The organism is Phyllobacterium sp. NPDC097923 (genome assembly GCF_044760925.1).
Lineage (GTDB): Bacteria > Pseudomonadota > Alphaproteobacteria > Rhizobiales > Rhizobiaceae > Phyllobacterium > Phyllobacterium calauticae.
In genome coordinates, this window is record NZ_JBIWBL010000004.1 from 230,687 (window position 1) to 417,599 (window position 186,913).

A 186,913-nucleotide genomic window follows, 5' to 3' on the forward strand; every position below is an offset into this window, starting at 1 on the left:
AACCTCTGTTGCAAATTGAAAATCTGAGCGTGTGCTTCCCGGTATCAGCGGGATTGTTCCGTCGTTCGCATCAAGCTGTGCGGGCAATCAATAATCTCAGCCTCAGTCTTCACAAGAACCAATGCCTGTCCATTGTCGGTGAATCGGGCTGTGGCAAATCTACCCTGGCACTGACAATACTGGGTTTGCAGCACCCCACGCAGGGCAGCATTTCCTTTGATGGAAGGCCGATCACCGGCGCAGCCCAGCCGGGACGCATGCAACGCGCACGCATGGCTCAAATGGTGTTTCAGGACCCTTATGCGTCACTCAATCCACGCCAGACAATTCACGCGGCCCTTGCTGGGCCGCTGAAGCTACATGGGTTACGCAACAAAGGTGAAGTCGAAGACCGTATTGCGGCGACCCTGAAAATGGTGGGATTGAAACCGGAGCAGGCGAAGCGCTATCCGCATGAATTTTCGGGCGGTCAACGTCAGCGCATCGGGATTGCCCGCGCATTGATCCTCGACCCGAAAGTCATTGTTCTGGATGAGCCGGTTTCCGCGCTCGACGTATCCATCAGGGCGCAGATTATCAATCTGCTTTTGGACCTTAAAGAACGGCTGGACCTGTCTTACATCATGATCAGTCATGACCTGAGTGTTGTTGAACATATGAGTGACCGGGTCGCCGTGATGTATTTTGGCCAGATCGTTGAGGAAGGTCCGTGGCAAAGCATTTTCGCCAATCCGGTCCATCCCTATACGCGCCGCCTGCTCGCCGCCATTCCGGATCCGTTCATGATCATCCGCCAGGAAGACACGACCCGCAAGGACATGCAGCCGCCGCCCCTGTCAGGCTTTTCCTATTACCCCGAGGAAATCGGCACACATGACGTCTATCAGTCACCGCCCCCCACGGAATTCCTCACTGTCGGGGACGATCACAAGGTTCGCTTCATAGCCAGATAACCGGACCAAAATCGCGTTGCATGTCCGATCGCTCGAGCCGATGATCGGCACACCTTTCTGTTCGAGCGGCAACATATAGCCACAAAGCGGCTGGCCGACACGCTGATAGTCAATTTCGATATCTTCCCGCGGCAGCGTGGTCTGAATTCTTCGCCAGTTACGCAACGGTACGGCCGCGCGGATGTCCAAGCATTGCAGCCCTTTCATCATCTGTCAGGGAATAGATGAAGTTATCGCAGGCGTGACGAAGCGCGGCCCAAAGCGGGTCGAGCAGCGATATCATTTCGCCGGTTTTGGGAAAATCGCTCTCGCACACGTAGTGCGACTGGACGACATGGCGCGCGCCCATTGACTGAAACACCGGCCGCAGACCGTAATCAAGCGCCAGGACATGGGCGAGGCTGCCGCCGGTGCCAAGCGGCAGGACAACCTTTCCAGCCAGTGCAAACTGCGGGAGCACATCCAGGCCTGCTTTCAACAGACCCGAAAACGATGCTTTGTAGATCGGCGTGGCGATGATCAGACCATGCGCAGCGGCAACCTTTTCAAGGAACGACGCCACTGACGGAGCCTGGACGTTGGCTGACAGCAAAGCGCCGGGATCGAGATGCCGCAGAACAAGGTGTTCCGTCTCGATTTTCTGTCCGCGCAATTCTTCCAGGACCGCCTCGACGACCCTTACGGTCTTGGACGTGGCGGAAAGGCTTGCGGATATGGCGAGAACTTTCCGGTTGCTCATGGACGAACCCCGGCTTTTCCCGCCCGGACGCGATCTGGTGCGCCGGCACTTGGTTCGCGATGAACAGCAAATGCGTTTTGTGGACGCGCCAGCCCCAGACGGTCGCGCAAGGTGCCGGGCTCGTACTCGGTTCTGAATAAGCCGCGCCTTTGCAACTCCGGCACCACGGTCTGCATGAAATTCAGCCAATCCTCCGGCAGCAGCGGAAACATCAGGTTGTATCCGTCAGCCGCTCCCGAGACGAACCAGGCCTCCAGCTGATCGGCGACTTGCGAAGGGGTCCCCGCAACGAGTGGAACCGAGCCGGTATTGGCGATCTTTCGGGCCAGCTGACGTATGGTAAGGCCCTTGTTCGCGTCGTCCTTGACGAGCGTGAGCCAGGTGCGCCAGCCATTGAACGTGCCCTCGTCGGGCAGATCCGGTATGGGCCCATCGAGCGGATAGAGGGACAAATCCACCCCTGCCCAACTGGAAAGAAGATCGACGGCGACTTCATCGAGCATCAATGTCTCGAGATAGTCCTGTTTTTCCTGCGCCTCGGATGCCGAGGCGCCGACGATCGGCAGGATACCCGGCAGGAGCTTCAAGCTTTCCGGCGAGCGGCCGTGTTTTGCCAGGCGGTTGTTGATGTCCGCGCGATAGCTCAGTCCTTCCGCCTCGCTGCGAATAACGGCAAAATGCACGTCCGCATGCCCTGCGGCCAGATTCCTGCCCGCGTCGGACGACCCGGCCTGGACGATCACCGGATGGCCCTGCGGCGGTCGCGGCACATTGAGCGGCCCCTTTACCTTGAAATGCTTTCCCCGATGGTCGAGATAATGGATGTATTCGCGATGGGCGAAGAGCCCCGTTGCCTTGTCGATGACGAGCGCGTCGTCTTCCCAGCTGTCCCACAAGGCTTTGGCCACATCGAGGAACTCGGCGGCGCGCTCATAGCGGACCGCATGTTCGATATTGGCATCGCGGCCAAAGTTGGCGGCCTCTTCTTCCAGCGCCGATGTCACCACGTTCCATGCGACCCGACCCCTGCTGATATGATCCATCGAAGCAAACATGCGGGCGGTGTTGAATGGCTCGTTATAGGAACTCGACGCTGTCACCATGAAGCCGATGTCCTTGGTGACAGCAGATAGAGCCGATACCAGCGATAATGGTTCCAGTCTGGGATTGGCATAATGTGCCAGCCCGCTTCCATAGGTATCCCAGACGCCGAGATGGTCGGCGATGAAGATTGTATCGAGCTTGGCCCGCTCCGCTGCTTCGACCAGTCGGCGGTAATAATCCAGATCCAGAAACTCGCGGCCGGGTGCACGCGGATGCCGCCATGACAGGCGATGATCCCCCTGTGGATTGAAGAAAAAGCCAGCTAAGATCATCTGACGGCGCGGCATGGCGGGCCTTCCTTTGGCAGGTGTTTCGTTGATCGCGCTTTCCCCGGAATGGCTGTCTCCTGCGCTGCTGGTTAAAATAAGCGAGGCTTTCCCTTTGCAAAAGAGATGATTTCTGCAAGAAAGATAAGCTGAACTTATCTTTTCCGGAATGGCAGGATGACAGGTATCCCCTCTTTACGTGGCTTGCAGGCGGTCGAGGCCGCCGCCCGCTGTGGAAGCTTTGTCGCTGCATCCGAAGAACTGGCGATTTCGGCCGCGGCAGTCAGTCAGCTCATCCGCACGCTCGAGGATCAAGTCGGACGCAAGCTGTTTCATCGCATCAACCGGCGTGTCGTGCTGACCGAGGCCGGATTGGAGATTTTTCCGCGGCTTGCCAATGCCTTCAATGAACTCCGGAGCGTGTCGCGTGAGCTCGGCAGCGGCAATCAGCGATCCTCGCTGGTGGTGTCGGTGGCACCATCCGTTGCCATGGGCTGGCTCTCCTCGCGTCTGCCGGGATTCGTCGATATCCATGGTCCGGTCGATATCTCCCTCAGAGGTGAAGATGATCCGGTGCCATTCGACCGCGATCTCATCGACATGCGCTTATCCTATGGCGCCTTTCATTACCCGGAACATGTCACCGAAGCGATCGGCACCGATGCGGTCTATCCGGTGTGCTCGCCGCGCTTCCTGACTGGACATGGCCCAATGACCTCTCCAGAAAGTTTGCTATCCGCACCCTTGATCCACACTGATTGGGGTCCTGCCGGGGCTTCTTTTCCGTCATGGCGGAACTGGTTCGCATCCGCCGGTGTGACGCCGGGCCGCCATATCCAGCATGGGATGACCGCCAACTCGTCGATGGCGGCGCTCGACCTGGCGCGCGGCGGACTGGGCATAACGCTGGCGCAGGGGTTGTTCTGTGCCCGCCATGTGGAAGCGGGCGAACTGGTCGTTGCCTGCAATCACGTGCTCGAACTAGCCAACCCCTATTGCATCACCACCCCGCGCAGAAGCGCACAACGTTCCGTTGTTGCGGCTTTCAAATCATGGTTCATCGATGAATGTCTGCGTTGCGTGAACGCGCCAGCACTTTTGGCTTCCAAGGTTCAGCGGTAACTCGGTGGCCAACAGCTTCAGCTCCCTCACGCGCCGATGTCCTGCAGACGCGCCGCAAGGCGGGACACGTCAGGTCCGAGCGGTCGGTCTTCGATGAGAGGCCCGGCAACGGATCGGACGAGATCATAAGTCTGCTGCGTACCCCGGCCGCAGCGATGGCCCGCACGCAGATCGACTGCCTGTGCCCCGGCCATCATCTCGCAGGCAACAAGATGCCGCCAGAGATCGAGCATATCGGCGCACTTGGCCACCGCCAGAAGTGTCTGGGTGGCGTGATCTTCCACCCCTTCGGATACGGGCAGGAAATCCAGCAACACAGGATTTGCCTTGTGGCGGATCGCGGCGACAAGCGCCGCAACCGTCTTCTGCAGCGGAACAAAACCGGCGGATGCTCCGCCCACCGACGAAAGGTAACGCGGCAGGCCATTGCGGCCCGATCCGGTCAACTGAATGAACCGGGCAGCGCTGGCCAGCGCCGTCTGGGCGATAGCAAGTCCGAGGGTTTCAAACGCCAGTGCCAGGGACGGCGTGTGAAAATTGCCCGTCGAAAGCACCCTGTTCTCATCAACAAGCACCAGCGGATTGTCCGCTGCCGCATTCAGCTCGATCTCCACGGCTTCTCGGGCTGCATCCAGCGCATGCGCCAGCGCCCCATGGATCGATGCGGCACAGCGCAGGCTGAGCGGGTCCTGAATGGCCGCACGCGCTTCATGCAGCGACGAGCCTTCAAGACGGGCAAGGAGCCTTTCCGCTTCCTGTATTTGTCCGGCCGCAGGGCGTGCCTGCTGGATGGCCGGGTGGAGGATCAGCGGGTTGCCGCCGAGCCCTTCAAAGCTGAGTGCAGCGGCCTGCCGCTGCCATTCGAGCAGGGTCGTGGCATCGCTCAAGGCCAGTGCGCCCTTCCCCACCGAGACTGCCGAAGCGTTGAGAAGCGACAGCCCGTCCTTCGGACCAAGTGTGGAGGGTCGCAGACCGGCCTTCGACAGGGCTTCGGCGGAGGCAAACACCGCGCCTTCATATTCGGCCTGCCCCTCGCCGATCAGGGTCTGGGCAATGGCCGACAGCAGAACAAGATCACCCGCGCCGATCGAACCGATGGATGGAACAAGCGGGTGCACCTTGTGATTGATCAGTGCCAGCAGATCGGCAAAGACGTCAGGCGACAGGCCGGAGCCGCCAACCGCCAGCATGGACAGGCGCGCCGCCATGACAGCACGGGTTTCGTCGCGCGGCAGCACTGGACCGACACCGGCACCCCGTCCGCGCACCAGCTGCTGCTGGAACTGACCGGTTTCATCGGCAACCGTCGTCCTGAGATTGGCGCCAAGCCCCGTGTTTAGGCCGTAGATATGTTGCCCGGAAGCAGCAGCAGCATCGAGCACGGCCCTCGCCCGGGTCAGTCTGGCCAATACATCGGGCGTCACCGTGACGATAACATCCTTGCGTGCGACGGCTGTAATATCGGCGATGGTGATGCCTGAACCCGTGAGAACAAGCGTGTTCATGCGAACCGCAGCCTCTGGCCGATATTGTTCGCCTTGGCTTTTTCGAGCATGGCATAGCCGAGCGCGATATCGCTGAGCGACAGGCCCCTGTGCCAGAACAGGATGGTTTCACCGTCGTTCTCGCGTCCCGTCCTGTGACCGGCGACGATCTGGCCAAGTTCCGCATGCAATGTCTGTTCGGACAGCTTGCCCGCCTCGACATGGGCGCGCAGCGAGCCGAATTTACCGCCCTTGCACTGGCCCCAGTCATCCACCACCAGCTTGTCCATGATGTCGGTGAGCGACAGTTCCACCGCGCTCATCGTGCCGTAGGGCACGACGAAGGCACCGGGCTTGATCCATTCGGTCTTGAGCATCGGTCGTGGCTCAGGCAGGCGCGATGCCTCGACCACGATATCAGCACCCTCGACGCAGGCCTGCCAGTTGTCGGTAACGGTTATCGGCTTGCCGAGATCATCCGAGAGTTTTTTCGCGAAGGCGTCGCGGCTTTCCGGGCGGCGCGAATGCACGCGGATTTCATCGAAGTCATAGAGATGATCGAGCAGCCGCACATTCCAGTAGGCTGTGCCGCGCGCGCCGATATGGCCAAGCACCTTGGAATTCCTGCGCGCCAGATGTTTTGCACCGAGAGCGGTGATCGCACCGGTCCGCACATCGGTGATGACAGTGGCATCGAGAATGGCCTTTGGTGCGCCTGTGCGCGGATCAAACAGGTTGAGCACACCGAATTCGGAGGGATAGTTCAGCTTATAATTATCAACGAAGTCCCCGACGATCTTGACGCCTGCCAGATTGAGCGGCGCCACATAGCCACGCAGCACGTTGAAATGGCCATGAAACGTTTCATCAGGCTCCAGATGCACTCGCGGCTCGATCACGGTCTGGCCGTTGCCCTGCGCGGCGAGCGAGGTCTCGATTGCCGCCAAAATCTCCGCATCGGTCAGCGCAAGCGCCTCGATGTCGAGGGCATTCAGATAGTCGATATAGATCGGTTTCATGCTTTTCTTTCTCTGCTCATGACGAACGGGCCGGTGTTCTGACGCCCAGATTTTCCCGCAGCGTGCGCCCTTCATATTCCGTGCGAAAGAGGCCCCGGCGCTGCAATTCCGGCACGACCAGTCTTACAAAATCGTCGAGCCCCGTGGGAAAGAGCGGCGGCATGACATTGAACCCGTCGGCCGCCCTGCCGCGAAACCGCTCTTCCAGCGCGTCGGCAATCTGGACGGGCGTGCCGATCAGTTGCCAATGGCCGCGCGCACCGGCGAAATGCCGTGCCAGCTGCCGGATGGACAGATTCTCCCGCCGGCCGAGATCGATGATGAGCTGCTGCCGGCTCTGAATGCCATCGGTTTGCGGCATATCCGGCAAAGGCCCATCAAGCGGATGGGCCGACAGGTCCTTGAGGCTGAGATAGCTGGCAAGCAGTGCCACGCCGACCTGATCGGGGATCAGTTCCTGCAGCACATCGTATTTTGCCCGTGCTTCGCTTTCGGTTTCGCCGACGATAGGCGAAACACCGGGCATGATCTTGAGATCGTCTGCCTGCCGCCCGAATTTCGCCAACCGGGCTTTGACGTCGGCATAGAAGGCCTGTGCCTCGCCCATGGTCTGGGCGGCGGAAAAGACCACGTCGGCGGTACGGGCGGCAAGGTCCTTGCCGACATCCGACGCCCCGGCCTGTACCATCAGCGGCCTGCCCTGCGGCGATCTCCGGCTGTCCAGCACGCCGGTGACGATGAAATGCGTGCCATGGTGATCGACCGGATGAAGTCTTGCCGGATCGGCATAGATGCCCCGCTTCGCGTCGATGACATAGGCGCCGTCATCCACGCTGTCCCAGACCGCAGTAGCAGCTTCGGCAAATTCCTCTGCCCGCTCATAACGCTGGCCATGCGGCCGCAAGCCGCTCGAGACAAAGTTCTCCGCTTCAAGATCGCTGGCGGATGTTACCAGATTCCACCCGGCACGGCCCCCGCTGAGCTGATCGAGCGCGGCGAATGTCCGCGCCAGGCCGTAAGGCTCGTTATAGGTGGTGGAGGCCGTGGCAACGAGACCGATATGGGAAGTATTGACCGCCAGCGCCGCCAGCAGACTGAGCGGTTCGAAACTGGTCGAGCGCGCTGCCTGGCTGGCAATCTCCGGGTTGCGCTCGCGAATGGCCGCAGCGTCTTCGATGAAGACCATGTCGAATTTTGCCCGTTCGGCCGTCTGCGCCAGCTGAATGAAATGGCCGATATCAGCCCCGGCATTGGCATGGGCATCGGGATGGCGCCAGGCGGCGATATGATGCCCGCCCGCCATGAGAAAGGCACCGAGTTTCATCTGGTCCGCGCTCATGATGCACGCTCCAGACGAGCCGGATGCGCAAGGCCGAGATGGCCGCGCAGGGTCGTGGCGTCATAAGCATGACGGAACACACCGCGCTGCCGAAGTTCCGGAACAACCTCATCAACGAAGCTGGCAACACCTTCGGGCGCAATTGCCGGCAGGGCGACAAATCCGTCGAGACCGGCCACAGCTGCCTGCTCCTGCATCTGGTCGGCAATGTCCGAAGCGGTGCCGATGGAGGGAACGATGTTCGCGAGCAGCCTGATATCCTCACGCTGGCGTCCATGCGCCACGAGGCGTTCAAGCAGACTGGTGGCAAGCGCTTTCCATGCATCCGGCGTTGTCTCTGGCAGGAAAACCACATCCGCCAGCGCTGCAGTGTCGAGCGTATCCGGAGTCAGGACATGGCTGATCACCGGTCTGCCCTGTGGTGACGGATTGACATTGAGCGGGCCGCGAACCGTGAAATACGCACCCTTGTGGTTGAGAACATGCATTTTGTCAGGTTCGAAAAACCGCCCCCGAGCCTTGTCATAGACAAAGGCGTCGTGCTCCCAGCTGTCCCAGAGCCCGGATACCACGGCAAGATAGTCCCGATCACGATCAGGATCATGGGAGCCGATGACATTCCAGCCGGTACGCCCCCCGCCAATCAGATCGAGGGACGCAAAACGCCGGGCGAGATTGTACGGTTCATGCTGATGCGTCGCTGCGGCGGCAATCAGGCCGATGCTGCGCGTCGCCGTCGCCAGTGCCGAGACCAGCATGGTTGGCTCGAACGGCAGGGCAAGCGGCGACAGATCATCATGAGGCCGCTCGCCAAAGCTATCCGCCAACAGGACGAAATCCAGTCCGCCTGCTTCCGCCTTCTTCACCTGCGCCGCTATGTGACTGAAATCGAGCGCGTCCAGCTGGCCGCTTTTTACGCGCCAGGCGGTCGGATGATGGCCGAACGGCGTCAGTGACAGGCCGATATGCATCATTCCGCATCCCCGGCGCTGACGCGGATTTCATCAACCTTTTCATTGTAGAACGAGATCAATCCCTTGATCCGTCCGCTTTCGTGGAGCGGCTCCGGATAATACCAGACGATGTTCTCGTGGCGCTTTCCATCGAGATCGAAGTGATAGTAGGACGCCCTGCCCTTATAGGGGCAATAGGTGTGCAGCGCACTATTCGCCAGCGTGCCGGCAACCAGGTCTTCCACGGGAAAGTAATAGCGCGGGATCAGACTGGTCTCGAACAGGAAAACCGCGCGGTTCGTGCGGGCAACCAGCGTGCCATCGACAAAGACCTCCACACGGCGCTTGCTGTCGATCGTATCGACTCGCCAGTGAACATTGCGCGGATGACCGAAGATTTCCTCATCTTCCTCAAACCAGCGCACGGCGCTCCACGCCACAGTTGCATAACCGGCGAGTTCAGGCACGCCTTGTGGCACGTTTTCATAGCTCCAGGCGCTACCCTCAGCGTCCTTGAGCGACCAGTAGCGTCTTGCCCCGAGCACCGGCGATTCCCCCGTCTTTTCCGACGGCTGGAGAAGATCAGCACGGAAGTCCGATTTCGGCAGGTAGTAAACGGGGTGACCGCCATTTTCGTAGATGACGATGGCCTGCGTACTGTCGGCGATCACCTCTTCACCCAGCTTCAGGCGGATACGGCGATAGGTCGGTTCAATCAGGACGGCGGGCACTTCCCGGGAACGATAGCTGATGGACATAAGCACTCTCCAAAGGTGAGTTTCTATCGGCAGGCCTGATCAGACGGGATGCGATCAGACCGAAAAAATCGCATCGCGGGTCAACCGGCCGGTGACGGCTCCAGCCGTATCCACGACAGCAAGGACATCGCTGTTTGCAGCGACCATCAGCGCCAGCGCATCGCGCAGGTTGCTGGTGGCAGCGACGGGGTGCGCTCCGTCCCGCGGCTTGTCCGCCGTCATGGCGTCACTGACAGTAAACAGGCTCAGGCGCTTGATCGCCCGGTCTATGCCGACGAAGTTTTCGACAAATGCGTCAGCGGGGTGGGAAAGGATCGCATCGGGCGTGTCATACTGGACAATCCTGCCGCTCTTCATGATGGCGATGCGGTCACCCAGACGGATGGCTTCGTCGAGATCATGGGTCACAAGCACCACCGTCTTGCGCACCCGCTGCAAGATCTGGCGGAACTCATCCTGCAGGCGGGTCCGGGCAATCGGATCGATGGCGCCGAACGGCTCATCCATCAGCAGCACGGGCGGATCGGCCGCAAGCGCCCGCGCCACACCTATGCGCTGCCGCTGGCCGCCTGAGAGCTGCCGGGGGTAGCGCTTGAGCATTTCGGCCGGATCAAGACCGACGAGATGCAGAAGCTCGTCGGTCCGGTTCCGAATCCGCGCCTCATCCCAGCCAAGCAGCTTGGGTACGGCGGCAATGTTCTGGGCGATGGTCATATGCGGAAACAGACCTACCTGCTGGATCACATAACCGATATGGCGACGCAGGATCACCGGATCAACCTTGGTAACGTCTTCGCCGTTGACAATAATCCTGCCTTCGGTCGGATCGATCAGCCGGTTGATCATGCGCATGGTCGTGGTCTTGCCGCAGCCCGATGGTCCGATCAGTGCAACGGTCGAACCCTCGGGCACGATCAGGCTGAGATCGTCCACCGAAGCAACGCTGCCTTCGCCATAGCGTTTGGTAACGTGTTCCATATTGATCATGCGGATGTTCTTTCTGCGAAGAAGATTTTTTCGGCCCGGCCGAGAATGAATTCCGTTGCCAGCGCCAGAATAGCGATGGGCACCGCGCCAACCAGAAGCCGCGACATGTCCATCATGCTGATGCCGACAGCGATGAAATCGCCAAGGCCGCCGCCGCCGATGAAGGGAGCGAGCGTCGCACCGGCAAGCACCTGCACGGCGGCAGTGCGTGCACCGGCGAACATGGCCGGTGCAGCCAGCGGAATGCGAATCTTGCGCAGCACCTGTCCGCGGCTCATGCCCATGCCGATTGCAGCTTCCACCGCATCGGGATCAACGTCGCGCAGACCGATAAAGGCGTTGAGCAGGATGGGCGGCAAGGCGAGCACGGTCAGCGCGACGATGGATGGCCATAGGCCGATACCGAGCAGCGGCATCATGATGGCGAGAATGGCAAGGCTGGGGATCGTACGCAGCGCATTGATGGAATTGATGACCGCAAAAGCCAGCCCGCCGCGATTGATGATGAGGACGGCAAGCGGCAAGCCAATGGCTAACGCAAACACCAGCGAGACGCCGGACATCACAAGATGCTGACCGAGTGCCCGCAGGAACTCGGGCTGATTGTTGACGATCCAGTTGAAGGCGGTGATCAGCATGCCCGCCCCTCAACGCCAGCGAACCAGGGCTTTTTCAGCCTGGCTCAGAACAAGATCAAAGAACGTCGCCATCAGCGCCGTCAGGATACCGCCGACAAGGATTTTCTCCGTATAGCTCTGGTCGATGCCCATGAGGATGATGGTTCCGAGGCCGCCGCCGTCGATGAAGGCGGCAACGGTGGCGATGCCGATGACCGTCACCAGGGCGATGCGAATACCGGAAACGATGAGCGGCAGGGCCAAGGGCAGTTCGATACGCGCCAGCCGCTGCCAGGCGCTGTAGCCCATGCCGTCGGCCGCATCGAGCACGTCGGCAGGAACGCCGCGCAGGCCGGTCACCACATTGCGCAGAAGAATAAGCAGGCAATAGGAGGACAGGCCGACCAGCGCCGGCTTGGTGCCAAGGCCAAGCCACGGGATCAGCAGCGCGAACAGCGCAAGGCTGGGAATGACGAAGATGATGCCGGTGACTGTCAGGACGACCGCATAGAACCGGGGGCGCCGTGCGCAGATGATCCCGAGGATCAGCGCGATGACCAGTCCGATCAGAACGGATGAGACCGACAGCACAAGGTGCTGCCAGGTTGCCGCCAGAATTTCCGGAATGTTTTTGGGAGCCCAGTTCAAATGCGTCGTTCCATATCGCTCGGAATTGAAACAGCGGAGACAATCCTATCTCCGCTGTTTCCGGGATGTCCACGTGGCCGTTTGGCCGCAGGCGTCAGGACGGTCTCAGATGCCTTTTTCCTTCAGAAAGGCTTCCGCCACTTCCTTGGGTTCCTTCTTGTCACGCTCGACGGAGGCATTCAGTTCGCGCATGTTCTCATTGTTCAAGAGCGGGCTGACCTTGTTCAGGACTTCAGCGATCTTGGGGTTTTTGGCCAGGGTGTCCTGGCGCACGACGGGCACGAGGTAATAGGGCGGAAACAGGTTCTTGTCGTCAGCGAGAACAACAAGCTTGCTGTCCGCGATCTGCCAGTCGGTGGCAAAGCCATAGGAAACATCGATATTCTTGCTGGTGAGCGCGCTGTAGCGGATACCGAGCTTGGCAAAAATACGAAAATCCTTGAAGACGATGCCGTAGGTCTGCTTGAGACCGGGCAAGCCGTCCTTGCGTTCACCAAATCCACCTTCCGCGCCGAAGCTCAGATCTTTCGACGCGGGACCAAGATCCGTCAGCGTCTTGAGCTTGTATTTGTCTGCAGTTTCCGGAAGCGTGATGATGGCATAGCCATTGTTGATGTTGGTCGGCTGGAGCAAGGTCAGCTGCAGGTTCTTCTCGTAGTAGTCCTTGACTTCCGCATAGATTTTTTCGGCTGAACCCGAAAGATCGCCCTTCACCACGGCGGCAAGGGCCGTACCCGTATACTCGGGGTAGAGATCGATTTCGCCGTTCAGCAGCGCCGAATGGGCAATCAATGTCGCGCCAAGATTGGTGCGCCGCTCGACCTTCACGCCAGCCTTCTCCAGGGCTTGCGCATAGATTTCGGCCACCACAAACTGTTCGGTAAAGTTCTTGCTGCCGATCTTCACAACCTGGGCAAAGCCCGGAGTTGCGGCAGCCAATGCCAATATTACCCCCAGCCCTATGGAGGCCACGTTTCTGAAAGTCATGATTTACCCTGCGAGCTGACGTAGGACTTTGAGTATCCTACTGGTTTCGTTGTTCATTTCGCATTCTAGCAATCCGCGGCAGTAAGTTCGTAGAACAAACTCCCAATATTTCCCCGATAAGTAGAAATTATTTACTCGGCAATTGCAATCGCTTTGGCACTGCAATGTATGGCCTTTACGAGCATAGCAAAGCCACTCGGGTGAACTGTCGAGGGGTATGGTGTGGATTCGCACGGCCCGTGATGAAAATGCGAAGCGCTGGAGCGACCAGTCCCTGTCGCAACAGCATGCTTTTGCTCACACTCTATCTACACATTTGTTTCGATTTGCCGGCGCATTTCATGGGCAATCGGATTGAGTGCCTGGGTGGAAAGAGGCCCGACCAGGCTGTAGCCGATACCCTCCCTGGACCAGCTGACTCTTTGCACGGAACCGGTCGATTGCGACGACATGGGCGCGTTTTTATCGGCTGTCATCGCCCGTGTCAGCATCACCAGCCGGGTGCCACGGTCATCGTCGTACATGAGCATGCCTGCAGGGCCGTGCGCTGTGGCGACAACCCGGCCCCCCATGAACCGGTAGCCGGAGCCCGTCAGGTCAGGCACGGATATAGTGTGGCCCAAACTGTCCGAAACCCATTTGACCAGGCTAACCTGATCGGATGCCTTGATTTCGACCGGCCGCCCTTTATCGCCAGCATACACCTGATAGCTGTATGTTGCCTCGTCAGCGAGCGCCATGATCCCACCGGCGGCCGGTTGACCCATATCGTGAAGCGACCAGCCGCCGGCTATGCCAACAGCAAGCAACACAACAGCGGCCGCCGCCGAGCGCCAAACCGGGAAACTGGGACGGCGCGCACCATCAAGCATGCGCGCCAGATTGAGCTCCGGAGGTACCGGTTCTTCGCTGATTGGTGCGAGCGCGGACCGCAGTTCATCCCGCTGCCTTCGGTAACTTGCGATCCTTTTTGCTTCGTCAGGGTGCTGCTCGAGATATCCGGCTACCTCATCCCGCCTGGTCGTGCTGAGAGCTTGGTCGACATAGGCATGTAGATCGTCTTCCGTAATCGGGCGCTTGTTCATTTTACTCTCCTCAAATGAGGACCGTTTTCAATTTTGTTGCTCACATCACCCTCAAGAATCTGCCGTAACCGTTCACGGCCGCGCGCCAGTCGCGACATAACCGTGCCAATGGGAACCCCGAGAATCTTCGCGGTCTCCGCATAGGACAGATCTTCAACCGAAACGAGAAGAATGACGCTTCTCTGTTCCTCGGGCAAAGTCTTCAAGGCACGCAAAACGTCCTGCTGGTGTAAGCCATCCTCCTGCGCGGGCCGTCCGGAGAGAGCCGGGTCAGATACATCATCAATGTCCAGATGCACCCCACGCCGTGCGGTTTTCCTCAAGCTGTTAATCGCCAGATTGTGCAGGATCGTAAACATCCATGTTCTGGCGTTGCCATCCTCACGCCGCTGGTGCCAATGACTGACGGCCCGCTCCAGACAATCCTGCAGCAGGTCATCGGCGGCCGATCGATCCCCCATCAAGCTGCGCGCATATCGCCGCAAGGCCGGAATGAGGGGCTCAATCAAAACGACCATATCTGTCATGACCGAACCCCTTCTGGTTCAAGACATTGTCCTGCGTCTTTGGCGGTGGCCGGTGTGCCAATGAAATTTTGACGCACTGTCCCGATCTGTAACTGCTGCCCGCATTCCGCAGTCCGACGGCAAACCGAATGCGGGCAGCGCGTTATCATTTGGTCTGCACCTGCACGGGCGTACCGATTCTGGCGGCCGTGCCGGACGCAACCACCAGATAACGGCTCGGGGCATCCTGTCCACTCTGCGCCAATTGACGAATGGGGCCAACCGCGTTGACGATTGCCGAACCTGCGGGGTTGGTCATGAACGCGGCCAGCGGCTCGAGCATACCACCGCCATCCGCCTGGGAAGCCAAGGCCAGCACATAAGGCTGCTTTGGCTCCAGGCCCGTCACCGCAGCTTGCAGGACCTGTGTAAGCCCCTGATCGAACAGCGTCACACTGGTCGGCTTCACGTCCGCAGACGCAGCAGCTGTCACCGAACCGAGGGTCAAGTGGGCCGCTTGGCCAGCAACACCGAGAGGTTGCAAGTTCTGCATCCCGTCACCTTCCGGGACGGCATTGGAAACATACGCCAAGGCCTGCGGTGCCTGTCCGATGGGAATGGTTGCAATCACCGTATTGGTCAGCGTGTCGATGGCCGCCAATGCATCGGCATTTTCCAGGCCAACGTAAATGCGTGTGCCATCGCCAGAGGGCCACAGGCCATGCGGGAGCTTACCGACCGGGATCGTAGCCACTTGCTCAAACGTGTCGGTGCGGAAAACCTTGATCTGGTTCAATCCGCCAACAGTTACATAGGCAAACATGCCATTGGCATTGCCGACGATATTCACGTGATTGGTGATCGGCCCCGTGTCCAGCGTTTTGAGAAGTTTGAAAGGAGGCTTGGCATCAAACACCTGTGTCCTGCCCACATCTTTCAGCGTGAACCAGACCTGCTTGCCATCGGGCGTTGCGGCAAGATCAGGGCAGAATGGACTTTCCTGCTTCACATGGCCGACGATCTTGTGATCGGCAATGGAGATGACAACGGTTTCCGGATTGAACGACGAACAGACATAGCCGTATTTGTTGTCAGGTGAGAAGATTTGCATGCCCGGTCCCGCGGGAACCTTGATCCGCGTCTTTTCTGCAAATGTATGTCCATCCAGAACAGCGATGTAATCTTCACCCCGAACCGTGACCCAGACTTCCTTGCCGTCAAGTGTGAAAAATGCCTCATGTGGGGCCCGCCCGAGGTAGGTGACGTGTTTGATCGCGTTGGTGGCCGTGTCGATAAACGTAACAGAATTGGTGCCGATCGAGACAACCGCGAGCGTTTTGTGATCGGGGGAAAAACCCATGCCGTGCACAAGCACCTGGCCGCGATAAAGCGGACTGAGATTGCCGGGTTGTGGATCTCCGAGCCGGATCACGCCCAACAGCTTGTTATCGACGGGATCGGTAACCGATACTGTATTGGAGAACTGTTCGGCAGCGTAGACGCGATCGCGATGACTGACCGGAACGTCGGGTGCCGAGGCCAATCCGGGCACCTGCCCGGCCAAAGCAGGAACCAACCCTGCGACTGCGGTGCCAATCAGCAATGTTATTGTAAAAAGCTTCAATCTCATTTCAAACTCCCTATTTCATGTTCATGGCTGGTGACATGGACATTGCTTGCGTTGTCGGCGAGTGGGTATCCAAATCAGGTATGAACGAGGTTTGGGTCGGAGATGGTTTGGATGGAGGCAGGGGTTCGCCGATCGCCAGGCGCATCGCTGCAATTTCCTGTTGTTGCGTGACAATGATTTCCTGGGCGAGACGCTTTATATTCTCGTTGTTGCCATAGCGAAGAACCGCCAGTGCCATATCAATCGCGCCCTGATGATGCGGCACCATCATCGCAACAAAGTCGCGATCAACGTCACCGGTTGGCTTGACCTCCATGTCCGCCATCATTTTTGCCATGGCCGCATCATTTTGCGTCAGAAATGGCGTTTCGTTCTGCATTGCAGATTTCGTCGCGTCGCTCATGCATATCACGTCGCTGGAAGGATCGCGCGCCGCAGCAATGGCGGACCAAGCGACAGCAAGTGTTCCCGCGAGAAGAAGTGCTCGTTGACCATTGAGATATCGATGGGACATGTCTTTCATACTCCGATCGGATTGTGTGTGTTCTGATGGTGAGACACGCCAAACGCCGGTTTATTCCACGCCGTGAGATTTTTTTGCATTGAGCATGTTCGAGCGAGCTGCTGCGCCGAAGCCGGATGCTGAAGTCTCTTTACCGCTGCCGTTTGCAACTTGAGGCTTGGTGGAAGGGTTGACCGTCCAATAAGGGCGACGCCTCGCAGTGTTGTATTTGTCGCCAGAATGCCTGAGACGCCTGTCTGCGGCGGGGTCCAACATACGCAACAGCAAGGTGGCTGTCCGTTGAAGGTGCCATTGAAAACCGCCGTGGAGGTTACAGACGAGACCGCTTTTCCCGCGGCCTCCATTTTGGGAACATAGTCTCGCTTTCCAGATTCTTTCGCTCTTTACAGATCCGTCGCTATCAGCGGCTGCAGAAACCCGCCCAAATGCGAGCAGGTGACGGCAGCACAATCACGCCCCGCAACCAGACAGTCGTCGAAATCTTTTTGATGCAGGAAAGCCACGAGAAAGCCGGCAATGAAGCTGTCGCCCGCGCCGGTCGTATCCACCACCTCTGTCTTCCTGCTGCCTATTCGAATTTCACCGTCACCACCGTGAGCGATTGCACCGGCACTGCCGCATGTGACGACGGCGTTGAGAGCACCTGCGGCGAGATAGGCTGTCAGCAATTGTGTTGCACGTGCGGCGTTCTCCCCCGCCGACCCGAAGGCAATTGTCAGCCCATCGGGTTCAAGGTGTGCTGGATCATTGTTGACGCCGAGATCCTGCGATACGCTGACACCCCGCTCCGTGAGGTGACGACGCAGCGTTCCCCCGTCATCGAGCCAACCGATATGCACATGATCCATTGTTTCGAGAACTGCCAGATCGCGAGCCGGTGGGGCATATCCAGAGCAGGTGCCAAAATCTTCGTCGACTATTATCCGATCGCCTGATGAGGCTATCGAAATTTGTGTCGACGCCGTTTTGCCGGCTTTGCTCTGGACGTATTGAACGTTCACGCCATTTTCTGCCAGGAGCGCGACCGTGCGCTTCCCGGCAGAATCCTCACCAACGGCACCGAAGTAGAACGACTGGCATCCCAGCCGCGCGAGTTGAACCGCAACATTGACTGCATTTCCACCAACGACCGAATATGCCGGAGGCGCCTGAAAGTAGTCGATGCAATTATCGCCAACGGCTGCAATGCGCAGTGGTGTCTTCAACGTGCTTGAACCTTTCTTCAAATCGAAGGATGGCTTGGACCATGGTCGTTTCTAGTATGCGACCCGCTTATAATAACGGCGGGTGGTCAGCGGATGGTTCCGTATCACTTCCAAATGGGCGCTGATCCGCTCCAAAACAGCTGCCAGCATAACGGGCGAGACAAGCCCGCGCAGTTCGGCAGAAATACCTGGCAGATCAAATGCCGCCGCATCGATGACCGACACCTGATCAGTATAGTTTTGTGCGAAGCTCTCCACACGGTCGGCCAAAGGGCGGCAAGCATCTTCCCCCTTGAGCAGGAACAGGCTGACATTCTTTTCGACAAGCTCCAGCGTTCCGTGAAAGAAATCCGACGCATGTACGGGACGCGCGCGTATCCATTGCATTTCCTCCAGGATGCACATGCCGTAGTAAAAGGCCGCCGGCCACACATTCCCGGCGCCGGTTATGATGTGATAATTGGAATTCGCCAACCGCGTGGCCAGCCCATTTGCCTGATCTTCGAAGGAACGCTTCACGTCGAGAAGAAGCCCCGGCAACTGTGTGAGTTCACCAATCAGCTGGTCATAATTGGCAATCTCACCGCGGTGTTTCATAACGGACAGAGCAATAATCAGGGATTGCAGATAGAAAGATTCGCAGGACGTATCGTCTTCTGCGAAATTAACGAACACGTGATCGCCACCCATTCCAAGAGGTGTCTGCTCATGTCCGACAAGGGTGATAACCGTTGCCCCCAGCGTTTTTATTTTCTCAAGCAGTGCCACGCTCTCTTTGGTCGTGCCGGATAGCGAGGGCATCACGACGATCGATTTCGCGGTGAGATTGCGCGAACCGGTCACCAGCAGCTCTGCCGTCGATTCGATAAAGGCGGGAAAACGCGACTGCCGCTGCAGCAATTGCGCGGCGGGCTGCATAAGGATTGCCGCGCCTCCGGTGCCGAGGAAAAATATGTTTTCAGCTCCGCGAGCCAAACAGCTTCCTATGACCTGATCAAGGCGGTTTTCCAGCGCGAGCGCGCCGGTTTGGATACGGAGATATCGCTGTTCATCAAAATTCAGCATGTTGGTCTTTCTGGGAGAGAAGTGTGGATTGTTCCAAATCGGAGATACATTCATAGTTGTAAGACAACTGACATCATTGTCAATAATGCCTATATGAAAGAGAGCGATTTAAATGATAAGTTCAGCAAAAGCCTTCTTGACCGGATCATATTTGTCAGACAAGGAGGATCAAAACCACTTGCTGACGAGGTGATCCGTGGACGAGCCCCTTCGCGATATGCGAACATTGGTCATTCAACTTCGCGAAAGAATTGCTGACCTCATTCGCGAGCAGGCCCTCCGGCCTGGCGATAAACTCCCGACGGAAGCGCAACTGACGGCGCGTTTCAAAATCTCCCGGCCGGCATTGAGGGAAGCGTTGAAACTGCTGGAACAGGACGGATTGATCTACGTCGAACACGGGCGCGGTCGATTTGTCTCGGCAATGTCCGCCATCCAGATCGACCGTCCTATAACGGTCTTCGAAAGTGTGACGGAAATGACCGGACACTACGGCTACAACACCGTCAACAAGGTCTTGTCCATCTCCGAAGAAGCGCCGGATCCGGCCCTGGCAAAGCAGCTACATCTGGACGAGGGCGCGCGCGTGATCCGGCTCGAACGATTGCGGTTGGAGCACGACGATCCGATAATGTATTGCGTGGATTATGTGCCGCGCAGCATCATAACCGCCCGCCTTTACGACATCGACTGGAGCGGCTCGCTATTGGCCCTGCTGGACCAGTACAAGCAAAGGCCTCGTATGTCGGCCGCGTCCGTTTCAGCCGTGATGCTACCGCAGGATGTCGTCGATCGAAATGATCTGCGCAATTTTGGGCCTGCGCTGCTGATCACTGAAACCTGTTTCAATGCAGCGGGAACGCCGGTGGTCTATGCCCTGGACTACCACAAGGGCAGTCATTTTTCATTCAGTCTGGCGCGCAGGTAACGGTGTGATAGCGGCGTCTGCCGCTGGCGCATTTGCCCATGCCGGTCAATGCAGTATTTGGCTCAAGAAATGCCGGCTGCGCTCGTTCTGCGGATTGTCGAAAAAGTCATTCGGCTTGCCTTCCTCGACGATCTTGCCGCGATCCATGAAAATGACGCGATCGGCAACCTGTTTTGCAAAGCCCATCTCGTGGGTGACGCAAATCATGGTCATCCCCTCTTTGGCCAGAGACACCATTGTGTCGAGCACTTCCTTGACCATCTCCGGATCAAGCGCCGATGTCGGCTCGTCAAACAGCATGATCTTCGGATTCATGCAAAGAGCGCGGGCAATGGCGACGCGTTGCTGCTGGCCGCCGGAAAGCTGGATCGGATATTTGTTGGCCTGCTCGGGGATGCGCACACGCTCAAGATAATGCATGGCGATCTCGACGGCTTTTTTCTTTGGCGTTTTCCGCACCCACATGGGCGCCAAAATGCAGTTCTGCAATATGGTCAGGTGAGGAAACAGATTGAAATGCTGGAACACCATGCCGACTTCCCGCCGCACTTCATCGATCCGGTCTTCATCAGCGGTCAACTCAATCCCGCCCACGACGATCTTGCCTTCCTGGTGGGCCTCGAGCCGATTGATACACCGTATCAGGGTGGATTTACCTGAACCGGACGGTCCGCAGATCACCACCTTTTCCCTGGGAGCGATCACAAGGTTGATGTCGTCCAGTGCATGGAAGCTCCCAAACCACTTATGGACGCTGTTCAGTTCAATTTCGACTGATGAAGCGGCGGATTTTGTCATGGCATTTCCCTTGGAGCGAACATTAGCGTTTCAGCGACCGGCCGAACCGCTCTTCAATGCGGGCCTGCACAATCTCGAGGCCGATGGACAGGAGCCAGTAGATCATTGATGCCGTAATGAGCATTTCGATGTGCCTGAATTCTTTCTGGCCCATCGTGCGCGCCAGATACATGATCTCCCAGACCCCCACGACCGATACCAGCGAGGAATCCTTGAGCATGGCGATGAATTGATTGCCGGTCGGCGGAATGATGACGCGCATGGCCTGCGGTAGGACAACCAGAAACATCGTATGATTGGGCCGCAGACCGAGCGCTGTTGCGCCCTCACTCTGGCCGCGCGGTATGCTTTCAATGCCGGCCCGGAAAATCTCGGTCATATAGGCGCCATAACAAAGCGACAGCGCCAGAATGCCAGCCGGGATCGCACCGATCACATAGCCCACCTGCGGCAAGCCCAGATAAATGATGTAAATCTGCATGAGCAGCGGCAGACCGCGGAACAGCGATGTGTAGAAACTCGCAAGTCCGTAGATGACACCGTTCTTGGAGAGCTTGGCGATTGCGCCAATCAAGGCGATGACCGTGGCAATGAAAATTGAGATCACCGATATATAAAGGGTCGTGACGACGCCTTGCGTTATGAGGAAGCCAATCTTCTTTGCAATGAATGTAAAACTGAGATCGAATGAATAGAAGAACAACAACAGCAGGCCGAACAGTTCTGCCCATACGGCGCCGATCTGGTACGTCCTGGGTAAAAGCCCCAGAAGTTTCCAGTTAACTGCAATCAGCAGGGCAAAGCAGATCGCGGCTAAAGCGCGTGTTATCTCGGGCGAGGCTGCAATTCCCGGCGCCAATGAAGGAAACAGGGTCGTAATCCAGTTTCCGCCCACACCCATCCAGTAGAGCATGGCCGCAACAAACACGATAGCGATGACGGCTCCGATACGCCTTGTTGCCTTTGGGTAGGACAGAACGAGAGTTGCAATCATTTTGATCCCCATAGTCAGACGGACGATCGTTCTCGCCACCAATCCTGAGCCTGCAGTTTCCAGTAAGTGAGTTGCGCCACCGTCAACCCGGCCAAGCCTCCAGCCCAGACGAGGCCGAACGGCTTGAACAAATTGTATCGGTTGGATTGTCCCAGGATGGCCTCTGCCACGAGCTTGCCGCCAATGGCGGTCGTGTTCAAACCATGCCCACCAAATGCGGTGCAATACCAGACGTTCGGCTGCAGTTGCCCGATCTGCGGCATGAGGTGCCTGGCATAGGACATCAATCCGGACCAGGATGTTTCAATCTTAAGATCGGCAAGTTGAGGATATGTGCTTACCATTTCCCGCCGCAACTCGGCGGCAAGCGCAGCGGGTGACGCTGCCCTTGTGGTAATCCGGCCACCCCATAGCAAGCGTTTGCCCCCCTCGACGACCCGGTAATAGTCCCCTGCCCTGCGGTTGTCGCCCACGGCGTGCGATGTATCGACGGCCTGCCGGATCAGTTCGGGAGCTTCTTCGGAAAGCATGACGTAGGTCGCGATCGGCAGAAAGCTTCGCTTCAGCTTTGGCAGAAAACCGGTGGTGTAACCGCCCGTCGTCACAACGATGCAACGCGCTTTGACCTTTCCCGCGTCGGTGTGAACAATCTTTTCAGGCCGGGAAAAGTCGTTGGCAATCGCGGGGCTCGCTTCGAAGATCTTTCCACCCAACCGTTCAATCTCCGCGGCGACGCCACGCAAATAATTCAACGGATGCATGTGAAAGGCCTGCGGATCGCGCAATGCCTGGAAATAGCGCCTGGACCGGAGTTTCGCCTGCACTTCATCACGGCTCAGATAGTCCACGCCATAGTCGAAATCCCGTTGAAGGACTGCAGCGCGGGCCTTCAGAGCATCCCCATCGTCATATCGCAAGACAGACATGATCCCGTGGATAGGGTCTGCCGACGCAATGTTCAGATCATTGATCGTGTCGCGGACAAAGCGCATGCCTTCAATGGACAAGGCATGAAGCTTATGCGCGCTTTCAGGCCCAACCATGCGGGCTATGGCATCGCCGTCATTGGCAAAACCCGAACCGACGAAGCCGCCGTTTCGCCCGGACGCTCCCCAGCCGATACGCTCGGCTTCCAGCACAACGACCGTCTGGCCGGCCCGTGCCAACTGAAGAGCAGTGGTAATTCCGGCGAGACCACCGCCAATAACGCAGGTGTCGCACTCGACAGTGCCCGACAGAAGGGGAAATCGTCTGTCTTCGGCAATTGTCCGTCGATAGAACGTATCAATGTAACTCATTGCTTGCTCGCGGGGGAATGCGTTTGAAGGATCGAATACCAGGAGGATGGAGCGCGGGTATTGCCACAATCGCCGGCGCCCGCGCTCTTCCTTGTCAGTTGGTGCTATAGTCCTTGCCGTACCATTTGGTGGTCAACGCCGTGAGCGTGCCATCCGATCGCATGGCCCCGATGATTTCACCGATCTTGGCAGTCCACTCGGGATCACCCTTTTCGGCGATCACTACAAGCGGCTCACGGAAGGCATAGCCGCCATCAAGAATTCGAACGGGATATCCGTTCTTGATTGCGTTCTGCGCTGTCTGCTCCGGGGCGATAACCGCATCCAGACGCACTCCGTCGCCAAGGCGGAGATCGTCAAATGGCAGCATTGAATCGGCAAAGGTACGAACTTCACCTGGCTCGACTTTATACTCGACCGGCGGCAGGCCCGGAGCATCGATCTCAAGCTGACGACGGATAAAATCTTCTGACGTCGTTGCCGTCTCGACGCCGATGGTCTTGCCGTTCAAATCCGCGCTCGATTTGGCTTTGCTGTCCTTATGGACGACGTAGACATAGGGGCTGTAGTAATACACCGATGCGAAATCGATAACTTGTGCACGGGCTTTTGTCGGCGTTACGGAACCGACACCCACGTCATACCGCCCTTGCCAGCGACCGCCCGTCAGAGTAGCCCAGTCCGGGGTTTGGAAGGAGACTTCGACGCCAAGTCGCTTGCCGATCTCCTTGGACATGTCGATATCGAAGCCGACCATTTCGTTGTTGTCATCGAGATAACTTTGCGGCGGCCAACTGCTGTTGGTTGCAACCACCATGGCCTTTTTCTGCATTACCCGCTCAAGCGTTGTTCCCGCTTGCGCTGCCGGTACGAACGAAAGCGCCAATATCCCGGCCGCCAAACTCTTGATTATATAACCCATGCCATCCTCCTGAATGCGACGTCGGCCCCCTGCATTTCAATGCTTATGTAAGACGTCAGACAATGCAGTTCATAGCCAATGACCTATGGAGTCAAGACGGCGCCCGCCATTTTATGCGCAACGCCAGCAAAAGTTGTTGCAATTTGAATATGAGATCATGAGAAATGAAAATGTCAGGTTGCAGCTTGAAATCCGCACTGTTCGGATCATGCGCACAGCTTGCGGGAAAAGGGCACAGGCCAGCAATCGGATCATCGCCCCAAACGGAGCGATGAGGCGCGGCTGAGGAACACAGGGAACCGGAGCCGGCCCCTGCCCGGTTTTGATCCCTCAACCTATCTGCAGAGAACCTTCGAAGCTGCTATCAAGATGCAGCGTGCGCTTTGCCAGGCTTAGGATCGACCCCAACAGCCTGTTCGCAAAGAGCCACGTGTTTGGCCAGCGCATCGATTGGCAGGAACGCACTGACCGTGCAAATATCGCGCTTTTGGAACTTTGGCATTCCCTGGAGTTCCTTCAGTCGTTCAAGAAGTGCAAACCGGTTCATACTCGTCTCCTTCATCCACTGGTTGGCGTTTGCCCCGCCCCCCTTCTCATGTATCCATCAAGCAGCCCGAACTCCGGCTTTCAATGGAATCTCGATGTCAACCTCCAGCATCGAGACCTGGTCATCACTGTTCATTGTCACGCGAACTTTTTCCCGATCGATTTGTATGTGCCGCGTGACGACAGCCAGAATTTCTTCCCTTAACAGAATGACCAGGTCGGAATGCCCCTGCGATGCACGTTCATGGGCAAGCAGAATCTGCAGACGTTCGCGCGCCTTGGGTGCCGAAGCCTGCTTATTGAAGAAACGGAAAATGCTCATGCTGCCCTCCGCCGGAATATTTTGCCCAACAGACCACGCTTTTCACTGGGAATGGTGACAGGGATCGTTTCGCCGGCGAGGCGCCGTGCGGCATCCATATAAGCCAAAGCCGGTGCGCTATCCTTGTCAGCCAGAGTTACCGGCGAACCGATGTTGGATGCGCGCAGGACGTCCTGGCTTTCGGGAATGATGCCAAGCAGCGGAATGGATAGAATTTCGAGAACGTCTTCCACCTTCAACATATCGCCGCGTTCAGCCCGGTTTGCATCATAGCGGGTTAAAAGGAGATGTTTTTCCATTCTCTCACCGCGTTCGGCCTTGAGCGTCTTTGAGTCGAGAAGGCCAATAATCCGGTCTGAATCCCGAACCGAGGAGACCTCCGGGTTCGTGACGACGACTGCAATGTCGGCGTGGCGCATCGCCAGCGTCGCACCGCGTTCAATGCCTGCCGGGCTGTCGCAAATGATCCAGTCAAAGGATTTCTTCAGATCTTCGATGACCTTTTCCACACCCTCAGCCGTAAGATTGTCCTTGTCGCGGGTTTGAGATGCAGGCAGCAGGAAGAGCGTATCAAGCCGCTTATCGCGAATGAGCGCCTGGGACAATTTCGCGTCGCCCTGGATGACGTTGACCAGATCGAAGACGACACGGCGTTCCGCACCCATAACAAGATCGAGGTTCCGTAATCCCACGTCGAAATCGATGACAACCGTCCTCTCATTGCGCTGAGCAAGTGCCGCGCCAAGCGCGGCGGTTGACGTTGTTTTACCAACGCCTCCTTTGCCCGAGGTCACTACCACCACTTTTCCCATATTTTTTCCTACCTTCCTCGAGCCCTGATTCAACCAAATGCCTCTGCCAGTATGGTGTCTCCCTCGAGCCACAGCTGGACGGCTTTCCCGCGAAGCCGAGGTTCCAAATCCTCGGCTGTCTTGTAAAGGCCATCTATGGCCAACAGTTCTGCTTCAAGTTTGCGGCAAAAAATACGCGCCGATGCGTTGCCGGCCGAGCCAGCCATGGCTCTGCCGCGCAGCGTGCCATAGACATGGATAGAGCCACCCGCGACGACTTCAGCACCCGAGGCGACCGACCCGATGATGGTCACATCGCCCTCCGGAAAAATCACCGATTGCCCTGATCGCACAGGCTCCTTGATGATAATCGACGGCATCACGCGGACCTGAGCTCCGCCGGAAGCGTTCGCCGACGTGAAAGGAGGCTTGGCATTTCCGCCGCGTGGTTCGATTGCCGCCGTTGCTGCGGGAGCCTGGAAATCCGTCGCGGATTTCCCGCCCCGCATTGCCGGTGGCATGCCGGGAGCAAGCAGTGATGGGCGAGCACCTTCTATGCCCATGATCGACACCCCGCGCTTGGCAAGCTCTTCGATCAGCAGCGCCAGCCCAGCACGGTCGGTTTGCAGGTTCTCAACGTCGAGAACGATCGGTTTACCCAGAAAGAACCCCGCAGAACGTGATGCAAGGTCGTCCAGTTGGAGCAGCCAACGATCGATCGGCGCTTCGGGCGAAAGCACAACGGCAAGAAACGACCGGCCTTTGAGGCGTATGGGTTGAGAATCTGTTAGCACTTTGTTCATCTAAGTTAATTTTTCGTTCCGGCCGTATAGGCGGCGAATGGTTAACAGATGGTTAATTTTCGCCGATTTCACACAGGTGAAAATCTGCAATCCGGTCCATGAACGGAGGAAGCAGGCAGGTCTCGCTCGACCGATTTTACCGGATAAGTACCGCCCCGAAAGCCATCCCAATATGATCTGAAGTTTGCCCACGGCACCACAATCCTATTCGGCACCGATATACGGGAAAGCTGCAAGTCCATCGCAACACATGCGGCCTCCTTTCAGAAGCAACTGCATGTATTATTTGACTCCGAAATTGCGTCCGCTGTATCTATACGTCAGGCTGCGCGCTACACTGCCTGCAATTGTTTGGAGGAGGGGGAGACATGAAGCCCAATGTTTCGCGTAGAACCTTTATCAAAGGCAGCGTCGCGGCAGGCATCGCCATCAAGGTGTCTTTTCTCTCAGCGCCGGCGCAGGCTGCACTTATTCAAACGCCCCCCTCACCCGGGCCTGACTGGCTTAAGGCCGACGGTCGGCCGAAATTCCGGCTCGACGCCATCGCCAAGGTCACAGGCGAAAAGACCTTCGCCCGCGATTACCGTGCCCGCGATCTTGAAAACTGGCCGAAGGAGCAGGCGCACGCCTTCATGCTGCACGCGACCAAAGCGGATCGCATATTCGAAGGCATCGATTTAAGTCTTCTCGGCGACGACTTGAAACCCGACCGCCTCGTTCTTCACGAAGATCTCGTTGCCGACAACATTACCATCCCGGGCGAAGGCTTTTACGGTGACGTATTCTTCGTGCCAAAAGGGCAAACGGCCCGGCTGCTGGGACAGCCGGTAGCCTTGCTTATCTATCATGATTTCGCCCGCTACGACGCGGCCAAGCGGCTGATACGCTTTGACGATACGGTGGTTCACTATGGCGGCAAGGCGCCTTACAGCCATCCGGCCCACTATGGCGCGGCGCGTTATGTGCGCATCGACGGCGGCACGCCTGGTGCGGATGACCGATACTCATCGCTGAAGGACGCTGTGATCTATGGCGGTTTTGCCGGTGATGAACCGGCGTGGCCAGCTGCGGGCGATGGCAATGCCATGGCACGCGGCATGGCTGCCGCTGCGCAGATCGAGAAGGAAATCAGCAACGCCGGCAACGACCTGCTGGTCTTCAAACACAAATATTTTTCGCAGTCGGTCGACGCGTCCGCCATGGAGGCGGACAATGGCAATGTCTGGTACGATGCATCAACCGGTATCCTTCACGTCATGATGGCGACGCAGTCGCCTTATGAAGTGGCCGAGGTCTCGGCAAGCCTCGTCTCCAAATCGAAATTCCATCTCAAGGAGGTCGACCTCAAGGTCGGTTATACCGTCGGCTACGGCACCAAGGATCATTCCATCTTTCCGTTTTTCTGCGTTCTGGCGGGCCTCTACGGCGATGGCCGGCCGGTACGGCTTGCCAATGATCGCTACGAACAGTTCCAGATGGGACTGAAACGGCACGCGTTCTGGATGGACAACACGCTGGTCGTTGACCGTCAAACCGGCCAGTTCCGCGCCATGACCGGCCATTTCAAGAACGACGGCGGCGGGCGCCCCAACTTCTCGTTTTCAGTGGGTTTCGTCGGGGCAACGGCGGCGCAGTCGATCTACTATCTGCCGAAAAGCGACTTTTCCGCCGCGGCCATTGCCTCGCGTGCTGTCGACGCGGGCTCGACGCGAGGCTATGGCACCCTCCAGTCGATGTCGGCAACCGAGATGATGGTCGATGAGGTCGCCGAAATCCTCAAAATGGATGCGATCGACCTCCGGTTGAAGAATGTTTTCAAGTCCGGCATGAAGAATACGCAAGGGGCTATCCCCGCAGGCGCGCTGCGCAACGAGGAAATCCTGCTCAAGGCGCGCGACCATCCGCTGTGGACAAAGCGCGCCGAGAAGAAAGCCGCGTTCGATGCGGCCAATCCCGGCAAGCGCTACGGCGTCGGTTACGGTCATGTACAGAAGGACTACGGTACGGGCGCGGAATCGGCACTCGCTGCGCTTGAGTTCGATGCATCGGGCCGGATCAGGTTCGCGCATGTGGCACATGAGATCGGGACAGGCACGACCACGTCGCAGGCGATCATGGTTGGCGACATTCTCGGCCGCGTTCCCGACGAGACGGAGTTCGGCAAGGTGCGCTGGCCGCAGATGCCGCTCGAAACCTCCGAAGAGCCATATACCATGTCTCAGGAAGACGAAGACAAGCACAGCCAGAACCCGCGCTGGACGCCAAGTTTCACCTCGCCCATGAGCGCGACCAACAGCGTCTATTATCTCGGCCATGCCACGCGGCAGGCGGCGCATGCGCTTGTCGACCTTGCTATTTGGCCGGCAGCGAAGTCACTGTGGTCGCGCGGCATTGGCGGCGGATCGATGACCCCCTACACCGTGCGGCGGGAGGACATCCGGCTTGAAAACGGCCAGGTGAACGCGGGCGGACTGGCGCCGCTCAGTTTCGAGGCGGTTGCGGCCGAAGCGCACCGGCTCGGTCTCGTCACCGGCGTGACGGTCCACACCTTCAACCGCTGGCAATGGACGGAAGCCGAATTCGACATCCCGAATGCAGGACGGGTGCGGCTTCCAATCGATGCGCTTGCGGTGAAATATGGCGATGGCGCCTCCGCCGAAACCAGAACGCTCATGACGCTGGACGGCTGGCAGTTCCTCAACCGGGCAGCGGTTCACTATCCGCCCACCCAGCGCAACAATGCCGGCGTCACCTATTATGCGCCGATGGCGACACTGGCCGAAATCAGCGTCGATACCGCGACAGGCGAAGTGACGCTGATTTCGCACCACTCGATCATGGAGTGCGGAACCCAGGTCGTCCCGGAACTGGTCTCCGGGCAAATCCAGGGAGGCATCGCCATGGGTATCGGCCATGCGCTGAAGGAGTACCTGCCGCTTTACGAGGACGGTCCCGGCGACGGCACCTGGAACTGGAACCGCTACGAGCTGCCTCGTTCCAAAGACGTGGCAGTCTGGACCCAGACTGTGGAAATCCTCGCGCCGCTTTCGGAGACTGACCCGCCCAAGGGTATCGCCGAGGTCGTGATGATTGCGGTGGTGCCGGCGCTTGCCAATGCCGTGTCGCACGCCATCGGCAAGCGCTTTTACGATTTGCCGATTACACCGGAAAAGATACGGGGAGCGCTGGCATGACCCTGGCCACAAAGAAGCTGTCGCTGACCGTCAACGACAAGGCGATCGATCCCGTCGACGTGCCCGAGGGCATGATGATGCAGGATTTTCTCTACGAGTATCTCAATCTCACGGGTTCGCGCATGGGCTGCGGGCAAGGCATCTGCCATGCCTGCACGGTGATCGTGGAAAGGGATGATGGTACACTCGACGAGGTGCGCACCTGTATTACGGGCGCGCATTGGTTCAAGGACAAAAAGGTGCGCACGGTGGAGGGGCATGCCAGGCGCGATGCCTCTGGCGCCATTGTCGAACTCTCGCCAATTCAGCAGGCATTCATCGAGAATTTTTCGTTCCAATGCGGTTACTGCACGCCGGGTTTTGTCACCGGTGCAACCGTTTTCATTGACCAGTTGAAACGAAAGCCGATTGCCAGGGCCGATCTGGAGCAGGCTATCACTGAAGCGCTTGATAATCATATCTGCCGCTGTACCGGTTACGTCCGCTATCACCAGGCCGTACGCGACGTGGTGCTGAAGACACCCGGCCTCTTGAAAACCTAAGGGAGTAGTCCATGACGTTGCGTAGGCTACTCTGGATCATGGCGATACTGATCGTGTGCGGCGGTCTGGTTGCGGGCAGCGTTTTTGCCGGTCTGTTCGAGAAAAGCGCCGTGGCCAAGGACATCGAGCAGCCCCTGACTGCGGACGAGATGAAAGCATTGGCGCAACGCGGCGCCTATATCGCGGTTGCCGCAGATTGCTATGCCTGCCACACGGCAAAGGGCGGGGCTGCGTGGGCCGGCGGGCTGCCGATGCAAACGCCGTTCGGCACGATCTATTCCAGCAATATTTCGTCCGACAAGGAGAATGGTATCGGCAATTGGACCCGGTATGAGTTCCAACGTGCTGTTCGCGATGGTATCGGCAAGGACGGGAAACATCTCTATCCGGCAATGCCCTATGCCTCCTATAGGCAGATGACTCCGGAAGATGTCGATGCGGTCTACAGCTATCTGATGACGCGCGAACCCATGCCGGTGAAAAACCAGGACAACGACCTGGCGTTTCCCTTCAATATTCGCCGCACGCTGACCTTCTGGAATCTTGTCAACCTGCCCGGCGCGGTGCCGGCAAATGATCCGGCACGATCCGCATTATGGAACAGGGGCCGTTACCTGGCCGATGCGCTCGCCCATTGCGGCGAGTGCCACACACCGCGCAACCTGATGCAAGGCATGGAGCAGACGCGGTATCTGCAGGGAACGATCATTGAAGGCGTCTTAGCGCCCGACGTCACGAAGGATGGGCTGACACGCATGGGATTTGACGTCCCCTTGCTGGCGAGCTTTATGAAGACCGGCATTTTCGCCGGGGGTGCGATGACCAACCAGATGTTCGAGGTTGTCCATTTCTCGACACAGTACATGACCGACGACGATATGAAGGCACTCTCGGCCTACCTGTTCAACCTCGATGCCGTGCCGGACCAATCCACGCCGCCACCAGCGCCCAAGCCGATCAATGTGGCTCCCGAGCTTACAGCGTCGGCACGGGGAACTTATCTCAACCTTTGCTCGGGCTGCCATGGCGCCCAGGGCGAAGGCATTCCGCATGTCGCGGTTCCGCTGGCCACCAACACGTCACTACGCATCAATGACGCGCGCAATTTCGTCCGCACAGTCCTGCATGGCATTCCCGCACAACGTTTCCCGGGTCTCGAACGCATGCAGCCGATGCCAGCGTTCAAGGACCAGCTGACGGATCAGCAGGTAGCGGATCTTGCCAACTGGGCACGGGCAACATGGGGTGGCCAGGAAATGAACGTCAAGCCGGCGGACATTGCCTCGATCCGTCACGGCAATTAAAGGCAACACTGTTGCCAACGGTAGCAAACGACGTGTGGCCCCTGACGGCTTTCCTTTGAGCAAGCCAGTTCGCGCAGCATTCTTGCCAGGCTGGTGATCAGTCGGGGTTACGCGCTCCGCCAGATGGCGAGAGCACCCGATGAATGTCGGCGGCCGTCATGGCCACCGACCGGATGAGCGTTTTTTTGTCTCAAGCGCCGGCGAACGCACGAACCTCGCACGTGCCTTCCCATCCCGGCATGAAGTCCTTATGCAGCTGCATGAACTCGACCGCCGACGCTACGGCCTCGTCCTTGTTGCCAAATTCCATGATTGCATAGCCGCCGATAACCTCCTTTGCTTCGACGAAAGGGCCGTCAATAACGCTGAGCTGTCCGTTTGCTATGCGCACCTGCGCACCCATGGTGACTGGTGTGAGTCCGCCCATGTCGAGCATGCGGCCAGCCTTGATCTCCCGGTCGGCGAGCTTGTTCATCGCCTCCATGAGTTCCGGCGTGGGAGGTTGGGAGTGGGCGGATGTGACGATTGACATGAATCGCATTTGACAATTCCTCCTTCGGCGAGCTGCGGGCACCATTGCCGCTGAACTGGCTCACTTATCAAGACAACGATCCAGCTCTTGCCAAATCGACATCCGCATTGAAAAAAATCCCACTTGTCTCAAGGTTGAGGGAACACACAATGCAAGATCGGGCTTTTGACATGGCCTTATGGCTGCCAATACTCCTGTTTCGCGATGCTCGACTATACACGATTTAGAACCCAGCCCGGCTTTGAAATACCTTCTCCCGCAAAGGAATGCGCGCTAAACACGTACAGATGAGTTGCAGGCGAGTTGGCGATTTCACGCCGAATCCAAGGGAAATATTTATGGAAAATTGGGATCCGGCCGTTATCAAAATGCTCAGCATCTTCATGCCGAGCACTTTCAAAAGCCGTGCAGCAATCAAACCGGAATCCCGGTTCGTCCACTACACCACGTCGAAAAATCTGCTCCAAATTCTTGACAGTGAAGAGATCGAGTTCAGAAACACCCGGGATATGAACGATCACCAAGACATCGAGACCGGCTTGGAAAGACTGCAGCATTGGATCAACAATTCAGGCGGTGCTGCACTCGCTGACGCGCTCGATCGATGTGCACCGGGCGTTTGGAACGAAGGCATAAAGAAATTTCAGGACTGGCTGCCGGGTTTGAGAAACGAGACATATGTCTTGTCTGTAGCCGAACACGATCCCAACGAGAACAACACCGGACGCCTGTCGCTGTGGCGAGCCTTTGAAGGGGATGCAACCGGTGTTGCGGTCGTTGTCGACACTTCCCCGTTCATGCAAGTGGCACAGGCGTTGAAAGCTTATTCGAGCCCGGTTGCGTACTGGACAAGACAGCAGTTCGCTGGAGAGTTCGAAACTGTCACTGCGTCCATATTGGACAATCAGCAATTCATATCCCAGACCAACAGGCCCGTGCTACGCGAAGTTATATTTTTGATGCTGCTTTTCGCGGCCGTATGTTCCAAACACCCTGGCCTTCGCGATGAGCGGGAATGGCGAGTCTTGACCAACCCGCTTCTGTGGCCTTCGCCCATGCTTATTAAACACAACCCTGCTGTCGAGGGCAGCAACAGGACGATTTATAAACTGCTACTCAAAAATCGGCCAACGGAGAACATCACGGGATTGGAGTTTCCTCAGCTGATCTCGCGGGTCATTATTGGCCCCACAATGAATGCCGACGCCATCCGGGAAGAGATCGTGTCAAAATTGGCGGAGAAAAACGTCCCGCAACCCGCGGCGAAAGTGATCATGTCCAAATTGCCTGTTCGCACGAAAGCGATGGGGTAACACAGCGGAACACCAAGCTTGCTTGCCGCGTGGTCTGCCATCCATTGCCGCGCGAAAACTGTACCTATGCACGCGCCTCTTGTGCCACTCTTCGAACACTGTGTTCAACGCACTTACAACCATTGGTATCCGGCCCCATATTGAGCGCTCCGCGAGCGACGGGTTTGCTCCTTTTCAGGGATGATATCATGAAGAAGATCGGTTTTCTTTCGTTCGGCCATTGGGCGCCTTCCCTCCAATCGCAAACCCGTTCAGCCGGAGACGCTCTTCTTCAGTCGCTCGACTTATCTGTCGCTGCTGAGGAGCTTGGCATGAATGGCGCCTATCTCCGCGTGCATCACTTTGCCCGGCAATTGGCCTCCCCCTTCCCGCTGTTGGCGGCAATTGGAGCGAAAACCAAAAATATCGAAATCGGTACTGCCGTCATCGATATGCGCTACGAGAACCCGTTCTATATGGCCGAAGATGCCGGCGCGGCGGACCTGATCTCAAACGGCCGGCTGCAGCTTGGGCTGAGCCGGGGCTCCCCGGAACAGGTCATCGACGGCTGGCGTTATTTCGGTTATCAGCCAAACGATGGCGCCACCGATGCTGACATGGGACGTCAACACGCCGAGGTTTTTCTGGGCCTGCTCGGGGGCGAAGGTTTTGCTGAACCAAACCCACGACCAATGTTTCCGAATCCGCCCGGTCTGCTGCGCCTCGAGCCGCATTCCGAAGGCCTGCGAAAGCGTATCTGGTGGGGCGCTGGTTCGAATTCGACGGCGGTCTGGGCGGCCAAGCTAGGAATGAATCTCCAAAGCTCCACCCTTAAGAATGACGAGTCAGGTGAGGCGTTCCATATTCAGCAAGCGGCGCAAATACGTGCTTATCGCAACGCCTGGAAGGAAGCCGGCCACAATTGGACACCGCGCGTTTCCGTCAGCCGAAGCATCTTTGCATTGATGAATGACCGCGATCGCGCCTATTTCGGAAATGGCAGCAAGGAAGGAGACTCGCTTGGTTACATTGATGAAAACACCAGAGCCATTTTCGGCCGCAGTTATGCAGCCGAGCCCGAAGCGCTTGTGAAACAGCTCGCGCAGGATGAGGCCATCATGGAGGCGGATACTTTGCTGTTAACGGTGCCAAACCAGCTGGGCGTCGATTACAATGTACATGTGCTCGAGGCAATCCTGACGCACGTTGCGCCCGCGCTCGGATGGAGGTGACGGCGTCCAGCGAAATTCTCCGAATGCTGAGAGTTGGATCGAAAGCGTATATAGCCCAATTGATGTATATCGATGTAGAACGAGATCTAATCCCACTATAATCATGACATGCATGAAGAACGGGAATAGTATGCTGGGCTAAAATGGATTGGAATACATCCAAATAGGGAGCAACACGTGTCCATCGGTCAAGATACAAAACGCCGCAAGGCACACAATACGCCGACGGTAATCGTTATAGAACAACATACACTCGTGCGCACAACGATCATCCGGCTCCTCCAGGATGAACTTGCGGGCTGGGACTTCATCGACATGGTCTCCGTCAAGACACTCGATAGTGCTCTCGGGATGGATGTGCATCTCATCGCGCTGGACATGGCTGGAAGAACTCTCGACAGCGCAAGTCTCTGCTACGATCTTGACGTAATTAGAGACATGTTTCCTGAGGCTTCGATCGCCCTTCTCTCCAACATGGATGATACGTTGGTCGCCTCTCAGGCGCTTGAGATGGGCATTCGCGGCTACTTCACAACCTCAGTTCCGATCGACGTCGCCCTTGCGGGCATGCGGCTCATCCTTGCCGGTGGTGTTTTCTATCCGCACCCGTTTGTCGCACACGCGAACGCGTCAGCGATGCGCAACAAGTCCCAGGACAAGCCGCGCAGAATAATCGAGAGCAACGCACATTATATGTCGATTGCGGATTTTACCCCGCGCGAAGCGGATGTTCTTGCAGAACTGCAATGCGGACATCCCAACAAAGTCATTGCGTGCAAACTAAATCTTTCGGATCATACGGTGAAAATGCATTTGCAGCACATCATGCGAAAATTGCAGGTGCAGAACAGAACCGAAGTGGTCGCACGGCTTGGTCAAAGGGTAACGTCAGACATTCCCGCGCAATAGATTCTGGACTATTTTGAGTGACGTCTTCTCCAGAATCCTCAAGCGCACTTAATAGTCCAGAACACCGATCTCTCTGTGCAACGCGATCCGGATCGCACCGCTTGCTGTCGGTCAATCTTCGCGAAACGCGCGGGTGAAACTGTCAAGGAGCGGCCTGACCGCGTAAAACGCCACACTGCTCTCCCCGGTTTCGATCAGCGCCTGCGCAGGCATGCCCGGAATCAGCGCAACATCGCGCATCTTCGCCAACCGTTCGTCGGTCACGCGAATTGTTGCGGCGTAGTAAGCTTGGCCGCTTTGCTTATCGACAAGACGATCGGCGGAGACGTATTCGACCACACCTTTCAGCAACGGTACGCGACGTTGATTGTAGGGAAGCAGATGAATCTGCGCTTCGAGTCCAGAATGCACGCGGTTGATATCTTCTGGCCGCACATGCGCGGACACAACAAGACTGCCGTTGCGCGGCACGAGATCGACGAGCGGCTCGCCAGCGCCAATAATACCGCCTGCGGTATGGATGCGCAGGTCAATGACCACCCCATCCTCTGGCGCTCTGATTGCGGTCCGCGTGAGTTGATCGTCGATTGCCCGCAATCTTTCGCTCAGTTGCAATATCTGGCTTTCCGTGTCGCGAATGCCTTGGGCGACTTCGTTTAGCCGGTCACTTTCGATTTTCACAAGATAGGCTTGGCTTTCGCTGATGACCTGGTATGCGCGTGATATCTGGGCGATAACTTCGCCGAGCTGGCCATCGAGATCCGCTATTTCCCGTCCCAGAACAAGGAGCCTGGTCTTTCGTTCAAGCCCCTTGGCCGCCAACGGGGAGACTGCATCAAGCTCTTGCCGCGCGATTTCCACCCTCTGCGTCAGCGCCGACTTTTGTGCCACAAGACCAGAAATTTCCTCCTGCACCTGATCCATTTTCTTCTGCGTGATGGCGATCTCGGATTTCATCACCAGACGGCGCGTCTCGAAGATGTGATCTTGTCCGTCGAGAATGCCGTTGATTGCCGGATTGGTCACTCTGAGGATTTCGAGATCCGCGCCGTACATAACGCGGTCGCTGCCCTTCTGTTCTGCACTCAGGCGCGCGTGACTTGCCTTGGCATCCCAGAGCTGTCCCTGGAGACTGTCGCGCTCCGAGCGTGATTTCGTGTCGTCAAGCTGGAAGAGAACCTGGCCAGCTTTCACAGCGTCGCCGTTCTTGACAAGGATTTGCCGCACGATACCGCCTTCCAGATGTTGGATAACCTTGCGGCTCGTTTCAGGCTCGACAACACCTGCGGCGATGGCCGCGCTTTTGAGTGGCGCAAAGATCGACCAGGTGCCAAGGCCAATAATGAAGACCCCGATCAGCAGGTTGCCTAACAAGGCGACATTTCGAAGCCTCGGCATCGGGGAAGCAGGTGCCAGCGCCCCGCTGGTTGGTCCAGCGATTGGCACATAGACGAAGTGCTTCTTGTTTTGATCCGACTTTACGATGGCATGACGCAATGTGTTAAGCACACCTGAAAACTTGAGCGGTATATCGAATTGAACGAGGGCCATTTCGCTGCCTCCTATGTCCCCGTTCGCGCTGGCGGTTGAAGGTACGTGTCGTAAATTTCGTCACTATCGCCGAAGGCATCGATGGTGCCGTTTCGCATGATCGCAATTTTGTTGGTGACTGGAAGAACACCCAACCGGTGCGTGATAACGACAACTGTCATCCGCTTGGCTCGCATGCGTTGGATCGCATTGAACAGGACACGCTCGCCGTCATAGTCCAGACTCGAGTTTGGATCGTCAAGCACAACGAGGGCTGGATTGCCGTAAGCCGCCCTTGCCAGTCCGAGCTGCTGTCGTTGTGCGCGCAGGAGCAAGCTGCCGCCCTCGCCGATGTCGGTCTCGTAACCCTGCGGCAAGCGCATGATGGCTTCATGCAGGCCGACAAGCTTGGCCGCTTCGATTGCCTTGGCGGAATCCGCGCCATCGAGTCGGCCGATTACTTCCTTGATCGCGCCGCCGAACAATTCGATGTCCTGCGGCAGGTATCCGATATGGCGCGTACCGCCGCAAAGACGCAGCGCTGATATATCCACGCCACCAAGCAGCGCGCTTCCGCTCGTTGGCTGCAGCACGCCAGCCATGATCCGCCCAAGCGTCGATTTGCCAGATCCCGATGAGCCGATGAGCGCCACGCAATCGCCGGGTGCGAGGCGCAATGAAACATCATTCAATATGTGCCGGTCGGCATATGGCACGGCGAAGCTCACGTTCTGAAGCACGAGGCTGCTGGATTCAGGCACCGGCACCATGCGCGAGCCGGCGTCCGATGCGACAGCAACCAACATCCTGTTGAGACGGTTGAAAGCGTTACGCGCATACGCAAAGGAACGCCAAGCGCCGATCGCACCTTCGATCGGTGTAAGCCCACGGCCCAGCAACAGGCTGGCAACGAAAATAATGCCAGGGCTGCTGCTTTCCGCCAGTACCAGCCACGTGGCGGCACCCATCACCAGAATTTGCGTCAGCGTGCGGATGGATTTCGAGAAACCAAGAATGATCTCGGTCCGGTGCATTGCGTTATCCTGCGCTATTCTCGCAAACTCCGCATCGCGGTAGACAACCTGCGCGGCGCCGTCCTGCATACCCATTGCCCGGACCACCTGGATGTATTTTAGCGCCATTCCGAACCGGGAGTAGCTCCGCGCCAGCGCCGCACTTGCGTGGGTCAGCGGTTCATGTGTGGCAAGCTCGGTTAGAAGGGCCAGAAACAGCAGCGCAAGTGCGCTCAAGAGGCCAATTGCTCCAAGCAGGGGATGAACGAGAAAAAGCAGAAGCAGGAAGACGGGCGCCCAGGGGATGTCGAAAAGCAGCGCGCTCGCCGGGGAATCGAGGAATTGGCGCAGCGAAGCAATATCCCGATAGCAATCGGCGGCAACATTCGTATTGACCCTGGCTGCATATTCGAATGCGGCGGTAAGGACAACTGGCCGCATTCGATGATCGAGCCAACTGCCGATACGGGTAAGCGCGGCACGGCGCACGATATCGAGCACCGATCCAACAACAACCGCGACAGCGATGACAAGGGTCAACATCAGCAGCGTGTCGGTGCTCCGGCTCGACAGGACGCGATCATAAATCTGGAGGAGATAGATCGATGGTGCGAGCAGAAAGATGTTGTAACCGCAACTGTAGATGAAAACCAAACCAAAGGCTCCTGCGCAGGCGCGAAGGGCCACGACCAGATGCGTCGGTTGGCGCTCGGATTGTATGATATTCGTTGTCATTATCAGATCTCGGTTTTCGCGGTACTGACAAGGCAAACACCTGGCCGTCGATGAGGATCGCCGGTTTGGACCCGACGATCCTCACGGGCCGAAAGCGTCAGATCAAATGGCTCAGATCAAGATCGACATGGCTATGGTCGAAATGATCGAGAGTATTTGATACGGACTGAGTCGTTGTTGTGGGATCGGTGTGAACCACTGCAGCCGAGATATCGCCACCGCGTGCAATATTGCCGTTACCGCCATTACCGCCGACGCCGGCGAGAATAGTGGCATGTTGATCTGCGAAGAATTGGGTATTCTGGGTAGCCGTTGTTGCTGCAGAAACTGCTGCTACATCACCACCACTGCCGTTCGTCTCACTCCCGTTGGAGGTGGAAGCGCCGCCAGCACCGCCAGCACCATTGTTGGTGATGGAGGAAAGGGTTCCGTTCTCAGCTTCAGCTGAGCCACCGTGGCCACCAGGCCCCGCACCCCAATCTGCAGTTTGCCATACATGATCGCCATTATGCAGATCCGTATCTGCGCCATACACCGTCTGTGAATTGGCGACATACGCACTGGGATTGTAGTTGATATCTCCGTAGCTGTAGCCGTCGCCGCCGTTACCGGCATTTGCGTCGCCTGCGTTGGAATGATTGAGTTGGATCGTGTCAGATAATTGTGGAATAGGCATAACTTTACTCCCTTTACATGGTTTGTCAGTGTTTCTCCCACGTCCTGGTGCCCGGCGATGTCATCGCCAAGCAAGATAATCGCCCTAGAACAGTGCTCGCCATTTACATTGCGAGCTAGCTAGATATTCGGAGACGTTCTTTTGGGGAGGGTGCGGCTGCATAAGAGGCAAATCGCCAAAACATCCAACTGGCTATAGCCGCGCGCTGGTGCGCGACCTTTTATGATAATGCCGGCACTGCTGGCATTTCATTGCATTTGAGAGGGAAATGGGTGGAGGTTAGCGCACGGGGGCTGGAGATCCGCAGCCATATCCGGGGATCATGTGCTTACACATGAATGAACGAAAGAATGTCGTCTACCAGCGCTGAATGGGCATGCGAGATATCGCCGCCATGCCCACCGATGCCTGCCATTTGCAACGCATGTTGATCGTAAAGGACGTGATCAAGTTGTTGCGCATCGGCCGTGCCGCCCGCAGGTACCGCGATGTTGATCGGATGGAAATATCCTATGTTCACATCCACCATACTGCCGTTCGAAAAGCCCGACCCGCCACTTCCCGATGAATGGTTGCCGGTGAAAATCGTATCGGAACTCAGATTGAAACCGCCGCCATTGCCTCCTATGCCCGCGATCTGAATGGCGCCCTGATCGAAGATTGCGTTGTTGGTCTGATGGGCCTCGGCCGAGCCGCCTGCAGCACCGACCGCAATATTGATCGGCGAGAAGATGGCTACGTTCAGGTCGACCATGCTACCGATGAAATAGCCGTTGCCACCATGCCCCGCATACAGATCACCGCTATAGGTGAGTGCAGATCCGGACCCACTCGGGGAATCATGGATCGTTGTATTGTGATCACCGCCCGAGCCGCCGATCCCGCCAATCTGCGTGGTACCCTGCAGCATGGCCGAATTGTTCGATTGATCGGCAATCGCGTGTGAACCCGGCCCTCCGGCTACGGCAACGTTGACCGGCACGAAACTCCCGACATCCGCGCTTACCATTCCGCCGTAGAAAATCCCGTTGCCGCCGCTGCCGGCATGATGGAGAGTGTCCCCACCGCCGCCGCTGAGCACAGCGTTGCCGCTGCCGCCGTTCCCGCCCATGCCAGCCATTTCGGTGGAGTGCTGATTCATCAAGGCATTGTTGCCCTGCTGTGCCTCAACCACAGTGTGAGGACCAGCAATTGCGGCATTGGAAGGCGCGAAGATTGCCATGGGAGTGCTGCTTATGACGCCAATGGCGATGCCATCGCCGCCGCTGCCGGCTGAACTGCTTGGCACGACCTCCAGGGGAAGCCACGTTGGGACGAGCGCCAAATGCCCCGAAGCGGAACCCGGAATCGCATTCTGGCTGGTGCTCGTGTTGAGCACCCCTTCCGCTATGGGACGATTATCCGCCATCATCGTTACTCCACCCCAGTTGCAACCACCCGCCTCGCGAAGCTCTGCGGAACGCATGGTTCGACCAACCTCTATTGTGCAGTCAGATGAGCAAAAAGAAGAGCCTGCAATTCATCTACAGCCATCTGGGCGTAGGGATAGCTATTTGGCCGTAGTCTTTTTCGGGCAAATTCACGTTGCATCTGACTGTGAGAATTGTACCGACGATCGGGATTTCGGCGGTTCTTAACGCAAGGGGACAGCCAAGTTGGCACGTTTCGGTCCACGGTTCTTCACCGAGCGCGTTACCGTGATGGGCTTGTAATCTCCGGTCGCTCGCGCTTCATTGAGCCATCTACCTCCAATCGCAGAAGCTCGATATAAGCTGCTGCCGTCCAGGAGAAACCCAATCCGCCACAACCTTCACCGGTCAAGGGGTCGAAATACTCGGCAAAGCCGTTTGCTTCGATGGCTCTTACCGTGGAAAGGCGCAACTTCTCGGCCATTGTATCTTTGCCGTTGCGTTGCAGACCATCAATCAGCAGCCAGTTGATGACCGCCCAGACCGGACCGCGCCAATAGCGCTTTGCCTCGAAACCGGAATAAGATGGTTGTGTCGATGGGAACATTACTTTCAGTCCATCAGACCAAGCGTTCATTTCAGCGATTGCTGCTTCCAGCATGGTCTGTTCCAGGTCAAGCGCCAGGAGCGGACAGAAACAGGCCTGCGTCGGCGCTTCAATATCTGTGCCTGAAATCAGGTCACGCGAAACGAAGCGCCGCAGTTCCGGCCGCCATTGCGCCAGCAGCGCCTTGCGGGATCGAGCATTGACTGTCTCGAGTTCCTCCGCGTCGGCCTCCTGGCCAAATTCGCGGGCGAGTTCAAGCAGCGCTTCGCCGGATGCCAAAAGAATGGCCGTCGTCTGGATTTCTGCGACTTTGAAGGGAGCGGCTGCCCATTGCTCCGCGGGATTCCACCGGCACGCGGCGTAGGTATCGACCAGATGAATAAAGCGGCGATAATCCTCGTCATGCGGGCGCATGGCAACGTCCACATGGCCGGTATCCTTGCGAATAACTTCGGTTTTCGTCGTTGTGGGAACGCGGGCCAGCGCAATATCCCAGGCTGGTGAATTGTCGCTGCCACTTTCCCATGGATGCAGCAGCGCGACCAGTCCCGTGCTCTCAGGATCGCGAGCTTCATACCACCAGCGGTGCCAACGCAACGCTGCATCATAGAGGAACCGGCTGCGTTCCCCGGTGCCCGTTCGTCCGTGACGTTTTGCAGCATCATGGACTTTTTTCAGCGCCATTCCGAAGACAGGAGGTTGGGTAATACCTGAAGTGGCAATGGTGTGGTGTGTGCGCCAGACATTCGGACCAGGAAAATATGTGTCACTTGGCGCGTGGAAAACTATATGAGGGATCATTCCATCGGCCCATTGGCCCTCGATCAACCGTTCAAGTTCACGGTAGGCGCGTGGAACATCATAGGTCGCAAAACCCATTGCGACGAATGCGGAATCCCAGTTCCACTGGAATGGATAGAGCCGATCGGTCGGCACTGTGTAACCGCCGCGATCATTGGCGGCCAGAATTTGGCGCGCGTCTTCAAGATAATCAGTCATGGCTTCCCGTTCGAAGGTGGAGTTATGCAATGGGGTGATTGAGAGAAAGACCGGTTTCAGGCGAAAGCCATGTCAAACGGTCTGCATCGAGCTTGAGGCCAATCGCGTCACCGGCCCTGACTGTTTCGCTCGGCGGCAGGATCACGCGCACGGGCTGTTCCGCGACGGTACCCGTCAAGAGCAGATGTGAGCCCATTGGTTCAGCCACGCGCACGTCAAGGCGCAAACCTTCAGCAAGTGGAGCGATCGAAACATTCTCGCCGCGAAGACCAAGCACAATGTCACTGCCTGAATGAGCGGGCACTGCATGGCTGGTATTGCCGAGTTTTACAGTGCCATTCGTGACCGGCAGCCGGATAAAATTCATCGGCGGGCTGCCCATGAAACCACCAACGAAGCGGCTCGCCGGGTGGCTGTAAATATCGACAGGCGCGCCTACCTGCTCGATGCGGCCATTGTACATGACGGCGATACGATCGGAGAGGCCCATGGCCTCGGTCTGATCGTGGGTCACATAGATGGTCGTCGTTCCCGACGCCTGCAGAACGGCTTTCAATTCCGTGCGCATTTCAAGGCGAAGCAGAGCATCGAGGTTTGAAAGCGGCTCGTCCATCAGCAGCACTTTCGGCTCGACTGCCAGCGCGCGGGCGACAGCTACGCGCTGGCGCTGGCCGCCGGAAAGCTTGTTCGGATAGCGATCAAGGTAGGGTTCGATATGCAGGAGCGCTGCAGCCTTGCCGACCTGTCTTTTCACCCGCTGTTCATCGGCCCTTTGCATGCGCAGACCGAAGGCTACATTCTCGAACACTGTCATGTGGGGGAAGACCGCATAGTTCTGGAAAACCATGGCCAGACCACGATCCTTCGGTGCCAGCCCATTGATGGGAGTACCGCCAATCAAAAGTTTGCCTGACGTTTCGGTTTCGAGCCCGGCAATGATCCTCAGCAATGTGGTTTTGCCGCAACCCGACGGCCCCAACAGAGAAACAAACTCGCCGTCGTGTATTTCGAGCGATATTTCCTTCAATGCCTCGAATGTACCAAAGGTCTTTTTAATGCGATCAATGACGATATTGGCCACGATGGTCGCTCCCTTATTTGCTGGAAATACCCCATATTGCGAACAGGTAGCGCCGGACCGCGAATATGAAGATGACGGAGGGAAGGATAAGCAGCAAGCCACCGGCAAAGCGGTAGTGCAGCGGGCTTTCAGCGAGAACTGTCAGAAGATAGGCCGTCAGCGTACGGTGCCGGACTGTCAAAACGGAGGCGGCAAAGACCTCGTTCCAGGAAATGACGAAGGCAAAGACCGCCGTTGCGGCAAGTCCCGGCAGTGCCAGCGGTGCAACAATACGGAAAAAGGCCTGGGGACGCGAACAACCGAACACCCATGCAGCCTCTTCGAGTTCTCGTGGTACACCCATGAAAATGCCCTGCGTGACGAGAGCGGCAAAGGGCAGAGCCAGAACCGTGTGCACCAGCCCGACACCGATGATGGTGTCGTAAAGGCCGATCCGAATGAAGGAGACAGTCAACGGCAGAGCTAGGATGGCGAGTGGAAAAGCCCGGGTCAGAAGCACGAGCAGACGAAAGCTGTCCTTGCCCTTGAAGTTGTAGCGGGCGAGCGCATAACCGGCTGGCGCTCCGATCAGAACGGACAGGACAACGGTGACCGCCGCTGCGCCAAGCGAGTTCATGAAAGCGCCGGCCACGCCTTCGGTTTTCAAAAAGAGTAGAAACGGCTCGAAAGAAACACCGGCCGGGAAAACGGTTTTCGGCCATTGATAGACCCCGCCTCGTCCGCCAAAGGCGCCGAGTGCTACCAGATAGATCGGGACGAGAACCCAGGCACAAAGCACCGCGACGCCGCTCCAAAGAAGAACAGACCGGGCCGAACCAAAGCTTGACGGTTGGGAGTTGGTGGTCATGGCAGGCGCTCCGGATCAACCTTGACGGCTTTGAGATACACAAATGTGGCAGCCAGCGAGATGATCATGATCAGCACCGCATAGGCTGCGGCTACGCCATAATTCTGGTTCTGGTTTTGCCAGGTGTAGGCTTCGCCAACAAGCACAGGCATGTTGCTTCCACCCAATGCATAGACCACGGCGAAAACCTCGAATGCGAGAACTGTCCTGAGGATCAATGCGGATTGAAGAGCAGGTTTGATCAAGGGCAATGTGATGCGGAAAAACCGCGTCCAGCGGCCTGCGCCGAAGACTTCAGCCGCTTCGCCAAATTCCTTTGGCACCTGATTGAGACCTGCCACAATGATGACCATGACAATGGCGGTGCCACGCCAGATTTCAGCGACAGCAATAGCAAAAAACAAGGCTATCGGCGTCTGATAGGACAGCCAGTTGGCTGGCCGCTCTATGAGACCAAGAGTGAACAGCATGCTGTTCAGATAGCCACTGTTTTGCAGGATCGACAGCCAGACGAGGCCCGCCGCGAGATCGGAAATGCCAAGTGGAATTGTCCATATCCAGAGAATGGTTTCGCGGCCGGCACCAACTTTGGCGACCATGGAACCCATTGCCAGGGCAATCATGATCTGGATCGGTACAACCGCAAGTGTCAGCAGGAACGTGTTGCGAATGGCCGAGCGAAAGTTCAAATCCCCCGCCATGGTTTGCAGATTGGCAAGAGAGGGCATGCCGCCTTCGGAAATCGCGAGCCAGATTGTCTGGACCAGCGGCAAAAGAAAGAGCAGCGCGAGAAAGATCACGCAGGGCGCGATCAGCACATAGGGAATCCAGGACTTATCGTTCTGCATGATCAACTTCTCGGGGAGTGTGCACGTCCAATGATATTATTCGACAGGACAGGAACCTTGGCTTGGTGCATCCGGTGCCCAGCAAGGGGCGCCCGTATCACCGATCAGTTTGCTCAGGCTCGCGGCTTGCTGGCTCAAGACATCGGTTACCGGTTCCCCGCGAATGACGATCCGCTGGAATGCATCCATATAGACTTTGTTGAACTCGCCGCCGCGATCCCCAAGACCCACCGGCAACAGTGAAATGACAGCATCCGGTGCCTGCTGCGTTGCCTGCACGCCGGCGGCCAGCATGGCAATGCCTGGTTCAATATCCGCCGGAAGTTTTGCGGCGACCGTTGGAAAGAAGCCAACATTCCTTGCCGTGAGAATTTGCGTTTCCGGTTTGACCAAATGTTCGATGACGCCTTTGGCTCCCGTTTCATCAGGTGCCCCTTGCGGGATTGCCAAGCCAGCCACGACAGGCATGTAGCCGCGTCCCTTCGGGCCAGCCGGAGCAGGGAAGATCACGTACTGGTCCGGCTGTGACGTGACGGCTTCTTTCAGCCGGGCGATATGATCCCAGGCAACCCATACTTCATCGGCAAGCAAGGGCTCCTGCATAAAATTGTAGTTGGTGGAATTGGGATTGACGACAGCCCAGAGCTTTTTAAAGCTTTCCCATCCCTTGGCCGCATCCGCGGATTTGAATGGGCGAACAACACCGCCCGTAAAGGACGGATAGAAATATCCTTGGAAATAGCGCGCCATCAGACCTTTGGGTCCAGCGGGAAAGCCGATACGCGGTTGTCCGGTCTCGGATTGCATCTTCTGACCCCATTCAATGAGCTGATCATAGGTCAATTTGTTGATGTCCGCCCCCGCAGGCAAATACTGGAGTGCCTGTTTGTTGGCCGCCATCACATAAGTGGCCTGCATCCACGGGATATATTGCTGTTTATCCTTACCGAGTTTTCCAAGATCAAGAAGTGCCTTTGGCATGCCCTTGTCGGCAAGTTGCTTAGCCAGATCGTCAAGCGGCACAAAGCCGTCCTTCGACGCAATGGGGGACAACTCGCCATGAAGTGCGCCGACAAGACTGATTGTATGTTTTCCCGCCTGGCGCTCGGCTTCCATGCGCACGGCAAATTGCGGCGGTTCTTCAACGACATATTCCACGGGAGCGGCCAGACCCTTCAGGATCACATTGCGCACGGCCGTTGCCTCTTCAATGGGACGCAGCTGCGTTGATAGAAAAACTGTTTCGGCCTTGGCGACGGTACCAGTCAAAAAGCCAGAGGCCGCGAGCAGCCCGATAAGCAGGGATCGTTTCATTGCTTCTCCTCCATTATTATTCGTGAATGCCTGCGTCATTGTCGGCTAGCCGTTGCGACCGGCAATGACTGGCGCGCGGTACGAATTCGACGGGGTGTATTTCCTGGAGGGATTCCGGCGCCTCGCCATCGATGGCCCGCAACAGCAGAGAAGCGATGCGAACGCCAATGTCCTCGCCGGTCACGCGCATGGTCGAAAGTGGCGGATCCGTAAAAGCACTCATAGGCAAGTCGTCATGTCCGGTAATACAAACGGTGTTGCCGCCCGCAACTTCACGCAATGCCCGCAACGCGCCGACCGCCATTTCATCGGTTGCGCAAAGAATGGCTGTGGGTTTGACAGGGCCGCTCATCAGCGCCTTTGCAGCGGCATATCCGCCATGCTCGGTGGGTTCGCCTTCAGCCATGAGTTCCGACGCAAGCCCGGCCCGGCGAAGGGCATCCTCCCACCCCAAACGCCGGTGATGGGCGAAGGAAAACTCCTGCGGCCCCGCCACATGCCCGATATGCGTATGGCCATCGGCAATGAAACGCAGTGTGGCATCCCGAAAGCCGGAGAAGCCGTCACCGTCAAGAAATGCATGCGGTTTCGTCGATTCCGTCCGGCCGTGCGTGACAAACGGGACGCCCCGTGACTGAAGCAATTCCACGCGCTCATCATGGCGCCTGGTACGTACAAGCAGCATGGCATCGACCCGCTGTCCGTCGATGAAGCGCCGACACATTTCGAGTTCACTCTGCCCGCGCGGGACAGGTGCAATGACAAGGTTGAGCCCTGAAATGGCCAGATGCTCCGCACAGGCGGAAAGCATATCGAGGAAATGTGGTGGTCCGATATGGCCTGGGGCAGTTGGAAGTGTGACTGCGACAAGTTCAGCGCGTTGCCGCCGCAGACGCCGCGCTGAAGCATTCGGCTGATATCCCGTTTTGGCCACGGCTTCGAGCACGCGCGCCTTTGTCTTGGCCGAGACGTCAGAATAACCGTCAAGCGCCCGCGATACCGTGGTGATGGATAGGCCGAGCGATTGCGCAAGTTGTTTCAGATTGGACATGCCCCCTCCCAGAAGTGTGGGGTATAGTTTTCCAAAACGTTTTGGATGTCAATTATCAATACAGAAAATAAAGAATGGGCCTGATTTTGAATCGTAGGGATGTGAGGAACAATGTACTGAAACCCGCACTAGCGGCTTCGATGTGCCAAAAAGAAAGTCGATAGCATCATCGCGACAGAAAAGGCGCCCGTTCTCGGAGTTAAATCAGCGGCTTTTATGATAGACTCGGAAGTGATTTCATTTCCGAAACAAATATCTCATGCGGGAAAACCAGTCCGACGTGGATTTTCTGCTACAAGCCGTTGAGTGGTGAAATTAAGCACAACCATGGGGGGATTTCATGCCGACGCTTTATTCCATCAAACCAGCTTTTCAGAACCTGCTCCGCCCCCTGGCTGCTGGACTCGTTTCCGCTGGCGCCACGGCAAATCAGGTGACCGTCGCCGCAACAATCATCTCGATTGCAGCGGGTGCATTGATTGCGTTTTTCCCGCAGAATGCGTTGCTTTTCTGGCTATTGCCGTTGGTGCTTTTTGTTCGCATGGCACTCAATGCCATTGATGGAATGATGGCTCGTGAATTCGAACAGGCATCGAAACTCGGCGCGTATCTGAATGAGCTTGGCGATATCGTTTCGGATGTGGCCTTGATCCTTCCATTCGCATTTGTTGCCCCGTTTGCCACTGCAGGGGTGGTTGCTTTTGCCGTCACAGCGATGATTGCCGAATATGCCGGCGTGCTCGGGGTCATGACCGGCGGCGGGCGTGGTTATGACGGGCCGTTCGGGAAAAGCGACCGCGCATTGGCTCTCGGCATCATTGCCGCGCTTATCGGTAGTGGCATCATCCTGCCCTCATGGTTCGGCTGGGTTTTCCCCCTCATGGCCGTGCTATCCGTTGTCACCGCCGTGAACCGTGTTCGCGCGGGCCTACGCCGCGCCAATTCCTGAAAATTAATTCTGCTTCCGGAGCAAGCCTATGTCGACTGATCCATCCTCCAATCCTGCGGCATCAGATGCAGTAGAGGAAAGTAGCTTCCCCACCGACGACGGGACTGAACTTTTCTATCGGAAATGGCCGGCCAGATCGGGAAAGCCGAGAGGTGCAATTATTCTTCTGCATCGTGGTCACGAACATGGTGGGCGCGTAGCACATCTGGTTGAGGAGCTTGGCCTTGGTGATTTCACATTCTATGCCTGGGATGCCCGCGGCCATGGCCGTTCACCGGGCGAACGCGGCTACTCCCCATCCTTTGCAGCATCGGTGCGCGATCTCGACAGTTTCGTAAAGCACATATGCAAAACCGGCGGTTTTGCCATCGAGGACATCGCGGTTATCGCCCAGTCGGTGGGTGCCGTGCTCGCGGCAACGTGGGTCCATGACTATGCGCCGCGTATCCGGGCGCTTGTGCTGGCTTCTCCGGCTTTCAGTGTGAAACTCTATGTTCCATTCGCGCGTGAAGGCATCTGGCTCTGGCAGAAATTGAAAGGACAATTCTTCGTCAATTCCTACGTCAAGGCCAAGTTTCTGACCCATGATCCCGCGCGCATCGTGTCGTTCGACAATGACCCGTTGGTCACGCGGGCCATCGCATCGAATATACTGCTCGATCTTTATACGAACGCTGAGCGGGTGGTTGCGGATGCCCGCGCGATCATCGTACCGACGCAGTTGCTTATCTCCGGCAGTGACTGGGTGGTCCGGCACGGGCCACAGCATCGCTTCTATGAAAATCTGGCCCACCCCCTCAAAGAGCGCCACGTGCTCAAGGGATTTTACCATGATACTCTTGGCGAGAAAGAGCGTGCAATTGCCGTGGCACATGCGCGCCGGTTCATTCTTGCATGCTTCGACACAGAACTGGAGCCACTGGATGTAACGAATGCCCATCAAACGGGCTTTACCCGCGATGAACAGGACAGGCTGTCATCCCCGCACGATCTGCTTTCCTTGAAAGGTCTCTATTGGGCGATCTACCGCTCGTCCATCCGCTTCAGTGCATTGTTCTCGAAGGGACTGAAAACAGGCGTCGAGACCGGTTTCGACTCCGGCTCAACCCTCGACTACGTCTATGAGAACGAACCAAGAGGAATGGGACCGGGCGGCAGGCTTATCGACAAACAATTCCTGAATGCGATCGGCTGGCGGGGCATTCGTCAGCGCAAGTTGCATCTGCAAGAGCTTATCGGCTTCGCCCTGACAAGACTGCAGGATGCCGGCCGCACGACACATATTCTCGATATCGCCGCCGGTCATGGCCGTTATGTCCTCGATGCGATTGCCAAATCCGCAGTCAAGCCGACAAGCGTCCGGCTGCAGGACTATGCGCCGATCAATGTTGATGCCGGACGCAAATCCATCGCAGAGAGAAGCATCCAGGATATAGCGAGCTTTCATCAGGCGGATGCTTTCGATGCCGAACAACTGGCTGCAATCCAACCCGCGCCCGATCTTGCGATTGTATCTGGCCTTTATGAACTCTTTCCCGACAACGCGCTTATCAAGCGCTCGCTTGGCGGGCTAGCAACGTCGATGCAATCCGGCAGCTTGCTGATCTACACCAACCAGCCGTGGCATCCGCAACTGGAAATGATTGCACGTGCGCTCACCTCGCACCGTGGCGGCGAAGCATGGGTCATGCGGCGCCGGACGCAGGCTGAAATGGATCAGCTGGTTGCGGCAGCGGGTTTCCGGAAAATCGACCAGCTTGTCGATGAATGGGGCATATTCACTGTTTCCATCGCTGAACGCACATGACCGAAAACACCGTCGCACCGATTGGACAATGGCGCTTGAACCGGGCCGTCGCAAAACGTGCGCTGATCTGGCTCATCTGCCTCGCACCATTGTTCTACGCGACCTATGGGACAGCCAATTGGCTTGCCTCGCAGCGGGAGAACGTTCCAAATATTACCTTTGCCTGGGAACAAGCCATTCCCTTCGTTGCCTGGACCATTTTCCCCTATTGGTCGATTAACCTGTTCTACGGACTTTCCTTGTTCTTTAACGATACAACCGCTGAGGTCGATCGCCTGGCGAAGCGTTACCTGACAGCACAGATCGTCGCGGTTACCTGCTTCATCGCGTTTCCCCTGACCGTCATCTTCCACAAGCCGCCGACCAGCGGCGCGTCAGGCTTCCTGTTCGATATGCTGGGTGGCTTCGACAAGCCGTTCAACCAGGCGCCCTCCCTGCATATCGCTCTCCTGGTGATTATCTGGACACATTGGCGCGTTCGTCTGTCAGGCATTGTTCTTTGGATCTGGCATCTCTGGTGTGCGTTGATCGGTATTTCCGTTCTCACGACCTATCAGCATCATTTTATCGATATCCCCACCGGCCTGCTTTTGGGTCTTTTTGCTCTCTGGCTCTTCCCGGCACACATGCCCTCACCCGTGGCCGCATTCCGCTTGACCGATGATCCCAAGGCACGGCGCATTGGCACCTATTATGCAATGGCCAGTCTGATCTTCTTGCTTGCAACGATTATCGGAGCGCCGACATCCGCGGCCTTCCTGTTTTTCCTGTGGCCGGCGCTGGCCCTCCTGCTCGTATCAATCGGCTATTTCGGTTCGGGCCCCGCCGTCTTTCAGAAGTGCACTGACGGCACGCTTTCCCTCGCCAGCACATGGCTGTTGGCCCCTTGCCGCCTTGGTGCCATTGTCAACAGCCGCATCTGGACACGCCAGCTCCCGCCCTCTGTTGCCATTGGCAAGACCGTGCATTTGGGGCGGCTGCCGCGGGTATCTGAACTGTCGAAATTCATAACCGTGATTGACCTGACCGCCGAACTGGCAAAGCCTTCCGGCGTGGAGATTGCATGGCGGTCATTCCCGACGCTTGATCTCGTTTCGCCTCAACATGACGAATTGCGCAAAGCGGCCGACGCCATCGAACTTGCCCGGCGCAAGGGCCCCGTTCTCGTTTGCTGTGCGCTTGGATTCCAGCGCAGTGCAGCGGCAATTGCCGTTTGGCTTTTGCAATATGGCAATGTCAAAACTGCAGCCGAAGCAATCAGGGTAATCGAAGCCGGGGGCAGGCGTATTCATCTGGCAGAAGACATGGTGTCTTTTGCACAAGAGGTGAAACAACCGTGAATGAACGGGCCGCTGCACTCGCCGACCGATTGCACGCCAAGGTAACGGCCATCGCGTCATGGCTGTAACAAACTGCCTCTTGTTGAAACTGCATCTTGCTTTTGCATTTTTTCTTGTTCTATTCGCTGTAATTACAACCTATGGGTTGTGGGGGCGCATATGAATGCAAGAGAAACGTTAAGGCGAATTTCCGCCATGGTGCTTGCCGGATTGGCTCGCGGCATTACGGGCGTGCGCCCGATCTGGCAGGGATGCGCGCCTTCGGACCGGCAGCGCATTTTCTTTGCGAACCATTGCAGTCATGGCGATTTTATTCTGCTTTCCTCCAGTCTGCCGCCACGCGAGCGGCAGCGCACACGTGCCGTTGCAGGTGCTGATTATTGGAAGCGCAATAAATTGCGGAACATTCTCGCCAAGGACTTGCTGAACACCGTGCTGGTTGACCGCAATTGGGTCGAGCGTTCGGAGGATCCGATGGTCGTCATGCTCGATGCATTGCAGGAAGGAAGCTCACTCATTGTCTTTCCCGAAGGCACGCGCAACATGACCGAGGAACCATTACTGCGCTTTCGCTCCGGTCTCTACAATCTCGCCCTGGCCCGGCCGGATGTGGAGCTTATTCCCTGCTGGATCGAGAATATGTCACGCGTCTTGCCGAAAGGCACCTTCCTACCAGTCCCTCTCCTGTGCCGCGTTGTCTTTGGCTCGCCAATCGCACTTGAACCAAATGAAGACCGGAAAGAGTTTCTTCAAAGGGCGCGCCAATCTCTGCTCGATCTTTCGCCGGAACATCAGAAAGCACTCAATCATGGCTGAAACGGTCTGGCTCTTTCTCGGCCTGCTCGGTGTGCTCACGCTCGCCAGTTCCATTGCAACAATGCTTACGTGGAAAAGCCGGCGCACGGCGGAGGTCTTGCCATCAACGCTCGTGAACCTCAATTCACGCATAAAGGCGTGGTGGATCATGATCGGCGGCATTTCCGTCGCTTTTCTCTTCGGTAAAAATGGCGTCATTTTCCTGTTCGCTTTTGTCTCCTTTGCTTCGCTGCGCGAATATGTGACCCTCACCCATACGCGGCGCGGCGATCATCGTATTCTCATCGGCATGTTCCTCGTCATCATTCCTATCCAATATTACCTTCTCTGGATTGAATGGTATGGGCTCTATTCCATCTTTGTGCCGGTCTACTGCTTCCTTGCCATGCCCGCCTTGACGGCAATTTCGGGCGATACGGAGCGCTTTCTCGAGCGCGTCAGCGAACAGCAATGGGGCATCATGCTGTCGGTCTATTGCATTAGCCATGTCCCTGCCCTGCTCACGCTTTCCATCCCCGGCTTTCAGGGCAAGGGATTGCTTTTGATCGCATTCCTGATCGCGACCGTTCAGGGAAGTGATGTGCTGCAATATGTGTTCGGCAAGCTTTTCGGCAAACACAAGGTTGCACCGAAAATCTCCCCCTCCAAAACCTGGGAAGGTCTGATCGGCGGCATTGTCAGCGCATCTTTGCTCGGTGCAGCGCTGACGTGGTTGACGCCGTTCAGCGTCTTGCAAGCCGGGCTCATGGCGGGGCTTGCCTGCATTATGGGATTTTTCGGCGGGCTCGTTGCTTCGGCGATCAAGCGCGACCGCGGCGTCAAGGATTGGGGCCACATGATCGAGGGGCATGGCGGCATGCTCGACCGGGCGGACAGCTTGATTTTCGCCGCACCGGTCTTCTTTCACATCGTTCGCTATTTCTGGACAGCCTGAAGTAAACCCGCCGGCACGAGATCAAGCGGCAAATGGCTGGATCGCTGATAGCCTCGCCGGGTCGGGTTGCACTTCGACCATAACCTTTTAGCCCAACTGCACCCAATTTATGCCTTCGAGCACATAGGGAGCGAACAGGAAGTCGCGGATCTCGACAATCCGGCTATCCGACCAGCCGATCAGGACAAAATGCGCAGGTCTGTCCATCGGCCCGGTGCTGTCGAAGACGAGCATGGCCGGCTGCCCTTCAACCGCACCGAAGGCGAACCGCCATTTCGTCTCTTCCGCATAGCGCGTGAAATAAAGGCCAATCTTGTCACGCCCTTTCCACTCGAGCCGGTTCACCAGATCGAGTTTGACGTCATCGGCAAGCATGGCCCGGATTGCATCGAAATCGCCGCTTCGAAACAGATGGACATACGCTGTGATCTTCCGCCGGTCCGGATCGGACATCAGCGGCAGTCGGGTGTCTTCAGGCGCCTGCGCGAGTTGCCGCAACGCTACACGCCCGCGTTGAAGCGCCGATTTGGCCGCGGCCGGTGTGCTGCCGGCGATCGCCGCGATCTCTTCGACCGAGTGGCCAAGGACGTCCTTGAGAATCACGGCGCAGCGCTGAAGTTCGGGCAGTCGCAGAAACGTTTGAAAGCCGACCGCGACGATATCCGACTCGGGCATCGTCGCATCTGCCAGATCTTCTGTGAGCGAAACAACGTTGCTGCGGGAGCGTTGGCGCAGGAAATCCAAACTCGTATTGTGGGCGATACGGAACAGCCAGGCTTCGAGATTTTCGACAATCGTGCCTTCCGTGCGCGCCCGCAGGGCCTTGATCAGGGTATCTTGCAGCACATCCTCACCGTCCACGCTCGAACCGGTCATACGCGCGCAGTAGCGGTGAAGCCGTGGCCGCAGCGCTTTCAGCCGATCCTCGAATTCGTCCGTATTCATGTGTCGAGACCTATAGTGCTTCCACTCTGTTCCGCCAGGGCTTGGATACCAGTATCACGGCTGGGTTCAAACCTCTCTGTTGTCAAAGAGGAACATTTGAACGCCCGAGTCATCCGGCGCAAAAATCCGGCGATCCTCCCCGGCTGCCCGCCCCTCCGCGCTTGCAAACGCCCTTTCGATCGCCGCTAGGTCGTCGAAATACAACGTTCCAATCCGATGGATATCAGGGGTTCCCAACGGTGTCGCGATGGGACCGTCGCTGACCTCGTATTTCCGGAGACCCGGAATCTTCTTGGCGAGAGGCACGTGGATATCGAAGTAATGTCGATCAAATGCCTCTACGTCCTTTGGTGTCCGGTAAATCACGACCATCCGGGCCATTGCGGTTCTCCTTTGTAAATTGTGTGGCGCAAACTTACTTGTGTGTTCACCCTCACCGGACTTCGCTCAACACCGCCGAGCCTATGATCGAGTCCAAGCTCGCCAACTCGATGATCTTCGGGAAATAGGCTTGCATGTGCGGATCGCTGCGCATCGCCTCGACGGCTGCCGGGTTCTCCCACTCGGAGTAAATGACGACGCCGGCGCCGTCCTTTGCCGCGATCAGCCGGGTTGTTTTCCATCCGGGGAGCATGCGGACCACCGTATCGATGTTCTGCTTCAAGAGCGCTATCAGCGCCTCCTGCTTCCCGGGTTTGACCTTCAGCAGATTGATCAAAATGACGGATTCGTCGGACATGGCATATCTCCTTCTGTTTCGGATACAGCAAGGACGATCCGAGGGATTAAAACGGATCGCGGCGCAGAAGATTTTTCGGTTATCTGTCGAAAGAGCGAGCCTTGCCGAGTTTTACGACGCCAGTTGCAATGATCCGACACAGCCAGTCATCGTTGACACAGAGCATCCAGATACCACGCGCAGTCATCATTTCTTTCAGGTCACGCAAAACTCAGAGAACGCTTCACTCGCTATCCAGGATGTAACGCCTCGGTACCCACGATCATGAGCAGCGGATCGCCGTTACGCGCGCGCCCATCCCGTCGGGAGTTCCGCGTCGCGGTTGACGCCGACAGGCGTCAGTCAATTGCTGCGAGCCCAACAGTTCAAAGCCAATATGCTTATCGCAAATTTCAGCCTATCGATTTTTGGCGTCCGGAACCTGCTTGAGATATTGGTGAATGGCTTGAACCACGACTGATCCTTCCCCTACCCCTGACGCCACCCGTTTTACGGATCCCGCCCGAACATCGCCAACGGCGAATACGCCAGGAGCCGAGGTTTCAAAGGGAGAGCCGCTGGTCAAAACCCCGGCCATGAGTCCAGTCTCAATAAACCCGGACTTGTCCAGCTTAACACAGCCATTGAGCCATTCCGTGTTTGGTGCAGCTCCAATCATCATAAAGATATTCGAGATATTTTTGGTTTCGCTCTGTCCAGTCATACGATTGGTCCAGGTCACCGTGTTCAGGTATCTGTCACCGTCGATAGCGGTGATTTCAGTGTGAGCGTGCAGTGAAATGCGCTGTGATTTTTCGATGCGTTGAACCAGATAGTCCGACATTGTCTCCTTCAAACCCTGCCCCCGAACCAGAATGTGCAGATGTTTGACCCATTGCGACAGGAACATCGCCGCCTGACCGGCCGAATTGCCGCCGCCGACAACAATGACCTCCTGTTCCCGGCACAACTGCGCTTCCATTGCCGTGGCCGCGTAATGAATGCCCTGCCCTTCAAACCGCTCGTAGTTCAACAGGTCCGGCTTGCGGTAACGGGCTCCGGTGGCAACGACCATTGCCCGCGCGGAGACGGTTTGTCCGTCGTCGAGCAGGACGCGGTAAGGTGACCTATCGCAATCGACGGAGACAGCCATGCGGGAAATGGCCAGGCGCGCGCCGAACTTCTGGGCCTGAACCTGCGCGCGGCCTGCCAGAGCCTGCCCGGATATACCAGTCGGGAAACCGAGATAATTCTCTATCTTCGAGCTTGTTCCTGCTTGCCCGCCTGGAGCCACCCCTTCGATCACGATCGTTTTCAATCCTTCCGATGCGGCGTAGACTGCCGAGGCGAGGCCGGCCGGTCCGGCACCGACAACCATGACGTCGTAGACCTCGGCCGGATCAATGATTTCTGTCAGCCCCAGCACATCCGCCAGTTGGCCGGTTGTCGGATTCTGCAAGACCGCTTTCCCTGGCGGAACGATAACAGGTAGCGACAACGCACAGATTTTCAACGCAGTGACCATTTCCTTCGCCTCGGGATCGACGTCGGAATCGACCAACCGGTGGGGATAACCGTTACGCGTCAGAAAGCGCTGCAATCTCAGTGTGTCAGCAGCGTGGCTCGGCCCAATCAGCACAACGCCTGCCTGACCGTGTTTGATAAAGCCGACGCGGCGCAAAATAAGTGCGCGGGTGATGATTTCACCGATATCCGGCTCCGCCGACATCATCCGCAGGAACGAATCCCGCTCAACGCGGATAAGATGCGAATCCTCAGCCGCCCTCGCCGTCACCAAATTCTCCCGACTATTGAACAGGTCGAGTTCTCCGGTGAATTCCCGCTTTCCCTGCAGAGCCAGGACCCGGCTAGAGCCATCGCCGCTGAGATCAAGTATCTCAATGGAGCCAGACTTTATCAGAAAGAAATCCGTCTGGCGTTCGCCGCGGCTGAACAGAACCGTACCCTTGGTGACTAAGGTCTCGGATCCGAACGCAGAAACGCGCTCCATCATGCCCTTGTCGAGCTGCGGAAAAGTTTGTGTCCGGCGGGCGTAGGGATCGCTCGCATCAGTTGAGACGTTATCGCTCAATTCCACCTGGTTCATTCCGGCGCACTCTCACTCGTGATCCGATTCTGACATTTGCATCCCCTTGATACAAGCCATACAGGCAAATGTCAGATCAGGTGAACCTCAACGCCGCATATATGCGACGAGATCGGCTGAGACGCGATTTGCTATTTGCCGGGAACGCGCTGCCAACATGCGGAACCGACGCGTTCCCTTTTCTTCGTGGCGGAACTTTGCAACGGTTCCACGATCTTGCGGTCACCCTCGACAGTGTCGCCAAGCAGACATCCTTACCTCTCTTCGAAGAAACGCTCTACATCGTTGGCCCGTCGGGGCAGTTCACGCCCGATGCGGAAGTGACAGTGGAACGTGCCCTCGGCCTGCCGCTGATCCCGCCCGCGCGTCGCCACGGAATCCGCATACTGCTTGAACGGCAGGCTCTGATGTCCGGACGAGAACTTAACATCGTGCGCGAAATCGAAGGTGTGGCGAGCACGAAGGCGGCAATTCGCGCGGGTCTCGGACTGACGATCCTCGGGCACGGTGCGGTCCATCCCGAGCAAGAAAACGGAACTCTGTCCGCCATGGCTCTCACACGCCCCGGTCTCACCCGCTGCCTCGTTCTTGACATGCCGGCCGACCATCCGCCGACGCGGGCCGTCATCGAGGTGCAAAAAATTCTGCTTGCTGTTGCCACAAAACTCGGCGCCGACGGCCACTGGAGTTGCCTCTTACCAGCGCTGTCCGCGACCCGGTAGGTGTTCTGCCGCAGACATCTGAAACAATATTGGATCTGCGCGTTCAGTTCCTTCAGATCTATTTTTGTGCTTCCGTGGCCATTCGAATAGCTAGGCCGGCCAAAACAGTTCCCATAAGATGGCGCTGAACCGTCATCCAAAATGGACGATTGGCAAGAAATGCTGCGATCGAACCAGCCGTAACCGCGATCATGGCATTGACAGTCAAGCTTATGGCAATTTGCGTAAAACCGAAGCTGATTGACTGCAAGAACACGCTTCCAAGCTCCGGCTTTACGAACTGTGGTAAGAGAGACAGATACAGAACCGCCGCCTTGGGATTGAGGAGATTGGTTACAAAACCCATGACAAACAGTTTCTGTGGTGTGTCCTTTGGCAGTTCTCGGACAACGAATGCCGAGCGTCCACCCGGCTTGAGGGCGTTCCAGGCAAGCCAACCGAGATAAATTGCTCCGCCAAATTTCAAAACCTCGTAGGCAAACGGCACCGCAAATACGAGTGCCGTAATGCCAAGAGCAGCGGAAAGCATGTAAAAAACAAATCCCAGCGCCACACCCCCAAGGGAAATCAGTCCCGCTTTCGGGCCCTGGCAGATTGATCGGGATATGAGGTAAATCATATTGGGGCCAGGGGTACAAACCATACCAAAGGCAATTAATCCGAATGCAAGCAGGCTCGTTACTTCAGGCATTTGTCACCTTTTGAGAGTGTACGCTGCTACCCGTGTTTTGAGAGTGCTCACTACCGCTGCGGCCGCATACGCTGCAAGCATCCAATTGTCTGCATGACAAGTTTACGCGCTGGAGATAGGGCAAGGGCTATGGGTAAACCTTGCCTTGTGAATAGTGACTGGAAAGGCGGTTGTTTAGAGCAACCACCCCACTTGCCTGCCGGACGTTCAGCATATATATTAGACAAATGCCTGATAATTCGTCCCGACCATCTTCACCGCCACATATCCCGATGGATGCGCTAAGCGAAGTCCTGCAGGACTTTCGTTTGAGCGGCGTCAATTATGGCCGCTGCGAGCTCCGGCATCCATGGAGCATCGCCTTTCCGCAACAACCGCTGCTTCGTTTTCACTTTGTCAGCCAGGGCCCGTGTTGGATCCACACCGAAGTGCAGGGCTGGCAGGAGTTGCGCGATGGCGACCTGGTGCTGCTGCCGCAAGGCATCGCCCATCGGCTGGCCAGCGCGCCGGATGTTGTGGGCGATTCGCTCAAGGGTTGCCACGTGACCAAGCTGGGAAGCAACGTCAGCGAAGTGGTGCGGGAGGGAACGGGGGCAACCAGTACCCTTTTCTGCGGCTCGATGGCGCTGGGTGCCTGTGCGCTCAACCCCTTGATCACTTTGATGCCGCCGATCATCAAGGGCTGCGACGTGGCCGGCAACGACCCGATCGTCGGTCCCTTGCTCGCGGCAATGACGGTCGAGGCCGCGCAACCGCAGATGGGCAGCGCCACCATCCTGTCGCGGATGGCGGACCTGCTGACCGCCCGGCTCATCCGCTGCTGGGTCAATTGCACCGGAGCCCCGACCACCGGCTGGCTCGCCGCCATCCGCGACCCCCATATCGGCCGCGTCCTGGCGGCCATGCACCGAGACCCCGGCCATAACTGGACCCTCGAAAGCCTCGCCGCCCTTGCAGGGCAATCGCGTTCGATTTTCGCCGAGCGTTTCAGCGCTGTTTTGGGAGAAGGCGCGGCGCGCTATCTCGCCCGTCTTCGTATGCAACTTGCCCGCGAATTGTTGGGGCAAAACGGCATGTCGGTTGCCGAGGTCGCCACTCGTTTGGGCTATGAGTCCGAAGCATCGTTCGCGCGCGCGTTCAAGCGTATCACCAGCGTCTCGCCCGGCGTTGTGCGCCGCACCATTTCCGGACGAACGGACATGCATTTCGGATTTTAGGATACATATCATCCGAGCGGACTCGTTTATGAAGATCTCCAAACCTTGGAGATACTTCAATGACAGACACAACATTACAACTTGAAGGCACCGCGATAGATCTTGATGCCGCTCCGCCAGTCGCGTGGAGCCCGGCCACCTGGTTCGCGGTTCTTTCAATGGCGGCTGCCAGCTTTGCGCTGGTGTCAGCCGAATTTCTGCCGGCAGGCCTGTTGACACCGATGGCGCGCGATCTCGGGATCAGCGAGGGAACGGCCGGGCAGGTCGTCACTGCCACCGCTTCCGTCGGCGCCGTCACGGCCATGTTGAGCAATGTTCTGATCGGCCGACTGAACCGCAAGACAGTGCTGGTTGGTCTCAGCGCCTTGGCGATCGGTTCCAATATTCTTGCGGCGGTAGCGACCGATTTCTGGCTATTGTTGCTGGGTCGGGCCGGGCTGGGCATCGCCCTCAGCGCTTTCTGGGCACTTTCCGTTGCCGTCGTAGCGCGGCTGGTTGGCGCCAACGCCACTGGCCGGGGCATGGCGATCGTTACCCTTGGCGTCTCGCTCGCCACCATTGCCGCACCGTCGATGGGTGCATTGATCAGCGATTGGCTGGGCTGGCGCAGCGCCATGGCTGTGACAGCGGGACTGGCCGCGGTTGCCATGGTGTTGCAATTTCTCAGCCTACCGACCCTGCCTGCCACCACGAGCAACAGTCTTGCCGACGTCTTTCGGCTGACACGGCGGCGTGGCATTCAACTCGGCATGCTGGCTATTCTTTTGCTCATGACCGGGCATTTTGCCGGCTCGGTCTATGTGCGCCCCTTCCTCGAACAGGTCACGCACCTTGGAACCGGACCGATTGCCCTGGCGCTGCTCGGGTTTGGTATCGCCGCCGTGATCGGCAACGTTGTTGGTGGCCGCATGGCCGACGCCAATATCCACACGGCTCTCATGGCTACCGCCGCCTTGATGGGGCTTGCAGCCCTGGCTTTGGTACTATGGGGTGTGCACATTGGCGTTGCCTTCGGTTTCGTCACCTTGTGGGGGCTCGCCTTCGGCATGGCGCCCGTGGTGCTGCCGACCAACCTGTCCCGTGCCGCGCCTGACGCTCTGGAAGCAGCAGGCAGCCTGATGGTCACCTCTTTCCAGGTCGCCATCACGATTGGCGCGGTTGTCGGCGGCTATGTGGTGGACACCTATGGCGCTACAGGCCCCTTGACCCTTACCGCCATCCTTGCTGCGTCGACGGTCGTTCTGGCGCTGCTACAGCCCCGCAGCTAATCTTTGTTGCTGGGCGTGGTTGATAAAGAAACCAGGAGTCATCACAGGGTTGCAGATGCGGCACTCACGCCGCATCTGCAGAGCGCGGCGTACGGCCTTGGCATTTTTTCGGATAGCATCGCGGGCCTATAGTGCCGGTTTAACCCGCGAGAAAACCGCCATCCGTGCAGAGGATATGGCCGACAACATAATCAGCCTCACTTGACAGCAGCCAGCAAACCGCCGCCGCAACTTCCTCGGGATGGCCCATGCGCCGCAGGGGCAGGCTGGCCGCGACCTGACGCATATCCGCAATACCGGACGCCAGCATCATATCTGTCACCACGCGCCCCGGAGCGACGCCATTGATCCGCACGCCCTGCGGTGCATATTCCATGGCAGCCGAACGCGTTATGGAAATGGCGGCCGCTTTCGATGCAGAATACAGCGACAGTCCAGGATTGGGATTGCGTAGTCCGCTGACGCTTGTGTTGTTGACAATCGTCCCGCCACCAGAGGCCAGAAGCGCCGGTATTTGATGGCGCATACAATGAAATATAGCCCGCACATTGGTGTCAAATACCTGACTATAGACAGCATCCGTCTGGTCAGCCAAGGAAGCTCGCTTCTCCTGAAACCCGGCATTGTTGAAAACCGCGTCAAGTCTCCCGAAGCGTTGCAGAAGCGTTCCGACCAGTTGCTCGACCTCCGCTTCACAGGCAACATCTGCCGTAACAAAGAGTGCCTCAGCGCCGATGGTCTCAAGTTCGGTGGCAACGTTTTGCCCGATAGCCTGCCTGCGACCCGCAATGACGACCGCCGATGCACCCTCGCGAGCCATTCGAAGCGCAGCAGCGCGGCCGATGCCAGTTGCACCTCCCGTGACCAGACATACTTTGCCTGCCAGCTTGCCGCCCGGCTTCCATTGTGGAACGGGTCCTGCCAGAATTACCGGATCGACATCATTCAACGCCATACTCCTTGTCTCCAGATTTATTTTCTGTTCGGCTGGCCTGCAGGGCGCAGGCATAGGAATCCAAGCTTTCCGGCAAATTACGACCTGCCTCGACGCCCATCCTCGTCAGCGCTTCCATCACCTGATGCCGTGCAAACGCATCGACCCGCTGCAGCGTCGATACCCCTTGCGGGGTGAGCGACAAAGGCTTTACACGCGCATCGTCATTGCTGATTTCCTCTGCTAATTCACCGGCTTTGACCAGCTTGCGCACCATTCTGCTCACCGTGGATTTTTCCAGGATGAGGACAGCACTGAGATCGGAAGCCGTCATGGACCCGCGTGCGCCGATTTCAACCAACGCATGTACCGCAGAAGGCGGCAGATCAGTTGCCGCCAGTGTTGGCCGCAGGAAGCCAAGCTCCCGTACAAGTCGGCGAGAGGCATCGCGAATCCGGGCAATATGAGATTCATCGTTGCTAGCAGCCATACTGCGTCGCCCTTAATAGTTGTGTGATACAACTATATGGGAATTCTGTATCGCTGAAAAGGGGCCACATAATAGAAACTTAGGATGAGCGCCTAAAAAGAGCCGACCTGTTGTCACCTGTTTCAAACAGCGGGCAATTCGGCCAACCAAATGTGTAATCACACACTGCAAGCCATGGAGCAACGGGAAGCAATCGGTGGCCAGACGTCTGAAACGGTCAGCACGAGCCCTTCAAACAACGGGACATCACCCTGTCAGAACTTGAACGAAATATCGGCCTTGAACGCATTGTCCTGCGCCTTGCTGGCAAACTGACCGGAATAAGAAATGCCAATCGTTGCCTGTGGTGAAAGCTTGAAATCGAGACCCGCTTCAAGCACCAGCGCGTCTTTGGCAATGGCGACGCCGGAAATATCAAAGGCAGCGCTACCGGTAAACGCAAGATTCGAATGGGGTACGGTGTCACCGAACGCATGACGCCAACCCAGCATGCCACGCGCAGCCGTTGTTACATTGCCCAACATGAAGTCCGAAGAGGCCCTGACGCCCAGCGTCGTGAATGTGTCATCCGTATCCGTCTTGCTGCCGATAAGAGCCGCTGCTCCGCCGGTTTCAGCAAAGGCGTCGTGCTTGAAATTGACATAGGCCAGATTGACGAAAGGCTCAAAGGCAACACGATTGGTATCAATTCGATAACCGAGCTCGCCGAATACCTGTGCTGTGTGCGCATTGAATTTGGCAGATGTATCGTCTGAGAAACCGGGGAAAACGACAGACCGGTGGATATTGATATCGTGCCACGTATAGCTCGCACCTGCCCTAAAACCAAGATTACCCCATTGCGAGCCGCCATATACGCCGAGGTGATAATTGTCGCTGTCACCTGAAGAATTTCGATCATCCACTTTAAAGGAGGTGTGACTATACCCAGCAAGCAGACCAAGGCGCCAGTTGTCAGCGATTTGGGTATCTGCTCCGATCAGAAAGCCACCGGTCGTGCTCTCAAGACTCGCGGCGTGTCCGTTGCTTTCGCCTGAACCCCAATTGCCGAACCCTGTGCCCCATACGCTAAATTGATCCGTCACCGAGGGTGCAAGTTTGGATCCGTCATCCCCATAGGCCATAATCGGGACCGCTACCGCTGCGACACCGCTAAAAGAACCACGGATTCTGTTGATTGCCGCATCTCGGATGAAGCGACTATCTTCCAAAAGAACGGTTATTGCAGAGGCATAAATTTCGCCGGACAGCGCATCAAAGGCTTTCCGTGCAGATGCTGCATCCAAGATGAGAAGTGTGTTGTACAGCGCAAGTGCATTGCCGCTTTGCGGCAGAGTGTTAAGAGCGCCAGCAGTTGCTATTTGATGCGGAGTGGTGGCCGCTATGGGGAACGGACCTCCGCCCGTCGTTGAGGATTGCTTGACCGCTATTGTGAGATCGACAGCTTTTGCAGTGTTCGCGAGCGTTGCATCCAGAAAGACGGAATTGGTCAAGACATTTGAATCGAATGTACCGCCAACGCCGCCTTGCGCGGTGAGAATCCTATAGGTCTGGCCTGTGTGATAGTTCGTTGCAGGATCAAGCGCGTGAACCGAAACCGTTCCGCCCTGCAGCGTTGCAATCCCTGTTGCCGCGATGAGATCCGAAGTACCGGCTGAGGTGATCTCCACGTTGTAGACCGAACCGCTGGCAAGGGTTACATCTCCAGCAATGTTGAGTGCACCGACCGAATTGCCAGGCGCAATCACAGCACCTGAGGCAATTGTTGTGGTTCCGACGGTTCCTGTGCCTGAAAGCGTAGCGCTATTGAGCACCTGAACGGTTCCGATCAGAGCACCGTTGACAGAAAGAACACCTGTCTGAACGGTTGTCCCACCGGTATAAGTATTGTTTCCGGACAGGGTGAGTTTGCCTGTGCCCGTCTTTACCAGAGATGCTCCGGTACCGCCGCCGGTACCCCCATCCTGAATAATGCCGGAGACCTCCGTCGATAGATTATTCGCGCCGACTGTTAGTGCAGTCCCGCCAAGGAAGAATCGGCCGCTACCTTCAAGAGAACCCGCCGTGTTTGTGGCAGGACCATTGGAAAAATCGACGAGCCCGGTACTGTTGGCAATCAACCGCGCATTGCCACCGGTGCTGTTCGTAAAGAAAACGGTTTGGCCGCCTGCGTTGGAAGTAATTGTTGCGTTGCCAGCCGATCCGCTGTCATCAAAGAGCGTTCGACCACCGCTGTTGTTGGTAATGACAGCGCTTCCAGCTGAGCTGGTACCGCGAATAAGTGTCAGACCGGTATTGTTGTTTGTGATCGTGGCATTGCCGGCAGTACTGGCGTCGAAGAATGTCACTCGTCCATTGTTGGCGTTGATCAGAGACGCGCTACCGGCGGTGCTGCTGTCATCGAATTCCGTATTGCCTCCGTTGTTGGAAATATTGGCAGTGCCTGCAGTACTTGAATTGATGAAAGCGGTTGTACCACCAAGGGTGTTCGTTATGACCGCATTGTCTGCTGAGCTGGTGTCACCGAATAACAATGCACCGCCATTGTTGGTTATGATGGCATGCCCTGCGATGCTGTTGCTGAAGAAATCCGTGCGGCCATCGACATTGTTGAAAATGGAGGCACTGGCTGCCGTGCTCATACCGAAGAAGAGGGTCTGTCCCCCATCGCCATTTGTAATGGTCGCGCTGCCTGCATTGCTGGCGCCGGAAAATAGTGTGAGCCCGCCAAGGTTGGCAATATTTGCATTCTCGGCAGTACTGTCATTTGTGAAGTCCGTTTCGCCGCCAGTAAGGTTTGCAATGGTAGCTGTGCCGCCTTGGCTTGTGTCCTGAAACGTTGTGAGATCGCCAGAATTGTTGACTATTGCGGTATTGCCGGCAGAACTGTTGCCCGAATACGTCGTATTGCCGGCGAAGGCTGTTCCAGCAAGCAGTGCCATTGTAAGCGCTGTCGATGCACTTGTAGCTTTATACAGGGCCATGGCAGTCATTTCCCTCTCGATTTACACCGAGCGCAACTGGGCGAGTACGGGGTTATTTCACGATGTCCTGCCCCTCCGCCCGAATGTGCGGGCAACCTCACCTAGACCCTCGATCACATACTGAGAGCGGACGACTTCCAAGATACCAAACCGCGATCCGCCCCAGCGCGCCCAACCGGACGCGCATTCAGTACAACCGATCCATGCTCTTCACGTGTAGATGGATGATAGACTTAGTTGGCGGAATTCACGGACGCCCAGTTTCAAACTGCTACCTAGAATGGCTAATGACCGCCATCCCAATGGCGGGCCATTGCAGGAAGCTGGCACATTGCCTGGAAGACAAATGCGCCCAATGACTGAGATGGGCCATTCAAGCCATGTAGCTGGCTGCGTTGCCCGCATTACTAACTATAGCTCGCTCGCTTCGGCATTATCAGCCTCGGCTGCGCCATGCCTGGGTCCGGACGAGCACAGCACGAGACAATCCTGCGTGAACAAGACGTGCCAGCACATTGGTGTAAAAAATCATCATGCCCATGGCTGCCGCTGGTGCGATATCACCGGCGTCATCCATGTTGAGCACCGCAACGGAGGCCAGCGCCGTATCGGCGGAATAGATGAAAACCACAGCTGAAACGGTGGTCATCGCATTGACGAAGAGATAGATCGAAATGTCGAGAATAGCCGGCAGACAAACTGGAACGGTCACCCGGGCGAACAGCTTGTAGAAAGGCTGTTTCAACGAAGCGGCGACAGATTCAAACTCCTGATCGATCTGCTTGAGAGCCGTGAGAGCCGTCAGATGCCCCACCGTGTAGAAGTGGGTAATGGTGCAAACAACCAGAATAGTCATTGTGCCATAGATCGAATGCAGTGGGTTGGCAGGATTGTTGAAGAAGAAAATATAGGCAAGTCCCAGCACCAGACCCGGAACAGCCATGGGCAGCATTGCCAGGAAATGGAAAATGGCGCGGCCTTTCCAGAACCCTTCCGTCTTTTCCACCATATAGGCGCCGGTGAAAACGATAATGGTTCCGAATATCGCTGTCAGCCCAGCTAACTGAATGGAGTTCTTATAGGAGCCCCAGCCACCGCCATCCATATGGTTAAAGGCAAAATTCTTCAGGCTGAGACTGAGATCGTAAGGCCAGAACTTGACCAGTGCCGCCAGTTGGCAGACCAGCAATATTCCGATGATGAAGGCAGCCACCAATGCACACCAGACGAGGCAAAGGCGGTCGAACCGCCGGTTCGGCTTCGGCTCATAGGGAACGGATCGTGCCGAAAGCAGCGCGACCTGCTTCTTCTGCACCAGACGATCGACAACAAACGCGGCAAGTGCCGGCACAAGCAGGATCACCGAGACAACAGCGCCCATTTCAAAATTCTGCTGGCCGATGACCTGCTTGTAAATATCGACCGCCAGGACATTGTACTGGCCACCGATCACCTTCGGCAGGCCAAAATCCGTGATTGCCAGCGTGAACACAACGAAAGCCGCTGAGATGAGCCCATAACGTGCTCCCGGTATCGTGACGGTCCAGAAGGTACGCCAGCGGCTGGCACGCAATGACGCCGCAGCCTCGTAATGGCGCTGGTCGGAAATGGCGAGCGCCGTTGAAATAATGATCAGCGCGTGCGGAAACGTGAAGAAAACGGAACCAACAACGATGCCCAGCGGTCCATAGATGGATGCACCGAACAGCACATCCCGGATCATACCCTGATTGCCGAAGAGATAGATCAAGGCAATGCCGGGCAAAAGCGAAGGCACAAGGATTGGCGCCATTGCGATCATACGGAACACACCCTTGTATCGCATGCAACTGCGGTTCATCGCATAGGCAAAGCCAAAGGCGATACCGACTGTCAAAACAGTGCTGATAACAGCTATGAACAATGAATTCTGGATGGACCGGAACAGCGTCGGTGTGGAAAAATAGCTGACATAATTATCGAAACCGGTGGACCGTGACGATCTCAGCGCAACACGGCGAAAGGTGTTGGAATCCACCTCCTGCCATTGAGTGCCCCGATGCAGGTCTGAGCCGATCAGATAGGTCGTATCATCCGTGGTGCCGCGTAGTCGGTATTTTACCGGGCTGCGGAAGCTGAAGTCTGGAAAGAAGCTGGTCGCGGCGAGCCTGCCATCGGCGTTCGTTGCAAGCTTATCTGGCGAGAGAACCGAAAGCCTGTCGTTCAGCACAGCTGCGGTGGTGGCTTGACTGAAATTACCGGCCGCATCGCTCACCTGAAACTCGTACCGGGTCAGGTCAAAACTATAGGTGGAGAACGATTTCGATAGCATTACATAAAGCGGCGCAGCCAGTGCAACGATCAGATATAGCGAAATAACGATCATCAAGCCGCGTTTGACCAGATCATCTGCGTCCAACTGAAGTCTTGGTGTCTTGTGAGGAAGCGGCATGAGCAAATCAGTGACTGCTGCCATGGTGGCCTCCGTTCGGAAACACCAGAAGACGGTCGGCAGGCAGCTCCACCGTCAAAGCCCCACCTTCAGCAAGGCCAAGACGCCGGGCAGCATTGATCGAGAAGTCCGCGATGAGAACCTCGTCACCAAGCCTTTCACCGCGCAAACGGGTCCGCCAGAAGGAACCGAGAAACTCCATCTTGCCAATGATGACGTCGATGAGATTCGCCGTGTCGCCCGATTTGGATCCTGGCTCGTATGGAATGACATCTTCCGGGCGTATCGCCACAATAACGGGTTCATTCACACCGAAAGCGTGCTGACGACAATTCAGGTGACCGTTGCCGAAAGCTACATCATGCCTGTCTGTTGCCCGTGCCTGCAACTTGTTGGTCTCGCCAATAAAATCGGCAACGAACAAAGTGCGAGGATGCCGATAAACTTCGGTTGGCGTGCCAACCTGTTCGATGATGCCATGGTTCATGACAACGATGCGATCCGCCATCGATAGCGCTTCTTCCTGGTCATGCGTGACCATGATGGTTGTGACGCCAAGCTTGCGCTGCAATTCCTTGATCTCGTGGCGCAAATGCACGCGTACCTTCGCGTCCAGCGCCGAGAGTGGTTCGTCAAGCAGCAATAGGCCGGGGGAAATGGCTATAGCCCGGGCGAGAGCGATGCGCTGTTGCTGACCGCCGGACAACTGCGCCGGATATTTACTGGCTTGATCCTGAAGGCCGACCAAGAGGAGCAGTTCTTTTACCCGGTCTTCGATTTCGCGCCGCGACCGCTTGGCATTCTCAAGCCCGAAGGCAATATTCTTGGCAATGGTCAGATTGGGAAACAGGGCATAGGATTGAAACACAATGCCGTAATCCCGTTTTGACGGAGGCAGCGTGGAGATATCCTTGCCGCCCTGCTGAATAGTTCCCCGGCTTTGCAAATCGAGTCCGGCAATTGCCCGCAAAAGCGTGGTTTTCCCGCAGCCGGACGGTCCAAGGAAACAAACGAACTCACCTTCCTTGATATCAAGCGAGACGTCTTTCAACGCATGAAATTCGCCAAATGCTTTCCACAAATTCGAGATTTGTAAATACGCCGGGTCACTGGATGGTGTCATTGGGCGCACCTCCGTGGGCGTTGCCGCAGAGCGAGCAAGAGTTTCATGTCTCATGGGGGCACCTCGCAAGGATTGATAAAGGGTGCCGCCTGAGCGGCACCCGGTTCAAATGCTGAAGGCCCTCAGCTTTTCGGTTCCGATTTGGAATCGTAGCGTGTGTTCCACTCCTTGAGGATCGCGTTGCGGTTGGTCGCAGCCCACTCAAAGTCATTCTTGATCATCTTCGAGGCGACATCCGTCGGCAGGTTCTCGACAGGCTTGGCAATACCCGGCATTGCCAATACGGCATAGCCGACATTGTACATCTCATTGGCCTTCTTGCTGATCGACCAGTCCATCAGCACCTTGGCTGCCTCTAGCTTGGGTGTACCGGCAATAATAGCACCAGCTTCCGCTTCCCAGCCCGAGCCTTCTTCCGGGAAGATGATATCGATGGGGGCTCCGGCAGACTTTGCCTTGGCACCGGGAAATTCAAAGGAGACACCAATGACAGTCTCTCCAGCGCCAGCCATCTTGCACGGCTTCGAACCGGAATGGGTGTAGCTCGAAATATTCTTGTGCAGCCCGTCCATAAAGGACCAGGCATCCTTTTCACCGAACATCTGCAGCCAAGCCGAAACATCAAGGAAGCCTGTACCAGAAGAGGCCGGATTTGGCATCACGACATGGTCTTTGTACTCGGGCTTGGTCAGATCTTTCCAGCTTTTTGGCGGTGTCAGACCGAGCTTCTTACCTTCAACCGTGTTATAGCAGATCGCCGCCACATAGGCATCCATCCCCACCCAGCTTGGCGGTGTGGAATTATCGACGAATTTTGGATCAAGCTTTTCGACACCGGCGGGGGCATAAGGCTCCAGCATGCCTTCGCTCTTCAGCATCAGCAGTGAAGATGCCGCGACACCCCAGACCACGTCAGCTTGCGGATTGTTCTTTTCGGCAAGAAGTTTGGCCGTCATGACACCCGTGGAATCGCGCACCCAGTTGATCTTGATATCCGGATGATCGGCATTGAACGTGTCGGCATAGCGCTGCAGATCAACCGCCTCGAAGGCGGTGTAAACGGTCAATTGAGTCTCGGCATAGGCTGCCGATGACAGAAGCGTAAGGGCAAAGGCGGCAAGCGCCACAGATTTGTGCGTGTTCATGACTTGGTTCCCACTTTTTAAAGGTCGGCTTATGCGCTTTTTTGCTTGGGAAAGGTTCGCCGCCGTCAACCGAGAAATGTCTCATCTTGCCAGAACGCGCCCAGTCCATACGTTGATAGTGAGGAACACCCTTTGATAAGTAAAATCTATTTATCTGATATTATTATTGAAAAAATCGATGATGCGACTGACAATGGAAGCAAAGAAAATCCAGCATTTACAAATGAAAAGAGAGCGCATTGCGCCCTCTTTTCGCGTCAAAAACAATGGTTCATTCAGGCCCAGGGCAATGAATAGGTCTTGATATTCGTGTAACTCTTCATGGCCTCGGAAACGCCTTCCTTATAGCCATTCCCGGAATCCTTGATGCCACCGAAGGGAGACATTTCAATCCGATAGCCCGGGACTTCCCAGATATTGACTGTGCCGACCTGAAGACCCGCAATGTATTTCTGCATGCGGCGGAAATCATTGGTGCATACGCCCGACGATAGGCCAAAGGCCGTGGAATTGGACAGCGCTATCAAAGCATCGTCGTCATCCGGAGCGCGGATAATCGGGATGATTGGACCGAAGGTTTCCTCCATGACAAGTTCGGAAGCATGAGGCACATGATCGACAACAATCGGCGGCAGCAAGGCACCTTGCCGGCCGGGATTGTAGAGGATATCGGCACCCTGCTCGGCCGCCACGTGCACGCGATCTTCAAAGAGGGCTGCGGCTCTTTCATGAACCACGGTTCCAAGATCCGTCGAACGATCCATCGGATCACCGAAGCGCAGTTTCTTCGCCCGTTCCAGCACCAGCGGCACGAACCGGTCAGCAACCTTCTCCTGACACAGGATGCGCTTGACCGCAGTGCACCGTTGGCCGGAGTTCTTGGTCGCGCCGGCAACTGCAAGATCAGCGGCTTTGGCAAGATCATCATCACTCAGATCATTGAGGATGATGAGCGGATCGTTGCCTCCAAGTTCCAGTACGGCGCGCTTATAGCCCGCTGTAGTGGCAATCATCTTGCCGACAGGAACGCCGCCGGTGAAGGTGATGAGCTCAATGTTCGGATTGGTGATCATCTCCAGGCCGATATCCGCCGGCCACCCGGTGACAACGGACAGCATTTCCGGTGGCAAACCGGCTTCGTAGAGAATATCGGCCAGCACGAGGGCGGTCATCGGCGTCAGTTCCGTTGGCTTGCAGACAACGCAATTGTTGGTGGCGATAGCCGGAGCAATCTTGTGCGATACCATGTTGAGCGGATGATTGAAGGGCGTGATCGCCGAGATTGCCTTCAACGGCTCACGCATGGTGAAGATTTTCCGCGCCTTGCCGTGCGGGGTCAGATCACAGGAAAAAATCTGACCATCATCCTGAATGCACATCTGCGCCGACAGAGTAAATACATCATAAGCCCGGCCCACCTCGTAGAGTGAATCGGCTTTGGAGATACCCAGCTCCAGTGTGATCAGATTGGCGATCTCTTCCCTGCGGCTGGCAAGCGCTTCGGCGGTGCGAAACAATATCTGCTGACGTTCATAACGCGTCAGCTTCGGCGTGTAATTCGCAGCGATCTGGAAAGCTTGCCGCGCATGCTCCGTGCGGCCAGCTGGAACGGTACCCACCACTGCACCGGTATAGGGGTAGTGGACCTCAATCACACCGTCTGCGTCGACCTTCCGCCCTGCAATGCGCATCGGCTCGTGCCGTACTTTAAACTCTGCTTCCACCTTGACCATGATCCTGTTTCCCCGCGGCTATGCCAAGGCCGCGGCCATGGCGGCATAATGGAAGGCGTCGAAATTGCGCAGTTCCGGAGCACTAGGCAGATCAGGCAATTTGCGGTTGACGATGAAGGGCACTACCTGCTCGGTCAGACCACCATGCGAACGCAATGGCTCGTTCAATGCCGCAAGGTCATGACGGTGTTCGCTGGTGCCGAGCGTCTTGTTTTCCGTGGAAAGAAAGACAATGTCACCAATCCGGTCATTGGGCAGTTCGAAACGCTCGCATGCTGCAGCATTGTCGAGTACCACATCAATGCCTTCAATCTTCGCCAAACGCGCCATGATATCGGCTTGATCGGCTCCGTCCGGCAGATACGCGGTGGCGAACGAACCCAGTGCGCCGTGATGCACGACATAGGGGTCGGTGATCGGCAGAATGACGCGAGCCGCATCCTTGCCCAGCCAATCGTCGAGCAGATCCTGAACGTAGATAACGTCCGGCGATCCGTCCGCCTTATGCTTGGGCTTCATGCCATGGTCAGCCGTAACGACAATCGCCGCACCCAAGGCGTCAAGTTCAGCCAGGTATTTGTCGAACATCTCGTAGAATGCATTGGCTTCGGGAACACCCGGCGCATACTTATGCTGTACGTAGTCCGTGGTGGTCAGGTACATCACATCAGGTTTGAAGGTCTTCAGCAGCTTGACACCGGCCGCAAACACAAACTCCGACAATTCCGCCGAATAGACCTCCGGGACAGGTCTGCCCAGCCATGCCGACGCATTGTCGATACCGTGCTCTGCCTTGGTTGATTTGTCGGACTTTTCTGACGAGAAGCAGATTGCGCGATCCTCATCGAACGCCAGACCATGGCCGAGCAAGGCACGCAGCTTATCCTTCGCCGTGACGACAGCCACGCGTGCACCGGCATCGTAATAGGCTTTGAAGATGGTCGGCGCGCGCAGGAAGCGCGGATCGTTCATCATCACTTCCTTGCCCGTCTCGCGCTCATAGAGATAATTGCCGCAAATGCCGTGCACAGATGGCGGGCGCCCGGTGGCAATCGACATGTTGTTGGGGTTGGTAAAGCTCGGGATGACGCTATGGGCCATGCGAACAGTGCCCTTCTCCTTGATTTTGACCAGAGCCGGCATCAGCCCCGCTTTGATCGCCTCATCGAGATAAGCGGGCTCGCAACCGTCGAGGCAGATTGCGATGGCCGTCACGCGCGGCCAAGCATAATTGCGGCCGTTGACGCTGACATTGACGGGGGACATCTGGTTCATCGGAATAATCCTTGTTTGTGAAGCGGTTCAGGCGGCAAGTTTGGCGCGTTCGGCGATAGCAGCGGCAGGAGGCGCCGCCGTATCAACACCCATCTCGCGCAGGGATTCTCTGGCAGCCTTGACGACGCGGCGCATGACGTGTTCGTCCATGCGCCCGATGCAGCCAACACGGAAGCTGTCCACGACGGTCAATTTGCCGGGATAAATGATAAAGCCCTTGTCTTTCATCAGTTCGTAGAAGCGATCGAACGAAAAGTCCGGGTGGGCAGGATTGAAGAAGGTGACGATGATCGGCGAGAGCCAGCGGTCCTTGAGCAGGGTTTCAAAGCCGAGTTCGCGCATTCCTGCGACCATCACATCGCGGTTGTTTGCGTAGCGCGCACCGCGGCCGGCAACACCACCTTCCACTTCGTGCTGGCGCAGCGCTACCAGAAAGGCTGCAACCACGTGCGTCGGCGGCGTATAGCGCCATTGTCCGGTCTTGATCAGATGTGCCCACTGCGCATGTACATCGAGGCTCAGTGAATGGCTGCGTCCCTTGGCGGCTTCCAGTTCGCTCTTGCGGGCAATGATGAAGCCGAAGCCAGGTACACCTTCGATGCATTTGTTGGCAGAAGAGACCATGGCCTCATAGCGGATTTCGTTCACATCAAGCGAAATCGCACCGAATGCACTCATCGAGTCGATCAGCAGTTTGCGCCCCTTGGCGTAGACAGTCTCCGAAATCTCGTGCACCGGATTAAGGATGCCGGAGCTGGTCTCGCAGTGGACGATGATCACATGGGTAATGGCGGGATCGGCGTCGAGCGCAGCCGCAACCTCAATTCCGCGTGGGGGCATGTAGTCGCCCTTGTCGATCACGGTATGGGCCCGGCCAAGATAGTTCAGCGTTTGCGCAATACGTTGGCCATACGCTCCATTGACGAGAACAAGCGTTTTACTATCCCGCGGCAGAAAACTGCCCAGCATGGCCTCAACGGCGAATGTGCCGCTTCCCTGCATAGGAACACAGTCAAAGTCATCATTTTTGTCGCCGGTCAGCGCGAGAAGGCGGCGACGCATTTCTGCAGTCATGGCGCGAAAATCACCATCCCACGAACCCCAGTCACGCAGCATCGCCTGCTTGACAGTATAGGAGGTAGTGAGCGGGCCGGGTGTCAGAAGATATGGCTCGCCAAGCTCTGGCGTATCGAATGGGGTTACCGCTGTAGTCTGGTTTCCGGTCAACATTGTCATTCCTCCTGACTGACATGAAGTGCTCTTGTCCATCATCTCCCATGGATACGATATATATGTAAAATCGTTATTTTGTATCTATGTATAAATATAATCGATACACCGCGCATGAATTGAGATAACCCAGTACGGCATGGAAACTGGTCAGGCGGGTTGAGCCAGCCGGCTTTCCAGCAGATGGCCATTCTGGGTCAGGATCGGATACGCCGCCGAGGCAAATAGAGAATTGATCTCTTTGAACGCCCGTACTGCTTCCAGATGAATATCGCTGGTTTCGATGCTCTCCTGCGCACCGGATTGCAAGCGATGCAAATGCCGTTCGTGACTTTGGCGCTCGAGCTTGCGCATCCGCTCTTTTTCTATGACGAGTTGCCGCGCTGAAACCACATCGCCCGAAACCAGTACATTCATTGCCAGTTGCATATTGATGAGGACGCGCTCGTGAATTGCAGTCAATTCCGACCAGCCGGCCTTTGAAAAATGTAAATCCTTCTCATTTTTTTCCAGCGCAAGAACCAGAAGATTCTTGGCGATAATATCTCCGGCCCGTTCGAGGTTGATGCAGAAATCAATCAACTCGATGCCCCGCTGCGCTTCCAGCGCGGTCATGATTCCACGGTTGATTTCGGCGATATAGAGCTTGATGTCGGTGTGAGCGCGATTCACCTTGATGTACAATTTTTGTGCCTGTTCGATCTGTGCCTTTGTACCGGCGTCAAGGAGTTTCATCACCGGCTGCAACATGATCTCAACCACCTCGCCCATATGCAAAACCTCACGCGTTGCACTTGCCAAGGCCAAACCCGCAGTCCGAATGACTGTCCTGTCTAGCGCGCTTATGCGCTGCGAGGTCAGGTCATTCACATCGCTTTTCTGAGGCGCAATATCGGGAAGCATTAACAAAACAAGCCGTTCGACAAGCCCGGTCAATGGAAGACAGAAAACAAGCAAACCAAGATTGAATGCCAGATGAAAATTAACGAGCTGGCGCGCCTGGTTCGTCCCAAGCAGATCAAGGGGGACAGCCATCATATGCAGTATTATCAGCACAATCACAGCGGCGATGCTGCGAAATATGAGATTGCCAAGGGGCAATCTCCGGGCTTCCAAGCCCTGACCGCGTGTTAGCCAAAACCCGATCAAACCTCCACCAAGGTTGGCGCCCAGTATAAAGACGAATCCTACCTCCGTGGGCAAAAGACCCTGCATCGCAAATGTAACAAACAAGAGGATTGCCGCAACGCTGGAATGGATCAGCCAGGTGAAAAGCGCTGCCACGAAAAATGCTGTCAGATAATCCTCCTTGAGATAGCCTATCGCTACTGGCAAAAATTCGCTGTGCCGCAAGGGCGCAGTTGCCTCAGCAATCATATGCAACGACAAAAGAATGAATGCTATTCCAAGCAGAATGCGCCCTATTTGAATAATCAACCGCGACTCAAACTTGAGAAAGAGGGTTCCACCGGCCAGCAACAAGACTGGAATCATCCAGCTGAGATCAAAGGACAGTATCTGTACCACCATTGCCGAACCAAGATCGGCTCCGAGCAGGACCGCAAGTCCCATCGAGACCACCAGAACGCCGCTGGCGGCAAAGCCGGACGCAAGAACGGCGACCGCTGTTGAACTTTGCAGCACCACCGCAAGCGCTGCGCCCGCTGCGGCGGCCTTGACCTTACTGTTCCTTGTGCCACGCAGTGCTTCACGCAAACTGGATTCAAAAGCGCGCTCAACGCCGGTTCGAACCATACGGACAGCCCACAGCAGCAGCATCGTTGCACCGGAAAGATGAAGAAGGACTAGTGAAAACTGCATAACAACGGCTCCCTCCGGAACCGTGCAAGAGGCGACTGATCCCATTACAGACTCAATTGAGCCTGCACATAAATCAAATCGTTAGTTTCGATATTTATATTAACAAAACTTATGATAAGTTCGCGCTGAACTGCTTGGGAGATATTATGCGCTACGTTCAGCTTCGTGCCTTTCACCATGTGGCAATCTACGGCGGGTTTTCCCGTGCAGCCGAGATGCTGTTCCTGACCCAGCCGGCGATTTCCGATCAGGTGCGCAAGCTCGAAGAAGAATATGACATCCTGCTGTTCAATCGGAACAAGAAGCAGGTGAGCCTGACGGAAGCCGGGCAACGGCTTCTGGAAATAACTCACCGCATGTTCGATACCGAGCAGCAGGCACTGGAACTTCTTTCAGAATCTCGCGCCCTGCGCGCAGGGACGTTGCGGATCGTCGCCGATGCGGCGCACCATCTCCTGCATATTCTCGGCACATTTCGCGAGAGATATCCAGGCATTCAGGTTTCCGTGCGCGCAGGAAATACCGAGACTGTGATCAGCAGCCTCTATAGCTATGAGGCCGATATTGGCGTGCTGGGTGAGATCCCTACCGGGCGTGATTTTGAAATACTCAAGCTCAATTCAACCCCCATCGTCGCCTTTGTCTCCACCGAACATCCGCTCGCCGCAGCAAAATCACTGACGCTGGAAGAGCTGACACATTTCCCGTTGGTCATGCGCGAGCGCGGCTCGAAAACCCGGCAAAAATTGCAGGAGCGCGCTGCCAGCATGGGCTTTGACCTCAAGCCAGCCATCGAGGCGGAAGGCCGCGAGGCCGTCCGTGAAATCGTTGCATCCGGCGCTGGCGTTGGCTTTGTGTCATCCGCCGAGTTTGGTAAGGATAATCGTCTTGTGCAGATTCCCATCGCCGGGCCGGACGTGCTGATGGACGAAGCACTCATCTGCCTGCGCGAGCGCAGCGCAGGCAAACTGGTGCGTGTCTTTCTCGACATCGCCAAGTCACTGGGACCGGCAGCCTAAGCGGCTGCCTGTACCGTCACGATATCGGCCTTCACCCGGTCAGACTTTGGATCATAGGGACTGCGCATATGCGCTGTCGCCGGGTAAAGTTCGCCCGCCAGATCGATCGAGAAGCTTCCGCTTTCGATGAACTCCTTGCTGACACCATCCGGATGTTCGATCAATCCAAGCGCCACTGAACGGCCAAGCGTATGGCCATAGGCGCCCGAGCGAACCTCGCCAACCGGTTTGCCATCGCGCAATATCAGCTCACCGCCCCAAAGCATCGGGACGCTATGATCTACCGTAAACTGCACAATGCGCCGGCGTAGCACGCCGCCTTCCCTTGCCTTGACCAGCGCGTCCTTCCCGATGAAGCCGCCAGGCTTGTGCAAGGCGACAGCAAAGCTAAGACCGGCTTCGAAAGGATTGATGTCAGGCGTTAGCTCGCGACTCCAGGCACGGAAGCCCTTCTCAAGGCGCAGTGCTTCAAGTGCATAGTAACCCACATCGATGAGCCCCAGTTCGCGCCCGGCTTCGTGCAATGTCTCGTAAACACCAACGGCAAATTCCGTTGGCACGATGAGTTCCCAGCCGAGTTCACCAACATAGGTCATACGGTTGGCGTAGGCTGTGGCATAGCCGATGTCGATTTCGCGGATCGTCGCGAAGGGAAAGCCCGCGTTCGACAAATCCGCTGATGTGACTTTACTGAGAACAGCGCGGGAGTTTGGGCCCATCAGCGCAAGAACGGAGTAAGAGGAGGTAACATCCGTGAGACAGGCATGCGAACCTTCCGGCGTATTCCTGCGGATCCAGTCAGCGTCGTGCACCGCCTGAGCCGAGCCCGTCACGATGAGGAATTTATCGGCAGCAAGCCGCATCACCGTCAAATCAGTTTCATAACCGCCGCGTTCGTTCAGCATGCCGGTATAGACCGAGCGGCCAATTTCTACATCGACGTCGGCGGCGCAAATGCGGTTGAGGACAACGCATGCGTCCCGTCCCTGTACCAACAGTTTTGCGAAAGACGTCTGGTCAAAAAGCGCCACTGTTTCGCGGGTCGCCTTCATTTCGCGCTTCACCGCCTCATGCCAGTTCTGACGACCAAAGGCATATTGTGTTTGCGGTTCTTCATCCGCCGCGGCGAACCAGTTTGCCCGTTCCCAGCCCATTTTAGAACCAAAGCACGCACCTTTGGCAGCAAGACGGTCATAAAGCGGCGAGCGGCGGAAGGGACGTGCTGTATCCAACTCCCGGTTCGGCCAGGGCATGGCGTAGTGCAGACCAAGCGTCTCCTTGACCCGGTCATGCAGCCATCGCGGATTGTTGTTGAACGAGGCAAAACGGCGAATATCGACCGGCCACAAATCCATGGTTGGGGCGCCATTGACGATCCATTCGGCCAGTGCCCTGCCCGCGCCGCCGGCACTGGCAATGCCCATCGAATTGAAACCTGCGCCAACAAAGAAATTCTTCAATTCCGGCGCTTCGCCAAGAATGAAGTTGTTATCGGGCGTAAAGCTCTCGGGGCCGTTGTAGAACTTGCGCACTTCCGCATGTTCCAGCTGCGGCACCCGGATCAGCGCATTCTGCATCAGTATTTCGAACTGATCCCAGTTGTCGGGCAGCAATGCGAATTCAAAGTTCTCCGGAATGCCACTCATTCCCCATGGCTTGGCCTCCGGCTCAAACCCGCCCATGACAAGACCGCCGACTTCTTCCTTGAAATAGATGAAACCATCGGGATCGCGCAGTACTGGAAGATCGGGATGAACGCCGTCGATCTTTCCGGTCACGATATACATGTGCTCAGCGGAATGCAGCGGAACAGACACACCGCACATCAGACCAACCTGCCGGGCCCATTGGCCCGCACAGTTCACCACGACGTCAGCAGCAATATTGCCTTGATCGGTCTCAACCCCACAGGCAACGCCGTTTTTGACGGTGATACCAGAGACCTTGACACGCTCGATGACACGCGCACCGCGATTGCGGGCTCCCTTGGCAAGCGACTGCGTCAGATCGGTGGGATTGGCCTTGCCGTCGCCAGGCAGCCAGACAGCGCCAACCAGATCGTCCGATGCCATGACAGGCCAGATATCCGCGGCTTCCCTTGGTGAAACGACATCCACGTCAACACCCTGAGCACGCGCCGAGGCGGCGGTACGCTTCAGGACAGTCATGCGGTCCTGCGTACGGGCAACGGCAAGTGAGCCGCAGTTCTTCCAGCCGGTTGCAAGCCCGGTTTCAGCCTCCAGTTCGCTGTAGAGTTTGGTCGAATATTTGATCAGGCCTGTCATGTTGGCATGGCTGCGAAGCTGCCCGACAAGGCCTGCTGCGTGCCACGTGGTGCCTCCACTGAGCTGGCCCTGCTCCAGGAGAACCACATCGGTCCAGCCAAGCTTGGTCAGGTGATAGGCGACAGAACAACCGATAATGCCCCCACCGATGATGACTACACGTGCCTGTGTTGGAAATGCTTTCGTCATGACGATCCACCCATCAAAAAGAGATGAATCATTCTACGCAGCAAAATGCAACATATCAACAATAAATATCACATAATGCAACATTCAGCGTAATGGAAACAGGAGTTCCACGCCCCTTTCAACCAGAACGTTCAATAAAACATCCTTGGGTTGCCGATCTGTAATGATCCCAGCCGCCTTCGCAGTATTTGAAATCTTCATCGGCGTCAGACGCCCAAACTTCGAGCTATCAAGAACGAAATATGCCTTGTGCGCCTTAGAAATCATTTGCGAGCGCAATAGCGAGCCGGCCGTTGTAAAATCGGTAATGTCTCCATCCGGCGATACGGCCCCTCCTCCCAGAAACGCGATATCGATCCGAAAACGCTCGACAGCCTGCAACACATCCAAACCGGCTGCAGCCTCCTCCCGCGGATCGATTTCACCGCCGAGAGTGTGAACCTTGATGTTTGGCTGATGGCACAAGAACAGAGCAATCGCGAGACTGGAAGTGCATATGGTCAAATTCAAACGCGAACCAGCCAGTGCATGGGCGACTGCAAAAGTCGTGGTTCCGGAGTCAAGGAAGACGACCATACCATCCTCGACCAACGCCGCCGCGATTCCTCCGATAACACGTTTGCCTTGCGCATTTTCACGGGTCCGTTCGCCTAAACCCGGCTCAATTGCATCAAAGCGTACGGCTCCGCCGTGAATAAGTTCAAGTTGCCCCTTGTCGCCAAGGAGTTTGAGATCTCTTCGTATTGTTTCGCGTGACACCTCAAAAAATGCCGACAAATCGGCAATGCTCACAGATCCATCGGAAGCAATTCGCCTCAGGATTTCGTCGTGCCGGCGCGGAGCAAGCGCTTTGTTTGCGTGATTGTGTGATTCAGACATGATTATAAATTGCCCGCATGCTGCCCTCGTTTAAAGGTGCCACTATAAATGGTTGGACATCGGGATGAATCGGAACGCTCATACGCCAACAGTGCAATAGATATCACATTTTGCAACACAATACTTGCAGGTGCCCGACGGTTCTGTTGCAACGGCTGAGCTAAGGCTTGATGCCGAACAGGATGCGACAGGCCCTTACTCAGCCAATCGTCCAGGCCGGTCGTGAACTGCGCGGATCATGTCGAACTCGTCGAAATGTCGACCAAGTTCGCGCATCGCTTCGACACGCTCCTGAACCGTCTTGCTACGCTGCTTTGCCACTGAATCGATCAGCAGATTGAGGATCACCGTGAGGCTGGCCGATGAGTCCCAGAAGGTCTCGACAAAGGTTTCTCCCTGGAGCACGAGATCCGTATAGTCGTAGGCCCAATTGGTGAACTTGTCCGTAACGATGATCAGCGGCATGCCCGTTTCCTGCGCCTTCTGCGCAAGTAGAACGCCCGCCCGCGCGTAGGCGTAGGTGTCAAGCAAAAAGAGGCAATGGCTCTCGCCGACCATGTCGAAGATCTCGGCGAAAACACCGGTATGGTTATCGGCAAAACGCACCCTTGGCCGAACATATTGCAGCCTGCTCGCAAAATCGATGGCCATCCCTCGCGATGCCTGGAACCCCACCACGGTCACGAACTGCGAGTTGGCCAATGCCTCAACGCAATACCGCCAGCGTGGCAGCGTCGCCAGCTTGTAGGCTTCGGTGATGGCCTCCAGCTCGCGCTCAAGGCTCTTTTCCAGAGTCTGTTCGCCCAGCGAATCGAGCCTCAGACGCTTGAAGACGTTGTCCATGCCGACTGCCTCCGTGCCAGGAGCAGGCTTCAGCGCCTCCTTGAAATCCTTGAGGTTGGCGTAGCCGAGTTGGCGAATGAAGCGGATTACCGTCATCTCGCTGAGTCCCAGTGCTGCGGCAAGCGAGGCACCAGTCTCGTAGGGCAGACTGTCCCAGTTGTCGCGCAGGTGCGAAGCGATCATTCGCGCCGAGCGCGACCATCCCATATCCTCACCCGCAAGTCCTCGCTCAAGGATTGTATTGAGATCCGTGTCAAGGCCGCGCTTGGCGGCGCGCTTGGAGCTGTCAGCGCCCATGCTTTCCTCCCGATCTGCATCCTACCGGCTTCATCAGGCGTTCCCGGTCTCGACATCCATACGCGGTACGGAATCACGGAGCAACGCCGTATATTCGCTTTGAGGCTGATCGAGCACTGTCGATGTCTCGCCCGTCTCCACCAGTTGCGCAGTGCGGAAGACTGCAATGCGATCGCAGAGCTTCCGCACGACGTCAAGGTCGTGGGAGATATAGATCACCGTCAGGTTGCGCTCGCGCCTTAGCCGGGCGAGAAGGCGGATGATCTGGGCTTGAATCGTAACGTCCAAGGCCGACGTGATCTCATCGGCGACCAGCACTTCCGGATCTAATATCAGCGCGCGCGCGATCCCCACACGCTGGCACTGTCCGCCAGAGAGCTGCCGCGGGCGGCGATGGGCGAACTCCTCGGGGAGCTCCACTTGCCGCATCATGCCAAGTGCCCGGCGGCGAGCTTCGGCGGCCCCTGAAATACCGTGGCGACGGAGCGGCTCAGCGATGGCGTCAACCACTGTCATCGCCGGATTGAGCGAATCGAACGGGTTCTGAAAGACCATCTGCACGCGGCGGCGATAGGCGGAAAGCCCTACACCCTTCAGTCGATTGATGTCGCCGCCGCGGAAGAGTATATGTCCGCCCGACGGCACGACCAATCGCGTCAGAGCCTTCGCTATGGTGCTCTTGCCCGAGCCGCTTTCGCCGACGATGCCGAAACATTCACCCTCTTTTACATCGAAGGATACCCTGGCAAGCGCCTGGACGGCGCTGTCTCGGCGATGAAGCAGACTGCCTGGATAGTATGTGACATCAAGGTTTTGAACCGAAATCAGAGGCACGGCAGCGGCAGCCGGCGCCCGAGCGGCAGGTAGTTCCAATCGACTTGGCTGTGACGCGATGAGCAATTTGGTATAGCTGTGCTGCGGGTCATGCAGGATTTCGCGTGCAGCGCCTTTCTCCACGACCTTGCCTTGACGCATTACCACAATTCGATTGCACATCTTGGCCACGACGGCGAGGTCGTGCGAGACTAGGATCATGCCGAGACCGAGGCGGCGGTTGAGGTCGCGCAGCACCTCGAGAATGCTTGCCTGCACAGTGACGTCGAGTGCGGTTGTCGGCTCGTCCGCAAGGAGAAGCCGTGGTGCACAGGCAATCGCGCCTCCAATCATCACACGCTGTTTCATGCCGCCGGACAATTCATGCGGATAGGCGAGCATACGCTTTTCCGGGTCGTTGATCTGGACTGCGCGGAGGATTTCCAATGCCTGGGTTTCCGCGTTGGCGGCCGTGCCGTGCAGGCGGATGGGTTCGCCGATATGATGGCCAACGGTCTTGAGTGGGTCGAGATGCGAGGCGGGATTCTGAAAGATCATCGACATATGACGGCCGCGCAGCGCGCGCATCTCAGACGGCTTACAGGACAAAAGATCATGTCCGTCAAAGAGGATACGGCCGGAAACCCTGGCATGAGTGGGAAGCAATCCAAGCATGGCCCGGCAAATGATGGATTTCCCGGAACCGCTTTCACCAACGATCGCGAGCACCTCGCCAGGGCTGAGGTCGAAACTCACGTTATGGACGACGGACAGGGCACCGAATGAGACGGTAAGGTCCTGTACGGAGAGGAGAGAAGTGGGAGCATCGCTCATTGCTGCATCATCCTTCCAAGCCCGTCGCTGACAAGAACAAACCCGAAGCCCAAGAGGATGGCTGCGAGACCTGGGAACAGGCAAATCCACCAGGCGTCGACCACATATGGCTGGCCTTCGGCAATCATCGCGCCCCATTCAGGTGTCGGGGGCTGCACACCGAGGCCGAGGAATCCGAGGCTCGCGCCGGCAAGTACGATCATGACAACGTCAGTGGTCGCGTAGACGAGGATCATCGGTAGTATGGAGGGCATGAGGTGGCGTACGAGGATGACCGGAGTGGAATAGCCGAGCACCTTGGCTGCCAGAACGTAATCCTTGTCGCGCAGGATCGCGGTTTGTGCGCGCACCAGTCGTGCATAGGAAACCCAGCTGACCAGCGCCAGCGCGACGAAGTAGTTAGTGAGCCCAGGTCCCATAAGGCCGACGATCGCAATGACAAGCACGAAGAAGGGAAACGCGATAGTCACGTCGATAATTCGCGAGAGAACGACATCTGTCCAGCTGCCAAAATAGCCGGCGGCAAGGCCCGCGAACGTACCGAGCAGCAGTGGCGTGACTACCCCCGCCAAGCCCATCCAGAGGTCGATACGAATTGCATGGATGGTGCGACTTAAAACGTCACGGCCGAGATGATCGGCGCCGAACGGATGATGGACGGACGGCGGGGCAAGCAGGGACTCGAAGTCAATCGCGTTCGGATCGAACGGCGAAACCCCGGCCGCGGCAAGCGCAAGCAGGAGGAGGAACAACAGGATGGCAACGCCGAGGGAAAATTCGAGCGCGCCCTTGCGAGCGAGGAAGTCAACAATGCTCATAGCTTGATCCTCGGGTCTATCAGCGAGGAGAGCACATCGACGGTCAGAGTGATCAGCACGGTCAGCAACGCGTAGACCATGGTGAGCCCTTGGATGACCTGGAAATCGCGCCCGAGCACCGAATTGACCATCAGTGTCCCGATACCGGGAACTGCATAGACGATCTCGACCACGACAGCGCCGCCAATCAGATAGGCAAGCATGACGCCAAGCAGATTGAGTGTTGGAACCAGCGAGTTCACCAGAATATGACGGGTGAAGTTCGTTCCCTCCGTCAAGCCCTTCGAACGACCGGCAACGACATAGTCCGCCTCCATTTCTTGGATCAGTGTCGCCCGCAGATTTCGCAGCAGCAGCGGCACCAGCCATAGCGCGCTGCTGACGGCGGGCAGAAACAGGTGGCGGAGATGGCTAAACAGGCCCTCACCATAACCACTTACGGGAAACCAGCCCAACTCCACCCCGAAATATCGCGACATCATCAATGCCAACCAGAAAACCGGAAAGGTCATACCAACAATAACACCCAATCGGATTGTCTGATCGGGCCACCGATTGTGGTTTCGTGCGGCAACCGCAGCCAGCGCCAGGGTGAGCGGAATGCTGATGACCAAAACGTAGGCGACGAGGAAAAGCGTCGGTGGGAGGAATTGCCAGATGAGCTCGATTACCGGTTTCTGGAAACGGAGCGAGTAGCCGAGGTCGCCTCGCAGCAAGTTGCCGAGGTAAGTGGCATACTGCTCGACAAGGCCGTTGTTGAGCCCGAGTTGATTGCGCAATTGTATCACAGCCTCTTCGCTAGCCCGGTCTCCGAGCAGGAGACGGGCCGGATCGCCCGGTGACAGATGCACAAGCAGAAAGCTGGCCAATGTGATGCCGACTATCACCGGGAAGGACGAAAGCAGCCGTCTCGCAAGAATCGCTAGAAATGCCATACTGGATCCACTGGTCTTTGCGTTGAACGCAGGTTTTGCCGGTAAGCCGGAACGGCACCCGTTCCGGCAAGAAAAGCTAATCAACCGCGCCGCGCGGCAGTCGTCCGGGTCTATCTGGCCAGAACAGTCTCTTCGAGCGACCACTGTAGCGAAGGGCTGAGGGAAAGGCCTTCAAGGGCCTTGGCATAAGCGTTCGCATACGGTGGATAGTAGAGAGGAATCTGAGCGACCTCTTCGGTCGAAATCTTCTGGATCTCGCGATAGAGCACGTCACGCTTGGTCGGCTCGAGTTCGCGCACCGCCTGTTCAGTCAATTCGTTGACCTTTGGATTGTCATAGTAGGTATGGAAACTGTGCGTGCCGCAAGTGCCGCAGATTGCCCAGCGCACGGCAAGATCGGGATCCGGCGTTTCGTTGTACCACCAACTTGGCGCGAGATCGTAGTCACCTGCGGGAACGCGTTCCCACCATACGCCGCGATCGACCTTTTCTATCTTCGTTTTCAACCCTACAGCGGTCCATTGCGCTTGAAGCAGTGTTGCCAGTTTCTCGTTATCGCTGCCGGCAGAGATGAGCATCGTCAGTTCCTTGCCATCGTATCCGCCCTCGGTGAGCAACATCCGCGCCAGCTTAGGATCGTATGCAAGACCAGGCAGGTCCTTGGCGTGGTAGTCGAGAGCACCGGGCAGCGTCGTGTTGGCGGGTGTGCCGTAACCTTCGGTCATGGCCTTGGTGATGGCAGAGACATTCAGAGCATGCGCTGCTGCCTGCCGAACCTTGACGTTTTCGAACGGGGGTCGTCTTTCGTTCAGCAGTGTCATATATATGATGGTCGACGGCTCCAATGCGTCCCGCAGCGTGTCGCGCTTACCGACGTTCTCAAGTTGTGCCCACGGGACATCGCGTACCGCGTCCAACTCCCCCGACATCAGCATGGAAACGCGGGTGTTCGGGTTGGCAACCTCAATGAATTCAGCGCCGCCGTTCTTTGGGTACCCCTCCCGCCAATAATTCGTATTCGGCTCCAGGATCAGCCGGTCGTTCGGGCGCCATTCCCGTACCGCATAGGGGCCAGATGCAACGGGCTTGTCAGTGAAGGCCTTGTCGCCACGCGTCTCGACGTCCGCCTTTGAGACGATACCGGTGTTAAAGACTTCGAGATTATCAAGCGCCGGTGCGAAGCGATACTTCAACTTGACCTTCACGATATTCCTGCCCTCGGCGGTGACACGTTCGACGGCAGCCAGCGTGGCACTGTAGACGGATTTTTTATCGCTCATCGCGCGCGTCAGACTGAAGACGACATCGTCTCCCGTGATCGGAACCCCGTTGGAAAATTTCGCCGCACGAAGCGTAAAGGTGAGTTCCATGCCGTCTTCAGAAATCGTCCACTTTTCTGCAAGTCCCGGCTGGCGTTGGCCGGACGGGTCGCGGCGCAAGAGCCGCGCATAGAGTTGGCCGAAGGCTTCGATGTTTCCGGCTGATGCCGAGCGGATCGGATCGAGCGTCGTCGTCACATACGGCGAACCGATACGGATCAATTCCTCGGCCGAGGCCGCACTCGATATCAGCAGGGCAGCAAGCGCGCACGCTGGGGCGATGTACTTCCGTTTCATGCAACTTTCCCTTCTCTGGTTACGGCTCTTCTGGCCAGTTTCCACTTTACAGTGATATAAATATAACCTAAATGTCAATATATGTTATTTACATATCAAAAATTTGGAGAAACGATGGAGAGGCAGGAGAGAAAACGGCGCGGACGTGAGCTGGAACTGGACTTCCAGGGCCGCACGGGCATCTGGAATGCAATTACCGATGTGCCGGGTGTGACGGTCGGCTATCGAACGATCATCGAGGGCGATGGGCCACTGCGTGTGGGCGAGGGTCCAGTGCGTACGGGCGTTACAGCCATCCTGCCGCGCAGCAACACAAAAGAGATGCAACCCGTATGGGCAGGCATCCACGCGCTTAACGGCAACGGCGAGATGACCGGCAGTCACTGGATACGCCATGCCGGCCATTTTTCGGGGCCAATCTGCCTTACAAACACCCACAGCGTCGGAGCCGTGCACGCTGCCGCCACGAAATGGATGATCCAGGAGTACGCTGAGGAATTCCTCACCGATCACGTCTGGGCCATGCCTGTCGTGGCTGAAACCTATGATGGTGTGCTGAACGACATCAATGGCCAGCATGTGCGGGAGGAACACGTGATGCAGGCGCTCTCGGCAGCAACATCCGGGCCACTTGCGGAGGGCAATGTCGGTGGCGGCACCGGCATGATCGCCTATGAGTTCAAAGGCGGCACCGGTACGGCCTCCCGGATCGTACCTCTTGCGGGACAAGACTACACTGTCGGTGTCTTGGTACAGGCGAATTATGGATTACGCGACTGGTTGACCGTGCTCGGCGTCCCAGTCGGCCGACATCTTCGCGAGAACCGAATGTACGATGCCGAACAAGGTTCGATCATCGCCGTCATTGCAACCGATATCCCGCTCTTGCCAAATCAACTCGAACGTATCGCCCAACGTGGCGGGATTGGCATTTCCCGCAGCGGTAGTCCCGGCGGCAACAGCTCGGGAGACATTTTCCTTGCCTTCACCACTGCCAATGCCTTTACCAGACGTGAACTCGCCGCCGCTTCGCGCCGGATGGAATGCATTCCCGACGACTGGCTTAATCCGGTATATCTTGCGGCGGTCGATGCGATCGATGAAGCCGTCATTAATGCAATGCTGGCGGCAGAGGACATGACTTGCCTCAAACCGCGCAAAGGCAGCATCTGCAAAGCCATTGATCCCAACCGCCTGTTGCAGGTTGTGGCAGCAGCCAGAAATACAATGGCAGATAGTTGATCGATATGCATTCAACGGTACGGCAGGCTCGATTGTTGTTGTCTGTATTGTTCGGAACGGACCTTCCCAATGATCGGCTGCGTTCTAAGGGCGAATATTGGGGCGGATGAGTATCCCACAGACCATTGCACGTATTTCAAATCTACATCTGCATCCGGGTTGGGGCTTTGTAATGAATTGCAAAAATATCTGAAACCACCGCTGATACTTGCTGTATCCATCTGGCTTCTTGCCTTACTGGTCTATGCGTCGGCGTCGGCGATTGTGATCTTTCAGGACAAGTCAGACGCGTTCTCTGCAAAAGCGGACGAGATGGCAACCTGCCTTGACCGCCGCATTGCCCAGAATTTTGCATTCGTCAGATCTTTCGAAGTTTTCGCAACCCTTTCCGGCAAGGAGGCGACGGACATATTTGGCGCCTTGGTCCGCCACACGATGGAACAGAACCCAAGAATCCGCCAAGTCAATCTGTATCAGCATGGCCATGACGACAATCCTTTGTCCACCATGCTCGTTGCAAATTACCCGCCCGGAGAAAATGATGAGGCCGTGCGCTCAATCGTGTCCGATGTGGTGAAACAGCCTCTCGATACGATCCGTGGTTTTGCCGACCCGCGTTTTCCCGGACGATTTTTCACGGCCGTTCACTCAGAACGCAACAATTTTCATTATACGATTGTGATGCTCGTGGACGTGAAGGAAATGCTTGGGCCCCTCTTGTCAGAAGCCTCCACCAAAATTGAGTGGCTCATTGGTGGTGTACCGGCCATTCCATCGGGACAGCGGCCCTCCGGCCTCAGCCGTCTACTTACGTTGGAGAAAACCATTATCGCGGGCCCGAACACGCTCGCGCCACAAGATTTCACTTGGTTTCCTGACGGAACCGCATTTCGTATAAGCGAGACCATCAATCTCGGCGCACTGTTTGATGCATTGGATTTCCTTGTTTATAGCGGCCTCTCGACGATTGCTGTCGTGGCCGGATATTCCGCCTTGCATCAACGCCAACTTTCCAAACGCCTGCAACAATCCGAGGAAGAGGCACTGGGGCGGGCTGCGAGATTGGAAAAAGAGAACCGTCTTGAGCACGCCGCGCGTGTCAACGCTGTCGGCGAGCTTGCTGCCGGTATCATCCATGAACTTGCCCAGCCCCTCACCTCCTTGCTCAGTCAAAGCCAAGCAAGTCTCATAATGCTCGAGCAGAAAGAAACTCAAATCGACCTCGTGCAATGCGCTATGGTTGCCAATATCAGGGACGCAAAAAGGGCTAGCAGGATATTGGGAAAGATCCGTGACTATATTGTCCAAACAACCATCGTGCCCGAGATGACAAATCTGAACATTGCAATTCAGGACATCCTCGAAATCCTCAGCCTGGATATCGAACGGCATGGTGTCTCTCTCGCCCTGCGCCTTGCAGAGCCATCACCTGTTGCCAACATCAATAAAACAGAACTTGAGCAGGTGATCCACAACCTCCTTCGCAATGCACTTGATGCCTGAACCAGTCGGAGCAGATGAACAAGCGTATCACGATTGAAACACGCGCGGAGCCAAACGAATCTATCATTCGCGTATCCGACAACGGACCCGGTTTGAGTGATGATACCCTTTCGCAACTGTTTCAACCCTTCTTCACCACCAAGAGCGACGGCATGGGATTGGGCCTTTCCCTGTGCCAACGGATCATACAGCGCGCCAGCGGAGTACTCACGGCTGCAAACAATGAAGGCGCCTCCTTCACGATCAAGCTACCGAGGACGGAAGCAGTTGGGCAAAGTATAATGACAACGGACGAGGTCTTTGCTGCCAGCGATCACTATATCGATCAAAAATGCATTCAAATAGCCTGACGGGACCTGTTTTTGAGACAGATCAATCATCTGCCTCCCTAACCAACTTGCCGCTGGATGTGGCGGCAACCCTTACGTCTCCAACCCGGAAATTCCAGGCTTTTGCTCCCAGGAACTCCCAGCTGCAAGAATGCAGCTCTTGCCCGAGACATCTGTAATGACGATGGTCCATGTGGCCCCATGGGGAGAAAGAAACAGCTCAAGGATCGCCTTATCCCCAATCAGGCCGAAAGCCCCTTGAAGCTCCTGGAACTCATTCTTCAAATATTCGGCAATCAGAGCATGCTTTGCGCAGACGATTTCCTGCGTGTTGGCAGCCGTTCCGCTCGCGGCAACCAATGCTGCCACAAGCATGGATATCATCGTTCTGTGGATGTAAATGCGCTTCATAACGCACCTCCTTGGCCGAATCCGATCCGGCAAACAGGCGCGTTGTTGCGCTCAGTATACCGGAAGGATGACAGCCCGTCGCTTCTTACGCACCGTCTCGCTCCTTTCTGCGTTTCGGTTCCTGTCCGTGGAACCAGCAAGCGCTGATTTCACTTATGAATCACGTGGGGATTTTTCATCCGAACTTCAAGCCAAGAGCCCCCGGCATCAATGCCGCAGCCCCATTTTTGTGCAGACAACCTGACAGAACCTTGCGAGTACCAACCCATTGTTTTTGCTTCAGCGGGTTGGCGATATTGATCATAGGCATCGGGCAGTTCATCGCCGATTACAAGAACAACCGTTTTCCGCCTGAGATCATTGCTCGGCCTTTGAGGGAGGTTTGGCGCTTTTTGATAAGCCTGATCGCTTACTCATAAGCAATCCCTATACCGAGTTCATACCCTGTCGATCCGGAACAGTCCGTCTGACGGAACAATGCATATCTCGCCGCCGGGAATGTCCACGCGTGACGAGTTGCTGGCTGGCCAGCCCTCCCTGTCAGCCGGCACTTAACATCCAAGCCAAGTCTGCACTAACACCAAACCTGGATCACCCAAACGGGCAAGCCACGAGCAATCTATGAACTCGTCGAGCTGGCCGGCGAAACGATGGATCCATCGTCCGAACCGCTAGCGAACCCTTGGTACCTCCACATAAATGGGTTCGCTTGCCCATAGTCGCTGCTTCCAGCCGACTGTGAGAACCATATTTCAGGCCGTGCAGGAGAAGCTGCTGTGACGCGGCTCCGGCGGCAGAGCCAAAACGTCAATGCCCACCGCGTTAGATGGAGAGCCTCAACAGTTTGTCCGGGCTTGACCGAGCCTGCCCAAGGCACTGCAACTTACGAATGGTCGCTAATCCCGCTAGTTTTGCAGGCGTTCGCTCGGTTTGCAAAGGAAGCAAAGCTCGCTGTGCAATGGCGCCGTTAGCCCGGCGAAAATGATCGCCCCATCATAGGGCATCAAAATCTCGCTGCCATCGGCACGTCTTCCGATAAGTTCCCCTTTGTTCACTGGTTCGCCAGCTGCAAATTGTTTTACCAGATGATCCTCATCGTGATCGGCGAGAATGGCATCGCAAATTTCCAGCACACGTGGTGTTTGGGCTTGTGGCCGCGCATCCGCAATCATACCAAGAGATGCCATGCCATTGACGACGCAGTCATAACCAACCTGTGGCCCCTTCGGATCTAGATGCTGGCCGCATTCAACGGTAACCCCATAGCCGCCGGCAAAGCGTATGAATTCAGTCGTGCCTATTCCGTGCAGTGACGACAGGCCTTCGGTTACGCCTGCATCGCGTTTTTGCTTTAGTGCTTTTTCATGCGCAGGCAGCCAGCCATGCACAACCAGTGGAAGATCAAGTGCTTTCGCCAGTGTATTCTCTGCCGCTTCATGGGCGAAAGGCTCAAGCGATCCGTTATTATCCCGTGGGCCTATCAGTGCGAAAGCTTCGCCTTCCGAGCTGAAAGAATGCAAATCAATCAACACATCATGGGCACGGAGCAGCGGACACATGATGTTGGCCACGCGATCTTCATTGTCCTGCGGCATGGCACTTTCCGCAAGATTGCGATTAAAATTGCGATCTCCGATACGGGTATTCTTGCGGAAGGCAAGCCCATTGACCACCGGCACAAAAGTAACCTTGCCGCATTCCAGTTCTCTTTGGCCTGTACGAAACTCGCTGATCAAACGGTTGATCGCATAAGGGCCGGCTGGCTCGTTGCCATGGACAGAACCCGTAACAATCAGACGAGGGCCGGGTTTCATGCCGTGAAACGTAACGCTCTCAATGGATTTTGGCGGCGCGCTGACAAAGGGGGCTAGCGGCGTAACCGGATCATCAATTGAAGTGATGTCAACGACCATGCCGGGGCGCAGACGCCGCGCCAGTTCCATCAAATGCTCATGCGCCACGACCACGCAGCCGGATGTGCCGCTGTAATCCGGTCGCGCCGTGTGCATGAAAATGGCTGAACCGCCGCGAGCGTCAGGCAGTGCATCGTTCCAGCCGACAGGTATGATCAGATCAAACAACCTTTCGCCACGGCGTGAAGCTTGTGTTCCATCCGTTTCGAACACCAGCTGATTATAGAAGGGGCTGTCGGCATCTTCTATCCAGCGGTAATTTTCGGGCTTGGGCAAAAACGGAAAATCGAAGCCACGAGGCTCGTCACCGAAAACCGTCGGATCATAAAAGCCATAACGCAAAGGATGACGGCCACGCGGCGTTTTACCATCGCCTTCGCGTTTCAACTGCGGATCAACCAGCCCGTTGCGGCCAATGGCGCATTTGACGGTCCAGTCACCGATGGTCAGCAGACCAATATGCGGGGTTTGTGGGTCATACCCTGTGCGCACGACAATTGTGGGCTGTTCGAGTGTTCCGACCATAAACGGGTTTTGACTCATGAGATTAGCCTTGCTCTAATAAATGGCAACGGGCGCGATGAAAATGCTCACCGGACGAATTGATAAATGACGGAATATCGCCCTCGCGGCATTTATCGAATGCGGAAGGGCAACGCGGATTGAAGGCACAGCCAGGCGGGGGATCAAGCGGTGATGGTGCTTCACCCTGCATCCGGCGCTGGCGCGTCATAGGGGCCAGAGGATCGGGGATGGAAGCGATCAAAGCCTGCGTATATGGATGCAGCGGACTGGTGAAAACATCACTCCATACGCCCTCTTCAACGATGCGACCCAGATACATCACTGCGATGCGGTCGCTCATATGTTCAACGACACCGAGATCGTGCGAAATCATCAAAAGCGCGATACCGAGTTCGTCTTTCAATTCCAGCAGCAAATTGATGATCTGTGCGCGGATCGACACGTCGAGAGCAGAAACGGGCTCGTCGCAGACAAGCAGTTTCGGTTGAACAATCAAGGCGCGCGCAATGCAAATACGCTGCCTTTGGCCGCCTGAAAACTCATGTGGCTTGCGATCCGCCGCTTCAGGTTTCATGCCAACCTTGGCCAACATATCAGTCACGCGGGTTTCGATCTCCGCACTATCTTTCATGCCGTGGAGACGCAAAGGAGCGGCAAGAGCCTCTCGCACGGAACGGCGTGGATTGAGCGACGCAAACGGATCCTGAAACACCATCTGCACATTGCGGGCCTGCGCAAGCGGATCGTTTTTAACGGCCGTTGGCACATCCCGCCCTGCCACACGGATCGAGCCGGAAGTGATGGGAATGAGCCCCATAATGGCACCGGCAAGCGTGGATTTTCCGCAGCCGCTTTCGCCTACCAGACCGAGGCATTCGCCGGCTTTGAGAGACAGATCAATTCCGTTGACAGCCTTCAGTGTCTTTTTTCGAAAGCCTTCGCGAACAGAATAATGGATGCGCAGATCTTGAATAGTGAGTACTTCGGCGGTGTTGCCGTTCCTGTCGCTATCTGTCGGTGTCAAAGTGGTGATCTGCTCAGTCATGATGGAAACACCTAATCGAACCCAGCTCATCAAGGGACACTACGGGCGGCATAACCTCCCTGCACACTTCGGTGACACGCGGACAACGCGAAGCAAAACCGCACCCGATATCACGCTCCATCAAGCCCGGAACGACACCTTTGATCTCGGTTAATCGGGAGCGACCTTCCCGTAAACGACGGCCGAGGAGCGGCAAAGAGGCTACAAGCCCATGCGTATAAGGGTGGCGCGGATCGGTGAAAATCTCACTGGCAGGACGCTGTTCGACAATGTGGCCAGCATACATGACCGCCACCCGATGGCACATGCGTGCAACAAGTCCCAGATCATGCGAAATCATCAGAACTGCCGTGCCCCGGGCGGTGCACAGATCAAGTATGAGCTCAACAATTTCTGCCTGAATGGTCACATCCAGTGCGGTAGTCGGCTCATCGGCAATCAGCAATGCCGGGTCGCAGGCCAGCGCGATAGCAATCATCACGCGCTGGCGCATGCCACCGGAAAGCTGATGCGGATAATCCTTGATGCGCCGTTCCGGGCTTGGAACCTGTACCTGCTCCAGTGCCTCTATGGCTTTGAGCCGGGCCTGACGGGCGCCCATACCCTTATGCAGCACGAACATTTCGCCGATCTGGTCACCAATCGTCATCAGAGGATTGAGCGAGGTCATCGGCTCCTGAAAGATCATGGCCACACGGTCGCCGCGCAGACGGCGCAAATCCTTTTTGGGCAAGCGGTTTATATCCTGCCCTTCCAAAAGCACACGTCCCTGCGTGACGTTCATCGGGTCGCGCAGCAAACCCGCAATCGTCAGGGCGCACAGACTCTTACCGCAGCCGGACTCTCCGACAAGCCCGAACACTTCACCGGCTCGAATGGAAAAATCAACCTGGTTTACCGCGGGAAAGTTCTGTCCTTTGGCGCGCAGTGCAATCGAAAGATTTTCCACCTGCAGAATAGGATTGTCAGCCATCAGCGTTTTGACCTCCCGTGCGGATCAAGCAGGTCACGCAAGCCGTCGCCCAGCATATTGAAGCCGAGCACTGTGATGAAGAGCGCCATTCCCGGAAAAATCGCGACCCATGGCGCAACCATGAGCTGCTCGCGTGCTCGTGCCAGCATACCACCCCAGCTCGGTGCAGGCGGAACAACGCCCAATCCCAGAAAAGACAGTGATGCTTCTGCCATAATGGCCGATCCGATGCCCATTGTGGCCACCACAATGAGCGGCCCGCCAATATTCGGCAGGATTTCACGCAGCATAATGTAGAATTTACCGAAACCGAGCGTGCGGGCTGCCTGCACATAGTTTTGTGATTTTTGAGTCAGAACCTGCGCCCGCGAAATACGGCAGCTATAGGCCCAGTCCGTCAAACCAAGGGCAATCAGCAGACTGAGCAGTCCGGGCCCAAGGACCGCCATGAGAGCCAAGGCGAACACAATGGTCGGAATGGATAGCATCAGATTTGTCAGGCCTTGCACAAACTCGTCCCACCAGCCGCCGAGATAGCCGGCGGAAAGACCAAGCAGAACGCCTATGAACGTGTTCATCGTCTGAACGGCAAGCCCGATCACAAGTGAGATACGCGCACCATAGGCAATGCGTGAGAAAATATCCCGGCCCTGCTCATCAGTACCAAACCAGAACCGCGCACTTGGTGCTTCTTCAGCATAGAGAAGATTGGAGTTGGAAACCGGATCGTAGTGGGCAATCCATGGCGCAAACAGCGCCACCAGAATGATGGTCACAAAGATTGTGAGCCCTATGACAAGATTGGAGCGGAACATCAGTGCTGCCTGTTCTGTTCAGAATGTTTGCATGATTGCAAAGAACGCTTTTCCATAAGCACTCAGCGATATCGAATGCGCGGGTCGATCGCGAGATAGGCGATATCGACAAGCGTGTTGATGATGAGAAAGAAGAGCACGATCACAAGAATGCAGCCTTGAACCGTTGGTATGTCACGCATGGAAACCGATTGCGTCAAAAGCGAACCGATTCCCGGCCACGCGAACAAGTTCTCAATGACGACCGAGCCACCCAGCATGGAGCCGAATTGCAGGCCGATCGTTGTCAGCACCAACACAAAGGCATTGCGCGCTATATGCTTGGTAACAATGCGGAATTCCGAGTTTCCCTTTGATCTGGCAGTGCGGACAAAATCAGCGTTCATCGTTTCCAGCACAGCTGCACGGGTCGTGCGAGCCAAAAGCGCCATGGGGGCAATACCGAGCGTCAGGGCAGGCAGCACCAGATTCTTGAAATTCCCGTTGCCATAGCCAAAAGTGGGCAGCCAGCCCAGTTTGAGTGATACGAAATACATGGCCAGCAAACCGAACCAGAAACCGGGCAGCGAGAGACCGGAAACGGCTGTTATCATGGCGGTTGTATCCAGCCATGTGCCCTGCCGCACGGCGGCCAGAAAGCCAAGCGGCAGACCGATGATGATGGCAAAGGCAATAGCGGCAACGGCGAGTTTGAATGAGGCGACTATGCGGGTGGACAGCATGGCGGTGACAGGGCGTTGCGTGGAAAAGGACGTGCCGAGATCACCTGTTGCAAGCCCTGAAATATATTTGCCGAACCGTTGTGGCAACGGATCATTCAAGCCCAGTTCTTTTTCGATGCGTTCGGTAACCGCCGGGTCGATGTCGCGTTTGTCACTGGAGAGCGACGACACAAAGGTGCCGGGCATGACGCTGAATAGAAAGAAGATCAGCGTTATTGCGGCAAAAACCGTGACCAGAGATTGCAGCAGTCGCCTGCCAATCACCATCAACATAGGAATATCCATAAATCGTGTTTAGAGAGAAGCAGCCAATGTTGCGGCTGCTTGAAAATCAAACCTTACCGGGAAATGTCAAGCTCAGGGCTTTTCAGCTTACTGAGTAGTGTTCTGGCAGTTCGGCATGGCCCCGGACTGCCAGAACGGATCAACAGCTCGATTAACGACCAGGCGCGTTAGCGTCGAGCCAAAGCGAATCCACTTCAATGATGGCGGCTTCGGTCACATTGCTATCAACGCCGTGAATCCACGGCTGGGTTGCCACAACGGCCTTGTTGTAATTATTGAACCAGACTGGCGCCTTTTCAAAAATATAGGCATCCGCTTTCTTCAAAAGCTCGATACGCTTGGCCGGATCCGATTCAGCCGACGCCGCATCCAGAATTGCGTCATAAGCGGGGTCCTTGAAGGCACTCCGGTTACAACCCGAACGGCTTACACGGCTGTCGAAGCAGCGTAAGGTGGTGAGCGGATCAGGTCCGGTGCCCGCGGAACGAAACCATGCCATGGCCGACCCCTGATTCATTTCATCAACAAGCGTGTTGGAATCCACGACCTTGGCTTTGGCGGTGATGCCGACCTCTTTGAGAAATGGCATCATGGCTTCCAGAACACCGAGGCTCGATGTGCCTTCCGTCACGGATATTGTCACTTCAAAGCCATTGGGATAACCGGCGGCAGCCAGCAGTTCCTTGGCTTTCGCCGGATCATACGGATATGGCGCGCGGTCTTTGTCAAATGCAGGGGATGTAGTCGGTAGCCAGCCCGTTGCCTTATACGCTTTGTCTTTGAGAAGTTTGTGGATGATGATGTCACGGTCAACAGCATAATTGATTGCCTGCCGCACACGCGCATCGTCAAAGGGCTTCTTTTCAGTGTTGAGGCCCATATGGCGGGTGAACACTTCCGAAATTTCAATCAGGCCCTTGGAAAGTTCTGGGTCTGCCTTGTAAAGGACATAAGCGTTTTCTGACAGAACGGTAGCATCCAGCTCGCCAGCGCGAAATGCCATATCAAGCGCGCTGTTGTCACCGGATATGGTGAAATCCACCGCATCAGCATAGGGCTTGCCCTGCTTGTAATATTTGTCGAATTTTTTGCCTGAGATTTTTGAACCTTCGACGTGATCCCCAAAGGTAAATGGTCCAAGACCAACCGGATGGGTAAGGAAATTACCGCTTTCTACTTCTTCTTTTGGCAAAATAGCTGTGATGGCTTCGAAGAATTGCGTGCCGGGATCGACGAGGTCTTTGAATGTAAGCGAGAAGGTGCGGTCATCGATCTTTTTGATGCCGCTGATTTCTTTGACTTCACCCTTGGAATATTCCTGCGCGCCGACGAGTGTGCCGACCTGCACCGCGCCCGGATAGCCCTTTGCCGGGTCCATGATACGCGTATAGGACCAGACCACATCATCTGTCGTCAGCTTACGGCCATTGTGGAAATAGATGTTGTCAAACAGCTTATAAGTGAAGGTTTTACCGTCATCGCTGGTTTTAACCAATTCAGCCAGATCAAGAGCAGGCGCGTTTTTGGCTGAATCCCACGTATAAAGGGAACGGTGAAACGCTTTGGAGACCACCATGTCCTGCGAGTTGTAAGTTGCATGCGGGTCAAGACTTTTGAGAGCTGCGCCATAGGGCGCTGCCAGATGCAGTGTACCGCCGGGCTTCGGCTCATCTGCCCAGGCTGAGCTTGCAGGAACAGCCGCAGACAGTGCGGCGGCAATCAATGCGGCTTTTATGATCGAGCGATAGTTCATGGTTTTCCCCTTTTTCATTGATTGGCTTTTACGGTCAGCTTATTTTTGGAAGGCATATCGGTAAAAGTGCCGCGCGAAATTGGGCAGAAAACTTTTGTCAGTCGCTGACCATTCCCCATCGCACATCACACAGAGAACAAAACTTTTTCCGTCAGGCGTTTCCCCGTAGACCAGATCGTGCCTGGTCCAGGACGTATGACCCGCTTTCGACCACGTCATTACATCCCGTGGCAAACCCTCAACCAAAAAACCAAGGACCTGATCGCCTTCAGGATCGGCATCATTTGGACGGCGCTGAAACTCACGGTTCATCAGCCCCATCATCCAATCGGAGCGCGCACGCGCTCCGCGCGCGATATCATGCATCAAAGCTGCTGCGGATAAGGCGGTGAGAAGATTTCCATTTTTGCCATTGCGGATCTGCTTGGCACGACCATACGGGCTGTCCTCATATGTGCCATGCAATACGTTAATACCCGCGAATTCTGGACGGTTCTGTGAATCATACCACTGCTGAACACGGTGGCGCGCTGTGCACCATTCTTCCAGCGCTTTTCCCTGCAAAGGGGCGCCATCATCAGCACCGGTCAAACGTCCGACGAGATAAACCGTCGCCTCATTGGAGGAAATAGCCATCATCTGTTCGGCGGCGCGATCATCTTCCGCGTCCTCGGCCAGGCGGCCTTCCTCACGGAAAGCTGCCAAAGCATCGAGAAAAAACAGCTTCACGACACTTGCCGGATAAAGCGGTTTCATTGCCTGATGTCCAAACCATGACGAATTCAGGAATGCGCCGGGGTCAACCAGGCGTAAGGGGGCATCGAATAGGCAGGCAGCCAAGCTGACACGGCTTTCATCGAGAGCGCCATTTGTCGACAGCAACGCTTCTGATAGTGCGCGTGATGCCGGATGCGTCTTCGGCATTTGGGCAGTGGCGTTCATTTATGTTCCCTATTTTTAAAGCAATTTAGTCATGGAAATTTATTCGTTGATATAGAAATATCATTGGAACTTTATGCGCGTGCGATATGATGTGGTAAAAATCACCGCAATTTCGGAGGGCAAAAGGTGGGATCGAGCAAAGATCATATCGGTTTGCGCCAGGTAGAAATTTTTCGGGCCACCATGAAGTTTGGTACCGTCACCGCTGCCGCGGCGGCTCTTGGTTCTTCGCAACCAACCATCACGCGTGAGTTAGCACGATTGGAGCAACATATCGGCTTTCGCCTGTTTGAACGGCGTCTGCAAAGACTGGTGCCAACGGCCAGAGCGCTCAAGCTTTTTGAGGAAGTGCAAGCCTCATTCATCGGTCTGGATCGTATCAATGACTTTATCGATCGTCTGCGCGATGCTTCGGAAGAAGTGCTGACGGTCGCTTCACTTCCGGCCTTTGCACAGACGATATTGCCTGAAGCGGTCGCGCGATTGAATGCCACTCATCCGGATTTGACGCTGCAAATCAGCACGGTTGACCCCCGCAACCAATCGAGCATTTCTGGCTTTAATTTTGATGTCGGCCTGATCGAGGGTGTCTATACCGAAAGAGATGCGGAATCGCGGACATTGTGGGTGTTCAAGCTGGTCGCCATCATGCCGCCGGATCATCCTCTGGCACAACGTGACTATGTTGAGCCGCACGATTTTGAGGGCATCAACTTCATCAGTCTCGGCTCTCAGGATCCATACCGGCTGAGTGTGGAACGCATATTCGACACGGCTGGCACGCAAAGACGGCTGTTCCTGTCGTCGCAATCGGCCAGCAGCGTGTGCGAACTGGTGCTGAAAGGGTTGGGTATTTCAATAATTAATCCGCTTACCGCGTTAAGCTATGAAAAATACGGCCTCGTATTAAAACCTTTTTTGCCCGCACAGGATTTTGTGCTGTCGGTTCTACGTCCAATCAATCGCCCTGTCGTTGCCAGTTCTGATGCGTTAGTGGCGCATCTATCCCAAATATGTGCGCAAACGCATCAAAATCTGGTCCAAAAACGCTTGGCGGCTTTGGTATAACGCCGGTTATCGACGAGCTCATCGAGCACATACCCGTCTTGATCGACAGTCCACCACAGCCAGTGCTTGCAGCCAACGACGGCGACGCCGACTTCGTCCAAGTGCCAGATATCATCGCGGCAGGCCTGCTTGCGATGCAGCCCGTCAGCGGACATCTTTAATCCAGACCGAAAAAGCCTCTATGACCGCCGCCCGGGGACTATAAGGCATTGAGACGATGTAGAAACCGTAGCCTGGCAACGACAGCGGGTGCGCTTTGACGAGCAGACCGGTTTCCAGCTCATGACCGACGATGACATCACTGCAGATCGCGATTCCCTGCCCTGCCAGGACCGCGTCGATCGCATGCAGTTCTTCCCGAAAGCTTAGATCCCACGCCTTGTCCATCTTCAGATTGGGATCGATCGACCGCGCTTTCGACAGCCATTGCCGCCAGGTAGGGGCCTCAGGATCCTTGTTCAACCAATCAAAATGGATCAAAGGAAAACGCAGAAGATCCGAGACGCGCTGAGATGCATGGCCGTTGCGCTTGAGCAAATTTGGGCTGCACACTGGAAAAAACGTATCACGACAGACCTCCTGTGCAGGAAAGTCCGAAGGCGGCCTACGGGCATAGCGGATGGCGACATCCGCTGCCCCGGCGCGCAGATCCAGCACCGCATCGGTCCCGATGATCTCCAACGGGACGGTTGGGTTTGCTTCCCGCCACTTTGGTAGGCGCGGGACGAGCCACCGACTTGCAAAGGCATTCGGGCTGGTAACTCGTAAAGGCGCCTGCTCGTCCGTCTCGGCAACAGCAGCGATGGCACCTGCGAGGGCATCAAAGCCATTGCGCAGAGCGGGAAACAGTCGGGCGCCTGCGCTCGTCAACACGAGAGGCCGCGGACGCCGCTGAAACAGTTGGCAACCGCACGTCCCTTCCAGCAAGCGGATTTGATGGCTGATCGCTGTCGGCGTAACGCCGAGCTCCTCTGCAGCCGCCTTGAAGCTCCCATGCCTCGCAGCCGCCTCGAAGGCGTGCAACGAGCGAAGAGGTGGAAGCTTTCTCATGTGAACAATGTAGATGAATTCCTCTCATCCAGCACGTGAGATCTTCGACATTGCAGTTGGTTGTGGGCCTATGAGACCATGCAGAAAGCTGGGAGGCACACCGCAATGGAGTTGAAGAGGCCAATTGCCCATCCAACGGGCACATATCCGCCCGGCTCTGCCGCTATTGAGAAGCTTCGGCAAGGCCTTCGGGGTGACCTAATCATGCCAGGAAACACCGTCTACGATGAAGCGCGCAGGGTCTGGAATGGGGCAATCGATAGGCGGCCGGCCCTGATTGCCTATTGCGTCGACGCCAACGACGTGATCCAGGCCGTGATGTTCGCTCGGACGCACAACTGTCCTGTGGCGGTTAGAAGTGGCGGCCACAACGTCGCAGGCCTGTCGGTCTGTGATGCCGGCATCGTCATCGATCTCTCGCGCATGAAGCGTATTGCAGTCGATCCCATCAGCCGCGTTGCCCATGCCGAGTCTGGTCTGAGTCTGGGCGAGTTCGATACGGCGACGCAGGCTTACGGTCTGGCGACGACGATGGGTGTTAACAGCGACACTGGCATCGCCGGGCTCACACTGGGTGGCGGTTTCGGCAAGCTCGGCCGCAAATATGGTTTGACTTGTGACAATCTCATCGCGGCCGACGTCGTCACGGCTGACGGGAGGCTGCTTAGGGCAAGCGCCGCTGATCATTCCGATCTGTTCTGGGGCTTGCGGGGCGGTGGGGGCAATTTCGGAATCGTGACGGCGTTTGAGTACGTGCTTCATCCTGTCGGTCCGTCCCTTCTCGTTGGTTCGGTGCTTCACCGTTACGATCAAGCCCGCGAGGCGATCCGCTTTTATGACGACTTTGCCCGCAAAGCGCCGGACGAACTAAGCGTCGACGCGTCGCTTGTGACGATGCAATCGGGCGAACGGTTCTTCAGCGTTTCAGCCTGCTATGTCGGACCGCCCGAATCCGGCAAGCCTATCCTCGCGCCTCTGATGGAGTTCGGCACACCCGTGGAAAGCAGCCTCGGAGCCATCCCTTACCTTCAGATCCAGTCGAAGGGCGACGCCATTTTTCCCCGCGGGCGCCGCTACTACTGGAAAGCCCAGTTCCTCAATGAAATCAGTGATTCCGCTATCGATGCGCTGCTCGAGGCCTATGCCAGTTCTCCTTCTTCTACCTCGCTCTTGGTCTTCCAGCAGGTCGGCGGCGCTATCGCCCGCGTGCCGAAATCTGCAGCACCCTACGCCAATCGTGATGCGCTCTATGATTGTTTCCCGATCGCAATTTGGGATGATCCCGCGGATGACGAAGCAAACATCCAGTGGGCTCGCGCGATGTGGAACGCCATCAGGCCATATGCGACCGGCGGCGTCTATGCAAACAACCTCGGCGATGAGGGCGATGACCGCGTGCGCCAGGCCTATGGCGAGAACTACGCCCGCTTGGTAGCGCTCAAAACCAAATATGATCCGGCCAATTTGTTTCGGTTGAACCAAAATATCCCGCCGAATGCATCTTGATCATTGATGCGCAGCGACCTCGACAGGATAAGGTGTTGGGGTCTTGAGGTGGATGCAGGTGCGCTGTCGCTGGACCAGCCTTGCCGCTGCCAAGGATGATGGCGACTTGGATAAAAGGATTGGTGAGACGATCAGTATTATCGGCCATTTTTAAAGGATCGCCACCTTTCATCGCCCATATGATATAGCTTTCCCACGTTCAGTTCGGCATGTACCACTGCCTCAATGCCGGATTGCGTCAGCTCCGGTTAAACGTGCCAAATTATACCGACACGAGCCCCAGTCCGCCATCCCTTGCCACAAGGCGCCCCCGCGCACTTCGGCCTCACAAGGAGCTTAACAACCGTGCGCAGAATTCTCATCTGCCGTTTCGAAAACGGGAGCGAACACGGCAAGCGTTTCGGTCCATCGGGTCCTTATAACAATTTCTGACAATCTTTTCCGCAGTCCGTAACCTCTTCAGAACCGCAATGATACCCTTCCGCGCCTTAAGTCGAACAATGTGACATCACTCTTGACAGACGTCATTAATTTATAAAGATTAGAAAATAATAAGGAGGAAGCATGGGCATCCATCATGGCGCCATACTGCGCATCCTGCGCGATGACGGCCCGCAGTCGAGGGCAGAGCTGGCGCGGCGGACGGCCCTGTCGCCGACCGCGTTAACCCATCTGACCGCACAGCTACTGAAGGATGGAACGGTCACGGAACTCACCCAGGTGGTCGCCAGCGGCGCGCCTGTCGGACGGCCCGCCGTCAATGTCGCGCTCGTGCCGGACGCAAATGCGATGGTTGGCGTGCATCTCGGCGCTGGCACCATCCACGCCACGATCACCGATCTCAAGGCCACACCGAAGGTCAAGGCTTCGCTGTACTTCGATGCGGCCAGCAGCGAGCCGACCGCCGTGATCCGGCAAGTCGTCAAGACCGTCGAGGGGCTGATCAAGAAGTCGGGCGTCGATCGCTCGCGGCTTCTCGGCCTTGGGCTCGGCGTGCCCGGCCCGGTCGATACGGAACGCCGCCGCAACCTCCTGTCGATCAACTATGACTGGAAGGACGTTCCGTTCGCCGACGAGCTGGAAACCATGCTGAGCATGCCGGTAGTGGTCGAACACAATGTCAGCGCCATGGCGTTGGCGGAATCGCGTTACGGCATCGGGCGCGACGCCACCGCCCTGCTTTACATCTACCTGCGCACCGGCCTTGGCGCCGGCCTCGTAATCAACGGCCGACCGTTCCGTCCGGGCGGCCATGGCGCCGTCGAGCTTGGCCATATCCAGGTCGTCGAGCATGGGGAACGCTGCTCCTGCGGCAGCACCGGCTGCTTGGAGACATTTCTCTCCGAGGGAGTGCTCGCTCGCGCCGTCAACATCGACAAGCCGCACCCGCGCCAGTTGCTTGCAGTGGTCGAACGGCACCCCGATGTCTGGAACGCCGCATTGCGGCACCTGACGACGGCAATCGCCAGCGCGACCAATTTGCTCAACCCCGACCTGATCGTCTTTGGTGGCCATCTGGCCGAGGCGCCCGAGAGTTTCATCGACAGCATCCGCAAAAGCGTTCCACCGCGCGTGCTGCCACCCATGCGCGACGCGCTGCGCTTCGAGAGATCGAGCCTCGGCAACGACGCCGGCGCCATTGGCGGCGCGGCCGCCGCGCTCGATCAGCTTTTCTATTCCGGGGTATCGCAATGAGCGCGCCGACCAAGACAGCGCGCCAGCCTGACCGCGTGGCAAGGGCCCACGCCCCCGATTTCCAGGGTCTCGGGCTCAATTTCGTCGGGCTCGTCGTCGGTATCGCCGTGTGGTGGGTGCTGACTGCCAGCGGCGCGGTCGGGCTGCCGCCGCCACCCGACGTCGCGCGCAAATTCGTTGAGCTCGCCGCCAACGGCCAGCTTGCCACCGACATCGCCTCGAGCCTTGCCCGCGTGCTTAGCGGCTTCCTCATCGGTGTCATCCTTGCCATTCCCGTTGGTTTCGTGATGGGCTGGTACAAGGTCGCCCGCTCGCTCATAGAACCGTACCTGCAGTTTTTCAGGATGATCCCGCCGCTGGCCATTATCCCGCTGGCGATCGTCACGATGGGCATCGACGAGACACCAAAAATCTTCGTCATTTTCCTGGCATCGTTCCTCGCCAGCGTCGTCGCCACCTACCAGGGCGTCATCAGCGTCGACAGGACAATGATCAACGCCGCACGCGTGCTGGGTGCGAAGGATCTGACGATCTTCCTGCGCATCGTCATTCCGGCCTCCACCCCATTCATCCTGGTCGGCGTGCGCATTGGCCTCGGCTCGGCCTGGGCGACGCTGGTGGCGGCAGAGCTGATCGCGGCGCAGACCGGACTCGGCTACCGCATGCAGCAGGCGCAGCTCTATTACGATCTTCCGACCATCTTCGTTAGCCTGATCACCATCGGCATCCTCGGCCTTGCCATGGATCGCCTGCTGCTGGAGATCGAACGTCGGCTGACTGTCTGGCAGGAGCGCGTATGATGCAGCAGAAGATCGTCTTCAACAATGTGACCCGGCGCTTCGACCTCAGGGACAATACCTTCGTTGCGCTGGATCGTTTCTCGCTTGATGTCGCCGATGGCGAATTCATCACCGTGGTCGGTCCTTCCGGCTGCGGCAAGTCGACGGCGCTCAACATCGCCGCCGGGCTACTGGCGCCCAGCGACGGCGAAGTGCTGGTGGACGGACATGCGGTCGAAGGACCTGGACCCGAACGCGGCATGATCTTCCAACAATACGCGCTCTTTCCCTGGCTGACTGTGCGCGAGAACGTCGAATTCGGGCTACGGGTCAAGGGCGAACCGGCGGCGCGACGGCGCGAGAAAGCCAGCTATTTCATCGATCTGGTCGGCCTCGGCGATTTCGCCGACGCACTGCCGAAAACCTTGTCTGGCGGCATGAAGCAGCGCTGTGCCATCGCCCGTGCCTATGCGGTCGACCCGTCGGTTCTGCTCATGGACGAGCCGTTCGGCGCGCTCGACGCGCTGACGCGTGTGCAGATGCAGGACCAGTTGCTGGAAACGTGGAGCCGCGAGCGCCGCACGGTGATGTTCATCACGCATGACGTCGATGAGGCCGTCTATCTCGCCAACCGGGTCATCGTCATGGCGGCGCGCCCGGGACGACTGAAGGAGATCATAACGGTCGACCTGCCCTATCCCAGAACCGAGGAAATCCGGCTTTCGACCGAATTCACGGCCATCCGCAATCGCGTCTGGCACGCGGTCTATCACCAGTAACAACAGACAAAGAGGAGGAACGACATGATACTGACACGAAGACATTTCATCGCCTCATCGGCTGCGGCCGTCGCGTTCGCGGCGGGAAGCGCTGGCACCAGAGCCGCCGGCCTTCCGGCGCGCATTGGCTATAATGGCGATTTCTGGGGTGCGAGCATGGCCGGCGTTGCGAGCGACCAGGGCTTCTTCACCAAGCATGGCGTCGATGCCAACACCAAAGTGTTCACCAACGGACCGATCCAGGTCCAGGCGCTCGGTGCCAACAGCCTGGAATTCGGCTATCTCGGGCCTGGCGCGCTTTGGCTGCCGGCGACCGGCAAGGCCAAGATCATCGCCGTGAACGATGTCGGCTTCTCCGATCGCGTGATCGCGCAGGCCGGCATCAAGTCGATCGCCGATCTCAAGGGTAAGAAGGTCGCCATCGCTGCGGGAACTTCGGGCGACATGTTGCTCCGTTTGGCGCTGAAAAAGGCAGGCATGGCGATGACTGACCTCAACATCGTGCAGATGGACCCGAGCACCATCGTCGCCGCTTTCTCATCGAAGCAGGTCGATGCCGCCGGCATCTGGTACCCATTCGTCGGCATCATCGGCAAGAACGTGCCGAACCTGGTCGAATTAGCCAAGAACGACGACTTCTACCCGGCAACGACATTCCCCAGCGTGTTCATCGCCCGCAACGATCTCGTCGAAAGCAATCCCGATCTGGTCAAGCGGGTGACCGGTGCCATCAAAGAGGCGCAAGATTTTCGCGCCGCCAATCAGGAGAAGTCGATCGAGATCACCGCCAAGCTGCTCGGCATTCCGGCTGATCAGCTCAAGGTCGAGGCCGGCTATGGCCGTTTCATGACCTCGACCGAACTGGTGAAGCTGACCAAGGACGGTACTGTCGACGGTTGGTTCAAGACCATGAACGACCTGTTCAAGACCTTCGGCAAGTTCGACACCTCGCTCGACCCCAAAGACTATTATCTCGGCGACCAGTACATCGCGGCCTGACCCGACGATCGAACACACCAGTGAACTGGGCCGGACAAGTCCGGCCCCGGCACCGACCCACAGTAAAACGGCAATGCGCAGAGGCGGGTATACAATGAACGTACTTTACATCGACATCGACAGCCTGAGACGCGACCATCTCGGCTGCTATGGCTATCATCGCAACACCTCGCCGGTCATCGACAGTCTCGCCCGCGATGGTATCCGCTTCGACAATGTCTATGTCTCCGACGTGCCCTGTCATCCCTCGCGCACAGCGCTGTGGAGCGGGCGGCACGGCATGAAAACCGGCGTGGTCGGACATGGCGGCACCGCCTGCGAGCCGTTCCGCGAGGGCGCCGAGCGCGCCTGGGCCGGAACCTTCTACGAGGAAGGCTGGATGCGCGCACTGCGCGACCTCGACTACCACACCACCACGATCAGCAGCTTCGGCGAGCGGCACGGCTGCTGGCACTGGTATGCCGGCTTCAATGAGATCATCAACCCCGGCAAGGCCGGCATGGAAAACGCCGATGAAGTCTCTAGCTTGGCTGTTGACTGGCTGAAGCGCAATGGCTCGACCAAAAAATGGTTCCTGCACGTCAATGTCTGGGATCCGCATACCCCTTACCGCGCGCCGGACGCCTTTGGCGACCCCTTTGCCGGCGAACCGCTGCCCGAATGGATGACAAAGGAGGTGTTTGCCAAGAGCCATGCCGGCTACGGCCCGCATAGCCCGCAGGAGCCCTCCGGTTTCGATGTCGAGCCCGGCGGATCAAAATACCGGCGCATGCCGAGCCCGATCAGCGACATGGATCGTGTCAAGGCATGGTTCGATGGCTATGACACCGGCATACTATATGCCGACCACCATGTCGGGCTGATCATCGACGAGCTGAAACTTCAGGGCCTGTTCGATCAGACGATCATCGTCATAGGCGCCGACCATGGTGAGAATCTCGGCGAGCTCAATGTTTGGGCCGACCACCAGACCGCCGACGAGTTCACCTGCAACGTGCCGCTGGTGATCCGCTGGCCGGGCGCTGACGCACCGCGCGGCGTTAACCACGGCCTGCACTATCATTTCGACTGGGCCGCGACGCTGATCGACCGGCTGGGTGGCGCCGTGCCGCCAGTATGGGACGGGCGTTCCTTCGCCCCTGCCTTGCAATCAGGTGAGGATGGCGGCCGCGATTTTCTGGTGCTGAGCCAGGGCGCCTGGGCGGTGCAGCGCGGCGTGCGGTTCCGGCTTGAGGCCGCCGACTGGATCATGCTGCGCACCTATCACGACGGTTATAAGGATTTCGGACCGGTCGCGCTTTTCAATCTGAGCGAAGATCCGCACGAACAGAACGATCTCGCGGCATCACGCTCTGACATCGTCGCTCATGCCAGCCAGCTGCTCGAGGACTGGCGAACCGCCATGGCCGTGAGCGGCGACAACGACGTCGATCCGCTGGTGACGGTGATGCGCGAAGGTGGGCCGTTCCACACAAAGGGCGAACTCCCAGCCTATCTGAAGCGACTGCGCGCCACCGGCCGCGCGGCCGCCGCGGCAACGCTTGAGGCGCGCCACCCTGCCCCGGCACCGCGCCGCCGATCGTTGAACTGAAGCAGGATCTCGTTGCTCAGGGAACGCCACTTTCGGCAATATTGATCCGCCCAGCCCTATTTCTCACAGGCATTCATTGATATAGTCCGCCGTGCATGACTTTGAAAAACCGCTGCTTGTTTTTGGAATACAGTTTGCCGAAGCAAGGCACTGTATTTATTGGATATATACATGGAATTGAAATGGCTTGAAGATTTCCTGAGCCTCTCCCAGCATTACAGTTTTTCAAGAGCGGCCAATGACCGCCATATCACGCAGTCTGCCCTAAGCAGACGAATCAAGCAGTTGGAAGATTGGGTTGGCATGCCGCTGATCGACCGCTCAACCAATCCTGTCCGGCTGACGGCGGCAGGGCAGAGTTTTCTGCCCCGGGCACAAGATGCTGTGGAGTTGCTCTACGGCGTCAAAAGTTCGCTGGCAGAACGCTACGCTCCCATGTGGGAAGTTTTATCCTTCGCCACGCTGAACACACTTTCCCTGACGTTCTTTCCTGCCTGGATGGCCGAGCTGGAAGCGTCCGGCGACAGTTTCCGCGCCCGGTTCGCCGACCCTCACTCGTCCTTCCTCGGCAACATCTCGACCCTGGTGAACGGTGACTGTGACTTCTTTCTCACCTATGCGCATCACGCAGTCCCGCAGATGGACGATCTGAAAGGGTTTCCGTTCCTTCCTCTCGGCGTTGAACGGGTCATTCCGGTTTCAGCCTGCGGCCCGGCGGGCAGCCCGTTGCACAGTCTCAAGGATCGCTCTCGGCCGACCGATTATCTCAGCTATCGCGGCAACTCGTTTTTCTCTTCGGCTCTACCCTGGCTTTTCGACAGGCATAAATTTCAGCTCAACACTGTCTTCGAAAACGGGATGTCGGTTGCGCTGAAGGCAATGACGGTTTCCGGCCATGGCGTCGCGTGGATCCCGGAGGGCCTTGTAGCGGATGAATTGAAACGGGGCGTTCTCGTTCGGGCGGGCGACATGGACGCCGATCTGGTGGTCGATATCAGGGTTTACCGCACGCCGCAGTTTCGTAACCGGCATGCAGAAAGATTTTGGCGGCGGGCCTCGCAACTGGCGATGTAAGCCGCCGGGAAGTAATTTGCCCGGCGCCTGCCACAGGGGCTTTACACAAACAGAGACTGTACGATTTTCAGGTTTCCGGCTGTGTCGAGTTTCTGTAAATGACCGTAGATCTCGTCAACGCCTTCCACGCCATCGCAGCAGTCCCGGAACTTTCGCAAACGGTCTGAGTCAGAGAATGGCTGTCGGTTGGTACCGACCGCAAACTGACGCCCCCCTTGCAGAACTCGGCCATCGCGCAGGGTTATCGTCACCACATGCGGCAGCTTTTCTGCTGCTGCGCATTCTTCTTCCAAACTGTAGCTCTGCATAGTCACCGTATCGAGCAGGTCGTCACCCACGAAGGACCGCACCGCCGCGGGCGTAAAATCGGAAAGACCGAGATAGCCTTGCCGCAGGGTACGGGCCACGCAATACTGCATGGAAAAGCGCGCCTGCATCTGGTCGACGGGCGCGGGATAGGCCAGATTGCGATAATTGGCGATCCCGACAAGCGTATCAATGGTTTTCACATCATCGGCACCAAAGTTGTGTTTATCCGCCAGATCGAGCAAGGCATCGATGATCATGTGCGTGGAACCACAGCATGGATGGCGCTTGGGCATCACGCCGGCCGTTTCGATGATATGCGCAGCCGGCGCAAGGATATCCTGCGTTTGCCAGTTGATCTGCGGGTCGCCGGCAAAAAGCTCGCGAAACCCCTGCTCTCCCTCCAGAATGTCATGCCTTGCCTGCATTCCCGCCCTCGCAAGCAAAGCGGCTTCGACGGCATTGCGGGCCGCCATTCCCGCGTGAAACGGCTTGATGAGGGTGCCGAACTGACCCTTCGTACCGGATGCGAAACTCACTGCAATGGTCAGTGCACGGGCGGTCGCCTCAACACTGAGCCCCAATATATGAGCCGTGGCTACAGCCGTACCGATACTGCCAATCGTCGAGGTGCCGTGCCAGCCGGCGGTATAATGCGCCTGCCCGACACCATCTCCAACATGTGCCTGCGCCTGCAGACCCGCCAGATAGGCATCGATCAATTGTGATCCGCTTGTCTTTTCCAGATCCGCCAGCGCCAGAATGGCAGGAACCAAGACAGCCGATGCGTGACTCATACCGGGCAGGAAATTGTCATCGTAATCCAGCGCGTGAGCGGCAGTGCCGTTGACGAGCCCTGCCAGCATGGGGCTGGATTTACCGCCTGTTACCAGGAGCGCCTCGCCGCCGCTGCCCGGTCGGGCAAAGGCGTCCCTGACACTGCATGCGCTTTGGTCCGTACGCCCCGCCACCATGCATGCCAGCGTATCGATGATAGCGTTCTGCGCCAACCGGCGTGCGTTGGCACTGACCACAGGCCTGGTGCTAGCCTCCGCTATGGCGGAGGCCACAGTCATGTCTTGCCCTTGCATGCTGCACTACCCCTGAAATGCATCCAGGACGAGCTTCAGCAGCCGTCCGAATTTGTGACGGTCAAGCTGCCGCCCCTGCACATCCGTATTGACCCTGTGCACCAGCACCATATCCAGCGCCGGCATGACGATACAGAAGTGGCCACCCGCGCCAAAGCCGGCATAGCTGCCCTTAGGTGCCACGACTCCAGGGAAAAATACGCCGTCCCGCTCCAGCCACCACATATAGCCATAGGCTCCACGCGCACCGGCGTGGGAATACGGCATGACGCATTCCTGCGCCCAGCCCTGCGGCAGGATATGGGCGCCATTCCATGAACCATGGCGCAGATAAAGCTGACCAAACCGGGCCAGGTCGCGCGTCGATAAGCGGAACGGATAAGCTGCATGGCGGCTTTCAGTGAAATGATCGTGCCAACCATCAGGCTTTGCACCGTCAAGCGAGAAATCCTCAAATTGCAAAGGCTTGGCGATACGCTCGTCGAAGGCTTGATGGACCGTCTTGCCCGTCAATTGCTCGAAGATCGTGCCGAGCGCATTGAAGTCCCAATTGTTGTAACACCAGAAAGTGCCTGGGGCATGGGCGTGTCGCTTTTCCTTGATCATTCGCATCCACGGCGTTTCATAACCGGCAGCGTGATAAATGCCCGAACGAGCGGTCAGCAGATCGTAGACGGTCGCCTGCTTTTCGACTGCGCTCAGTCCATCATTGTCATCAATGCCCAATGCTTCCAGCGTCTGGCTCAGATCAATGGTTCCGTCTTCCACATCCTGCCCCATCAGGGCCGCCAGAACGCTTTTACGGATCGAATGGCAAAGATATTTGTGGGTGATGTCGCCATAGGTGTAAACAATCTTGCCACCCTGCACGATCATCAAAGCATCAGTTTCCTGAGCATCAGCGCAGGCTTCAACCGCTTGCAGCCCCTTGTCCAGCCAACCAGCGGCTGACGGGTCCTTGATCCGCTCCCAATCCCCGGCTGGATTGGCTGCCGAATGATAGTTCATTATTGCATGTCCTTGTCATGATTGTGTGCCACCGCCTCGACACTCGCCTGCAGGAAATCCTGTGTGTAGGAATCCCTGGCCCGTGATTGCCGCAGATCGTCTGCGGTGAGTTCTTCCAGTATAATGCCCTTGTGCATGACACCGACGCGCTCGCAGATATGCGCGACCACGGCCAGATCATGCGAAACCATGAGATAGGTGAGGTTTCGCTCGCGGCGCAGCGTCTTCAAAAGATTAAGAATTTCCGCTTGAACCGATACGTCCAGCGCCGAGGTCGGCTCATCCAGCAGCAGCACCTCAGGTTCAATGATCAGTGCGCGGGCAATTGCCACGCGCTGGCGCTGGCCGCCCGACAATTCATGCGGATAGCGATACATGAAGTTCGGCCCAAGCCCGACGGCTGCCAGCACATCGCGGATACGCTCTTCCCTGCGGTCCATGCCATGGATCGCAAGAGATTCAGCCAGTACCTTGTACACCTGTTTGCGCGGGTGCAGCGAAGCGTAGGGGTCCTGAAACACCATCTGCACCCGGCGAAAGAATGCCTTGTCGCGCGCGCCCGTCATCGGCTGACCATCAAAGATGAAACGGCCCTGATAATGCGGGATCAATCCCGCAAGCGCGCGCAAAATCGTCGACTTCCCGCAGCCTGATTCTCCGATCAGGCCATAGGCCTGGCCCCGTGCAATGTGAAAACGAGCTTTCTTGACCACGGCGGTCCGTTTGCGGCCTTTGCCGAAAATAACCGACAGATCCGACACATCAACGTGTGGTCCCCCAATGTCATTCATCATGCCTGTCCCTCGCTCAGAGTTGCACCGCTCAGCCAGCGAGGATCACGCTCAGGAACTTTCAGCATGTCGACCGGGTGATCGAGCCGCGGAAGACTGGCCAAAAGCGCCTGCGTATAGGGATGCCTGGCCTTATGCAGTTCCTTGGCAGGCAGGTCCTCCATAATGCGGCCCGCATACATCACCAGAACGCGGTCGCAGAAATCGGCGACCAGGTTGAGGTCGTGGCTGATGAACATCAGCCCGGTGCCAGAACGGCTGACGAGTTCATCCAGAACCGTCAGCACCTGCCGGCGCACCGTCACGTCCAAAGCGGATGTCGGTTCGTCGGCAATAATCATGTCCGGTTCCGGAATGAGCATCATGGCGATCATCACGCGCTGTCCCATGCCACCCGATATCTCATGCGGGAACAGTTTCATGACGCGTTCCGGATCGCGAATATGGACGGCTTCCAGCATGGCCAGCGTTTTTTGTCTGGCTATTGCGGGCCGCGCGCGATGATGGAGACGATAGGCTTCCATGATCTGATCGCCGATGCGGATCAAGGGATTGAGTGAGTATTTCGGATCCTGCAGGATCATGGAAATACGGTTGCCCCGTATCGTGCGCATCTTCCGTTCGCTGGCAGAAAGCAGGTCGACGCCGTCAAAACGCATTGCCTTCGCACGAATTTGCGCAGATTTCGGCGTGAGTTTCAGCACCGAACGGCCCGTCATCGATTTGCCCGAACCAGACTCGCCGACAATTCCAACCTTCTCACGTCCGATGGAGAAACTGATGCCGCGCACAATGTCGATATCGTGTTTCACGCCCGGAAACGACACCCAGAGATCATCAACTTCAAGCAGAGGTTTTGTCATGATCTTTATCCGTTCCGTGGATCGAGAATATCGCGCAGACCATCGCCCAAAAGATTGAAGGCGAGACTAGCAAGAAGAATTGCGCAGCCCGGCACCGCGGCGAGCCACCACGAGGTCATCATGAATTCACGGCCGCTGGAAAGCATCGCGCCCCATTCAGGGCTTGGCGGCTGTGCGCCCAGGCCCAGAAAACCAAGGCCCGCAGCTGTCAGAATGATCGACGACATATTGAGCGTGATACGAATGACGACCGAGGGGATACACATCGGCACGACATGTTTTGCAATCACACGCATCGTGGATGCGCCCTGCAGGCGGATCGCGGCGACATAGTCGGAGGAGCGGATGGTCAGGGTTTCCGCACGGGCAAGACGGGCGATCGGCGGCCAGGCGGCAAGCGAAATCGCGATGACTGCGTTTTCAATGCCGGGCCCAAGCGCAGCGGCAAACGACAGGGCGAGAACGAGACTGGGAAAGGCGAGAAAAATATCGACAATACGCATCAAAGCCGTATCGACCCAACCGCCGATGTAGCCGGCGGTGGTGCCAACGATCAACCCAATCGGTGCGGCGATAATCGCGGTTAGCGTGACAATATACAGCGTGATGCGCGAGCCAAAGACGAGACGGCTGAAAATATCGCGCCCCAATTCATCGGTCCCGAAATAATGGGCCCATGACGGCCTTTGCAGCCGGTTCGCCAGATCATTGGTTCCGATATCATGCGTGGCGATATAGGGCGCAAACAACGCCACAAGAACCAGCAGCACAATCACAAAGAGGCCAAAAACGGCTGAGGTATTGGAGAGAAGCTTCAACCAGGAGCGTCGCAGCTGCTGTGCATTGGCTTGCAATGCTGAGGTCGGCACGGGCGCGGTCAGCCATTCGCCCAGAGAACTGAACGAGCGCACCGGATTTGTCGTGAGTTCATTGCTCATCTATGGCTCCTATCGGGTTCGAGGATCGAAAATGCGATAGAGGAGATCGCTGATCAGATTGATGCCGACGAACAGGATGCCGACGATCAATGTGCATCCAACGACGGCGTTCATGTCACCGGCCAGAAGCGCATTGGTGAGATAACGGCCAAACCCCGGCCAGGCGAACACGGTTTCCGTCAGGACAGCCCCCTCCAGCAGAAACGCATAGGAGAGCGCAACAACCGTAACCACTTGAACAGCGACATTGCGGAAAGCGTGCCCCCAGACAGTGCGTGCCCAGGAAAGCCCTTTGACACGGGCGGTGATGATATATTCCTGATTGAGTTGCTCGATCATGAAGCCGCGCGTCATGCGGCTGATATAGGCCATGGAGCCGAATGCAAGGATCAGGGCGGGCATGATGACGTGACTGATGGCATTGCCGAAAGCGTCCCATTGCCCCTGCAATGCGCTGTCGATGAGCAGGAAGCCCGTCGTCGGCTCGACCGTATATTCATAGAGAAAGTCAATGCGGCCCGGTCCGCCGATCCATCCCAGCGTGGCATAGAAGATCAGGAGCGCCATAAGGCCAAGCCAGAAATTCGGAGTGGAATAACCAAGCAGACTGATCATGCGCACGGCATGATCCAGCGGTGAATTGCGGTACATGGCCGAAAACACGCCAAGCGGAATGCCGAAGCCCGTCCCGATGATGATGGCGACCGTGGCCAGTTCAATGGTCGCCGGAAAGACGCGGCCAATATCCTCCAGCACAGGGCGTCCCGACGTCAGCGCATTGCCGAAGTCGAACATCGCCGCATTCTTGAGATAGAGGCCATATTGAACAATCAGTGGCTGGTCGAGACCAAGCTTGCGATACATCATGTCGTAAGCCTCCTGGGAGATATTATCGCCCAGCATGGCAACGACCGGATCAAGCGGCAAAAGACGGCTGATGAAAAATGTCAGCGTGACCAAGCCCAGAAGTGTAACAGCCACGGAAAAGATCAGGCGCGCGGAGGCAGCGAGAAAGAGAAGCACAGGACCGAACTCCTCGTCGCCTTCCAGATCTTCCAGAATGTCGTGCGTTGTCATCGGCTTTGATCCTGAACAAGATGAATAAGGATGCGAAATCCACCGCCACATCCGGTAATGTGCGCTCCCGCTTTGAGGCAGTTGCAGACATCACCTGATCGACGTGGGGCCGCCGGTCCGGGAGTGGACCGGCAGGAGATTGAAACGCGTTATTTCGCAGCCAGATCGTAATAGACGCGGAATCCGTTCCAGCTCCAGTTCTTCATGGCCTTGCTGACGCCGGCAACGTTGTAGATCTGGAAGATGAAGGCGTGCGGACCTTTCTCCATCATCTGCTTTTGCAGATCGACATACTTCTGCTTGCGCGTGGATTCGTCTTTTTCAAACAGGGCGTCATCTACCTGTTTGTTGACGCCCTCGTCAAAATAGCTGGCGCGCCAGCTCGGATACATGGTCTGCTTGGCCTCGGCACGGTTGTCTGGATTGAAAATCTGGCGTGAGGCGTTGCCATGCGCATCCGGCACTGTTGTCTGCCAGCCCATCAAAGACGTCTGAAATTCACGGCCACGAATACGGCTGAACAATTGTGCATTCGCCATGCGCTCGATCTTGATCTTCACACCCGCCTTGGCAGCAGCATCCTGAATGCTTTGTGCAATCGGAGCCGCATAAGGTGCAGTGCTGATGAACATCGTTGTTTCGAAGCCATTGGGATAGCCAGCTTCTTTCAGAAGCTCCCTGGCCTTTTCCACGTCAAGCTTGAACGGCTGACCTTCCCTCTCATCGAGCGCACCAAACGCGCCGAGTTGAACGAAGCTTGCGCGCGGAACACCCACATTATGGATGACCGTTTTGCCAAGACCTTCATAATCGATGAGATAGCGCATCGCCAGACGCACTTTCTCATTGGCGAAAACCGGATCGGCATTGTTGAAATTCCAGTAGAACAGCGACGGCTTCAAAGCACGCGAGGCTGTTGCCTTGTTTTGGGTTTCAAGATCGCGCAAATCTTCCGGCGTCAGATCGCGGGCAATGTCGATATCGCCCTTTTCCAGCAGCAGGCGCTGCGTTCCAGCTTCTGAGACGTGGCGGATCAACACCTGCTTCAGCTTCGGCGCTTCGCCCCAATAATTGGCGTTGGCCTGAAGAATGACAACTTCCGCAGGATTCCAGCGCATGAGCTTGTAAGGTCCGACACAATCCGAACGTGTGGCAAGATATTTATTGCCCATATCGCCATCAACCTGATTTGCCATCAGCACTTTCTGATTGAGAAGTGCGGCAACGCGATTGGCGGCAATGGCAGCCAGAATGAGATTGGCCGGATAGGGCTTATCAAGCCTGAACACCAGCGTCTTGTCGTCCGGGGCAGTGATGCTCTGGTCCGCATTGTCCTTGGTGAAACCGTATTCGGTCAGCGTCGCGGCGTTGCCAAAGCCAAGCTTCACAACACGGCGCAACGACCACGCCATGTCACCTGCGGTTGCCTTTTCACCGGACGGAAACGCCAGGTCGTCACGCATGTGGAAAGTGATCTGCAGTCCATCCTGGGAAACATCCCAGCTCTTTGCCAGCTTGGGCACAAGCTTCGTTTCATCGGCAGGATCGAAATCGACGAGCGGATCGCAGATATTCTGGATGATCTCGTTGGTGGCCGCTTCACCGATTTGCGCCGGATCAAACGTGCTGATGGCATCGATATTCCAGGCCATTGCCAGCGTATTGGGTGGCGATGCCGCTTCTGCCGTAAAACTGATACCTGCAAGGCCCGCAACAAGGATAAGCGCTGTGCTGCGGCGCAAAATGGTTCTGGTTTTCAAATCGCTCATGTTCGTCCCCTTTTATGATTTTCATGTAGCTTGGAGGGCACCGCATCCGCACAGACGCAGTGCCAGACCGGATTACTCCGCTGGGCGCGGCTGGAGTGGCGGGTTCACCTCCGGTGGAATTGGGCAGGTATAGGGTGTTTTCGCGATACGTGCCTGATGATCAGCCTTGGCGTCTTTCAACAGGGCTTCGTTTCGCAAAACATCCAAAGCTGTTCCAGCCATGATCTTGGCTGCGTAGACCATTCCCTTATGCGCGGCAGGCATTTTGCCCTGCGCCGTGATCTGCCAGGAGTGACCCGGCGAACCGATGGCATGGGTGGCCACACGCGCCTGGACGGTTGGCACCGCCCAGCTGACATCGCCCAGATCGGTAGAGCCGATCATCGGCACACCTTTCTGTTCGCGCGGCAGCACATAATCGCAAAGCGGCGCATTGTCCGCGAGCGGCTGGCCAACACGCTGATAGTCGGTTTCGATGTCTTCCCGCGACAGCGTAGCCTGGATTTTTGCGGCGAACTCCCGGTCCGCATCATCAAACGGCACACCGCCCAGCCGGTCCATGTTGGACTGCATGATGGTTTCAAGCGGTGTATTGCCCAGCAGATTCGACACCGCACTCATGATCGAAATATCGACAGTGGTTTCGGTCATCATGGCCGCGCCCTGCGCGACCTTCTTCACCCGTTCATTGAGCGCAAACATGCCCGGCAAATCGGTGGCACGGATCGCATAGCGGATCTTGGTTTTGGCCTGCACGACGTTGGGAGCGATGCCGCCGGCATTGAGATAGGCGTAGTGCATCCGGCAATCGGCAGGCACATGCTCTCGCAGGTAGTTGACGCCGACATTCATCAGCTCCACCGCATCGAGGGCAGAACGCCCCAGATGCGGTGCGGCGGCGGCGTGAGAGGCCCGGCCGGTAAACTCAAAATCCATGCGCGTATTGGCAAGCGATTGCGCGTCGTCCACTTGCGTGAACGATGCCGGATGCCACGAAATGGCAATGTCCACATCGTCAAAAGCGCCTGCGCGCACCATGAACGCCTTGGCGGCGCCCCCTTCCTCCGCTGGACAGCCATAATAGCGCACGCGACCTCGTGCCCCTGTTGTCGCCAGCCAATCCTTGACGGCAGTCGCTGCAAGAAGTGCGGCAGAACCAAGCATATTATGACCGCAGCCATGACCATGCCCAGTGCCTGGGATCGGGCGCGGCTCGGCAATGCCAGCCTCCTGGCTGAGGCCTGGCAGCGCATCATATTCGCCCAAGATGGCGATGACCGGCCCGCCCTCGCCCGCTTCGCCCATCACTGCCGTCGGAATACCGGCAACGCATTCGGTAACGTTGAATCCTTGCGCGCGCAGCATGGATGTATGTTCGGCGCAGGACTTGTACTCCGTATAGGCTATCTCGGGCATTGCCCAAACACGGTCACTCAGAGCCTCAAAAGCGCTCCTCTTCGAGTCGACCAGATCCCATATCACATCACCATTTTTCATGGTGCTACTCCCAGATTGTTCAATTTAAAGATTTTCGGCGATGAAGCGGGCCAGAGCACCAAAGACACGACGACGGTTTTCGATACGGGCAAAGCCATGCCCTTCATGCGGAACGCGCAGATATTCCACCGGCTTGCCGAGGCCGCGCAGGCAGGAATAAACCATCTCGCTCTCGCATGGCGTCACGCGCGGATCTTCCATGCCATGAGCGATCATCAACGGCGCTTTGATGGCATCAATCCGATTGATGGGCGAATAACGCTCCAGCGCGCCGCGCATGGTTTCCACATCACCATATTCGGCAGCACGCAATTGCTTGCGCCACGGGCCAGTGGTCTGCAACAGGGTCAAAAAGTTGGCGATTCCGTAATATTCTACGCCCAGGCGCCACAGATCCGGATATTCGGTCATGGCCGACAGCACCATAAACCCCCCGTAGGAACGGCCGAATACCCCGATGCGGCTTTCATCCACGTCCTGCCTTGCACCCACGGCGATACGTACGGCCTTGAGATCCGCAACGCTATCCATCCGCAACTCCCGGTCATCGAGATGCTGGTAGCGACGGCCATAGCCGGTGCTTCCACGAACATTCGGCGCCACGACCATGATTCCCTTGGCCAGCATATATTGAATGTCGGCGCGAAAATCCGGTTTCCACTGTGCCTCGGGTCCGCCATGGACGATGATCATGACAGGATAGCCATTCGGTTTTGCCGGGACTTTCGGCCGATAGACGAAATAAGGAATGTCGAGCCCATCGAAGCCCGCAACGCTAGTCACGGTCGGCTCGATAAAGTCCGGCAATCCGGCAGCGGCTTTGGACGCATCCGTCAGCCGCGCGAACTTACCCGTCTCAGCATCGCAGCGCCATATATCACCTGAAGTGGCCCCACCCTCGATTGGCATGACGAGCGCTGTGCCATCGGGTGTCCAAGCAACGGAACCAATCACGCAAGGCATGGGTGTTGCGAACTGCTTCAGGGTGTTTCCGGCACGGTCGATAATGACCAGATCATTCCAACCCTGGCGATTTATCACGAGCGCGATCCTGGCTTGATCGGGCGCTATCGCCAATGCCTCGATATCCTGCTCCGCAAAGGCTGCAAGTTCCAAGAGGGTATCAGCCTCGTACAGCTTTACCATGAGCGAGAGATATTCTCTCTCCTGATCGGAGATTATCAGGATACCGGAATTATCCTTGAAGAATTTGGGCGCGAGGTAACGCGCTCGCCCTACATGGGGCAAGATATTTTCATAGGCGCCGGTGGCAAGATCCAGTCTGCAGAAATCTTGATCCATCATCGCTCTTTGGCAGTCATTGACGAGCAGGAACGCCCCGTCGGGAGAAAAAGCAAAAGGCGTTCGCCAACCCTGGCCTTGATGGACACATTTCACCTGGCCCGTCGCGATCGTCATCACGTAGAGATCCATATGCGCGCGGTCGCGATAATTGGCCGAATAAGCAATCTGCAAACCGTCGGGCGACCAGCATCCCCAGCCATGAACAACGGTCGTGTCGGTCGTCAGGAGGCGTGGCTCTTCCTTGGCATTTTCGATCAGCCAGAGCTGATGACGCTCGTCCCCTCCCCAATCCGTTGTGATCAACAGGTCGTGGCTCTTTGGGTTGAAGGCAAGATTACCAACCGGTTCTGACAGAGTGGTCAACTGACGGGCTGGCCCGCCCGCCAGTGGACGCACCCAGACCTGCAGCGTACCGCTTTCGTCGCTCAAATAAGCCAGCAGCTCGCCATCGGGCGAAACGGCGGGTTTTACCGCTTTGCTGATATCAATGTAGTGTGACATCGAAAGCGCGGGGTCAGTTTGCAGTGCGTCGAGCGTCGTCATATCTGTCTTTCGTCAATGGGATTAACCAGCGGCGGCGGCCGCCGCGGTAAACTTGATCGCAGTTGCCAACCGGCGGGAGGCTGCCTTGAGTTCTTTCGCCATGGGCCCAACCGTCGATTGATGATTGGAAAGGGTAACAATCGTGAAGGCGGCTTCCGGCCAGGCATTCCTGAGCTTCCACGCCGTCGCCATTGGCGTCACGGTATCGTACCGCGCTTGCACGATTTCTGCTGGCAGATGACGGATGAGATCGATGTTTTCCAGCAGATGGCCATCCGGCAAAAACGCCTGATTCACGCAATAGTGGGTGAAAATCCGAGAGACAGCCAAGGCCGCATCCGGATGCAACAGCTGCCTTACATGATCAAGGCTTGGTTCGAATGTTTGCGTGCGAGCTGAAAAGCCACGCAGGGCTTTCGCGGCAGCGAGTTCAACAGCCTGCTCACCACAGGTCAGACGCGCATAATAGGCTTTCAGAAGATCGCCGCGTTCCTCGACAGGTATGAATTCAGCGAATTCCTGCCAATGATCGGGAAAAATAGCCCGGCAGCCGTGAAACCACCAGTCGATGTCATCCTGGTCCGCCAGGAAAATGCCATGCAGCCGAAATCCAAGGCATCGACGTGGAAAAGCAATGCCATAGGCGAGCGCCAGACACGATCCCCAGGAACCGCCGGTAACCAGCCAGCACTCGATGCCAAGAAACTCGCGAATCTGTTCCATGTCGGCAATCAGGTGCTGTGTGGTATTTTCGACTAGCTCCGCGAGTGGCGTCGAGCGCCCCGCGCCGCGCTGATCGAAGGTGACGACGCGATAGGCAGCAAGATCGAAACTTGCAATCTGCTTTGCAGACACGCCAGCGCCAGGGCCCCCATGCAGAAAGACCGCCGGAATACCCTCGGGATTACCATATTCTAAAACGGAAAGTTCATGCGTCGCGCTGACAACCAGACGAAATTCCCTGTTCGGCAGGATTTCCGTATCCATCCGTCCCCCTCAAACACCATCATGTCCCTTTGCCGTGATTTTTTGTTTTTCCGCGGTCGCAAATTTTATAGTCGGTAAATTTGAGAGTTGGCCAATGCAATTTCAGACTGCTTATTCCAAAATGGAATGATGTTGCGGGCTCGGCGCGCATCGCTATCGTCTTCAGTGCGTTGAAACGGACTCCCGAAAGTCGGCCAGGTCGCGGTTGAACCGCTGCGCTTCCTCCAGGAATGGCGCGTGTCCGGAATCGGCATAGATCTGCGAGCGAATTGCCGGATTGAGTGCCCTCGCCCGCTCAAGGCTCGCGCGCGCCATGACCAGTGCATCCTTTTCGCCGTAAAGCATCAGCATGGAAACCTTGACCTTGGGCAGCCCTTCCGCCGCAAAGACCGTCATGAAAGGTACCGTTCGGGTCATGATCCACGATGCCATAGCCGCATTGGACAACAGCCGTTCGAACGTTGCCTGATCCGGTTGCGTCGCAAAACACAGCGCCAGAAAGTCGCGCATTGCATCGAGGTGAACCTTCAGGTCATCCGAAGCAAGGCCCGCATAGACTTCGGGATGCGGCCTTAAAAGCGCGGCTTTCAGTTCGATGACACCACCCACATAAACCAGGCCTCCGATCTCGTCATCGCCGTAAGCTGCAACATAGTTGGAAACGACTACTCCGCCCAGCGACCAGCCGACAAGAACCGGATTTTCGGCCTTCGTCGCCTCAAGCACGGCGCGCAGATCATCAGCCCAGCGGCGTCCGTCGCCATAGGCCTGCGCATCCTGCGGCTTCCCCGAAAGTCCATGGCCGCGAAGATCGAACGTGATCAGCCGGTAACGCAAAAGGTCGGGGCTGTTCAGCTGGTTCTCCCAGTCGAGATGGCTCCCGAGCAATCCGTGAATGAAGACAATGGGCCGTCCGGCAGGATTGCCCGCTTCCTGGACCGCAATGTCGACACCGTCCGGCGACTTCACAACGTAGTCCCTCCGTTCCGCCATCACGGCCGAGGACATGATCATCATCAGGACCAACCATAGCGCGCACATCATCGAAACGAGGCTGGCACGCCTCGACCCGCTGGCACCCAGCTCCATCGGCGGCTTGTTTTCCTGCATCGCTAACATCCGATTATTCACAATATCCATCCTTGTTTTTAGTGATCGCTACAGGATAAATGCTTGCTTTTTGCTGTCAAGTTGTCTTTAGTGATCGCTATGGATAAGCTCGTGAAGAAACGGCGGAGCGGGCCGCGGACCTTCGACAGGGACCAGGCGGTCGATATCGCCATGCGCCTGTTCTGGCGCCACGGTTATGAGGGCGTCTCGTTGAACGATCTGACGGCAGCGATCGGCATCGCGCCGCCGAGCCTCTATGCGGCGTTCGGCAGTAAGGCTGGTCTCTACCGTGAGGCGCTCGATCGATATTCCGGCATGCCAAAGGCACTGAACACTCTCAGTCAAATGACCAATCTACGCGACGTCGTTGAAACCCTCCTCAATAGTGCCATCGATGCCATCACGGAGCCTGGCGAGGAACGTGGCTGCATGATTTCGAGTGGCATGATCCAGTGCGGCGAAGACCACGCCGACCTTGCCCGCGAACTGGCGGAGCGCCGAGGTTTGATGCGCGACACCATTGCTCACAAACTCAAACCGTGGCTGGATCGGGATCGTGCCGCGTCCCTCTCCCGCTACCTCGTCACCATCCTGCAGGGCCTTTCCGTCCAGGCACGCGACGGCGCCTCCCGCGAAGACCTTAGGCAGATCGCCGATGAGGTTGTGGCCGGCATCAGGGCTCGGAACCTCTCGGACTGCAAAAAAGGACACCGTAGGGGTGTGGCATAGATTGGAGTTGTTCAACTGATGAAGCTGGTGCGAGGAAGATTTGCGTCAGATATGGACGTAGATATCGTCGTCCTCGAGGGAGACAGGAAAGCTCCTTGCCCGGACACTGCGGTCGACCAGGAACTCTCCGGTCCGGATGTCGAATTCCCAGCCATGCCATGCGCATCGGACCAACTCCCCCGCACGCTCATATATGAATTCCGTCTTGTCTGTTTGCCTGGTTGTCCCACATAAGGGGCCCTCGCAGAGCGCCGCCCCCTTATGCGGGCAGACATTGAGAAGGGCGTGAAACCCGTCATTCAGCTTAAAGAGACCGAGGGAGAGCTTGCAGACCGTCACAATCTTGGCAGCGTCAGACGGAACTTCCGATGCCTTGCAGGCAAAATGTTTTGATGCCATCGCTTCTCTCCTTACTCGGCGGCCATCGCCGCAGGACGCGGGATGCGCTTGTAGACCTCGAGTGCGTTGAGACCGAGCACCTTCTCACGCCAGGCGGGCGGTATGTGGAGTTTGGTCACATCGTCATAGTCCCAATGCGGATAATCGGATGCGAAGAGCAATGTGTTCTCGCCATCCATAGCCTCCAGTGTCGCCCAGAGGTGCTGGATGTTCTGCGGCTGTTCAAGCGGCTGCGTGGACATGCGGATGTTCGACTTGAAGTATTCAGATGGTAGGCGCTTCAGCCAGGGGGTCTCCTTGCGCAGTGCCCGATAGTTGGAGTCCAGCCGCCACAACACGGAAGGAACCCAGGCAACACCACACTCGATGATCACGACCTTGAGCTCCGGCCACTTCTCGAACACGCCCTGCGCGATCAGCGAGGCCATGTGGGTCATGGCAGACTGCGGCAGGATCGCGTGTGTTTCCCAGAAAAAAGTCGAAGGCCCAGCCCCAATCGGATTCGCATTCACACCACCTTGTCCGCCAAGATGCATCGCGAACGGCAGTCCCATTTCTGCGCATGCTTCGAAGATGGGATGATAAAAGGGGTCGCCATAAGGCCGCTGGGCACCGTGGCTTACCAGAACCTGAACGATACGGGGATGCGAACCGATCCGGCGGATTTCCTCGGCCGCAAGCTTGGGATCTTGCGGCGCGACCACCATCGATCCCCAGAACCGAATATCCTTCGGAAGCCAATAGTCGATCATATAGTCGTTGTAGGCCTTGCAGAGTGCATTTGCATAATAGGGATTGGCAAGCGTGGAAGCCTCAATCGGTTCGTCGCCCGTCAGGATCGCGATGTCGATATCGTACTTGTCGAGGTGCTTTTCCTTCATGATGAGATAGTTGTCGTCTTCCTCGACGGGGTTTACGTCGTGACGGGCGAAGCCCTCGGGGTGAAACCATGGTCGATGGCCGTGGGGAAACGCACCACGTGGCCCAGTCTTCTCGCCTCGGACGAACATGTCCTTGAACAACCCCTCCATGTAGGGCTCAAGCACTGTGGCGCTGCACCAGTAATTGTGACAGTCGGTATCAACGATAAACATCAGGGTCTCCTAGGCTTCGCGGGAGGCCTATCTGCCGGCTTCTCCCTCTGTCTCCACCCTATTGACCAAAGATCAATCGGCAAATATCAGTCAATTTCGATTATTGATCTGTTTTAGCGATAGGAAAAATGAATATCCCCCTTCTGATCACCTTCCTCGACGTGATGGAAACTGGAAATTTCAAGCGGACTGCCGAGCGCTTGAATATTATGCAATCGACCGTCAGTGCCCGCATTCGTCAGTTGGAGGAGACATTGGGGACGCGGCTCTTCGAACGAGGTCGTGGCGGCGCGGAACCGACCCCCGCAGGACGCCGTTTCGAGGGACATTGCCGGGCGTTCCTCACGCTCTGGGGTCATGCCCGGCGGGACGTGGTGAGCGGTGCCGCCGCCAGGAAACGTCATCTCCACATCTCCTGCCAATACAGTTTGGTCAGAGCGTATCTGATAGGTTGGATCGACAGGCTAAGGAACGAAGACGACGATCTCGACTTGCATGTCGAGATCAATTTCTCGTCACAGATTCAACGCGACATTCTTGCGGGCGAGACGGACGTCGGCATCATGTTCGCACCTCAATTGACGCCGGATGTTCAGGTCGCCGATCTTGGAGCGACTGAATTCGTAATGGTCTCGACCGATCACGACACCCTGGGAGATGTCAACTTCAGTCGCTACATTAAGGTGGCTTACACAAGCGCGTTCGAACGGGCGCTGGACGAACTGCTTCCCGAATTCGCGTTTCCGAGCATGGTGATCGGGAGTGATGACCTTGCGATCGAGCTCTTGGGTCGGTACGGGGGCACGCTCTATCTACCAAGGTTTGCATTTGCGGGCGCACAGACCAAACTTTCGACAATACGGATTGTCCAGGATGCGCCGACGATCCTGCAACCTGTCTTCTCAGCGGTCCACATGCGGCGAAGGCGGGACCCTGTTGTGGTTTGGGCGCTCAAGCTTCTCAAGGAGGTCATCGATCACCGATGATCGGAATTATCGATTGAAAACGGATTTTTGCTAGGTCAATTCGGATCGCCAAACTTGATATCAATGTCGCACCTATTTGGAGGTGCGCGATGTTCATGAACCCACCCTTTCGTTATTCCCTATCCGCTGCCAACCAGCAGCCATGCTACCGTGGTGGCCCCGCGACACTCGTGTGCAAGGCCGTGGTGGAGGAGACGCACAACAGCAAGACCTTCGTATTCGAGGATAGCCAGAGCCGCTGCTTTGATTTCAAGCCGGGTCAGTATGTCACCTTCAAGTTCGAAATCGATGGGAAGCTCTGCCCACGCGCCTACTCGATTTGTTCGACCCCGACCCGCCCACACAATATTCAGATCACGGTCAAACGCGTGCCAGGCGGCCTGGTGTCGAACTGGTTGAATGACAACATGCACCCTGGAATGGGGGTGGAAATCGCAGATATCGGCGGCCGTTTCAACTATCTTGATATTCCATCGCACAAACCGCTCTTTCTATCCGGCGGTTCGGGCGTTACGCCCGTCATCTCGATGCTGCAATACATAACCGATGTCGTTGATCAGACCGATGTCGTGTTCGTCTATTTCTCGCGAACGCCGAAAGATATCATCTTTCGGGACCAATTGGAGTTCATCGCCAAGCGGTTCCCGAGCGTCAAAGTGCATCTGGTCGTGGGCGACGACAGCGAGGAGGAAAGTTTTGGTGGCCACAAGGGCCAGATGGGAGCGGCATTGATGCGGTCACTCGTGCCCGATCTTGCGGAGCGGGAAATATTCATGTGCGGTCCAGAGGGCTTCATGAAGGCCGCCCGAGCGATGGCCCGCGAAACAGCCATCGCGGCTCAGTACGAAGAAAGCTTCGGCGAGAAAATCATTATCGAAGAAGCGGATGGTCTCGGCGGTGAAGTCTATTTCTCACTGTCGGGGAAACATGGCACATGCGCGGCCGGCGAGAACTTGCTTGAAGCGGCGTTGAATACAGGCGTTTGGATCGACAATTCCTGTCAGCAAGGTGTTTGCGGAAGCTGTAAGGTCAAAATGACCCAGGGAGCGGTCGACATGGACGATCTGGGCGGATTATCCGACGACGAAAAAGCCGAGGGTTACGTCTTGGCCTGCTGCAGCAGGCCGCGAGGAGCGGTAACCCTGGCAGCTTAAGGACTCACGGTTTCAATGACCGTCGCAGGTTTGGCGTTACCAGCTTGCCGTCAGTGCTGCATGATTTGAAGGTCACTTTCTTTGGATCTTTGCAGGACGCCGTGATCACGCGTGAAAAAGGGGTGTTTCCCGATTTCCACGCTGTTGCTGAGCCGGCTTTTGAAGAAGCCAAGCGATCTCGTCACGTAAACATGGCGTCAGCATTGCCGGTAGCGGCTACGCACGCAAAGCGGCAGCCGGGCTGGAACGCAAAGCGGCAAACGCGGGAACAATGGAAACAACCGCCGCAACAGCGAGAAAACCGATCACCAGCCACAGATCGTCCGGCGCGAAATCAACCGGCAGCCGGACGGCCGTCGATGCGGTCAGCCACGCCGAGATCGCCGATGCCGCGGCGTAGCCGAGGGCTATTCCCGATACGATGCCGGCGACAAACAGCAGGAAAAGCTCTCCCCACACGAGCGCGATGATCGAGCGAACCGGAGTGCCGAGCGCACGCAAGGCGCCGATCTGCCGCCACCTTGATCCGACATGCATGACCGTCACCAGCACGATGGCGGCAATGACGATCGCCTGCGTGCCCAGAGCAATTGCCAGAAGCAGGCTGCGGGCGTCCCCCAATGTCGCGTAGAGCCGCGTCAGGACCTCCGCTGGAAAAACGCCGAGCGTCGCGCCTGTGCGGTATTCCTGCCGCAGGCGGTAAGCGTCGGCAACCGTCTTCGGCTTGACGAGAATGGCGGGAACGCCAGGGGATTGCGCATCGAAATGCTCGTCCAGGGGCGCATCCGCATCGACATGGCCATGCTCGTGCTCATGGCTGTGATCTTTCGGCCCGGGACCGTGCAACTCGGTTTCCCCGCTTTCACCGTCATGATGTTCCTCTCCATGCATGCCGTGAAGCTGCCATACGGCCCGGATCGGCACCAGGATGGCGCGATCCCAAGCGGTTCCCGTCGGCGCCATGCGGCCAGTCACCTTGTAGGCAATCGCCGTATGGGTTTCACCGCCCGTTTCCGCCGTGCCGTGCATCGGCTTGATCTGCGCGCCCGGCGACAGCGCCACATCGGAGCCAACCACCGCCTCGCCAAGGCGCGCGAAATGCGCCCCTTGCGCCAGGTTCGGAGACAGCGTCGAAATCAGGCGGGTCGTGGTGCCGACGATCGGAAAACCGTAAGCGGAGTCACCAAAGCCGACGGGCGCCGCCAGTTCGACGCGCGGATCGTTGGCGAGGCGGCCGAGAACGGCGCCCTCCATCAGCGGCAGCGGCGCCGGCTGCAGGAATACGGCCGAAAGCGCAAGCTGGGTTTCGCTGCCGGCGGCTCCGACCAGCAGATCGAACTTCTCGGCCGCACGCGCACTGCCGAGCCGGACAGCCCGCTCCTGCAGCGTCACGGTCACGCTTAAGGCGACGGACAATGCAATGAGCACCACAACGGCCAGCGCGCCGCTCCAGAATCGCCGCAGGTCGGCAAAAATGAACTTCATCATTGCGCGGCACTCTCTCCACTATCCTCGTCGACACGCCCGCTCGCCAGGCAGATGCGGCGGCCAAGACGCTCCGCAAGAAACGCATCATGCGTGACCACCACCAGTGTCGTGCCCTGCTCTGCGGAAAGCCGCAGCAGAAGCTCGGCAACCTCGTTGCCCGCATGGCGGTCAAGACTGGCCGTCGGCTCGTCAGCGACGATGACGCCGGGACGCTGCAACAACGCACGGGCGACGGCGACACGCTGCATTTCACCACGTGACAATGTCTCGATCTTCTGCCCGACGCGATTGATCCCGGTGGCTGAAAGCAGCGCCAGCGCACGCTCCCGCTCCTCGACGGTCAACCGACGCGCAAGCCTGACCGGGAGCACCACGTTATCGAAGGCAGAAAGCCCGGGGAAAAGATGGAAATCCTGCATGACAAGGCCGATGTTGCGTGCGCGAAAAGCATCGCGCCGGCCGGAGGAAAGACGGGTGATGTCCATGCCGTTCCAGGAAATTTTGCCGTGCGTGACGTTTTCCAGGCCGGTGATCGCGTTGACGAATGTGCTTTTTCCCGAGCCGGAAGCACCGGTGATCGCCAGTTGGCCACCGGCCGGCAGATGAAATCGCTCGATGGCAAGGACCGGCGCAGCCAGGCCCGGAAAATGCATTTGGAGATCGGAAACGTCGAGTGCGAGCATGGTGTCAGACGGTCCTGAAGGCCGCGTTCCGAAGACGCAACTGGCTGATGAAGCCGGTTTCCGGATCGGTCCAGGAACCGAACTCCAGCACCCCACGCGCGATGATGGGCGCATTGAACTGCACGAAGGTCTGCTTGGCCGAGAGATAGACGACCATGATATTGTCCGGCCAGTCGGCGTCTGAGGAACAGAACGGGCAGAGCGACATCGGGATTTCCGTCAGGACGAAAAATGCCGCCTCCGCCTTGAGCGGCGGCGCCATGAAGCCGCTGATGGCAATCTCCTGGCCGCTCAGTTGCTTCACCTTGTCGGAAAATTCGAGACCGAGCGGACCAAAGCTTTTGTAGAGCTCGCCGAACCCCAGTTTCTCGGCAGCGCTTGCGCGTGCGGCAATGCCCATGAAAGGCAAAACCGCGGCCGCCGTGAGCAGCGCCCGACGGCCGATAGCAAAGGTCTTCTTCTCCGTCATCGCAATCTCCTTAAACGGGAAGACAGGCGGCTTTCGGCCGCCTGTCCTGTTCGTCAGTCGGGCAGATTTACATCTTTGACGCGCCGAGTGCGAAAGCGTCAGCCAGGACGCGGTAGACGTCGCTCTGTTCCATGTAACCACGGAAGCCTTCCGCACCCGGGCCAACGGCCTGAAGCACGACATCGTCCACCGCGTGAACACCGCTATCCTCATCGCGCGGGATGTTGCCCTGGACAAAGACGGCACCCGGCACGTCCTTGTAAGCTTCGTTGGCGACGTATTCCTTCTTCTCGTTCTGGATCGCCGGAACGAAAGGACCATCGAGCTTCGGACGGAAGGTCTCGTAATGGTCAGGGCCGTTGTTGGCTGCGATGAACAGACGACGGGAAACATCGACGCGGTCCGGATAGCCGTCGCCGTCCTTGTCTTCGTAGTTCGGGAAGCCTGCCGCGGCGTAGGTGCCGACCTTGTCGCGCATTTCCGTGCCTGGCTTATCGTCATCGACAGTGCCGATGATCGAGACGCCATGCGTATGGTCACCGGTGACGACGATCAGCGTATCCGGATTCTTCGTCTGGAATTCGCGTGCAGCCGCGATGGCTTTGTCGAATTCGATCGTATCGACCAAAGCGCGATCCCAATCGAGCGGATGGCTCATCTTGTCGATGGACGCAGCCTCCACCATCAGGAAGAAGCCATCCGGATTCTTCGACAGCCTGTCGAGCGCCACCTTGGTCATATCGACCAGGCCCGGCTGGTTGGGAAACTTGTCGACGGTTCCCTTTTTGAGGAATTCGCGATCGAGCGTGACGTCGAGGTTGCCGGTGTGGAAGAGGCCGAGCAGCTTGCCCTGGTTCGAGCCGGCCGCGGCGGCCAGTTCATTCTTGTCGGTGGCGAGGGCGTAACCGGCCTCCTTGAAGAGCGCGATATAGTCCTTGTCATCCTTGCGCTTCGAACCGGGCACGTCTTTGGCCAGGAAGTAGGCCGAGCCACCACCGAGCAGCACGTCCGGCTTGACGTTGTACATCATGCCGACGATGTCAGCCTTGTCGGCGCGCTTGCGCGTATGGGAAACGAGCGCGGCAGGTGTCGCGTCCTGGACTTCGGATGTCGTCACGATGCCGAGCGACTTCTTGCCGGTGCGGCGCAGAGCCTCACCGATCGTTTCGACCTTGGGGTCGTCCTGGCTGGCTGGCGTGCGGTCAGCATAGACGCCAAGCGCATTTACCGCGGACTTGTGGCCGGTCATATAAGCCGACATGGTGTTGGCGCTATCAGTGGCGATGGCCGAGGTCGAGGAGGTGCCGATAAAGGCGACGGGCGGGATGTCGTCCATGGCAAGGCGGCCATTGGCCTTCCCCTCGGTCATACCCTTGGACATGAGGCGGGCACCGGTGCGATGCGCAACGGAAAGGCCGTCACCCAAAAGGAAAATAATGTTCTTGGCCTTGGGCGTGTCTGATGTTGTGTATACATCCCAGCCGACCGATTTCTTCTCGTCGCCAGCCGATACCTCGACCTTGTACTGGCCGGGTTTTGCGAGCTTGATGTCGCGCAGGATGAGCGCGGATCCGAGCACCTTGTCTTCAGTACCTTTCTCCTCGGCGACGAATTGGGCGGCCTTGCTGAAAACGGCGTCGTAGCTCTCGCCATTGATCGTGACCTTCACATCTTCCGGCTTCACGACCTTGCTGAATTCAACCTTGAAATCGAATGGCGAGCCTGCGAGGACTGTGGCCCGGTCCAGCGGATAGATCGTTGTCGCATGGGCCGCCCCGGACAAGAGTGCCACCGACGACGCCGCAAGAAAAAGTTTACGCATTTCATACCCCCAACTTGGTTAGCTTCTCCCCTTCTTTATAAATCCCGGATGACAGCCGGATGAAATCGCGCCAGTTTTTACAACCCGTAAGTTCACAGGATGCAACGATCACAGCAGCTTTATTGCAGAACTTGCCGTGGGGCGTTGTCATGTCTGAAGCCCAATGATCGGAAGCCAGCTGCATAAAATCGCTGGTGATCGGAAAACGATCGTTTGTTGTTCCTGCCAAAAGGCGTATCCGCAAATTGGATAAGTTCCTTACCCGCCGGCGAACGGGTTTTTCACGCATCTTATTGCGGAAACCGCAAGATAATATGATTGAATATATCATGTTTATTGGCTAAAGCGGTGTACAGTTCCACGCGGTCAGGAAAGATGCCATCATGTTTGGTAAGGGCCTCAAGTCTCTTTGTGCAATCGGTTTGCTCGGCCTTCTAACCGCAGCATCGGCGTCGGCCGACAATGCAAAAACATTGTCAATTGTCGATGATCGTGGAACCACCATTGAAGTTCCCGCCAATCCCAAGCGTATCGCCTCCATTTCCTACTTTGCTACCGACGTGGCATTTGCGCTTGGCGTCAAACCGGTCGCAACGACCTATATGGCAGCCGGCCGCGAGCCCGATTTTCTACTCGGCCTGACAAAGCAGATCAAACAGATCGGCCAGCGTGCCAAACCCAATCTGGAACTGCTGTCGGAAGCAAAGCCCGACATCATCATTGCCATGCGCCGCTACACGATTGGCAATGCCGAGCAATTGCAGAAGATCGCACCCTACGTGGCCTATAATATGGAGCTTTTGAGCGAAAGCGATCGCGAGATTTCCCAGCTTGCACAGGTGCTGGGCAAGCCGGAACGCGGTACGGAACTCAATGCCACTTTCCGGCAGCACCTTGCCGAGTACAGCACCAAAGCGCCGAAGGACGTGCATCCGCGCTTTCAGATCATGTGGGCCGGAGATACGCCATGGTCCTTCCACACGGAGAATACAACGGCCTCGATCGTTGCCGCGCTTGGCGGCGACAACATTGCCGGACCAATGCGCCAAGGCGGACCGTTCGGTGTGGAGTTGAGCCTTGAGACCATGCTTGAAAAAGACCCGGAGGTCATTTTCGTCTATGATTCCGGTCCGGATCGTCCGCACGAGAACAATCCGATCTGGCAGCAGCTTTCGGCGGTCAAGAATGGCCGCGTTTTCTATGTCGGTGATCATTGGGTTGAAGCCAATGGTCCGATAGCCCGCGAAATCGTTTTGCGTGAAGCAGCACATTATCTGTATCCGGAGACCTTTCCAAAGGTGGATGTCAAAGCCGAGGCGGCGAAATTGATCCCTGCCGATATCCAGTAGCGATATCTCCTTGGCACGGCGGCAAGCAGCAGGCATGGGACGGTCATTGGTCATGACCACGCTCGTCGTGGCGGCAACCCTTTTGGTGATTGTTGCCGGCCTGCTCGTCGGGGCCAAACCGCTTGGATTGTCCAAACTATCGTCGGTGCTCCTGTCGCCGGATGGAAAGATCGATTCCATTCTTGTCTGGTCGCTGCGCATGCCCCGCAGCCTTGCTGCCGTCATTGCCGGTGCCGGCCTCGCCGTCTCGGGGTATCTCCTGCAGGCGCTGACCCGCAATCCGCTCGCTGGTCCCGATATTACCGGCGTTGCGTCGGGCGCGGTGGCACCCATCGTCTTCTGTTTCGTATTCCTGCCATGGATTTCGTCAGTGTATTATCCCTTTGTCGGACTGGCGGGCGGTTTGGCCGCCGCTTCAGTCACCCTTTGGGTATCGCGCGGCGGCGAGGGACGACCACTGCATCTTGCACTCGGTGGCATCAGCATCTCCCTCTTCCTGGGCGCGGCAACGACCTGTGTGCTGCTCTTGAGCGGACCGCAAGCGCCATCCCTGCTCTTCTGGCTGTCCGGTGGTTTTCAAGGCAGATCGTGGCCGCATCTTCTATACATGACACCGTGGGTGCTCGGCGGCCTGGCCGGCGCCTTTGCGTGCCACCGCATCATCGGCATGCTCGCTCTGAGTGAACATGCATCCATTGGCATGGGACTGAACATGCGTTTCTGGAAACCGGTCCTGCTGCTGTTCGCCGTGCTTCCCGTTGCAGGTGTCGCGCCGGTCGCCGGGCCGGTTGCCTTTGTTGGTCTTGTCTCGCCGCACATCGCCCGGCTGCTCAAACCGCATAACATCGGCTGGTCCATTGCGCTGACCGCGGCCATCGGTGCGTTGATGGTCGTGACTGCCGACGTCATCACACGCAGCGTCGCTTTACCGCGCGAGCTGCCGGTGGGTATTATCACAGCGCTGCTCGGCGGCCCCTTCTTTATCTATCTGGTCCAGACACGCCGCTTTTCGCTGAAAGGCGGGCAGTAACGATGACCGTGTCCGTTCCCGTTCACCGCCGTTCCCTGTTTGGACCAGTATTGGCTCTCCTGGCCATGATGGTGCTCGTCCTTATCGCCGCGGTGTTTCTGGGCGTTGCCGACATTCCGGCGAAAGATGTTGCAGCCGTCCTGACCGGACATGGCTCCGATGAAGCCAGATCGATCATTCTGGATATCCGGCTGCCGCGCATTGTCACCGGTATCCTGGCCGGGATTCATTTTGCGGTGGCTGGCCTCCTGCTGCAGACCATCACCCGCAATCCGCTCGCCGATCCGTCCATCATGGGGATTTCACAAGGCGCGACCCTGGCCGTCACCGTCTTCCTTGTCTTCACCGTTTACATCTCTGAGCCGGGCTCCAACACGCTCGCCGAGCTGCCCCTTGCATGGCTTCCCGCCATCGGCACACTGGGCGGCATGGCAGCGGGCGGCCTTATCTACGTCCTCGCCTTCCGGCTTGATCTGGGGCCGCTCCGGATTACCCTTTGCGGCATTGCAATCGGTGCCGTGTTGCATGCCGCCGCGATTGGGTTGATTGCCGGCTGGGGCTCGGCGCGCATTGAAATCCTGCTGGAATGGCTGTCCGGCAGCCTTTATGCGCGCAGTTGGACCCACGCCCTGTTCCTTGTGCCTTTCACAATCGCCGGGCTCGCAGCGCTCCCGGCCCTGCGGCGTTCCATAGACCTGCTGCGGTTCGACCCCGCAGTCGCGCGCTCCTTCGGCCTCTCCTATCGCAAACAGTTTTCAATCGTCCTGCTGTTGTCGTGCGCACTTGCGGCAAGTGCGGTCGGTGCCGTTGGCCCCATCATCTTTGTCGGTCTTGTCGTTCCCCATCTCGCCCGTTTTCTGGCGGGCCGTCATTTTGCCCTTGTGCTGCCGCTGACCATTGCCCTTGGCGCATTCGTCGTCACGCTGGGGGATCTCCTCGGCCGGCTGCTCGGGCAGGCCGAGGAGATTCCGATCGGGGTGATCACGGCCCTGTTCGGTGTGCCTGTGTTGATCGCACTCCTGCGCAAAATACCTTGAGGACCATAATGCCCCTTTCCTGCTCGCAACTGTCGGTTTTCTATGGTCGCCGCAAGGCATTGAACAGCTTCAACCTTGATCTGAAGCCCGGAGAGATTCGGGCCCTCATCGGCCCCAACGGCTCCGGCAAAAGCACCGCGCTTCAATCCATTGCCGGCTTGATCACGCCGCACGAGGGGCAGGTGGAAATCAACGGCAAGCCTGCCAGAGAAATGTCGCGGCGGACCTTGGCAAAACAGCTAGCATTCTTGCCACAGCAGCCGTCAGCTCCGGACGAGATGACCGTCGAACAGCTTGTGCGGCAGGGCCGCTATCCCCATGTCGGTCTGTTTCGCAGCTACAGCAGTCACGATGAACGGGCGATAGAATGGGCATTGGAAAGCACAGGGCTGGCCAATCTGGCGGACCGGAGCCTGCATGAATTGTCCGGGGGCGAGCGGCAGCGCGCCTGGATATCGGCGGCGCTTGCCCAGGAAGCCCAAATCCTGCTGCTGGACGAGCCTACATCCTTCCTCGATATCGGCTTTCAGGTGGAAGTGCTCAATCTGGTGCACCGCCTCAGCCGCGAAAGAGGCGTAACAATCATCATGGCCATTCACGATATCAACCAGGCGATCTCGATCAGTGACCGCATTTCCCTATTGGAAAAGGGCCAGTTGCTCTTCGACGGCGAACCGGACGCGCTCGCCGGGAGCGGACTGATCGAGAAGGTATTCCGTGTGCAGGGCAATTTTGTCCGCATCGCGCCCGGCAGCCGCCCTCATTTCGATATCGAGCTCATCCGGTCCGAAATTATGGTTTCACCAGCCGGAAAATGACCTTGGTCTGCGTGTAATAGGTAAGCGCATCGGCAAAATCCGGCATCCAGCCATCGGCGACAAAGGGAATGAAGCCGTCAAACTCGAGTTTGCGCGCCGATACCTCGAACCCGGCACCCTCAAATACCCTGGCATAGTCGGTAATGGAGCGATCCTGCACGACCGTGTTGGTCTTCTCCGCAACAAGGTCGCGCCATTTCGGCCACAACGGATTATCCGTATGGCAACCGGTGACCGCGTAGTAAACACCCCCGGGCTTCAGACTCCGCCATATATCGCGCGCATGCGCTTCGATGTCGGCAACGAGATAGATCACCTCATGGCTGATCGCCAGATCGAACTCGCCATCCCAGCCCTCAACATGGGCCGCGGTCTGGTACTGAACGGGCAGATTACCCCTGAGGTCATTGGCCCTTGCAATTGATTGCTCGGCAATATCAACCCCGAGGGCCTTGCGAAACGGCCGGATTGCGTAGAGATGGCGCAGCAGCCCGCCCTGATTGCAGCCGAAATCCAGCACTGCCTTTCCGGACAGATCCCGTTCCGGCAAAAGACCGATCAAATGCCGCCAGATCGGCGCATGCCCGTCGGCCATGGCATCCTCGGCGTCAGGATCGATGTACCACGTGCTGATTTTTGGTGTGCTGCTGTGCATGGGAATCTCCGGTCATGTGTTGATGCACTTTTACACATTCCCGGAAGAGCACAACAGGAACTGCGGCAACATTGTTGCCTGCCGGACGGATAAATGTTGGGGGCTTCTGGTCATTCACTCCGCTTCCCGGCCCCGGCTGTAGTCTTCAGACAAAACCTTCTCCATCCAGGTTACGGTGTTGCCATCGAGTGCCTCCGATACCGCGAAATGCACCATTGGTTGGTCAACTGCCGCGCCGTGCCAATGTTTCACCATCGGCGGAATCCAGACAACGTCGCCCGGCTCCATGATCTGGACCGCACCGCCTTCTTTCTGAACCCAGCCCTTCCCCGAAACAACGAAGAGTGTCTGGCCGAGGGGGTGCATATGCCAGGCCGTATGTGCACCCGGTTCGAATGATACGGTAGCCCCGCCTATGCGGGCAGCGCCGTCGCCCTTGTAGGCAGATGACACCTGGACCTTGCCGGTAAAGCGTTCCTCGGGGCCGCTCACAGGTTGGCTGTCGCGCTTGATTACTTTGATATCGGCACCGGCCGGTGTTTGCGCGGCGGCGCCCTCCCTGCTTGCCAAAACCGTTTTGAGAACTGGCACCGCAGATATGGCACGCGGCCAACCGGCATAGAATCCGGCATGGGTAATGGCTTCGGCCGCCTCTTCCCGTGTCAGTCCGTTATCCATGGCGCGGCCCAGATGGAACGCCAGTTGGTCGAGCTGCCCCATCGCTATCAGCGCTGTCACCGTAACCAGGCTCCGGTCGCGGGCCGACAGATCCGGGCGCTGCCACAGATCGCCGAACAGTGCCCGGTTGGTGAGATCGGCAAGGGCGGGCGCGATCGGCGCCACGTTGGCAGCCACGGACGCGCTGCGGGCAGCTTCTGCCGCAGCGTCTAGCTGGATAAGTGCATCGTCGCTATCCCTGACGGGCGCGATCTTCAGTTCGTCAAAGACCTTCTTGATCTCTGCCACTGCCGACATCGCATTGGGCCAGCCGGAATAGAATGCCAGGTGCGTGACCACTTCGCCCACTTCGCGGGCCTCCACGCCGTTTTCCAGCGCCCGCTTCACATGGTTGGCCAGGACGTGCCCCTTCCCGGTCGAGATCAAAACAGAGATAGTGACCAGGCTGCGGTCGCGCGGGCTCAGATCCTTGCGCTTCCACACTTCGCCGAACAGAACATCATCAGTGAAATGGCCAAGCCCGGGCGCAACGTCGTAGACAGCCGGCGGAGCCACGCGGGGGTTTTGCTGCGCTTCAGCGCCCGTGGCTGCGAATGCCGACATGGCAAGACTTGTGGCGATGGCTTTCACGATGCTTCTCCTTGTTGGTAGATCCGGCGGCTCCTGGAATCGCCGATGGCCTGGGTTCTACGTGAGCATGGCGCGGGACGCCGCCGGGCATTGAGGCAAATTTACTCCTAGCCGATTAGCTCGACTAGATGCTAAGAACCAATTGGACTTATATTGGGGATTCATGAATGAAGCGAGATGAACTGGGTGACCTCGTTGCTTTTCTAACCGTCGCGGAAGAACGCAGCTTCACACGGGCGGCTGCGCTGTTGGGTACCTCGCAATCGTCGCTCAGCCATTCGGTGCGTCGCCTCGAGGACCGCATGGGCGTTCGGCTGCTGACACGCACCACGCGCACCGTCGTCCCGACCGAGGCCGGAGAACAGCTTGCCGAAACGCTCAGGCCCGCATTCAACGATATCCGCGCGCGGATGGATGCACTTGGCGCCATGCGGCACGCGCCGGGCGGCACGATACGCATCACTGCCATCCGCCATGCTGCGGTGTCCATTCTCATGCCCGCCGTAACGCGTCTGATGCAGTCCTATCCCGATATTAACGTCGAGATCTCGGTGGAAAACCGGCTGGTTGATCTGGTGAACGAGCGTTTCGACGCAGGGGTCCGGCTCGGAGAACATATCGAAAAGGACATGATCGCGCTGAAAATCGGGCCGGAAATGCGCATGCTTGTTGTCGGCTCTCCAGATTATTTTGAACGGCACCCGAAACCACTCACCCCGCATGACCTGACGAAACACCGCTGCATCAATCTGAGACTGACCACCGTCGGCGGTCTCTATGCCTGGGAGTTTGAAAAAGACGGCAAACCGCTCAATGTCCGTGTCGACGGCCAGTTCGTCTGCAATGACGTCCCGATCATCATCGACGGAGCACTGGCAGGATTAGGCCTGGCATGCCTGCCAGATGATTACCTGCTCCCGCTGATCGGCGAGGGCAAGCTGGTTCCGGTGCTTGAAGACTGGTCACCGCCCTTCCCTGGATATCATATCTACTATCCCAGCAGGCGCCTTGCTTCACCCGCATTCTCGCTGCTGATCGATGCTCTGCGCTATCGCGGTTAATTCCATCACCTTTAGTTCATACCAGCGTGAACAGACGCCCATAGAACCGCACTGAGCTTTTATCTATCTGTAAAAGCTCACTAATTCTGCGCCCGCGGATCATTCGTGATCTAGAAGTATAAACCCTATCATATTCAGCTCACTAATCGCTCAGTCCGTCTCAGCCTACACTTCAGGGTGTGGGCCGGTCCTGTCTCCCAAGGGCAGAAATTCCGTTGACGTCACCGGTGCGGAGCCGTTGATCGCGGCGTTCAACGCGATGGTGCCCGGCCTGGCGACCAATTGAACAAACAAGGAGCACCGAGTTGAATATCACCGACCTCAAGCCTCTCACCGTGGCGGCTGTCATCGCCCTGGCTGCCGGCGACGCCCGCGCGGATGATTACCGGAAAAACCCCTAGACGCTTACCTACGAAGGCGCCATCACTGAAAACGTAGCCGGCAAAGTCAACATTCATCCGGTCAAATACAAGTTGAACGGACTGGACATTGCGGCGAACGTCTATACCCCGCCCGGCTACACCCCCAACCAATCCTATGCAGCAATTGTCGTGGCTCACCCGAACGGCGGCGTCAAGGAACAGACCGCGGGGCTTTACGCTCAGCGTTTGGCCGAGCAGGGCTACGTTACCATTGCGGCAGATGCAGCATACCAGGGTGGCAGCGGTGGCGAACCACGCAACGTTGACAAGCCGTCCAACCGCATTGAAGACATCCACGGGATGGCGGACTATATCACGCACTATGCCGGCGTTGACGGCTCCCGCCTAGGGTTGCTGGGTATTTGCGGCGGTGGTGGTTATTCACTGGCTGCCGCCAAGACCGACAAGCGCTTTCAGGCTATCGCCACGCTGAGCATGTTCAACTCCGGCCGCGTGCGCCGCAACGGTTTTGAAGATTCACAGCTAAGCAGTCTTCAGGAGCGTCTCCAGCAGGCATCGGAGGCCCGCGCGCAGGAAGCCACCGGCAACATCATCTACGCCAATGCCACGCCGCTGACCGACGAGCAAATTGCCAAGCTGCCGTTCGAAATGTATCGCCAGGGCACCGAATACTACCAGAAAACCAACGCACATCCTGGCTCCTCTGCGCGCTATACGCTGAGCAGCCTGCTCGATCTGGCGCGGTTCGACGCAACGGACCAGATCGATCTGATCAACAAGCCCCTGCTCATGATCGCGGGCAGCAAGGCTGACAGCCTCTACATGAGCGAAGACGCATTCGCGAAAGCAACCGGAACGACCGACAAGGAGCTGTTCAAGATCGAAGGCGCGACACATATCGAGACCTATTGGGTGCCCGAGTACGTCAACGCCGCGATGAGCAAGCTGGCGCCGTTCTTCAACAGAACGCTCGAAGGCACGCGCGGCTAACGAACGAGGCCGGCCCCTGAGCCGGCCTTGTCCCCTCCCCCAGTGTTGCGGCTTCATTCAGGACCCTCGAGATGAACACTTTACTCACATATGCGACCGGAGCCGCCATCGCGTTCAGCGCTATCGCTCTTGTCGGCTTGCAGGTTCACGCGGAAACCAACCGCGTCAAATTTCCCGAAAACCTCGACAAGCTGGTGCATTATACCGGCCGTCAACGTGGTGAATCCGTCACCCATATCAAGACCACACAAAACGTAATCGACACGATCAAGGCCGGAAAGCCCGTGCCCGATGGCGCGCAGTTCGTCCTGATCGACTATCGCAATGGCGAGCTTTACCGGTATTTCGTCATGGAAAAGGGCGCCAATTGGGGCGCTGACTATGACGACACCCGGCGCACGGGTAACTGGCAGTTCCAGTGGTACTGGGCCGATCGCACGGTCAACAAGGCTGAGAACACCAACCGCTGTCAGTCCTGCCATCAAGGTGCCAGCGGCAATGATTTCCTGTTCACGCACAGCGAAATCCAGGCCTTCGACGGGACGCCGGTGAACTGACGGTCATGCCCCCTACCTTCCTTCTGCGACTGGCGATTGACTTTGCGGCGGTGGGCCTGCTCATGCTGGCCCTCGCCTATTACTGGCTTGGCAACACCGTTCATGAGCTGGCGGGTTCTGCTGTCTTTGTGCTCGCCGCGATACACAACGTCTTCAATCGACGTTGGTGGGGCACGGTCGCGCGCACCCGGCGCGAAGCGAGTGGATTGATATATGCCGGCATCAATCTGGTGCTGTTGGTCGTCGTCGCAACTGTTGTGGTGACCAGCCTTATGATCTCCCGGCTGGTGTTCGCGTTCCTTCCCCTGGATGGCGGCTTTACCGCCAGGCAGATCCATACCGCTGCAGCCTATTGGCTTCTGACTATCGTCTCGCTGCACATCGGTTTCCGCTGGTCGGTTGTGATGCACGCTGCCCGAACCCTGTTCGGCATCAAGACTTCCGGTAGAGGCCGCACGATCGCCTTGCGACTGCTCGCTGCTGCCATGGCGCTGTATGGCGTGCGGAGTTCGGCAGATCTGGGGCTAGGCGATAAGCTCCTCATGCGAGTATCGATGGATTTATGGGACTTCAATGAATCGACTGCCGGCTTCTTTCTTCGCATTGCGTCCATCGTCGCACTCCATGTCTGGATAGCCCACACGACGCGCATACTGATCCAGAGGATCGCCAGACGTCGCCACGCAACTTAAACGCGGTTGCGCCCTCGGCCCATACGAGGCGCTCCTTAATGCGCTCGGCAACGGGAACACGGCAATTGTTATCACGTGCCCGCTCCACCAGCCGCCAAATTGTCGATGAATGACTTGAACGAAGTGGTCACGTAGCGTGTGTTGACGATCCAGTTTTTCTCGATCGTCAGATTGTCGCTCCAGACGTCTCGGACAAAAAAGTAAACCTTGCCGTCCCGATGATCGACGCAATAATAATTCCCGCCCCAATCAAAGGCAAACTGGATGAGATGGGGTGGCAATTGCTGTTCTGACCATTCCCTTTTGGTTCGTCCCTCAGCAGTAAAATCCGAATCGTCACCAAAGCGGTCGCTATAGCGAAACGGGATGAAGTCGCGAACTTCATTATCATCCCATTTCCCTTCCGGATCGACCCAAACGGATCTTTCCGGTGTTCCGCCATTGTGATCGATATAATGCGCCTTCAAATCGTCGGGAAGTTTTACGGACAATTCCTGTTCTACCGAAATGAAATCCTCGAGCGTCAGAGCTTTTTCACAATTGCTGAAACCGTTTTCACCCCTAACAATATCCATGCCATCTGTTCGAGTGCGAGGGTTCTGCCCGGCAAGGTCCATGACCAAAGCCCGTATCTTGATTGCTTTTTCAAAATGGTCGAGTTGGTGGATTCGTATCCACCATTCCGCGGCCTCCATCAGAAGCTCGGGGTCATCATTTTTATTGCCAAAAAACGAATAGAACGAGAGGCCCACGCCGGAGCCTTTTTCAGATATCTTTTGATCACAGACCTCGATTATCTTTTTTTGCAGAATGGCTCTCACGAAACGTTCTCCATTGAATATCCAGATCTTTGCGACAGCAGATAGAGAAATGTGGGCCACTTCGATCCCCGCGATGGTAGCTGCGGCGGAACTGTACACCCTTGAAATCCACCATCGTTGATATCCCATCTCAACTGATCACTCTGTGACACAAACCATCAAGGAAGAAAACTTTGCGACCGAGCCATTAAAATCGGTCACGCTCCACTGGAGGAAGGCCGGAAGGCAAGGTTCGCATCGCCAACCAGTCAAATTGTTAAGCCAGCCGAAGTAACAACACCTGTAATTCAGTTCTTGGGTTCGGATTTCGCATCGTAATATTTGTTCCACTCTTTCAGAATGGCCTCCCGATGGCTCGCAGCCCACTCAAAATCGTTTTTGATCATTTTCTGTTCAATGTTTTCAGGGAGATATTTGACGGATTTTGCGATGTTTGGCATCGCAGGCACAGCGTAGCCAACATTATACATTTCATTGGCTTTACGCGTCAGGGTCCAGTCAATCAGGGTCTTGGCTGCCTCCAGCTTGGCAGTGCCTGCTACAACAGCCGATTCTTCCATATCTCAACCCCTTTTTATGTTGTTATACTTTGCATAATGTGACTTAATGTGGCATTATTTCATGCTCAACCGTGGAGCTGACCAGTGCCCATCACGATTCCTTCGCATGCCCGTATCGTTATTGTCGGAGGCGGTGCTATCGGCACCAGCATTGCCTATCACCTTGTCAAAGCAGGCGAGACGGATGTGGTCGTTCTTGAAAAGAACGTGATCACCGCTGGCTCGACCTGGCATGCAGCCGGTCTGATGGGCCAACTGCGCAGCAAGGTGAACCTGACGCGGCTGATGCAATACAGTGCCGAACTCTGTTCCAAAATTGGTGCCGAGACGGGGCAGGACGTCGGCTGGAAGAATGTGGGTAGTTTGCGCCTGGCAGCCTCCGACGCACGCTGGGAAGAATTAAAGCGGGCAGCCACCGCCGCCAGGAGTTACGGCTTCGACATGGAGCTTGTCGGACCTGACGACGTGAAGCGACTGTTTCCGCTCGCCGATACCAAAGACTTACGCGGCGCGACGTGGATTGCCTCGGACGGGCACGTCGACCCTTATTCACTGACACACGCCTATGCAAAAGGCGCCCGGGCAGGCGGGGCACGCATTGTTGAGGGTGTGACGGTTACAGGTTTTACGATCCGGGACCGTCGCATCATCGAGGTTCAGACATCGGACGGCAATATTGGCTGCGATGTCGTCGTCAACGCTGCAGGCCTCTGGGCTCGTCAATGCGGCGAGCTTGCTGGTATCGATCTGCCTGTAACAGTGCTTGAGCACGAGTATTTCGTTACCGATAAATCCCCCCTTGTGCCCGATGACCTCCCAACGTTGCGCGATCCCGATGCCAATTTCTACGTCAAGCCGGAACCCGGTGCCATGGCCATCGGCGGTTGGGAAAAGGAAACGCGGGCTGCCTATGGACTTGGCAAGCTGCCTATGAGCTTTGGGCAAGAACTGTTTGCTGATGATCTTGATCGTATCTCTGACGTGATTGAAGGCGCTGCCAACCGCATTCCAATTTTGGGTGAGCTTGGCGTACGCACCGTCGTCAATGGACCAATTCCCATCTCGGCTGACGGTGAACCTGTGATGGGTCTTGCAGGCAATCTCGATAATTTCTACATCGCCTGCGGCTTTACGTCTGGCATCGCCGCTTCCGGCGGCGCGGGCCGTGCCATGGCCAACTGGATCCTTGAAGGCGATCCTGGCATGGACCTCTGGGCATTTGATCTGCGCCGGTTTGGCCAACCGCATACGGGGCTTGCCTACCTGCGCGACAGCGCCATTGAAGCCTATTCAAAATATTATGCGATCGCCTGGCCGGAAGAAGAGCGCTCGGCCTGCCGCCCGCTGCGCCGTTCGCCGCTTTATCAAACCCTTGCCGATCATGGGGCCGTTTACGGCGCAAAGTTCGGCTGGGAACGACCGAATTATTTTCTCAAGCCTGGTCAACAGAAGCCGCCGCTCGAAACATTCGAGCGTGCACCCAACCGCGAGGTCATCAGCCGTGAACACCGCCTAGTCAGGGAAGGTGTTGCACTCATCGATCAGTCCTCCTTTACAAAGTTCGAGATCTCCGGACCGGGTGCATTTGCCTATCTGCAATGGCTTGCCGCTGCCAATCTGGATCGCGGGACAGGAGCCGTCATTTATACACAGCTTCTCAACAAGCGTGGTGGTATCGAGGCTGATCTGACGATCATGCGTCCGCGCGATGATGTGTTTTATGTGGTGACCGGCTCGGGATTTGGCACGCGTGACGGCAACTGGATCCGCAGCCACATGCCGCGAGATCGCTCGGTCATGATGCAGGATATGACGAGTGCTTATGGCGTCATCAATCTTTGCGGGCCACTTTCCCGGAAGGTACTCGCCAAGGCGAGCGAGGATGATATCGACAACGAAGCCTTTGCGTACATGACCTGCCGAAATATCCGCATTGGCTGGGCGCCGGTGATGGCAGCGCGCGTGACCTATGTCGGCGAACTTGGCTGGGAACTGCATATCCCCGTGGAATACATGTCTTATGTCTATGAAACCCTGCGGACAGCGGGTGCAGAGTTCGGCATTGCCAATGTCGGCTACAAAGCGATCTCCAGCTTGCGCATGGAAAAGCGCTACCTTTATTGGGGAGCAGATATCACCCCCGATGACACACCATTCGAAGCTGGTCTTGGCTTTGCTGTTTCCCTGAAGAAAGGCGACTTTCACGGGCGGGACGCGCTGATTAAACAGCAGGAACGCGGCATCCAGCGCAAGCTCGTTTGTTTCCGCCTTGATGACCCTCTGCCCGTCTATGGCGGGGAAGCCATGATTGCCAGTGGTCGGAGTATCGGCATGACGACGAGCGGTGACTACAGTCACACGACCGGAGCTTCCTTGGTATTTGGCTATCTTGCCGGCGATGATATGGCTCTCACCGAGATCGACGTGGAAGCCTTTGGCCGCCGTAGCCGGGCAATACGTGTCGAACGCTGCATCTACGATCCAACCGGCGAGCGCATACGGCAATGAACAAGCACGCAGTGGAGGCATCGCAGGTAAAGACGCATCTCGATCGCCTCTCCTATGATACAGCTACCGATCCTGGGCTAGGTGCGCGCGCAGTCGTCAGTCTGCAGACCAAACCGACTGTGTTTACCGTGCTCCTGTTCCCGGGATTCTCGCAATTATCGTTGTCTTCGATGATCGAGCCCCTGCGTGTGGCCAACACATTGCTCGGTCTGGAGCAATTCCGATGGCAGCTCGTGAGCATTGATGGTCAGCCGGTAAAGTGCGCCAGCGGCTTCAGCATTGGCGTTGACGGTGACTTTCACACTGAACGCACGAACGTTGAAATGTCCCGTGTTCCCGACCTCATGCTTCTGTGCGCAGGTGAAGGTATCGAGGCCCAATGTTCGTCCGAGGTCAGCGCCTTGCTGAGGCTATGCGTGCGCCAGAAGATTGTGATCTATGCGCTTGGAACGGCAACATGGCTCCTCGCCCAGTTGGGTCTCCTGAATTCCAACCGATGCACCATTCATTGGAACAAGATCCCCGCTCTGTCTGAAACCTTCTATGGACTGAATGTCAACGACGCATTATTTATGCAGGATGGCCCCTTTGTCACCTGTGCCGGAGAGTTCGCGGCTTTCGATCTCGCCATCGACTTGCTGAAACGGCGCTGCAGTCCGGAAACCGTTGCCAAGGTCTGTCAGCACGTCATCGCAGATCGTGGCCGGGCGGGCGACGCATATCAGTATGTTCCGCCGGGACTGCAGTACACCGGCAAGAACGAAAAACTCATTCAGGTTATTCGTATCATGCTGCAGAACATTGAGATGCCCACCGCTCTCGATGACATTCCCCAACAGATCGGCTTATCGAGACGCCAGATTGAGCGGCTTTTTCAGCGCAATCTCGGCACAACACCGGGGCAGTACTATCTGTCACTTCGGCTCGCCCGGGCACGGCAACTGCTGGTATCAACCAACCTTTCCATCACCAGTGTCGCGATGGCCTGCGGGTTCAGTTCATCGTCGTACTTTTCCAACTGCTTTCGCAATGAATTCGGATTGAGGCCGCACGAGGTTCGTCTCTGATCGGGCGGTAGACGTCCTCGAGAAATGCCGGAATTCTGTCATATCGGTCCTGATCGCATCGCAATGAAATCCGATCCTGCGTACTGCCGTTATGAAAGGAAATGTGGATTATGTCGGAAGCGGCGAGTCTTGAGACAGGTACGATCTATATCTTCGGGCCATTGATCGTACTGTGCATGCTGCTTGCAATCCACCACAGGCGCCATACTTTCCCTGCCTCGTACTGGAGCTTGCTCGGCATTACTATTCTTGCGTCACTTCAGATCGACGCCGTTGCCAACTCCTCCGCAACTATCGGCAATGATGGAATTCTTTGCAAGCCAATTGCTGTTATCGTCATGTCTGCCTTCATCCGTGTGATCGCAGCCGTCGGCGTTGTCGTTGGAATAGAATTTCGCTGACCTAGACACATGAGGGCGACACAAAAACGCCCGCGTTGAAAGCGGGCGTCGAACGGCTGTTGGTTCGTTAGTCTCGTGTGATTAGCGAGCGACTGATGCGCGGGCAACACTACGGATATCGGCGCGGTCGATACCCAAATCCTGCAGTTCACGGCTGGACATGCGGCCAAGTTCGGTGACGGTCTGACGGAACTTGAGCCAATTGTTGAAGGAGCGTGCTACGTTCATGATAATTCCCTTTCTGAGGGTTGTCTGACGTCAGCAGCCTTGCTTGGCTCCGGCGTCGTTTCGATGATTGGGATATAGGCCTTTCAATCGGTTTAAAACAGGCACAATCCCTCATTCCACCTATGCATCTGGCGCAATGGTCATGAAGGAAAATGAATCTATTGGATCAAGCATCTTCAAATTTTGAATTGGGCTGGGGTTGTCATATTGATCATTCGTCAAATAGCTTGCAGTAGTTGAGGTTCATGAATAAGCAGGCCCGACGTACAAAAAATCATCCCTTTTCAATTTCAATATGGTTACAAGATAGCCAATCCCACAGTGAGGCGCTTGACGATCAGGTCTTGAGGGAGCTGCGTTCGAACGTTGTGTTACCGTAACACGCTTCCATTGCTTCAATGCATAATCAATTGTTTACTGGGAGTAACTGCCTTCGATTCTGGAGATTACACCAAGCTTTTTTGACGTCACCCGCCATCAAACCGATAAATCCCGCAAAGCATTCAAGCTGGAATTTCAACTCGATACGGAGAAAGGTGCCATGACCAACTCGAACACCACCGCCAGCAAATCCGGCAAGACGTTCACGGTCGAGGCCGATGCCACCGCCGCCTATTGGCACAACAGCGCCGGCAACAGCCTGCCGCCACCCGACATGATGGGGGCGTATATGCGCAACCGCCCGGTCCTGACCGGGCCGGCTGAACGCCGCAAGGCCTGGATCATCGGCAGCGGCATCGCAGGTCTTGCCGCGGCCTTTTACATGATCCGCGATGGCGGCATGGCGGGCGAAGACATCACCATATTGGACACGATGCACATCGAGGGAGGCTCGCTCGACGGCGCGGGCAATCCCGAGGACGGCTATATCGTCCGCGGCGGCCGCGAGATGAACTGGAACTACGATAATCTGTGGGACATGTTCCAGGACGTACAGGCGCTCGAACTGCCCGAGGGCTATAGCGTCCTCGACGAATATCGGTTGGTCAACGACAATGACCCGAACTTCTCCAAGGCCCGGCTCATGCACAAGCAGGGCCAGATACGTGATTTTTCGACGCTGGGCCTCTCCAAATCACAGCAGTGGGAACTGATCCGCCTGATGTTGAAGCGTAAGGAGGATCTCGACGACATCACCATTGAGCAGTATTTCAGCGCGGGCTTCCTCGAAACCAACTTCTGGTATCTCTGGCGCTCCATGTTCGCATTTGAAAACTGGCAGAGCCTGCTCGAGATGAAGCTCTACATGCATCGGTTCCTCGATGCCATCGACGGGCTCACCGACATGTCGGCGCTGATCTTCCCGAAATACAATCAGTTCGACAGTTTTGTTCGTCCGCTGGTAACGCATCTGCGGGAACGCGGTGTGAAGGTGCAGTTCGACACGCGCGCCTACGACCTCGAAATGACCATCGAAGGCGAGGCCCGCACGGTGACCGCTATCCGTGCTCATGTGGGCGGCGCCGATACGACCATTGCCGTTGGCCCCAAGGATCTGGTCTTTGCGCTGACTGGGTCGATGACCGAGGGCACTGCTTATGGCGACATGGACAACGCCCCGGTGCTCGACCGCGGCAGGCATGACCCGGGCGACGCGAGCGATTGGGCACTGTGGAAGAATCTCGCCCGGAAGTCGCCCATCTTCGGCAAGCCCGAGAAATTCTATGGCAATGTCGACGGCTCGATGTGGGAATCCGTGACGCTCACCTGCAAACCGTCGCCCTTTGTCGAAAAGCTGAAAGAGCTTTCGGTCAACGATCCCTATTCGGGCAAGACGGTGACCGGAGGGATCATCACCTTTACCGATTCCAATTGGGTGCTCAGCTTTACCTGCAACCGCCAGCCGCACTTCCCGACCCAGCCAAAGGATGTTCTGGTGGTCTGGGTCTATGCGCTGCTGATGGACAAGGAGGGCAACTTCGTCAAGAAAACCATGCCGGCCTGCACCGGGCGTGAGATCCTGGCCGAGCTTTGCTATCATCTCGGCATTGAAGATCACCTCGACGATGTGGTGGCAAACACCAAGGCGCGCATTGCGCTGATGCCGTATATCACGGCGCAGTTCATGCCGCGTGCGGCGGGCGACCGGCCCCATGTTGTGCCTGCGGGTTGCACCAACCTTGGCCTGATGGGCCAATTCGTCGAGACGTCAAACGATATCATCTTCACAATGGACAGTTCAATCCGCACCGCGCGGGTCGCGGTCTATACGCTTCTGAACCTGCCAAAACAGGTGCCGGACATCAGCCCGACCCAGTACGATATCCGCTCGCTGCTCAAAGGTGCCCGGGCGCTGAACAATGGCGAGCCGTTTCCAGGCGAACGCCTGCTGCATCGTCTGCTGGACAAGACCTATTATGCCCACATCCTGCCGCCGCTGCCCGAACCCGACGCCGCCAAGCGCGGGACGGCCGAAGGCGAACTGACGGGGCTTCTCGGCAAGGGCAACCAGGCGCTCGGCACTGTGTTCGCTTGGCTGGAAAAGATGCGAGAAAACTTCACCACAAACAAGAATTAGGGTTCGCCAGATGACGCGTTAAACAGCCGATTTCAGCGCGGCTCTCTTTTCAAGGATTGCAGCAGGAGGCTTACCGTAAGCGCAATCCGATCTAGCGGTTTTTCTCCAAGCTGAAGCACTTCCGGAGCGTCGCCACACGCTATGACAAGCTCGGCGCTCAGACCCTGCCTTGCCAGCCCGCTCCGAGGGCAAGCACGCTCCCGGGCCCGTGCACGGCAGCAAAGAACAAACCGGCTACAAAAGTGAAATGGTCGACGAAGAAGCCGAATTCGGCCTGGTTGCTGGCCCAGTGCGACGGGCCGTGGAATGTAAATCCGAGGAAGATAACATAAACGGCCGCGACCATCGCCGCCGGAGTGAAAACGGCGCCGGTCAGGAAGGCAATGACCAGCAGCATTTCGAGGATCGCTGCGCACCAGGCCAGAAACAGCGGGAACGGGAAGCCGGCGGCGGCGATGTAGCTTGCCGTCGCACCCATATCCATGAATTTGAAGGAGACAGCCATCAAAAAGACAGCGGCGAAGATAATTCGGGCAATGAGAATGGCGGCAGTCTGCCAGACCGTTTGAGCGTTTTCCATGATGAACCTCCGGGTTGAAGCGGTTGATGCTGCAAGGACGGCCAACATAGGGGGATTCCGACAGGGCTGGGAAAATTTGTTTTGCCGGTCGCGTCGAGCGGACGCAGTTCAAACTGGATTCTGAACGCCAATCTGCAACGCCGCACCCAGATCCAGCCCAACAAGGGCAAGGCCCATCACGCGCTGAAACGTGCCATCAGCTTTCATCAGCGCGGCGAAATCGGCGACCGTGAAAATCCCATCCAAACGGCCACGGTGGTTCAACCTCATAATCCCCTTTTGCAGTAAAAGAAGCCGCGGACTGGATTACGCTTGGCATGAAGCAATCCACTGTGTTCGACCTCAGGTCAGTTATCAGGCGGCCGCCGAGCCCACCCGAAAGCAGCATTGGCAGCCTCAGCCTCGATTTGACCCTGGAACTTGTCCAGGAAGTCATCTCGCCCGATCTCGCCCAAATCAACTGCCTTTGCTCCACCTGCCGCAATGAATGTCACATCGGTAATACCGATGACGTTCAGGATCAGGCGCAGATACTGGGTTGCGATGTCTCGATCGCGGATTGGGGAACCTTCGGTGTAAACGCCCCCGGAAGCCATAAGCACAGTAGCCCTCTTGAATTTCAATGGGCACTGACGAGAATAGTCCATGTGATGGATCTTGTCGGGCACTACTTGCAGCCGCTGAGGTAAAGGTTTCATTTCTTCAGGGATCGGTTCAGGAAAATGGTTGGTAGACAGAACAAAAGAATCCTCCTCACTCCAAACATAAACAGTGATGGAGCGGGCATTCATTCAACGGCATTGATGCAACAGATATGGTTCAACAGGTTGCTTCGACCGATATTCTATACCGGGTAATAAAAGCATCGTCTGGATGAAACGTGATCGACGTTGCAGTGCCTGCGCGGTTAATCGGATTGGATGCGGCCGAAATGCCGGGACCAAGATCAAAGGCGGCGCAGACTGGCTCGACGCCGAGGGCGAGATGGTTCCCGTTCCATGGATAAGCGCGGCGGCCCCGGTTGCTGTACCAGAGCAGGACACTGGGAAAATGCTCCTTTTGCCAGTGCAATTGCACGCGAAAGCCCTCATCGCGGTAGTGAAGGGCTAGCGAGCCGCCGATATCGGTGAGTTGCAGCAGATCCTCGGCCTGGCCCGCAAACGGCACGCGGGCGGCATCAACCGGTTTGCCCTCTCTGGTCGTCACGCCTTGCAGGGCGGGCCAGCTCGCGTCCTTAGCAAACAGCGTCGCGCCCGGTTCCACGTCGCCGGGAAAGCTGCGGACCGCGCCGTGAATTCCCGGTTCGATCTCGACAGAACCGGTTCGTGGTGAAAGCCGGAATGTGGGATGCAGGCCTATCGGAAGGTTGCATGTCCTTCGAACCTGGACTTCCAGCGTGATGTCAATAGCAGTTGCAGCCGGATCCGGTGTGATGCAGCGCCGCACCGAGCTGACCGGATGTTCGGCGGGGTACTCGCATTGCAGCATGATCCGACTGTCATCACAATCACCCCAGTCCCAATGGGCGTTCGAGCTGTGACCGTGCGGCACGTCGGCTCCGTTGACCGTCTCGCCTGTCGCATTCCAGCCAATGGGCAGCGTGCGCCGGCCATCGCTGCCGAATGGTACGCAAGGCCATTCTCCCCGAAGTTCCCGCAGGATCGGGGGGAGAATATGGCGATCCGGATCATTTCCCCATGGCGCGATATGGAAAGGACTGATCTGTCGCCCATCCGGCAGCATGAAAAGGACGGGCCCGAGCATTGCGCCCAGCGACTGTACGCTCAGGCAGCCATGGGCCCAGGCCAATGCCCGTCTCGTCGTTGGCGTAACGCTCATCCGCAGGCTATTCCGCAGCCATATCGTGGGTAACGGAGCGGGAGGACCCCAGGGCATCGGCGTTTTGCACCAGTGCACGCATATAGCCCAGAGCAAAGGCCTTTCCGGCATGCCAGGATGCCGAGCACGCCATGGCGGGCGTGTGGTCGGGGATCATCACACCCTGATAATTTTCATCGCGCAGGATACGGACGATCTCGGCCATGTCGATATCACCTTCATCCACGAAGGTTTCTACGTAACGCGGCATCTTGCCCCTCACATTGCGGAAATGGATGTAACCGATCCGGCCGGAACGAGCAAACCGGCGTACATGGTCGTAGATATCGCCGCCGGGCATTTCCTGGAGTGAGCCAAGGCACAACTCCAACCCATTGGATGGGGAGTCGACGAGCGCCATCAGCCGATCATACTTTTCCGGACGGTTGACAAGCCGTGCCGTGCCACGCAATTCCTCAGCGGGTGGATCATCCGGATGCGCGGCGAGCACCACCCCCGCTTCCTCGGCAACGGGCACGAGTTCCCGCAGGAAGCGTGCAAGGCGATCCCAGATCTCCGCGTTGCTGGCGGATGCCGGCCGGGCGCCTTCTACGCCGTTGCGGTAGCGCATGTTCCAGACCATGCCATCGGGAATGGGTGCATTCGGATCGGGCGCTGCTGCCGGGTCGACACCGAAGCCTACGGATTCGGCATTGCCGCGCGCGTAAGGACCGCGCGTCCAGCCATAGACGCCCGCGAGCGAGAAATTATAGCCGATACACGGCACACCGGCACGTCCGGCATCGCGGATCAGTTGTTTCAGCGCTTCGATCTGCGTGGCGCGTGCTGGTCCATCAAGAAGAATGTCGTGCCAGAAGCGCGGCGAGAAATTCTCGATGGCCGCAAGTTCCAGACCGGCGGCGCGTACATCCCGCACCAGGGACGACAGCTCTTCATAGGTCCACAGGCGATCCCCGGAACAATCGCCCCAGCCACCGTCGGTCCCGCTGTCGATCTTGGGGTCCTTGCCGGCGAAATAATTGGTCAGATGCGCCACAATGTGGGTTGCACCAGCTTGCAGCGCAAACCGGTAATTGTCCGGCGTGAGCTGTTCACGGTAGAGGCCAAGGCCAATTTTCATCTTCGTTTCCTGTTTCATCAGCGGACACCGATACCGGCTGTCAGCCCGCCATCAATGCGGAAGTCCGACCCGGTGATGAAGCTCGCCCGATCAGAGGCGAGGTAGGCCACCAGTTCAGCAACTTCCTCCGGTTCACCGATGCGGCCGATGGGATGGGCTGCCCCGAAGCGGGCAAAGGCTTCCTCCTCGCTCACGCCTTCGCCGCCATAGGTGCGGGCAGCAAGCGACAGAAGAGGTGTGCGGACGGAGCCGGGACTGACCGAATTCACCCGGACCTTGGCACCCGCATGATCGAGCGCCATGGCGCGGGTCAGCGCGTGAATGGCTCCTTTGGATGCGACGTAAGCGGCCACGTTCTGCTGGCATGCATGTCCCTGTACCGAGGAAATGTTGACGATTGCTCCGCCACCGCGTTTGACCAGTTCCGGTATGCCGAAACGGCCAGTCAGATAGATGGAGCCGACATTGACGCCGAGGCACCTGCTCCACGTCTCGAAACTTGTGTCCAGCACGGTGCCGAATGGGTGAACGGCGGCAGCATTGACGATGATGTCGAGACCGCCATGCCGCGAGACGGCATCCGCCACGGCAGCTTTGACCTCTTCTTCCACCGATACGTCGGTCAGCCGCGTGGCCATGGACAGGTTGCGCTCTTGCGCAATCCGGTCGAATGCGGCGTTGGCCGCCCTGCCGTTGCCGCAGGCCAGCACCCGCGCGCCTGCGGATGCAAGCCTGATGGCGGAGGCAAGACCGATGCCGGAGGTACCGGTGACCAGCGCCGTCTTTCCCGAAAATTCTGTCATATCCATTTCCAGTCCCATTTAACGCACGCGCTCCAGCACCTGATTGAGAAGAACAGCGCCGAGGATGATCCCGCCACGCACGACGTATTGCCAATATTCGCTGACGTTCATGAGCGTCATGCCGTTTGAAATGCAGCCAAGGAACAACACCCCGATCAGGGTTCCCCAGATGCGGCCTTTGCCGCCAAAGAGTGACGTTCCACCGATGATAACAGCCGCGATGACATCAAGCTCCATGCCCGTGGCCGTGGTCCCCGTTCCAGCACCGATCTGCGATGCGATGAGCGTTCCGGAGATCGCCGTCAGGGCCCCTGTCAAACCGAGGGTCAAGGCTTTGACTTTCCAGATGTTGATGCCGGAAAGCCGTGCAGCTTCCATATTGCCGCCAACCGCATAGACCTCGCGGCCAAAGCTTGTGTACTTCATCAGGAAATGCATCCCGGCAAAGGTGATCGCCAGAATGTAGACCGGGAAGGGGATGCCGAAGAGATAACCGCCGCCAAGGAAATCAAAACCGTCCGGGAAGGTAGACAGCGGAAAGCCGCCGGTGATGAGATTGGCGATCCCGCGCAGTGCCGCAAACAGGGCAAGCGTGGTGATGAAGGTTGGCACGTTGAACCATTGACGGAATTTACCGGTAAGATACCCGAGGCTAAAGCCTACACCGAGCGCCACAAGGAAGCCGAGGATGACGGCATTCCAACCGCCGATCGCGTCGGCAAATCTATCTGCGAACCAGGCCACGATGCAGCCCGCCAAGGCAGCGCCTGCACCGACCGAAAGATCGATTTCGCCTGATATGATAACCGCTGTCATGCCGAAGGCGATAATGCCGAGCATGGCAACCGTCCGCAGCACATTCAGGAGATTGGCGACCGAGGCAAAGCCCGGTGCCATCAGAATGAGAAAGACCACCACGCCTGCCAGGATTATCTCCATGGGATAGGCCTTGAGGAAACGTAGGGGTGCACTTTGCCGGCTGTGTTCCGCAGCCTGTGTAATGATTGTCATTGGGAAACCCCTTCCATGCACAGACGGTAGAGTTGAGTAAGATCGAGTTGGGTGGGGTCCACTTCTGCCACCACGGAGCCGTGATGCAGAACGAGAATGCGGTCGGACACTTCCAACACCTCTTCGAGTTCTGTCGATACGAAGATGCTTGCAAGCCCCTCGGCGGCCTTCTGCCATATGATGTCAAAGATCTGGCGCTTGGCCTGCACGTCGACGCCGCGGCTCGGTTCATCGAAGAACATGACGGAGGGACTGGTATTGAGCCATTTGCCAATCACCACTTTCTGCTGATTGCCGCCGGACAGTGACGATACGGGCAATTCCGGATCACCGCATTTGATGGTCAGGTCCGCGATCTGCCGCGCGATATGCGGCTGCTCGCGCCGCCGCGAAATGAAACCCTTGCGTGCGATGGGTCCGAGGCTGGCCATGCAGAGGTTGTCAGCCGTCGACAGGGATTGGACAAGTCCGACCTCCTTGCGGTTTTCAGGGGTATAGCCAAGACCGGCGGCGCGCATCTCGCGCGGGCTTGCGCCCGCCATGGCACGGCCGTCGAGCTTGACTGTCCCGCTATCGGCCTGATCGGCACCAAAAATTGCGCGCATGAGTTCGGTTCGTCCCGAACCCAGCACGCCCGCAATTCCAAGGATTTCGCCGCGATGCAGATCGAATGATACGTCGTGAAAATGGCCGGAGCGGCTGAGATTGCGCACTTCCAGCAATGGGTTGTCGCGATTGACTGCCTTACGCGGAGGGCGGGTTGTTCGGGCCGCATCGCCGAACATCATGCCGATGATCTCGGAAGGCGTTGTCGAGCGCATTTCGACAGAGCCGATATAGTGGCCGTCGCGGATCACGGTGCAGGTATCTGCAATCTCGAACAGCTCGCTCATGCGATGTGTGATGTAAATCATCGTAACGCCCCGCGCGCGCAACCGGTCGATCAGGGCAAAGAGCTGTTTGACCTCCTTTGAGGCAAGGGCTGATGTTGGTTCATCCAGCAACAGGATCGAAGGATTGAAGGACATTGCCTTGACGATTTCGACAACCTGTTGCTGCCCGACGCTGAGTTCCGAAACCGGTTTGCGGGAGTCGATCGTAAGCCCCATATCGGAAAGCAGGGCTGTTGCCCGCTGGTGCAGGCCTTTCCAGTCGACCATGCGCAGCCCGGCCCGGCGCATGTGGGGCAATCGGCCAAGGAAGATGTTCTCACCCACCGAGAGTTCAGGAATGAGCGACAATTCCTGATGGATCGTGACGATCCCGGCATCGAAGGCATCGTGCGGCGAGGTGAATGTCTGGTCCTTGCCGTTGACATTGATCGTGCCGGTCGTGGGATCGACAACCCCGGCAAGCAGTTTGATCAGTGTTGATTTGCCTGATCCGTTCTTGCCCATCAGCGCGTGGACACGGCCGGGCGTGAAAATGTGCGTGAACTCTGACAGGGCTACGGTCGTACCATAGCGCTTCGTCACGGATTGAAGCGCCAGCTGCCCGACAGCGCTGCCTGCATGGGGGGTGGAGTGTATCATCGGCAATTTCCGGTTGATCTCGGCGAAAGGCTGGCAGGGCGATTGGAGCCCTGCCAGACGATTTCACTTGAGCGCCTTCAGGCCTTCCTTATAGGTGGTGACACCCGCGGCATTGACCCGGGTGAGTGGCAGGACAGGCACGCTGACCTTGGCCTCGACCGCCTTGCCTTGCAGGAGATTTTGCGCTGCCTCGACCGCCTGGCGGCCAACCTCGAGCGGCTGCTGCGCCGTCGTGGCCTGAAGCACGTTGTCCGCATTGAGAAGCATATTGGCCAGCTGTTCGGACCCATCGGTACCGAAGACAAAAACCTTGCCTTCAAGCCCTGCCTTTTTCACGGCCTGGACGGCGCCAATCGTGCCGCCTTCATTGGCGGCATAGATGATGCGGATATCGGGATTGGCGGTCAGCATGTCACTGGCAACGGCAAGGGCTTTTTCGGCGAGCCAGGCATCCTGCTGCGAAACGATGTCAATCTGGTCAGAGACCTGGCTGAGGAAGCCTTCAACGCGCGCATTCGACTGCTCCGGCAGGAGCGCCTTGAACGCGAGCAGGCCAGCCTTGATCTTTTGTCCCTTGCCGATAGTTTTGATGAATTCGGCGGCGGCCTGTCCTGTGCCAATGCCGATATCGCGATCCGAGCTCGTCACGCTGGCCTGTGCCACATCGCCATTGGCCGAGGTGCCATAAGTGACGACAACGATGCCGGCATCGCGCGCCTTCTTGAGGGCCGGGACGGAAGCGTCGGCCGACAGGGGTGCCACCACGATCGAGCCCACGCCGCGTGCAATGTAGGTGTTGATCAGCTGGGCTTCCTTCTCGAGCTTGCTGTCGCTGTTACCGGCCAGAAGTTCATCACCAGCGGCCTTGGCGGCCTTTTCCATGCCGATCTGTATGCCGCGGAAATACTGGTCCTGCTGGAAGACGATTCCGGCGATGGCCTTGCCACCCGCAAAGGCAGAGCCGGGCGCTAAGCCAAGTCCGACCAAGAGAGCAGCTGCCGCAAGGACGTGGCGCTTTGTATTTAACATGTCAGGTTTCCTCCCATTTTACCCTTATTGATACGCCGGACCAGCGGGTAAAAGGTCCGGTTCTAGCGCACCATCGCTGGACGATGCTGCCGGAGCATTCATGCCGGCGTCGTTGCCTTCTTGTCTGCGGACGGTTCACCGACAAATTTGAGGCCGAACTCCAGATGACGGCTCATCAGATAGGTGTAGGCAATCCGGTCGCGTGCTCTCAACGCGTCGATGATCTCGTTGTGGGTTTCATACGTCGCCGACTGGATGGGTCGCTCTGCCTTGCCCAGGCGCATGACCTCCTCGATGACCGAACGCATCATGCGATAGGCTGCAAGTGTCGTCCGGTTGCCTGAAAGCTCGACAATACCCTCGTGAAACTCATAATCGTACCGGGCGGCCTCCCTGTCGTTCTGCGCAGTCAGAATTCGGGCGTTTGCCGTAGCCAGGCGGTCAAAATCCGCGCTGGTGGCGTTGAGAATGATATGATCGCCGACACCGGTCTCCACGATCCGGCGAAACCCCTGCAGGTCGCGGAAGGAATCGGGCGATATGCCGTTGTGAAAGGCGAAAAGCCGACGGATAGCTTCGCCATGGCCGTCGCTGATGACGGCGCCAACTTTCGGGCGGGTCTCAATCAGCCCATAGGCCCGCAGCACCTGAAGCGCTTCGCGTACGGTGTTGCGCCCCGCCTGAAACAGTTCACCCAGATCACGTTCCGTGGGCAAGGCATCGCCGATACCCAGGCTTCGTTCCGCAATCATATCCCGGATCTGCTTGACCAGCCTGTCGACCGCAGAGGTTTTCTCCCCGTCGGCAGCCCCGGCATCTGCGCGGGCGTCGTTCAATATCGAGTTGTTCAAAGGCATCTCCTCCGATGCAAGTTCTTATTTGTTGGTCCAGATATGAAAATTAGTCAAGACCATGGTTGTGAAATTTGACAATTTCATCCATTTTCTTCAAGTTTTCACGAAATTATGAGTTATCTGACTCCGAATAGATTGATACACAGATGCTATTGCAGGTTTTGGTCCAACAATATAAAGACCTGCAGAACAGCAGGGAGGTTGTGAATGAACGCGATGGAAGAATGCTTTCGCTGGTATGGTCTGACTGATCCGGTGCCGCTCAGCCATATCCGGCAGGCTGGAGCCACGGGAATCGTTTCCGCTCTTCACCACATCTATGACGGCTCGCCATGGTCCGATGACGAGATTCTTGCGCACAAGGCGCTCATTGAAGCGGCAGGACTGCGCTGGAGCGTTGTCGAAAGCATTCCGGTCCACAATTCGATCAAACTCGCAACGCCCGAAAGTGCTCGCTACATCGATTGGTACAAGGACACCATAAGGGCTCTCGCGCGCTGTGGCATGCGGGTGGTCTGTTACAATTTCATGCCCGTGGTAGACTGGACGCGCACGGAACTGATGCATCCACTACCCACCGGTGGTTACGCGCTTCGTTTCGACGCTGTGGATTTCGCGGCCTATGATCTCTTCGTCCTGAAGCGTCCGCGCGTCGAGGAAAGCTATTCCTCGGCTCAGATCGCTACGGCGCGTATTCGTTTCGATACTATGGATCAGGCAAGAATTGACCGCATAGAGCGGAATCTCATTGCGGGGTTGCCGGCAACCGAACGCCAGTTCAACCGTGCGACCTTTCTCGCGGCACTGGCTGAATATGATGGTATCGATTCTGATGCTCTGCATGCCAATCTGGCGCGGTTTCTTGCGGAAATCGTCCCGGTGGCCGAGGAGGCCGGGGTGCGGCTTTGCATCCATCCGGACGATCCGGCATTTCCCCTCTACGGATTGCCCCGGATTGTTTCCACGTCCGACAATGCACGCCGGATATTGGCTGCCGTTGACAGCCCGGCGAACGGATTGACCTTCTGCACGGGATCGTACGGCACGCGCGCCGAAAACGATCTTCCCGCCATGGTACGCGAATTCGGTCCCCGCATTCATTTTGCCCATCTGCGCAATGTCCAGCGCGAGGATGACGGATCGTTTCACGAGGCCGATCATCTCGGCGGCTCAAGCGATATGCCGGCAGTCATTCTGGCTCTCCTGCAGGAACAGGAGCGCCGGTGCGCCGAGGGCCGCGCCGATTGGCAGATTCCAGTGCGCCCGGACCACGGGCATCTTCTCGCCGACGATATCGGCAAGGAGAGGATCAACCCCGGCTACTCGCTTATCGGCCGCCTGAAAGGCCTGGCGGAAATACGCGGCGTCATGCAGGGAATTACCGTAGCGGCAAAACAGTGAAGGCAGAACAATGAAAAATTTCGACAACGACACCGATCTGTTTGCTGCTATGCGCAGCAAGCTCTTCACTGCCGTGGTGGGTGATATTCTCGATACGATGGGCCTGCAGCATCAATTCCTGCCACCGCAAATCCGGGCACTGCGCGATGATATGGTGGCTATCGGCAGAGCCATGCCCGTGCTTGAGGCGGATTTTTTTGCGGTTGCCGACGAAGGCGGGCATGCGCAAATCAGCCGGAAACCGTTCGGGTTGATGTTTCATGCCCTCGACAGTCTGAAGCCGGACGAAATCTACGTCTGCTCCGGTGCCTCGCCACGCTATGCGGTCTGGGGCGAGCTCATGTCGACGCGGGCGCTGCAACTCAAAGCGGCCGGAGCCATATGTGATGGCTATTGCCGCGACAGCCGCGGCATCCTTGACCTCAATTTTCCAACCTTTTGCTATGGTTCCTACGCTCAGGATCAGGGACCAAGGGGCAAGGTTGTGGACTACGGGTTACCGATCGAGATCGCCGGGATCAGAATCCGTCCGGGCGATATTCTCTTCGGTGATCGCGACGGTGTGCTTGTCATTCCACGAGAGGCCGAACACGAGGCGATCCGGCTCGCATTGGAGAAGGCGGAAACCGAGAGCAAGGTGCGCCTTGCCATAGAAGCGGGGATGACCACGGTTGAGGCTTTCGAGCGTTTTGGCGTGATGTAGATGAATTCCAGATTTCGGGTTCTTGAAGTGGTGAAGGCGTATGGTCTTTACTGAGGGTGCTGAGCTATGGCCGCGACGCTGGGAGTGCCAGGGCCAATACCATGTCAAGGAGAACGTTGGTGCCTGCTGATACGTGTTCCGGTTCGGCATATTCGCGCTCGTTGTGGCTGATACCGTCGCGGCATGGAACAAATACCATTGTCGTCGGTACAATCCGCGCAAGATTGAAGGCATCGTGCCCGGCCCCTGAAACGATATCGAGTGAGGGGTAACCGCGGACACCCGCACGTTCACGGGCCAATGCTATCAGCGCAGCATCAAAATGAACGGCGGGAGAATGCCAAATTGCCCGGCAGTTTGTCTGAACGCCCTTCTGGTTTTCGTTCAATGTTACGATACCTGATTGAAGCCAGTCATGCATTGCCGATAGCACATCGTCATCGGGATGGCGCAGGTCAACCGATATTGAAATTCGGCCAGGGACGACGTTCATTGATCCGGGCGCTGCTTCAATTCTACCTATCGTACTGCGTGCCTGTTCATCGGTACGGCCAACTGCCTGAACCAGATCGATAATTCGGGCCAAAATGGGCGTCGGATCTCGCCGCCGATCCATCGGAACGGGGCCAGCATGGGTTTCATCGCCGAGGATCGTCAGTTCATACCACCGGATTCCTTGTCCACCGGTAACAATTCCTATGGTCTTGTTGTGATCTTCCAGTACCGGTCCCTGCTCGATATGCAGTTCGATATATTTGTCGATTGCATGAGACCCAGGCGAAAGGCCATCGAGATAGTCATTCTTCCTGAGTTCATCCCTGACGCTGATGCCGGCCATATCTTCTGTTGCCAGCGCTTCATCGAGTGATTGAATGCCGCAATGAACCCCAGACCCCATCATGGCAGGATGAAACCGGGCTCCTTCTTCATTGGTCCAAACAGCAACTTCGATGGATTGCGCGGTCTCAATACTATGGTCTTCCAATGTTTCCAGAACCTCGAACCCAGCTAGAACACCAACCACACCGTCAAAACGCCCGCCATTTGGCTGCGTATCGAGATGGCTACCCATCACCAGCGGTTTCGCCGCTTTGTCCCTGCCCTCCCGCCGAACAAACAGGTTTCCGATCTGATCATAGACATGGCTGAAACCACGATCCTCCACCCATGACAGAAACAGGTCCCGGCCTCGCTGGTCATCGCTTGAAAGCGCCAGTCTCCGCGATCCCTGAAGCGGAATCTCACCAACGGCTGCCATGTCCATCAACCGCGACCAGAGGCGGGTCTCGTTAACCGAAAGCTGAGGCATTCCCACTCACCCTATCCTTGTTCCCACGAGAACCGCTGCCGACAATTCACATATCAACAGCGGCAATCTGCGTGTTTGGGTGTGATGCTTCCAGTCCCCTATTTGGGTGACTTTCGAAGGTGCAGACCTGCGCATAGCTTTCCGTTGAACGTTTTTCCCAACTGAATGGAGAGCACATGCTCGATGGGACCTCAACCGATTGGCATGCCATTGCGAAGAGCCTTCGTCCCGACACCAGGCTACTGATTGATGGAAACTGGTGCGATGCTGCCGATGGGTCATTGTTTGCTTCGATCAATCCGAGCACCGACGAAGAAATTGCCAGAATATCTTGCGGTAATGACAAGGATATCGCGCGCGCAACTGGCGTCGCCAGAAAGCGATTCCGGCAAGGTGTCTGGTCACAGATGCCCTCGCGGCAACGAATGGACGTGATCTACCGCTTTGCAAACCTGATTGAGAGCAATGCCTCGACATTTGCCGTGCTCGATACGTTGGAGATGGGCAAACCCATCTCCGAAATGCTCTCGATCGATGTACCGGCGAGCGTGCTGACACTGCGGTTTATGGCGGAATGCATCGACAAGATCGGTGGTGCGTGCCCCAACACGGATCTCGGGTCTCTGCACTACATTCTTCGTCAGCCTTTGGGCGTCGTGGGGTGTATCACACCTTGGAACTACCCTCTCATGATGGCCGTCTGGAAGATTGCACCGGCACTGGCGGCAGGCAACAGTGTGGTTCTGAAACCGGCTGAAGATGCGTCGTTGAGTGCACTTCTTCTTGGCCGACTGTTTCTGGAGGCAGGCGGACCGGATGGCGTGCTCAATGTCGTGCCCGGTCGCGGTCCGGTGGCGGGCAAGGCATTGGCATCATCGATGGAGGTGGACAAGATTGCATTCACCGGGTCGACCGAAGTCGGACGGTTGATGCATCAGTATGCCTCAGTATCGAACCTCAAAAAGGTTTCCACGGAACTCGGCGGAAAATCCCCCCAGATTATTCTCCAGGATGCCCGCAACTTGCAGAGCGTGGCGGAATGCGTGGCTGACGGCATATTTGCCAATCAGGGCGAGGTTTGCTCTGCGGGATCGCGTGTACTTGTCGGCAGAGCCATACACGATGAATTCTGCGAGCTCCTGAAAGAGGCAACCCAGCGAAAATATCAGTCCGGCGATCCCCTTCTTCCCCAAACCACGATGGGCCCTCTTGTAAACAGAGGGCATCAGTCTCGCGTGCTAGCATGCATCGATTCCGCTCATTCGCAGGGTGCCAATCTTCTCCTCGGCGGTGCTGCTGACAAGGAAGTGCCCACGGGATGCTTCGTGTCCCCGACAATCTTCTCCGATGTGCGCACCGATATGACGATTGCCCGTGAAGAGGTGTTCGGTCCCGTATGCGCGGTTATTGCACACGACGGACCAGAACATGCGGTGGCCATCGCCAATGACAGCCCGTACGGGCTTGCCGCCGGAATCTGGACCCAAAATCTCGGCAATGCGCACCGTATCGCCCGCGACCTCGAATGCGGAATGGTGTGGGTCAACGGATATATGAACGGTGATATGACCCAACCCTGGGGCGGATGGAAACAATCAGGTCAGGGCCGGGACAAATGCATGGACGCATTGTTGGAAAACACCCAGACAAAGTCGGTGTGGGTGACACTCGATTCAGCGAATTAAGAGCTTCCCATGACCATTAGCGAAACACTCCTCGCCAGATTGAAAAACCCCTCGCTATTGATGGCAGCCAGCTATGTAGCGGGTAAATGGGCTTTTGAAGCGATCAGCGGCTCGCGTTTTCAGGTTACAGATCCGGCAACCGGCGAGTTGCTGGCTGATTTGCCGGATTTAGGGCCTGTAGAGACGTCAAATGCCATCGATACGGCCCACAGCGTGCAACGGCAATGGGCGGCTAAAACGGGTAAGGAGCGTGCCGCCATTCTGCGCAGACTCTTTGACCTGATCGTCGCCAATACCGATGATCTGGCGGCGATTGTCACTGCGGAAATGGGAAAACCTCTGGCAGAAGCGCGCGGAGAAATCCTCTACGGTGCATCCTATCTCGAATGGTTTGCCGAAGAAGGAAAGCGCATCAATGGCGATGTTCTTACCTCACATCAGGATGACAAGCGGCTGTTTGTGATCAAGCAACCGATCGGCGTGACGGGAGCAATTACTCCGTGGAATTTTCCTCATGCCATGCTGGCACGCAAACTCGCGCCCGCTTTGGCCGTCGGCTGCGCCATGGTCGCCAAGCCTGCAGAACAGACACCCCTTTCAGCGATTGCCCTCGCGGTTCTCGCCGAACGCGCAGGCCTTCCAGCCGGGCTGTTTTCGGTCGTAACGGGGACGGATGGGCCGGCGATCGGTCGTGAAATGTGCTCAAACGAGAAATTGCGGAAGCTGACATTCACCGGTTCGACCGATGTGGGGCGCATCTTGCTGCGTCAGGGCGCGGATCAGGTTATGAAAATGTCGATGGAACTGGGCGGCAACGCCCCTTTCATCGTTTTTGATGACGCGGATGTGGACGCTGCAGTCGCAGGGGTATTGCTGTCAAAATACCGCAACAACGGTCAGACTTGCATCTGTGCCAACCGCATTTACGTACAAACGGCTGTTTACGACACTTTTGCCGCAAAGCTTGCAACGACGGTTGCTGAACTGGAATTGGGCAGCGGCTTTGCACCGGGCGTCACCATGGGGCCCCTGATCGACGAAGCGGCAGTCATCAAGGTTGAGGAACATGTCGCCGATGCCGTGTCCAAGGGTGCTGTTGTCCTGGCGGGTGGAAAGCGCTCGCCTATTGGCAATCTGTTCTATGAACCGACCATACTGACCGGAGTGACGAGCAGCATGAGGATTGCCAGGGAAGAAACATTTGGGCCAGTAGCGCCCCTTTTCTTGTTCGATACCGTCGAAGATGTGATCGAGCAGGCAAACGCCACGGAATTTGGTTTGGCCGCATATTTCTACTCGCGCGACCTGACCAGAGTGTGGCGTGTCGCCGAAGCGCTGGAGTTCGGAATGATCGGTATCAACACCGGATTGATCTCGACCGAGACGGCGCCGTTTGGCGGTGTCAAGCAATCCGGCCAGGGGCGTGAAGGCTCGAAGTACGGAGTTGAAGACTATCTGGAAATGAAATTTCTCTGCCTTGGCATCTCATGATGAAGGGCCTGCATTTTTAAGTAGACCGAACAGCGCCTTCTTGCCGAAATCAGGAGAATGCCACCATTCCCGCTTCAGCGTCCATCGGAGGAAAAGCCTGGGCCGCGATGAACATGGAGAACAATTCTCCCTGCGAGGAGATTTTCAGTTTGGCATATATGCGCTTGCGATGAACCTTGACCGTCTCGGGGCTGTTACCCAGCAATCGTGCAATGGACTTTGTCGAATGTCCTTTCAGCATCAATCGAACAATCTCCGCCTCGCGGGTGCTCAATCTTGCGCTGCCACAGCGGTCAAAAGTTGGTCCCATGTCAGGCAATGAGCGGTAAATTGGGGCTTCCGGATTGGGCCAATGTTTGTGGCATAGCGCCGATATAACGGGCAATAAAGCATCCAACTGCTTGGTGGCATCGGGAGCGCAGCACGCATTGGTGTTGCGCTGGCCGAGTGACAAAACAATACTGGTGCCGTTCCCGGCGCCAATGAAAATTGTCACCTCGTCACGCAGGCCAATATCCGAATAGAACATCTTGTAATATTCGGTTGTTTTAAAATCGTCCGGCGCGCATTCATCAAGGGTAACGACACAATCCCGGATATCCGACTTGAACAACCCGTAAAAGGGGTCGAGCAGATACGCATAACTGAGATAGGGACCAATCGTGCGCCGCGTTGCCTCGGCATCGAGATTTGAATAGAGCTGGCGTGGTGGCAGATCCTGCGAAAAGATCGAGATGAAAATGCTGTCAAAGTTGAACACACTCAGACAAAGATTGCCGAGCAGCTCGGGAAAGTCGTCACGGCCGACGGCCGTGACTGCATTGGCGATATAGGTCATCTGGTTCGTCGTGGAATTGTCCATTCGAATGCTCCACCTGTGGTGCTTGCTTGGAAGGAAAACCGACCTACCCCATCACGCCGGTTCCTGCTGCGTGATGCAATGAATGCCTCCGCCACCGATTGCGATCGAATCGATACGTACCTCGCGCACACGCCGTTCCGGAAAAAGCGACCGGAAGATACCACGGACAACCGTGTCCGATGCAACTCCATAAACCGGCATCACGACGCCGCCATTGACCAGGTAGGAATTGACGTAGGACCGGCAGAATTTCGGATGCTGTGATGGAGCCTCGACAGCCTCGGGTACTGTCACGATCCGGATGCGGCGGCCCTTGGCGTCCGTCTGCCCTTCCATGGCGTCGAGATTTTTCCTGATATAATTGTTCCATTCACTTGGTTCCGTACCAGGACTTTCCATCAAAACGACGCCGGGAGCCACGAAAATTGCAATACCATCGACGTGGCCATCCGTTTCGTCTTCCAGCGGATTTCCGGGCAGCCAGATCACCTTGTCCCCGCCCAGCATTTCCATCAGCTCGGTTTCAATCGCGGCTTTGGTCCAGCCCGGATTGCGATTGATGTTCGGAAAACAGGTCTCCGTCGTGATGATTGTGCCTTCTCCATCGACGCTGACGCCGCCGCCTTCGGCAACAAGGTTTGAGGTATAGGACTTCACATCAGCCGTTTCGCAAACGGCAGCCGAAAATGCTGCATCGCCATCATGCGGATGATATTTTCCTCCCCAGGCATTAAACCGAAACTGTGTACCTGCCCGCTGACCGTTAGGATTTGTCAGGAAACACGGCCCGGCGTCACGCGCCCAGCTGTCGTCAATATCAGCCTGAACAATATCAATATCGTCATCGAGCATGACGCGCGCCTCAGCGTAGTCCTGTGGACGAACGGACATTGTCACTGGTTCGAATTCGCGGATGGCATGGGCTACCGCGGCATAGTCGCGTCGGGTGGCCGTGATATCTGTCCAAACCTCGGCACGGCAGGGCCACATCATCCATGTACGTTTGTGTTCGGCCCATTCCGCTGGCATTTTGTAACCGGCTTGGCGTGGCGTTTGGTTGGACATGACATCACCTTTGCATAAAGAATGCTCATATTTTTGATATGGCCAATTCTGGAATAATCCTAGTAAACCAACGAATATCCTGCTATTCAAACTCGAAATTCTCAACTATTTCATGAGTTATTCTCATGCATTCGAATTATCGCAATCTTCCCCTCGGCGCTTTGATTGGCTTTGAAGCAGCAGCCCGGCTTGAGAGCTTTTCGCTGGCTGCGGCAGAACTCAACATGACCCAGTCGGCTGTAAGCCATCAGATAAAAGCGCTTGAAAACCAGCTCGGCCAGCCGCTGTTCCGCAGGATCAATCGTGGGGTTGAACTGACTGACGCAGGGCGCGATCTGCGCGGGACTGCCGCCGCGGCTCTAGAGACTATTCGTCTTGGGGTGCGACGACTGGATTTTTACACAAAGCCCGGCTCGGTCGTGCTCATGATGCCTCATGCCTTTGCGACAGGATGGTACATGCCGCGCGTCCCCGCATTGATGCGCGACTTACCGAATATCGAGCCTTGGCTGGTCACTGCAGACGATGAGCCCGATGTCGCAAATTCGGAGATTGACTTTGCGATAACGCGCGGGCGTGGCTCCTGGGACGGGCTTGTCGCTGTCCGACTCTTTGGCGACCGGTTGCACCCCATGTGCGCGCCGGAATTGCGGCGACGTCTGCCGGAGACCATTACCCCGCGCGTGCTGCAGGACGTTCCCCTGCTGCATCACGAGGAAGAGGAAGATTGGCAGAATTGGTTTGCCACAGCAGGCGTTGCACGGCCCAGCTTCGTCAAAGGCCTTAACTTCTCGGACCCCGGCATGGTGCTGGATGCCGCTGCGCGTGGCTTGGGCATATGTCTCGGCAGTATGCGGCTTGCGGGTGAGCGCATTGAGAAAGGCGAACTGGCGGTGCTCGGTGATGGTGTCCCCTCCAGCCGCCCATATTATCTCATCGCGCACCCGCGCAATTTGAAGCGCCCCGGCGTAACCGAATTGTGGGACTGGTTCCTGTCCCAGGCAGACGCTTCTCAAGAGGGTTAGGTCGTACTATGCCCATCCAGCGTGCCGAGTGCAGCATACATCTCCGGCCGACGATCGCGGAAAACACCCCAGGCACGACGATAGGCTTCGATTTCATCCAGATCAAATGCCGCGGTCAGATAGGTCTCGTCGACTTTGTTTGCTTCCGCAACGATCTCTCCGGTGTAGTCGGCAATGAATGAACTTCCGTAAAAGACGGTCGAGGTCTCTCCGTCCGTTTCGGTCGACACCCGGTTGGATGCGATCAATGGCACAATATTGGCGGCTGCATGTCCCTGCATTGTGCGCTGCCAATGCCCCGATGAATCAAGCGCCGCATTCAGCGGCTCACTGCCAATGGCGGTCGGAAACAGGAGCAGTTCCGCACCTTTCAAAACAAGGGAGCGCGCCGTTTCAGGAAACCATTGATCCCAGCAGATGCCGCATCCAATCCGGGCAAACCTGGTCTGAACAGCGCGGTATCCCGTATCACCGGGGCTAAAATAGAACTTCTCGTGATATCCCGGCGCCTGCGGAATATGGGTCTTTCGATAGTTCCACAACACCTCCCCATCGGCATCGATGATTGCCAGTGAGTTGAAATAGACCGTACCGGACCGCTCAAAATAGGAGATGGGCAAAACGACGCCGAGCTGTTTTGCCAGCATCCGGAAATGGGCAACGCCACGGTCGTCCGCCAGCGGGCGTGCCAGATCAAAATGATCCAGCCGCTGTTCCAGGCAAAAATACGGTGTCTGAAAAAGCTCCTGGAGCAAAATGATCTGCGCACCGTCTTCGGCGGCGAGCCGAACAAGATCTTCGGCGCGCTGGATATTGTCATCGATATCGCCGCTGCACGCCATCTGGGTCGCCGCAACCGTCAATTTCCGCATTTGTCTCTCCTTCAACGATTAGCGAGCAGCCATGAAGTCTTTGATTGCATCCATGATGGCGCTGACAATCGTATCGCATTGCACACGGTCTATGATCAGCGGCGGTGATACGATGATGCGGCTGCCAACGGGGCGCACGATCACACCGCGTTCGATGCACCCCGTGAAAATGCGTTCCGCGGCATTTTCAGAAATCGGCAGAGGAACTTTGGTCGCCTTGTCGGCCACGAGATCAATGCCAAGCATCAGTCCCCTGCCGCGCACATCCCCCACAATGTCCAAATCCAGCAGCTTTTTTGCCGCCTGCTGCAGATAAGCGCCGGTGCCGGAAGCATTTTCAAGCAGTCTCTCACGCTCCATGATTTCAATGTTTTTCAGTGCCGCCGCACAGGCAACCGGATGCCCGAAATAGGTAAGTCCCATTGAAAACACCCCGCCCTCGCACTGCGGACGGCTGATGACATCGTAAATTTCGTCAGAAATCAGCGTTGCGCCCAAGGGAATGTAACCGGAGGTAATTCCCTTGGCACTGACGATCATATCAGGCTGGTAGTTATAGACTGAAGCGGAGGCGAACCATTCGCCCAAGCGGCCGAAAGCCGTGACGACCTCGTCGGCAATGTAGAGAACGTCATAACGGGTACAGACCTTGCGCATTGCTGCGTGATACCCGTCGGGAGCAACGAGCACGCCGCCCGCCCCCATGATCGGCTCGGCAATGAATGCAGCAACATTGTTTGGGCCGAGTTGCACGATCCGGTTTTCAAACTCATTGACCAGGAAATCGCAATAGGCGGCGTCCGTCATATCGGTTGGTTTGGCATAAAGATCGGCAGCGGAGATGTGATGAATGAAATCCTCTCCGACCTGATTGAAGCCATACTTCGTACCGTGAATGCCGGTCAGGCTGGCCGCAATGTAGGTACCCCCATGATAACCATTGTTGCGTGAAATGATCTTGCGCTTGAATGGCATGCCCTTCATCGCAAAATAATACTGCGCAATACGCACGGCCATTTCGTTGGCCGTCGAGCCGCCGCAGGAATAATACACATGATTGAGCGAACCCGGCGCCAGTTCGGCCAGTCGTGCGCCGAGCTCGGCAGCGGGTATGTTCGACGATGCTCCAAAAGGATTGTAGTACTGCATGTCCATGATCTGACGCGATACAGCCTCTGCCATTTCCGCGCGCCCGTGGCCGATATTCACGCACCAGAGACCGGCAATCCCGTCGAGAAACTTGCGTCCCTGCGTATCGGTAACGTACATGCCTTGCGCTTTTTCAATGATCTGACTTCCGCTTTCAGCGAAAGTCGAAAAATCGGTGTAGGGATGCAGAACGTGGTCGCGGTCTTTTTCCCACGCGGTCCGCTCGTTGGAGCGTAAGAGGTTGGGTAAGGCGGTCATTTGTTTCTCCAGAAATGCAGGCCAGAAAGTGACCCGTATAGGGGATCGGGTCAGTTCAAGAGTTTGGTCCAGACGCGGTCGTAGAGCTTGGTCGATGCCGGGCTGCAATTCGGTATGAATTCAGGTGCGGCTGCGCCTGCCGGTGGAGCCAGTTCTGGGGCAGTTGCCAATTTTGCATCAACAAACTTTTCGGAGCCCTTGATGCCATTGGAATAGCGGGCGTAATTGGTGACCATCGCCGCATTTTCCGGATCCATCATGAAGTTGATGAATGTCTTGGCATTCTCCAGATTGGGTGCGCCCTTGGGGACAGCCAGATTGTCCATCCAGCCGGAAAACCCTTCCTTGGGATAGATATAAACAAGCGATGGTTTTTCGTCCCTGGCGCGCATGGCGTAACCATTCCAGGCCATCGAAGCGACAGCTTCACCTGAGACCAGTGCTTCTTTGAACTCGGAATTGTAACTTTTCACCCACTGCTTCTGCGTCTCCAGCAATGTAAGCACCTTCTTCATATCTTCCGGATTTTCATTGCAGCGCGGCAAATTGAGATAACGAAGCGCAATGTTAATGACTTCATTGACGTCACGCATCATGTTGATCCTGCCTTTGACCTCAGCAGACGGATTGAACAGGACGCCAAGTGTGCTGATATCGCCCTTGACGAGAGCGCCATCGATCATGAAACTCGTGGTGCCCCACGCCCACGGTGCCGAATAATTACGACCGCTATCCCAGTACACATTCCGCCAGCGTTCTTCGACGTTGACGTAATTGGGCATCGCATTGACATCGATCTTTTCGAGCATCTTTTCGCTGATCATCAGCTGTATGTTGGGATCGCCAGCCACAACCACATCATAGCCGCCAGCGCCCCCGCGAAGCTTGGCCAGCATGGTTTCCATCGAGTCAAAAGTATCGACATGAACCTTGATGTCGAATGCTTTCTCAAATTTTGTCACCAGGTCCGGGGGCGTATATTCGCCATAGGTGTAGAGGAACAGATCTCCCGCGGCGAAAACAGGTGAAGCCCAGGCGATCATCGTGGTCGTGAGTAAAATGGTTTTCAATCTCATAGTATCTGTTCTCCCTTTTGTGATCTTGATGAGTGTCACGAAGTTTTTCCTGCGCGCCCCAAAACGCCTGCGATCATCAAAAGAACGATTGATCCGATCAGCATGAGGGTGGAGATCGCATTGACCTCGGGTGTAATGCCTAGCCGAAGCATGCCGTAGATGTGCACCGGCAATGTCGTTGCACCGGGTCCGGCAACCAGCGCAGTGATGATGAAATCGTCGAGCGAGATAATGAACGCCAAGAGCCAACCGGATATCAATCCGGGGACCAGAAGCGGCAGCGTAATGCGCCAGAATACCCGAATGGGAGAGCCATAGAGGTCGGCAGCAGCGGCACTGAGACTAGGATCCATCCCCTCAAGCCGCGCGCGGATCGGCAGATAGGCAAAGGGAATACAGAAGACGATATGAGCCAGGAGGATCGTACCGAAACCCAGACTGATACCGAGCGACACGAAGAACACAAGCGAAGCGACAGCCGTCACGATCTCGGGCACCATGAGCGGAAAGGTTAGTGTGGCATAGGCGAGAGCCTCGCCTTTGAACCTGTTGTTGACGGTCGCCAGCGCGGCACCAAGCGCGAGCACTGAAGACACCGATGCAGCGATTGTGGCGATTGTCAGCGAATTGATTGCCGCTGCCTTGATGCCGCTATTGCCAAAGACCGTACTGTACCAGCGGAATGAGAAACCGCTCCACTGGCTTACAGATCGCCCGTCATTGAAGGAGTAGGCGCAAAGAAACAGGATCGGCAAATAGAGAAAAAGCACACCGGCGACTGCGATGGAACCAAAACCGGAGAAAGCACGGATGTCCTTCATACGAGCGTTTGCCATCGGCCTAGTACCCCACATTCTTGCGCGCTGCACGACGAGCCATCCAGATCAGGACGATCAACGTTACGGTGAGCAGGATCATTGAGAGCGCAGCTCCGAACGGCCAGTTATGAGCACCCTGAAATTGCGTTCCGATGAGATTGCCGATCATCAGCGTCTTGCCGCCGCCCAGAATATCGGGGGCGAGATAGGACCCGATGGACGGGATGAAGACCAGCAGACTTCCGGCGATCAGACCTGGTCGCATCACCGGCAACACGATCTTGAAAAATGCGACACGGCGCGAGGCGTAGAGATCATACGCCGCTTCCAGCAACCGGAAATCAAAGCGTTCGAAAGCCGAATAGAGCGGCAGGACCATGAAGGGTAGAAAGCTATAAACAAGCCCCAGACCAATGGCGAAGTTGTTGTAACTAAGCGGCAGAGGCCCTTGGACAAAACCGGTCATCATGATGAGCTTGTTGACCGGACCATCATCGCGCAAAATGAACAGCAGCGCGATAGTGCGGATCAAAAGGTTCACCCAATAGGGGACGGTGATCAGGAAAATCCATATCGACTTTGAGCGCTCCGATCGCGTGGCAATGAAATAGGCCATTGGCACGCTGATCATCAGGCAGAGGACGGTGCAGATGGCAGCCTGAAATACGGAGCGCCACAGGATCAGCACATAGTCGGCCGAAAATTGAAGACTCCCGTCGAGGAAATCCCGCTCGAACAAAATCTGCAGATACCCCTCGGTCGAAAAACTCCAGACCACGCCGCCATAACGTTCCGGTTGCAGAAACGAATAGACAAATACAATCGCGACGGGCGCAATCATGAAAACCGCAATCACGCCGATGGCGGGAAACAGCAGACCCACGAAGGCCCAGCGCTTTGACAGACGATAGGAAGTGGAAGCTCGCAGACCAGCATGTGCCGTCATGATACCAGCACCCTTGCGGCATTGGGTTCGAATTCCAGCTGCACCGTGTCCCCGGGTGCAAAATCCTGAAGCCCGCGAAGGCCCCCACGCGGGGAACGTACGGTGAAGGTGTAGCCACCTGCCCTCAGATGGTACTCGACCGCATTACCAAGATAGGTTCGATCGAACACAGTCGCAGGTCCCAGTCTGCACTGTCCGTTTGACCTCGAAAGAGCGATGCGTTCCGGACGCACGGACAGCGTCACCTGTTGCCCCCTGCTCAAATGATCGGTCGAGTTCACAAGCACCGATCCAAGACCTGCCAGTTCGAATTCCGCCACGCCGCCGTCAACGCGGGTGACCGTGGCGGCAAGCAAATTGGACTCACCGATGAAATCAGCCACAAAGCGGCTTTGTGGCTGTTCATAAATTTCCTCTGGTGTCCCGACCTGTTGCAGGTGCCCTTCGCTCAGCACCGCCACCCGATCGCTCATCGCGAGCGCTTCTTCCTGATCATGGGTGACGAAAATGAATGTGATCCCCGTTTCACGCTGAAGCGCCTTAAGCTCGAGGCGCATCTTTTGCCGCAACTTCAAGTCAAGCGCAGAGAGCGGTTCATCCAGCAGCAGCAGCTTGGGCTGAGGAGCCAGCGCACGGGCCAGTGCCACCCGCTGGCGCTGCCCACCGGAAAGATGGTCTGGCTTGCGGTCCGCGCAATCGCTCATGTGAACAAGAGCAAGCATCCTCTCGACAGTCCGGTCGATCTCGGATCGTGTTCTTCCGAGCATTTCCAGACCAAAGGCAATATTGCGGCGCACGGTCATATGCGGAAACAGGGCATATTGCTGGAAAACCGTATTGACGGGGCGCGCCTCCGGCGGCAGGTGACTTACATCCTGGCCGAAGATCCGGCACACCCCGTCCGTCATGGTTTCGAATCCGCCAAGAATACGCAAGAGCGTCGTTTTTCCGCATCCGGACGGGCCTAGCAGCGTGAAAAATTCATTGGCATGAATTGCCAGATTGATATTTTCCAGCGCCTGGAAAGCCTGTGGTGTCGACGGGTTATAGATCTTCTTGAGGTTTACCACCTCAGCAGCAACCATTGTTGCATCCACACCGCTACTGATTTGAGCGACAGTTGCCAGCACATCGGATCGCAGCGCGATATCGGGACGGAAAGCGGTCATTGCCATCAAAAATATACCTCCTCGCAAAGACGCCGTTCCCATTTTTATTTTGGCGTTTTGGAAAGTATGCGTCCGCTCTGCCAGTAACGTGAGTCACCCGATTGGGGTATAACGCGTCAAGTTGAGGCGAGAGGTAATGTCAACGAAATGGATCCCGGTGGCCATTTCGCAGGAACGGGCACCGGGATTTGCATCAGGCTAAAAGGATTGAAGCAGCGTGATGATGCTTTCAGTCTATCCCATTAAGCAGGCTGCTGCTGGGTCGTGCAGTGGATGCCGCCACCGCCGGCGGCGATCGCATCGATGTTGAGCTGCACGATCTCGCGTCCCGGCAGGACATCCCGCAACGCGTCACGGCAGAAACGGTCAGCCTTCGCATCGCCGAATTCAGGAGCGATGACAGCGCCGTTGCACAGGTAGAAGTTGATATAGCCCGCTGCGAATTCCTTGTTCTCGAACTGCGGCCGCACGCTGCCGGGGCCGGGAATGACGACCACCTGCAATTTCTGCCCAGAGCTGTCGGTCGCTTCCTTGAGCAGTTCAAGATGCCGCTTGGTCACCGCGTGATCATAGGACGTCGGATCAGTGTCAAGGCCGGCCACGACGACGCCCGGGCTGACGAAACGGGCGTAAAAATCCGTATGGCCATCGGTGATGTCCTTGCCCTTGATACCCGGCAGCCAGATGATCTTCTTCAGTCCGAGAAGGCGTCCCAGTTCCTCCTCACACTGTTCCCTGCTCACGCCGGGATTGCGGTTCTTGTTCAAAACGCAGCTCTCGGTGATGATTGCCGTGCCCGTGCCATCGACTTCGATGCCGCCGCCTTCCAGCACCAGCCTGGTGCGCAGTGTCTCCACCTTTGTCTTGCCGGTGACAAATTCCGCAACTTCCGCGTCGCCGCCGTGTTCCTGCTTGTTGCCCCAGCCGTTGAAGTTGAAGTTGACCCCGGCCAGCTGGCCGGCGCTGTTCTTGACGAACACCGGCCCGGTGTCGCGCATCCACAGATCGTCGATTTCGTGCACGAACAATGTCACCGCATCGCCGCACAGGCGCTCGGCCGTCTCCCGGTCTTCCGCCCGCACAAGCATGTTCACCGGTTCGTGCGCGGAGATGGCCTTGGCGATCACCGCAAGGTTGTTCTGTGCGCCGCGTTGGAGTTTCTTGCCCCATACGTCTTCACTGGGGCCAAACGCCATCCACGTCGCCGTGTGCCGATCGCCCTCGTCGGGCATGTGCCAGGTGTTGTCGGCGGCAAATGCCATGGTTGCGCCTCTGCCGATGACGCTGGAAACAACCATGCCGGATGTTGCTTGAAGGATGTTGCGGCGCGTTATCATAATTACCCTCGATTCAAGTAAAGTAGAAATTGCGATGAATCGGAATTTGTCCGATTAAATTGTTTACCGATGCTGGCATCACCGAAGTGGCGGACGGTCAATGATAACTGAGCTGGAGCTGTTCTCATCTCGTCCCGCGGTATCTCTCAACACGCTTCCCCAGCCATGACTGTACATGTCATCCGTCGCATCCAGGAAAGAGCGATCGAAATTGGAGACCGCGTTGTTTCAAGACAACTTACATGTAGCACCTCGTGAACCATACGGCGCAATATATGGAGCAACTAGTATCTATATTAGTACCCCGAATTGGGTACTGCTCCGTTGTTTCATTCTAGGATTGGCAGCTAGAATTCCGGATCGAGGTGTACGGACCTGGCACAAAAGAAGCGTCGCAAGGGTTGTCGATAACGTTCGTTTGTAAATGCCGATAAAAAGCCCGTTCTGTCTTGCCTATGTACGTGCTGAACAGAGTGAAAGCGCCAAACGGACGAACAACGTGACTTTGTCTTCGTAGCCGCACAGACGTTCCAAATTCATCATCTGCAAGGTATCATTCGGAGGCGCTTTGGGGCGGCGTTTGCAAACGCCTAAGCGAGAACGCAGGATGTCGGTCGATGACGAGCCACGAAATTCACAGGGCTTCTGATATGGGTGCGACCGCTCGACCTGGAACCACCGGCCTGCGACAATTCCTTGATCTTGAGCAGCAGCGCGATTGGATAGAGGGCAAGATCGACTTGCCGGACACGGGCGACCGCTTGGAGTCCCTGGAACAGCGCTTCAAATATGTGGCTCGATTTGAGAAGCTGCTTGGTCGTCCGCAAGCAGGGGAAGTCCTCGAGATTCTCGGGCTGTACGGTCCAAATTGCATTCCGATCCCGCGCAAGACCGAGCGCTCCTACTGGTCTGTTTCCTGCCTGCCGTCGACCTCGGACAAGCCGCTCGTCCGCGTCAATGCGAGCTGGATGGAACTTTTTACGCTCTATGCCCAGGACGAAGACATCCGCGCCAGATTCATCGTGCATCTTTCGGATTTCACGACGGATCGTTCAGCCACGCCGAGCCGAGTGGACAAACCCTTGCTCGAGCAAAGTGTCGCGGCGCCAGAGCACGTCAGTTATTTCTTCCCGCGTGGTACCGACATTTTCGGCATCAATGTGCGCGGCTCTGTCTCGATCCGCAAATTCCTCACGAGCCGCCGTATGGTGGGCGCCATTCGGACGTTCAACCTGACGCACATGAACCGGGGGCGGAACGCCTATCAGGCGAGCCATTGCTACAGCGTAGCGGATTACATGCAGGCAGATCGAGTGGTTCTTTAATGCGCGCCATGTTGGCGAACTCGCTGGCGCCATTGCGGCCTCTTTGCGCCGCCAAGACGGCCGTTAAACCAGGTTACGACATTTCCTCAAAGCTGCAGTTCTGCGTACGGGATCTGGCGGTCCAGTTCGGAGTGGAAAGCTGATCGTCTCCTTTGATTCGACCGCGTCATGAGCACACGATGCGCGGCGCCTCGCATCAGTTGATGATTTCGCCTCGTTCGTCTGAGCGCAGCGCGGTCAGTCGCTGTCTCCATACCTGTAGTGCTTCGGGCGTCAATCTTGTCCAATGCGTGATTTCGCCAATGACCTTGAGCGGTGCGCTGCTGCGATACGACCGAGTGGGGTTGCCGGGAAATTTCCTGTCGGTCACGTTCGGATCGTTCTCGAATGTCCCGGTCGGCTCTACGACGTAAACACGCGGGACTGCGCCGCCTTCGGCGAGTTCAGCCGCGATTTCAGCGGCAAGCCCGGCACCGTCCACAATGGCAGTAAAGTAGATATGGTTCATCACCACTTCGGGACGATAGTTCGACCGGTATCCTGCTGTGAGGAAATCACCCGGGCGCAAATCTGCGACTGTGCCGTGAAAGAAGGGGCCCTCGTCCAGCGCTTCGGTCATCGTGATTGTCCTTATCTAGTGAGTCTGCCTGTCGTCAGTGAGCTAAGCGGTGCCAATGTCCGCGATGAGGCCCTAAGCGACGTGGGAGGATTCCGCTCCTCCCGTTTCTGCCTCGCGCCCTCCATGCTGTCGATAGCGGCCGCCCGTACACAGACATCGTGTGGGGCTATCCTGTTCCGTCGAGCTCTATGACTTGCGTGATCAACCGCAGCTCGATCTGAACGCCGCCTCGGCCATCGCCAACTGGCGCGAGCGGCACTGAGCGGCCAAGGGCTCACCCATCCAGCCAGGCCGCGAGGCCGTCCAGTGTCTGCAGTCCGTATTCCACCGCGCCGAAGCCGATGACCACCTGACGCCGCTCGCGGCTGGGATGGAGCTGGCGCATGGTCAGCACTGTCTTGCCATCCGTCTGCTCGTCGAAGGTCACTGTGGCACGGAAACGGTCGGGGTCGTCAGGATCCGGCGTGCCATAATCCATCACGATCCGCTCGTTCGGCACGATCTCCACAAAGCGCATGAGGCTTGGGAAGCGCTGCTGCTCGCCCTCGAATACGCCCACCATGTCGAACCGCCAGACCCCGCCCTCGCGGATATCGGCTTCGTGGGTTTCGATACTGAAGCCGGCCGGACCGTACCATTCGCCAAGTGCCTTGGGGTCCATCCAGGCGGCAAAGACCTTGTCGCGTGGGTGGTTGAGCAGCTTCACCAGCACGATTTCGCGGTCGAGCGACCATGTCTCAAACAGGTTTGCCATGTCCTTCACCCTCCTCTTCCGTTTTATCCAAGTAGACTTCCAGCCGATCCAACCGCTCAGCCCAGCGCCGGCGCTCGGCTTCCATCCAGTCAGCCGCCTCATCGAAGCGCGACTGCACCAGACGGCACCAGCGGCTGCGCCCGCGCTTCTCGCTGACGATCAGTCCGCAATCTTCCAGCACCCTGAGATGCTGGGCGAAGGAGGGCAGCGCCATGTCGAAAGGCTCGGCCAGGGCGCTGACCGGCAACTCGCCCTCGACCAGCCGCGACACCACGGCACGGCGAGTCGGGTCGCTAAGAGCGTGAAAGGCGAGGTCGAGCGGAGTCGAATGATAGGGCATGTGCATCAGTAAAGTGGTCGGGGGCGCCGGTCAAGGATAAAAAGGTACTTGCCTTAGTATCCGACTTCAAATACAAAGGCAAGTACCTTAGTAATAGGCCTTGAGTATTGAGGCAGTTATGGTGCAACCAGACGCAAGGAGGACTCCCGTGGCAGTTCGTGTCGATCTCATTATCTCGCTCGATGGTTTCGCGACAACGACGGACCAGACGCCCGAAGCGCCGTTCGGCGAGGACTGGCCGCGTCTCGTCGGCGCATACACTGCAACGCGAACGTTCCGTAAGCGTGTGCTTAAGGATACCACGGGAGCAGGGACCACAGGTATCGACGACGAATACGCGAAGGACTACTTCGCCAATGTGGGGGCCGAGATTATGGGCGCTGGTATGTTCGGACTCCACAACTTTCCCGACGATCCGAACTGGCATGGCTGGTGGGGCGACGAGCCACCGTTCCGGGTTCCGGTCTTCGTCCTCACCCGCAACACGCGACCCTCCATAGAGATGGCCGGCGGCACCACTTTCCACTTCCTCAAGACCACCCCGGTTGATGCGCTCCAGCAGGCTGTCAGTGCGGCGCGCGGCAAAGATGTGCGGGTTGGCGGTGGTGCGACTGTCGTTCGCGACTTCCTCAAGGCGGGCCTTGTCGATCGTCTTCACGTTGCGATCACTCCGATCTTGCTCGGGCGCGGCATCCGCCTGTGGGACGATCTGCGCGGCCTGGAAGCGGGCTACACAGTCAAGACTGAAACGGCACCGAGTGGCACTATCCACCTCACCTTCCGGCGCTAGCCGTTAGCCTCTGACGTCGGAGAGAGGTGTCATTCAGAAGCATCCGCCGGGGCCAAGGAAAATACTGACGTTTTTAGCGTGAGCATCGGGTGTGTCACTGCCTTTCAAAAGGTTGATGATTTCCGCATTCCAGGGCCGCCGGCGGGCTGATATTTTTTGGTGGGCGGGATCGACAGCGCCTGGCACGTGTCCTCTTGCGGCAGACTGAGCAATCTTCCGTCCTTCGCCCAAATGCGGTCGAAACGTTCTACGATTAGTGTACGACCTTCCTCGAATTCCGCGATGTCGACGGCGCTGCCCTGGCTCAAGTGCACCTGTTTGCGGGCGCGGCGCAGGATGGCGCCGAGTTGTTTTTCTGTTCGTTCATGCCGGCCTCCAATCGCCAATAGACGCGAAAGCGTTTAAAAACCCAGTATACGGGAATGCGTATAAGGACGCAGACGCACACCAATCGTCGCCTACCGCCGGTGTTTGACCCTGAGCTTTGATGGGGCGCCGGTGCATGAATGCAGCTGAAATCGTCAATGGACGCTATTGGTTCTTGTTTCGATCCATGCATCGCCAAACGCCGATCATGCACTTGACGATGACATGGTTGGTTCGTCGCTCTTATCGCGGCCAATCATCTGGATCTTATCCCAGATCTTTGCAGGCGTGGGAACGTCCAGGCTGAAAATCGTTTCGAACGTGTCGGCAAGGTGATCCGCGCTCGTGATACGCTGTTCGCTGACGCCCTCTGCCGTCACGCGGCACAGGCAATCGTTCTTCAGGGCGACATAGCCATCTGCGGTATGCCGCAGGATCGCCAGCGCGTTCGTGAACGGCGAGCCGGGATCCTGCGTCAACCAGCCAAGCGTGGCGGCGATGGCGGCCTCATCGCTGTGATCGGGCCGGAAATCGAAGCTGTGCGCCATGCCGCGCGCATGATTCCTGAAACGCAGCCAGCCGTCGTTCGTCGGCATGATCGAAAAATCGAAGCCGCGCTGGCTGATCGGCCCGACGGCAAGCGGTACGGGCTCGACGATGGCGTCCGCCAAGCCGACCTCGGCGAGGTACGGGCGGTCGAGATCGACACGCAGAGTCAGATGGTTGCCGATGGCGTTGTCGCCCAGCGTTTCACGATTGACGCCGCCGCACAGGCGGGTCACGCGGAATCCGAGTGCGGCGAGCGCCGCGCCGAACAGACCATTCATCTCGTAGCACCAGCCGCCGCGCGTGCCCTCCACCATCTTGACGAAGGCGGCGGCCGGGACGATTGAGGACGGCCATCCCATGAAAGCATCCAGTGCCTCCCAGGTGAAGGCCAAGAGATGGGCGCGGTGAAGTTTCGACAGGCTGGCAACGTCAAGGGAAGCCGGCCGTACGACTCCGATCCTTGCGAGATAGGCGTCCAGTTGGCCGGACGTCAGGATCATTCCACTTTCGCTTGAAGAGGCGTGCGTCATGCTGCGGTTTCCTTTCGACGGACTGGTAGAGTTCTTTGTGAAGACCTCGCTACGAAGTCCTCGATTTCTGCCACGAGACGTGCGGGCCCCGGGCCTTCTTCGACGATGGCACGCCCAAGTGCCAACGCCCGCTCGGCAAAGCTCGGCTCAGAAAGCACGCGCCGCACGGCCTCGCCGAGTATTTGCGCAGGTGCCGAAGGGTCGAGGCGCAGGCCCGCGCCGTGGTAGTCCGCGCGCGCGGCGTTGTCGTTCTGATCGCGCCCCATCGGAAGAACGACGAGTGGGACGCCATGGCGCAGCGATCGCATGATCGTGCCGTGTCCGCCATGGGTGACGACGGCGCGAGCCTTGGTCAGGATATCGTCATGCGCTGCATTGGCAAGAATGGTGACATTCGCCGGCGATTGAAGGCGAAGTCCCTCAAGTGCTTTGCCGAGGGTGACGACCACCTCGACCGGCTCCCCGGCCAGAGCGGATATCACCCGCCGGAGCACGTCGGCCTGCCCCTGATTGGTGGTGCTAAACGATACGAGCACGAGTGGCCGCATCTCGCCCGCTGGCGGGGTCGTCCAGCGTTCGTGCGCCCAGCTCGGCATCTCCAGAAGCGGCCCCACATAGCGCACACGATCCGGCAGGCGCTTGGTGGGGAAATCGAAGCTGGCGCTGGTGGCAAGGAGATGGCGACCAGCGCTCAAGCGCTGCTCGTGGACATGGGCCAGCGGCGCAACGCCGAAATGAGCACGGGCGGCGTTAAGCCCAGGCAGGAAGCCGTCCCATACATGCTCGACCATTGCCGAAACCTCGGCGTCGCGCGCTCTGTCCGCCGCCGACCGGGCAGGCTGAAAGCCCGGACCGAACGGCGGATGTCCGGGGAGAGGCCAGAGCGAGATGTTGCTTGCGAGCAGAGCCGTCGGAACCTTCGCAATTTCGCCTGCGAGCATGCTGCCGAACAGCAGATCTGAGCCGAGAAGCACGTCGGATGGCTCCGTTGCCAGTGCTTCGAGAATATCCTCGGCATAGGATTGCGCTGGTCCGACGAAGATCCGTTCGCACCCTCTTTGGAAGCCGGCAAAGGGATCGGCGGTTTCCCAATCACGCACGAAGCAGCTTTCGGGTGAGCGATCAGGACGGTTCGGCGCGCGCTTCCATCGCAGGAAGCGAGCACCCGCCTCGATCGCCTCCTCACTCATCGTGTCGTCGGCGATGAGACGCACGTCGTGGCCCCGGGCAGCGAGTGCGCGCACGGCCCCGAGTGTCGGCGGCACGTTGCCACCGCCTTCCCAGCAGACTGCCAGGATGCGCAGATGGGCCTCCGCATCTGTCGTCTTCATCATTGCCTTGCTCCCTTCTCGATGAAGACCGGATCAGTTCGTCTTATCCTCACGCAGCAGGCGTTCGATCGCCTGCGTCATGAGCCGGTGTGTCTGCGCGGCCGAATACCCTTGCGCCCGGCGCAGCAGATGCCAGATCCAAACATCGGTCAGGGCCAACAACTGCGCGAGCCGATCCGCGCGGGGCTGGCCGTCGAGCTTGTCGAGCCAGCCCTTGAACATGTCCCCGATCCACTCGCGATGACCTTTGCGTCCGCGATCGAGGACGGCGGCGAACTCGGGAATGCGCGCTTCCTGCCCGAGCGTCCGCACGATTATGTCTCCCGTGCGTTCATAATCGTCCATCAGGAGTGCGACGATGTCCGCCACGCTTTGGGCCGGCATGCTCCAGCGTTGGGCCCGGATCGAGACATCCATCTGCGCCGCCATGGCGCTGAGCACGCCGGTCTTGCCGCCGAACCGCCGTATCACAGTTTGGCGGGTGGTGCCCGCCGCGGCAGCGATGTCGTCGAGAGTGATCTCGTCGAACCAGCATTCTCCGAGGAGCGCGATCAAGGCATCGACGATCTGCTGTTCGGTGTCCTGAACCGCATTGGCGCGCGCCGACTGGCGATAGGCTCGTGGAGACATGGTTGCCGCCCTCAATTTCATGTTACATAGAGTAACTCTAAATTAAAGGAGATGTCAACGGTGGTTGGCAACGCACGCAGTTGCGACGTTGGGTTGTGTGTTTACCGCGATTGCGGGAGGAGCCTCGGCGTGAGGGACCGTATAAAGTTGTGGGGCATCACGCGGCCATTTCGTACTGACGGTTCTGACCAATGCTGTTTGCCATACCCGGATACCATCCCTCGAATGTCGATCTGAGTGATCCGTCCAGCGTTTTTATCCGCGTCTGCAATAATAGATGCGCACCCCGCCTTGTCCATTGCATTTGTTGTTTTTTGGCGAAACGCTTGCTGATAACGGTGTTCACCGTCGCTTCGACAAAAGCAGAGGATATCCTCTCGCCAGCGCGAAAGCGTTCGCCGTAGTGGTTCTGTTGCAAAATTTTGGGTTAATGTTTGTGTGACATTGAAGGTCTGACGGAAGTTCAGAGGTTCAGATGTTCAAAGGTCGCCATTTCGATCGCTCGGTGATCCTGCTTTGCGTGCGCTGGTATCTGGCTTATGGGCTGAGCCAGCGAAATGTGAAGGAGATGATGGCAGAGCGCGGCATCAGTGTTGATCATTCCACCATCCACCGCTGGGTTGTCCATTTCTCGCCATGGCTATTGAAACGTTACAACTTGCGCAAGCGTAAGGTCACAGGAAAATGGCACATGGATGAGACCTACATAAAAGTTCGCGGGCAATGGATGTACCTTTACCGCGCCATCGATAGTGCCGGCGACACGGTGGAATTCAGGTTCAGCGAACATCGCGACTTGCTGGCAGCGAAACGGTTCTTCCGACGAGCACTGGAACACCACGGCCGACCGGACCGTGTTGTCATTGACGGTAGCCAAACCAATCATGAGGCGATCGTCTCATGCGACACTACCCATCGCCTTCAAACCAACGCGAAACATTCTATAAAGCCGGTCACAATTCGCCAAAGTCAGTATTTGAAAAATCGGATTGAGCAGGATCACCGAGCGATCAAAAGGCGTGTTCGGCCGATGCTCGGCTTCAAATCCATGGCATCAGCGAGCGTCACTTTATCCGGCATCGAGATGATTCATATGATGCGAAAGCAACAGGCGAGGTTTGCCTTCAATCCCACGCCGTCTATCGCAGAGCAGTTCGAAATCCTCGCTTCATAAAATGCGATCGGTTCAAGCCGACAACCCTTGATGACGTTTGCAACAGAACCTTCGGCAATGGTCTCGGCGGGAAAACGATGACAATGATTGAGCGAGGGGTGAATGTTGGTCATCCTGCACTGTCGTCGAGCAAATTTACCTCAAACTTAACAATACGGCGCCCACGGCCGGGCCGGACGGCGACAATCACCGTCCAGATCGCCTGGTTGACGATGTCGAGCGCATCGGCCTCATTCATGGTCGGCGGCGGGCTGTCAACTGATGACGATGCCGGCGGTGATCGGCAGTGTGGCCCCACCCTTGAGCGTGGCGATCATGCCATCGCTGTAGATCTTCACCGATTCCACCACGCCGGTGACCTTGCCGTCGGCGCTGGTGACGGTCTTGCCGATAATGCCATCCGCCTGGGAAAGCGAGGCGCTGGCAAGAATCTGGTCGAGCTTCTTGTTCATCAGCGTCGCCTGCTCGACATTGGAGAACTGCGCGAGCTGCGCAACGTATTGCGTGCCGTCCATCGGCTTCGTCGGGTCCTGGTTCTTCATCTGCGCAACGAGCAGCTTCAGGAAGGACTGGTAGTCGACGCTTGGCCCGCCGGTCTTGGACGTGTCCGGGGTGTTGCCGGTTGGTGATCCTACGGGAGGTGTGGTGGTCATGCGATTGCCTCCGGCCGGTTTGGCTGATCCGAATGGGTGGGATGAATGGTTTCAAGCTCGCCGGAGAGGATTTGCGCCTCCAGCGGATAGAGCAGCCGTATGGCCTTGAGCGCCTCGAACACCCGATCGTTGCAGACGATCTCGTCGATCAGCTTCAGCTCCTTGAGCATCAGCGGATTTTCGAAGGTGGCCAAAAGGTTTGCCAGCATGCGCTTGAAGGTGATGCTGGCTTCATGCCGGATCAGCGGATTGATCAGCATGATCTGTGCGGCGTAATAGAGCTGGCGCAGCGGCGTCGTCGTCTCGTCCGCCTGCAGGACGTGGCTCTCGAGCAGGAAGTTCACGTCATTGAGAATCTCGAGGGAAACCTTGCGGTCAGCGCAAAGGATAGCACCGTTGATATAGACTTTCTCGCCGGCGCGCGGGGTGATTTTCATGGTGTTCAGATCCTGTCCCGAATGGTTCTGGTGATCTCGATAATGCCATCATAGTCGGTCGACCGGCCCTGGCGGATCTCTTCAAGCTCCTTGAGGATATAGATGCCGATCGAGATCAGCGATGCCCGCAATTGCGGCGGCAGGCCGTTTTCCGGGCTGCCGAGATCTTCGATCACGATCACCCACAGGCGCGAGGTGAAATGCACCGCTTCGATGCCCTTGAAGGAATAGGCGCCCTCGTCGCGCGCTTCCTCCAGCATCATGATCGACTGGTCGAACAGCGAGCGTTCGCGCTCCTTGGCGCTGGCAGCGCCGTCATCCATGATGTCGTTGTATCGGGCCTGGTACATATGTTTTTCCGGTATCGGCGCAGACGGGCACGGCAACCGCGCCCGCTACAGCTATTTCAGGTAGTTGAGCAGGCTCAGGCTCTGCAGCTTGACGGTCAGGGCGTAGGAAGCCTCGATCTGCGTGGAGAGTGCATTCACGCGGTTCGCCGCCTCATAGGGATCGACGGCCTCCAGATTGAGAACGGAGCTGTTGAGCACCTTGATCTGCACGGTCAGGCGATCGGTCGCATCCTTGGTCCGCGCCTGGGCATCACCCAGAAACGCCTGTGCGCCGGTCAGCGAGGTGACGGCCTGGGTCGTCGTGGAGATCGCCTTGTCCATGACCGCATCGAACGCGCCCTGGTTCAAGCCGATATTGCTCAGTTCGGCAACCATGGTGTAGCTCAACGCCATCTGCCGGAACCCGGCATTGTTGGCACTGACCGAGGTCTCGGCCAGCTCCGTCGGCGCGATCCGGCTTTTGATGACGGTGTCTGACGCCGACGACCAGTTGCTGGACCACGAGCCGGCGCTGAACTGGGCGGTCATCGTGGTGTCGAGAAAGGTCTTCATCTGGTCCGCGGTGATGTTCTTCACCTGCGGATCCGTCATGGGAAAGCCGAACTGCGTCTGGAAAGCCGTCTGGATGGCTGCGCGCGCCGGGCTGCCAGCCGCGAAGTAGTCCTTCACCGGTTTTACATCCGTATTCACGCCGGCAAAGACATACTCGCCATTGTAGTTGGTGTTGGCGAGGCCCGACATGGTCTGCAGGCCGCTTTTCGCCTTGTCCAGGGCAACCGAATGACCGTCGGACGAACCGCGCAGCGCGGTCACGGTGCCAAGAAAGTTAGTCGCGCCCTTGACCATATTGCCAAGCGCATTCTGCGATGTCGTCATGCGCTGGCCGATCAGATTGTTCGTCTCGGTCAGAACCGTCAACCGGTCATATTCCTTGCGCAGGGAAATGGACTGGCCCGTCCGGCTGCCAAGGGCAAGACCCGTGTCGGATACAAATCCGGTGGTCGACTCTTCCTTTGCCTTGATCAGGTCGGCCTGCGCCTTGGCCAGGATATTCCGGGTCGAATTGGCCAGCATGTAAGATGAAATCGATTGGGTTTTCATCGTTATTTCACCGCGTTCATGAGTTCGTTCAACATAGCGTCCACGGCGGAGAGAATCCGGGCGGATGCCTGATAGGAATGTTCAAGCTGCAGCATGGATTGCATCTCGACATCGATGTTCACACCCGATGCATTGGAAATTGCATCTTCGGCCCGCGATGCCAGCACACCATTATAGGTATTGGTCTCGGTGACGGATTTGCGCTTGGTTTCGAGCGAACTGAT

At 57.1% G+C, this 186,913-nt stretch carries 173 protein-coding genes and 8 pseudogenes (1 of these 181 only partly in view); 56 read left to right on the forward strand and 125 right to left on the reverse strand.

Translation table 11 applies throughout. The features are described from left to right. A protein-coding gene (locus tag ACIQWS_RS19470; protein ID WP_403183152.1) for an ABC transporter ATP-binding protein crosses the window boundary here: on the forward strand, positions 1-953 show its 3' portion. 16 nt of this gene lie to the left of the window's left edge; 953 of the gene's 969 nt are visible here — the last part of the coding sequence; the start codon falls outside the window, past its left edge; the stop codon is at positions 951-953. 157 nt (positions 954-1,110) lie between these two features. Here the strand turns inward: ACIQWS_RS19470 and ssuE are convergent, their stop codons facing one another. After that, positions 1,111-1,692 (reverse strand): NADPH-dependent FMN reductase, encoded by a 582-nt coding sequence (gene ssuE / locus ACIQWS_RS19475; protein WP_403183156.1) that lies wholly within the window; start codon positions 1,690-1,692, stop codon positions 1,111-1,113. Further along, entirely contained in the window at positions 1,689-3,083 is a 1,395-nt protein-coding gene (locus ACIQWS_RS19480; RefSeq protein WP_403183159.1) for an LLM class flavin-dependent oxidoreductase, read from the reverse strand. The genes ssuE and ACIQWS_RS19480 overlap by 4 nt, the downstream gene beginning before the upstream one ends. Before the next feature lie 156 nt (positions 3,084-3,239). On the opposite strand from ACIQWS_RS19480, the gene ACIQWS_RS19485 reads away from it, so the two are divergent. Then, entirely contained in the window at positions 3,240-4,184 is a 945-nt protein-coding gene (locus ACIQWS_RS19485; RefSeq protein ID WP_403183162.1) for a LysR substrate-binding domain-containing protein, read from the forward strand. A gap of 26 nt (positions 4,185-4,210) precedes the next feature. On the opposite strand, the gene hutH is transcribed toward ACIQWS_RS19485, so the two are convergent. The 15 genes from hutH to ACIQWS_RS19560 all read right to left on the reverse strand — a co-directional run bounded on the left by hutH (position 4,211) and on the right by ACIQWS_RS19560 (position 18,990). After that, positions 4,211-5,689, reverse strand: a complete 1,479-nt coding sequence (hutH, locus tag ACIQWS_RS19490) for a histidine ammonia-lyase (RefSeq protein ID WP_403183165.1) — start codon at positions 5,687-5,689, stop codon at positions 4,211-4,213. Then, positions 5,686-6,687, reverse strand: coding sequence for an ornithine cyclodeaminase family protein (locus ACIQWS_RS19495; RefSeq protein ID WP_403183169.1), 1,002 nt, complete (start codon positions 6,685-6,687; stop codon positions 5,686-5,688). Before ACIQWS_RS19495 ends, hutH begins: the two co-directional genes overlap by 4 nt. A 16-nt stretch (positions 6,688-6,703) precedes the next feature. Continuing rightward, positions 6,704-8,026 (reverse strand): LLM class flavin-dependent oxidoreductase, encoded by a 1,323-nt coding sequence (locus ACIQWS_RS19500; RefSeq protein ID WP_403183172.1) that lies wholly within the window; start codon positions 8,024-8,026, stop codon positions 6,704-6,706. Continuing rightward, complete coding sequence (locus ACIQWS_RS19505) at positions 8,023-9,000, reverse strand: LLM class flavin-dependent oxidoreductase (protein WP_403183175.1); 978 nt, start codon at positions 8,998-9,000, stop codon at positions 8,023-8,025. The genes ACIQWS_RS19500 and ACIQWS_RS19505 overlap by 4 nt, the downstream gene beginning before the upstream one ends. Next, positions 8,997-9,737 (reverse strand): DUF427 domain-containing protein, encoded by a 741-nt coding sequence (locus tag ACIQWS_RS19510; RefSeq protein WP_403183178.1) that lies wholly within the window; start codon positions 9,735-9,737, stop codon positions 8,997-8,999. The genes ACIQWS_RS19505 and ACIQWS_RS19510 overlap by 4 nt, the downstream gene beginning before the upstream one ends. Positions 9,738-9,791: 54 nt before the next feature. Then, positions 9,792-10,724, reverse strand: a complete 933-nt coding sequence (locus ACIQWS_RS19515) for an ABC transporter ATP-binding protein (protein ID WP_403183180.1) — start codon at positions 10,722-10,724, stop codon at positions 9,792-9,794. Further along, the gene (locus ACIQWS_RS19520) at positions 10,721-11,362 is read right to left on the reverse strand and encodes an ABC transporter permease (protein ID WP_223614445.1); all 642 of its coding nucleotides are present in this window, start codon (positions 11,360-11,362) and stop codon (positions 10,721-10,723) included. The genes ACIQWS_RS19515 and ACIQWS_RS19520 overlap by 4 nt, the downstream gene beginning before the upstream one ends. A gap of 9 nt (positions 11,363-11,371) precedes the next feature. Beyond that, positions 11,372-11,989, reverse strand: a complete 618-nt coding sequence (locus tag ACIQWS_RS19525; RefSeq protein ID WP_403183183.1) for an ABC transporter permease — start codon at positions 11,987-11,989, stop codon at positions 11,372-11,374. Between the two features lie 105 nt (positions 11,990-12,094). Further along, the gene (locus ACIQWS_RS19530) at positions 12,095-12,976 is read right to left on the reverse strand and encodes a glycine betaine ABC transporter substrate-binding protein (RefSeq protein WP_403183187.1); all 882 of its coding nucleotides are present in this window, start codon (positions 12,974-12,976) and stop codon (positions 12,095-12,097) included. Between the two features lie 308 nt (positions 12,977-13,284). After that, a complete protein-coding gene (locus ACIQWS_RS19535; protein WP_403183190.1) occupies positions 13,285-14,061 on the reverse strand; it encodes an anti-sigma factor family protein in 777 nt (258 codons plus the stop codon). Continuing rightward, the gene (locus ACIQWS_RS19540) at positions 14,058-14,588 is read right to left on the reverse strand and encodes an RNA polymerase sigma factor (RefSeq protein WP_403183193.1); all 531 of its coding nucleotides are present in this window, start codon (positions 14,586-14,588) and stop codon (positions 14,058-14,060) included. Before ACIQWS_RS19540 ends, ACIQWS_RS19535 begins: the two co-directional genes overlap by 4 nt. Before the next feature lie 145 nt (positions 14,589-14,733). Next, complete coding sequence (locus ACIQWS_RS19545; protein ID WP_403183196.1) at positions 14,734-16,197, reverse strand: YncE family protein; 1,464 nt, start codon at positions 16,195-16,197, stop codon at positions 14,734-14,736. Positions 16,198-16,207: 10 nt separating this feature from the next. Continuing rightward, positions 16,208-16,711 (reverse strand): DUF305 domain-containing protein, encoded by a 504-nt coding sequence (locus ACIQWS_RS19550; RefSeq protein ID WP_403183199.1) that lies wholly within the window; start codon positions 16,709-16,711, stop codon positions 16,208-16,210. A gap of 392 nt (positions 16,712-17,103) precedes the next feature. Continuing rightward, a complete protein-coding gene (locus ACIQWS_RS19555) occupies positions 17,104-17,925 on the reverse strand; it encodes a PfkB family carbohydrate kinase (protein WP_403183202.1) in 822 nt (273 codons plus the stop codon). A gap of 51 nt (positions 17,926-17,976) precedes the next feature. Continuing rightward, positions 17,977-18,990, reverse strand: coding sequence for an SIS domain-containing protein (locus ACIQWS_RS19560; RefSeq protein ID WP_403183205.1), 1,014 nt, complete (start codon positions 18,988-18,990; stop codon positions 17,977-17,979). Between the two features lie 196 nt (positions 18,991-19,186). Between ACIQWS_RS19560 and ACIQWS_RS19565 the strand changes: the two genes are divergently transcribed. Next, positions 19,187-19,918, forward strand: a complete 732-nt coding sequence (locus ACIQWS_RS19565; RefSeq protein ID WP_403183209.1) for a GntR family transcriptional regulator — start codon at positions 19,187-19,189, stop codon at positions 19,916-19,918. A 45-nt stretch (positions 19,919-19,963) separates the two neighbouring features. On the opposite strand, the gene ACIQWS_RS19570 is transcribed toward ACIQWS_RS19565, so the two are convergent. The 8 genes from ACIQWS_RS19570 to minC all read right to left on the reverse strand — a co-directional run bounded on the left by ACIQWS_RS19570 (position 19,964) and on the right by minC (position 26,392). Next, positions 19,964-20,716, reverse strand: a complete 753-nt coding sequence (locus ACIQWS_RS19570) for an amino acid ABC transporter ATP-binding protein (protein WP_223614459.1) — start codon at positions 20,714-20,716, stop codon at positions 19,964-19,966. Between the two features lie 22 nt (positions 20,717-20,738). After that, on the reverse strand, positions 20,739-21,710 hold the full coding sequence (locus tag ACIQWS_RS19575) for an amino acid ABC transporter permease (RefSeq protein WP_403183214.1): 972 nt from the start codon (positions 21,708-21,710) through the stop codon (positions 20,739-20,741). A 14-nt stretch (positions 21,711-21,724) separates the two neighbouring features. Continuing rightward, positions 21,725-23,008, reverse strand: a complete 1,284-nt coding sequence (locus tag ACIQWS_RS19580; protein WP_403183217.1) for an NAD(P)/FAD-dependent oxidoreductase — start codon at positions 23,006-23,008, stop codon at positions 21,725-21,727. A 94-nt stretch (positions 23,009-23,102) separates the two neighbouring features. After that, positions 23,103-23,930 (reverse strand): transporter substrate-binding domain-containing protein, encoded by an 828-nt coding sequence (locus ACIQWS_RS19585; protein ID WP_346308132.1) that lies wholly within the window; start codon positions 23,928-23,930, stop codon positions 23,103-23,105. A gap of 364 nt (positions 23,931-24,294) precedes the next feature. Next, a complete protein-coding gene (locus ACIQWS_RS19590) occupies positions 24,295-24,477 on the reverse strand; it encodes a hypothetical protein (RefSeq protein ID WP_346308133.1) in 183 nt (60 codons plus the stop codon). A gap of 57 nt (positions 24,478-24,534) precedes the next feature. Further along, positions 24,535-24,798: a cell division topological specificity factor MinE gene (minE, locus tag ACIQWS_RS19595; protein WP_223614464.1), complete on the reverse strand. Its 264-nt coding sequence runs from the start codon at positions 24,796-24,798 to the stop codon at positions 24,535-24,537. After that, positions 24,795-25,610, reverse strand: a complete 816-nt coding sequence (gene minD / locus ACIQWS_RS19600) for a septum site-determining protein MinD (protein ID WP_346308134.1) — start codon at positions 25,608-25,610, stop codon at positions 24,795-24,797. The genes minE and minD overlap by 4 nt, the downstream gene beginning before the upstream one ends. A gap of 29 nt (positions 25,611-25,639) precedes the next feature. Then, on the reverse strand, positions 25,640-26,392 hold the full coding sequence (gene minC / locus ACIQWS_RS19605; protein WP_403183224.1) for a septum site-determining protein MinC: 753 nt from the start codon (positions 26,390-26,392) through the stop codon (positions 25,640-25,642). Between the two features lie 368 nt (positions 26,393-26,760). On the opposite strand from minC, the gene ACIQWS_RS19610 reads away from it, so the two are divergent. From ACIQWS_RS19610 to ACIQWS_RS19620, 3 genes are read left to right on the forward strand one after another with little or no spacing between them, the layout of a single operon-like run. Beyond that, the gene (locus ACIQWS_RS19610) at positions 26,761-29,586 is read left to right on the forward strand and encodes a xanthine dehydrogenase family protein molybdopterin-binding subunit (RefSeq protein ID WP_403183226.1); all 2,826 of its coding nucleotides are present in this window, start codon (positions 26,761-26,763) and stop codon (positions 29,584-29,586) included. After that, positions 29,583-30,128, forward strand: a complete 546-nt coding sequence (locus tag ACIQWS_RS19615) for a (2Fe-2S)-binding protein (protein ID WP_403183230.1) — start codon at positions 29,583-29,585, stop codon at positions 30,126-30,128. Before ACIQWS_RS19610 ends, ACIQWS_RS19615 begins: the two co-directional genes overlap by 4 nt. 11 nt (positions 30,129-30,139) lie before the next feature. After that, on the forward strand, positions 30,140-31,432 hold the full coding sequence (locus tag ACIQWS_RS19620) for a c-type cytochrome (protein ID WP_403183233.1): 1,293 nt from the start codon (positions 30,140-30,142) through the stop codon (positions 31,430-31,432). A gap of 190 nt (positions 31,433-31,622) precedes the next feature. Here ACIQWS_RS19620 and ACIQWS_RS19625 read toward each other — a convergent pair whose 3' ends face one another. Next, positions 31,623-31,973: a YciI family protein gene (locus ACIQWS_RS19625; RefSeq protein ID WP_346306861.1), complete on the reverse strand. Its 351-nt coding sequence runs from the start codon at positions 31,971-31,973 to the stop codon at positions 31,623-31,625. 329 nt (positions 31,974-32,302) lie between these two features. Here ACIQWS_RS19625 and ACIQWS_RS19630 point away from each other — a divergent pair, with 329 nt between their 5' ends. The 3 genes from ACIQWS_RS19630 to ACIQWS_RS19640 all read left to right on the forward strand — a co-directional run bounded on the left by ACIQWS_RS19630 (position 32,303) and on the right by ACIQWS_RS19640 (position 35,397). Continuing rightward, positions 32,303-33,277: a DUF2971 domain-containing protein gene (locus ACIQWS_RS19630; RefSeq protein WP_403183237.1), complete on the forward strand. Its 975-nt coding sequence runs from the start codon at positions 32,303-32,305 to the stop codon at positions 33,275-33,277. A gap of 188 nt (positions 33,278-33,465) precedes the next feature. Further along, positions 33,466-34,488: an LLM class flavin-dependent oxidoreductase gene (locus tag ACIQWS_RS19635; protein WP_403183240.1), complete on the forward strand. Its 1,023-nt coding sequence runs from the start codon at positions 33,466-33,468 to the stop codon at positions 34,486-34,488. A gap of 177 nt (positions 34,489-34,665) precedes the next feature. Then, positions 34,666-35,397 carry a LuxR C-terminal-related transcriptional regulator gene (locus ACIQWS_RS19640; protein WP_403183243.1) on the forward strand — a complete coding sequence of 244 codons (732 nt, stop codon included), beginning with the start codon at positions 34,666-34,668 and terminating at the stop codon, positions 35,395-35,397. Positions 35,398-35,508: 111 nt separating this feature from the next. Here the strand turns inward: ACIQWS_RS19640 and ACIQWS_RS19645 are convergent, their stop codons facing one another. The 10 genes from ACIQWS_RS19645 to ACIQWS_RS19690 all read right to left on the reverse strand — a co-directional run bounded on the left by ACIQWS_RS19645 (position 35,509) and on the right by ACIQWS_RS19690 (position 47,507). Next, positions 35,509-36,948 (reverse strand): HlyD family type I secretion periplasmic adaptor subunit, encoded by a 1,440-nt coding sequence (locus ACIQWS_RS19645; RefSeq protein ID WP_346306857.1) that lies wholly within the window; start codon positions 36,946-36,948, stop codon positions 35,509-35,511. A gap of 11 nt (positions 36,949-36,959) precedes the next feature. Then, a complete protein-coding gene (locus ACIQWS_RS19650; RefSeq protein WP_403183248.1) occupies positions 36,960-38,675 on the reverse strand; it encodes a type I secretion system permease/ATPase in 1,716 nt (571 codons plus the stop codon). A 97-nt stretch (positions 38,676-38,772) separates the two neighbouring features. Further along, positions 38,773-39,351, reverse strand: a complete 579-nt coding sequence (locus tag ACIQWS_RS19655; RefSeq protein ID WP_346306856.1) for a PE-PGRS family protein — start codon at positions 39,349-39,351, stop codon at positions 38,773-38,775. A 328-nt stretch (positions 39,352-39,679) separates the two neighbouring features. Beyond that, positions 39,680-40,759, reverse strand: coding sequence for a hypothetical protein (locus tag ACIQWS_RS19660; protein ID WP_403183669.1), 1,080 nt, complete (start codon positions 40,757-40,759; stop codon positions 39,680-39,682). Between the two features lie 284 nt (positions 40,760-41,043). Further along, a complete protein-coding gene (locus ACIQWS_RS19665) occupies positions 41,044-42,366 on the reverse strand; it encodes an MGH1-like glycoside hydrolase domain-containing protein (protein ID WP_403183254.1) in 1,323 nt (440 codons plus the stop codon). A gap of 22 nt (positions 42,367-42,388) precedes the next feature. Beyond that, positions 42,389-43,447 (reverse strand): ABC transporter ATP-binding protein, encoded by a 1,059-nt coding sequence (locus ACIQWS_RS19670; RefSeq protein ID WP_403183258.1) that lies wholly within the window; start codon positions 43,445-43,447, stop codon positions 42,389-42,391. A gap of 13 nt (positions 43,448-43,460) precedes the next feature. Then, positions 43,461-44,294 carry a carbohydrate ABC transporter permease gene (locus tag ACIQWS_RS19675; RefSeq protein WP_403183260.1) on the reverse strand — a complete coding sequence of 278 codons (834 nt, stop codon included), beginning with the start codon at positions 44,292-44,294 and terminating at the stop codon, positions 43,461-43,463. Beyond that, complete coding sequence (locus ACIQWS_RS19680) at positions 44,291-45,142, reverse strand: sugar ABC transporter permease (RefSeq protein WP_346306852.1); 852 nt, start codon at positions 45,140-45,142, stop codon at positions 44,291-44,293. The genes ACIQWS_RS19675 and ACIQWS_RS19680 overlap by 4 nt, the downstream gene beginning before the upstream one ends. Positions 45,143-45,178: 36 nt before the next feature. Continuing rightward, entirely contained in the window at positions 45,179-46,456 is a 1,278-nt protein-coding gene (locus ACIQWS_RS19685; protein WP_346306851.1) for an ABC transporter substrate-binding protein, read from the reverse strand. A gap of 16 nt (positions 46,457-46,472) precedes the next feature. Beyond that, complete coding sequence (locus ACIQWS_RS19690; protein ID WP_403183263.1) at positions 46,473-47,507, reverse strand: LacI family DNA-binding transcriptional regulator; 1,035 nt, start codon at positions 47,505-47,507, stop codon at positions 46,473-46,475. A 340-nt stretch (positions 47,508-47,847) separates the two neighbouring features. Here ACIQWS_RS19690 and ACIQWS_RS19695 point away from each other — a divergent pair, with 340 nt between their 5' ends. From ACIQWS_RS19695 to ACIQWS_RS19715, 5 genes are all read left to right on the forward strand, one after another. Beyond that, entirely contained in the window at positions 47,848-48,456 is a 609-nt protein-coding gene (locus ACIQWS_RS19695; RefSeq protein WP_403183266.1) for a CDP-alcohol phosphatidyltransferase family protein, read from the forward strand. 28 nt (positions 48,457-48,484) lie between these two features. Then, positions 48,485-50,263, forward strand: coding sequence for a bifunctional alpha/beta hydrolase/class I SAM-dependent methyltransferase (locus tag ACIQWS_RS19700; protein ID WP_403183269.1), 1,779 nt, complete (start codon positions 48,485-48,487; stop codon positions 50,261-50,263). After that, positions 50,260-51,603 (forward strand): phosphatase PAP2/dual specificity phosphatase family protein, encoded by a 1,344-nt coding sequence (locus ACIQWS_RS19705; protein ID WP_403183272.1) that lies wholly within the window; start codon positions 50,260-50,262, stop codon positions 51,601-51,603. Before ACIQWS_RS19700 ends, ACIQWS_RS19705 begins: the two co-directional genes overlap by 4 nt. 159 nt (positions 51,604-51,762) lie before the next feature. Then, a complete protein-coding gene (locus tag ACIQWS_RS19710) occupies positions 51,763-52,419 on the forward strand; it encodes a 1-acyl-sn-glycerol-3-phosphate acyltransferase (protein ID WP_288193079.1) in 657 nt (218 codons plus the stop codon). Next, positions 52,412-53,353 carry a phosphatidate cytidylyltransferase gene (locus ACIQWS_RS19715; protein WP_403183277.1) on the forward strand — a complete coding sequence of 314 codons (942 nt, stop codon included), beginning with the start codon at positions 52,412-52,414 and terminating at the stop codon, positions 53,351-53,353. The genes ACIQWS_RS19710 and ACIQWS_RS19715 overlap by 8 nt, the downstream gene beginning before the upstream one ends. Positions 53,354-53,440: 87 nt before the next feature. Here ACIQWS_RS19715 and ACIQWS_RS19720 read toward each other — a convergent pair whose 3' ends face one another. The 4 genes from ACIQWS_RS19720 to ACIQWS_RS19735 form a co-directional block, all read right to left on the reverse strand. Next, a complete protein-coding gene (locus tag ACIQWS_RS19720; protein ID WP_403183280.1) occupies positions 53,441-54,298 on the reverse strand; it encodes a sigma-70 family RNA polymerase sigma factor in 858 nt (285 codons plus the stop codon). Positions 54,299-54,364: 66 nt separating this feature from the next. Next, the gene (locus tag ACIQWS_RS19725) at positions 54,365-54,679 is read right to left on the reverse strand and encodes an EthD family reductase (RefSeq protein ID WP_223614489.1); all 315 of its coding nucleotides are present in this window, start codon (positions 54,677-54,679) and stop codon (positions 54,365-54,367) included. 52 nt (positions 54,680-54,731) lie between these two features. Continuing rightward, positions 54,732-55,037: a putative quinol monooxygenase gene (locus tag ACIQWS_RS19730; protein ID WP_403183289.1), complete on the reverse strand. Its 306-nt coding sequence runs from the start codon at positions 55,035-55,037 to the stop codon at positions 54,732-54,734. A 397-nt stretch (positions 55,038-55,434) separates the two neighbouring features. Beyond that, positions 55,435-57,123: an FAD-dependent oxidoreductase gene (locus ACIQWS_RS19735; protein WP_403183292.1), complete on the reverse strand. Its 1,689-nt coding sequence runs from the start codon at positions 57,121-57,123 to the stop codon at positions 55,435-55,437. 197 nt (positions 57,124-57,320) lie between these two features. Between ACIQWS_RS19735 and ACIQWS_RS19740 the strand changes: the two genes are divergently transcribed. Continuing rightward, positions 57,321-57,845, forward strand: coding sequence for a LysR substrate-binding domain-containing protein (locus tag ACIQWS_RS19740; RefSeq protein WP_403183297.1), 525 nt, complete (start codon positions 57,321-57,323; stop codon positions 57,843-57,845). A gap of 58 nt (positions 57,846-57,903) precedes the next feature. Here the strand turns inward: ACIQWS_RS19740 and ACIQWS_RS19745 are convergent, their stop codons facing one another. Beyond that, positions 57,904-58,536, reverse strand: coding sequence for a LysE family translocator (locus ACIQWS_RS19745; RefSeq protein WP_403183300.1), 633 nt, complete (start codon positions 58,534-58,536; stop codon positions 57,904-57,906). A gap of 227 nt (positions 58,537-58,763) precedes the next feature. On the opposite strand from ACIQWS_RS19745, the gene ACIQWS_RS19750 reads away from it, so the two are divergent. Continuing rightward, complete coding sequence (locus ACIQWS_RS19750) at positions 58,764-59,753, forward strand: AraC family transcriptional regulator (protein WP_223614499.1); 990 nt, start codon at positions 58,764-58,766, stop codon at positions 59,751-59,753. Positions 59,754-59,812: 59 nt separating this feature from the next. After that, positions 59,813-61,021, forward strand: coding sequence for an MFS transporter (locus ACIQWS_RS19755; RefSeq protein WP_403183305.1), 1,209 nt, complete (start codon positions 59,813-59,815; stop codon positions 61,019-61,021). 139 nt (positions 61,022-61,160) lie between these two features. Here ACIQWS_RS19755 and ACIQWS_RS19760 read toward each other — a convergent pair whose 3' ends face one another. The 6 genes from ACIQWS_RS19760 to ACIQWS_RS19785 all read right to left on the reverse strand — a co-directional run bounded on the left by ACIQWS_RS19760 (position 61,161) and on the right by ACIQWS_RS19785 (position 70,128). After that, positions 61,161-61,976 carry an SDR family NAD(P)-dependent oxidoreductase gene (locus ACIQWS_RS19760; RefSeq protein ID WP_403183308.1) on the reverse strand — a complete coding sequence of 272 codons (816 nt, stop codon included), beginning with the start codon at positions 61,974-61,976 and terminating at the stop codon, positions 61,161-61,163. Beyond that, positions 61,963-62,445, reverse strand: coding sequence for a MarR family winged helix-turn-helix transcriptional regulator (locus ACIQWS_RS19765; protein WP_403183311.1), 483 nt, complete (start codon positions 62,443-62,445; stop codon positions 61,963-61,965). Before ACIQWS_RS19765 ends, ACIQWS_RS19760 begins: the two co-directional genes overlap by 14 nt. 254 nt (positions 62,446-62,699) lie before the next feature. After that, positions 62,700-65,429, reverse strand: a complete 2,730-nt coding sequence (locus ACIQWS_RS19770; protein WP_403183314.1) for an autotransporter domain-containing protein — start codon at positions 65,427-65,429, stop codon at positions 62,700-62,702. A gap of 436 nt (positions 65,430-65,865) precedes the next feature. Then, the gene (locus ACIQWS_RS19775) at positions 65,866-67,884 is read right to left on the reverse strand and encodes a putative 2-aminoethylphosphonate ABC transporter permease subunit (protein ID WP_403183318.1); all 2,019 of its coding nucleotides are present in this window, start codon (positions 67,882-67,884) and stop codon (positions 65,866-65,868) included. After that, the gene (locus tag ACIQWS_RS19780; protein ID WP_403183674.1) at positions 67,868-69,037 is read right to left on the reverse strand and encodes a putative 2-aminoethylphosphonate ABC transporter ATP-binding protein; all 1,170 of its coding nucleotides are present in this window, start codon (positions 69,035-69,037) and stop codon (positions 67,868-67,870) included. The genes ACIQWS_RS19775 and ACIQWS_RS19780 overlap by 17 nt, the downstream gene beginning before the upstream one ends. A 68-nt stretch (positions 69,038-69,105) precedes the next feature. Next, positions 69,106-70,128, reverse strand: a complete 1,023-nt coding sequence (locus tag ACIQWS_RS19785) for a putative 2-aminoethylphosphonate ABC transporter substrate-binding protein (RefSeq protein WP_403183321.1) — start codon at positions 70,126-70,128, stop codon at positions 69,106-69,108. A gap of 132 nt (positions 70,129-70,260) precedes the next feature. On the opposite strand from ACIQWS_RS19785, the gene ACIQWS_RS19790 reads away from it, so the two are divergent. Beyond that, a complete protein-coding gene (locus tag ACIQWS_RS19790) occupies positions 70,261-70,425 on the forward strand; it encodes a hypothetical protein (RefSeq protein WP_403183324.1) in 165 nt (54 codons plus the stop codon). On the opposite strand, the gene phnY is transcribed toward ACIQWS_RS19790, so the two are convergent. The 4 genes from phnY to ACIQWS_RS19810 form a co-directional block, all read right to left on the reverse strand. Then, positions 70,404-71,861, reverse strand: a complete 1,458-nt coding sequence (gene phnY, locus ACIQWS_RS19795; protein ID WP_403183326.1) for a phosphonoacetaldehyde dehydrogenase — start codon at positions 71,859-71,861, stop codon at positions 70,404-70,406. The two genes, ACIQWS_RS19790 and phnY, sit on opposite strands and share 22 nt — an antisense overlap. An 18-nt stretch (positions 71,862-71,879) precedes the next feature. After that, positions 71,880-73,136, reverse strand: a complete 1,257-nt coding sequence (phnA, locus tag ACIQWS_RS19800; protein WP_403183329.1) for a phosphonoacetate hydrolase — start codon at positions 73,134-73,136, stop codon at positions 71,880-71,882. A 27-nt stretch (positions 73,137-73,163) separates the two neighbouring features. Next, positions 73,164-74,363: a 2-aminoethylphosphonate--pyruvate transaminase gene (locus tag ACIQWS_RS19805; RefSeq protein WP_403183332.1), complete on the reverse strand. Its 1,200-nt coding sequence runs from the start codon at positions 74,361-74,363 to the stop codon at positions 73,164-73,166. 153 nt (positions 74,364-74,516) lie between these two features. Next, positions 74,517-76,187, reverse strand: coding sequence for a Na/Pi cotransporter family protein (locus ACIQWS_RS19810; RefSeq protein WP_403183338.1), 1,671 nt, complete (start codon positions 76,185-76,187; stop codon positions 74,517-74,519). A gap of 146 nt (positions 76,188-76,333) precedes the next feature. On the opposite strand from ACIQWS_RS19810, the gene ACIQWS_RS19815 reads away from it, so the two are divergent. Continuing rightward, positions 76,334-77,206 (forward strand): LysR substrate-binding domain-containing protein, encoded by an 873-nt coding sequence (locus ACIQWS_RS19815; RefSeq protein WP_403183677.1) that lies wholly within the window; start codon positions 76,334-76,336, stop codon positions 77,204-77,206. Here the strand turns inward: ACIQWS_RS19815 and ACIQWS_RS19820 are convergent. The 7 genes from ACIQWS_RS19820 to ACIQWS_RS19850 form a co-directional block, all read right to left on the reverse strand. Continuing rightward, the gene (locus ACIQWS_RS19820) at positions 77,203-79,680 is read right to left on the reverse strand and encodes an FAD-dependent oxidoreductase (protein ID WP_403183341.1); all 2,478 of its coding nucleotides are present in this window, start codon (positions 79,678-79,680) and stop codon (positions 77,203-77,205) included. The two genes, ACIQWS_RS19815 and ACIQWS_RS19820, sit on opposite strands and share 4 nt — an antisense overlap. A gap of 84 nt (positions 79,681-79,764) precedes the next feature. Continuing rightward, positions 79,765-80,559, reverse strand: a complete 795-nt coding sequence (locus tag ACIQWS_RS19825; protein WP_403183344.1) for a DeoR/GlpR family DNA-binding transcription regulator — start codon at positions 80,557-80,559, stop codon at positions 79,765-79,767. A gap of 195 nt (positions 80,560-80,754) precedes the next feature. Then, positions 80,755-81,699: a MurR/RpiR family transcriptional regulator gene (locus tag ACIQWS_RS19830; protein ID WP_403183347.1), complete on the reverse strand. Its 945-nt coding sequence runs from the start codon at positions 81,697-81,699 to the stop codon at positions 80,755-80,757. A 33-nt stretch (positions 81,700-81,732) separates the two neighbouring features. Continuing rightward, a complete protein-coding gene (locus ACIQWS_RS19835) occupies positions 81,733-83,346 on the reverse strand; it encodes a dipeptide ABC transporter ATP-binding protein (RefSeq protein ID WP_403183350.1) in 1,614 nt (537 codons plus the stop codon). Next, on the reverse strand, positions 83,343-84,164 hold the full coding sequence (locus ACIQWS_RS19840) for an ABC transporter permease (protein ID WP_403183352.1): 822 nt from the start codon (positions 84,162-84,164) through the stop codon (positions 83,343-83,345). The genes ACIQWS_RS19835 and ACIQWS_RS19840 overlap by 4 nt, the downstream gene beginning before the upstream one ends. Continuing rightward, positions 84,161-85,099 (reverse strand): ABC transporter permease, encoded by a 939-nt coding sequence (locus ACIQWS_RS19845; RefSeq protein WP_403183355.1) that lies wholly within the window; start codon positions 85,097-85,099, stop codon positions 84,161-84,163. Before ACIQWS_RS19845 ends, ACIQWS_RS19840 begins: the two co-directional genes overlap by 4 nt. 110 nt (positions 85,100-85,209) lie before the next feature. Continuing rightward, a complete protein-coding gene (locus ACIQWS_RS19850; RefSeq protein WP_403183359.1) occupies positions 85,210-86,715 on the reverse strand; it encodes an ABC transporter substrate-binding protein in 1,506 nt (501 codons plus the stop codon). Positions 86,716-86,829: 114 nt separating this feature from the next. Between ACIQWS_RS19850 and ACIQWS_RS19855 the strand changes: the two genes are divergently transcribed. The 3 genes from ACIQWS_RS19855 to ACIQWS_RS19865 all read left to right on the forward strand — a co-directional run bounded on the left by ACIQWS_RS19855 (position 86,830) and on the right by ACIQWS_RS19865 (position 89,810). After that, positions 86,830-87,957 carry a P1 family peptidase gene (locus ACIQWS_RS19855; RefSeq protein WP_403183362.1) on the forward strand — a complete coding sequence of 376 codons (1,128 nt, stop codon included), beginning with the start codon at positions 86,830-86,832 and terminating at the stop codon, positions 87,955-87,957. A gap of 69 nt (positions 87,958-88,026) precedes the next feature. Continuing rightward, positions 88,027-89,460, forward strand: coding sequence for a sensor histidine kinase (locus ACIQWS_RS19860; RefSeq protein ID WP_403183365.1), 1,434 nt, complete (start codon positions 88,027-88,029; stop codon positions 89,458-89,460). Between the two features lie 14 nt (positions 89,461-89,474). Continuing rightward, on the forward strand, positions 89,475-89,810 hold the full coding sequence (locus ACIQWS_RS19865; RefSeq protein WP_403183368.1) for a sensor histidine kinase: 336 nt from the start codon (positions 89,475-89,477) through the stop codon (positions 89,808-89,810). Between the two features lie 72 nt (positions 89,811-89,882). On the opposite strand, the gene ACIQWS_RS19870 is transcribed toward ACIQWS_RS19865, so the two are convergent. From ACIQWS_RS19870 to ACIQWS_RS19905, 8 genes are all read right to left on the reverse strand, one after another. Continuing rightward, positions 89,883-90,200: a hypothetical protein gene (locus ACIQWS_RS19870; RefSeq protein WP_403183370.1), complete on the reverse strand. Its 318-nt coding sequence runs from the start codon at positions 90,198-90,200 to the stop codon at positions 89,883-89,885. A gap of 905 nt (positions 90,201-91,105) precedes the next feature. Continuing rightward, the gene (locus ACIQWS_RS19875; RefSeq protein ID WP_403183372.1) at positions 91,106-92,656 is read right to left on the reverse strand and encodes a succinylglutamate desuccinylase/aspartoacylase family protein; all 1,551 of its coding nucleotides are present in this window, start codon (positions 92,654-92,656) and stop codon (positions 91,106-91,108) included. A gap of 4 nt (positions 92,657-92,660) precedes the next feature. Continuing rightward, entirely contained in the window at positions 92,661-93,683 is a 1,023-nt protein-coding gene (locus ACIQWS_RS19880) for an ABC transporter ATP-binding protein (protein WP_403183375.1), read from the reverse strand. Beyond that, positions 93,676-94,656: an ABC transporter ATP-binding protein gene (locus ACIQWS_RS19885; RefSeq protein WP_403183378.1), complete on the reverse strand. Its 981-nt coding sequence runs from the start codon at positions 94,654-94,656 to the stop codon at positions 93,676-93,678. Before ACIQWS_RS19885 ends, ACIQWS_RS19880 begins: the two co-directional genes overlap by 8 nt. Beyond that, the gene (locus ACIQWS_RS19890; protein WP_403183682.1) at positions 94,656-95,474 is read right to left on the reverse strand and encodes an ABC transporter permease; all 819 of its coding nucleotides are present in this window, start codon (positions 95,472-95,474) and stop codon (positions 94,656-94,658) included. The genes ACIQWS_RS19885 and ACIQWS_RS19890 overlap by 1 nt, the downstream gene beginning before the upstream one ends. A 59-nt stretch (positions 95,475-95,533) precedes the next feature. Then, positions 95,534-96,466, reverse strand: coding sequence for an ABC transporter permease (locus ACIQWS_RS19895; protein ID WP_403183381.1), 933 nt, complete (start codon positions 96,464-96,466; stop codon positions 95,534-95,536). 163 nt (positions 96,467-96,629) lie between these two features. Next, positions 96,630-98,231 carry an ABC transporter substrate-binding protein gene (locus tag ACIQWS_RS19900; protein WP_403183384.1) on the reverse strand — a complete coding sequence of 534 codons (1,602 nt, stop codon included), beginning with the start codon at positions 98,229-98,231 and terminating at the stop codon, positions 96,630-96,632. Between the two features lie 39 nt (positions 98,232-98,270). Then, positions 98,271-99,173 (reverse strand): serine hydrolase, encoded by a 903-nt coding sequence (locus tag ACIQWS_RS19905; RefSeq protein WP_403183387.1) that lies wholly within the window; start codon positions 99,171-99,173, stop codon positions 98,271-98,273. A 126-nt stretch (positions 99,174-99,299) separates the two neighbouring features. On the opposite strand from ACIQWS_RS19905, the gene ACIQWS_RS19910 reads away from it, so the two are divergent. Continuing rightward, a complete protein-coding gene (locus ACIQWS_RS19910; protein ID WP_403183390.1) occupies positions 99,300-100,241 on the forward strand; it encodes a LysR family transcriptional regulator in 942 nt (313 codons plus the stop codon). Here ACIQWS_RS19910 and ACIQWS_RS19915 read toward each other — a convergent pair. Then, positions 100,208-100,381, reverse strand: a pseudogene (locus ACIQWS_RS19915) (DDE-type integrase/transposase/recombinase); the annotation flags it as partial. The gene ACIQWS_RS19910 and the pseudogene ACIQWS_RS19915 overlap by 34 nt on opposite strands. A 4-nt stretch (positions 100,382-100,385) precedes the next feature. Beyond that, the gene (locus tag ACIQWS_RS19920) at positions 100,386-101,291 is read right to left on the reverse strand and encodes a LysR substrate-binding domain-containing protein (protein WP_223614532.1); all 906 of its coding nucleotides are present in this window, start codon (positions 101,289-101,291) and stop codon (positions 100,386-100,388) included. Positions 101,292-101,495: 204 nt separating this feature from the next. Here ACIQWS_RS19920 and ACIQWS_RS19925 point away from each other — a divergent pair, with 204 nt between their 5' ends. From ACIQWS_RS19925 to ACIQWS_RS19960, 8 genes and pseudogenes are all read left to right on the forward strand, one after another. Continuing rightward, positions 101,496-102,797 (forward strand): FAD-binding oxidoreductase, encoded by a 1,302-nt coding sequence (locus ACIQWS_RS19925; RefSeq protein WP_403183394.1) that lies wholly within the window; start codon positions 101,496-101,498, stop codon positions 102,795-102,797. A 320-nt stretch (positions 102,798-103,117) separates the two neighbouring features. Continuing rightward, a pseudogene (locus ACIQWS_RS19930) lies at positions 103,118-103,216 on the forward strand (IS6 family transposase); the annotation flags it as partial. Between the two features lie 145 nt (positions 103,217-103,361). After that, on the forward strand, positions 103,362-104,492 hold the full coding sequence (locus ACIQWS_RS19935) for an ROK family protein (RefSeq protein ID WP_403183397.1): 1,131 nt from the start codon (positions 103,362-103,364) through the stop codon (positions 104,490-104,492). Then, positions 104,489-105,292 carry an ABC transporter permease gene (locus ACIQWS_RS19940; protein ID WP_403183400.1) on the forward strand — a complete coding sequence of 268 codons (804 nt, stop codon included), beginning with the start codon at positions 104,489-104,491 and terminating at the stop codon, positions 105,290-105,292. The genes ACIQWS_RS19935 and ACIQWS_RS19940 overlap by 4 nt, the downstream gene beginning before the upstream one ends. Continuing rightward, positions 105,292-106,050: an ABC transporter ATP-binding protein gene (locus ACIQWS_RS19945; RefSeq protein ID WP_403183685.1), complete on the forward strand. Its 759-nt coding sequence runs from the start codon at positions 105,292-105,294 to the stop codon at positions 106,048-106,050. Before ACIQWS_RS19940 ends, ACIQWS_RS19945 begins: the two co-directional genes overlap by 1 nt. A 30-nt stretch (positions 106,051-106,080) precedes the next feature. Beyond that, positions 106,081-107,049 (forward strand): aliphatic sulfonate ABC transporter substrate-binding protein, encoded by a 969-nt coding sequence (locus ACIQWS_RS19950; RefSeq protein ID WP_403183688.1) that lies wholly within the window; start codon positions 106,081-106,083, stop codon positions 107,047-107,049. Positions 107,050-107,143: 94 nt separating this feature from the next. Further along, positions 107,144-108,640: a sulfatase gene (locus tag ACIQWS_RS19955; protein ID WP_403183404.1), complete on the forward strand. Its 1,497-nt coding sequence runs from the start codon at positions 107,144-107,146 to the stop codon at positions 108,638-108,640. Between the two features lie 171 nt (positions 108,641-108,811). Beyond that, positions 108,812-109,714, forward strand: coding sequence for a LysR family transcriptional regulator (locus ACIQWS_RS19960; RefSeq protein ID WP_403183407.1), 903 nt, complete (start codon positions 108,812-108,814; stop codon positions 109,712-109,714). 41 nt (positions 109,715-109,755) lie between these two features. On the opposite strand, the gene ACIQWS_RS19965 is transcribed toward ACIQWS_RS19960, so the two are convergent. The 11 genes from ACIQWS_RS19965 to ACIQWS_RS20015 form a co-directional block, all read right to left on the reverse strand. Next, positions 109,756-111,096 (reverse strand): MmgE/PrpD family protein, encoded by a 1,341-nt coding sequence (locus ACIQWS_RS19965; RefSeq protein ID WP_403183411.1) that lies wholly within the window; start codon positions 111,094-111,096, stop codon positions 109,756-109,758. Between the two features lie 21 nt (positions 111,097-111,117). Continuing rightward, on the reverse strand, positions 111,118-112,119 hold the full coding sequence (locus ACIQWS_RS19970; RefSeq protein WP_403183414.1) for a serine hydrolase domain-containing protein: 1,002 nt from the start codon (positions 112,117-112,119) through the stop codon (positions 111,118-111,120). Continuing rightward, positions 112,119-112,910: an ABC transporter ATP-binding protein gene (locus tag ACIQWS_RS19975; protein ID WP_403183417.1), complete on the reverse strand. Its 792-nt coding sequence runs from the start codon at positions 112,908-112,910 to the stop codon at positions 112,119-112,121. The genes ACIQWS_RS19970 and ACIQWS_RS19975 overlap by 1 nt, the downstream gene beginning before the upstream one ends. Next, positions 112,910-113,773 carry an ABC transporter ATP-binding protein gene (locus ACIQWS_RS19980; protein ID WP_403183422.1) on the reverse strand — a complete coding sequence of 288 codons (864 nt, stop codon included), beginning with the start codon at positions 113,771-113,773 and terminating at the stop codon, positions 112,910-112,912. The genes ACIQWS_RS19975 and ACIQWS_RS19980 overlap by 1 nt, the downstream gene beginning before the upstream one ends. Before the next feature lie 5 nt (positions 113,774-113,778). Continuing rightward, on the reverse strand, positions 113,779-114,711 hold the full coding sequence (locus tag ACIQWS_RS19985; RefSeq protein WP_403183426.1) for an ABC transporter permease: 933 nt from the start codon (positions 114,709-114,711) through the stop codon (positions 113,779-113,781). 9 nt (positions 114,712-114,720) lie between these two features. After that, entirely contained in the window at positions 114,721-115,788 is a 1,068-nt protein-coding gene (locus tag ACIQWS_RS19990) for an ABC transporter permease (protein WP_403183430.1), read from the reverse strand. Positions 115,789-115,937: 149 nt separating this feature from the next. Continuing rightward, positions 115,938-117,557, reverse strand: a complete 1,620-nt coding sequence (locus tag ACIQWS_RS19995; protein WP_403183435.1) for an ABC transporter substrate-binding protein — start codon at positions 117,555-117,557, stop codon at positions 115,938-115,940. A 72-nt stretch (positions 117,558-117,629) separates the two neighbouring features. Then, positions 117,630-119,054 (reverse strand): M20 family metallopeptidase, encoded by a 1,425-nt coding sequence (locus ACIQWS_RS20000; RefSeq protein WP_403183438.1) that lies wholly within the window; start codon positions 119,052-119,054, stop codon positions 117,630-117,632. Between the two features lie 24 nt (positions 119,055-119,078). Then, positions 119,079-120,902: a S9 family peptidase gene (locus tag ACIQWS_RS20005; RefSeq protein ID WP_403183441.1), complete on the reverse strand. Its 1,824-nt coding sequence runs from the start codon at positions 120,900-120,902 to the stop codon at positions 119,079-119,081. 21 nt (positions 120,903-120,923) lie between these two features. Continuing rightward, the gene (pip, locus tag ACIQWS_RS20010) at positions 120,924-121,889 is read right to left on the reverse strand and encodes a prolyl aminopeptidase (protein WP_403183444.1); all 966 of its coding nucleotides are present in this window, start codon (positions 121,887-121,889) and stop codon (positions 120,924-120,926) included. Positions 121,890-122,051: 162 nt separating this feature from the next. Beyond that, positions 122,052-122,999 carry an alpha/beta fold hydrolase gene (locus tag ACIQWS_RS20015; RefSeq protein WP_403183448.1) on the reverse strand — a complete coding sequence of 316 codons (948 nt, stop codon included), beginning with the start codon at positions 122,997-122,999 and terminating at the stop codon, positions 122,052-122,054. A gap of 99 nt (positions 123,000-123,098) precedes the next feature. Between ACIQWS_RS20015 and ACIQWS_RS20020 the strand changes: the two genes are divergently transcribed. After that, entirely contained in the window at positions 123,099-123,728 is a 630-nt protein-coding gene (locus ACIQWS_RS20020) for a TetR/AcrR family transcriptional regulator (protein WP_403183691.1), read from the forward strand. Between the two features lie 45 nt (positions 123,729-123,773). Here ACIQWS_RS20020 and ACIQWS_RS20025 read toward each other — a convergent pair whose 3' ends face one another. After that, positions 123,774-124,127, reverse strand: a complete 354-nt coding sequence (locus ACIQWS_RS20025) for a Rieske (2Fe-2S) protein (protein ID WP_403183451.1) — start codon at positions 124,125-124,127, stop codon at positions 123,774-123,776. Between the two features lie 11 nt (positions 124,128-124,138). Then, positions 124,139-125,221, reverse strand: a complete 1,083-nt coding sequence (locus ACIQWS_RS20030; protein WP_403183454.1) for an amidohydrolase family protein — start codon at positions 125,219-125,221, stop codon at positions 124,139-124,141. Positions 125,222-125,349: 128 nt separating this feature from the next. Here ACIQWS_RS20030 and ACIQWS_RS20035 point away from each other — a divergent pair, with 128 nt between their 5' ends. After that, positions 125,350-126,207: a LysR family transcriptional regulator gene (locus ACIQWS_RS20035; protein ID WP_403183457.1), complete on the forward strand. Its 858-nt coding sequence runs from the start codon at positions 125,350-125,352 to the stop codon at positions 126,205-126,207. 89 nt (positions 126,208-126,296) lie between these two features. Then, positions 126,297-127,361: a 2Fe-2S iron-sulfur cluster-binding protein gene (locus ACIQWS_RS20040; RefSeq protein ID WP_403183460.1), complete on the forward strand. Its 1,065-nt coding sequence runs from the start codon at positions 126,297-126,299 to the stop codon at positions 127,359-127,361. A gap of 216 nt (positions 127,362-127,577) precedes the next feature. Here the strand turns inward: ACIQWS_RS20040 and ACIQWS_RS20045 are convergent, their stop codons facing one another. The 5 genes from ACIQWS_RS20045 to ACIQWS_RS20065 all read right to left on the reverse strand — a co-directional run bounded on the left by ACIQWS_RS20045 (position 127,578) and on the right by ACIQWS_RS20065 (position 132,052). Beyond that, positions 127,578-128,849 carry an ABC transporter permease gene (locus ACIQWS_RS20045; protein ID WP_403183463.1) on the reverse strand — a complete coding sequence of 424 codons (1,272 nt, stop codon included), beginning with the start codon at positions 128,847-128,849 and terminating at the stop codon, positions 127,578-127,580. Continuing rightward, entirely contained in the window at positions 128,846-129,532 is a 687-nt protein-coding gene (locus ACIQWS_RS20050) for an ABC transporter ATP-binding protein (protein ID WP_403183467.1), read from the reverse strand. Before ACIQWS_RS20050 ends, ACIQWS_RS20045 begins: the two co-directional genes overlap by 4 nt. A 4-nt stretch (positions 129,533-129,536) precedes the next feature. Continuing rightward, complete coding sequence (locus ACIQWS_RS20055) at positions 129,537-130,001, reverse strand: hypothetical protein (RefSeq protein ID WP_288192309.1); 465 nt, start codon at positions 129,999-130,001, stop codon at positions 129,537-129,539. A gap of 67 nt (positions 130,002-130,068) precedes the next feature. Beyond that, positions 130,069-131,823, reverse strand: coding sequence for an alkaline phosphatase (locus tag ACIQWS_RS20060; RefSeq protein ID WP_403183471.1), 1,755 nt, complete (start codon positions 131,821-131,823; stop codon positions 130,069-130,071). 1 nt (position 131,824) lies between these two features. Further along, positions 131,825-132,052 (reverse strand): hypothetical protein, encoded by a 228-nt coding sequence (locus ACIQWS_RS20065; RefSeq protein WP_403183474.1) that lies wholly within the window; start codon positions 132,050-132,052, stop codon positions 131,825-131,827. 154 nt (positions 132,053-132,206) lie between these two features. Here ACIQWS_RS20065 and ACIQWS_RS20070 point away from each other — a divergent pair, with 154 nt between their 5' ends. From ACIQWS_RS20070 to ACIQWS_RS20085, 4 genes are all read left to right on the forward strand, one after another. Beyond that, positions 132,207-133,172, forward strand: a complete 966-nt coding sequence (locus ACIQWS_RS20070) for an ABC transporter substrate-binding protein (protein ID WP_403183478.1) — start codon at positions 132,207-132,209, stop codon at positions 133,170-133,172. Positions 133,173-133,206: 34 nt separating this feature from the next. Continuing rightward, positions 133,207-134,202 (forward strand): FecCD family ABC transporter permease, encoded by a 996-nt coding sequence (locus ACIQWS_RS20075; RefSeq protein ID WP_403183481.1) that lies wholly within the window; start codon positions 133,207-133,209, stop codon positions 134,200-134,202. Positions 134,203-134,267: 65 nt separating this feature from the next. Next, positions 134,268-135,239: a FecCD family ABC transporter permease gene (locus ACIQWS_RS20080; protein ID WP_403183696.1), complete on the forward strand. Its 972-nt coding sequence runs from the start codon at positions 134,268-134,270 to the stop codon at positions 135,237-135,239. Between the two features lie 8 nt (positions 135,240-135,247). Further along, on the forward strand, positions 135,248-136,057 hold the full coding sequence (locus tag ACIQWS_RS20085; RefSeq protein WP_403183485.1) for an ABC transporter ATP-binding protein: 810 nt from the start codon (positions 135,248-135,250) through the stop codon (positions 136,055-136,057). Here the strand turns inward: ACIQWS_RS20085 and ACIQWS_RS20090 are convergent. Together ACIQWS_RS20090 and ACIQWS_RS20095 are read right to left on the reverse strand one after the other, a co-directional pair. After that, complete coding sequence (locus ACIQWS_RS20090) at positions 136,032-136,712, reverse strand: class I SAM-dependent methyltransferase (RefSeq protein WP_403183488.1); 681 nt, start codon at positions 136,710-136,712, stop codon at positions 136,032-136,034. The genes ACIQWS_RS20085 and ACIQWS_RS20090 overlap by 26 nt on opposite strands. Positions 136,713-136,826: 114 nt before the next feature. Further along, positions 136,827-138,020 (reverse strand): carboxymuconolactone decarboxylase family protein, encoded by a 1,194-nt coding sequence (locus ACIQWS_RS20095; RefSeq protein ID WP_403183491.1) that lies wholly within the window; start codon positions 138,018-138,020, stop codon positions 136,827-136,829. A 167-nt stretch (positions 138,021-138,187) separates the two neighbouring features. Here ACIQWS_RS20095 and ACIQWS_RS20100 point away from each other — a divergent pair, with 167 nt between their 5' ends. The 4 genes and pseudogenes from ACIQWS_RS20100 to ACIQWS_RS20115 all read left to right on the forward strand — a co-directional run bounded on the left by ACIQWS_RS20100 (position 138,188) and on the right by ACIQWS_RS20115 (position 141,703). After that, positions 138,188-139,081: a LysR family transcriptional regulator gene (locus ACIQWS_RS20100; protein ID WP_403183494.1), complete on the forward strand. Its 894-nt coding sequence runs from the start codon at positions 138,188-138,190 to the stop codon at positions 139,079-139,081. 347 nt (positions 139,082-139,428) lie between these two features. Then, positions 139,429-140,454: pseudogene (locus tag ACIQWS_RS20105) on the forward strand (alpha/beta hydrolase). A gap of 71 nt (positions 140,455-140,525) precedes the next feature. Next, positions 140,526-141,011: a cytochrome P460 family protein gene (locus ACIQWS_RS20110; protein WP_403183495.1), complete on the forward strand. Its 486-nt coding sequence runs from the start codon at positions 140,526-140,528 to the stop codon at positions 141,009-141,011. Positions 141,012-141,016: 5 nt separating this feature from the next. After that, positions 141,017-141,703: a DUF4405 domain-containing protein gene (locus ACIQWS_RS20115; RefSeq protein WP_403183499.1), complete on the forward strand. Its 687-nt coding sequence runs from the start codon at positions 141,017-141,019 to the stop codon at positions 141,701-141,703. A gap of 71 nt (positions 141,704-141,774) precedes the next feature. Here the strand turns inward: ACIQWS_RS20115 and ACIQWS_RS20120 are convergent, their stop codons facing one another. The 3 genes and pseudogenes from ACIQWS_RS20120 to ACIQWS_RS20130 form a co-directional block, all read right to left on the reverse strand. Then, positions 141,775-142,320 (reverse strand): SMI1/KNR4 family protein, encoded by a 546-nt coding sequence (locus ACIQWS_RS20120; protein ID WP_403183699.1) that lies wholly within the window; start codon positions 142,318-142,320, stop codon positions 141,775-141,777. Then, positions 142,312-142,524: pseudogene (locus ACIQWS_RS20125) on the reverse strand (DUF6500 family protein); the annotation flags it as partial. The pseudogene ACIQWS_RS20125 and the gene ACIQWS_RS20120, both read right to left, overlap by 9 nt. A 287-nt stretch (positions 142,525-142,811) precedes the next feature. Continuing rightward, complete coding sequence (locus tag ACIQWS_RS20130) at positions 142,812-143,084, reverse strand: hypothetical protein (protein ID WP_403183502.1); 273 nt, start codon at positions 143,082-143,084, stop codon at positions 142,812-142,814. 84 nt (positions 143,085-143,168) lie between these two features. Here ACIQWS_RS20130 and ACIQWS_RS20135 point away from each other — a divergent pair, with 84 nt between their 5' ends. The 3 genes from ACIQWS_RS20135 to ACIQWS_RS20145 all read left to right on the forward strand — a co-directional run bounded on the left by ACIQWS_RS20135 (position 143,169) and on the right by ACIQWS_RS20145 (position 147,060). Continuing rightward, positions 143,169-145,592 carry an FAD-dependent oxidoreductase gene (locus ACIQWS_RS20135; RefSeq protein WP_403183504.1) on the forward strand — a complete coding sequence of 808 codons (2,424 nt, stop codon included), beginning with the start codon at positions 143,169-143,171 and terminating at the stop codon, positions 145,590-145,592. Continuing rightward, positions 145,589-146,659: a GlxA family transcriptional regulator gene (locus ACIQWS_RS20140; protein ID WP_403183508.1), complete on the forward strand. Its 1,071-nt coding sequence runs from the start codon at positions 145,589-145,591 to the stop codon at positions 146,657-146,659. Before ACIQWS_RS20135 ends, ACIQWS_RS20140 begins: the two co-directional genes overlap by 4 nt. Before the next feature lie 110 nt (positions 146,660-146,769). Beyond that, a complete protein-coding gene (locus ACIQWS_RS20145; protein WP_403183511.1) occupies positions 146,770-147,060 on the forward strand; it encodes a hypothetical protein in 291 nt (96 codons plus the stop codon). Positions 147,061-147,141: 81 nt separating this feature from the next. Here the strand turns inward: ACIQWS_RS20145 and ACIQWS_RS20150 are convergent, their stop codons facing one another. Beyond that, positions 147,142-147,288, reverse strand: a complete 147-nt coding sequence (locus ACIQWS_RS20150; RefSeq protein WP_091879693.1) for a DUF1127 domain-containing protein — start codon at positions 147,286-147,288, stop codon at positions 147,142-147,144. 541 nt (positions 147,289-147,829) lie between these two features. On the opposite strand from ACIQWS_RS20150, the gene ACIQWS_RS20155 reads away from it, so the two are divergent. Beyond that, the gene (locus ACIQWS_RS20155) at positions 147,830-149,806 is read left to right on the forward strand and encodes an oleate hydratase (RefSeq protein ID WP_403183515.1); all 1,977 of its coding nucleotides are present in this window, start codon (positions 147,830-147,832) and stop codon (positions 149,804-149,806) included. 71 nt (positions 149,807-149,877) lie between these two features. Beyond that, positions 149,878-149,973: pseudogene (locus ACIQWS_RS20160) on the forward strand (IS5/IS1182 family transposase); the annotation flags it as partial. On the opposite strand, the gene ACIQWS_RS20165 reads toward ACIQWS_RS20160, so the two are convergent. Further along, the gene (locus tag ACIQWS_RS20165) at positions 149,964-150,386 is read right to left on the reverse strand and encodes a DoxX family protein (protein ID WP_403183518.1); all 423 of its coding nucleotides are present in this window, start codon (positions 150,384-150,386) and stop codon (positions 149,964-149,966) included. The pseudogene ACIQWS_RS20160 and the gene ACIQWS_RS20165 overlap by 10 nt on opposite strands. A gap of 111 nt (positions 150,387-150,497) precedes the next feature. On the opposite strand from ACIQWS_RS20165, the pseudogene ACIQWS_RS20170 reads away from it, so the two are divergent. Next, positions 150,498-150,617, forward strand: a pseudogene (locus tag ACIQWS_RS20170) (Tn3 family transposase); the annotation flags it as partial. Between the two features lie 116 nt (positions 150,618-150,733). Here ACIQWS_RS20170 and ACIQWS_RS20175 read toward each other — a convergent pair. From ACIQWS_RS20175 to ACIQWS_RS20210, 8 genes are all read right to left on the reverse strand, one after another. Then, positions 150,734-151,177, reverse strand: coding sequence for an NAD(P)H-dependent oxidoreductase (locus tag ACIQWS_RS20175; protein WP_403183521.1), 444 nt, complete (start codon positions 151,175-151,177; stop codon positions 150,734-150,736). A 28-nt stretch (positions 151,178-151,205) separates the two neighbouring features. Next, complete coding sequence (locus ACIQWS_RS20180) at positions 151,206-152,225, reverse strand: hypothetical protein (RefSeq protein WP_403183525.1); 1,020 nt, start codon at positions 152,223-152,225, stop codon at positions 151,206-151,208. Between the two features lie 7 nt (positions 152,226-152,232). After that, positions 152,233-153,345, reverse strand: a complete 1,113-nt coding sequence (locus ACIQWS_RS20185; RefSeq protein WP_403183528.1) for a mannonate dehydratase — start codon at positions 153,343-153,345, stop codon at positions 152,233-152,235. Positions 153,346-153,362: 17 nt separating this feature from the next. Next, positions 153,363-154,148: an SDR family NAD(P)-dependent oxidoreductase gene (locus ACIQWS_RS20190; RefSeq protein ID WP_403183532.1), complete on the reverse strand. Its 786-nt coding sequence runs from the start codon at positions 154,146-154,148 to the stop codon at positions 153,363-153,365. A gap of 18 nt (positions 154,149-154,166) precedes the next feature. After that, complete coding sequence (locus tag ACIQWS_RS20195) at positions 154,167-155,159, reverse strand: ABC transporter permease (protein WP_403183535.1); 993 nt, start codon at positions 155,157-155,159, stop codon at positions 154,167-154,169. After that, entirely contained in the window at positions 155,156-156,691 is a 1,536-nt protein-coding gene (locus tag ACIQWS_RS20200) for a sugar ABC transporter ATP-binding protein (protein ID WP_403183538.1), read from the reverse strand. Before ACIQWS_RS20200 ends, ACIQWS_RS20195 begins: the two co-directional genes overlap by 4 nt. A 63-nt stretch (positions 156,692-156,754) precedes the next feature. Further along, a complete protein-coding gene (locus tag ACIQWS_RS20205) occupies positions 156,755-157,720 on the reverse strand; it encodes a substrate-binding domain-containing protein (RefSeq protein ID WP_403183541.1) in 966 nt (321 codons plus the stop codon). Positions 157,721-157,818: 98 nt separating this feature from the next. Continuing rightward, the gene (locus tag ACIQWS_RS20210; protein WP_403183543.1) at positions 157,819-158,571 is read right to left on the reverse strand and encodes a FadR/GntR family transcriptional regulator; all 753 of its coding nucleotides are present in this window, start codon (positions 158,569-158,571) and stop codon (positions 157,819-157,821) included. A gap of 219 nt (positions 158,572-158,790) precedes the next feature. Between ACIQWS_RS20210 and uxuA the strand changes: the two genes are divergently transcribed. Both uxuA and ACIQWS_RS20220 read left to right on the forward strand, forming a co-directional pair. Further along, the gene (uxuA, locus tag ACIQWS_RS20215) at positions 158,791-159,975 is read left to right on the forward strand and encodes a mannonate dehydratase (protein ID WP_403183702.1); all 1,185 of its coding nucleotides are present in this window, start codon (positions 158,791-158,793) and stop codon (positions 159,973-159,975) included. Between the two features lie 10 nt (positions 159,976-159,985). Next, complete coding sequence (locus ACIQWS_RS20220) at positions 159,986-160,678, forward strand: RraA family protein (RefSeq protein WP_403183546.1); 693 nt, start codon at positions 159,986-159,988, stop codon at positions 160,676-160,678. A 64-nt stretch (positions 160,679-160,742) separates the two neighbouring features. Here the strand turns inward: ACIQWS_RS20220 and ACIQWS_RS20225 are convergent, their stop codons facing one another. Continuing rightward, on the reverse strand, positions 160,743-161,987 hold the full coding sequence (locus ACIQWS_RS20225; protein WP_403183549.1) for a Zn-dependent hydrolase: 1,245 nt from the start codon (positions 161,985-161,987) through the stop codon (positions 160,743-160,745). A gap of 176 nt (positions 161,988-162,163) precedes the next feature. Between ACIQWS_RS20225 and ACIQWS_RS20230 the strand changes: the two genes are divergently transcribed. Further along, the gene (locus tag ACIQWS_RS20230) at positions 162,164-163,672 is read left to right on the forward strand and encodes an aldehyde dehydrogenase family protein (RefSeq protein ID WP_403183552.1); all 1,509 of its coding nucleotides are present in this window, start codon (positions 162,164-162,166) and stop codon (positions 163,670-163,672) included. Positions 163,673-163,681: 9 nt separating this feature from the next. Beyond that, positions 163,682-165,163, forward strand: a complete 1,482-nt coding sequence (locus ACIQWS_RS20235; protein ID WP_403183555.1) for an NAD-dependent succinate-semialdehyde dehydrogenase — start codon at positions 163,682-163,684, stop codon at positions 165,161-165,163. A 49-nt stretch (positions 165,164-165,212) separates the two neighbouring features. On the opposite strand, the gene ACIQWS_RS20240 is transcribed toward ACIQWS_RS20235, so the two are convergent. Next, positions 165,213-166,001, reverse strand: coding sequence for a helix-turn-helix transcriptional regulator (locus ACIQWS_RS20240; protein WP_403183558.1), 789 nt, complete (start codon positions 165,999-166,001; stop codon positions 165,213-165,215). 75 nt (positions 166,002-166,076) lie between these two features. Further along, complete coding sequence (locus ACIQWS_RS20245) at positions 166,077-167,090, reverse strand: agmatine/peptidylarginine deiminase (protein ID WP_403183560.1); 1,014 nt, start codon at positions 167,088-167,090, stop codon at positions 166,077-166,079. Between the two features lie 125 nt (positions 167,091-167,215). Between ACIQWS_RS20245 and ACIQWS_RS20250 the strand changes: the two genes are divergently transcribed. Next, the gene (locus ACIQWS_RS20250; RefSeq protein ID WP_403183562.1) at positions 167,216-168,115 is read left to right on the forward strand and encodes a LysR substrate-binding domain-containing protein; all 900 of its coding nucleotides are present in this window, start codon (positions 167,216-167,218) and stop codon (positions 168,113-168,115) included. Here ACIQWS_RS20250 and aguB read toward each other — a convergent pair. From aguB to ACIQWS_RS20285, 7 genes are all read right to left on the reverse strand, one after another. Beyond that, complete coding sequence (gene aguB / locus ACIQWS_RS20255; RefSeq protein WP_403183564.1) at positions 168,112-168,987, reverse strand: N-carbamoylputrescine amidase; 876 nt, start codon at positions 168,985-168,987, stop codon at positions 168,112-168,114. The two genes, ACIQWS_RS20250 and aguB, sit on opposite strands and share 4 nt — an antisense overlap. 18 nt (positions 168,988-169,005) lie before the next feature. Further along, positions 169,006-170,502 (reverse strand): aminotransferase, encoded by a 1,497-nt coding sequence (locus tag ACIQWS_RS20260; protein ID WP_403183569.1) that lies wholly within the window; start codon positions 170,500-170,502, stop codon positions 169,006-169,008. Further along, on the reverse strand, positions 170,445-171,509 hold the full coding sequence (locus ACIQWS_RS20265; RefSeq protein ID WP_403183572.1) for an extracellular solute-binding protein: 1,065 nt from the start codon (positions 171,507-171,509) through the stop codon (positions 170,445-170,447). The genes ACIQWS_RS20260 and ACIQWS_RS20265 overlap by 58 nt, the downstream gene beginning before the upstream one ends. Further along, positions 171,506-172,306 carry an ABC transporter permease gene (locus ACIQWS_RS20270; protein WP_403183575.1) on the reverse strand — a complete coding sequence of 267 codons (801 nt, stop codon included), beginning with the start codon at positions 172,304-172,306 and terminating at the stop codon, positions 171,506-171,508. The genes ACIQWS_RS20265 and ACIQWS_RS20270 overlap by 4 nt, the downstream gene beginning before the upstream one ends. A 4-nt stretch (positions 172,307-172,310) precedes the next feature. After that, entirely contained in the window at positions 172,311-173,234 is a 924-nt protein-coding gene (locus tag ACIQWS_RS20275) for an ABC transporter permease (RefSeq protein ID WP_403183579.1), read from the reverse strand. After that, positions 173,231-174,409, reverse strand: a complete 1,179-nt coding sequence (locus ACIQWS_RS20280; protein WP_403183581.1) for an ABC transporter ATP-binding protein — start codon at positions 174,407-174,409, stop codon at positions 173,231-173,233. Before ACIQWS_RS20280 ends, ACIQWS_RS20275 begins: the two co-directional genes overlap by 4 nt. Positions 174,410-174,645: 236 nt before the next feature. Continuing rightward, entirely contained in the window at positions 174,646-175,701 is a 1,056-nt protein-coding gene (locus tag ACIQWS_RS20285; protein ID WP_403183584.1) for an agmatine/peptidylarginine deiminase, read from the reverse strand. Positions 175,702-176,357: 656 nt separating this feature from the next. On the opposite strand from ACIQWS_RS20285, the gene ACIQWS_RS20290 reads away from it, so the two are divergent. Continuing rightward, entirely contained in the window at positions 176,358-177,065 is a 708-nt protein-coding gene (locus ACIQWS_RS20290; RefSeq protein WP_403183587.1) for a hypothetical protein, read from the forward strand. Between the two features lie 196 nt (positions 177,066-177,261). Here ACIQWS_RS20290 and arr read toward each other — a convergent pair whose 3' ends face one another. The 3 genes from arr to ACIQWS_RS20305 all read right to left on the reverse strand — a co-directional run bounded on the left by arr (position 177,262) and on the right by ACIQWS_RS20305 (position 178,778). Next, entirely contained in the window at positions 177,262-177,684 is a 423-nt protein-coding gene (gene arr, locus ACIQWS_RS20295) for an NAD(+)--rifampin ADP-ribosyltransferase (protein WP_403183591.1), read from the reverse strand. A 274-nt stretch (positions 177,685-177,958) separates the two neighbouring features. Then, entirely contained in the window at positions 177,959-178,438 is a 480-nt protein-coding gene (locus ACIQWS_RS20300) for an SRPBCC family protein (protein ID WP_403183594.1), read from the reverse strand. After that, positions 178,422-178,778: an ArsR/SmtB family transcription factor gene (locus ACIQWS_RS20305; RefSeq protein ID WP_403183597.1), complete on the reverse strand. Its 357-nt coding sequence runs from the start codon at positions 178,776-178,778 to the stop codon at positions 178,422-178,424. Before ACIQWS_RS20305 ends, ACIQWS_RS20300 begins: the two co-directional genes overlap by 17 nt. Before the next feature lie 148 nt (positions 178,779-178,926). Between ACIQWS_RS20305 and ACIQWS_RS20310 the strand changes: the two genes are divergently transcribed. After that, the gene (locus ACIQWS_RS20310; RefSeq protein ID WP_403183600.1) at positions 178,927-179,568 is read left to right on the forward strand and encodes a dihydrofolate reductase family protein; all 642 of its coding nucleotides are present in this window, start codon (positions 178,927-178,929) and stop codon (positions 179,566-179,568) included. A gap of 104 nt (positions 179,569-179,672) precedes the next feature. Here the strand turns inward: ACIQWS_RS20310 and ACIQWS_RS20315 are convergent, their stop codons facing one another. From ACIQWS_RS20315 to ACIQWS_RS20335, 5 genes and pseudogenes are all read right to left on the reverse strand, one after another. Further along, positions 179,673-179,882, reverse strand: coding sequence for a HipA domain-containing protein (locus ACIQWS_RS20315; protein WP_403183707.1), 210 nt, complete (start codon positions 179,880-179,882; stop codon positions 179,673-179,675). 258 nt (positions 179,883-180,140) lie between these two features. Then, positions 180,141-181,013 carry an arylamine N-acetyltransferase gene (locus ACIQWS_RS20320; protein WP_403183603.1) on the reverse strand — a complete coding sequence of 291 codons (873 nt, stop codon included), beginning with the start codon at positions 181,011-181,013 and terminating at the stop codon, positions 180,141-180,143. Then, positions 181,010-182,347 carry a glycosyltransferase gene (locus tag ACIQWS_RS20325; RefSeq protein ID WP_403183606.1) on the reverse strand — a complete coding sequence of 446 codons (1,338 nt, stop codon included), beginning with the start codon at positions 182,345-182,347 and terminating at the stop codon, positions 181,010-181,012. The genes ACIQWS_RS20320 and ACIQWS_RS20325 overlap by 4 nt, the downstream gene beginning before the upstream one ends. Before the next feature lie 30 nt (positions 182,348-182,377). Beyond that, positions 182,378-182,974 carry a TetR/AcrR family transcriptional regulator gene (locus ACIQWS_RS20330; protein ID WP_403183609.1) on the reverse strand — a complete coding sequence of 199 codons (597 nt, stop codon included), beginning with the start codon at positions 182,972-182,974 and terminating at the stop codon, positions 182,378-182,380. 157 nt (positions 182,975-183,131) lie between these two features. Continuing rightward, a pseudogene (locus ACIQWS_RS20335) lies at positions 183,132-183,380 on the reverse strand (ISKra4 family transposase); the annotation flags it as partial. A 69-nt stretch (positions 183,381-183,449) separates the two neighbouring features. On the opposite strand from ACIQWS_RS20335, the gene ACIQWS_RS20340 reads away from it, so the two are divergent. Continuing rightward, on the forward strand, positions 183,450-184,148 hold the full coding sequence (locus ACIQWS_RS20340; protein WP_403183612.1) for an IS6 family transposase: 699 nt from the start codon (positions 183,450-183,452) through the stop codon (positions 184,146-184,148). A gap of 144 nt (positions 184,149-184,292) precedes the next feature. On the opposite strand, the pseudogene fliQ reads toward ACIQWS_RS20340, so the two are convergent. The 6 genes and pseudogenes from fliQ to ACIQWS_RS20370 form a co-directional block, all read right to left on the reverse strand. After that, positions 184,293-184,386, reverse strand: a pseudogene (fliQ, locus tag ACIQWS_RS20345) (flagellar export apparatus protein FliQ); the annotation flags it as partial. A 16-nt stretch (positions 184,387-184,402) separates the two neighbouring features. Next, positions 184,403-184,801 carry a flagellar hook assembly protein FlgD gene (gene flgD / locus ACIQWS_RS20350; RefSeq protein WP_403183614.1) on the reverse strand — a complete coding sequence of 133 codons (399 nt, stop codon included), beginning with the start codon at positions 184,799-184,801 and terminating at the stop codon, positions 184,403-184,405. Continuing rightward, positions 184,798-185,238 (reverse strand): flagellar biosynthesis repressor FlbT, encoded by a 441-nt coding sequence (gene flbT / locus ACIQWS_RS20355; protein ID WP_392082874.1) that lies wholly within the window; start codon positions 185,236-185,238, stop codon positions 184,798-184,800. The genes flgD and flbT overlap by 4 nt, the downstream gene beginning before the upstream one ends. A gap of 5 nt (positions 185,239-185,243) precedes the next feature. Then, the gene (gene flaF, locus ACIQWS_RS20360; RefSeq protein WP_392082872.1) at positions 185,244-185,588 is read right to left on the reverse strand and encodes a flagellar biosynthesis regulator FlaF; all 345 of its coding nucleotides are present in this window, start codon (positions 185,586-185,588) and stop codon (positions 185,244-185,246) included. Between the two features lie 51 nt (positions 185,589-185,639). Further along, the gene (locus ACIQWS_RS20365) at positions 185,640-186,689 is read right to left on the reverse strand and encodes a flagellar hook-associated family protein (protein ID WP_403183621.1); all 1,050 of its coding nucleotides are present in this window, start codon (positions 186,687-186,689) and stop codon (positions 185,640-185,642) included. A 2-nt stretch (positions 186,690-186,691) separates the two neighbouring features. Then, a partial coding sequence (locus ACIQWS_RS20370) for a flagellar basal body rod C-terminal domain-containing protein (RefSeq protein ID WP_403183624.1) occupies positions 186,692-186,913 on the reverse strand: 222 nt, incomplete at its 5' end.

Coding starts and splice junctions, on each gene's coding strand:
- ACIQWS_RS20245 (WP_403183560.1), bottom strand. CDS start 167,090: ATGTCCAACCAAACGCCACGCCAAGCCGGTTACAAAATGCCAGCGGAA.
- ACIQWS_RS20140 (WP_403183508.1), top strand. CDS start 145,589: ATGAACAAGCACGCAGTGGAGGCATCGCAGGTAAAGACGCATCTCGAT.
- ACIQWS_RS19590 (WP_346308133.1), bottom strand. CDS start 24,477: ATGAACCGGTTTGCACTTCTTGAACGACTGAAGGAACTCCAGGGAATG.
- ACIQWS_RS19685 (WP_346306851.1), bottom strand. CDS start 46,456: ATGAAACGATCCCTGCTTATCGGGCTGCTCGCGGCCTCTGGCTTTTTG.
- ACIQWS_RS20225 (WP_403183549.1), bottom strand. CDS start 161,987: ATGCCTCAGCTTTCGGTTAACGAGACCCGCCTCTGGTCGCGGTTGATG.
- ACIQWS_RS19495 (WP_403183169.1), bottom strand. CDS start 6,687: ATGAAACCGATCTATATCGACTATCTGAATGCCCTCGACATCGAGGCG.
- ACIQWS_RS19715 (WP_403183277.1), top strand. CDS start 52,412: ATGGCTGAAACGGTCTGGCTCTTTCTCGGCCTGCTCGGTGTGCTCACG.
- ACIQWS_RS19995 (WP_403183435.1), bottom strand. CDS start 117,557: ATGAGCGATTTGAAAACCAGAACCATTTTGCGCCGCAGCACAGCGCTT.
- minE (WP_223614464.1), bottom strand. CDS start 24,798: ATGAGCATTTTCCGTTTCTTCAATAAGCAGGCTTCGGCACCCAAGGCG.
- ACIQWS_RS19860 (WP_403183365.1), top strand. CDS start 88,027: ATGATCGGCTGCGTTCTAAGGGCGAATATTGGGGCGGATGAGTATCCC.
- ACIQWS_RS20040 (WP_403183460.1), top strand. CDS start 126,297: ATGTTCATGAACCCACCCTTTCGTTATTCCCTATCCGCTGCCAACCAG.
- ACIQWS_RS19650 (WP_403183248.1), bottom strand. CDS start 38,675: ATGACAACGAATATCATACAATCCGAGCGCCAACCGACGCATCTGGTC.
- ACIQWS_RS20085 (WP_403183485.1), top strand. CDS start 135,248: ATGCCCCTTTCCTGCTCGCAACTGTCGGTTTTCTATGGTCGCCGCAAG.
- ACIQWS_RS19940 (WP_403183400.1), top strand. CDS start 104,489: ATGAGCGCGCCGACCAAGACAGCGCGCCAGCCTGACCGCGTGGCAAGG.
- ACIQWS_RS20240 (WP_403183558.1), bottom strand. CDS start 166,001: ATGACCTATATCGCCAATGCAGTCACGGCCGTCGGCCGTGACGACTTT.
- ACIQWS_RS19985 (WP_403183426.1), bottom strand. CDS start 114,711: ATGAGCAATGAACTCACGACAAATCCGGTGCGCTCGTTCAGTTCTCTG.
- ACIQWS_RS19935 (WP_403183397.1), top strand. CDS start 103,362: ATGGGCATCCATCATGGCGCCATACTGCGCATCCTGCGCGATGACGGC.
- ACIQWS_RS20305 (WP_403183597.1), bottom strand. CDS start 178,778: ATGCCCTATCATTCGACTCCGCTCGACCTCGCCTTTCACGCTCTTAGC.
- uxuA (WP_403183702.1), top strand. CDS start 158,791: ATGGAAGAATGCTTTCGCTGGTATGGTCTGACTGATCCGGTGCCGCTC.
- ACIQWS_RS19635 (WP_403183240.1), top strand. CDS start 33,466: ATGAAGAAGATCGGTTTTCTTTCGTTCGGCCATTGGGCGCCTTCCCTC.
- ACIQWS_RS19870 (WP_403183370.1), bottom strand. CDS start 90,200: ATGAAGCGCATTTACATCCACAGAACGATGATATCCATGCTTGTGGCA.
- ACIQWS_RS20180 (WP_403183525.1), bottom strand. CDS start 152,225: ATGAGCGTTACGCCAACGACGAGACGGGCATTGGCCTGGGCCCATGGC.
- ACIQWS_RS19920 (WP_223614532.1), bottom strand. CDS start 101,291: ATGAGAAAGCTTCCACCTCTTCGCTCGTTGCACGCCTTCGAGGCGGCT.
- ACIQWS_RS20025 (WP_403183451.1), bottom strand. CDS start 124,127: ATGGCATCAAAACATTTTGCCTGCAAGGCATCGGAAGTTCCGTCTGAC.
- ACIQWS_RS19665 (WP_403183254.1), bottom strand. CDS start 42,366: ATGACTGATTATCTTGAAGACGCGCGCCAAATTCTGGCCGCCAATGAT.
- ACIQWS_RS20270 (WP_403183575.1), bottom strand. CDS start 172,306: ATGGCAAACGCTCGTATGAAGGACATCCGTGCTTTCTCCGGTTTTGGT.
- hutH (WP_403183165.1), bottom strand. CDS start 5,689: ATGAACACGCTTGTTCTCACGGGTTCAGGCATCACCATCGCCGATATT.
- ACIQWS_RS19970 (WP_403183414.1), bottom strand. CDS start 112,119: ATGAACTATCATTCGGCAGCCAATCCAGCCGGGGATTGGGAGCGGATC.
- ssuE (WP_403183156.1), bottom strand. CDS start 1,692: ATGAGCAACCGGAAAGTTCTCGCCATATCCGCAAGCCTTTCCGCCACG.
- pip (WP_403183444.1), bottom strand. CDS start 121,889: ATGGATACGGAAATCCTGCCGAACAGGGAATTTCGTCTGGTTGTCAGC.
- aguB (WP_403183564.1), bottom strand. CDS start 168,987: ATGCGGAAATTGACGGTTGCGGCGACCCAGATGGCGTGCAGCGGCGAT.
- ACIQWS_RS20060 (WP_403183471.1), bottom strand. CDS start 131,823: ATGCGTAAACTTTTTCTTGCGGCGTCGTCGGTGGCACTCTTGTCCGGG.
- ACIQWS_RS19620 (WP_403183233.1), top strand. CDS start 30,140: ATGACGTTGCGTAGGCTACTCTGGATCATGGCGATACTGATCGTGTGC.
- ACIQWS_RS20220 (WP_403183546.1), top strand. CDS start 159,986: ATGAAAAATTTCGACAACGACACCGATCTGTTTGCTGCTATGCGCAGC.
- ACIQWS_RS20175 (WP_403183521.1), bottom strand. CDS start 151,177: ATGAATGCCCGCTCCATCACTGTTTATGTTTGGAGTGAGGAGGATTCT.
- ACIQWS_RS19545 (WP_403183196.1), bottom strand. CDS start 16,197: ATGAGATTGAAGCTTTTTACAATAACATTGCTGATTGGCACCGCAGTC.
- ACIQWS_RS19755 (WP_403183305.1), top strand. CDS start 59,813: ATGACAGACACAACATTACAACTTGAAGGCACCGCGATAGATCTTGAT.
- ACIQWS_RS19530 (WP_403183187.1), bottom strand. CDS start 12,976: ATGACTTTCAGAAACGTGGCCTCCATAGGGCTGGGGGTAATATTGGCA.
- ACIQWS_RS19585 (WP_346308132.1), bottom strand. CDS start 23,930: ATGGGTTATATAATCAAGAGTTTGGCGGCCGGGATATTGGCGCTTTCG.
- ACIQWS_RS19735 (WP_403183292.1), bottom strand. CDS start 57,123: ATGAACCAGGTGGAATTGAGCGATAACGTCTCAACTGATGCGAGCGAT.
- ACIQWS_RS19570 (WP_223614459.1), bottom strand. CDS start 20,716: ATGACAAAATCCGCCGCTTCATCAGTCGAAATTGAACTGAACAGCGTC.
- ACIQWS_RS19760 (WP_403183308.1), bottom strand. CDS start 61,976: ATGGCGTTGAATGATGTCGATCCGGTAATTCTGGCAGGACCCGTTCCA.
- ACIQWS_RS19855 (WP_403183362.1), top strand. CDS start 86,830: ATGGAGAGGCAGGAGAGAAAACGGCGCGGACGTGAGCTGGAACTGGAC.
- ACIQWS_RS19615 (WP_403183230.1), top strand. CDS start 29,583: ATGACCCTGGCCACAAAGAAGCTGTCGCTGACCGTCAACGACAAGGCG.
- ACIQWS_RS20110 (WP_403183495.1), top strand. CDS start 140,526: ATGAACACTTTACTCACATATGCGACCGGAGCCGCCATCGCGTTCAGC.
- ACIQWS_RS20230 (WP_403183552.1), top strand. CDS start 162,164: ATGCTCGATGGGACCTCAACCGATTGGCATGCCATTGCGAAGAGCCTT.
- ACIQWS_RS19540 (WP_403183193.1), bottom strand. CDS start 14,588: ATGACAGATATGGTCGTTTTGATTGAGCCCCTCATTCCGGCCTTGCGG.
- ACIQWS_RS19480 (WP_403183159.1), bottom strand. CDS start 3,083: ATGCCGCGCCGTCAGATGATCTTAGCTGGCTTTTTCTTCAATCCACAG.
- phnA (WP_403183329.1), bottom strand. CDS start 73,136: ATGAACCAGATGTCCCCCGTCAATGTCAGCGTCAACGGCCGCAATTAT.
- ACIQWS_RS19655 (WP_346306856.1), bottom strand. CDS start 39,351: ATGCCTATTCCACAATTATCTGACACGATCCAACTCAATCATTCCAAC.
- minD (WP_346308134.1), bottom strand. CDS start 25,610: ATGGGAAAAGTGGTGGTAGTGACCTCGGGCAAAGGAGGCGTTGGTAAA.
- ACIQWS_RS19580 (WP_403183217.1), bottom strand. CDS start 23,008: ATGAGTTACATTGATACGTTCTATCGACGGACAATTGCCGAAGACAGA.
- ACIQWS_RS19960 (WP_403183407.1), top strand. CDS start 108,812: ATGGAATTGAAATGGCTTGAAGATTTCCTGAGCCTCTCCCAGCATTAC.
- flaF (WP_392082872.1), bottom strand. CDS start 185,588: ATGTACCAGGCCCGATACAACGACATCATGGATGACGGCGCTGCCAGC.
- ACIQWS_RS20020 (WP_403183691.1), top strand. CDS start 123,099: ATGGATAAGCTCGTGAAGAAACGGCGGAGCGGGCCGCGGACCTTCGAC.
- ACIQWS_RS19780 (WP_403183674.1), bottom strand. CDS start 69,037: ATGAGACATGAAACTCTTGCTCGCTCTGCGGCAACGCCCACGGAGGTG.
- ACIQWS_RS19840 (WP_403183352.1), bottom strand. CDS start 84,164: ATGAGCATTGTTGACTTCCTCGCTCGCAAGGGCGCGCTCGAATTTTCC.
- ACIQWS_RS19695 (WP_403183266.1), top strand. CDS start 47,848: ATGCCGACGCTTTATTCCATCAAACCAGCTTTTCAGAACCTGCTCCGC.
- ACIQWS_RS19720 (WP_403183280.1), bottom strand. CDS start 54,298: ATGAATACGGACGAATTCGAGGATCGGCTGAAAGCGCTGCGGCCACGG.
- ACIQWS_RS19675 (WP_403183260.1), bottom strand. CDS start 44,294: ATGACCACCAACTCCCAACCGTCAAGCTTTGGTTCGGCCCGGTCTGTT.
- ACIQWS_RS19850 (WP_403183359.1), bottom strand. CDS start 86,715: ATGAAACGGAAGTACATCGCCCCAGCGTGCGCGCTTGCTGCCCTGCTG.
- ACIQWS_RS19505 (WP_403183175.1), bottom strand. CDS start 9,000: ATGATGCATATCGGCCTGTCACTGACGCCGTTCGGCCATCATCCGACC.
- ACIQWS_RS19560 (WP_403183205.1), bottom strand. CDS start 18,990: ATGCTGAATTTTGATGAACAGCGATATCTCCGTATCCAAACCGGCGCG.
- ACIQWS_RS20005 (WP_403183441.1), bottom strand. CDS start 120,902: ATGACGACGCTCGACGCACTGCAAACTGACCCCGCGCTTTCGATGTCA.
- ACIQWS_RS19660 (WP_403183669.1), bottom strand. CDS start 40,759: ATGGCGGATAATCGTCCCATAGCGGAAGGGGTGCTCAACACGAGCACC.
- minC (WP_403183224.1), bottom strand. CDS start 26,392: ATGAACAAAGTGCTAACAGATTCTCAACCCATACGCCTCAAAGGCCGG.
- ACIQWS_RS20340 (WP_403183612.1), top strand. CDS start 183,450: ATGTTCAAAGGTCGCCATTTCGATCGCTCGGTGATCCTGCTTTGCGTG.
- ACIQWS_RS20205 (WP_403183541.1), bottom strand. CDS start 157,720: ATGTTAAATACAAAGCGCCACGTCCTTGCGGCAGCTGCTCTCTTGGTC.
- ACIQWS_RS19750 (WP_223614499.1), top strand. CDS start 58,764: ATGCCTGATAATTCGTCCCGACCATCTTCACCGCCACATATCCCGATG.
- ACIQWS_RS19725 (WP_223614489.1), bottom strand. CDS start 54,679: ATGGCCCGGATGGTCGTGATTTACCGGACACCAAAGGACGTAGAGGCA.
- ACIQWS_RS20280 (WP_403183581.1), bottom strand. CDS start 174,409: ATGGCAATGACCGCTTTCCGTCCCGATATCGCGCTGCGATCCGATGTG.
- ACIQWS_RS20120 (WP_403183699.1), bottom strand. CDS start 142,320: ATGGACCTTGCCGGGCAGAACCCTCGCACTCGAACAGATGGCATGGAT.
- ACIQWS_RS19680 (WP_346306852.1), bottom strand. CDS start 45,142: ATGCAGAACGATAAGTCCTGGATTCCCTATGTGCTGATCGCGCCCTGC.
- ACIQWS_RS20285 (WP_403183584.1), bottom strand. CDS start 175,701: ATGGTTGTTTCCAGCGTCATCGGCAGAGGCGCAACCATGGCATTTGCC.
- ACIQWS_RS19955 (WP_403183404.1), top strand. CDS start 107,144: ATGAACGTACTTTACATCGACATCGACAGCCTGAGACGCGACCATCTC.
- ACIQWS_RS19690 (WP_403183263.1), bottom strand. CDS start 47,507: ATGTCCAATCTGAAACAACTTGCGCAATCGCTCGGCCTATCCATCACC.
- ACIQWS_RS20100 (WP_403183494.1), top strand. CDS start 138,188: ATGAAGCGAGATGAACTGGGTGACCTCGTTGCTTTTCTAACCGTCGCG.
- ACIQWS_RS20000 (WP_403183438.1), bottom strand. CDS start 119,054: ATGAAAAATGGTGATGTGATATGGGATCTGGTCGACTCGAAGAGGAGC.
- ACIQWS_RS20300 (WP_403183594.1), bottom strand. CDS start 178,438: ATGGCAAACCTGTTTGAGACATGGTCGCTCGACCGCGAAATCGTGCTG.
- ACIQWS_RS19535 (WP_403183190.1), bottom strand. CDS start 14,061: ATGAACAAGCGCCCGATTACGGAAGACGATCTACATGCCTATGTCGAC.
- ACIQWS_RS19925 (WP_403183394.1), top strand. CDS start 101,496: ATGCCAGGAAACACCGTCTACGATGAAGCGCGCAGGGTCTGGAATGGG.
- ACIQWS_RS19775 (WP_403183318.1), bottom strand. CDS start 67,884: ATGGCAGCAGTCACTGATTTGCTCATGCCGCTTCCTCACAAGACACCA.
- ACIQWS_RS20145 (WP_403183511.1), top strand. CDS start 146,770: ATGTCGGAAGCGGCGAGTCTTGAGACAGGTACGATCTATATCTTCGGG.
- ACIQWS_RS20150 (WP_091879693.1), bottom strand. CDS start 147,288: ATGAACGTAGCACGCTCCTTCAACAATTGGCTCAAGTTCCGTCAGACC.
- ACIQWS_RS19710 (WP_288193079.1), top strand. CDS start 51,763: ATGAATGCAAGAGAAACGTTAAGGCGAATTTCCGCCATGGTGCTTGCC.
- ACIQWS_RS20250 (WP_403183562.1), top strand. CDS start 167,216: ATGCATTCGAATTATCGCAATCTTCCCCTCGGCGCTTTGATTGGCTTT.
- ACIQWS_RS20090 (WP_403183488.1), bottom strand. CDS start 136,712: ATGCACAGCAGCACACCAAAAATCAGCACGTGGTACATCGATCCTGAC.
- ACIQWS_RS19575 (WP_403183214.1), bottom strand. CDS start 21,710: ATGATTGCAACTCTCGTTCTGTCCTACCCAAAGGCAACAAGGCGTATC.
- ACIQWS_RS19980 (WP_403183422.1), bottom strand. CDS start 113,773: ATGACAAAACCTCTGCTTGAAGTTGATGATCTCTGGGTGTCGTTTCCG.
- ACIQWS_RS19510 (WP_403183178.1), bottom strand. CDS start 9,737: ATGTCCATCAGCTATCGTTCCCGGGAAGTGCCCGCCGTCCTGATTGAA.
- ACIQWS_RS20165 (WP_403183518.1), bottom strand. CDS start 150,386: ATGGAAAACGCTCAAACGGTCTGGCAGACTGCCGCCATTCTCATTGCC.
- ACIQWS_RS20015 (WP_403183448.1), bottom strand. CDS start 122,999: ATGCAGGAAAACAAGCCGCCGATGGAGCTGGGTGCCAGCGGGTCGAGG.
- ACIQWS_RS19785 (WP_403183321.1), bottom strand. CDS start 70,128: ATGAACACGCACAAATCTGTGGCGCTTGCCGCCTTTGCCCTTACGCTT.
- ACIQWS_RS19825 (WP_403183344.1), bottom strand. CDS start 80,559: ATGTCTGAATCACACAATCACGCAAACAAAGCGCTTGCTCCGCGCCGG.
- ACIQWS_RS19975 (WP_403183417.1), bottom strand. CDS start 112,910: ATGAATGACATTGGGGGACCACACGTTGATGTGTCGGATCTGTCGGTT.
- ACIQWS_RS19515 (WP_403183180.1), bottom strand. CDS start 10,724: ATGATCAATATGGAACACGTTACCAAACGCTATGGCGAAGGCAGCGTT.
- ACIQWS_RS19990 (WP_403183430.1), bottom strand. CDS start 115,788: ATGACAACGCACGACATTCTGGAAGATCTGGAAGGCGACGAGGAGTTC.
- ACIQWS_RS20190 (WP_403183532.1), bottom strand. CDS start 154,148: ATGACAGAATTTTCGGGAAAGACGGCGCTGGTCACCGGTACCTCCGGC.
- ACIQWS_RS20200 (WP_403183538.1), bottom strand. CDS start 156,691: ATGATACACTCCACCCCCCATGCAGGCAGCGCTGTCGGGCAGCTGGCG.
- ACIQWS_RS19810 (WP_403183338.1), bottom strand. CDS start 76,187: ATGCAGTTTTCACTAGTCCTTCTTCATCTTTCCGGTGCAACGATGCTG.
- ACIQWS_RS19900 (WP_403183384.1), bottom strand. CDS start 98,231: ATGAACTATCGCTCGATCATAAAAGCCGCATTGATTGCCGCCGCACTG.
- flbT (WP_392082874.1), bottom strand. CDS start 185,238: ATGAAAATCACCCCGCGCGCCGGCGAGAAAGTCTATATCAACGGTGCT.
- ACIQWS_RS19625 (WP_346306861.1), bottom strand. CDS start 31,973: ATGCGATTCATGTCAATCGTCACATCCGCCCACTCCCAACCTCCCACG.
- ACIQWS_RS20035 (WP_403183457.1), top strand. CDS start 125,350: ATGAATATCCCCCTTCTGATCACCTTCCTCGACGTGATGGAAACTGGA.
- ACIQWS_RS19705 (WP_403183272.1), top strand. CDS start 50,260: ATGACCGAAAACACCGTCGCACCGATTGGACAATGGCGCTTGAACCGG.
- ACIQWS_RS19520 (WP_223614445.1), bottom strand. CDS start 11,362: ATGCTGATCACCGCCTTCAACTGGATCGTCAACAATCAGCCCGAGTTC.
- ACIQWS_RS20030 (WP_403183454.1), bottom strand. CDS start 125,221: ATGTTTATCGTTGATACCGACTGTCACAATTACTGGTGCAGCGCCACA.
- ACIQWS_RS20115 (WP_403183499.1), top strand. CDS start 141,017: ATGCCCCCTACCTTCCTTCTGCGACTGGCGATTGACTTTGCGGCGGTG.
- ACIQWS_RS20330 (WP_403183609.1), bottom strand. CDS start 182,974: ATGTCTCCACGAGCCTATCGCCAGTCGGCGCGCGCCAATGCGGTTCAG.
- ACIQWS_RS20050 (WP_403183467.1), bottom strand. CDS start 129,532: ATGCTCGCACTCGACGTTTCCGATCTCCAAATGCATTTTCCGGGCCTG.
- ACIQWS_RS19845 (WP_403183355.1), bottom strand. CDS start 85,099: ATGGCATTTCTAGCGATTCTTGCGAGACGGCTGCTTTCGTCCTTCCCG.
- flgD (WP_403183614.1), bottom strand. CDS start 184,801: ATGACCACCACACCTCCCGTAGGATCACCAACCGGCAACACCCCGGAC.
- ACIQWS_RS20075 (WP_403183481.1), top strand. CDS start 133,207: ATGGGACGGTCATTGGTCATGACCACGCTCGTCGTGGCGGCAACCCTT.
- ACIQWS_RS19770 (WP_403183314.1), bottom strand. CDS start 65,429: ATGGCCCTGTATAAAGCTACAAGTGCATCGACAGCGCTTACAATGGCA.
- arr (WP_403183591.1), bottom strand. CDS start 177,684: ATGACCGAAGCGCTGGACGAGGGCCCCTTCTTTCACGGCACAGTCGCA.
- ACIQWS_RS19765 (WP_403183311.1), bottom strand. CDS start 62,445: ATGGCTGCTAGCAACGATGAATCTCATATTGCCCGGATTCGCGATGCC.
- ACIQWS_RS20325 (WP_403183606.1), bottom strand. CDS start 182,347: ATGATGAAGACGACAGATGCGGAGGCCCATCTGCGCATCCTGGCAGTC.
- ACIQWS_RS19895 (WP_403183381.1), bottom strand. CDS start 96,466: ATGTTGATGGTGATTGGCAGGCGACTGCTGCAATCTCTGGTCACGGTT.
- ACIQWS_RS20320 (WP_403183603.1), bottom strand. CDS start 181,013: ATGACGCACGCCTCTTCAAGCGAAAGTGGAATGATCCTGACGTCCGGC.
- ACIQWS_RS19885 (WP_403183378.1), bottom strand. CDS start 94,656: ATGGCTGACAATCCTATTCTGCAGGTGGAAAATCTTTCGATTGCACTG.
- ACIQWS_RS19745 (WP_403183300.1), bottom strand. CDS start 58,536: ATGCCTGAAGTAACGAGCCTGCTTGCATTCGGATTAATTGCCTTTGGT.
- ACIQWS_RS20055 (WP_288192309.1), bottom strand. CDS start 130,001: ATGACGGAGAAGAAGACCTTTGCTATCGGCCGTCGGGCGCTGCTCACG.
- ACIQWS_RS19835 (WP_403183350.1), bottom strand. CDS start 83,346: ATGAGCGATGCTCCCACTTCTCTCCTCTCCGTACAGGACCTTACCGTC.
- ACIQWS_RS19700 (WP_403183269.1), top strand. CDS start 48,485: ATGTCGACTGATCCATCCTCCAATCCTGCGGCATCAGATGCAGTAGAG.
- ACIQWS_RS20275 (WP_403183579.1), bottom strand. CDS start 173,234: ATGACGGCACATGCTGGTCTGCGAGCTTCCACTTCCTATCGTCTGTCA.
- phnY (WP_403183326.1), bottom strand. CDS start 71,861: ATGGTCAAGGTGGAAGCAGAGTTTAAAGTACGGCACGAGCCGATGCGC.
- ACIQWS_RS20290 (WP_403183587.1), top strand. CDS start 176,358: ATGACGAGCCACGAAATTCACAGGGCTTCTGATATGGGTGCGACCGCT.
- ACIQWS_RS20155 (WP_403183515.1), top strand. CDS start 147,830: ATGACCAACTCGAACACCACCGCCAGCAAATCCGGCAAGACGTTCACG.
- ACIQWS_RS19880 (WP_403183375.1), bottom strand. CDS start 93,683: ATGACTGAGCAGATCACCACTTTGACACCGACAGATAGCGACAGGAAC.
- ACIQWS_RS19830 (WP_403183347.1), bottom strand. CDS start 81,699: ATGGGCGCTGACAGCTCCAAGCGCGCCGCCAAGCGCGGCCTTGACACG.
- ACIQWS_RS19610 (WP_403183226.1), top strand. CDS start 26,761: ATGAAGCCCAATGTTTCGCGTAGAACCTTTATCAAAGGCAGCGTCGCG.
- ACIQWS_RS19645 (WP_346306857.1), bottom strand. CDS start 36,948: ATGGCCCTCGTTCAATTCGATATACCGCTCAAGTTTTCAGGTGTGCTT.
- ACIQWS_RS19550 (WP_403183199.1), bottom strand. CDS start 16,711: ATGTCCCATCGATATCTCAATGGTCAACGAGCACTTCTTCTCGCGGGA.
- ACIQWS_RS20235 (WP_403183555.1), top strand. CDS start 163,682: ATGACCATTAGCGAAACACTCCTCGCCAGATTGAAAAACCCCTCGCTA.
- ACIQWS_RS19815 (WP_403183677.1), top strand. CDS start 76,334: ATGCGCTACGTTCAGCTTCGTGCCTTTCACCATGTGGCAATCTACGGC.
- ACIQWS_RS20045 (WP_403183463.1), bottom strand. CDS start 128,849: ATGATGAAGTTCATTTTTGCCGACCTGCGGCGATTCTGGAGCGGCGCG.
- ACIQWS_RS19945 (WP_403183685.1), top strand. CDS start 105,292: ATGCAGCAGAAGATCGTCTTCAACAATGTGACCCGGCGCTTCGACCTC.
- ACIQWS_RS19820 (WP_403183341.1), bottom strand. CDS start 79,680: ATGACGAAAGCATTTCCAACACAGGCACGTGTAGTCATCATCGGTGGG.
- ACIQWS_RS20070 (WP_403183478.1), top strand. CDS start 132,207: ATGTTTGGTAAGGGCCTCAAGTCTCTTTGTGCAATCGGTTTGCTCGGC.
- ACIQWS_RS19485 (WP_403183162.1), top strand. CDS start 3,240: ATGACAGGTATCCCCTCTTTACGTGGCTTGCAGGCGGTCGAGGCCGCC.
- ACIQWS_RS19730 (WP_403183289.1), bottom strand. CDS start 55,037: ATGTCCGACGAATCCGTCATTTTGATCAATCTGCTGAAGGTCAAACCC.
- ACIQWS_RS20130 (WP_403183502.1), bottom strand. CDS start 143,084: ATGGAAGAATCGGCTGTTGTAGCAGGCACTGCCAAGCTGGAGGCAGCC.
- ACIQWS_RS19875 (WP_403183372.1), bottom strand. CDS start 92,656: ATGAGTCAAAACCCGTTTATGGTCGGAACACTCGAACAGCCCACAATT.
- ACIQWS_RS19965 (WP_403183411.1), bottom strand. CDS start 111,096: ATGACTGTGGCCTCCGCCATAGCGGAGGCTAGCACCAGGCCTGTGGTC.
- ACIQWS_RS20365 (WP_403183621.1), bottom strand. CDS start 186,689: ATGAAAACCCAATCGATTTCATCTTACATGCTGGCCAATTCGACCCGG.
- ACIQWS_RS20185 (WP_403183528.1), bottom strand. CDS start 153,345: ATGAAAATTGGCCTTGGCCTCTACCGTGAACAGCTCACGCCGGACAAT.
- ACIQWS_RS19905 (WP_403183387.1), bottom strand. CDS start 99,173: ATGAACGCCACTGCCCAAATGCCGAAGACGCATCCGGCATCACGCGCA.
- ACIQWS_RS20195 (WP_403183535.1), bottom strand. CDS start 155,159: ATGACAATCATTACACAGGCTGCGGAACACAGCCGGCAAAGTGCACCC.
- ACIQWS_RS20080 (WP_403183696.1), top strand. CDS start 134,268: ATGATGGTGCTCGTCCTTATCGCCGCGGTGTTTCTGGGCGTTGCCGAC.
- ACIQWS_RS19865 (WP_403183368.1), top strand. CDS start 89,475: ATGAACAAGCGTATCACGATTGAAACACGCGCGGAGCCAAACGAATCT.
- ACIQWS_RS19500 (WP_403183172.1), bottom strand. CDS start 8,026: ATGAGCGCGGACCAGATGAAACTCGGTGCCTTTCTCATGGCGGGCGGG.
- ACIQWS_RS19630 (WP_403183237.1), top strand. CDS start 32,303: ATGGAAAATTGGGATCCGGCCGTTATCAAAATGCTCAGCATCTTCATG.